At 63.4% G+C, this 225619-nt stretch carries 223 protein-coding genes, 5 tRNA genes, 1 other RNA gene and 1 pseudogene (1 of these 230 cut by a window edge); 103 read left to right on the plus strand and 127 right to left on the minus strand.

What is annotated here, in order from left to right; genetic code table 11:
- Positions 1-2217, plus strand: a 2217-nt coding sequence (locus BMX99_RS14625; protein WP_322788142.1) for a Hint domain-containing protein, incomplete at its 5' end; no start/stop codon positions are given.
- 392 nt (positions 2218-2609) lie between these two features.
- Here BMX99_RS14625 and BMX99_RS14630 read toward each other — a convergent pair.
- Positions 2610-3200, minus strand: coding sequence for a nucleotidyltransferase family protein (locus BMX99_RS14630; protein WP_170848758.1), 591 nt, complete (start codon positions 3198-3200; stop codon positions 2610-2612).
- A gap of 133 nt (positions 3201-3333) precedes the next feature.
- Here BMX99_RS14630 and BMX99_RS14635 point away from each other — a divergent pair, with 133 nt between their 5' ends.
- Together BMX99_RS14635 and BMX99_RS14640 are read left to right on the plus strand one after the other, a co-directional pair.
- Complete coding sequence (locus BMX99_RS14635; RefSeq protein ID WP_244525555.1) at positions 3334-4527, plus strand: DUF2254 domain-containing protein; 1194 nt, start codon at positions 3334-3336, stop codon at positions 4525-4527.
- Between the two features lie 27 nt (positions 4528-4554).
- On the plus strand, positions 4555-5331 hold the full coding sequence (locus BMX99_RS14640; RefSeq protein WP_244525556.1) for a heme-dependent oxidative N-demethylase family protein: 777 nt from the start codon (positions 4555-4557) through the stop codon (positions 5329-5331).
- Positions 5332-5334: 3 nt separating this feature from the next.
- Here BMX99_RS14640 and BMX99_RS14645 read toward each other — a convergent pair whose 3' ends face one another.
- The 3 genes from BMX99_RS14645 to BMX99_RS14655 form a co-directional block, all read right to left on the minus strand.
- Positions 5335-6138, minus strand: a complete 804-nt coding sequence (locus BMX99_RS14645; protein ID WP_093453394.1) for a hypothetical protein — start codon at positions 6136-6138, stop codon at positions 5335-5337.
- A 351-nt stretch (positions 6139-6489) separates the two neighbouring features.
- Positions 6490-7893, minus strand: coding sequence for a type I glutamate--ammonia ligase (gene glnA, locus BMX99_RS14650; protein WP_093453397.1), 1404 nt, complete (start codon positions 7891-7893; stop codon positions 6490-6492).
- Positions 7894-7925: 32 nt separating this feature from the next.
- Entirely contained in the window at positions 7926-8264 is a 339-nt protein-coding gene (locus tag BMX99_RS14655) for a P-II family nitrogen regulator (RefSeq protein ID WP_093453400.1), read from the minus strand.
- 187 nt (positions 8265-8451) lie between these two features.
- Here BMX99_RS14655 and BMX99_RS20055 point away from each other — a divergent pair, with 187 nt between their 5' ends.
- Both BMX99_RS20055 and BMX99_RS20060 read left to right on the plus strand, forming a co-directional pair.
- Positions 8452-9123 carry an NAD(P)H-hydrate epimerase gene (locus tag BMX99_RS20055; RefSeq protein WP_322788143.1) on the plus strand — a complete coding sequence of 224 codons (672 nt, stop codon included), beginning with the start codon at positions 8452-8454 and terminating at the stop codon, positions 9121-9123.
- 15 nt (positions 9124-9138) lie between these two features.
- Entirely contained in the window at positions 9139-9969 is an 831-nt protein-coding gene (locus BMX99_RS20060; RefSeq protein ID WP_093453405.1) for an NAD(P)H-hydrate dehydratase, read from the plus strand.
- A gap of 166 nt (positions 9970-10135) precedes the next feature.
- On the opposite strand, the gene BMX99_RS14670 is transcribed toward BMX99_RS20060, so the two are convergent.
- Complete coding sequence (locus tag BMX99_RS14670) at positions 10136-10624, minus strand: Hint domain-containing protein (protein WP_093453408.1); 489 nt, start codon at positions 10622-10624, stop codon at positions 10136-10138.
- A gap of 280 nt (positions 10625-10904) precedes the next feature.
- On the opposite strand from BMX99_RS14670, the gene BMX99_RS14675 reads away from it, so the two are divergent.
- From BMX99_RS14675 to BMX99_RS14690, 4 genes are all read left to right on the plus strand, one after another.
- Positions 10905-10988 (plus strand) — tRNA-Leu (locus BMX99_RS14675).
- A gap of 142 nt (positions 10989-11130) precedes the next feature.
- Positions 11131-12003, plus strand: a complete 873-nt coding sequence (locus tag BMX99_RS14680; protein WP_139199557.1) for a trypsin-like serine peptidase — start codon at positions 11131-11133, stop codon at positions 12001-12003.
- A 247-nt stretch (positions 12004-12250) separates the two neighbouring features.
- The gene (gene tig, locus BMX99_RS14685; RefSeq protein ID WP_093453414.1) at positions 12251-13579 is read left to right on the plus strand and encodes a trigger factor; all 1329 of its coding nucleotides are present in this window, start codon (positions 12251-12253) and stop codon (positions 13577-13579) included.
- An 81-nt stretch (positions 13580-13660) separates the two neighbouring features.
- Positions 13661-14011 carry a hypothetical protein gene (locus tag BMX99_RS14690; RefSeq protein WP_093453417.1) on the plus strand — a complete coding sequence of 117 codons (351 nt, stop codon included), beginning with the start codon at positions 13661-13663 and terminating at the stop codon, positions 14009-14011.
- A 3-nt stretch (positions 14012-14014) separates the two neighbouring features.
- Here the strand turns inward: BMX99_RS14690 and BMX99_RS14695 are convergent, their stop codons facing one another.
- Entirely contained in the window at positions 14015-14689 is a 675-nt protein-coding gene (locus BMX99_RS14695; protein ID WP_093453420.1) for a phosphatase domain-containing putative toxin, read from the minus strand.
- A gap of 160 nt (positions 14690-14849) precedes the next feature.
- Between BMX99_RS14695 and BMX99_RS14700 the strand changes: the two genes are divergently transcribed.
- Positions 14850-15662 (plus strand): glycosyltransferase, encoded by an 813-nt coding sequence (locus BMX99_RS14700; protein WP_093453423.1) that lies wholly within the window; start codon positions 14850-14852, stop codon positions 15660-15662.
- Positions 15663-15753: 91 nt separating this feature from the next.
- Here the strand turns inward: BMX99_RS14700 and rplI are convergent, their stop codons facing one another.
- The 3 genes from rplI to rpsF are packed head-to-tail and all read right to left on the minus strand — an operon-like array spanning position 15754 to position 17003.
- Complete coding sequence (gene rplI, locus BMX99_RS14705; RefSeq protein ID WP_093453426.1) at positions 15754-16377, minus strand: 50S ribosomal protein L9; 624 nt, start codon at positions 16375-16377, stop codon at positions 15754-15756.
- 12 nt (positions 16378-16389) lie between these two features.
- Positions 16390-16617: a 30S ribosomal protein S18 gene (rpsR, locus tag BMX99_RS14710; RefSeq protein WP_008328567.1), complete on the minus strand. Its 228-nt coding sequence runs from the start codon at positions 16615-16617 to the stop codon at positions 16390-16392.
- Between the two features lie 29 nt (positions 16618-16646).
- Positions 16647-17003: a 30S ribosomal protein S6 gene (gene rpsF, locus BMX99_RS14715; RefSeq protein WP_093453428.1), complete on the minus strand. Its 357-nt coding sequence runs from the start codon at positions 17001-17003 to the stop codon at positions 16647-16649.
- Between the two features lie 339 nt (positions 17004-17342).
- Between rpsF and BMX99_RS14720 the strand changes: the two genes are divergently transcribed.
- The 4 genes from BMX99_RS14720 (at position 17343) to BMX99_RS14735 (ending at position 20440) form a co-directional block, all read left to right on the plus strand.
- Entirely contained in the window at positions 17343-17609 is a 267-nt protein-coding gene (locus tag BMX99_RS14720) for a hypothetical protein (RefSeq protein WP_093453431.1), read from the plus strand.
- Between the two features lie 173 nt (positions 17610-17782).
- Entirely contained in the window at positions 17783-18724 is a 942-nt protein-coding gene (fabD, locus tag BMX99_RS14725; protein ID WP_093453434.1) for an ACP S-malonyltransferase, read from the plus strand.
- Positions 18725-18800: 76 nt separating this feature from the next.
- Positions 18801-19538 (plus strand): 3-oxoacyl-[acyl-carrier-protein] reductase, encoded by a 738-nt coding sequence (gene fabG, locus BMX99_RS14730; RefSeq protein ID WP_093453437.1) that lies wholly within the window; start codon positions 18801-18803, stop codon positions 19536-19538.
- Entirely contained in the window at positions 19538-20440 is a 903-nt protein-coding gene (locus BMX99_RS14735) for a DMT family transporter (RefSeq protein WP_093453440.1), read from the plus strand. Before fabG ends, BMX99_RS14735 begins: the two co-directional genes overlap by 1 nt.
- A gap of 25 nt (positions 20441-20465) precedes the next feature.
- On the opposite strand, the gene BMX99_RS14740 is transcribed toward BMX99_RS14735, so the two are convergent.
- Positions 20466-24023, minus strand: coding sequence for an efflux RND transporter permease subunit (locus tag BMX99_RS14740; RefSeq protein ID WP_093453442.1), 3558 nt, complete (start codon positions 24021-24023; stop codon positions 20466-20468).
- Positions 24020-25318 carry an efflux RND transporter periplasmic adaptor subunit gene (locus tag BMX99_RS14745; RefSeq protein ID WP_093453445.1) on the minus strand — a complete coding sequence of 433 codons (1299 nt, stop codon included), beginning with the start codon at positions 25316-25318 and terminating at the stop codon, positions 24020-24022. Before BMX99_RS14745 ends, BMX99_RS14740 begins: the two co-directional genes overlap by 4 nt.
- Positions 25319-25601: 283 nt before the next feature.
- On the opposite strand from BMX99_RS14745, the gene BMX99_RS14750 reads away from it, so the two are divergent.
- The 3 genes from BMX99_RS14750 (at position 25602) to der (ending at position 29310) form a co-directional block, all read left to right on the plus strand.
- Positions 25602-26261 carry a hypothetical protein gene (locus tag BMX99_RS14750; RefSeq protein WP_093453447.1) on the plus strand — a complete coding sequence of 220 codons (660 nt, stop codon included), beginning with the start codon at positions 25602-25604 and terminating at the stop codon, positions 26259-26261.
- Between the two features lie 119 nt (positions 26262-26380).
- Positions 26381-27757 (plus strand): PQQ-binding-like beta-propeller repeat protein, encoded by a 1377-nt coding sequence (locus BMX99_RS14755; RefSeq protein ID WP_093453450.1) that lies wholly within the window; start codon positions 26381-26383, stop codon positions 27755-27757.
- 65 nt (positions 27758-27822) lie between these two features.
- Complete coding sequence (gene der / locus BMX99_RS14760; RefSeq protein WP_093453453.1) at positions 27823-29310, plus strand: ribosome biogenesis GTPase Der; 1488 nt, start codon at positions 27823-27825, stop codon at positions 29308-29310.
- A gap of 35 nt (positions 29311-29345) precedes the next feature.
- On the opposite strand, the gene BMX99_RS14765 is transcribed toward der, so the two are convergent.
- On the minus strand, positions 29346-30128 hold the full coding sequence (locus tag BMX99_RS14765) for a hypothetical protein (RefSeq protein ID WP_322788144.1): 783 nt from the start codon (positions 30126-30128) through the stop codon (positions 29346-29348).
- Positions 30129-30405: 277 nt separating this feature from the next.
- Between BMX99_RS14765 and BMX99_RS14770 the strand changes: the two genes are divergently transcribed.
- A complete protein-coding gene (locus BMX99_RS14770) occupies positions 30406-30651 on the plus strand; it encodes a hypothetical protein (RefSeq protein ID WP_093453455.1) in 246 nt (81 codons plus the stop codon).
- Between the two features lie 203 nt (positions 30652-30854).
- Here the strand turns inward: BMX99_RS14770 and serS are convergent, their stop codons facing one another.
- From serS to BMX99_RS14790, 4 genes are all read right to left on the minus strand, one after another.
- Positions 30855-32144, minus strand: a complete 1290-nt coding sequence (serS, locus tag BMX99_RS14775) for a serine--tRNA ligase (protein ID WP_093453458.1) — start codon at positions 32142-32144, stop codon at positions 30855-30857.
- Between the two features lie 51 nt (positions 32145-32195).
- Positions 32196-33041 (minus strand): metallophosphoesterase family protein, encoded by an 846-nt coding sequence (locus BMX99_RS14780; protein ID WP_093453461.1) that lies wholly within the window; start codon positions 33039-33041, stop codon positions 32196-32198.
- Entirely contained in the window at positions 33038-34036 is a 999-nt protein-coding gene (locus BMX99_RS14785; protein WP_170848759.1) for a diacylglycerol/lipid kinase family protein, read from the minus strand. The genes BMX99_RS14780 and BMX99_RS14785 overlap by 4 nt, the downstream gene beginning before the upstream one ends.
- Before the next feature lie 191 nt (positions 34037-34227).
- Positions 34228-35343: a PRC-barrel domain-containing protein gene (locus BMX99_RS14790; protein ID WP_093453466.1), complete on the minus strand. Its 1116-nt coding sequence runs from the start codon at positions 35341-35343 to the stop codon at positions 34228-34230.
- Between the two features lie 155 nt (positions 35344-35498).
- Between BMX99_RS14790 and pdxA the strand changes: the two genes are divergently transcribed.
- Complete coding sequence (pdxA, locus tag BMX99_RS14795) at positions 35499-36506, plus strand: 4-hydroxythreonine-4-phosphate dehydrogenase PdxA (RefSeq protein WP_093453469.1); 1008 nt, start codon at positions 35499-35501, stop codon at positions 36504-36506.
- 51 nt (positions 36507-36557) lie between these two features.
- Here the strand turns inward: pdxA and BMX99_RS14800 are convergent, their stop codons facing one another.
- Genes BMX99_RS14800 through BMX99_RS14815 form a run of 4 tightly spaced genes read right to left on the minus strand, consistent with a single transcriptional unit; the run spans position 36558 to position 40793 of the window.
- Positions 36558-37766: a beta-ketoacyl-[acyl-carrier-protein] synthase family protein gene (locus tag BMX99_RS14800; protein WP_093453472.1), complete on the minus strand. Its 1209-nt coding sequence runs from the start codon at positions 37764-37766 to the stop codon at positions 36558-36560.
- A complete protein-coding gene (locus tag BMX99_RS14805; RefSeq protein ID WP_093453475.1) occupies positions 37763-38023 on the minus strand; it encodes an acyl carrier protein in 261 nt (86 codons plus the stop codon). The genes BMX99_RS14800 and BMX99_RS14805 overlap by 4 nt, the downstream gene beginning before the upstream one ends.
- A gap of 33 nt (positions 38024-38056) precedes the next feature.
- Positions 38057-39148: a UDP-3-O-(3-hydroxymyristoyl)glucosamine N-acyltransferase gene (gene lpxD, locus BMX99_RS14810; RefSeq protein ID WP_093453478.1), complete on the minus strand. Its 1092-nt coding sequence runs from the start codon at positions 39146-39148 to the stop codon at positions 38057-38059.
- A gap of 31 nt (positions 39149-39179) precedes the next feature.
- Positions 39180-40793, minus strand: coding sequence for a L,D-transpeptidase family protein (locus tag BMX99_RS14815; protein ID WP_093453481.1), 1614 nt, complete (start codon positions 40791-40793; stop codon positions 39180-39182).
- Between the two features lie 341 nt (positions 40794-41134).
- On the opposite strand from BMX99_RS14815, the gene BMX99_RS14820 reads away from it, so the two are divergent.
- Positions 41135-41704 (plus strand): YcbK family protein, encoded by a 570-nt coding sequence (locus BMX99_RS14820; RefSeq protein ID WP_093453484.1) that lies wholly within the window; start codon positions 41135-41137, stop codon positions 41702-41704.
- 144 nt (positions 41705-41848) lie between these two features.
- Here BMX99_RS14820 and BMX99_RS14825 read toward each other — a convergent pair whose 3' ends face one another.
- Positions 41849-42481, minus strand: coding sequence for an invasion associated locus B family protein (locus tag BMX99_RS14825; protein WP_093453486.1), 633 nt, complete (start codon positions 42479-42481; stop codon positions 41849-41851).
- A 520-nt stretch (positions 42482-43001) separates the two neighbouring features.
- Between BMX99_RS14825 and BMX99_RS14830 the strand changes: the two genes are divergently transcribed.
- Entirely contained in the window at positions 43002-44564 is a 1563-nt protein-coding gene (locus BMX99_RS14830) for a helicase HerA-like domain-containing protein (RefSeq protein ID WP_093453489.1), read from the plus strand.
- A gap of 200 nt (positions 44565-44764) precedes the next feature.
- On the opposite strand, the gene gpt is transcribed toward BMX99_RS14830, so the two are convergent.
- From gpt to fabI, 3 genes are all read right to left on the minus strand, one after another.
- Positions 44765-45268, minus strand: coding sequence for a xanthine phosphoribosyltransferase (gene gpt, locus BMX99_RS14835; RefSeq protein WP_093453491.1), 504 nt, complete (start codon positions 45266-45268; stop codon positions 44765-44767).
- Positions 45269-45349: 81 nt separating this feature from the next.
- Entirely contained in the window at positions 45350-45964 is a 615-nt protein-coding gene (locus tag BMX99_RS14840) for a LysE family translocator (RefSeq protein ID WP_093453494.1), read from the minus strand.
- A gap of 3 nt (positions 45965-45967) precedes the next feature.
- Positions 45968-46774, minus strand: a complete 807-nt coding sequence (gene fabI / locus BMX99_RS14845; RefSeq protein WP_093454358.1) for an enoyl-ACP reductase FabI — start codon at positions 46772-46774, stop codon at positions 45968-45970.
- A gap of 103 nt (positions 46775-46877) precedes the next feature.
- Between fabI and pdxH the strand changes: the two genes are divergently transcribed.
- The 5 genes from pdxH to BMX99_RS14870 all read left to right on the plus strand — a co-directional run bounded on the left by pdxH (position 46878) and on the right by BMX99_RS14870 (position 53020).
- Positions 46878-47483, plus strand: coding sequence for a pyridoxamine 5'-phosphate oxidase (gene pdxH, locus BMX99_RS14850; protein WP_093453497.1), 606 nt, complete (start codon positions 46878-46880; stop codon positions 47481-47483).
- Between the two features lie 112 nt (positions 47484-47595).
- The gene (locus tag BMX99_RS14855; protein ID WP_093453500.1) at positions 47596-48147 is read left to right on the plus strand and encodes a cold-shock protein; all 552 of its coding nucleotides are present in this window, start codon (positions 47596-47598) and stop codon (positions 48145-48147) included.
- A gap of 71 nt (positions 48148-48218) precedes the next feature.
- Positions 48219-48671, plus strand: a complete 453-nt coding sequence (locus BMX99_RS14860) for a DUF192 domain-containing protein (protein WP_093453503.1) — start codon at positions 48219-48221, stop codon at positions 48669-48671.
- 55 nt (positions 48672-48726) lie between these two features.
- Positions 48727-48803 (plus strand) — tRNA-Pro (locus BMX99_RS14865).
- A 548-nt stretch (positions 48804-49351) separates the two neighbouring features.
- Positions 49352-53020: a vitamin B12-dependent ribonucleotide reductase gene (locus tag BMX99_RS14870; protein ID WP_093453506.1), complete on the plus strand. Its 3669-nt coding sequence runs from the start codon at positions 49352-49354 to the stop codon at positions 53018-53020.
- 158 nt (positions 53021-53178) lie between these two features.
- Here the strand turns inward: BMX99_RS14870 and BMX99_RS14875 are convergent, their stop codons facing one another.
- From BMX99_RS14875 to hemB, 3 genes are all read right to left on the minus strand, one after another.
- Entirely contained in the window at positions 53179-54750 is a 1572-nt protein-coding gene (locus BMX99_RS14875; RefSeq protein ID WP_093453509.1) for an acetolactate synthase large subunit, read from the minus strand.
- A gap of 252 nt (positions 54751-55002) precedes the next feature.
- Positions 55003-55563 (minus strand): lipid-binding SYLF domain-containing protein, encoded by a 561-nt coding sequence (locus BMX99_RS14880; protein ID WP_093453512.1) that lies wholly within the window; start codon positions 55561-55563, stop codon positions 55003-55005.
- 175 nt (positions 55564-55738) lie between these two features.
- Positions 55739-56737, minus strand: a complete 999-nt coding sequence (gene hemB / locus BMX99_RS14885) for a porphobilinogen synthase (RefSeq protein WP_093453514.1) — start codon at positions 56735-56737, stop codon at positions 55739-55741.
- Between the two features lie 134 nt (positions 56738-56871).
- Between hemB and BMX99_RS14890 the strand changes: the two genes are divergently transcribed.
- Positions 56872-57399, plus strand: coding sequence for a component of SufBCD complex (locus BMX99_RS14890; RefSeq protein ID WP_093453517.1), 528 nt, complete (start codon positions 56872-56874; stop codon positions 57397-57399).
- 2 nt (positions 57400-57401) lie between these two features.
- Positions 57402-60869, plus strand: coding sequence for a transcription-repair coupling factor (gene mfd / locus BMX99_RS14895; protein WP_093453521.1), 3468 nt, complete (start codon positions 57402-57404; stop codon positions 60867-60869).
- 210 nt (positions 60870-61079) lie between these two features.
- Here the strand turns inward: mfd and BMX99_RS14900 are convergent, their stop codons facing one another.
- Genes BMX99_RS14900 through BMX99_RS14910 form a run of 3 tightly spaced genes read right to left on the minus strand, consistent with a single transcriptional unit; the run spans position 61080 to position 63081 of the window.
- The gene (locus tag BMX99_RS14900) at positions 61080-62213 is read right to left on the minus strand and encodes an HD domain-containing protein (protein ID WP_093453529.1); all 1134 of its coding nucleotides are present in this window, start codon (positions 62211-62213) and stop codon (positions 61080-61082) included.
- Positions 62210-62428: a hypothetical protein gene (locus BMX99_RS14905; RefSeq protein ID WP_093453532.1), complete on the minus strand. Its 219-nt coding sequence runs from the start codon at positions 62426-62428 to the stop codon at positions 62210-62212. Before BMX99_RS14905 ends, BMX99_RS14900 begins: the two co-directional genes overlap by 4 nt.
- Positions 62428-63081: an alpha/beta hydrolase gene (locus BMX99_RS14910; RefSeq protein WP_093453536.1), complete on the minus strand. Its 654-nt coding sequence runs from the start codon at positions 63079-63081 to the stop codon at positions 62428-62430. Before BMX99_RS14910 ends, BMX99_RS14905 begins: the two co-directional genes overlap by 1 nt.
- A gap of 166 nt (positions 63082-63247) precedes the next feature.
- On the opposite strand from BMX99_RS14910, the gene iscR reads away from it, so the two are divergent.
- The 11 genes from iscR to BMX99_RS14965 are packed head-to-tail and all read left to right on the plus strand — an operon-like array spanning position 63248 to position 71803.
- Positions 63248-63718: a Fe-S cluster assembly transcriptional regulator IscR gene (gene iscR, locus BMX99_RS14915; protein ID WP_093453539.1), complete on the plus strand. Its 471-nt coding sequence runs from the start codon at positions 63248-63250 to the stop codon at positions 63716-63718.
- Entirely contained in the window at positions 63715-64761 is a 1047-nt protein-coding gene (locus tag BMX99_RS14920) for a cysteine desulfurase family protein (RefSeq protein WP_093453542.1), read from the plus strand. The genes iscR and BMX99_RS14920 overlap by 4 nt, the downstream gene beginning before the upstream one ends.
- 31 nt (positions 64762-64792) lie before the next feature.
- A complete protein-coding gene (sufB, locus tag BMX99_RS14925; RefSeq protein ID WP_093453544.1) occupies positions 64793-66313 on the plus strand; it encodes a Fe-S cluster assembly protein SufB in 1521 nt (506 codons plus the stop codon).
- The gene (locus BMX99_RS14930; protein WP_093453547.1) at positions 66310-66510 is read left to right on the plus strand and encodes a hypothetical protein; all 201 of its coding nucleotides are present in this window, start codon (positions 66310-66312) and stop codon (positions 66508-66510) included. Before sufB ends, BMX99_RS14930 begins: the two co-directional genes overlap by 4 nt.
- Positions 66507-66821, plus strand: coding sequence for a heavy metal-binding domain-containing protein (locus tag BMX99_RS14935; protein ID WP_093453550.1), 315 nt, complete (start codon positions 66507-66509; stop codon positions 66819-66821). The genes BMX99_RS14930 and BMX99_RS14935 overlap by 4 nt, the downstream gene beginning before the upstream one ends.
- Positions 66821-67435 carry a hypothetical protein gene (locus BMX99_RS14940; protein WP_093453553.1) on the plus strand — a complete coding sequence of 205 codons (615 nt, stop codon included), beginning with the start codon at positions 66821-66823 and terminating at the stop codon, positions 67433-67435. The genes BMX99_RS14935 and BMX99_RS14940 overlap by 1 nt, the downstream gene beginning before the upstream one ends.
- 22 nt (positions 67436-67457) lie before the next feature.
- Positions 67458-68213: a Fe-S cluster assembly ATPase SufC gene (gene sufC, locus BMX99_RS14945; RefSeq protein ID WP_093453555.1), complete on the plus strand. Its 756-nt coding sequence runs from the start codon at positions 67458-67460 to the stop codon at positions 68211-68213.
- The gene (gene sufD, locus BMX99_RS14950) at positions 68213-69508 is read left to right on the plus strand and encodes a Fe-S cluster assembly protein SufD (protein ID WP_093453557.1); all 1296 of its coding nucleotides are present in this window, start codon (positions 68213-68215) and stop codon (positions 69506-69508) included. The genes sufC and sufD overlap by 1 nt, the downstream gene beginning before the upstream one ends.
- A gap of 8 nt (positions 69509-69516) precedes the next feature.
- Entirely contained in the window at positions 69517-69990 is a 474-nt protein-coding gene (locus BMX99_RS14955; RefSeq protein WP_322788145.1) for a YIP1 family protein, read from the plus strand.
- Positions 69987-70583: a Yip1 family protein gene (locus BMX99_RS14960; RefSeq protein ID WP_093453563.1), complete on the plus strand. Its 597-nt coding sequence runs from the start codon at positions 69987-69989 to the stop codon at positions 70581-70583. Before BMX99_RS14955 ends, BMX99_RS14960 begins: the two co-directional genes overlap by 4 nt.
- The gene (locus tag BMX99_RS14965; protein WP_093453566.1) at positions 70583-71803 is read left to right on the plus strand and encodes an aminotransferase class V-fold PLP-dependent enzyme; all 1221 of its coding nucleotides are present in this window, start codon (positions 70583-70585) and stop codon (positions 71801-71803) included. The genes BMX99_RS14960 and BMX99_RS14965 overlap by 1 nt, the downstream gene beginning before the upstream one ends.
- Before the next feature lie 12 nt (positions 71804-71815).
- Here the strand turns inward: BMX99_RS14965 and BMX99_RS14970 are convergent, their stop codons facing one another.
- The 3 genes from BMX99_RS14970 to BMX99_RS14980 are packed head-to-tail and all read right to left on the minus strand — an operon-like array spanning position 71816 to position 75602.
- Positions 71816-72382, minus strand: coding sequence for a TetR/AcrR family transcriptional regulator (locus tag BMX99_RS14970; RefSeq protein ID WP_093453569.1), 567 nt, complete (start codon positions 72380-72382; stop codon positions 71816-71818).
- Positions 72383-72439: 57 nt separating this feature from the next.
- Positions 72440-75070, minus strand: coding sequence for an ATP-binding protein (locus BMX99_RS14975; RefSeq protein ID WP_093453572.1), 2631 nt, complete (start codon positions 75068-75070; stop codon positions 72440-72442).
- A gap of 4 nt (positions 75071-75074) precedes the next feature.
- Positions 75075-75602, minus strand: a complete 528-nt coding sequence (locus BMX99_RS14980; protein WP_093453575.1) for a putative pterin-binding protein — start codon at positions 75600-75602, stop codon at positions 75075-75077.
- A gap of 147 nt (positions 75603-75749) precedes the next feature.
- Between BMX99_RS14980 and BMX99_RS14985 the strand changes: the two genes are divergently transcribed.
- From BMX99_RS14985 to BMX99_RS15000, 4 genes are all read left to right on the plus strand, one after another.
- Entirely contained in the window at positions 75750-76340 is a 591-nt protein-coding gene (locus BMX99_RS14985; protein ID WP_093453578.1) for a response regulator transcription factor, read from the plus strand.
- Positions 76341-76464: 124 nt separating this feature from the next.
- Positions 76465-79401 (plus strand): methyl-accepting chemotaxis protein, encoded by a 2937-nt coding sequence (locus BMX99_RS19815; RefSeq protein ID WP_093453581.1) that lies wholly within the window; start codon positions 76465-76467, stop codon positions 79399-79401.
- Entirely contained in the window at positions 79401-80489 is a 1089-nt protein-coding gene (locus BMX99_RS14995; RefSeq protein ID WP_093453584.1) for a protein-glutamate methylesterase/protein-glutamine glutaminase, read from the plus strand. The genes BMX99_RS19815 and BMX99_RS14995 overlap by 1 nt, the downstream gene beginning before the upstream one ends.
- Before the next feature lie 9 nt (positions 80490-80498).
- Positions 80499-81005 (plus strand): chemotaxis protein CheD, encoded by a 507-nt coding sequence (locus BMX99_RS15000; RefSeq protein ID WP_093453587.1) that lies wholly within the window; start codon positions 80499-80501, stop codon positions 81003-81005.
- A 15-nt stretch (positions 81006-81020) separates the two neighbouring features.
- Here BMX99_RS15000 and BMX99_RS15005 read toward each other — a convergent pair whose 3' ends face one another.
- The 10 genes from BMX99_RS15005 to BMX99_RS15050 form a co-directional block, all read right to left on the minus strand.
- Complete coding sequence (locus BMX99_RS15005) at positions 81021-81404, minus strand: hypothetical protein (protein WP_093453590.1); 384 nt, start codon at positions 81402-81404, stop codon at positions 81021-81023.
- A 1-nt stretch (position 81405) separates the two neighbouring features.
- On the minus strand, positions 81406-81792 hold the full coding sequence (locus tag BMX99_RS15010; protein WP_093453592.1) for a response regulator: 387 nt from the start codon (positions 81790-81792) through the stop codon (positions 81406-81408).
- A 12-nt stretch (positions 81793-81804) separates the two neighbouring features.
- A complete protein-coding gene (locus BMX99_RS15015) occupies positions 81805-82668 on the minus strand; it encodes a CheR family methyltransferase (protein WP_093453595.1) in 864 nt (287 codons plus the stop codon).
- Entirely contained in the window at positions 82665-83123 is a 459-nt protein-coding gene (locus BMX99_RS15020) for a chemotaxis protein CheW (RefSeq protein ID WP_093453597.1), read from the minus strand. The genes BMX99_RS15015 and BMX99_RS15020 overlap by 4 nt, the downstream gene beginning before the upstream one ends.
- Entirely contained in the window at positions 83116-85263 is a 2148-nt protein-coding gene (locus BMX99_RS15025) for a chemotaxis protein CheA (RefSeq protein WP_093453600.1), read from the minus strand. The genes BMX99_RS15020 and BMX99_RS15025 overlap by 8 nt, the downstream gene beginning before the upstream one ends.
- A gap of 12 nt (positions 85264-85275) precedes the next feature.
- The gene (locus BMX99_RS15030) at positions 85276-85641 is read right to left on the minus strand and encodes a response regulator (protein WP_093453603.1); all 366 of its coding nucleotides are present in this window, start codon (positions 85639-85641) and stop codon (positions 85276-85278) included.
- Positions 85638-85913, minus strand: coding sequence for an STAS domain-containing protein (locus BMX99_RS15035; RefSeq protein ID WP_170848761.1), 276 nt, complete (start codon positions 85911-85913; stop codon positions 85638-85640). Before BMX99_RS15035 ends, BMX99_RS15030 begins: the two co-directional genes overlap by 4 nt.
- Before the next feature lie 181 nt (positions 85914-86094).
- A complete protein-coding gene (locus BMX99_RS15040; protein ID WP_093453611.1) occupies positions 86095-87066 on the minus strand; it encodes a methyltetrahydrofolate cobalamin methyltransferase in 972 nt (323 codons plus the stop codon).
- Between the two features lie 24 nt (positions 87067-87090).
- Positions 87091-88014, minus strand: a complete 924-nt coding sequence (locus tag BMX99_RS15045) for a methylenetetrahydrofolate reductase (RefSeq protein WP_093453614.1) — start codon at positions 88012-88014, stop codon at positions 87091-87093.
- Between the two features lie 26 nt (positions 88015-88040).
- On the minus strand, positions 88041-88343 hold the full coding sequence (locus BMX99_RS15050) for a virulence factor (RefSeq protein ID WP_093453617.1): 303 nt from the start codon (positions 88341-88343) through the stop codon (positions 88041-88043).
- Between the two features lie 308 nt (positions 88344-88651).
- Here BMX99_RS15050 and BMX99_RS15055 point away from each other — a divergent pair, with 308 nt between their 5' ends.
- Together BMX99_RS15055 and BMX99_RS15060 are read left to right on the plus strand one after the other, a co-directional pair.
- Positions 88652-89764, plus strand: a complete 1113-nt coding sequence (locus BMX99_RS15055; RefSeq protein WP_093453620.1) for a Ppx/GppA phosphatase family protein — start codon at positions 88652-88654, stop codon at positions 89762-89764.
- Between the two features lie 107 nt (positions 89765-89871).
- Positions 89872-90588, plus strand: a complete 717-nt coding sequence (locus BMX99_RS15060) for an RlmE family RNA methyltransferase (protein WP_093453623.1) — start codon at positions 89872-89874, stop codon at positions 90586-90588.
- Positions 90589-90601: 13 nt separating this feature from the next.
- Here BMX99_RS15060 and BMX99_RS15065 read toward each other — a convergent pair whose 3' ends face one another.
- The gene (locus BMX99_RS15065; RefSeq protein WP_093453625.1) at positions 90602-90832 is read right to left on the minus strand and encodes a hypothetical protein; all 231 of its coding nucleotides are present in this window, start codon (positions 90830-90832) and stop codon (positions 90602-90604) included.
- 614 nt (positions 90833-91446) lie between these two features.
- Between BMX99_RS15065 and BMX99_RS15070 the strand changes: the two genes are divergently transcribed.
- Complete coding sequence (locus BMX99_RS15070) at positions 91447-92166, plus strand: Crp/Fnr family transcriptional regulator (RefSeq protein WP_170848762.1); 720 nt, start codon at positions 91447-91449, stop codon at positions 92164-92166.
- Between the two features lie 3 nt (positions 92167-92169).
- On the opposite strand, the gene BMX99_RS15075 is transcribed toward BMX99_RS15070, so the two are convergent.
- A complete protein-coding gene (locus BMX99_RS15075) occupies positions 92170-92475 on the minus strand; it encodes a hypothetical protein (RefSeq protein WP_093453631.1) in 306 nt (101 codons plus the stop codon).
- Between the two features lie 63 nt (positions 92476-92538).
- On the opposite strand from BMX99_RS15075, the gene prfA reads away from it, so the two are divergent.
- The 3 genes from prfA to BMX99_RS15090 all read left to right on the plus strand — a co-directional run bounded on the left by prfA (position 92539) and on the right by BMX99_RS15090 (position 95198).
- A complete protein-coding gene (gene prfA / locus BMX99_RS15080; protein ID WP_093453634.1) occupies positions 92539-93588 on the plus strand; it encodes a peptide chain release factor 1 in 1050 nt (349 codons plus the stop codon).
- A complete protein-coding gene (gene prmC, locus BMX99_RS15085) occupies positions 93585-94406 on the plus strand; it encodes a peptide chain release factor N(5)-glutamine methyltransferase (protein WP_244525557.1) in 822 nt (273 codons plus the stop codon). Before prfA ends, prmC begins: the two co-directional genes overlap by 4 nt.
- 201 nt (positions 94407-94607) lie before the next feature.
- Entirely contained in the window at positions 94608-95198 is a 591-nt protein-coding gene (locus BMX99_RS15090) for a DUF4167 domain-containing protein (RefSeq protein ID WP_093453637.1), read from the plus strand.
- Here BMX99_RS15090 and BMX99_RS15095 read toward each other — a convergent pair whose 3' ends face one another.
- The 3 genes from BMX99_RS15095 to fumC form a co-directional block, all read right to left on the minus strand.
- Complete coding sequence (locus tag BMX99_RS15095) at positions 95199-95414, minus strand: ribbon-helix-helix domain-containing protein (protein ID WP_093453640.1); 216 nt, start codon at positions 95412-95414, stop codon at positions 95199-95201.
- Positions 95411-95608, minus strand: a complete 198-nt coding sequence (locus BMX99_RS15100; protein WP_093453654.1) for a DUF4169 family protein — start codon at positions 95606-95608, stop codon at positions 95411-95413. The genes BMX99_RS15095 and BMX99_RS15100 overlap by 4 nt, the downstream gene beginning before the upstream one ends.
- Before the next feature lie 119 nt (positions 95609-95727).
- The gene (gene fumC, locus BMX99_RS15105; protein ID WP_093453657.1) at positions 95728-97122 is read right to left on the minus strand and encodes a class II fumarate hydratase; all 1395 of its coding nucleotides are present in this window, start codon (positions 97120-97122) and stop codon (positions 95728-95730) included.
- A gap of 144 nt (positions 97123-97266) precedes the next feature.
- Between fumC and BMX99_RS15110 the strand changes: the two genes are divergently transcribed.
- A complete protein-coding gene (locus BMX99_RS15110) occupies positions 97267-97857 on the plus strand; it encodes a TetR/AcrR family transcriptional regulator (protein WP_170848763.1) in 591 nt (196 codons plus the stop codon).
- Positions 97858-97872: 15 nt separating this feature from the next.
- Here the strand turns inward: BMX99_RS15110 and BMX99_RS15115 are convergent, their stop codons facing one another.
- The 5 genes from BMX99_RS15115 to tyrS all read right to left on the minus strand — a co-directional run bounded on the left by BMX99_RS15115 (position 97873) and on the right by tyrS (position 101240).
- On the minus strand, positions 97873-98430 hold the full coding sequence (locus BMX99_RS15115) for a class I SAM-dependent methyltransferase (RefSeq protein ID WP_093453663.1): 558 nt from the start codon (positions 98428-98430) through the stop codon (positions 97873-97875).
- A gap of 117 nt (positions 98431-98547) precedes the next feature.
- Positions 98548-99039 carry an SspB family protein gene (locus BMX99_RS15120; RefSeq protein WP_093453666.1) on the minus strand — a complete coding sequence of 164 codons (492 nt, stop codon included), beginning with the start codon at positions 99037-99039 and terminating at the stop codon, positions 98548-98550.
- A 157-nt stretch (positions 99040-99196) separates the two neighbouring features.
- Positions 99197-99571: a transfer-messenger RNA gene (ssrA, locus tag BMX99_RS15125) on the minus strand.
- Positions 99572-99641: 70 nt separating this feature from the next.
- Positions 99642-99941 carry a hypothetical protein gene (locus BMX99_RS15130; RefSeq protein WP_093453669.1) on the minus strand — a complete coding sequence of 100 codons (300 nt, stop codon included), beginning with the start codon at positions 99939-99941 and terminating at the stop codon, positions 99642-99644.
- A gap of 45 nt (positions 99942-99986) precedes the next feature.
- Entirely contained in the window at positions 99987-101240 is a 1254-nt protein-coding gene (gene tyrS, locus BMX99_RS15135; RefSeq protein WP_093453672.1) for a tyrosine--tRNA ligase, read from the minus strand.
- A gap of 78 nt (positions 101241-101318) precedes the next feature.
- Here tyrS and BMX99_RS15140 point away from each other — a divergent pair, with 78 nt between their 5' ends.
- Entirely contained in the window at positions 101319-102425 is a 1107-nt protein-coding gene (locus BMX99_RS15140) for an anhydro-N-acetylmuramic acid kinase (protein ID WP_093453675.1), read from the plus strand.
- A gap of 6 nt (positions 102426-102431) precedes the next feature.
- Here the strand turns inward: BMX99_RS15140 and BMX99_RS15145 are convergent, their stop codons facing one another.
- A complete protein-coding gene (locus BMX99_RS15145) occupies positions 102432-103058 on the minus strand; it encodes a YitT family protein (protein ID WP_093453677.1) in 627 nt (208 codons plus the stop codon).
- A gap of 158 nt (positions 103059-103216) precedes the next feature.
- Between BMX99_RS15145 and BMX99_RS15150 the strand changes: the two genes are divergently transcribed.
- On the plus strand, positions 103217-103777 hold the full coding sequence (locus BMX99_RS15150) for a type 1 glutamine amidotransferase domain-containing protein (RefSeq protein ID WP_093453680.1): 561 nt from the start codon (positions 103217-103219) through the stop codon (positions 103775-103777).
- A 93-nt stretch (positions 103778-103870) separates the two neighbouring features.
- On the opposite strand, the gene BMX99_RS15155 is transcribed toward BMX99_RS15150, so the two are convergent.
- The 7 genes from BMX99_RS15155 to BMX99_RS15185 form a co-directional block, all read right to left on the minus strand.
- A complete protein-coding gene (locus BMX99_RS15155) occupies positions 103871-105085 on the minus strand; it encodes an NADP-dependent isocitrate dehydrogenase (protein ID WP_093453683.1) in 1215 nt (404 codons plus the stop codon).
- Between the two features lie 131 nt (positions 105086-105216).
- Positions 105217-106437 carry an MFS transporter gene (locus tag BMX99_RS15160; protein WP_139199560.1) on the minus strand — a complete coding sequence of 407 codons (1221 nt, stop codon included), beginning with the start codon at positions 106435-106437 and terminating at the stop codon, positions 105217-105219.
- A gap of 99 nt (positions 106438-106536) precedes the next feature.
- Positions 106537-107199: a DsbA family oxidoreductase gene (locus tag BMX99_RS15165; RefSeq protein ID WP_093453686.1), complete on the minus strand. Its 663-nt coding sequence runs from the start codon at positions 107197-107199 to the stop codon at positions 106537-106539.
- Positions 107200-107226: 27 nt separating this feature from the next.
- Positions 107227-108747, minus strand: a complete 1521-nt coding sequence (locus BMX99_RS15170) for a class I adenylate-forming enzyme family protein (protein WP_093453688.1) — start codon at positions 108745-108747, stop codon at positions 107227-107229.
- A gap of 68 nt (positions 108748-108815) precedes the next feature.
- Complete coding sequence (locus BMX99_RS15175; RefSeq protein ID WP_093453691.1) at positions 108816-109160, minus strand: hypothetical protein; 345 nt, start codon at positions 109158-109160, stop codon at positions 108816-108818.
- Between the two features lie 96 nt (positions 109161-109256).
- The gene (locus BMX99_RS15180) at positions 109257-109718 is read right to left on the minus strand and encodes an arsenate reductase/protein-tyrosine-phosphatase family protein (RefSeq protein ID WP_093453694.1); all 462 of its coding nucleotides are present in this window, start codon (positions 109716-109718) and stop codon (positions 109257-109259) included.
- Between the two features lie 49 nt (positions 109719-109767).
- Positions 109768-111585, minus strand: a complete 1818-nt coding sequence (locus BMX99_RS15185) for an extracellular solute-binding protein (protein WP_093453697.1) — start codon at positions 111583-111585, stop codon at positions 109768-109770.
- Between the two features lie 434 nt (positions 111586-112019).
- Between BMX99_RS15185 and BMX99_RS15190 the strand changes: the two genes are divergently transcribed.
- Both BMX99_RS15190 and BMX99_RS15195 read left to right on the plus strand, forming a co-directional pair.
- Complete coding sequence (locus tag BMX99_RS15190; RefSeq protein WP_093453700.1) at positions 112020-112793, plus strand: 3-hydroxybutyrate dehydrogenase; 774 nt, start codon at positions 112020-112022, stop codon at positions 112791-112793.
- 3 nt (positions 112794-112796) lie between these two features.
- Entirely contained in the window at positions 112797-113855 is a 1059-nt protein-coding gene (locus tag BMX99_RS15195) for a patatin-like phospholipase family protein (protein ID WP_093453707.1), read from the plus strand.
- On the opposite strand, the gene BMX99_RS15200 is transcribed toward BMX99_RS15195, so the two are convergent.
- From BMX99_RS15200 to BMX99_RS15215, 4 genes are all read right to left on the minus strand, one after another.
- Positions 113848-114537 (minus strand): DUF502 domain-containing protein, encoded by a 690-nt coding sequence (locus BMX99_RS15200; protein ID WP_093453710.1) that lies wholly within the window; start codon positions 114535-114537, stop codon positions 113848-113850. The two genes, BMX99_RS15195 and BMX99_RS15200, sit on opposite strands and share 8 nt — an antisense overlap.
- Before the next feature lie 85 nt (positions 114538-114622).
- Entirely contained in the window at positions 114623-115546 is a 924-nt protein-coding gene (locus tag BMX99_RS15205; RefSeq protein WP_093453712.1) for a pseudouridine-5'-phosphate glycosidase, read from the minus strand.
- A gap of 40 nt (positions 115547-115586) precedes the next feature.
- Entirely contained in the window at positions 115587-116480 is an 894-nt protein-coding gene (locus BMX99_RS15210) for a PfkB family carbohydrate kinase (protein WP_093453714.1), read from the minus strand.
- Positions 116481-116519: 39 nt separating this feature from the next.
- Positions 116520-117323, minus strand: coding sequence for a DUF4198 domain-containing protein (locus BMX99_RS15215; protein ID WP_170848764.1), 804 nt, complete (start codon positions 117321-117323; stop codon positions 116520-116522).
- On the opposite strand from BMX99_RS15215, the gene BMX99_RS15220 reads away from it, so the two are divergent.
- The 3 genes from BMX99_RS15220 to tsf all read left to right on the plus strand — a co-directional run bounded on the left by BMX99_RS15220 (position 117304) and on the right by tsf (position 120442).
- Positions 117304-118461: a HupE/UreJ family protein gene (locus BMX99_RS15220; protein ID WP_244525559.1), complete on the plus strand. Its 1158-nt coding sequence runs from the start codon at positions 117304-117306 to the stop codon at positions 118459-118461. The two genes, BMX99_RS15215 and BMX99_RS15220, sit on opposite strands and share 20 nt — an antisense overlap.
- A gap of 240 nt (positions 118462-118701) precedes the next feature.
- Entirely contained in the window at positions 118702-119469 is a 768-nt protein-coding gene (gene rpsB / locus BMX99_RS15225) for a 30S ribosomal protein S2 (protein WP_093453719.1), read from the plus strand.
- A 91-nt stretch (positions 119470-119560) separates the two neighbouring features.
- Positions 119561-120442 (plus strand): translation elongation factor Ts, encoded by an 882-nt coding sequence (gene tsf, locus BMX99_RS15230; RefSeq protein WP_093453722.1) that lies wholly within the window; start codon positions 119561-119563, stop codon positions 120440-120442.
- Between the two features lie 63 nt (positions 120443-120505).
- Here the strand turns inward: tsf and BMX99_RS15235 are convergent, their stop codons facing one another.
- The 10 genes from BMX99_RS15235 to BMX99_RS15280 form a co-directional block, all read right to left on the minus strand.
- Positions 120506-121132 (minus strand): DNA-3-methyladenine glycosylase I, encoded by a 627-nt coding sequence (locus BMX99_RS15235; RefSeq protein ID WP_093454367.1) that lies wholly within the window; start codon positions 121130-121132, stop codon positions 120506-120508.
- Between the two features lie 413 nt (positions 121133-121545).
- On the minus strand, positions 121546-122343 hold the full coding sequence (locus BMX99_RS15240; RefSeq protein WP_093453725.1) for an autoinducer binding domain-containing protein: 798 nt from the start codon (positions 122341-122343) through the stop codon (positions 121546-121548).
- Between the two features lie 255 nt (positions 122344-122598).
- Positions 122599-123255, minus strand: a complete 657-nt coding sequence (locus tag BMX99_RS15245) for a flavin reductase family protein (protein WP_093453728.1) — start codon at positions 123253-123255, stop codon at positions 122599-122601.
- A gap of 179 nt (positions 123256-123434) precedes the next feature.
- Positions 123435-124121: a phosphate regulon transcriptional regulator PhoB gene (gene phoB, locus BMX99_RS15250; RefSeq protein WP_093453734.1), complete on the minus strand. Its 687-nt coding sequence runs from the start codon at positions 124119-124121 to the stop codon at positions 123435-123437.
- A 20-nt stretch (positions 124122-124141) separates the two neighbouring features.
- On the minus strand, positions 124142-124867 hold the full coding sequence (gene phoU / locus BMX99_RS15255; protein ID WP_093453737.1) for a phosphate signaling complex protein PhoU: 726 nt from the start codon (positions 124865-124867) through the stop codon (positions 124142-124144).
- Between the two features lie 19 nt (positions 124868-124886).
- Positions 124887-125684 carry a phosphate ABC transporter ATP-binding protein PstB gene (gene pstB, locus BMX99_RS15260; protein WP_093453740.1) on the minus strand — a complete coding sequence of 266 codons (798 nt, stop codon included), beginning with the start codon at positions 125682-125684 and terminating at the stop codon, positions 124887-124889.
- A gap of 15 nt (positions 125685-125699) precedes the next feature.
- Positions 125700-127058, minus strand: a complete 1359-nt coding sequence (gene pstA / locus BMX99_RS15265; protein WP_093453743.1) for a phosphate ABC transporter permease PstA — start codon at positions 127056-127058, stop codon at positions 125700-125702.
- The gene (gene pstC / locus BMX99_RS15270; RefSeq protein WP_093453746.1) at positions 127055-128518 is read right to left on the minus strand and encodes a phosphate ABC transporter permease subunit PstC; all 1464 of its coding nucleotides are present in this window, start codon (positions 128516-128518) and stop codon (positions 127055-127057) included. Before pstC ends, pstA begins: the two co-directional genes overlap by 4 nt.
- 141 nt (positions 128519-128659) lie before the next feature.
- Entirely contained in the window at positions 128660-129700 is a 1041-nt protein-coding gene (locus BMX99_RS15275; protein WP_093453749.1) for a substrate-binding domain-containing protein, read from the minus strand.
- A 228-nt stretch (positions 129701-129928) separates the two neighbouring features.
- Positions 129929-130972, minus strand: a complete 1044-nt coding sequence (locus tag BMX99_RS15280; RefSeq protein WP_093453752.1) for a sensor histidine kinase — start codon at positions 130970-130972, stop codon at positions 129929-129931.
- Positions 130973-131054: 82 nt separating this feature from the next.
- Between BMX99_RS15280 and BMX99_RS15285 the strand changes: the two genes are divergently transcribed.
- Positions 131055-131357, plus strand: a complete 303-nt coding sequence (locus tag BMX99_RS15285) for a DUF1330 domain-containing protein (protein ID WP_093453755.1) — start codon at positions 131055-131057, stop codon at positions 131355-131357.
- 3 nt (positions 131358-131360) lie between these two features.
- Here BMX99_RS15285 and BMX99_RS15290 read toward each other — a convergent pair whose 3' ends face one another.
- The 3 genes from BMX99_RS15290 to BMX99_RS15300 form a co-directional block, all read right to left on the minus strand.
- A complete protein-coding gene (locus tag BMX99_RS15290; RefSeq protein WP_093453758.1) occupies positions 131361-131894 on the minus strand; it encodes a gamma carbonic anhydrase family protein in 534 nt (177 codons plus the stop codon).
- Positions 131891-132556: a guanylate kinase gene (gene gmk, locus BMX99_RS15295; protein ID WP_093453761.1), complete on the minus strand. Its 666-nt coding sequence runs from the start codon at positions 132554-132556 to the stop codon at positions 131891-131893. The genes BMX99_RS15290 and gmk overlap by 4 nt, the downstream gene beginning before the upstream one ends.
- 148 nt (positions 132557-132704) lie before the next feature.
- Positions 132705-133583 (minus strand): YicC/YloC family endoribonuclease, encoded by an 879-nt coding sequence (locus BMX99_RS15300; protein ID WP_244525560.1) that lies wholly within the window; start codon positions 133581-133583, stop codon positions 132705-132707.
- A 285-nt stretch (positions 133584-133868) separates the two neighbouring features.
- Between BMX99_RS15300 and BMX99_RS15305 the strand changes: the two genes are divergently transcribed.
- Positions 133869-134549, plus strand: coding sequence for a PAS domain-containing protein (locus BMX99_RS15305; RefSeq protein ID WP_093453767.1), 681 nt, complete (start codon positions 133869-133871; stop codon positions 134547-134549).
- Positions 134550-134648: 99 nt separating this feature from the next.
- Here the strand turns inward: BMX99_RS15305 and BMX99_RS15310 are convergent, their stop codons facing one another.
- On the minus strand, positions 134649-136016 hold the full coding sequence (locus tag BMX99_RS15310) for a class II 3-deoxy-7-phosphoheptulonate synthase (protein WP_093453770.1): 1368 nt from the start codon (positions 136014-136016) through the stop codon (positions 134649-134651).
- Positions 136017-136197: 181 nt separating this feature from the next.
- On the opposite strand from BMX99_RS15310, the gene BMX99_RS15315 reads away from it, so the two are divergent.
- Positions 136198-137166: a GlxA family transcriptional regulator gene (locus BMX99_RS15315; protein WP_093453774.1), complete on the plus strand. Its 969-nt coding sequence runs from the start codon at positions 136198-136200 to the stop codon at positions 137164-137166.
- A 21-nt stretch (positions 137167-137187) separates the two neighbouring features.
- Here BMX99_RS15315 and BMX99_RS15320 read toward each other — a convergent pair whose 3' ends face one another.
- Positions 137188-138303, minus strand: a complete 1116-nt coding sequence (locus BMX99_RS15320; RefSeq protein ID WP_093453777.1) for a PA0069 family radical SAM protein — start codon at positions 138301-138303, stop codon at positions 137188-137190.
- A 226-nt stretch (positions 138304-138529) separates the two neighbouring features.
- Between BMX99_RS15320 and BMX99_RS15325 the strand changes: the two genes are divergently transcribed.
- From BMX99_RS15325 to BMX99_RS15335, 3 genes are all read left to right on the plus strand, one after another.
- Positions 138530-139231, plus strand: coding sequence for a corrinoid protein (locus BMX99_RS15325; RefSeq protein ID WP_093453780.1), 702 nt, complete (start codon positions 138530-138532; stop codon positions 139229-139231).
- A 44-nt stretch (positions 139232-139275) separates the two neighbouring features.
- Positions 139276-139908 carry a DUF1638 domain-containing protein gene (locus tag BMX99_RS15330; protein ID WP_093453783.1) on the plus strand — a complete coding sequence of 211 codons (633 nt, stop codon included), beginning with the start codon at positions 139276-139278 and terminating at the stop codon, positions 139906-139908.
- 63 nt (positions 139909-139971) lie between these two features.
- Entirely contained in the window at positions 139972-140478 is a 507-nt protein-coding gene (locus BMX99_RS15335; RefSeq protein ID WP_093453786.1) for a hypothetical protein, read from the plus strand.
- On the opposite strand, the gene BMX99_RS15340 is transcribed toward BMX99_RS15335, so the two are convergent.
- A complete protein-coding gene (locus tag BMX99_RS15340) occupies positions 140475-140876 on the minus strand; it encodes a SufE family protein (RefSeq protein ID WP_093453789.1) in 402 nt (133 codons plus the stop codon). The two genes, BMX99_RS15335 and BMX99_RS15340, sit on opposite strands and share 4 nt — an antisense overlap.
- Positions 140877-141077: 201 nt before the next feature.
- On the opposite strand from BMX99_RS15340, the gene BMX99_RS15345 reads away from it, so the two are divergent.
- Complete coding sequence (locus BMX99_RS15345) at positions 141078-141572, plus strand: hypothetical protein (RefSeq protein ID WP_093453792.1); 495 nt, start codon at positions 141078-141080, stop codon at positions 141570-141572.
- A 135-nt stretch (positions 141573-141707) separates the two neighbouring features.
- Here BMX99_RS15345 and rnd read toward each other — a convergent pair whose 3' ends face one another.
- From rnd to purM, 3 genes are all read right to left on the minus strand, one after another.
- Positions 141708-142865, minus strand: a complete 1158-nt coding sequence (gene rnd, locus BMX99_RS15350) for a ribonuclease D (RefSeq protein WP_093453795.1) — start codon at positions 142863-142865, stop codon at positions 141708-141710.
- Between the two features lie 132 nt (positions 142866-142997).
- Positions 142998-143618, minus strand: coding sequence for a phosphoribosylglycinamide formyltransferase (purN, locus tag BMX99_RS15355; protein ID WP_280140395.1), 621 nt, complete (start codon positions 143616-143618; stop codon positions 142998-143000).
- On the minus strand, positions 143615-144661 hold the full coding sequence (gene purM / locus BMX99_RS15360) for a phosphoribosylformylglycinamidine cyclo-ligase (RefSeq protein ID WP_093453798.1): 1047 nt from the start codon (positions 144659-144661) through the stop codon (positions 143615-143617). The genes purN and purM overlap by 4 nt, the downstream gene beginning before the upstream one ends.
- 275 nt (positions 144662-144936) lie before the next feature.
- Here purM and BMX99_RS15365 point away from each other — a divergent pair.
- The 3 genes from BMX99_RS15365 to BMX99_RS15375 all read left to right on the plus strand — a co-directional run bounded on the left by BMX99_RS15365 (position 144937) and on the right by BMX99_RS15375 (position 147616).
- Positions 144937-145012: transfer RNA gene (locus BMX99_RS15365), tRNA-Ile, on the plus strand.
- Between the two features lie 29 nt (positions 145013-145041).
- Positions 145042-146049, plus strand: a complete 1008-nt coding sequence (locus BMX99_RS15370) for a ligase-associated DNA damage response exonuclease (protein ID WP_139199562.1) — start codon at positions 145042-145044, stop codon at positions 146047-146049.
- A gap of 1 nt (position 146050) precedes the next feature.
- Positions 146051-147616, plus strand: a complete 1566-nt coding sequence (locus BMX99_RS15375) for a cisplatin damage response ATP-dependent DNA ligase (RefSeq protein ID WP_093453804.1) — start codon at positions 146051-146053, stop codon at positions 147614-147616.
- Here BMX99_RS15375 and BMX99_RS15380 read toward each other — a convergent pair.
- The gene (locus BMX99_RS15380; protein ID WP_093453807.1) at positions 147613-148902 is read right to left on the minus strand and encodes an ATP-binding protein; all 1290 of its coding nucleotides are present in this window, start codon (positions 148900-148902) and stop codon (positions 147613-147615) included. The genes BMX99_RS15375 and BMX99_RS15380 overlap by 4 nt on opposite strands.
- Before the next feature lie 52 nt (positions 148903-148954).
- On the opposite strand from BMX99_RS15380, the gene BMX99_RS15385 reads away from it, so the two are divergent.
- Positions 148955-149887 (plus strand): MBL fold metallo-hydrolase, encoded by a 933-nt coding sequence (locus BMX99_RS15385; RefSeq protein ID WP_093453810.1) that lies wholly within the window; start codon positions 148955-148957, stop codon positions 149885-149887.
- Between the two features lie 82 nt (positions 149888-149969).
- A tRNA-Asn gene (locus BMX99_RS15390) sits at positions 149970-150044 on the plus strand.
- 55 nt (positions 150045-150099) lie between these two features.
- Here BMX99_RS15390 and BMX99_RS15395 read toward each other — a convergent pair.
- Positions 150100-150969 carry an NAD(P)-dependent oxidoreductase gene (locus BMX99_RS15395; RefSeq protein WP_093453813.1) on the minus strand — a complete coding sequence of 290 codons (870 nt, stop codon included), beginning with the start codon at positions 150967-150969 and terminating at the stop codon, positions 150100-150102.
- A gap of 75 nt (positions 150970-151044) precedes the next feature.
- On the opposite strand from BMX99_RS15395, the gene BMX99_RS15400 reads away from it, so the two are divergent.
- A complete protein-coding gene (locus BMX99_RS15400; RefSeq protein WP_093454372.1) occupies positions 151045-153510 on the plus strand; it encodes a penicillin acylase family protein in 2466 nt (821 codons plus the stop codon).
- An 88-nt stretch (positions 153511-153598) separates the two neighbouring features.
- Here BMX99_RS15400 and hflX read toward each other — a convergent pair whose 3' ends face one another.
- The 4 genes from hflX to trkA all read right to left on the minus strand — a co-directional run bounded on the left by hflX (position 153599) and on the right by trkA (position 158157).
- Positions 153599-154873 carry a GTPase HflX gene (gene hflX, locus BMX99_RS15405; protein ID WP_170848765.1) on the minus strand — a complete coding sequence of 425 codons (1275 nt, stop codon included), beginning with the start codon at positions 154871-154873 and terminating at the stop codon, positions 153599-153601.
- Positions 154870-155109, minus strand: a complete 240-nt coding sequence (gene hfq, locus BMX99_RS15410; protein ID WP_005611588.1) for an RNA chaperone Hfq — start codon at positions 155107-155109, stop codon at positions 154870-154872. Before hfq ends, hflX begins: the two co-directional genes overlap by 4 nt.
- A 157-nt stretch (positions 155110-155266) precedes the next feature.
- Positions 155267-156781: a potassium transporter TrkG gene (locus BMX99_RS15415; protein ID WP_093453816.1), complete on the minus strand. Its 1515-nt coding sequence runs from the start codon at positions 156779-156781 to the stop codon at positions 155267-155269.
- The gene (gene trkA / locus BMX99_RS15420; RefSeq protein ID WP_093453819.1) at positions 156781-158157 is read right to left on the minus strand and encodes a Trk system potassium transporter TrkA; all 1377 of its coding nucleotides are present in this window, start codon (positions 158155-158157) and stop codon (positions 156781-156783) included. The genes BMX99_RS15415 and trkA overlap by 1 nt, the downstream gene beginning before the upstream one ends.
- 103 nt (positions 158158-158260) lie before the next feature.
- On the opposite strand from trkA, the gene BMX99_RS15425 reads away from it, so the two are divergent.
- On the plus strand, positions 158261-158728 hold the full coding sequence (locus tag BMX99_RS15425; protein ID WP_093453821.1) for a hypothetical protein: 468 nt from the start codon (positions 158261-158263) through the stop codon (positions 158726-158728).
- Between the two features lie 14 nt (positions 158729-158742).
- Here BMX99_RS15425 and ntrX read toward each other — a convergent pair whose 3' ends face one another.
- From ntrX to dusB, 5 genes are all read right to left on the minus strand, one after another.
- Positions 158743-160143, minus strand: a complete 1401-nt coding sequence (gene ntrX / locus BMX99_RS15430; protein ID WP_093453824.1) for a nitrogen assimilation response regulator NtrX — start codon at positions 160141-160143, stop codon at positions 158743-158745.
- Between the two features lie 6 nt (positions 160144-160149).
- The gene (locus tag BMX99_RS15435) at positions 160150-162399 is read right to left on the minus strand and encodes a sensor histidine kinase NtrY-like (RefSeq protein ID WP_093453827.1); all 2250 of its coding nucleotides are present in this window, start codon (positions 162397-162399) and stop codon (positions 160150-160152) included.
- 151 nt (positions 162400-162550) lie between these two features.
- Complete coding sequence (locus BMX99_RS15440; RefSeq protein WP_093453830.1) at positions 162551-163927, minus strand: response regulator; 1377 nt, start codon at positions 163925-163927, stop codon at positions 162551-162553.
- A 2-nt stretch (positions 163928-163929) separates the two neighbouring features.
- Positions 163930-165045: a two-component system sensor histidine kinase NtrB gene (locus tag BMX99_RS15445; RefSeq protein ID WP_093453833.1), complete on the minus strand. Its 1116-nt coding sequence runs from the start codon at positions 165043-165045 to the stop codon at positions 163930-163932.
- Positions 165042-166055 carry a tRNA dihydrouridine synthase DusB gene (gene dusB / locus BMX99_RS15450; RefSeq protein WP_093453836.1) on the minus strand — a complete coding sequence of 338 codons (1014 nt, stop codon included), beginning with the start codon at positions 166053-166055 and terminating at the stop codon, positions 165042-165044. The genes BMX99_RS15445 and dusB overlap by 4 nt, the downstream gene beginning before the upstream one ends.
- A 166-nt stretch (positions 166056-166221) precedes the next feature.
- Between dusB and ispF the strand changes: the two genes are divergently transcribed.
- The 4 genes from ispF to BMX99_RS15470 all read left to right on the plus strand — a co-directional run bounded on the left by ispF (position 166222) and on the right by BMX99_RS15470 (position 169716).
- Positions 166222-167370 (plus strand): 2-C-methyl-D-erythritol 2,4-cyclodiphosphate synthase, encoded by a 1149-nt coding sequence (gene ispF, locus BMX99_RS15455; RefSeq protein WP_093453839.1) that lies wholly within the window; start codon positions 166222-166224, stop codon positions 167368-167370.
- Positions 167367-167861: a phosphatidylglycerophosphatase A family protein gene (locus BMX99_RS15460; protein WP_093453842.1), complete on the plus strand. Its 495-nt coding sequence runs from the start codon at positions 167367-167369 to the stop codon at positions 167859-167861. Before ispF ends, BMX99_RS15460 begins: the two co-directional genes overlap by 4 nt.
- Before the next feature lie 8 nt (positions 167862-167869).
- The gene (locus BMX99_RS15465) at positions 167870-168364 is read left to right on the plus strand and encodes a CinA family protein (protein WP_093453845.1); all 495 of its coding nucleotides are present in this window, start codon (positions 167870-167872) and stop codon (positions 168362-168364) included.
- A gap of 173 nt (positions 168365-168537) precedes the next feature.
- Positions 168538-169716, plus strand: a complete 1179-nt coding sequence (locus BMX99_RS15470; protein ID WP_093453848.1) for an ammonium transporter — start codon at positions 168538-168540, stop codon at positions 169714-169716.
- A gap of 153 nt (positions 169717-169869) precedes the next feature.
- Here the strand turns inward: BMX99_RS15470 and BMX99_RS15475 are convergent, their stop codons facing one another.
- From BMX99_RS15475 to BMX99_RS15485, 3 genes are all read right to left on the minus strand, one after another.
- A complete protein-coding gene (locus BMX99_RS15475) occupies positions 169870-170403 on the minus strand; it encodes a hypothetical protein (protein ID WP_093453851.1) in 534 nt (177 codons plus the stop codon).
- Positions 170404-170603: 200 nt separating this feature from the next.
- Positions 170604-171299, minus strand: coding sequence for a hypothetical protein (locus tag BMX99_RS15480; RefSeq protein ID WP_139199564.1), 696 nt, complete (start codon positions 171297-171299; stop codon positions 170604-170606).
- Positions 171300-171466: 167 nt separating this feature from the next.
- Complete coding sequence (locus tag BMX99_RS15485) at positions 171467-171919, minus strand: type II toxin-antitoxin system RatA family toxin (protein WP_093453857.1); 453 nt, start codon at positions 171917-171919, stop codon at positions 171467-171469.
- Positions 171920-171989: 70 nt separating this feature from the next.
- Between BMX99_RS15485 and hpt the strand changes: the two genes are divergently transcribed.
- The 3 genes from hpt (at position 171990) to BMX99_RS15500 (ending at position 174262) form a co-directional block, all read left to right on the plus strand.
- Positions 171990-172532, plus strand: a complete 543-nt coding sequence (gene hpt, locus BMX99_RS15490; RefSeq protein WP_093453860.1) for a hypoxanthine phosphoribosyltransferase — start codon at positions 171990-171992, stop codon at positions 172530-172532.
- A 170-nt stretch (positions 172533-172702) separates the two neighbouring features.
- Positions 172703-173176: a cytochrome c gene (locus BMX99_RS15495; protein ID WP_093453863.1), complete on the plus strand. Its 474-nt coding sequence runs from the start codon at positions 172703-172705 to the stop codon at positions 173174-173176.
- A 201-nt stretch (positions 173177-173377) separates the two neighbouring features.
- A complete protein-coding gene (locus BMX99_RS15500) occupies positions 173378-174262 on the plus strand; it encodes a cytochrome c (RefSeq protein ID WP_093453866.1) in 885 nt (294 codons plus the stop codon).
- 84 nt (positions 174263-174346) lie between these two features.
- Here the strand turns inward: BMX99_RS15500 and lipA are convergent, their stop codons facing one another.
- On the minus strand, positions 174347-175300 hold the full coding sequence (gene lipA / locus BMX99_RS15505) for a lipoyl synthase (RefSeq protein ID WP_093453869.1): 954 nt from the start codon (positions 175298-175300) through the stop codon (positions 174347-174349).
- A gap of 280 nt (positions 175301-175580) precedes the next feature.
- Between lipA and BMX99_RS15510 the strand changes: the two genes are divergently transcribed.
- Entirely contained in the window at positions 175581-176129 is a 549-nt protein-coding gene (locus tag BMX99_RS15510; RefSeq protein ID WP_093453872.1) for a peroxiredoxin, read from the plus strand.
- Between the two features lie 340 nt (positions 176130-176469).
- Here BMX99_RS15510 and BMX99_RS15515 read toward each other — a convergent pair whose 3' ends face one another.
- The 4 genes from BMX99_RS15515 to BMX99_RS15530 all read right to left on the minus strand — a co-directional run bounded on the left by BMX99_RS15515 (position 176470) and on the right by BMX99_RS15530 (position 180135).
- A complete protein-coding gene (locus tag BMX99_RS15515; RefSeq protein WP_093453875.1) occupies positions 176470-176562 on the minus strand; it encodes a DUF2474 domain-containing protein in 93 nt (30 codons plus the stop codon).
- Positions 176562-177572, minus strand: a complete 1011-nt coding sequence (gene cydB, locus BMX99_RS15520; RefSeq protein ID WP_093453877.1) for a cytochrome d ubiquinol oxidase subunit II — start codon at positions 177570-177572, stop codon at positions 176562-176564. Before cydB ends, BMX99_RS15515 begins: the two co-directional genes overlap by 1 nt.
- The gene (locus BMX99_RS15525; RefSeq protein WP_093453880.1) at positions 177572-178981 is read right to left on the minus strand and encodes a cytochrome ubiquinol oxidase subunit I; all 1410 of its coding nucleotides are present in this window, start codon (positions 178979-178981) and stop codon (positions 177572-177574) included. The genes cydB and BMX99_RS15525 overlap by 1 nt, the downstream gene beginning before the upstream one ends.
- 224 nt (positions 178982-179205) lie before the next feature.
- The gene (locus BMX99_RS15530) at positions 179206-180135 is read right to left on the minus strand and encodes a hydrogen peroxide-inducible genes activator (RefSeq protein ID WP_093453882.1); all 930 of its coding nucleotides are present in this window, start codon (positions 180133-180135) and stop codon (positions 179206-179208) included.
- Positions 180136-180259: 124 nt separating this feature from the next.
- On the opposite strand from BMX99_RS15530, the gene BMX99_RS15535 reads away from it, so the two are divergent.
- The gene (locus BMX99_RS15535; protein WP_093453885.1) at positions 180260-180991 is read left to right on the plus strand and encodes a VIT1/CCC1 transporter family protein; all 732 of its coding nucleotides are present in this window, start codon (positions 180260-180262) and stop codon (positions 180989-180991) included.
- Positions 180992-181048: 57 nt separating this feature from the next.
- On the opposite strand, the gene BMX99_RS15540 is transcribed toward BMX99_RS15535, so the two are convergent.
- The gene (locus tag BMX99_RS15540) at positions 181049-182131 is read right to left on the minus strand and encodes a DUF6456 domain-containing protein (RefSeq protein ID WP_093453888.1); all 1083 of its coding nucleotides are present in this window, start codon (positions 182129-182131) and stop codon (positions 181049-181051) included.
- A gap of 238 nt (positions 182132-182369) precedes the next feature.
- Here BMX99_RS15540 and BMX99_RS15545 point away from each other — a divergent pair, with 238 nt between their 5' ends.
- The gene (locus BMX99_RS15545; protein ID WP_093453891.1) at positions 182370-182651 is read left to right on the plus strand and encodes a DUF6477 family protein; all 282 of its coding nucleotides are present in this window, start codon (positions 182370-182372) and stop codon (positions 182649-182651) included.
- Positions 182652-182741: 90 nt separating this feature from the next.
- On the opposite strand, the gene BMX99_RS15550 is transcribed toward BMX99_RS15545, so the two are convergent.
- Positions 182742-184286 carry a trimethylamine methyltransferase family protein gene (locus BMX99_RS15550; RefSeq protein WP_093453894.1) on the minus strand — a complete coding sequence of 515 codons (1545 nt, stop codon included), beginning with the start codon at positions 184284-184286 and terminating at the stop codon, positions 182742-182744.
- Between the two features lie 525 nt (positions 184287-184811).
- Here BMX99_RS15550 and guaA point away from each other — a divergent pair.
- The 6 genes and pseudogenes from guaA (at position 184812) to BMX99_RS15580 (ending at position 190619) form a co-directional block, all read left to right on the plus strand.
- A complete protein-coding gene (guaA, locus tag BMX99_RS15555; RefSeq protein ID WP_093453897.1) occupies positions 184812-186377 on the plus strand; it encodes a glutamine-hydrolyzing GMP synthase in 1566 nt (521 codons plus the stop codon).
- Positions 186378-186457: 80 nt separating this feature from the next.
- Positions 186458-186886: a Fur family transcriptional regulator gene (locus tag BMX99_RS15560; protein WP_093453900.1), complete on the plus strand. Its 429-nt coding sequence runs from the start codon at positions 186458-186460 to the stop codon at positions 186884-186886.
- A 278-nt stretch (positions 186887-187164) separates the two neighbouring features.
- Positions 187165-188439, plus strand: coding sequence for a phosphopyruvate hydratase (eno, locus tag BMX99_RS15565; protein WP_093453903.1), 1275 nt, complete (start codon positions 187165-187167; stop codon positions 188437-188439).
- A 176-nt stretch (positions 188440-188615) separates the two neighbouring features.
- The gene (locus tag BMX99_RS15570; protein WP_139199566.1) at positions 188616-189128 is read left to right on the plus strand and encodes a GNAT family N-acetyltransferase; all 513 of its coding nucleotides are present in this window, start codon (positions 188616-188618) and stop codon (positions 189126-189128) included.
- A 64-nt stretch (positions 189129-189192) separates the two neighbouring features.
- Positions 189193-190173, plus strand: coding sequence for an alpha/beta fold hydrolase (locus tag BMX99_RS15575; RefSeq protein WP_093453909.1), 981 nt, complete (start codon positions 189193-189195; stop codon positions 190171-190173).
- Positions 190174-190619: pseudogene (locus tag BMX99_RS15580) on the plus strand (cupin domain-containing protein).
- Here the strand turns inward: BMX99_RS15580 and pgi are convergent.
- From pgi to zwf, 3 genes are read right to left on the minus strand one after another with little or no spacing between them, the layout of a single operon-like run.
- A complete protein-coding gene (gene pgi, locus BMX99_RS15585; protein ID WP_093453912.1) occupies positions 190616-192220 on the minus strand; it encodes a glucose-6-phosphate isomerase in 1605 nt (534 codons plus the stop codon). The pseudogene BMX99_RS15580 and the gene pgi overlap by 4 nt on opposite strands.
- Before the next feature lie 19 nt (positions 192221-192239).
- Positions 192240-192911: a 6-phosphogluconolactonase gene (pgl, locus tag BMX99_RS15590; protein ID WP_093453915.1), complete on the minus strand. Its 672-nt coding sequence runs from the start codon at positions 192909-192911 to the stop codon at positions 192240-192242.
- Entirely contained in the window at positions 192908-194362 is a 1455-nt protein-coding gene (gene zwf / locus BMX99_RS15595; RefSeq protein ID WP_093453918.1) for a glucose-6-phosphate dehydrogenase, read from the minus strand. Before zwf ends, pgl begins: the two co-directional genes overlap by 4 nt.
- Before the next feature lie 162 nt (positions 194363-194524).
- Between zwf and BMX99_RS15600 the strand changes: the two genes are divergently transcribed.
- The gene (locus tag BMX99_RS15600) at positions 194525-195469 is read left to right on the plus strand and encodes a radical SAM protein (protein WP_093453921.1); all 945 of its coding nucleotides are present in this window, start codon (positions 194525-194527) and stop codon (positions 195467-195469) included.
- 31 nt (positions 195470-195500) lie between these two features.
- Here the strand turns inward: BMX99_RS15600 and BMX99_RS15605 are convergent, their stop codons facing one another.
- Positions 195501-195770, minus strand: coding sequence for an usg protein (locus BMX99_RS15605; RefSeq protein ID WP_093453923.1), 270 nt, complete (start codon positions 195768-195770; stop codon positions 195501-195503).
- A 190-nt stretch (positions 195771-195960) separates the two neighbouring features.
- On the opposite strand from BMX99_RS15605, the gene gyrA reads away from it, so the two are divergent.
- Both gyrA and BMX99_RS15615 read left to right on the plus strand, forming a co-directional pair.
- Positions 195961-198726, plus strand: a complete 2766-nt coding sequence (gene gyrA, locus BMX99_RS15610) for a DNA gyrase subunit A (protein WP_093453926.1) — start codon at positions 195961-195963, stop codon at positions 198724-198726.
- Positions 198726-199589: a LysR family transcriptional regulator gene (locus BMX99_RS15615; protein ID WP_093453929.1), complete on the plus strand. Its 864-nt coding sequence runs from the start codon at positions 198726-198728 to the stop codon at positions 199587-199589. Before gyrA ends, BMX99_RS15615 begins: the two co-directional genes overlap by 1 nt.
- A gap of 400 nt (positions 199590-199989) precedes the next feature.
- On the opposite strand, the gene BMX99_RS15620 is transcribed toward BMX99_RS15615, so the two are convergent.
- Genes BMX99_RS15620 through BMX99_RS15630 form a run of 3 tightly spaced genes read right to left on the minus strand, consistent with a single transcriptional unit; the run spans position 199990 to position 203391 of the window.
- Positions 199990-201465 carry a carboxypeptidase M32 gene (locus tag BMX99_RS15620; RefSeq protein WP_093453932.1) on the minus strand — a complete coding sequence of 492 codons (1476 nt, stop codon included), beginning with the start codon at positions 201463-201465 and terminating at the stop codon, positions 199990-199992.
- A gap of 3 nt (positions 201466-201468) precedes the next feature.
- Positions 201469-202602 carry a heme A synthase gene (gene ctaA / locus BMX99_RS15625; protein WP_093454378.1) on the minus strand — a complete coding sequence of 378 codons (1134 nt, stop codon included), beginning with the start codon at positions 202600-202602 and terminating at the stop codon, positions 201469-201471.
- A gap of 54 nt (positions 202603-202656) precedes the next feature.
- Complete coding sequence (locus BMX99_RS15630; RefSeq protein WP_093453935.1) at positions 202657-203391, minus strand: RNA methyltransferase; 735 nt, start codon at positions 203389-203391, stop codon at positions 202657-202659.
- 109 nt (positions 203392-203500) lie between these two features.
- Here BMX99_RS15630 and BMX99_RS15635 point away from each other — a divergent pair, with 109 nt between their 5' ends.
- Positions 203501-204121, plus strand: coding sequence for a thiamine phosphate synthase (locus tag BMX99_RS15635; RefSeq protein WP_093453938.1), 621 nt, complete (start codon positions 203501-203503; stop codon positions 204119-204121).
- 42 nt (positions 204122-204163) lie between these two features.
- Here BMX99_RS15635 and olsA read toward each other — a convergent pair whose 3' ends face one another.
- From olsA to BMX99_RS15650, 3 genes are all read right to left on the minus strand, one after another.
- Positions 204164-204997 (minus strand): lyso-ornithine lipid O-acyltransferase, encoded by an 834-nt coding sequence (olsA, locus tag BMX99_RS15640; RefSeq protein ID WP_093453941.1) that lies wholly within the window; start codon positions 204995-204997, stop codon positions 204164-204166.
- Positions 204994-205767 (minus strand): l-ornithine N(alpha)-acyltransferase, encoded by a 774-nt coding sequence (olsB, locus tag BMX99_RS15645; RefSeq protein WP_093453944.1) that lies wholly within the window; start codon positions 205765-205767, stop codon positions 204994-204996. Before olsB ends, olsA begins: the two co-directional genes overlap by 4 nt.
- A gap of 150 nt (positions 205768-205917) precedes the next feature.
- On the minus strand, positions 205918-206097 hold the full coding sequence (locus BMX99_RS15650) for a DUF3553 domain-containing protein (protein ID WP_093453947.1): 180 nt from the start codon (positions 206095-206097) through the stop codon (positions 205918-205920).
- 45 nt (positions 206098-206142) lie between these two features.
- On the opposite strand from BMX99_RS15650, the gene BMX99_RS15655 reads away from it, so the two are divergent.
- Positions 206143-206745 (plus strand): histidine phosphotransferase family protein, encoded by a 603-nt coding sequence (locus BMX99_RS15655; RefSeq protein ID WP_093453950.1) that lies wholly within the window; start codon positions 206143-206145, stop codon positions 206743-206745.
- Here the strand turns inward: BMX99_RS15655 and BMX99_RS15660 are convergent.
- From BMX99_RS15660 to BMX99_RS15695, 8 genes are all read right to left on the minus strand, one after another.
- Positions 206742-208007 (minus strand): glutamate-5-semialdehyde dehydrogenase, encoded by a 1266-nt coding sequence (locus tag BMX99_RS15660; protein ID WP_093453953.1) that lies wholly within the window; start codon positions 208005-208007, stop codon positions 206742-206744. The two genes, BMX99_RS15655 and BMX99_RS15660, sit on opposite strands and share 4 nt — an antisense overlap.
- A 258-nt stretch (positions 208008-208265) precedes the next feature.
- On the minus strand, positions 208266-209372 hold the full coding sequence (proB, locus tag BMX99_RS15665; RefSeq protein ID WP_093453956.1) for a glutamate 5-kinase: 1107 nt from the start codon (positions 209370-209372) through the stop codon (positions 208266-208268).
- Positions 209360-210397: a GTPase ObgE gene (gene obgE, locus BMX99_RS15670; protein WP_093453958.1), complete on the minus strand. Its 1038-nt coding sequence runs from the start codon at positions 210395-210397 to the stop codon at positions 209360-209362. Before obgE ends, proB begins: the two co-directional genes overlap by 13 nt.
- Before the next feature lie 47 nt (positions 210398-210444).
- Positions 210445-210996 (minus strand): GNAT family N-acetyltransferase, encoded by a 552-nt coding sequence (locus BMX99_RS15675; protein ID WP_093453962.1) that lies wholly within the window; start codon positions 210994-210996, stop codon positions 210445-210447.
- A gap of 90 nt (positions 210997-211086) precedes the next feature.
- Complete coding sequence (gene rpmA / locus BMX99_RS15680; RefSeq protein WP_093453968.1) at positions 211087-211356, minus strand: 50S ribosomal protein L27; 270 nt, start codon at positions 211354-211356, stop codon at positions 211087-211089.
- Positions 211357-211374: 18 nt separating this feature from the next.
- Positions 211375-211992, minus strand: coding sequence for a 50S ribosomal protein L21 (locus BMX99_RS15685; protein WP_093453971.1), 618 nt, complete (start codon positions 211990-211992; stop codon positions 211375-211377).
- A gap of 222 nt (positions 211993-212214) precedes the next feature.
- Complete coding sequence (locus BMX99_RS15690) at positions 212215-213036, minus strand: DUF2059 domain-containing protein (protein WP_093453973.1); 822 nt, start codon at positions 213034-213036, stop codon at positions 212215-212217.
- Positions 213033-213878, minus strand: coding sequence for a DUF2059 domain-containing protein (locus BMX99_RS15695; protein WP_244525562.1), 846 nt, complete (start codon positions 213876-213878; stop codon positions 213033-213035). Before BMX99_RS15695 ends, BMX99_RS15690 begins: the two co-directional genes overlap by 4 nt.
- A 205-nt stretch (positions 213879-214083) precedes the next feature.
- On the opposite strand from BMX99_RS15695, the gene BMX99_RS15700 reads away from it, so the two are divergent.
- Positions 214084-214173 (plus strand) — tRNA-Ser (locus BMX99_RS15700).
- 117 nt (positions 214174-214290) lie between these two features.
- The gene (locus BMX99_RS19515; RefSeq protein WP_139199568.1) at positions 214291-214803 is read left to right on the plus strand and encodes a hypothetical protein; all 513 of its coding nucleotides are present in this window, start codon (positions 214291-214293) and stop codon (positions 214801-214803) included.
- Positions 214804-214963: 160 nt separating this feature from the next.
- On the opposite strand, the gene BMX99_RS15705 is transcribed toward BMX99_RS19515, so the two are convergent.
- Positions 214964-215644 (minus strand): Hint domain-containing protein, encoded by a 681-nt coding sequence (locus BMX99_RS15705; protein ID WP_170848766.1) that lies wholly within the window; start codon positions 215642-215644, stop codon positions 214964-214966.
- A 424-nt stretch (positions 215645-216068) separates the two neighbouring features.
- On the opposite strand from BMX99_RS15705, the gene BMX99_RS15710 reads away from it, so the two are divergent.
- The 4 genes from BMX99_RS15710 to BMX99_RS15725 all read left to right on the plus strand — a co-directional run bounded on the left by BMX99_RS15710 (position 216069) and on the right by BMX99_RS15725 (position 217821).
- On the plus strand, positions 216069-216737 hold the full coding sequence (locus BMX99_RS15710; protein ID WP_093453982.1) for a TetR/AcrR family transcriptional regulator: 669 nt from the start codon (positions 216069-216071) through the stop codon (positions 216735-216737).
- A gap of 37 nt (positions 216738-216774) precedes the next feature.
- Complete coding sequence (locus tag BMX99_RS15715) at positions 216775-217125, plus strand: TfoX/Sxy family protein (RefSeq protein WP_093454381.1); 351 nt, start codon at positions 216775-216777, stop codon at positions 217123-217125.
- Positions 217126-217233: 108 nt separating this feature from the next.
- Positions 217234-217407 carry a YqaE/Pmp3 family membrane protein gene (locus BMX99_RS15720; protein ID WP_093453985.1) on the plus strand — a complete coding sequence of 58 codons (174 nt, stop codon included), beginning with the start codon at positions 217234-217236 and terminating at the stop codon, positions 217405-217407.
- A 12-nt stretch (positions 217408-217419) separates the two neighbouring features.
- Positions 217420-217821 (plus strand): DUF4112 domain-containing protein, encoded by a 402-nt coding sequence (locus tag BMX99_RS15725; protein WP_093453988.1) that lies wholly within the window; start codon positions 217420-217422, stop codon positions 217819-217821.
- Between the two features lie 39 nt (positions 217822-217860).
- Here BMX99_RS15725 and ndk read toward each other — a convergent pair whose 3' ends face one another.
- Entirely contained in the window at positions 217861-218283 is a 423-nt protein-coding gene (gene ndk, locus BMX99_RS15730; RefSeq protein WP_093453991.1) for a nucleoside-diphosphate kinase, read from the minus strand.
- Positions 218284-218503: 220 nt separating this feature from the next.
- On the opposite strand from ndk, the gene BMX99_RS15735 reads away from it, so the two are divergent.
- The 3 genes from BMX99_RS15735 (at position 218504) to BMX99_RS15745 (ending at position 221661) form a co-directional block, all read left to right on the plus strand.
- The gene (locus tag BMX99_RS15735) at positions 218504-220360 is read left to right on the plus strand and encodes an ABC-F family ATP-binding cassette domain-containing protein (RefSeq protein WP_093453994.1); all 1857 of its coding nucleotides are present in this window, start codon (positions 218504-218506) and stop codon (positions 220358-220360) included.
- 70 nt (positions 220361-220430) lie between these two features.
- Positions 220431-221051 carry a MarC family protein gene (locus tag BMX99_RS15740; RefSeq protein ID WP_093453997.1) on the plus strand — a complete coding sequence of 207 codons (621 nt, stop codon included), beginning with the start codon at positions 220431-220433 and terminating at the stop codon, positions 221049-221051.
- A 49-nt stretch (positions 221052-221100) separates the two neighbouring features.
- Positions 221101-221661, plus strand: a complete 561-nt coding sequence (locus BMX99_RS15745) for a retropepsin-like aspartic protease family protein (RefSeq protein WP_244525563.1) — start codon at positions 221101-221103, stop codon at positions 221659-221661.
- 12 nt (positions 221662-221673) lie between these two features.
- Here the strand turns inward: BMX99_RS15745 and BMX99_RS15750 are convergent, their stop codons facing one another.
- Both BMX99_RS15750 and BMX99_RS15755 read right to left on the minus strand, forming a co-directional pair.
- The gene (locus BMX99_RS15750) at positions 221674-222144 is read right to left on the minus strand and encodes a DNA polymerase III subunit chi (protein WP_093454003.1); all 471 of its coding nucleotides are present in this window, start codon (positions 222142-222144) and stop codon (positions 221674-221676) included.
- A gap of 5 nt (positions 222145-222149) precedes the next feature.
- Positions 222150-223625, minus strand: a complete 1476-nt coding sequence (locus BMX99_RS15755; RefSeq protein ID WP_093454007.1) for a leucyl aminopeptidase — start codon at positions 223623-223625, stop codon at positions 222150-222152.
- A gap of 228 nt (positions 223626-223853) precedes the next feature.
- Between BMX99_RS15755 and lptF the strand changes: the two genes are divergently transcribed.
- Positions 223854-224996 (plus strand): LPS export ABC transporter permease LptF, encoded by a 1143-nt coding sequence (lptF, locus tag BMX99_RS15760; protein WP_093454010.1) that lies wholly within the window; start codon positions 223854-223856, stop codon positions 224994-224996.
- On the plus strand, positions 224993-225619 hold the 5' portion of the coding sequence (lptG, locus tag BMX99_RS15765) for an LPS export ABC transporter permease LptG (RefSeq protein WP_093454014.1). 471 nt of this gene lie beyond the right edge of the window; 627 of the gene's 1098 nt are visible here — the first part of the coding sequence; its start codon is at positions 224993-224995; its stop codon lies off the right edge, out of view. The genes lptF and lptG overlap by 4 nt, the downstream gene beginning before the upstream one ends.

Here is a 225619-nt window from a genome sequence, read left to right on the forward strand (position 1 = left end):
CCGGATGCGGGTTTCACCGGGACCGAGACCTTCACCTATACGATCACGGATGAGGACGGTCTGACCGACACCGCTACGATCACCGTGACGGTCGAGGAAGACACTGGCCCCGACGGCATCGTCGAAGGCCATTCCGGCGACGACCTGATCGACGACGACTATGAAGGCGATCCGGAAGGCGACAAGGTCGACAACGAGGATGCGCTGGATCCGACCAGCGGCGACGACGACATCATCGAGGCCTATTCGGGCGATGATACGGTGATCGCAGGGTCTGGCGACGATACGGTCGATGGCGGTCCGGGCAATGACTCGATCTATGGCAACTCGGGCGATGACAGCATCACCAGCGGGCCGGATGGCCTGCCGGATGTGGAGATCTTCCCCGGCACGCCGGTCGACAGCGATCCCTATGACGACCGCGACACGGTCTATGGCAACCAGGGGGATGACACCATCCGCACCGGCGATGACCAGGACGTGGTCTATGGCGGCTCGGGCGATGATGACCTCAATGCCGGGATCGACGACGACAAAGTCTATGGCGGCCGTGGCGATGATCTGATCAACGACCCGCAGGGCTCGGACTATATCGAGGGCGGCTCGGGCGATGATACGATCATTGCGGGCATCGACACCTTCTCGGATTACGAGGGGGATGATCCCAACCTGCCGAACGCGCTCTACCCCGGGATCCTCAGCGATCCGAACCCCGATGACGGCAAGGACACCGTCTATGGTGGCCAGGGCAATGACGTGATCATGACCGGCGACGATGCGGACAGCATCCGTGGCGGATCCGGTGACGACACGATCAACGGCGGCATCGATGACGATTACATCGAAGGCAACCGGGGCAAGGATTCGATCATCGGGGGCCATGGGTCGGACACGATCTACGGCAACTCGGGCGACGACTGGATCAATGCGGGCGACAGCACGCTGCTTTGGGGGCAATCCCCGGACGACGATCCGGTCAACCCCGATCCGGTGCCCGAGAACGGCCGCGACCTGGTCTATGGCGGTGACGGCAACGACACCATCTTTGGCCAGGACGATGATGACACGCTTTATGGTGGCGTCGGCAATGACGTGATCGACGGCGGCATCGACGATGACGAGATCTATGGTGAAAGCGGCAATGACACGCTGATGGGCGGTCAGGGCGACGACACCGTGGGCGGCGGCACCGGCGCGGACAGCATCGACGGCAACTCGGGCGATGACAGCCTGACGGGTGGCCAGGGTGACGACACGATCACCGGTGGTGCGGGCGACGACACGCTGCGCGGCAACACCGGGGCGGACAGCCTGACCGGTGGATCCGGCGACGATGTCATCGACGGTGGCGGTCAGAACGACACGATCATCGGCGGCGAGGGTGCCGACACGATGTTCGGCGGTTCCAACGACGAAGACCTGTTCATCGGGTCGACTGTCGGCGACGTCATCGACGGCGGATCTGGCACGACGGTGGATTACGATGTGCTTGACCTGCGGGGCTCTGCTCCGACGGGCGGGCGGATCAACGTGATCTATGATGACAACCCGGAAAACGGCACGGTCGAGTTCTATGATGCCGATGACAAGCTGGTCGGGACCTCTCAGTTCGAGGAAATCGAGAAGGTCATCCCCTGCTTTACGCCGGGCACCCTGATCGCGACCCCGCGGGGCGAGGTTCCGGTGGAGACGCTGCGCGAAGGCGACCGTGTCATCACCCGCGACAACGGCATCCAGGAAATCCGCTGGTTCGGCCACAAGGACCTGATGGGCCGCGAGCTGCTGCAGAAGGAGCACCTGAAGCCGGTGCTGATCCAGAAGGGATCGCTTGGTTACGGGCTTCCGGAACGCGACATGCTGGTGTCTCCGAACCACCGGGTGCTGGTGAACAACGACAAGACGGCGCTCTATTTCGAAGAGCGTGAGGTTCTGGTCGCGGCCAAGCACCTGACCGGTCTGGCCGGGGTGAACCGCGTCGACACGATGAAGACGCAGTACATCCACTTCATGTTCGACCAGCACGAGGTGATCCTGTCGGACGGGTCCTGGACGGAAAGCTTCCAGCCGGGTCACCAGACGCTGGATGGTCTGGGCAATGCGCAGCGCCAGGAGATCCTGGAGCTGTTCCCGGAACTGGCAACGGAAGCCGGCCGCGAGGATTATCACGCGGCACGCCGGACGCTGAAGAAGCACGAGGCGAAGCTTCTGATCAAGTGATGCAGCGACGCCGGGCCCTGTGCGGGGCCCGGTGCCATCCTGGTCAGGCGGGGGCGCTGACCGGCCGTCGGGATGCGGGTTGCACGAATATCGCGGGAGGGTCTTTGATGCAGCCCGCATCCTGATGTGATGTCAGTGATTTGGTTTTGATTTGAATTTTACCTGGGGGGGTATGATGGATTATTTCATGGGTGTGTTCCGCTGGACCTTACTGGTCGGAGCGATCCTGGCCTGCGCGGCTGTGTCAAAGATCGGCGTGGTCGGGTTCTGAACGGCCTGCTCGTCGCGCCCTGACGTGCGCGCCTCGCTTATTGGGGTGCGTCTGATCGGGGTGGTGCCCGTGGCGGATGGCGGATGCCTCCGGCGGGGATATTTGGGAAAACCAAAGAGGATCAGGGGTGAGCGCGCCAGCGGGCCCAGTCCTCGGGCGTGTCCAGATCGGTGGTTGCGTGATGGTCGGGCAGGGGAACCTGCCGGACTTTTTCGTTTTTAAGGAGGGCTCGTGCGCCCTGGTCGCCGGTGAGCGTGGTGAGCGCGGGGATGAGGCGCGCGGGGAAGAGGACCGGGTGGCCGGGCGTGCCATCCTGGTCAGTGGCGCGGTGGATCTGGTCGGGATTATGGGCCCAGGCCTGGGCGAGGTCTGCGAGGTCCTGGGTCGTGATCTCGGGCATGTCGGAGGGCAGGACCATGACGCCGGGCGTGGTGGCCGGAAGGGCGGCGGCCCCGGCGCGGAGGGAGGCCCCCATCCCTTTGGCCGCGTCCGGGACCATGATTGGGGTGATGTTCACGCCCTGAAGGGCGCGGCTGCGCGGGTGGTCGGGGCCGGGCAGGGTGACATAGGTCGGGGCCAGGGCCAGTGCGCGGCGGGCCAGGGTGACGATCAGCGGGGCACCGTCCACGGGTTCCATCTGTTTGTCGCCGCCGCGCATGCGACTGGAGGCTCCGGCGGCGAGGATCAGGATGGCGGGCAAGGGGTGGTCCATGGGGCAAGCTTAGCCCTGGGCGCGGGGCGCGTCAGCAGGGAAAACCCGAAGGCGAGGCTGGAAAGCTGTTGGAAAACCCTGTCTTTTGCCGGATGCGTGCTAGATCTGGCACAGGTTGAAGGAAGGATCGCCCATGCTGCCGACGTTCATGCGCCAGTTGCACGCCTTTTCGCGCCGCCTGATCGTGCGGGTGCTGTTGATCGCGCTGTGCAGCGTGATGGCGATTGCGGTGGCCAAGATCTTTGGCGGGCTGATCCCCTTTGGCCTGAAGGACCGGATCGGGGCGGATGCAGTGGATCACATCCTGTCGATCATCGCCAATTCCATGCTGACGGTGACGACCTTTTCGCTGACGGTCATGGTGGCATCGCATCGCAATGTCTCGTCCCTGTGGACGCCGCGGGCGCATCAGATCCTGCTGCAGGACACCACGACCCATACCGTTCTGGCGACCTTTGTCGGGGCCTATCTTTACGCGGTGATCACCATCATCCTGCGCGAAACCCAGGTCTTCAAGGGCGAGGAGCTGGTGGTTCTGTTCTTCGTCACGCTGCTGGTCGTGGTGCTGATCGTCGTGGCGATCATCCGCTGGATTTCGCACCTGGAGCTTCTGGGCAGCCTGATCGAGACCTCGGGCCGGACCGAGGCCAAGGCGCAGAAGGCTTATGATCTGCGCTGTGAAAATCCGACGCTAGGGGCGCAGACCTATGATCCCGGTGCGTTGGCTGGCTGTCAGGAGATGCGGGCGGAGCGGTCGGGATATGTGCAGCAGATCTACCAGGACCGGCTGCAGGAGGCCGCTGAGGACGCGGGGGGCGAGATCCATCTGGCCGTGCCGGTCGGGGCCTTCGTGCACCAGGGCGAGGTGATCGCGCATCTGCGCGGCGAAGGCCTGGAGGAAGCGGTGGAGCGCTTTGTCTCGATCGGGACGCTGCGCAATTACGTGCAGGATCCGGGCTTTTCGCTGCTGAACCTGACCGAGATTGCGCAGCGCGCGCTGTCGCCGGGGATCAACGATCCGGGCACGGCAGTGGACATGGTGCGGCGCATCGTGCGGGTTCTGCTGTCGAACCGCGTCGGGGCCGAGCACGAGGTCCGCTATGATCGGCTGTATGTGCCGATGCTGGATCGGGAAGCGCTGGTGGTGGAAACACTTGGTGCGGTGGCGCGCAACGGAATGGGGCACCCCGAGGTGACCGAGGCGCTGAGCGGGGCGCTGAAGGCGCTGGACCGTCAGGGCGATCCAGAGGTCGAGGCGGCCGCGCGCCGTGTGCAGAAGGCCATCGAGGCGGCCGAGCCGAGGGAAGTTCTGGACTTCTCGGTCTAGTCGATCCGCGCGCAAAGAGGGCTGGTCATGGCGGGGATGCTGCGCTTAGCTGGCGGTATGACGATCATCCTGCAAGACAAGATTCCCTATGACATCGCCTCCGAGCGTCTGCCCGGTGTTGGCCCGATGCCCGAGGCCGATTGGATCCTGCGGGACGAGGCCTTTGCCGCGCAGATGGCGCTGCGCGACCAGCTGCTGAAAGAACGGCGGAATGAGGTCCTGGCGCTGCTGCCAGAGGCCGTCAGCGCGGCAGAGGAGCTTTTGACCATGGTGCTGGACCGGCTGGTCCAAGATCCGGCCTATCTGATCGATAAGGATCAGGTCACGCGGCCCGATGATGTGACGGTTGCGATCAACCGGGCGGATCCCTTGGGGGCATTGGGGCGATTGGTCCAGCAGGACTTCTGCTTGATGATGAAGCCCGAGGGGGCAGCCGAACATCTGCTGACCGGGGCCGTGCTGTGTTTTCCCGCCGGCTGGATGCTGAGCCAGAAGATCGGGCACCCCTTGATCCGAATTCATGTGCCCGTGCCGGCCTATGACGACATGCTGGCGCGGCGGGTGCAGCGGCTGTTCGACGGGGTTCAGGTCGGGCGGCCGCTGTGGCGGTTCAATGCCTTGCGCTATGTCGATCCGTCACTGTTTCAGCCGCGATCCGAAGGGGTTCCGAAGTACGGCACGCCAGAGGAACAGCGCTATATCCGATCTGAACGGCAATCGATCCTTCGACTTCCCGACACCGGGGCGGTGGTCTTTGGCATCCACACCTTCGTGGTGAAACTGCCCGAAGACGCGCGCCAATAGCCGTCACAGCACCGACAGGTAAGAGACCATCGTGGGGGCCAGCCCGGTGTAGATCGCTGTCAGCGTGAAGGCATGGGCCGAGATGCGGATGTCCTGCCCCTTCAGCGCCTGATAGGCGGCCACCGGCAGGCCGACCATGGGGTTCATCACGGTCAGGGATGCGGTTGCGGTCAGGTTGGCCGCGCGGGACAGGTCCGAGGGCGTCTTGACCTCGTCCTCGTCCATGGCGTCGCGAAAGATCTCGCGCAGGTCGGGCGTCTCGATGGCGGGCGCAGATGGCACGGCAAAGATCATTTCGTCGGCGTGGTCGTCCAGCGCGATCCGGGCCGGGCGGCGCGGGGTTATGTGGCGTTCGATACCGTTGTTGTGGCGGATCGGGGTGAAGACCTCGGCAAAGCGCAGGGTGTCGAAGCAGATGCCCTCTTTCCCCCAGGCGATCTGACCAGAGAGGCCGTCTTCGATCAGGATCGACAGGATCTCGGCCAGGATGGCGGTATCGGCGCGGGGATGCAGGGTTTCGCTGCGGCGGATGTTCTCGACATGCAGGTACAGCCGTGCGCTGCCGTCATTGTCTTCAGAGCCGTCGTCGATCCTCATGGCCAGGCCAATCGGGCCTGCGTCGATCTCGAGCCCGTCGAACCGGGTTTCTGCGGGCTGTTGCGGGGCCAGGCCATAGGCCTGAAGCGCGCGCAGCGCGGCAGAAAGCAGGGTTTCGATGTCGATCAGGGGGCCGGTGCCCATGTCCAGAGTGGCGGACTGCGGGGTGGCTGTGGGGCGGGTCGCTTCTTGCGAATGGGTGCGGGTCATGTTCTTCCCTCGGTTTCTTCCTGCCCCCAAGGTCGATCCGAATTGGGGTGGAATTGTGCCGAAGGGCTGTGGAAATCCTGCGGAATCGGGAAAAATCGCGACGTATTGCCGGGTTTCGTGATCAATTTAAGGGCGAGTGATAGGATTGGTTCCACACGTCGCTGTTGCGCGTCATGTGACGCTGAATTGATGGGTGCAAAACTTGCGCTAAGTGGCTGAAAAACAATCGCAAAGCTGGTGCTTATCCGCGTCCAGCGGTGATCCGTTTCGCGTCATGATTCGCGCAATGGTTGTGGCGCAAAAGAAAACGGGCACCGAGTGGTGCCCGTTCCCAATGCAATCCGAAGTGGATCAGCAGGAGTAGTACAGAGCGAATTCCGCGGGGTGCGGGGTCATCTCGTACATCTCGATCTCTTCCATCTTCAGGTCGATGTAGCCCTGGATCTGGTCCTTGGTGAAGACGTCACCGGCCAGCAGGAAGTCCATGTCGGCTTCCAGCTCGGTCATGGCTTCGCGCAGCGAACCACAGACGGTCGGGATGTCGGCCAGTTCTTCGGGCGGCAGATCGTAGAGGTTCTTGTCCATGGCTTCGCCCGGATCGATCTTGTTCTTGATCCCGTCGAGGCCGGCCATGAGCAGGGCGGAGAAGCACAGGTAGGGGTTCGCCGAGGGATCGGGGAAACGGGCTTCGACGCGCTTTGCCTTGGGCGATTCGGTCCACGGAATACGGACACAGCCCGAACGGTTGCGTGCGGAATAGGCGCGCAGAACGGGGGCTTCAAACCCGGGGACCAGACGCTTGTACGAGTTGGTCGAGGGGTTGGTGAAAGCGTTCAGGGCCTTGGCGTGCTTCAGGATACCACCGATGAAGTACAGGGCCTCCTGGGACAGATCGGCGTATTTGTCGCCTGCAAACAGGGGCTTGCCGTCTTTCCAGATCGACATGTTCACGTGCATGCCCGACCCGTTGTCACCTTTCAGCGGCTTCGGCATGAAGGTTGCCGAACGGCCATAGGCCTGTGCCACGTTGTGGATGACGTATTTGTACTTCTGCAGTTCGTCCGCCTGTTTGGTCAGCGATCCGAAGACCAGGCCCAGCTCGTGCTGCGAGGTCGCAACTTCGTGGTGGTGCTTGTCGACCTTCATGCCCAGACGCTTCATCGTCGAGAGCATTTCCGAACGGATGTCCTGACCGTCGTCCATCGGGTTCACCGGGAAGTAGCCGCCCTTGTAGGTCGGACGGTGGCCCAGGTTGCCCATTTCGAAATCGGCATCGGTGTTCCAGGCGGCGTGATCGGCATCAACCTCGAACGACACCTTGTTCGGCGCGACCGAGTATTTCACGTCGTCGAACAGGAAGAATTCCGCTTCGGGGCCGAAATAGGCGACGTCACCGATACCCGAGGACTTCAGGTAGGCTTCGGCTTTCTGTGCGGTGCCGCGCGGGTCGCGGTCATAGGCTTCGCCGGTGTCGGGCTCGACGATCGAGCAATGCACGACAACGGTTTTTTCCGCGTAGAAGGGGTCGATATAGGCGCTGTCCAGGTCGGGCATCAGCTTCATGTCGGATGCTTCGATGGATTTCCAGCCGGCGATCGAAGAACCGTCGAACATGAACCCTTCTTCAAGGAAGTCTTCGTCGACTTCGTCCTTGATGACGGTCACGTGCTGCAGCTTGCCGCGCGGATCGGTGAAGCGGATATCGACGTATTCCGCGTCCTCGTCCTTGATCAGGTCAAGTACCTTGTTGCTCATTCCCTTTTCCCTTCGTTTTGAAATGGGTGTGATCAAAGCGCGTCCGAACCGGATTCACCGGTACGGATGCGGATGGCTTGTTCGATAGGCGACACAAAGATCTTGCCGTCGCCGATTTTTTCCGTTTTCGCGGCGTCGATGATCGCCTCGATGGCACCGTCGACCTGATCGTCGTCAAGAACGACTTCGATCTTCACCTTGGGCAGGAAGTCCACGACGTATTCCGCGCCGCGGTACAGTTCCGTATGGCCCTTCTGCCGGCCGAAGCCCTTGACCTCGATCACGGACAGGCCCTGAATGCCGAACTCTTGCAGAGCTTCCTTGACCTCATCAAGCTTGAACGGCTTGATGATCGCCTCGAGTTTCTTCATGTCGCGGAACTCCTCACTTGTCTCTCGGTCGGTGTGAGACCACGATCTGAAGGCGGCCTCAATTCACGACGCGCAAGTTGGTCGAATTGCGGGCAAAGGGAAAGAGGGGCGGCATGAAAATTAAGCATTGCGCCCAAAGTTTGTGCGGTATGAAAAGAATATGTCAGCAATATTGACCAGTGATCAGATGCGCAACCTTGAAAAGCGCGCGATCGACAGCGGTGCGGTCACCGGGGCCGAGCTGATGGAGAGGGCCGGGCGCGGCGTGGTCGATGCGCTGCGTGACGAATATCCGGACACGGATGGCCTGTGCGCCGCGCCCTGGGCCGGCCAGCATGTGCTGATCCTTTGCGGGCCCGGCAATAATGGCGGTGACGGATATGTGGTGGCGCGGCTGCTAGGCGAAACAGGGGCGATCTGTCATGTACTGGCGCTTGGCGATACCGCTGACCTGCCGCCGGATGCGGCGCAGGCGCGGCGGCGCTGGACCGGGCCGGTCGGTCCGTTTTCGACCGAGGCCATGGGCCAGGTTGTTGATCTGTGCCGCAGGGCGGATCAACCTTGGCTAGTTGTCGTGGACGCTCTGTTCGGCATCGGCCAGCGCGCGCCGCTCGATTCGGTTTGTGATGCGGTCGGCGGTTTCGTCGACGCGCTGTTCGAACTCGGAGGCCCCACGCCCTATTTCGTCTCGGTCGATCTGCCCACGGGCTATGATGCGGACAGCGGTGCGGCGTTGGCGCGACGCCCAGTGCCGTCCGACCTGACCGTGACCTTCCATGCGCCCAAGCCGATCCACGGCATGCCGCATTTCCTGGACGTGACCCTGGTGGTTGCTGATATCGGCCTGTCGTCGGTTTAGCAGAGGATCCTGACCATGAGCTTAACGCCGATCACCTATGATCTGTCCTGGGCCGCGCTGCTGGGCAAGGACGCCGGTCAACACAAGTTCAACCATGGCTCGGCCCTGGTGCTCAGCGGGCCCATGGGACGCAGCGGGGCCGCGCGTCTTGCGGCGCGGGCGGCGCTGCGCACCGGGGCCGGGCTGGTGACGCTGGTGGCCCCGCCGTCGTCCATGGCCGAGATCGCGGCGCAGATCACGGCGGTGATGTTGCGCCCGCTGGTAGAGCTTTCGGAACTGCTGTCTGACAGCCGGGTCGCGTCGATCTGTGTAGGCCCGGGTTTTGGCGTCGGTGCCGATTGCCGCGACGTGGTGGCACAGGTTTTGGCGGCGGGGCGCGGGGTTGTTCTGGATGCGGATGCGCTGTCGTCCTTTGCCGACGCACCAGAGGATCTGTTTGCCCTGACGCGAGGGACGAAAACGATCCTGACCCCGCATGAGGGCGAATTTGCCCGGTTATTCCCGGATCTGGACCCGTCGGATCGTGCTGCGGCCTGCGCTAGGGCGGCGGATCGTGCGGGATGCGTCGTGCTTTTGAAGGGGCCTGCGACGGTGGTCTGTGGGGATCGGCAGTCGATCCACAATCCCGATGGCGATCGCGATGCGCCCTGGCTGGCCACTGCCGGATCCGGGGACGTTCTGGCCGGGATTATCACCGGGCTTCTGGCGCGCGGGGCCGATGCGCAGCTGGCAGGGGAAGCGGGCGTCTGGCTGCATGCAGAGGCCGCGCGCATCTTTGGCCCCGGACTGATCGCCGAGGATCTGCCCGAGATGCTGCCCAAGGTCTATGCCTCGCGTCATATTTGAAGGGTGTCTATGGGCGGCGGCTGAAGAAGCGGGGGCCGTCTTGCCGCACGTCTGATCACGACGTTTCCAACCGCCTTTCCAGATTCCAGCGCACCTTCAAAACGAAACAGGGCCCGCGCAAAAGCGTAGGCCCTGTTGCAGTCGACAGTCAGGGAAGCCGAAGGGCTTAGCAGGCGGTGGCGAGGTCCTGCGCAGCCTTGGCAGCCATTTCCAGGCCGCCGGCATAGATGATGTGGTCGGTGTCGAATTCCAGCTCGTAAACGGTCAGGACACCTTTGCCCATGGAGCGGACATATTCCCCGTCCACCAGCTGAGCAGCGGTGACGAGTGCGGATTTCTTGCCGAACATGGCTTCGGCGCGCCAGTCGCGGATCAGAACCTCCTGGCCGGAGGGCAGGGCGACGTCGGTTTCGGGGCGGTTGTGCCCGATGGACCCGGCAGAGACGTGGATCACGTCACAGGCGACCTTGCGGGTGCGCACGTTCTTCAGAACGGCCATGCCGGTGTCGCGGGTGATCACGCGGTCGCCCGCGGTCAGGAATTCAACGGGCATTTCGCCGTCGAGGGTCATGACCTTGGTGCCGGCTGCGATACCCGCAACGACCTGCGCCTTGGCCTTGTTTCCTTTGTTGATCGTAACTTCGATGGTTTTCATGGGATGCTTCCCTTGTCTGACTGCCTCAATGTTTTTTCATCAGATTAGGGCCAAATTGGGCCGTGTTCCAGATTTCTGTGCGGCATTGGGGCGGGTCGCGTCCGATTTGTGCCACATTTGCCGATGGGTCCCGAAGGGGCGGGCACGCCATGGACCCTTGCCGTACAGATGCAGAATGCCACCAAGGTGCGAATAAAGCGTTAACGTAGGATGAGGGCGGAAATTGGGCGCATTTTGCCTCTCGCATCGGGGGCCGGCTTTTGCTATCCAGCCGCGTACTGCGGGTGTGGCGGAATTGGTAGACGCACCAGATTTAGGTTCTGGCGCCTTTGGCGTGGGGGTTCGAGTCCCTTCACCCGCACCATATATCTGAACGTTCCATAACGATTTTTTGGCTCGGTTGCGGGCCTGTCGGATTGTCCCCGCCGGGCGGATGGGCCAGTCTTTGGCAAATTTTATTTCGGACCGTCGTGATCTTCAGACATCTTTCATACCTTCTTCTTATGGTGTTCCTGTCTGCTTCGGCCGGGCAGGCGGCCTATTTCACCGACGGACGGGACCGTGAGGCGATTCCTGAACTGCGCGAACGGGTGGCCGGGGACCCGTCCGGCGCAAGCGATCTGGATCGGGCCATCCTGCGGGCGGCGAACCGCGTGGGCTGGGTCCAGTGGAACAAATGTCGGCACGGCGGCAACGGCGTGCTGGTGCGGATCGACGGACGTGATGCAGTGCTCACCTCGGCGCACCAGGTGTTCAATGCCCGCGGGCGGGGCGATCTGATCAACTGTCAGGGGCAGGGGGCTGCGGTGGCGCGCTTCTATCCCAATGCCTCCTACATCGACCTGGGTCAGACCTTTCGGAACCGCGCGCTTGAGGCCCGGTTTTCCGTCGGCCTTCGGGCCCAGCTGGACGCAAGCGGCGCGAACAAGAGCGGCTTTTTCGGCGTGGCCGACGATTTTCTGGTGATGTACCTGGAAACGGACATCTCGGACGATACGGCACCGGATGGGCAGATCCGTGGCGCGGTGCCTTTTGCCGACCTGGTGACGGGGCACGGGTTTGACGGGCTGATCCTTGGGTTCGATCCAAGGTTCGACAAGGCGCATGGCGGGCAGGCGATGTCTTATCAGTCTTGCCTTTTCTCGGTGCTGACGCCGCTTCGGCTGGACCACACCTGCGATGTGACCAAGGGGTCAAGCTCCTCCCTGCTTGCGGTCTTCCAGGAGGGAGAGCTGCGGTTGCGCGCGCTCAACACCGCCGTGCGTCTTCCGGTCGGCACCACCGCGCGCCCGGACGCGTTGCCGACGAACTGGAATATCGGCACTCCGATCGAGGTGATGCTGCGCCATTGGCATTTCCGGGGGCTGACGGTCGACTGAATCTGCCGTCCCTGGGCTCGTCGACGAAGGCCCCAAGACACCGCCGAACGGGGCTACCGGACCCGGTTCACCCCCCGCCACCCGCGATGGTGCGCCACCCGGCGCGAAGGTTTGCGCAGAAATCATCGCCCAAGCGGCCATTTTCACCGCTATTGGCTTGCACGATGCCCCCATGGCCCATAGAAGAGCGCCTGATTTGGCCCCCGCGTGGCGGGTGGCCCGTGGACGTTATGGAAGGACGCATAGGATGCAGGTCACCGAGACCCTGAACGAAGGCCTCAAGCGCGGCTACCAGATCACGCTGCCCGCAAGCGAGCTGGACGCCAAAGTGAACGAAAAGCTGGCCGAGGCGCAGCCCGAAGTGGAAATGAAGGGCTTCCGTAAGGGGAAAGTCCCGATGGCGCTGCTGAAAAAGCAGTTCGGCCAGCGCATCCTGGGCGAAGCCATGCAGGAAGCCATCGACGGCGCGATGTCGGATCACTTCGAGAAATCCGGTGACAAGCCCGCGATGCAGCCGCAGGTCGAAATGGTCGACGGCGAGACCTGGAAAGAAGGCGACGACGTGGTTGTGACCATGTCCTACGAAGCCCTGCCGGCGATCCCCGACGTCGACCTGAAAGGCATCAAGCTGGAAAAGCTGGTCGTCAAAGCCGAAGATTCGGCCATCGACGAAGCCCTGGCGAACCTGGCCGAAAGCGCCCAGGATTTTGACGCCAAGGACGGCGCCGCAGAGAACGGCGACCAGGTCGTCATGAACTTTGTCGGCAAGGTCGACGGCGAAGCCTTCGAAGGCGGCTCGGCCGAGGATTACCCGCTGGTGCTGGGCTCCAATTCCTTCATCCCGGGCTTCGAAGACCAGCTGGTCGGCGTGAAAGCCGGTGAAGAAAAGGCTGTCGAGGTTTCCTTCCCCGAGGAATACGGCGCAGAGCACCTGGCCGGCAAAGCGGCTGTCTTCGACTGCACCATCAAGGAAGTCAAAGCCCCCGTCGCCGCCAAGATCGACGACGAGCTGGCGAAGAAGTTCGGTGCAGAAGACCTGGCTGCGCTGAAATCTCAGGTCGCAGAGCGTCTGGAAGCCGAATACGCCGGTGCAGCCCGTGCCGTCATGAAGCGGTCGCTGCTGGACGCGCTGGACAAGGAAGTTTCCTTCGATCTGCCGCCGTCGCTGCTGGACGCCGAAGCCAAGCAGATCGCGCATCAGCTGTGGCACGAAGAGAACCCCGAGGTTCACGATCACAACCACGGTGAGATCGAAACCACCGACGAGCATGTGAAACTGGCCGAGCGTCGCGTCCGTCTGGGCCTGCTGCTTGCCGAGCTGGGCCAGCGCGCCGAGGTCGAAGTGACCGACGCCGAGATGACCCAGGCGATCATGAACCAGGCCCGTCAGTACCCGGGTCAGGAACGCCAGTTCTTTGAATTCGTGCAGCAGAACCAGCAGATGCAGCAGCAGCTGCGCGCGCCGATCTTCGAAGACAAGGTTGTCGACTACGCCTTCGAACTGGCCGACGTGTCGGAAAAGGAAGTCTCGAAAGAAGACCTCCAGTCCGCTGTCGAAAAGCTGGACGACGAATAAGTTTCGCACCGTGCGAAACAAAGGGGCCGCTCCTTCGGGGGCGGCCTTTTGCGTTGTCCCATGCTCTGATAGCCTTGGCCCATGATGCGTATCGCCCTGATCCTGCTGGCTGTTCTGATCGCGCCCCCCATGGCCGAGGCCCAGGGCCGGCGCGCCGCGATGAGCGGGGACACCATCATGCTGGATGGCAAGATCATCCAGCTGAAGGGGCTGGAATGCCCGCCCATGGACACCGAAGAGGGCAAGGAGGCGCAGCGGCTCGTGCAGATCATGCTGCACGCGCGGATCCTGAATTGTGCCTGGGATACGCTGCCCGACGGCACCCGCGAAGGCGATTGCATCTATCGCGCGGCCAGCTGGTCGCCGAAATCCCGGTCGATGGTGGTCGAGCTGGAAAGCCGCAACCTGTGTCGCAAATACGGCCGGACCTGACCCCTAGCGCGCGTCAAACTCCGCCTGAAGCGCCTGCGGGTCGTATTGCGTGGTCACCCAGTCTTCAAAGCTGATGCCCGTGGCGGCCTGCGCGGTGGCAAGGCGGTCAAGGAGCAGGTCCAGAACCCCTGTGCGCGAGCGGCGGAAATGCAGGAAACGGGGCGACAGCATCTGGCGGGCTTCCTCCATTGGGCGGTTTTCGACGACCAGAAGGTACAGCGCCGCGACCAGCCCGGCGCGATCGGCCCCGGACTTGCAGTGGAACAGCACCGGCCGGTCGGCCTCGCGCAGGAAGGCCATGGCCTCAAGCAGGGGTTCGGGCTGGGGCGCGCGGCGGGCGTCCAGGCGCAGGCTGTGAAAGGCGATGCCGTGCTGGGCGCAAAGCTGGCTTTCACGCCGGTGCGGCACCCCGTCCTGCGGCCCGCGCAGCGACAGGATCGTCTTGATCCCCATCTGGTTCAGCATGGGGAAACGATCGACGGGCGGGTGGTTCGACCGCCAGACCCCCGGCGCGATCTGCGCCATATTGGTCCAGCGCGCGCGGAACAGCCCGTGGTCGCTGTAGCGCATGAAGCGGTCCATGGCGGCGGCATCCTCGCCCGCCAGAAGGGCGGCGGCCTTGCGGGTCTTGCGGCGGCTGTACCAGTCGTGCACGGGCTTGAGGGGATCTTTGCGCATGGGCTGGTGATGTCCCCGGCAGGCGGGAAGGTCAAGCCACCTTGCCGAAAGCTGCGGCATCCGGCGCGGCCAAGCCAGGTCGGGATGCTTGGCACGCCGCGCCTGCTGTGGCAGATTTCCCCGTAAAAGCAGTGAATTCCGATCCATAAGGCAGGCCCAGATGATCCCGATCGTGCAGATGCGATATTCCTACTTCGGTCAGTCCGGCTGGCGGTCCGAGGCGTCGAAGCAGAAAGAGATCCTGTTCGATCCCAAGCGGTTGGCACATCGCTTCAACCTGTTGCAGACCTACGCGGTGCGGTCGTTGCTGGATCAGGAGGATCAGGATTTCCATTTCGCCATGCTGACGTCCCAAGATCTGCCGGCCGCGCATCTGAAGCAGGTCACCGAATATATCCGCGACAGCTTTGGCGACCGGGGCGCGGTTCTGGCGCGGGGTGACGGGCCGGTGTTCCGCCACCTGATCCGCCACAACCGCGCCAGTTTCCCCGAAGGCTCGACCATGATGCAGATCGTGCTGGACGATGACGATGCGCTGTCCGTCGACTTCATGGCGCGTCTGAAGGCCGAGGCCGCGGGGTTCCGCGACCGTCTTCCCGAAGACACGCGGCGGTTCTTCCTGTCGTTCTCGAAAGGGGTCAGCGTGGTCTATGAAAAGGGGCAGGCGGTGCCGCAGCTGTACCGGCGGGACGTGCCCTATACCAACCTTGGCCTTGCGCTGGTGTCGCCGATTGATGATCGGGCGAACCCTTACGCGGTGGCGCACAAGAAGGTGGCGCGCCGTTTTGCCAGCCTCGTCTACAACGACCTGCAGCCCTATTACCTGCGCGTGGTGCACGGGGCGAATGACAGCCGCGCCCAGATCGACGAAACGCAGCCCTTCCCGGAAGACAACCTGCCCAAGCTGCTGAAACGCTTTCCGCTTTTGGAGGGGGTGTTGAACCCGCCCAAGGCGCGCGCCCGGGCGTCCTGATCCCCCGCGATCCCCGGCGGAAAATGGGCACAAAAAAACCGCGCAGGTTGCCCTGCGCGGCTTCTTTTTTGGATCGCTATAGGCGAAAAGCTTAGTTCTGCTCTTCCGCTGCGGCGTCTTCGGGGGTTGCCACGGGGCCACCCTCGTCGTCGTCGTTCGCAGCACCGCCCATGTCGTCGAACAGCTCCTGGATTTCGAATTCCGCGGCTGCTTCTTCCTCGGCGGCGAGTTCCTGGATGGACTTGCCGGAGGCCTGCAGTTCCGCTTCCTCGGGGGAGCGTGCAACGTTCAGTTCGACCTGAACGGCGACTTCGGGGTGCAGGGTCACGTCAACCTTGTGCAGACCAAGTTCTTTGATCGGCATCGGGATGATGACCTGCTTGCGCTCAACGGTGAAGCCGTTTTCGGTGGCCACGTTGGCGACGTCACGCGGGGTGACCGAGCCGTACAGGTTGCCGCCGTCAGAGGCCGAGCGAATCACGACGAACTGCTGACCGTCCAGCTTTTCGCCCAGGGCTTCGGCTTCTTTCTTGGTCTCCAGGTTGTTCGCTTCCAGCTGAGCCTTCTGGGCTTCGAACTGGGCGATGTTTTCCTTGGAGGCGGTCAGGGCCTTGCCCTGCAGCAGCAGGTAGTTGCGGGCGTAACCCGGCTTGACGGTGACGACGTCACCCATCTGGCCCAGCTTTGCGACGCGTTCGAGAAGGATAACTTCCATTGTCAGGTCTCCTTACTTCACGGCGTAGGGCAGCAGGGCGAGGAAGCGGGCGCGCTTGATGGCGCGGGCCAGTTCACGCTGCTTCTTTGCCGAGACGGCGGTGATACGGGAGGGAACGATCTTGCCGCGCTCAGAGATGTAGCGCTGCAGCAGTTTCGTGTCCTTGTAGTCGATTTTCGGCGCGTTGTCCCCGGAGAACGGGCAAACCTTGCGGCGACGGAAAAACGGTTTTGCGGCCATGGGTTAGATTCCTTTCCTCAGGCTATAGATCAGCGACGTTCCCGGCGACGGTCGTCGCGGTCGTCTTTCTTCTGCATCTGGACCGAGGGACCTTCCTCGTGCTCGTCGACCTTGATGGTCAGGACGCGCATGACGTCTTCGTGCAGGCGCATCAGGCGTTCCATTTCCTGAACGGCCGGCGCGGGTGCGTCGGATTTCAGGAAGGCATAGTGGCCCTTGCGGTTCTTGTTGATCTTGTAGGCCATCGTCTTGACGCCCCAGTACTCGTGTTCCACGAGTTTCCCGCCGTTGTCGGACAGGACGGCACCAAAGTGTTCGATAAGACCTTCGGCCTGCGCGTTGGAAAGATCCTGGCGCGCAATGAATACATGCTCATACAGCGGCATGTTTGCTCCACTTCTATCTAGGCGCGTTTCATAGGAGGGCCAGATCCTTCCGCGGCCCATCCACGAGAGTCCGCGCGGTGATCAATCATGCGGAAGGAAGCGTCCCTTTAGACTGGAATGGCCGGGATGGCAAGGCATGGCGGACCCGATCAGCAGGGGCGGCGCAAAGGCTGCGTTGCAGAGAGCGATAGCGATTGCTGCAATGCGGCACTTGCCCGTATAGCGTGTTTTCAAAAAGGAAAATGCCACAATCGCGCCACATTTCGCCTATTGATTGTAGGCAGGGACGGAAATGCCCCCGCGGCACGGAAACGCCGTGACGACCAAGAAAGCGAGCAGATGACTTTAAGACTACAGACGGTTCCGGCAGGCGCAGGGCGCATCTATGCCCCGCGGTACCAACAACCGCTGCGACAGACCGCTGATGCCGAGGCACAGCACCGCGGCTTCGCCCGCATCACCTTTTCCTACGTTCTGATGGCCCTGATGGGCATCGTGACGCTGCCCTTCTGGGGCAAGATCGCCTGTGCGGCTTTCCTGATGACCTATGTGGTCCGGATTGCGCTGCGCTGCATCACCATTCGGCCGACCAACGTCTTCGGCTGATCCTTCGGGGATGGTCCGGGCCTCTCTCGCCCGTTAAGGATCATGCCCCGGGATCTTCTTCGTCATGTCATGTGACACCCTCAGGCCGCTTCGCATTGCCATGCGTGGCGGCTTTGTCTATTCCGGGCGGGACTATTGAACAAAGGCCCAGGGCGGCCAAGAGGGGGCATATCATGGCACGCGCGTTCGTTTTTCCCGGTCAGGGGGCTCAGACCATCGGCATGGGCAAGGCCCTGGCCGAGGCCTATCCGGCCGCGAAAGCCGTCTTTGACGAGGTGGACGAGGCCCTGGGCGAAAGCCTGTCGTCGCTGATCTGGGAAGGTGAGCAGGACAGGCTGACCCTGACCCAGAACGCCCAGCCTGCGCTGATGGCGACCTCGCTTGCTGCTTTCCGCGCGCTGGAGGCCGAGGGCGTGTCGATTACGGCGGCCGATTTCGTGGCGGGCCATTCGCTCGGGGAATATTCCGCGCTGGCCGCCGCGGGCACGCTGAGCATCGCGGACGCTGCACGCCTGCTGCGCACCCGTGGCCAGGCGATGCAACAGGCGGTTCCGGTCGGTGTCGGTGCCATGGCCGCGCTGCTGGGGCTGGACTTCGAAGCCGCCACCGCCGTCGCCGAGGAAGCCGCCCAGGGCGAGGTCTGCCAGGCCGCCAACGACAATGACCCCGGGCAGGTCGTGGTTTCGGGCCACAAGGCCGCCGTGGAACGTGCTGTCGAGATCGCCAAGGAAAAAGGCGCGAAGCGTGCGGTTCTGCTGCCTGTCTCTGCTCCGTTCCATTGTGCGCTGATGGCCCCGGCGGCCGACGTGATGGCCGAGGCGCTGGAAAAGGTCGAGATGAAGGCCCCGGCCGTGCCGCTGGTCGCCAATGTGCGGGCCGAGGCGGTGACGGATGCCGCCACGATCCGTGCGCTGCTGGTTGAACAGGTCACCGGGTCGGTGCGCTGGCGCGAAAGCGTCGGCTACATGGCGGCGCAGGGCGTCACCGAGGTCTGGGAAATCGGCGCGGGCAAGGCGCTGGCCGGGATGATCCGCCGGATCGAACGGTCGATCACCTGTCGCGCCGTTGGCACGCCCGAGGATGTGACCGCCGCCGTGGAAAGCCTTCAGGGCTGAACCAGGACCCGACGGGCCGGGATACGGCACCGTCGGGCCGTTTTTGAGTATTTAGAGCAAGATGATGGGGAACGGGATGTTCGATCTGACAGGGAAAACCGCGCTGGTCACCGGCGCATCCGGGGGTATCGGCGGGGCGATTGCCAAGGCGCTCTATGACGCGGGCGCGACCGTGGGGCTTTCGGGCACGCGGGTCGAGCCGCTGGAGGCGCTGGCCGCCGAGCTGGGAGAGCGCGCCCATGTTCTGCCCTGCAACCTGAGCGATGCCGAGGCCGTCGAGGCGCTGCCCAAGCAGGCCATCGAGGCCGTGGGCGGGCTGGATATCCTGGTCAACAATGCGGGCATCACCAAGGATCAGATCTTCATGCGCATGTCGGATGAGGATTGGGCGAAGGTGATCGAGGTCAACCTGACCTCGACCATGCGGCTGTGCCGCGCGGTGATGCGGCCGATGATGAAGTCCAGATGGGGGCGGATCGTCAATATCTCGTCCATCGTGGGGGCGACGGGCAACCCCGGCCAGGTGAACTATGCCGCGTCCAAGGCCGGCATGGTCGGCATGACCAAGTCGATCGCCTATGAGGTCGCGTCGCGCGGGATCACGGCAAACTGCGTCGCGCCCGGTTTCATCGCCACGGCGATGACCGACAAGCTGACGGATGAGCAGAAGGGCAAGATCAACGCGCAGATCCCGGCATCCCGCATGGGCACGCCCGAGGAAATCGCGGCGGCCGTCCTGTACCTGGCCTCGCCCGAGGCGGGCTATGTGACCGGCGCCACGCTGCATGTGAACGGCGGCATGGCGATGCTCTGATGCGGCCGGAATGGGTCCTTGCGGGGGTTACCTTCATCTGGGGGGGAACCTTCCTGGCGGTTCAGACGGCCCTGACCTGGTCAGGGCCGTTGTTCTTCGTGGGCCTGCGCTTTGCGGTGGCCGCGGGGATCATGGCGCTGTTGGCGGGGCGGCGGCTGCGTGGGCTGACGGCGGCCGAGCTTTGGGCAGGCGGCTGGATCGGCCTGGCGATTGCCGGGGGCTATGGGCTTCAGACCATCGGACTTGAGACCATTCCGTCATCGAAATCCGCCTTTATCACCGCGCTTTACGTGCCGCTGGTGCCGGTGCTGCAATGGATCGTGCTGGGCCGTCCGCCGGGGCGTCTGACCTGGATAGGCGTGGTCTTTGCCACCATCGGGTTGATGCTGATCGCGGGGCCCGAGGCCGGGGGGATTGGCTTTTCCTTCGGAGAGCTGATCACCATCATCTCGGTCCTGGCCATCGCGGCCGAGGTGGTTCTGATTTCGCGCTTTGCGCTGACGGTGGATGCGGCGCGGGTGACGGTGGTGCAGCTGGCCGTGGCCTCGGCCCTGTGTTTCGCCGCCATGGGTGCGGCCGGGGAAGCCGTGCCCGTCTGGGACTGGCGCATCCTGTGGTTCGCGCTTGGGCTGGGTCTGGCCAGCGCGGTGATCCAGCTGGCAATGAACTGGGCGCAGAAAAGCGTCTCGGCCACGCGGTCGACGCTGATCTACGCGGGGGAACCGGTCTGGGCCGCCATCATCGGCCGCATCGCCGGAGAGATCCTGCCCCTGACCGCGCTGATCGGGGGTGTCTTCGTGGTGCTGGGCATGGTGGTGGGCGAATGGCCCGCGCGGCGTCGGCCCGGGAAGTTATCCGAAGGCCCGGCCGCGCAGGAAGTCCGCGACCGGATCCCGGAATAGACGCCACCCGGGCGGTGCTGCGCGCCTATTCGGCGGCGCGCAGGTCTGCGGGTTTTGCATCATCCTCGATCGGCCAGATCAGTTCGGGCACCTTGGTGCGCCGCGCCGCGCGGCGCAGCGCCCAGTCCTGCGCCGCGCGAGAGGCCGAGCCGAGGGACAGCCGTGCCAGAAGCCGGGCCACCCAGGTGACATAGGTCCAGAACCAGACCCGCAGCGCCAGCAGCGAGGGCGTGACCACAAGCGTCAGCACCGTCGCCACGCCCAGGCCGAAGACCACCGCCGTGGCCAGCTGTTTCCACCACAGGGCCGTCGGGCTGTCGATGGAATAGCCGCCCTGGAAGAAGTCGAGGCTAAGCCCGAACATCATCGGGGCCAGGCCCGCCATGGTGGTGATCGTGGTCAGAAGCACGGGGCGGATGCGATCCTCGGCCGTGCGGATGATCGCCTCGATCCGGGGCATGTAGCGGGAATATTCCTGGAAGGTGTCGATGAGAACGATGTTGTTGTTCACCACGATCCCGGCCAGCGCGACGATCCCCGTGCCGGTCATGATGATCGAGAACGTCTGATCCATCACCAGCATGCCGATCAGAACGCCGGTGGTGGACAGGACCACCGCCAGCAGCACCAGCACCGAATTGTAGATCGAATTGAACTGCGCCAGCAGGATGATGAACATCAGACCCAGGGCGGCGCCGAAGGCCTGGCCCAGGAAGGCCGAGGATTCCTCTTGATCGGCCATGTCGCCCGTCCATTCATAGGTGATGCCCGCGGGCAGGGCACCGTCGTCCAGCCAGGCGGTCAGCGTCTCGATCCGTTCGTTGGCGGTGATCGGCACGGTGGTTGTCGTGCCATCCTCGGCCGTTACGGTCTTGGTCAGTCCCTCGCCCACGGCGGCCTTGACGTCGAAGAATCGCTTTTGGTCGATGCGGTCGATCTTGGCCAGTTTTGCCACCGGTTTCCAGGTGATGAAGTTCGACAGCGGCACCAACCCGTCGGTGGTGCGGACCTTGAGCGTCGAGAGGGTGGACAGCACGCGGTCTTCCTCGGGCAGGCGCACGCGGATCTCGATTTCCTCGTCGGAACTGTCGACGCGCATGGTGTCCAGCAGCAGCCCGCGGGTGACCAGCTGAACCATGGCGCCCACGGTGGCCACGTCGGCACCGAAGCGGCCGGCCTTTTCCACGTCGACGTCGATCTGCATGTCAAAGCCGGGCAGGGGCAGCGTGTCCTCGACCAGGCGCAGGCCCTCGGTCATCTCGAACTTTTCGCGGACCATCGCGGTGGTGGCGCGCAGCTGGTCCAGGTCGTCGCCCATGATCCGCAGGTGCACGGGCTTGGCCGAGGCGGGGCCCATGTTGGGCGACAGGACCTCGACCTTGATGCCGGGCACGTCCTTGATGGCTTCGGTCAGTTCCGCGACCACCAGGTCGCCGTCCAGGTCGGGCCGGTCCTTGCGGTCCTCCCACGGGATGATCTCAAGCTGAACCTGGCCGATGGTGTCCAGGGGCGGCTGCGCGCCGCCGGTGTTCGAATTCAGCCCGCCGTCACCCGCGAAGGCAAAAGCGTTCATCACGCCGGGGTGCTGCAGTACGATATCCTCGACCTCGCGGACCAGGGCGTCCTTTTGGGACAGGCTGAGGTTGCCGCGGGCGCGGACGTAGACGATGACCTGTTCGGGTTCGGATTCGACGAAGAATTCGGTGCCCTTGTTGTTGGCCCCGTAGGTCTGGAACGTCCCCATGACGAAGGCAACAACCAGGGCGACGACCACCAGCGGCATGATCGGATTGGCGGTCAGCGCCTTGATGAAGATGCCAAAGGGCGTGCGGCGGGTGCCGGCGCGGATCTTCGGTTTGCGCCAGTGGATGCGCGCGGCCCCCATGGTGACGGATGTGGCAAAGGCCCCAAGGCAGAACAGCACCGCGCCGGGCAGCATGGCCCCAAAGCCCGAGGCCCCGGTATTGCCGGTCAGATAGGCCGGGTTGATCGTCTGCATCGCGCCCAGGAATACAAGGTAGAGCGAGACCAGCACCAGCACCGCCCGCAGCGCCCAGGGGGTCCGGCGTTCCAGCACTTCCGACATACGGCCAAGCGCACGGGAGAACCGGCCCGTGACGCCGCCCATGACCGGCAGATATACCAGCGCCACGACCAGAGAGGCCGAGAGCACGAAGATCAGGGTGACCGGCAGCATGCCCATGAATTCGCCCGGAACGCCCGGCCAGAAAAGCATGGGCAGGAAGGCGCAAAGCGTCGTCGCGGTCGACGACACCACAGGCCAGAACATGCGCTGCGCGGCCTCGACATAGGCGTGCATCGGGCCAGAGCCTTCGGAAATGCGTTTGTCGGCGTATTCCACCACCACGATGGCCCCGTCGACCAGCATGCCGACGGCAAGGATCAGGCCGAACATGACGATGTTGGAAATCGTCACCCCCATGATCCCCAGAAGCACGAAACACAAAAGGAACGAGGTCGGGATGGCGAAGCCGACCAGCAGCGCAGGCCGGGGGCCGAGCGCGGCCAGCACGACGATCATCACCAGCGCGATCGCGGTCAGCACGGACCCTTCCAGCTGCGATACCATTGACCCCACGACGCGGCTTTGATCGTTCGAGGTGCCGACATTGACGGCGGCCTTCAGCTCCTCGGGCCAGTTTTCCTGTTCGCGGGCCACGACACGCTTCACCTCTTCTGCGGTGTCGATGATGTTGAAGCCCTTGCGCTTGACCACCTGCAGGGCGGTGGTGTTTTCGCCGTTGAAGCGGGCAGTGCCGGCGCGATCTTCGAAGGTCAGGCGGATCTCGGCCAGTTCGCCCAGGGTGACGACGCGGTCGCCATTGCGTTTGACGGGCAGGGAATAGATGTCCTGCGGGCCGTCGAAGGACCCGGGGATCTTGATGGCGAAGGCGCCATTCTCGGTCTCGATCTCGCCGGCGGCGATCAGCTGGTTGTTGTTGACCACCACGTTGATCAGTTCGGCCGCAGTGACGTTGTAGCTTTCCAGCCGCAGGGGATCGATGACCACCTCGACCATCTCGTCGCGGTTGCCGGCGATCCCGGCTTCCAGAACGGAATCAATGCCTTCCACGGCTTCCTGAAGGTTCTTGATGACCTTTGCCATGGTGCGTTCGGGCACCTGTCCGGTGAGGTTCACGATGATGATCGGGAATTCGGAGAAGTTGATTTCCGTGATCGTGTATTTCTCGGCCCCTTCGGGGAAATTCGCCTCGGCCGTGGACATGGCTTCGCGGACGTCGGCCATGACCTGGCTCTTGTCCCAGCCGAATTCGAACTCCAGCGCGACACCGGCATAGCCCTCGGCGGCGGTGGCGGTCATCTTCTTCAGACCGTCCAGGTCCTGAAGCTCGGCCTCCATCGGTTTGACCAGCAGGGTTTCACTGTCGACGGCCGAGATGCCGGGAAATTGCAGCGACACGAAAAGCGCCGGGATCTCGATGTCCGGCTCGCCTTCCTTGGGCAGGTTCACATAGGCCAGGGTGCCCGCCGTGAGGGACAGCAGGATGAAGGCCAGAACCATGCGGGCCCGTTCAGCGGCCCAGTCGACGATACCGATCATTGCTGGGCGTCCTGCTCACGGGGTTTCACCGGCACGCCGTCGACCACGTAATCCTGTCCGATGACGATGATCTGCGCCTCATCCGGGGGGCCGCTGATCCAGACGCCGTCCTTGGTGTCGCGCAGGATCGTGATGGGCGAAAAGCGGGCCATGTTGTCGCTATCCACGATCGAGACACCCAGATCGCCATCGTCGTTCAGGGTCAGCGCGGATTGGGGCACGAAATGCGCCTGCACGCCGTCGGCGGCGATGGCGATTTCGGCGGTCTGGCCGTCGCGGATCGCAAGATCGGCGTTCGGAACCTCGATTTCCACGCGGAAGGTGCGGGTCTGGGGATCGGCGGCGCGCGACAGGAAGGTCACGCGACCCATGATGTCGTTGCCGCCGGTGGCCAGGCGCGCCCCGGCGCGGGCCCCGGTTTCGACGCGGTTGACCTCGGTCTCGGGGATGAAGCCGACCAGCTTGATCGGGTCCAGTTGGATGATCGTGGCGCAGGTGCCACCGTTTTGCAGCAGCGAGCCGATTTCGGCGGTGTCATTTTCCAGGAGGCCACCGAAGGGCGCGTGGATCTTGGTGCGTTCCAGGTCGCGCCGGGCCGAGGCCACCGCCGCCTCGGCCGAGCGGATGGCGGCCTGGGCGGTTGACAGCCCGCTTTCGGCCTGGGCCAGCGTCGCCTCGGCGGCGCGCACGGTGGCCTCGGATGAGGCGACGCGGGTGTCAGACGCGAACCCGGTGGCCGAAAGCTTTTGCGCGGCGTTCTGGTTGATCTCGGCCTCGGTCACGCGGGCCTTGGCTTCGGTCACGCGGGCTTCGGCCGTGGGGACCGATGCCATGGCTTCGGCCAGCCGAGCCTCGGCCTCGGCCAGAAGGTCCTGACGGGTGCCGGGGTCGATTTCGCACAGCACGTCACCCTGTTCCACGCGCGCGCCCTTGCGGATCGGGTCCGAGACCACGGTGCCGGCGGTTTCGGCACGCAGATCGACCTGGCGGTCGGCCTCGGTCTGGCCACGAATGATCACGGCGCTGTCGATTTCACGGGCCTGGGACAGAATGGTCACCACACCGACCGGGCGCAACGCAGGGGTCGTATCGCCGGACGGGGCAGCGTCGGTGGCGGTTTCAACCTCGGGTTCGACCGCGGCGGTGCGGGTGTCTTCGGCCCCCTCGGCGGCGCCGCCGGAAAATCCGCCCAGCCCTTCGCCACGGGCGAAGGCCAGAATGGCTTCGCGTTCAATGATGATGCCATAAAGAAAGGCGGATACCAGAATTGCACTGATAATGGGGATAATGCGCATGACCCTGTTGTCCCGATCTGAAGTCGTTCGCAGGTTAAACCTGTTTGCTCCGACGTAGCGACGCGTGGTCATATTACAAGCTGCACGGAGCCTTTGGCTGAACTGTATAGTTCAGAGATACATTTCTGCAATGCCGCAATCCGTCGCGCCAAAGTGGCATCGGCACGTGCGGGCGCGCCGATCATTGGCCGATCATTGGCGGGCAAGCGCTTGGGAAGACAGCACCCTTGGCACGCCGGAAGGGACAGGTTAAGACGGGCCGACCGGGATAAGGGAGCCTGTCTTGAGCCAGTCGGATTCATTCATCGACGAAGTGACCGAAGAGGTCCGCCGCGACAAATTGTTCGCCACCATGAAACGCTACGGCTGGATCGCGATCCTGGCGGTGATTGCCATCGTTGGCGGTGCCACCTGGTACGAATTCAATCGTTCCCAGCAAGAGGCCCAGGCCGAAGCCTATGGCGATGCTCTTCTGGCCGCGCTGGAACAGGGTGCGCCCGCCGAACGCGCCACCGCGCTTGATTCCGTCGACGCCCAGGGGCCCGAGGCCCGCGCCGTGGCGGATCTGCTGCGCGCCGCCGAACTGGCCGTGGCCTCGGACACCCAGGCCGCCGTCGATCTGTTGACCCGCGTGTCGCAGACCCCGGACCTGCCGCCGATCTACCGGGCAATGGCGCAATACCGCGCCCTGGCCCTGCAAAGTGATCTGAGCGCGCAGGAGCGCCGCGACGGTTACGAGGAACTGGCCGGGCCGGGTGGACCGCTGCGTCTGCTGGCGCTGGAACAGATCGCCGTGACCTATGCCGAGGAAGGCAACCGCCTTGAGGCGCTGGAACGGCTGAACAGCCTGCTGGACGAAGCCGGTGCGACACCGGACTTGCTTCGCCGGGTTTCTCAGTTGATTGTGTCCCTGGGTGGCATTCCGGGCGAGGCGGCCCAGTAACGGGCAGAGACGGCCGGATCAGAAATCAGGCCGGACAAATAGTCTGGCCAGACATCGGGCCAATATTCAGGCGGCCGGAAACAGGCGCGCCACAAGGGAAGAAACGTGGGGGCACGGGTATGATCATTTCGCGCATCGGGCAAAGTGCCAAGGCACGTCGGGCCAGCACGCCGGGTGGATTTGCCATGAACGCGGCGCTGATCTGTGGTCTGGGGTTCCTGGCCGCCTGCGGCGATCCCGACACGATCCTGCCCGGCAAACGGGAATCGGTCGACGCGGTGCTAAGCGGGGCAGACCAACTGGCCGAGCCCGAGCTGGTGAACCGGTCCGAACCGGTATCGCTGCCCACGGTCAGCACCAATGCCAACTGGCTGCAACGCGCTGGCACCCCCGCCACGCGGGTCGAGAATGCCGCGCTGTCGGCCAGCCCCGGCCTGATCTGGTCGGCCAATATCGGGGCCGGTGACGCGCGCAAGGCGCGGATCACCGCGGATCCGGTCGTGGCCGATGGCCGGGTCTTTGCGCTGGACAGTTCCGCCAAGGTGACGGCCGTCACCACCGGCGGCGCTGCAGTCTGGACGCGGGATCTGACCCCTCCGGGTGACAATGCGGGTGATGCAACGGGCGGTGGCCTGGCCTTCGGTGCGGGCAAGCTGTTCGTGTCCACCGGCTTTGGTCTGCTGACCACGCTGGATCCGGCGACGGGCGCGATCCTGTGGGAACAGGACCTGGACGCCACCGGGACGGGCACGCCTACCGTGGCGGGCGATCTGGTCTATATCGTGTCCGGTGACGCGACCGCCTGGGCGATCGACGTGAATTCGGGCCGGATCAAGTGGCAGATGGCTGCGACACCCAACCGGAACAACCTGATCGGCGGACCGGCCCCGGCCGTGACCGGCGACACCGTGATCTTCGCCCATTCCTCGGGCGAGGTTCAGGCCGTCAGCCGCACGGGCGGCGTTCAGACCTGGGGCGCGCTGGTTGCGGGCCGCCGTCCGAACTTTGCCAAATCGGTCGTGGGCGACATTTCGGGCGATCCGGTCGTGTCCGGCGGGCGCGTCTATGTCGGCGTGCAATCCGGGGCCACCGTGGCGCTGGACGAAGCCACCGGCCAACAGCTGTGGTCCGTGCAAGAGGGCGCGATGTCCCCGGTCTGGGTCGCGGGCAACGCGGTCTTCCTTGTGTCCGACCTGAACGAGGTCGTGCGCGTTTCGGCCGAGACCGGCGAACGGGTCTGGGCGACAACGCTGCCGCTGTTCGTCAAAGAACGACCCCGCCGGCTGCGGTCGGTCTATGCGCATTACGGTCCGATCCTTGCGGGCAACCGTCTGGTCGTGGCCTCCTCGGATGGGGCGCTGCGGATGATCGACCCGGCCTCGGGCGAGATCACGGGGCAGGTGGAAATTCCCGGCGGCGCGTCCTCGAACCCGGTGGTTGCGGGCGGTGTGCTTTACGTCGTCAACACGCGCGGACAATTGCTGGCTTTCCGTTGATCCCGAATTGGGGTATCGGGGCGGCTTCGCGTCCTCTTTGACGCCCAGAAAGACGGAAAGACGTTATGTCGTTTACTCTTGCCATTGTCGGACGGCCCAATGTGGGCAAGTCGACGCTGTTCAACCGGCTTGTCGGGAAAAAGCTGGCGCTGGTCGATGACCAGCCCGGCGTGACCCGTGACCTGCGCGAAGGCGATGCACGGCTGGGGCACCTGCGCTTTACCGTCATCGACACCGCCGGTCTGGAAGAGGCCACGGACGAAAGCCTTCAGGGCCGGATGCGCAAGCTGACCGAACGCGCCGTGGACATGGCCGATGTCTGCCTGTTCGTCATGGATGCCCGCGCCGGTGTGACGCCCGCCGATCACGTCTTTGCCGAGATCCTGCGCAAACGATCCGCCCAAGTGATCCTGGCCGCCAACAAGGCCGAAGGCCGCGCCGGTGAGGCCGGTCTGTTCGAGGCCTATGAGCTGGGCCTGGGCGAACCGCTGCGCCTGTCCGCCGAACACGGTGAGGGCATGAGCGAACTTGCCGCCGTGCTGGAGCCGATCTCCGAACAATTCGCCGAACGCGAAAAGCTGGCTGCGCGCGCGATGGAAGACGCCGGTCTGACGCCGCTGACCGATCTCGACGTGGACGAGGAACCGGAAGAGGACGAAAGCTGGCGCCCCTCGGACAAGCGCCCCTTGCAGGTCGCCGTGGTCGGCCGCCCCAATGCGGGCAAGTCGACGCTGATCAACAAGATCATCAAGGAAGACCGTCTTCTGACCGGACCCGAAGCCGGGATCACCCGTGATTCCATCTCGCTCCGCGTCGACTGGGACGGGCTGCCGATGCGGATCTTCGACACCGCCGGGATGCGCAAGAAGGCCAAGGTTCAGGACAAGCTGGAAAAGCTGTCGGTTTCGGACGGGCTGCGCGCCGTGAAATTCGCCGAGGTGGTCGTGGTGCTTCTGGATGCCGCGATTCCGTTCGAACAGCAGGATCTGCGGATCGCCGATCTGGCCGAACGCGAAGGCCGCGCCGTGGTCGTTGCGGTGAACAAATGGGACCTGGAAGACGAAAAACAGGCCAAGCTGAAGGACCTGCGCGAAAGCTTCGAACGGCTGCTGCCGCAGCTGCGTGGCGCGCCGCTGGTCACGGTCTCGGCCAAGACGGGGCGTGGTCTGGACCGTCTGCACAAGGCGATCATTTCCGCGCACGAGGTCTGGAACCGCCGGATTTCCACCGCGAAACTGAACCGCTGGCTGATTGCCATGCTGGAACAGCACCCGCCGCCGGCCCCCGGGGGCAAACGGATCCGCCTGCGTTACATGACCCAGGCCAAGACGCGCCCGCCGGCTTTCGTGGTGATGTGTTCGCACCCGGACCTGATGCCGGACAGCTATACGCGGTACCTGGTGAACGGGTTGCGGGCGGACTTTGACATGCCGGGCACGCCGATCCGGCTGTACATGCGGTCTCAGTCCGACAAGAACCCCTATAAGGGCCGAAAGAAATCCACGCCCTCGCGGTTGCGCAAGCACCTGGGGAAGGGAAAGCCGGGGCAGTAATTCTGCCTCTTTCGTTTCCCGTCTTTGATTGGCCTTCAGACCGGCGGTTCGGGCCGGAAGCGGTGGCGCAGGATCACCGGCACGGCCAGCAGAACGATGCCAAGGGCGGGCAGGGCGATCATCAGCGGGCGGCCCATGTCCATGTTGGCCGCGATCACCCCGATCAGTGCCCAGGCCACCGGGATCAGGTATTCCGGCGCGGGCAGGACGCGCAGCACATAGCTGGCCAGCGCCAGCGCCACGATCAGCAGCGCCGCGTGGATGGGCAGCACGGGTGTCGCGCCGTACCCGGTCAACAACACCGCCGTCGCGACGCAAGAGGCCGCCGTCAGCCAGCCCGCGTAAAGGGCAACCGGCACCCGCAGCCACCAGCGGTCGAAGAAGGGCGTGCGCAACAGCGCCCAGATCGCCGTGCCCCACATGATCCAGATCAGCACCGTCGCCCAGAGCGGAGAGAGGTTGGCCACCGGGATCCAGGCAGCCCCGACCACCAGCGATGCGATCAGGGGCCAACGCACAAGGTCCCAGGCCGGATCGTCATCGCGCCTTAGCAGGCCATAGACCCCCGAGGCGATGAGCCAGAGGTAGATCACCCCCCAGATCGAAAAAGCCCATCCGGCCGGCTGGATCGGCGGGTCGACCTGCGGCACCGGGAATTGGTCGGGTGAGAATCCGTTGAAGCCCGTCGTCGTGAAGGGCGACAGGGCAAAGGCGAGGGCGGCGGTGAGGGTGAGAATCGCTTTGAGCTTGGTCATGTAATCACTACGCGCGAGGGGCTGGATCGGTTTCATCGCGCCCGGCCGCTTGTGCGATTTCATGCGCGGGTTTCTGCGCCGGGCCGGGATCTGTGCAAACGGGCGGGAACCCGCAAATCCCTTCGGCGCCTTTGCGCCTGAGGGCGGGATTCCGGGCATCGGGCCACGGGTAAACTAGGCGAAAAACAGCGCGGGACATCCGAAAACAGGCGCAAGTCTGCCAGAAGTGCGATTCCGATTTTCGGCGTGGTTTCAGGGGCTTGTGGCGGCTCATTCCCGGTGCCACATCTTCACCAACGGCGCAGACAGCCGTTCATGAAACCCAACTAAAGGACCTATCATGACCAATAAACTGACCCGCTTTGGTATCGTTGCAATCGCTCTTCTGGCGACGCCCGCCCTGGCGGAAACCATGGTCGAAGATACCGATGGCAATGGCACCTTCTCGATGGAAGAAGTCGCCGTGGCCTACCCCGAGCTGACCGATGAGCTGTTTTCGCAGATCGACACCGACGCAAGCGGTGACGTGTCCCAGGACGAACTGACCGCCGCCGTCGAAGCCGGCGTGCTGGTCACCCAGGGCTGATCTGAGGATCACGGATAGACGGGCCGGGTCCACGACCTGGTATCAGACCCCGGAACGGGGCCCGCGCCTGTCTTTCGAAGGGGCCGCATCCACATCCCGGGTGTGGTCCCTTTTCTGTTATGACCCATGCCCCGACCTGGGCCGTGGGGATACGAAAAAGGGGCCGTCACCGGCCCCTTCGTTAATGTCGCTGTAACGCGGTATCAGACCAGCTGACCTTCGGCGGTCAGGGTGGTCTTGCCGCCCAGCCAGGGGTGCAGCGCCTCGGGCAGTTTGACCGACCCGTCCGCCTGCTGGCCATTTTCCAGCACGGCGATCAGCGTCCGACCGACGGCAAGGCCCGAGCCGTTGAGCGTATGCACGAACTCGGGCTTGCCGCCACCGGGGCGGTAGCGGGCGTTCATGCGCCGCGCCTGGTAGTCGTCGCAGACGGAACAGGACGAAATCTCGCGATAGGTGTTCTGACCGGGCAGCCAGACCTCGATATCATGGGTGCGGCGTGCGCCGGCACCCATGTCACCGGTGCACAGGACCACGGTGCGGAAGGCCAGGCCCAGCTTGCGCAGGATGCCCTCGGCGCAGTCGGTCATGCGGTCCAGCTCGGCGCGGCTGTCCTCGGGTTTGGTGATCGACACCATCTCGACCTTTTCGAACTGGTGCTGGCGCAGCATGCCGCTGGTGTCCCGGCCCGCGCTGCCGGCCTCGGACCGGAAACACTGGGTGTGGGCCACGAAGCGGCGGGGCAGGTAGCTTTCCTCGATGATCGTGTCGTTGACGATATTCGTCAGCGTCACCTCGGCGGTCGGCACCAGCCACCAGCCTTCACGGGTCTGATAGCTGTCTTCGCCAAACTTCGGCAGTTGGCCGGTGCCATACATCATCTCTTCCTTGACGAGGACCGGGGTCCAGGTCTCGGTCAGGCCGTTTTCGGTGGTGTGGGTGTCCAGCATGAACTGCGCGAGCGCGCGGTGGATGCGGGCAACACCAGCCGAGAGCACGACGAACCGCGAACCCGACAGTTTCGCGGCGGTTTCAAAGTCCATGCCCTGCTTGACGGCGGGAAGTTCGAAGTGTTCCAGCGGCTGGAAGTCGAACTCCGGCGGGGTGCCGTGGGTGCGAAGCTCGACATTGTCGGCTTCATCCGTGCCATCGGGCGTGTCGTCATAGGGCAGGTTGGGCAGTTCAGCCAATCGCTTTTGCAAAAGAGCATCTAGAAGTTTTGCTTCGCTTTGTAAGTCATTTACTTCTTTTTTCTTGGCACTGACGATAGTTCTAAGCCGAAGGAATTCCGCTTCGTTGCCATTCGCTTTTGCTTTCCCGATTTCACGGGAAGCAGCGTTCTGATCCGCCTGCGCGGTTTCGGCGGTGTGGATGCAGGCGCGGCGCTTTTCGTCCAGCGCGAGGATCTCGGGCGTCACCGGGGACAGGCCGCGCCGGGACAGAGCCTTGTCGAAAGCGTCAGGATTTTCACGGATGGCGCGGATGTCGTGCATGGTATGGACCCGGATTCGATTGTCTACGTGCCGCTGCTTATGGCGGATTTTTCACGCCAACAAAACCGGGTCTCTGGGGGGATGTGCCCTTGGGGCCGTCCAGCCTTCGGCCCCGCGCTGAAAGCGGTGGCAGGTCAGGGCGTGAAATGTGGCGTCATCCTCGGCGACATAGCGGGTGATGGTCACTTCGCCTTCGGTTTCGGCGCTGCCGATGTCGATCAGGGCAAAGTCGTTCGGTTCCCCCCTTTGGCGGGTCGACAGGCCGGTGCCGCAGTGGATCTGAAGGATCGGCGGGGCGTTCGGGCCGGGCGGTTCGACCACGCGCCAGCGGTGCAGGTGGCCGGACAGGATGATGTCGGCCCCGGCCTCGGCAAGGCGGGTCAGGCCCCATTCGGCATTCACCATCTCGCGCTTGCGGCTGCCCTTGGGCAGTTCAAACGGATGATGCGCGACGATCACGTTCAGACGGCTGGCGGGGCCGGTGGTGCAATGACCAACCGCTTCGCGGATCTCACGCCGGGTGGCCCAGCCGGTCTGCCAGCGCCAGGGCGACATGGTGTTGATGCCGATCAGGGCCAGGTCCGGCGACATCCAGGCCGGCGACAGATCGGGCGAGATATGTTTGCGATAGTTGGAAAACGGCCGGAAGAACCGCCGGAACGGGCGATGCACCGGCAGATCGTGGTTGCCCGGCACGCAAAGCACCGGGGCCTCGATATGATCGATAAAGGTGCGGGCGGCGCGAAACTGGCTGGCGCGGGCGCGCTGAGTCAGGTCGCCAGAGATGGCTACGACATCGGGGGCCAGGTCGTTCAGCGCCGCCAGCAGCGGGCGCATCAGTTCCGGCCGGTCGCGCCCGAAGTGCAGGTCTGAGATGTGGATCAGGCGTGTGCTCATGCGGCGTCGGTCGTGGTTTCGCTTTGCTTGCCCAAGGGCGTTATGACCTGGATGATGTCGCTGTGCAGGCAGAAACGGAAGGGGCCCTTCATGGTCTCTTTCTCGCCGTCCCGGGCGATCAGGCGGCTTTTCTGCCGGGTCGAGATGGTGACCGAGCGGCCGGTGACCAGCTCCATGTCCCGGCCAAGGCGGGCGGTCCGTCCTGCCAGGCGCAGGGCCGACAGGATCATGCGGTAACGTCCGGTATCGGGAGAGACGAAGACGGCGAACTGGTGGTCACGGATCGCGTCGGCCCCGGGCAGGTCGAATTGTTCCAGCTGGTAGGCCGAGTTCGCGATGAAGGCGAGCGGTGACTTGCGGCGGATCTGCTGGCCGTCGACGTCGATCTTCAGCGACAGCGGGCGGCCAAGGGTCATCAGCGCGCGCACCACAGACCAATAGGCCGCAACGCGCGACCGGCCAAACCGGCGGTAGATGTCTTCGCGCTGGTCAAGGATCGCGGGATAGGCCCCGAGCGACGCGTTGTTCAGAAAGACCTGACCGTTGATGTCGCCAATGGCCAGCGGGCGGGGCGCGCCGGTCAGGGCAACGCGGGTCGCCTCCGCCGGATCATCCAGCGGCAGGTCAAGGGATCGTGCGACATAGTTGAATGTTCCCAAGGGGATGATGGCCAGATGGGGGATGGCCTGACCGTCTTGGTGCGCCTGAAATAGGGCCGAGCTCACCGCCCCGATTGTGCCGTCACCTCCGGCGGCGACCAGCGTGTCGAAATCGTCCTCAATGGCCTGGCGCGCGATGGCGACCGGATCGGCACCGTCTTCGACCACGCGCAGGTCGTAGCGGCCGGGGGCGCGGGACAGTTCATCCTGGATGGTGTCGAACAGCGCCTTGTCGCGGCGGCCGGACCCGGGATTGGCAATGACACAGACCGATCGGTCCAGCGCGACCCGGTCTTCTGTGACCGGGGCCGATTGCGCGTTTTGGGCGGGGATCATGTTCATCTTGGACCTTGCGTCATGGGTGTCACCCGTCAACGCGCGGCCCTGCGGGTTGTTCCGAAACGCCCCCGCACAGGCGTCAGGGCAGGCGTCAAGGCGGTCGTGCAAAAACTCATGGTCAACAAACAGGTGCGCAAAAGAAAAGGGCCGCTTGCGCGACCCTTTCCCCTTGGAAATCGAGGGCAGGATTATTTGCCTTCGAACTCGGGCATGGCTTCCAGCTCTTCTTCAGCCATGGCGGTGTAGATGCGGACATCGTCGCCACCGTCCTGACGCAGGATCTGCAGGTCGGTCAGCTTCAGGGCAACCGGCTTTTCACCAATCCCCAGGAAACCGCCAACGTCGATGATCGCGTCGGTGATCTGGCCTTCTTCGGTGACGATCAGTTCCGAGATCTCACCAACCCACTTGTCCTGAGCGTCATAGACGCGGGCACCGTCCAGGTTCTCGGCGGTCAGGTAGTCCTGCTCAACCGGGGTCCCGGGGAAGGGGGCCATGTCAGAGTCGTTGGCCATCTCAGCGGTTTCGCGCTGCATTTCGTTGGTTTCTTCATTGATTTCCGCCGCGGCGATGTCGGCCGTGTTTTCAATGGCTTCACCGGTGTTTTCAGCTGCGTCTGCAACGTCTTCACCCGCTTCGTCGGCAGCAGCGGCCATGTCGTCGCCCGCTTCTTCCATCTCGGCGTTTGCCTTGTCGGCAGCGGCTGCGATGTCGTCACCGGCTTCGTCCAGTGCCGCTTCGGTGTTGTCGACGGCCGTTGCGGTTGCTGCGGCAACGTCGTCACCGGCTTCTTCAATCGATGCCTCGGCCGAGGCGGTCGCTTCGGCTGCGTCCTTCTCCATCTCGTTGATGTCGGCTGCGGCCTGGTCTTCCATGTCACCGGCGGTGAATTCCGGTGCGTCCTGCAGGGTCGCCGGGTCGGCGTTCAGCACAAGGAAGAAGTCCTCGGCGTCGTCGGTCGAGCTGTCCGAGACGAATTTCACCTGGTCCAGCGACACGCCAACCTGACGTTCACCCAGACCCAGGAAGCCGCCGATGTCGACCAGCACGGTTTCGATCTGGCCCGAGCGGTTCATGATCACATCGTTGATCTCGCCGATGTCTTCCCATTCGGTGCCGGCACCTTCGGATTCGGTGACGTCGCCGGTTTCAGCAGCATAAACGCGCATGCCGATGAAATCGGAGGCGTGGATCTGTTCGGCTGCAGCTTCGGTGGTAAAGCCCGCATGAGCGGCCGTTTCGGCCATGGCGGTGCCGGCGGTGCCAGCAGCGATAAGTGCGGTGGTCAGCAGAAGATTTTTCATTTTGAAGTCTCTCTCTGAATTGGTGGTGCGGTCGGTGCCGCTGTCATGGGCGGACAACACGGGCTTGTGACCGGCGGTTCCCGCCCAATGAAAAAATCTTGTAACTTGCTGAGGATTCGGGTTTTTCTGTAAATGAGCAATTTCAGGCAAAAGTTATGACAGTTGAACCGACCCGGCCGCCCCTGGCGGTCACCCTTGGGGACCCGGCAGGAATCGGCCCCGAAATCGCGCTGCGCGCGGTCACCCGTCCCGATGCACCCCATTGTCTGCTGATCGGTCCGCCGGCCGCAGCGGCCCGTGCGCGGGATCTGGTATCGCCAAAGACGCAGCTGCGCGCGGTGGATGCGCCGGAACATTGCGTGCGCACGCCGGGGACGATCGACATCATCACCTCGAGCCGGTCGAAGGTGCACCCCTATGGCCAGATCTCGGCCGAGGCCGGGCAATTGGCGCACGAGGCGGTGATGACCGCCGTCGCGCTGGCCAAGGCCGGGCGGGTGTCGGGGATCGTCACGGCCCCCATCCACAAAGAGGCGCTGTCGAAGGCCGGCGTGCCCTTTCCGGGCCATACCGAGATGCTGGAGAAATACAGCGGCGTGTTGGAAACCGGCGGTCGTGTCGCGATGATGCTGGCCAATGAAGAGCTGCGTGTGGTGCTGGTCACGATCCACGTTTCCCTTCGCGAAGCGGTCGAGCAGGCGGATTACGCTGCCCAGCTGCGGGCCATTCGTCTGGCGCACAAGGGGTGTCAGGCCTTCGGGATCGGATCGCCCCGGATCGCCGTGGCCGGTCTGAACCCGCATGCGGGCGAAGGCGGGCTGTTTGGCCGGGAAGAGATCGACATCATCCGTCCCGCGATCGAGGCGGCGCAGGCCGACGGCATGAACGTCAGCGGCCCCTGGCCGGGCGATACGGTCTTCATGCAGGCGCGCCAAGGCAAGTTCGATGTGGTCGTGGCGCAATACCACGATCAGGGTCTAATTCCGATCAAATACATGGGCTTGGACAAGGGTGTTAATGTAACACTTGGACTGCCCTTCGTGCGCACGTCGCCTGATCATGGCACGGCCTTCGACATCGCGGGCAAGGGTGTGGCCGATGCCTCGTCCATGATTGCGGCCATCACCATGGCCGACAGGATGAGCCGCGCGCGACGCGGCTGACTGGTTGTAATGGGGAAGAAATCCGGGGCGTTTCAGCGCCCCGGAGCAGTCCTAGACCTTGCGCAGGGCAAGGACGGCGTTGAGGCCACCAAAGGCAAAGGCGTTCGACAGGGCGACATCAACCTTGGCTTCGCGCGCCTCGTTCGGGACCACGTCCAGCGCGCATTCGGGATCGGGTTCTTCGTACCCGATGGTCGGGGCGATGACCCCGTCGCGCAGCGCCATGATACAGGCCAGAAGCTCAACCGCGCCGGTGCCGCCGATCAGGTGGCCGTGCATCGACTTGGTCGAGGAGATCATCACCTTGTCCGCATGCGGCCCCAGGGCATCGGCCACGGCGGCGCATTCGGTCTTGTCGTTGGCGGCGGTGCCGGTGCCATGGGCGTTGATATAGCCCACCTCGTCGGCGTTGATGCCCGCGTCCTTCATGGCACCGGAAATCGCCCGAGCCGCGCCCTGTTTGGACGGCATGACGATGTCCGAGGCGTCCGAGGTCATCGAGAAGCCGGCGATTTCTGCCAGGATCTCGGCGCCGCGTTTCTTGGCGTGTTCGTATTCCTCGAAGACGAAGATGCCGGCGCCTTCGCCCTGCACCATGCCGTTGCGGTTCATCGAAAACGGGCGGCAGGCGTCCTTGGACATGACGCGCAGACCTTCCCAGGCCTTCACGCCGCCAAAGCACAGCATGGATTCTGATCCGCCGGTGACCATCACCGGGGCCATGCCCGTGCGCACCATCTGGAAGGCTTGCGCCATGGCATGGTTCGACGAGGCACAGGCCGAGGCCACGGTGAACGTCGGCCCCTTGAGGTTGAATTCCATGCTGACGTGGGATGCCGCGGCATTGTTCATCAGCTTGGGCACCACGAAGGGGTGCACCCGGTTCTTGCCGTCTTCGTAGACGTGGCGATAGTTCTCATCCAGCGTGGTCATGCCACCGCCGGAATTGCCCAGCACAACGCCCGATTTCGCCGCCAGATCACCGATGAATTCCAGCCCCGCCTGGGCGATGGCTTCGCGCGCGGCGACCAGCGTGAACTGGGTGAACCGGTCGTACAAGGACATCTGCTGGCGGTTGAAGATGCCCTCGGCCTCGAAATTCTTGATCTGCCCGCCGATGTTGATGGCAAGCCGTTCAACATCCCGGAACTCAAGCGGGCCGATGCCGCAGCGGCCTTCGCGGAAGGCCTCGAGCGTTTCGGGAACCGTGTGGCCAAGCGCGTTGATCGTGCCCGCGCCGGTGATAACGACGCGTTTCACGAATGCTGTTCCGCCACCAGCTTCTGGATGCCGGCCACGATGGCGGCGACCGACGAGATGTCGAAATCGCTTTGATCGGGTTCGTTGGCGTTGAAGGGCACCTGGATGTCGAAGGCCTCTTCGATGGCGAAAATGGATTCCACCAGGCCCAGGCTGTCGATGCCAAGATCCTCGAGTGTCTTGTCCATGGTCACGTCAGACGGATCAAGCATGGCCTGGTCGGCGATGATCTCGATCACCTTGTTCTGGATGTCCATTGCGGGCCTCCCTCGGGGGTTGTTGTCCGGGATTTACTCATTCTCGCCGGACTTGAAAACAGCTTTCTGTAGCGCCGCGACCTGTTCGAAAAGGCGCGGCAGACGCCGGATCGCCTTGTAGCCGTCCAGGTGCGTGTCCATCTTCACGGCCGGCGATCCCATGATCACGCGGCCCGCGGGCACCTTGGAAAACACCTTCGAGGCGCCGCCGGCAACGACGTTATCGCCAATAGATGTATTGTCCGTGACACCGACCTGGCCGCCCAGGGTGACGTTGTTGCCGATCACGGTGGACCCGGCGATGCCGCATTGCGCCGCGAACAGGCAGTCATTGCCGATCCGCACGTTGTGGGCCACGTGGCAGAGGTTGTCGATCTTGCAGCCGTTGCCGATCTGGGTCGGGCGCACCGTGCCGCTGTCGATGGTGGTGTTTGCGCCCAGTTCGACGTCGTCACCGATGACGACGGCCCCCAGGGAGTGCAGGCGGATCCAGCTTTGGCCTTCGGCGGTGACCGATTCCCCAAGCGAGGCGCGGGCCTGTTCCACGGCCGATTCCTCGGCCGTGACAAAGCTGTGCCCGTCGGAACCGACAACGCAGCCGGGGTGCGCGATGAAGCGGTCGCCGATGCGGACCCGCGCCATGATGCGCACGCCGGAATGCAGCAAGGCCCCGGCACCGATCCGCGCAGCGGTGCCGATATAGGCCTGCGGCCCGATCACCGAATTGTCGCCAATTACCGCATCTGCGGCCACATAGGCCATTGGCCCGACCGAGACGTTGGTGCCCAGACGCGCGCCGGGATCGACGATGGCAGTCGGGTGGATACCGGTGCCATAGCCCTGACCGGGATCGAAGATCGCCGACAGGCCCGCCATGGCGACACGGGGCCGGGGCACAAGGATCGCGGCCTCGATCTCATAGTCGGTCCAGACGGCATCGGCCCAAAGCATCGCGGCGCGCGCCTTGCCCTGGGACAGTCCGGCGGCAAAGGCGGGCTTCATCGCCAGGGCAAGCTGATCCGGGCCGGCCTGCGCAGGTTCCGCCGCGCTGGTGATGGTCAGGTCTGTCTTGCCCTCGGCCCGGGCACCCAGGGCTTTGGCGATCTCTTCGATAGTGTAGGGCATCGGGGCCTCTCGGACTCAGGTCCGTCCCGGGTTATCCCTGAACGCCGGCCAGTTCCACCCCTTCGCGTGCGAGCGCGTCCCAGATCTGGGCATCGCGCCCATAGACGTCACGGCGATAGGTCATGTGGCCCTTGGGCTGGCTCATCGCGGTGCGATAGATCAGGTGGACGGGCAGGGGATTGACCAGGTCGACCTTGGTTTCGCGGCCGGTGTTCAGCTTGGACTGGAACAGTCCCTTGGGGTCGTCGCTTTGCCAGGCCAGCAGCGCATAGGCGAAGTCAAAGGGATCCTGCAGGCGGATGCAGCCGTGGCTGAAGGCGCGGACATCGCGGGCAAACAGGCTTTTGGCCGGGGTGTCGTGCAGGTAGATGTTGTTGGGGTTCGGGAACATGAACTTCACCAGCCCAAGCGCGTTGCGCGACGAGGGCGGCTGTTTCAGGTCAAAGGGGAAGTTTTTGGCGCTGTAGGCCGCGAAATCCACCTGCGACCGGTCGACGACACGGCCGCGCCCGTCGATCAGCTTGAGGTGGCTGTTCGATCCGGGGTTGCGTTTGAACGCGGGCAGATATTCGCGCACGGCGATGGACCGGGGCACGTTCCACGTCGGGTTGATGATCATGTGTTCCATCACGTCCGAGAATTCCGGCGTGCGGTGCGTGGGGATGTTCTTGCCGATGACCGAGCGGGTTTTGAAATAGACCTTGTCGCCATCCATGATGCGGGCGTGGAAATCGGTCAGGTTCACCAGGATGTGCCGGTCGCCCAAGTCGCGGTTGATCCAGCGCTCACGCTCCATCGCGACGATGACGGATTTCAACCGATCCTCGGCGGGGACGTTCAGCTCGGCGATGGTGGCGGTGCCGGCAACACCGTCTTCGGGCAGGCCGTGGTCCATCTGGAACTGCAGCACGGCGCCTTCCATCTCGGCGTCATAGGTGGCGTCGACGCGGCGGGGCAGGTAGCCCATGGTCATCAGCCGGTTGCGCAGCGCGACGACATCGGCACCGCTGTCACCGGGTTCAAGCTTGCCCGAGCGGATGGCGGGACCAAAGCCGCCGGCGGCCAGCAGATCCTCAAGCCGGAGCTTTTCGCGCATCAGGCGGGTGTATTCCAGGCTTTGCGGGGCCAGGCTGTTCACGAACCCCATGGGATCGGAGGAGGTGATCCCCTGAAGATAGCCTTCGCGATCGCGCAGCGGGACCTTGCGGACGATGCCGCTGTCGATCTTGGCGGGGGTCAGGCGGCCGGTCTGAAGATCGACGGCAAAGTCCAGGAACAGCTGCGACATGCGCACGTCCAGGCGGCCCAGTTCGGTGCCGGTGCGGGCGGTGCGCATCGCCTCGATCAGGCCGGGGACATCATAGGCACGGGCGGGCAGGCCATGGTCATTGGCCTTCTCGAGGATCGAGAACAGCGCGCGGCGACGTTCAAGGTGTTCCGGCCCGGTGCCCGTCCAGATCGGCGCGAAATCCGAAGCGCGGTAGAACCCGGCCAGGTCGCGGTCGATCGCGGCGGCCTCGGCGATGGTCTGTTGCTGCACGGTGACGCGGATGGCCACATCCTGCGCCTGAACGCCCCCCGCGGACAGGGTCAGGGCGATCACGGCTGAGGCAGTGAAGGTTCTGGCGCGGGCAGCAATGGTCATCGGACGATCCTTTAGAAATGCGTTGATCAAGCGTGGCGACTTGTCGCTTATTCTGTCTACTCACAAAAGGTTCAGAAATGCTTCTGTTCCAAGGGTGATGCACAGAGGTGACGCCTTTGGTTCGGCACGGTGGCGAAAAGGCGGCATCGGGTTCCCTGCGATCTGCCTGCCTGTGGATAATTGGCAAGAATCTGCCGAAAACCGCATTCGATTAAAAAGCTCGGGATTTGAGTCTTGGGCCATTTCAGGTTGTGTGCCATAAAACGCCTGCATCTGGGGATGAGGTGCAAAAACAGCCGCGTAACATCGCGGCACAGGTAGCGACGGGACAGGCGCGAAACATGGCAATCGAAAGCTCTAAGGGCATTTCGCGGCGCGCACTTTTGGGTGCGTTCGCAGCAAGTGCAGTGGTAGCAGCCCCTACTTATTCCAAGGCCGCAGGGTTCCTGCGCAACGCGGGCGACATCCGACGGATCCGGATGTACTCCGCACGAACCGGTGAAAAGATCGACATGATCTACTGGGTCGAAGGTCACTACATCAAGGACGCGGTGCAGGAAGTGAACCACTTCATGCGGGACTGGCGTAATGATGTGGCGACCTCCATGGATCTTCGCACGATCGACATCATGGCCGCATCGCACAACATGCTGGATGTTTCCGAACCCTACATGCTTTTGTCGGGGTATCGGACGCCGCAGACCAACGCGATGCTGCGGTCCAAGTCGCGCAACGTGGCGCGCAATTCGCTTCACATGAAGGGCCAGGCAGCCGATCTTCGTCTGTCCTCCCGCTCGGTCAACCAGATGGCGCGCGCGGCTTCGGCCTGCCATGCCGGGGGTGTCGGCCGCTACAGCGGGTCGAACTTCGTGCACATGGATTGCGGCCCGGTCCGCAGCTGGGGCGCCTAAGTCCCAACCTTCTCAGGGCCCTGCGGGGCCCGTTTCTTTTTCCGGGTCGCGCTGACCATCGCCGGTGCAGCCCCGACTCCTTCCTTCAGGACAAAGAAAAACGCCCGCCGGATTGGCGGGCGTTTTCTGTTCTGGCGCGGCGATTTACTGCGCGGGTGCGGCAGCCTGAAGGCCGTCGAATCCGGCGGTGAAACCGGCCAGAGACATTTCAAGCACAACGGCCTGGTCCTGGCGTTCAAACGGGAACAGCGTCAGCGTCGCCTTGCTGCCCTTCTTGAACGAGGCCACATCATCCGGCAGCAGGCCAAGGCGCGCGTAGCAGGCGTTCTTGTCACAGAAGGCATAGCGATAGACCTTGCCCTGACCACCGTCGATGGCGATGCGCAGATCCTTGGCCAGTGCGGTCCCATGCGGCACCAGGATGGTGGCACCCGCAGCGACCTGACCGCCTTCGGGCAGCTTTTCGATGATCACTTCGGCAACCGGGTTGTTTTCGGCACCGCGCAGCAGCTGATACAGCTGGCACGGCTCGGTCGCGGGATCGTCCTGCTTGACGCACTGGATCTGCCAGTCGCCCGAGGCTTCGCGGATATAGCCCTGGCCATTAACCGGACCGTCCGGCGTGCCGGTGTCCAGCACGGGGGCGGCTGCGTCGGAATTCGTTGTCTGGGTTGCCTCGTCGGCGGCGGGTGCGGCCGGCTGGGTGTCCTGTGCAAATGCCGTACCGGTCATCGCAACAAGGGCGAGCACGGATAGCATGGTTTTCGTCTTGGTCATTTCGAACCCATAATTTTGGTCAACGTCCTGTCGGGCCTAACATCTTGGGCGGGGATTGTCAGGCGGTTTGATGGAATTGTGAGCAGGGATTTATCACGGTGTCGGCAAGGCTTTGCCGAGGTGACCGAGGGCAAGGGATCTGCAGATCGTCGCCCGTGCAAAGGGTCGTGCAAATAGAAAAAGGGGACCCGAAGATCCCCTTTTCCATTCTCCCTGTCGGACTGGCCGACTTATGTTTGTGCTAACGCTAGGCGGTTTGCAGTGAACCGTCAACAGGCAAAATTCGGGATAAAAGCAGTTTGTTTTCCAGTGACTTGGCTTGGAATGGCTCTAAATCTGCCGGGTTTCGTGACGCCGGGTAAAAAAGGCCGTGCCGGTAAGGGCACGGCCAGTCTGACAGGGAGGAAGTTTGTCGCTGAAAGAGGACATGTACAGCGACGCTTTGATACTGGCAGGCAGAGGTTAAGATTGTATGGTCGGAAGCGAAATTTCCGCAGATCAGGCAAAATCGGGGGCAGGGATGGACGGACATATCTTCATCGGGGGCGGTGGCGAGGGTTATGGCACCAAGCAGGGATTGAACCTGGAATATGCCAACCGCCACGGGCTGGTGGCGGGCGCAACCGGCACCGGCAAGACCGTGACGCTGCAGATCATGGCCGAGGGGTTTTCCGCCGCCGGTGTGCCGGTCTTCCTGTCGGACGTCAAAGGCGATCTGTCGGGGCTGGCTGCTGCGGGCAGCGAAGGGTTCAAGCTGCACGAGGCCTTCACCTCGCGTGCCCAGAAAATAGGCTTTGACGACTATACCTACGAAAAGTTCCCGGTGCTCTTCTGGGATCTCTTTGGCGATCAGGGCCATCCGGTGCGCACCACCGTGTCCGAGATGGGGCCGCTGCTGCTGTCGCGGCTGATGGATCTGAGCGAGGCGCAGGAAGGCATCCTGAACATCGCCTTCCGCGTCGCCGACGAAGAGGGCATGGCGCTGCTGGATCTGAAGGATCTTCAGGCGCTTCTGGTCTGGGTGGGCGAAAACCGCGCCGATCTGGGGCTGCGTTATGGCAATATCTCGACCGCGTCGATCGGGGCGATCCAGCGGCGGCTGCTGGTGCTGGACAACCAGGGCGGGACCAAGCTGTTCGGAGAACCGGCGCTAGAGCTGTCGGACATGATGCGCACGGACGTGGACGGGCGGGGCATGATCTCGATCCTGGCGGCGGACAAGCTGATGGGCTCGCCCCGGCTCTACGCGACCTTCCTGCTGTGGCTTCTGTCCGAGCTGTTCGAGGAACTGCCCGAGGTGGGCGATCCCGAGAAGCCCAAGCTGGTCTTCTTCTTCGACGAGGCGCATCTGCTGTTCGACGGGGCACCCAAGGCGCTGGTGGACAAGGTGGAACAGGTCGCCCGGCTGATCCGGTCCAAGGGTGTGGGGGTCTATTTCGTGACCCAGAACCCGGCGGATGTGCCCGATGACATTCTGGGCCAGCTGGGCAACCGGGTGCAGCACGCCCTGCGCGCCTTCACCGCGAAGGACCGGAAAGAGCTGCGTATGGCGGCCGAGACCTACCGTGAGAACCCGTGCTTCGACACCGAAGACGCGATCCGCGAGGTCGGCGTGGGCGAGGCGGTGACCTCATTCCTTGAGAAAAAGGGCGTGCCCGGCGTGGTCGAACGGACGCTGATCCGCCCGCCCTCGTCCCAGCTGGGTCCGCTGGAGGTCTCGGAGCGGAAGGCGGTGATCAACGCCTCGCCGATTGCGGGGAAATACGAGACGATCCAGGACCGCGAAAGCGCCTATGAGATTCTGACCCGCCGCGCGGCCGAGGCCGCGAAGGCCGCCGAAGAGGCCGAGGCTGAAGAGGAAGAGCTGGAGGCGGCGCAGCGGGAATATCGCGCGGGACGTCGGTATTCCGGCACGCGGGTGGCTCGGTCGTCTTCCAAGCCGGTGTCGCGCAGCACGCGGCGGTCGTCGAAGGACGAGACGCTTGGATCGGCGCTTGGTCGCGCGGTGATCAAGGAACTTGGGGGCACCACGGGGCGCCGGATCGTGCGGGGGATCCTGGGCGGGTTGTTCAAGTCGCGGTAGGTGAATTCGCCCGCGGCGGGCGGGGACGCTGCCCTGTCACGCCAGAGGCGTGCCAAGTAGAAGGTGGGCGAGGGGGCGCTGGTCCGTCACGCCGGAGGCGTGCCACGTAGAAGGAAGCGAGGGGGCGCTGCCCCCTCGCGCTCCCCCGGGATATTTTCGGCAAGAGGATGTAAGGGGGGCGCGGTGTTTGAGGCGAGGGCTTAGTCGGAGCCGCGGTAGGGTTTGACGTATTGCATCGCCATGTCCCAGGGGAAGAAGATCCAGGTGTCCTGGGAGACCTCGGTGATGAAAGTGTCGACCTGCGGGCGGCCTTTGGGTTTTGCATAGACCGTGGCGAAATGCGCCTTGGGGTATTTCTGACGCACGAGTTCAAGCGTCTTGCCGCTGTCGACGAGGTCGTCGACCACAAGCACGCCGGTGCCGTCGCCCATCATGCCGGCGTCCGGTTCGTTCAGCACCTGGGCTTCGCCTTGATCCTGGTGGTGGTAGGATTTCACGGAAATCGTGTCGACCATGCGGATGTCGAGCTCGCGGGCCACGATCATGGCCGGGGCCATGCCGCCGCGCGTGATGGCGACCACGGCCTTCCAGGCCCCATTGTCGGGCCCGTGGCCATCCAGGCGCCAGGCAAGCGCGCGGCTGTCACGATGGATCTGGTCCCAGCTGACGTGGAAGCCTTTTTCATGGGGCAGAAGGTCCGACATGGCGTTTCCTTTTTGACTGCGGTTCGTTGGCGGTTCGATGGTGGCCGGGTCCCGGCGCGAAGTGATGTGGTCCGGGCCCGGTCAGCCCAGGGCGATCTTCAGCCCGAAAATCCCCATGAGCGTGCCGAAGCAGCGGTCGATCCAGGCCTTGGCCCGCAGGTAGAGCGAGCGCGGGCGCGACAGGGAAAACAGGCGCGCGACAAGGATATACCACAGGGTTTCATTGAGAAAGATCACCGCGATCAGCCCGGCGAGCGTGGGAATGGGCGCATCCGCCGGAACCAGCCCGACAAAGACGGCACCGAAGAAGACGGCGGGTTTCGGGTTGGCGGCAAAGGTCAGGAAGCCGTAGCGCAATGCGCGGCGTGGTGTCATCCGCGCCAGGCCGTCCTGGGCCATGTCCAGGGGTTCCTTGGCGTGACGCCACATCTGGATGCCGATCCAGACCAGAAAGGCCCCGCCGATCAGCTTGAGCGCTGTGAAAAGCGACGGCACCAATTCAAACAGCAGCGCCAGCCCGGCCAACGCCGCCGAAGCCCAGAGCACCGCGCCCAGGCCAAATCCCACGGCCAGCGCCACGGAGGTGCGGAACCCTTCGGTGATGGCGGTGCGGATGCAGACCACGAAGGAAGGTCCCGGCGACATGGCCGCCAGGAGATGGATCACCGCGATGGACAGGAAGGCGCCCGCTGTCACGGGTCAGCTTTTTTCGATATCGGGGGCGTCGACGGCCTTCATGCCGACCACGTGATAGCCCGCGTCCACATGCAGGTTCTCGCCGGTCACGCCGCTGCCCAGGTCGGACAGCAGGTAGAGCGCGGATTTGCCCACGTCGTCGATGGTCACGTTCCGGCGCAGGGGCGAATTGTATTCGTTCCACTTCAGAATGTAGCGGAAGTCGCCGATGCCCGAGGCGGCCAGGGTCTTGATCGGACCGGCGCTGATGGCGTTGACGCGGATGTTGTCCTTGCCCAGGTCCTCGGCCATGTATTTGACCGACGCCTCGAGCGCGGCCTTGGCGACACCCATGACGTTGTAATGCGGCATGACCTGTTCGGCACCGTAGTAGGTGAGTGTCAGCATCGAGCCGCCATCGGTCATCAGCTTCTCGGCGCGCTGTGCGACGGCCGTGAAGGAATAGACCGAGACATCCATCGTCATGGCGAAGTTGCCGCGCGAGGTGTCGATGTAACGTCCGCGCAGTTCGTTTTTGTCGGAAAAGCCGATGGCATGGACCAGGAAGTCGATCTTGCCCCAGGTTTTCTCGATCTCGGCAAAGGCCGCGTCGATCGAGGCTTCGTCCGAGACGTCGCAATCGATCAGCGTCTTGACGCCCAGCTGGTCGGCCAGCGGCACGACGCGTTTCTTGAACTGATCGCCCATGTAGGAGAAGGCCATTTCGGCACCCGCGTCGGCGCAGGCCTTGGCGATCCCCCATGCGATGGATTTGTCGTTTGCAAGGCCCATGATCAGCCCGCGCTTGCCTGCAAGCAGTTGATTTGACATCGTGCCAATCCCGCCCATTGATTAACCGTCAGGTTCCTTTAGGCGATCGGAACCGGCGCTTCAAGTCCGGCGGGGCCGGCATCCAGTGACGAAAGGCAAGAAGATGAGCGACAGAACAGGGATTTTTGCAGGCGACGACCCCTTTGCCATCGCGCGGTCCTGGCTGGCCGAGGCCGAGGATACCGAAACCAATGATCCCAATGCCATCGCCCTGTCCACGGTTGACACAAATGGAATGCCGAATGTTCGAATGGTGCTCTTGAAAGACATCGAAGACGATGGTTTTGTCTTTTTCACAAATTACGGAAGTGTCAAAGCTTCGGAAATCGATGCAACGGGCCGAGCAGCCTTTGTCCTACATTGGAAATCGCTCAGACGTCAGATCCGGGTTCGCGGTATTGTTCGCCGCGAAGACGGAGAGAAGGCCGATACCTATTATCGGTCCCGTTCGCTGAAATCCCGTCTGGGGGCCTGGGCGTCGCGGCAATCGCAACCCCTGTCTTCGCGGACTGCATTGATGGCCGAGGTGGCAAAGGTCACCGCCCAGCAGGGCACCGACCCGGCGCGACCGGAATTTTGGGGGGGGTATCACATCGCCCCTCTGGAAATCGAATTCTGGGCCGATGGCGCCTTTCGGTTGCACGATCGTTTCCGCTGGACGCGGGACGAGGTTGGAACCGAATGGCATGTCGTGCGCTTGAATCCGTAGGGTTGACGCCTTGGTTAACTGTCAACTCTCTGGAAACACTACCTTCTATACATAAGGGGGGGTGTGAACTGAGTTTATTGTTATGTAGAAAACACGATAAATTCACGCGGGGATGCAAGTGGACACCTTCAATAACGAAACCCGCAGGATAGACGGTATTGTTAAATGGTTTGATCCGGGCCGAGGCTTTGGATTTGTCGTTTCCGAGGAGGGCGGACCGGATATTCTGCTGCACGCAAACGTGCTGCGCAACTTTGGACAAAGCTCGGTCGCGGACGGGGCGAAAATCACCATCGACGTGCAGACCACGCAGAGGGGCGTGCAGGCCGTCGAGGTCGTTTCCGTCGAATCGCTTGCTGCAACGGACGCACCGGGGCTTGAGGATTTCCAATCGCTGACGCCCGAAGAAATTCGCAAATCTCCGCTACAGCCCGCACGGGTAAAGTGGTTTAACAAAGAAAAAGGTTTCGGCTTTGCCAATGTCTTTGGCAGCGACGAAGATATCTTTGTTCATATCGAGGTGCTGCGCGCCTCGGGCCTGGCGGACCTGCAACCGGGCGAGGCGGTGTCGCTTCGCATGATCGATGGTCGCCGCGGCAAGATGGCATCAGAGGTCACTACATGGGAAGCAGCGCTGCGCGTTCCACAGGCGGAAAACGTCTGACAGCTGACAATATGCGGGCAGGGGCCTTTGGTCCCGTCCGCGGCTATTGTTCCTTTCTTCGAAACAGTGTGATGGGTTTTGCCCTGTCGGCCGTGCTGGCCGGCGGGGTGTTCGCGCAGTGTCGCGACGACCGGGTCGAGCTGCGCGGAGACTGGGGGCAGGCCGGGTTCACGGTCGAGATCGCCGATGACTCGGGCGAGAGGGCCCAGGGCCTGATGTATCGGGACGCGATGTCCTCGGGGGCGGGGATGCTGTTCATCTATCCCCGGCCCCAGGCGGCGATCGCCTTCTGGATGCGCAACACCCGCATCCCGCTGGACATCATCTACATGGATGCGCAGGGCGTGGTGCAAAGCATCGCGCATGATGCGGTGCCTTTCGATGAAACGCCGCTGCCGGGCGGGGCGGGCATTCAATATGTGCTCGAGATCAATGGCGGGCTGGCGCGGCGTCTGGGGATTGCTCCGGGCACCCAGCTGCGCCATCCCGCGATCACCACCCCGGCTTGGTCCTGCGACGAATAGTCAGCGCTTAGTGCTTTCCTTCGCCTGCGGCATTGGGTAAGGACGCGTCACGGTCCGGGGCGTAGCGCAGTCTGGTAGCGCACCTGTTTTGGGTACAGGGGGTCGTGAGTTCGAATCTCGCCGCCCCGACCACTTCCTTCCATCACAGATCTTGTGGGCCATCTTGGGATCCGCTGCCGTATGGCCCCTACGTGTGGTATACGCAAAGCCGACGTTACAATATATGTGGTGTCTGTTTGCTGGGCGATTCTGTGTTTTGCCGGTGACACAACCCTTCGGCGAACGCGTGGTTAACGATCTTTAACCTATCCACAGCTGTGAGCAAATTGGCGGCGATCGGTGGAATGTTGCTGATATTCAAACGCTTCTTCGGACTTCCTGTACCAGCCTCTCAAAGTTGATTCTGTGCAGAACAGCGTCAAGCAATCTTTGATACGAAATCTCGTTGACGCGGTGTGCGCACATACCGCAAATTGTGGAGGCCGGAAGGATCACACACCAAATCTAGGTGTCGCTTTCAGGCAAAGGGACAGAGACGAACCAAAGCCACACAAACTGGCGAATGGCGGGCCCCGCGGGGGCGCGACTGGCAATCCCTTGCCTTGTGATCCTCCTCCGGCACGAGTTGAGCCCCATAGGGGGGCACGCGTGAAGCAAAAGCGATCAGGGGCTGTTTCATCATGAAGATCGAGCGCAAGTTTACCAAGTCCGGACAGGATGCCTATGCAGGGGTCGAATTCACGACCACGTCCTCGGAAATCCGAAACCCGGACGGGACCATTGTGTTCAAACTGGACGACTGCGAAGTCCCCGCAAGCTGGAGCCAGGTCGCCAGCGACGTGATCGCGCAGAAATACTTCCGCAAGGCGGGCGTGCCCTCCCGTCTGAAAAAGGTGAAGGAAAAGGGCGTTCCTGAATTCCTGTGGCGCTCTGTTGCCGACGGTGATGATGTCGAGATCGGTGGCGAAACCTCGGCCCGCCAGGTCTTTGACCGTCTGGCCGGCGCCTGGGCCTACTGGGGCTGGAAGGGCGGCTATTTCTCCTCGGAAGAGGACGCATCCGCTTATTATGACGAGATGCGCTACATGCTCGCGACTCAGCGCGCTGCGCCGAACTCGCCCCAGTGGTTCAACACCGGCCTGCATTGGGCCTATGGCATCGATGGTCCCAGCCAGGGCCACTATTACGTCGACCACAAGACCGGCAAGCTGACGAAATCCAAGTCCGCCTATGAACATCCGCAGCCGCATGCCTGCTTCATCCAGTCGGTCGGCGACGACCTGGTTGGCGAAGGCGGGATCATGGATCTCTGGGTCCGCGAAGCCCGTCTGTTCAAATATGGGTCGGGCACCGGCACCAACTTCTCGTCGCTGCGGGCGGCGGGCGAAAAGCTGTCCGGTGGCGGCAAATCTTCGGGCCTGATGGGTTTCCTCAAGATCGGTGACCGGGCGGCTGGCGCGATCAAGTCGGGCGGCACCACGCGCCGTGCGGCCAAGATGGTCATCGTGGATGCCGATCACCCGGACATCCAGGAATACATCAACTGGAAAGTGAAAGAAGAACAGAAGGTTGCCAGCATCGTCGCCGGGTCGAAGATGCACGAAAAGCAGCTGAACGCGATCTTCTCGGCGATCCGCACCTGGGACGGCACCGAAGAGGGCGCCTATGATCCCAATGAAAACGACGCGTTGAAAACGGCCGTGCGGGAGGCCAAGAAATGCGCCATCCCCGAGACCTACATCAAGCGCGTGCTTGATTACGCCAAGCAGGGCTATGCCAGCATCGAATTCCCGACCTACGACACCGACTGGGACAGCGAAGCCTATGCGTCGGTTTCGGGCCAGAACTCCAACAACTCGGTCCGGGTCACCGACGCCTTCCTGCAGGCCGTCAAGGATGACAAGCCGTGGGAGCTGGTGAACCGCACCGACGGCACCGTGGCCAAGACGATTTCCGCGCGCGAGCTGTGGGAAGACATCGGCCACGCGGCCTGGGCCTGTGCCGATCCCGGCATCCAGTACCACGACACGGTCAACGCCTGGCACACCTGCCCCGAAGACGGGCAGATCCGTGGCTCGAACCCGTGCTCGGAATACATGTTCCTGGACGACACTGCCTGCAACCTGGCCTCGATGAACCTGCTGACCTTCCTCAAGGACGGCGTGTTCCAGGCCGACGACTACATCCACGCCACCCGGCTGTGGACACTGACGCTGGAAATCTCGGTCACCATGGCGCAGTTCCCGTCCAAGGAAATCGCCCAGCTGTCCTATGACTTCCGGACCCTGGGTCTGGGCTATGCCAACATCGGCGGCCTGCTGATGAACATGGGCTTCGGCTATGACAGCGACGAAGGCCGCGCGCTGACCGGTGCGCTGACCGCGATCATGACCGGCGTCTCTTATGCCACCTCGGCCGAGATCGCCGGTGAGCTTGGGGCCTTCTCGGGCTACCAGCGCAACGCCGAGCACATGCTGCGCGTCATCCGCAACCACCGCAACGCCGCCTATGGCAATGCGGAAGGCTACGAGGACCTGGCGATCAAGCCGGTGCCGCTGGACCACGGCAACTGCCCCGACCGCAAACTGATCGATCTGGCAAAAACCAGCTGGGACGAGGCGCTGCGCCTGGGCGAAAAACACGGCTATCGCAACGCACAAGCGACCGTTATTGCACCGACCGGAACGATCGGTCTGGTCATGGACTGCGACACGACCGGGATCGAACCCGACTTTGCCCTGGTGAAGTTCAAGAAGCTTGCCGGCGGTGGTTACTTCAAGATCATCAACCGGTCCGTGCCCGCTGCGCTGGAGAAACTCGGCTACGGCTCGGCCCAGATCGAAGAGATCATCTCTTACGCGGTTGGCCATGGGTCGATCGGCAATGCGCCGGGGATCAACCACACCGCCCTGATTGGCCATGGCTTTGGCCAACGCGAACTGGACAAGATCGACGCGGCGCTGGCCTCGGCCTTCGACATCCGCTTTGTCTTCAACCAGTGGACCCTGGGCGAGGATTTCTGCACCAAGACCCTGGGCATCCCGGCCGAAAAGCTGAACGATCCGACCTTCGACCTGCTGCGCCACCTTGGCTACTCCAAGAAGGACATCGAGGCCGCGAACGATCACGTCTGCGGAACCATGACGCTGGAGGGTGCGCCGCACCTGAAGGAAGAGCACCTGAACATCTTCGATTGCGCCAACCCCTGCGGCAAGAAGGGCAAGCGCTTCCTGTCCACCGACAGCCACATCACCATGATGGCCGCGGCGCAGTCGTTCATCTCGGGTGCGATCTCGAAGACGATCAACATGCCGAACGATGCCACGATCGAGGACTGCCAGAAGGCGTATGAGCTGTCCTGGTCGCTCGGCATCAAGGCCAACGCGCTCTATCGTGACGGGTCCAAGCTGTCGCAGCCGCTGGCCTCGGCCCTGGTCGAAGACGACGATGACGCCGCCGAGATCCTGGAAAGCGGCTCGCAGACCGAGAAGGCCGCCGTGCTGGCCGAGAAGATCGTCGAAAAGATCGTCATCAAGGAAATCACCAAGGCGGCAGGCCGGACCAAGATGCCGGAACGCCGCAAGGGCTATACCCAGAAGGCAACCGTGGGCGGCCACAAGGTCTATCTGCGCACCGGCGAATACGAAGACGGGTCGCTTGGCGAGATCTTCATCGACATGCACAAGGAAGGCGCTGGCTTCCGGGCGATGATGAACAACTTTGCCATCGCCGTGTCGGTTGGTCTGCAGTACGGCGTGCCGCTTGAGGAATTCGTCGACGCCTTCACCTTCACCAAGTTCGAGCCTGCGGGCATGGTGCAGGGCAACGACTCGATCAAGAACGCGACCTCGATCCTCGACTACATCTTCCGCGAACTGGCCGTGTCCTACCTGGACCGCACCGACCTGGCGCATGTCAAACCCTCGGGCGAGACCTTCGACAGCATCGGGCAGGGCGCAGACAAGGAAGGCGTGTCCAACCTGGAAGAGCTGAGCGAAAGCGCCGCCTCCAAGTCGCTGGAAGTGCTGAAACAGATCTCCTCGACCGGGTATCTGCGCAAGCGTTTGCCGCAAGAACTGGTGGTGCTGCAGGGGGGCATGATGACCGGAACGGATCCGGTCCAGGCGCTGAACACGCTTGTGCCCGCCACGGCGACCTCGACCAGCACCGTGACGATGGAAAGCACCACGGCCATGGCCTCGGGCACCGTGTCGATGGATGCGCGCACCAAGGCAAAGATGCAGGGCTATGAGGGCGAGGCCTGCGGCGACTGCGGCAACTACACGCTGGTCCGCAACGGCACCTGCATGAAGTGCAACACCTGCGGCGCGACGTCCGGGTGCAGCTAAACGGCATAGCGCGGCGGGTGGTTCGTCTGTCGCGCTACTTGGATCAAGCCGCAGGCAGAAATTTCGGGCGGTAACTCACTACTGAGCTTGATCCAAAACACTTAGGGGCCTCTTCGTGAGGCCCCTTTTTTCGTGTCAGTCCTGGGCCGAAGGGGCGATCAGATCATCGCTTCGATCAGGAACGGCCCGCGGGTCTTGGCGGCGCGTTTGAACAGCTCGGTAAAGCCTTCGGCGGTCTCGGCGCGGGCGGCCTCGACCCCCATGCCACCCGCGATCTTCACCCAGTCAAGCGAGGGTTCGTCGAAGTCCAGCATGCGGCGCGCGTTTTCCCCGGCCTCGCCTGCGCCGACGCCCTTCAGCTCTCCGTGCAGGATGGCATAGCGGCGGTTGGCGAAGATCACGATGCAAACGTCCAGGTTTTCCCGCGCCATGGTCCACAGCGCCTGGTTGGTGTACATCCCGCTGCCATCTGCCTGAAGCGCCACGACTTTCCGGTCGGGGCAGGCGATGGCGGCCCCGGTGGCCAGCGGCAGGCCGACCCCGATCGCGCCGCCGGTCAGCTGCAGCCAGTCATGGCTGGCGGCACCATAGGTGAAGCGGAAGAAATCCCGCCCCGAGGTGACGCTTTCATCGCAGACGATGGCGTTGTCGGGCAGGTGATGGCCGACGGTGATGGCGATGGTTTCCGGCGTCAGCTTGCCGCTGGCCAGGTCGGGGATGGCGGCGATCTGCGGCTTTGGCACGGGCTTGGCCCCCACGGCCTGGGCCAGGGCGTCCAGCGCGCCGGGCAGATCGTCGGAAGGATCCGCCAGGGTCAGAATCTCGCAGCCCTCGGGTAGCAGCGAAGACGGCTTTCCGGGGTAGGCAAAGAAACCAACCGGTGCCTTGGCCCCGACCAGGATCACGCGCTCATAAACCTTCAGGACCTCAAGCGCCTGGTCGATCGGATAGGGCACGCGGTTCAGCGCAACGCGGGATCCGCCCCGCTCCAGCCGGGCATTGGCCTGCTGGGCCAGAAGGTCGGCCCCGGTCGCGGCGGCGATGCGATGCGCATCCTCCAGCGGGGCTTCGCGCAGGGCGGTGCCCGTCATCAGGATCAGCGTCTTCTTGCCGTCGCGCAGGGCGCTTGCCGCGGCCGCAAGCCGGTCCTCGTCTACTCGCGTCGGCGCACGCAGCTGCGCCTTGGCCGGCGCACCCTGCGGGGCTGCCCCCCAGGCAAAGTTCGCGGGCAGGATCAGGGTGGATACGGTGCCCGGCGCGCTCATGGCAGCGGCGACGGATTCAGCGGTTGCGGGGCTGACGTCCTCGACTCCGGCAATCCGGCGGACATGGCCCGACATGGGCCGCGCCAGCGTGTCGATGTCGGATGTCAGCGCCGCATCATAGGGCAGGTGATAACTGGCATGATCGCCGACCACATTGACCATCGGCGTATTGGCGCGGCGGGCGTTGTGCATGTTGGCCATGGCATTGGCCATGCCCGGCCCGGTGTGCAGCAGGGTCGCCGCCGGTTTGCCGGCCATGCGGGCATAGCCGTCGGCCGCGCCGCTGACGACGCCTTCAAACAGGCCCAGCACGCAGCGCATCGCCGGCTTGCGGTCAAGCGCGGCCACAAAGTGCATCTCGGAGGTGCCGGGGTTGGCGAAACAGACGTCGACGTCATTGGCCAGAAGCGTGTCGCACAACACGTCCGCGCCGGTCTCTCCGGGGTTGCCTGGCTGGTCTGTCATGATGTCCTCCCTGACTAATCGCGCCCAACATCACCGCGGCGGCCGGGAAGTTCCAGTGCAAACTTACCCTACGTTCAAAAAACTGTCTCTTTGGTTTTCTCAAATATCCTCGGGGGTCGTCACGGCTGCCCTGGCAGGCGTGACGGAAGGGGGCAGACAGCCCCCTTGGCCCGGCATCGCCACAGGCGCGCCGGGTTCCGATTGCGATCCACCCGTCAAATCTGGCCCCCAAAAAATCAGGGCGCTCAAAAATCAGGGAATAATGCGGGTGTACTTGATGCCCTCGATCGTCGCGCCAAGCCGTGCCCCGGCCTGGCCGAAGACATAGGCCACAACGGGCGAGAGGCCTGAATTCGTGTCGGTGCGGAAATTGTCGCCTTCGTTCGAGAAAGCATATTCGATGTCCGCACCCGCGGCCCAGCCTTCGTTGCGGCGGAAGCGTTCCAGCGATTCCTGCGACATGAAGAACAGCACATGAGCGTATTGCTGGGCGCCGATCTGAAGGCCAAAGTTGGCGGCGGCGGCCGAGTAGTAATCCACCGTGATCCCGTCCACGCGCAGCGCGCCCTGGCCATAGGATCCGCCGATGCCGATCCCGGCTTCGGTGATCACCGGCATCACCAGTGCGGCGACGGATTTCGCGGAAACTTCACGCGATTCCGGATAGTTCTGGAACAGGAACCCAAGGGTTGCATCGACCCGCGCGTCAATCTTCTGCGGGTTGGTATTCCCCACGCCATTGCCGCAGGCGGCGGTCAGCGCAAGGGTGGCAAAGGCCGCAAGGGCGGCGCGTCGGCGGGTGAGTTTCAGCATAGCTTCTGCCTGTCTGGGGGGCGCGGATTGCGCCGTTGCTCGATCTGTCCGGTTCTCCGGATCTGCGGCAAGTATAGGCGCGGGGGCGCGGCTTGTCACTATGGGTGGTGGGGTTCAGCCCCTCTTGGGCGGGAAACCGGCCGGGCTGGCCAGCCGGTCCCATTTGTCGCGCGGACTAGTGGCCCAGGGCGCGGGCCATGGCGGGGGCAAAATAGGTCAGGATGCCGTCACATCCAGCCCGTTTGAAGCACAGCAGGCTTTCCGCCATCACGCGGTCCCCGTCGATCCAGCCGTTTTGCGCGGCGGCCTGGATCATCGCGTATTCGCCCGACACCTGATAGGCGAAGGTCGGCACCTGAAGTTCGCGTTTCACCCGGGAACAGATGTCCAGATAGGGCTGGCCGGGTTTGACCATGACCCAATCGGCACCTTCCTGGATGTCGCGGGTGACAAGGCGCAGCGCCTCGTCGGAATTGCCGGCGTTCATCTGATAGGTCTTCTTGTCGCCCTTCAGGGCGCCCGTGGCACCGACCGCATCGCGGAAGGGTCCGTAATAGGCGCTGGCGTATTTGGCGGCATAGGACAGGATCAGCACGTTTGTATGGCCAGCCCCCTCCAGCGCCGACCGCATGGCGGCGATCCGTCCGTCCATCATGTCCGAGGGGCCGATGATGTCGGCGCCGGCCTCGGCCTGGCTCAGCGTCTGCTTGACCAACGCCTCGACGGTTTCGTCGTTCAGGATCTCTCCGTCCACCACGAAGCCGTCGTGCCCGTCGATGTTGTAGGGGTCCAGCGCCACATCGGTCATGATCGCCAGATCGGGGCGCACCGCCTTGATCGCGCGGATGGCGCGGTTGGTCAGGTTTTCGGGGTTCCAGGCCTCGGCACAGTCCTTGGTGCGCTTTTCCATCGGCGTATAGGGAAACAGGCAGATGGCGGGGATGCCCAGATCGGCGGCCTCTTTCGCGGCCTCGACCACGCGGTCGACCGAATAGCGCAGCACACCGGGCATCGAGGGCACCGGCTCCTCGATCCCGTCGCCTTCGGTCAGGAAGACGGGCCAGATCAGATCACTCACCGTCAGGGTGTTTTCCTGCATCAATGCGCGGATTGCGGGCGATTTGCGCGCGCGGCGGAAACGGGCGGCGGGAAACGGGGCGGTGAGAGCAGCCATCGGGGCATCCTTGTCTTGATCCGGCCCGCATTGGGTGGCATGGAATGGCCTGCATCACAAGTGGGCCGATCCCCGCTGATCCGCCGCGGGGGGCGTCAAGCCCCTGAACAGGGGCGCAGAAAAGGGGCGTTGAATTGGACCTCGCTGATACGATTTTCGAAGTCATCGACATGCGAAGCTTTTCGAACCTGTGGTTCTGGATCGCTTTGGCCGTGGTCTGGTCGACCGCCAGCCACTGGGTGCTGGGCGTGCCCTGGGACCTTGTGACGCGTGCCAAGCGTCGCGGCGGAAGCGCCGCCGAGGATGTCGAGGATCTGTGCCGGGTCTACGTGCGCCGCATCCTGCATGTGGCCGAGGTCTCGGGGCTGGTGATGACGGTGCTGGCCTGTTTCGTTCTGACCTCGCTGGCGGTGCTGGGTTTCGGCTACAGCATCGAATTCGCCCAGGCGGTGTTCCTGCTGGCCTTTCCCATGACGCTTGTCGGGCTATTATCGCTGCGATCGGCGCGGATCATCCGGGCCGAGGATCCGACGGGGCATGAACTTTATCGCCGGTTGCAGATCCACCGGATGAGCGTGCAGTTCATTGGCATGGCCTCGATCTTCGTGACGACCATGTGGGGCATGTTCAAGAACTTCTCACTCGGCGTGCTGGGGGGCTGAGCATGACCACATCCGCAGATCGGATCGTCCTTGGGGGCGCGCCCGAGGGTTTTGACGCATCGCTGATCCTGTCCGAGGTCGCAAAATCCGACGGCCCGGTGATGCATGTGGCGCTGGACGACAAGCGCATGGCGGCCATGGCCGATGCGCTGCGGTTCTTCGACCCGTCCATGCTTGTGCTCTATTTCCCGGCCTGGGATTGTCTGGCCTATGACCGGGTGTCCCCCAATGCCGACATCTCGGCCGCGCGGATGGCGACGCTGGCCGCGCTGGTGCACGGGATGCCGTCGAAGTTCGTGCTGCTGACGACGCTGAATGCCGCAACTCAGCGGATCCCCGCGCGCGAGGTGCTGAGGGAAGCCGCCTTTACCGCCCGCGTCGGACAGCGCATCGACGAGGGCGCGCTGCGCAACTTCCTGGTGCGCATGGGCTTTTCGCAAAGCCATTCGGTCACCGAACCGGGCGATTATGCCATACGCGGCGGTATCGTCGACATCTTCCCGCCCGGGGAAACCGGGCCTGTGCGGCTGGATCTGTTCGGCGATGTGCTGGACGGCGCGCGCCGGTTCGACGCCGCCACGCAGCGCACCACCGACAAGCTGGACGTGATCGAACTGGCCCCGGTGTCCGAGGTGATCCTGGACGAGGCCGCGATCACCCGGTTCCGTCAGAATTACCGCATCGAATTTGGCGCGGCCGGCACCGATGATCCGCTGTACGAAGCGGTCAGCGCGGGCCGCAAGCATCAGGGCGTCGAACATTGGCTGCCCTTCTTTCACGAAAAGCTTGAGACGCTGTTCGATTATCTGCCCGGTGCGTCGGTCATGCTGGACGATCAGATCAGCGCGGCGCGCCTGTCCAGATGGGAGGCGGTGAAGGACCAATACGACACCCGTCGTCTGGCGCTGGAAAAACGCGACCGTATGGACAGCGTTTACAAGCCCGTGCCGCCGGCGCTGATGTATATGGACGATGCCGCCTGGGACCATGCCGTCGCACAGCATCGGGTGGTGCAGATGTCGCCGCTTCCGCGTGCCTCGGGTCCGGGCGTGGTGGATGCGGGCGGGCGCGTCGGGCGCAACTTCTCGCCCGAGCGTCAGTTGGAAAACGTCAGCCTGTTCGGCACCCTGGCCGATCACGTGCGGGCGAAGATGGCGAACGGTCCGGTGGTCATTGCCTCCTATTCCGAAGGCGCGCGGGAACGTCTGGACGGGCTGATCGAGGATGAAGGCTTGCAGGGGGCGGTGCATCTGCGCGACGCGGGCGGCATCGGCAAGACGGGCCTTCACCTGGCGGTCTGGGCGCTTGAGGCCGGGTTCGAAGGGCCCTGGCGCGACCGCAAGCTGACGGTGATCTCGGAACAGGACGTGCTGGGCGACCGGCTGATCCGCGGCGCGCGCAAGAAGCGCCGGGCCGAGAACTTCCTGACCGAGGCGCAAAGCCTGTCGCCCGGCGATCTGGTGGTCCATGTCGATCACGGCATCGGCCGCTATCACGGCATGGAGGTCATCACAGCCGCCGGGGCCGCGCATGAATGTCTGGTGCTGGAATACGCCGAGGACGCGCGGCTGTACCTGCCGGTCGAGAATATCGAGCTGCTGTCGAAATACGGCCACGAAGAAGGCCTGCTGGACAAGCTGGGCGGCGGGGCCTGGCAGGCCAAAAAGGCGCGGCTGAAGGAACGCATCCGCGAGATGGCGGATCGCCTGATCCGGGTCGCCGCCGAACGCGCGCTGCGCAAGGCACCGATCCTGGATGCGCCCGACGGGGCCTGGGACGCGTTTCAGGCGCGTTTTCCCTATCAGGAGACCGACGATCAGCTGTCCGCGATCGAGGATGTGCTGACCGATCTGACCTCGGGCCATCCGATGGACCGGCTGATCTGTGGCGACGTCGGCTTCGGCAAGACCGAGGTGGCGCTGCGCGCGGCCTTCATCGCCGCCATGTCGGGCGTTCAGGTGGCGGTGATCGCACCCACGACCCTGTTGGCGCGGCAGCATTACCAGGGCTTTGCCGAGCGGTTCCGGGGCTTTCCGCTGCAGGTCTCGCCCCTGTCGCGGTTCGTGTCCGCGAAAGAGGCCGAAAAGACTCGCGACGGCATGGCCAAGGGCACGGTGGACATCGTTGTCGGCACCCATGCTTTGCTGGCCAAGGGCGTGCGGTTCCAGAACCTTGGCCTGCTGATCGTGGACGAGGAACAGCGCTTTGGCGTGAACCACAAGGAACGGCTGAAACAGCTGAAATCCGACGTGCATGTGCTGACCCTGACCGCCACGCCGATCCCCCGGACGCTGCAATTGTCGCTGTCGGGGGTGCGGGACCTGTCGATCATCGGCACGCCTCCGGTCGACCGTCTGGCGATCCGCACCTATGTTTCGGAATTCGACGCGGTCACCGTGCGCGAGGCGCTGCTGCGCGAACGTTATCGCGGCGGGCAAAGCTTCTACGTGGTGCCGCGGATTTCCGACCTGGCCGAGGTCGAGGAATTCCTGAAGGCCGAAGTGCCCGAGATTTCCTATGTCACGGCTCATGGCCAGATGGCGGCGGGTGATTTGGACAAGCGCATGAACGCCTTCTACGACGGCAAATACGATGTGCTGCTGGCCACCACGATCGTCGAATCCGGCCTGGATATTCCGCGCGCCAATACGATGGTAGTGCACCGGGCGGACATGTTCGGCCTGGCGCAGCTGTATCAGATCCGGGGCCGTGTGGGCCGCGCCAAGACTCGCGCCTATGCCTATCTGACGACCAAGCCGCGCCTGAAGCTGACGCCGGGGGCGGAAAAGCGGCTGAAGGTGCTGGGATCGCTGGATACCCTTGGGGCCGGGTTCACGCTGGCAAGCCAGGATCTGGACATTCGCGGTGCCGGCAACCTGCTGGGCGAGGAACAGTCGGGCAACATGCGCGACGTGGGCTATGAGCTCTACCAGTCGATGCTGGAAGAGGCGATTGCCAAGATCAAATCCGGTGAGGCCGAGGGCCTGTCCGAGATGGACGATCAATGGGCCCCGCAGATCAACCTGGGCGTTCCGGTGCTGATCCCCGAGGACTACGTGCCCGACTTGGACCTGCGCCTGGGCCTCTACCGTCGCCTGTCCACGCTAAGCAAGAAAGTCGAGCTGGAGGGCTTCGCCGCCGAGCTGATCGACCGCTTTGGCAAGCTGCCGCGCGAGGTGAACACCCTGCTGCTGGTCGTGCGGATCAAGGCCATGTGCAAACGCGCCGGCATCGCGAAACTGGACGGCGGCCCCAAGGGCGCGACGATCCAGTTCCACAACGACAAGTTTTCCAACCCTGCCGGGCTGGTCGAATTCGTCCGCGATCAGAAGGGCCTGGCCAAGGTCAAGGACAACAAGATCATCGTTCGGCGCGACTGGAAGAAGGACGCCGACAAGATCAAGGGTGCCTTTGCGATCGCTCAGGATCTTGCGAAAAAGGTCGAGGCGGGGCGGAAGGCCAAGGGTTAGGCATTTGCGCGCGCCGTTTGCGTTGCGTCACGCCGAGGGCGTGCCGACGTAGAGGCGGGCGAGGGGGCGCTGTCCTGTCACGCCGGAGGCGTGCCAACGTAGAAGGGCGCGAGGGGGCGCTGCCCCCTCGCGCTCCCCCGGGATATTTTTGGCAAGAGGATGTGTAGGGGGTGGTTTTGGGCTGCTTGCGGTAGTTTGGTGGCCCGTGGGTCAGGCCAGGGCGGCCTGTACCTGGGGCGCGATCCAGGACCAGAGCTGGGGGGCGGCGCGTTTGATGGCGGGGGCGACGCGGGCCTCGACGACCTCGAAGGTCGCATTATGGGCCCGCCACGACACGCCACCCGAGGCGAGGTTCTGGTTCGGCGGCTGGAACCGGTCGAGCGCCTTGGCGAATTGCGCGTCCGGTGTCTGAGCAGCCTCGAATTCCGTCCAGAGCGACAGCAGCGGTGCGCCTTCGCCATGGGGGAGCAGGCCGAAGAGGCGGCGGGCGGCGGCGGCCTCTTCCTGTTCCAGGCGGGCCTGGATTTCGGGCGTCTGGGCGTACAGCGGCACATCCCCGGCATCGATTTCCACCAGGTCATGCAGCAGCAGCATCCGGATGACACGGTCGATGTCGACGCCCGAGGGGGCGTGATCGGCCAGCGTCATGGCGTAAAGCGCCAGGTGCCAGGAATGTTCGGCGGAATTCTCGTGGCGCGAGGCATCGCAGAGCGTCGTGGCGCGGTGGATGGACTTCAGACGATCGGCCTCGGCCAGGAACGCGTTGCGGGCAGCGATCGTGTCTTGCGCGGCACCGGGCAAAGAGAGGTCGTGCGACAGCTGTCCGTGCAGCGCCGGCATATGGTTGGCGACCAGGCGCGCGCGGCCCGTGGTCAGGTTGTCGCGGGCGATGGTGACGTGATCGTCTCGCGGGGTGGCGGCGGCGCTGACCATAAGGACGGGCAGAGCGTAATCCACCACCTTGGCCAGCGGCAGGGCGTGATCTTCGAACCGGGTCCAGAGGCCGTGGAAATCCGTGGTCAGATCCGGCGGCAGCAGGCCGAACAGGCGGGCGGCGGCGCGGGCCTCGTCTGCGGCGACGGCGGCATCATCATGCGACAGGTGGATCGGGTGATCGCCGGCGTCGATTTCCACCAGGTCATGCAAGATCAGCTTGCGGATGGCGCGGGTCTGCAGGGCGGCGTCTTCGTCGACCAGCCAGATCATCGCCGCCAGCGCCGCATGCCAGGAATGTTCCGCCGAATTCTCGGGGCGCGACTGGTCCAGCAGGTTGTTCGCACGGGTGACGGATTTCAGGCGGTCCGCTTCATTCAGGAACGCCATCTGCGCATCGAGACGGGTCATTCCACGGATTTCTTGGTGGCCTGGATCAGCGCCATGGCCTTGCGGGCGGCCAGGCGGATGCGGATTTCGGTCAGGTAGGCCTCTTCCAGGGTCTGGGAGGCCGCGCCGATGGTCTGGGCGACGGTGGTGTAGAACCTGTCGTCGCCCGTCTTGTCCATCACCTGGAGCGTCTCATCGGCCAGCTTGGCCGCAATGCGATCAAGCGTGGCCGACATCAGCGGGTGTTTTCCGTCAGCCGGCGTTTCACGTAATCGCTGACGGTGCCGATCATCGGCTCCATGTGCGGGTCCTTGAAGAAGTGGTCCGCGCCTTCGATTTCCGAATGGGTGACGGTGATGCCCTTCTGTTCCTGCAGCTTGGAGACCAGCGTGCGCGTGTCGGCCGGGGGCGCGACACGGTCGGCGGTGCCATTGATGATCAGACCCGACGAAGGGCAGGGCGCCAGGAACGAGAAGTCATAGGTGTTCGCCGGCGGCGAGACCGAGATGAAGCCCGTGATCTCGGGGCGGCGCATCAGCAGCTGCATGCCGATCCAGGCCCCGAAGGAAAAGCCCGCGACCCAGCAGTGCTTGGAGTTCTGGTTCATCGACTGCAGGTAATCCAGCGCCGAGGCGGCATCGGACAATTCGCCCACGCCCTGGTCGTATTCGCCCTGGGACCGGCCGACGCCACGGAAGTTGAACCGCAGCACGGTAAAGCCCATGCGGTGGAAGGCGTAATGCAGGTTGTAGACGACCTTGTTGTTCATCGTGCCGCCGAACTGCGGATGCGGGTGCAGGATGATGGCGATCGGGGCGTCACGCTCTTTCTGGGGATGGTAGCGACCTTCGAGGCGGCCTTCGGGGCCGGGAAAGATGACCTCGGGCATATGTGTCTCCTGCGTGGTGCTGGTTTCTTGACGAAAACGATCAAGCACCTTAGAAAGATTCTAATTCTGGATTCCGCCCATGTGCGGAATACGGGCTTGAAGCGGGATAAGCTGTTGTTCCGGCGTCGTCAATGAATTCGAGAATCGCGGTGAGGAGCCGAGCGCCATGAAACTGAGCACCAAGGGACGCTATGCGATGGTGGCGCTGGCCGATATCGCGCTGCAACCGGACGGGTCGCTGGTCACCCTGGCGGATGTCTCGAAACGTCAGAACATCTCGCTTCCGTACCTTGAACAGCTGTTCGTCAAACTGCGCCGGGCGGACATCGTGTCGTCGGTGCGCGGGCCGGGCGGCGGCTATCGCCTGGCGCGTCCGACGGCGGAAATCCGGGTGATCGAGATCCTGGCAGCCGTGGATGAAACCATCGACGCGCTGCACACCGGGGCCGGGGCCTCGGGCGGGTTGTCGGGGTCCAAGGCGCAATCGGTCACGAACCGTCTGTGGCAAAGCCTGTCGGCGCATGTCTATGTCTTCCTGCACCAGACGCGGCTGTCGGATGTGGTGGCCAACGGGCTGATGCCCTGTCCCGCTGTCCCGAACCTTTTCGACGTGGTGGACGAGGGCGAGGACGCGTGAAACCCCGGGCCTACCTGGATTACAACGCGACGACCCCGTTGCGGGACGCGGCGCGTGCGGCGATGGTCGCGGCGATGGACGTGGCGGGCAATCCGTCCTCGGTCCATGCTGAAGGGCGGGCGGCCAAGGCGCTGGTGGAAAAGGCGCGGGCCCAGGTGGCCACGGCCTTTGGCGCAGATGGCGCGGACGTGATCTTTGTCTCATCGGCCACGGAAGCGGCGGCGCTGGCCATGGCGGGGCGCAGCCTTGCGGCGTCAGAGGTCGAACATGACGCGGTGTTTTCCCACGCGGGCGCGGTTCTGGCGACGGATGGGCAGGGGCGGATCACGGTGGATGACCCCGCTGCATCGGCGGTGCAACTGGCCAATTCCGAAACCGGCGTGATCCAGGATCTGCTTCAGGGGCTGGCGGTCTGCGACGCAACCCAGGGTTTTGGCAAGATTCCTGTGGCCTTCAACTGGATTGGCTGTCAGATGGCCCTTATATCAGCGCATAAGCTGGGTGGCCCCAAGGGCATCGGCGCGCTGGTCGTCAAGCGGGGCACGGATATCGCCGCGCAGCTGACCGGCGGGGGCCAGGAAATGGGCCGTCGCGCGGGCACGGAAAACGTGATCGGCATTGCCGGCTTCGGGGCCGCCGCCGAGGACGCCATGCGCGATCTGGATGCCGGCGTCTGGGACCGGGTGCGTGCTCTGCGCGACGCCTTCGAGGCGCGGGTCATGGACGAGGCTGACGACCTGGTGATCGCCGGGAAGGACGCCAAGCGGCTGCCCAATACGTCGAACCTGATCAGCGCGGGCTGGAAGGGCGAGACGCAGGTGATGCAGATGGACCTTCACGGGTTCGCGGTTTCGGCGGGATCGGCCTGTTCCAGCGGCAAGGTCCGCGAAAGCCGGGTCTTGAAGGCCATGGGATTTGACGGGCCCCAGGCGGCTGGCGCGCTTCGCGTGTCGCTTGGGCCCGAGACGAGTGAAGACGAGATCATGCGCTTTGCCGATGTCTGGCTGGCGCAGCGGAAAAAGCACCGCGCCCGGGCCGCGTGAACCCCGGGTGCGAGATGGAAGGATGAGTAAGATGAGCGCAATGGACGACGTGCAGGTCAAGGACGGTGTCGATCAGGAAACGGTCGACGCGGTCAAGGCGATCGGAACCTACAAATACGGCTGGGACACCGAGATCGAGACGGAATACGCCCCCATGGGGTTGAACGAGGACATCGTTCGCCTGATCTCGGACAAGAACGGTGAGCCGGAGTGGATGACCGAATGGCGTCTGCAGGCCTTCCAGCGGTGGAAGGAATTGGAAGAACCCGATTGGGCGATGATCGACTATCCGGAAATCGACTTCCAGAAGCAGTATTATTACGCCCGTCCGAAAAGCATGGAAGAAAAGCCCAAGTCCCTGGACGAGGTCGATCCCAAGCTGCTTGCGACCTATGAAAAGCTGGGTATCCCGCTGAAGGAACAGATGATCCTGGCCGGGATCGAAGGGGCCGAGGATGCACCCGCCGAGGGCCGCAAGGTCGCCGTGGACGCGGTGTTTGACTCCGTTTCCGTGGGCACGACCTTCCAGGCGGAACTGAAGAAGGCCGGCGTCATCTTCTGTTCGATCTCCGAAGCGATCCGCGAACACCCTGAACTGGTGAAGAAATACCTTGGTTCGGTCGTGCCGGTGTCGGACAACTTCTATGCCACGCTGAACTCGGCCGTTTTCTCGGACGGGTCGTTTGTCTACGTGCCGCCGGGCGTGCGCTGCCCGATGGAACTGTCGACCTATTTCCGCATCAACGCGGAAAACACCGGTCAGTTCGAACGCACGCTGATCATCGCGGACAAGGGGTCCTATGTCTCCTACCTCGAAGGCTGTACCGCACCGCAGCGGGACACCAGCCAGCTGCATGCCGCCGTCGTCGAGATCGTGATCGAGGAAGACGCCGAGGTTAAATACTCCACCGTTCAGAACTGGTTCCCCGGGGATGAGAACGGCAAGGGCGGCATCTACAACTTCGTGACCAAGCGCGCCGATTGCCGGGGCGACCGGGCCAAGGTGATGTGGACGCAGGTGGAAACCGGATCGGCGGTGACCTGGAAGTACCCGTCCTGCATCCTGCGCGGCGACGACAGCCAGGGCGAATTCTACTCGATCGCCATCACCAACAACTACCAGCAGGCCGATACCGGCACGAAGATGGTGCACCTGGGCAAGAACACCAAGTCGCGCATCGTGTCCAAGGGGATCAGCGCCGGCAAGGCGCAGAACACCTATCGCGGCCTGGTTTCGATGCATCCCAAGGCCAAGAACAGCCGGAACTACACCCAGTGTGATTCCCTTCTGATCGGGTCGGAATGTGGGGCCCACACGGTTCCCTATATCGAGGTTAAGAACAACTCGTCCCGGGTGGAACACGAAGCCACGACCTCGAAGGTCGATGACGATCAGCTGTTCTATTGCCGCCAGCGCGGCATGGACGAAGAAGAGGCCGTCGCCCTGGTGGTGAACGGGTTCTGCCGCGAGGTTCTTCAGGCCCTGCCGATGGAATTCGCGATGGAAGCGCAGCAGCTGGTCGCGATCTCTCTGGAAGGGTCGGTCGGGTGATCCTGCGCGCGCTTCTGGCATCCGTCATCGCAACCGTCGCCTATGCGGGGTTCATGTGGATGCTGGGGGACTTCGTGCCCAGGGCACTGGCGATCTTCTTCTGCATCGTGCTGGCCTTCAACCTGGCCTGGAACGCCTTCAAGGCGCGCCAGGCCGGCAAGCAGGCCAAGGCACCTAAACCGGGGGAACCGGAATGATCATCACCACCACGCAGGCCATCGACGGCAAGCGCATCGTCGACTATCGCGGCATTGTCGTGGGCGAGGCGATCATGGGCGCGAATGTCGTGCGCGATTTCTTCGCGGGCATCACCGATATCATCGGTGGCCGGTCGGGCGCGTATGAATCCAAGCTTCAGGATGCCCGCGACACCGCCATGGGCGAGATCGAGGCCCGCGCCCGTAGCCTTGGGGCCAATGCCGTTGTCGGCGTGGACCTGGACTATGAGGTGGTCGGGGACTCCATGCTGATGGTGTCGGTTTCCGGCACGGCGGTCGTGGTCGAGTAATGACCGCCCAGCCCGTCCATACAGGCGTTGCGCGCCCCGAACTGACCCTGCCTCCGGCAGAGGCAGAGGCGCTGCGCATGGCCTATGGGGATGCGTCTTGCATCCTTGAATATGGCTCGGGCGGGTCGACGGTTCTGGCATCCGAACTGTCGGGCAAGCGGATTTTCAGCGTCGAAAGCGACCCGGACTGGTCCGCCAAGATGTGCGGATACTTCGCGGAAAACCCCGGCCAAAGCCCGGTGGACATGGTGACGGCCGATATCGGCCCGACCAAGGAATGGGGCCACCCGGTCGATCATTCGGCCTGGCGCCGGTTTCCGGCCTATCCGCTGGCGGTCTGGGACCGCCTGGAGGCCGAAGGCCAGGCCCCCGAGGTCGTTCTGGTGGATGGCCGGTTTCGCGCCGGCTGTGCCCTGGCCACGGCCTTTCGCACGCAGCGTCCGGTGACGCTGCTGTTTGACGATTACACGCCCCGCAAGGCGTATCACGCGGTCGAGGACTTCCTGGGCCGCCCCGTAACGATCGGCCGGATGGCCGTGTTTGACATTTCCCCGATGCCGGTCCCGCAGGACCGTCTGCTTCGGGTGATTGAACTGATCTCAGCCCCGCTGTGAGGGGCCAAGGAAAGGACGCAAGATGCTGACGATCAAGAACCTTCAGGTGAAACTGGAAGACGAGGACAAGCAGATCCTCAAGGGTGTGGACCTGACCGTTGAGGCGGGCAAGGTGCACGCGATCATGGGCCCGAACGGATCGGGTAAGTCGACCCTGTCCTACGTTCTGTCCGGCAAGGACGGCTACGAGGTGACGGGCGGCGAAGCCACCCTGGACGGCGAAGACCTGCTGGACATGGAAGCCGAGGAACGCGCCGCCGCTGGCCTGTTCCTGGCGTTCCAGTACCCGGTCGAAATTCCCGGCGTCGGCAACATGACCTTCCTGCGCACCGCGCTGAACGCACAGCGCAAGGCCCGCGGCGAAGAGGAAATGTCCGCCGCCGACTTCCTGAAATTCGTGCGCGAAAAGGCCAAGACCCTGAAGATCGACGCCGAGATGCTGAAGCGTCCGGTGAACGTCGGCTTCTCGGGTGGTGAGAAAAAGCGCAACGAAATCCTGCAGATGGCCGTGCTTCAGCCGCGCATGTGCATCCTGGACGAAACTGATTCCGGCCTGGACGTGGACGCGATGAAACTGGTTTCGGAAGGGGTGAACGCCCTGCGTGACGAAGGCCGTGGCTTCCTTGTGATCACCCACTACCAGCGTCTTCTGGACCACATCAAACCCGACGTCGTGCACATCATGGCGAACGGCCGCATCGTGAAGACCGGCGGGCCTGAGCTGGCGCTGGAAGTCGAACAGAACGGCTATGCCGACATTCTGGAGGAAAACGCGTAATGGCTGTCGCTCGGAATGTATTGAAACAGCAGAAACAGGACCTGACGCAGGCGCGTCTGGATGCCCTGGGTCCGGTCACGGATCAGGGCTGGTCCGCTGCAGCCCGTGGCGCGGCGCTGGACCGTCTGGTCCAGATGGGGCTGCCCCATGCCCGTGACGAATACTGGAAGTTCACCCGCCCGGAAGGCCTGACCCAGGCCACGCCTGCAAAGGCCGCCGTGTTCGAGACCGACGAGGCGCTGATCTTTGACCAGGTCGACCGCCTGAAGGTCGTCTTTGTCGACGGTGTCTTCAGTGCCGAAGACAGCGATGACCTGACCGAGGCGGGGCTTAAGATCGATCGCCTGGCCGAGGACAGCGACATCCATTGGGCCCAGGGTCTTTACGGTACGCTGGAAGCCAATGGTCAGGATCCCGTCGCCCGTCCGCTGGCCGCGCTGAACACCGCCTTTGCCACCGACGGCGTGCTGATCCACGTGACCGAAAGCGCCAAGCGCCCGATTTCGCTGATCTATCGCCATACTGACGACAGCTCGGACGCGATCCTGCACCACGTGGTCAAACTGGATGCCGGGACCTCGTTGACCGTGCTGGAAAACGGCCCCGCCGCTGCGCGGTTCAACAAGGTCATGGAGATCGACATCGCGGATGGCGCTGCCTTCCACCATGTCCGGGCCCAGGGCCGCGATCATGAACGCCAGGCCGCGACGCATATCTTTGCCCGCCTCGGCACCGAGAGCGTGTTCAAAAGCTTTACCCTGACCGCCAATGGCCGCCTGACGCGCAACGAATGCGTGATCGAGCTGACCGGCGACGATGCGGTGGCGCATGTTGCGGGCGCCTGCATGGGCGACGGCGATTTCCACCACGACGACACCGTCTTCATCACCCATGACGCCGAGAATTGCGAAAGCCGTCAGGTGTTCAAGAAGGTGCTGCGCAACGGCGCTACCGGCGTCTTTCAGGGCAAGATCCTGGTGAAGGAAGGTGCCCAGAAGACCGACGGCTACCAGATCAGCCAGTCGCTTCTGCTGGACGGCGACAGCCAGTTCCTGGTCAAACCCGAGCTTGAGATCTACGCCGACGACGTGGCCTGTTCGCATGGTTCGACCTCGGGCGCGATCGACGAAGACGGGCTGTTCTACCTGAAATCGCGCGGCGTGCCGGCGGATCAGGCGACCGACCTTCTGACCATCGCCTTCATCGCCGAGGCGGTGCAGGAGATCGAGGACGAAGACCTGGCCCAGGAAATCCTGAACCGGGTCGAAGGCTGGCTGGAGCGTCGGCGCGGCTGATGTCGGTCATGGCAGACATCGCGGCCAGCTATCGCGGGCCGGTTCCGGTTTTGCGTCGGCGGATCGCCGGCGAACAGGAATCCCGTGCGCTGGCCATCCTGATGGCCGGCTGCGTGCTGCTGTTCATCGCCCAATGGCCGCGGCTGTCGCGACAGGCCTTTGAAACCGGGGCAGAAGTCCAGATGCTGATCGGCGGATCGCTGATGGCGCTGGTTTTCATGCTGCCGCTGATCCTTTACGTGCTGGCGGGGCTATCCCATGCCATCGCGCGGGTCTTTGGCGGCAAGGCCACGCCCTATGCGGCGCGGATGGCGCTGTTCTGGGCGCTGCTTGCCTCGGCCCCGGTTTTCCTGCTGAACGGCTTGATGGAGGGCTTTGTCGGCCCAAGTCTGCAGACAAGCCTGACAAGTGCGCTGGCACTTGCCGTGTTTCTCTGGTTCTGGTTGGCGGGATTGTTCGCCGTCGAAAGGGGCACGTCATGACGCAGGGCATGAACCTGGCACAGATGCGCGACCTGGTGGTCGAAACCGTGGTCTCTCCGGCCTCGGCCGCGAAGGTCGTCACCGGATTTGCGGCGGCACGGCCGACGCTTTGGACGGCACTGATCCTGATCGCGGTGCTGAACGGGCTGTATTACGGCGTCCTGCTGCCCTCGGCGGCGGCGGCGGGGCTGGTTCCCGTGAACATGGCCAATGCGCCCTTCATCGTGACCGGGGCGATCCTGCTGATCTTCACCGTCATGGTCTTCCTTTTGACGATCATGGGCCGGTTCCTGGGCGGGCGCGGTGATCTGGATGCGGTGATGAAGATCACCGTCTGGCTTCAGGCGCTGCGGCTTCTGGCCCAGATCATCATTTCCGTGCTGTCGCTGGCGATCCCCTTCCTGGGCAGCCTTTTCGCGCTTGCGGTCGGCGTCTGGGGTCTGTGGGTTCTGGTCGTCTTCATCGCGGCAGCACATCAATTCGAAACGGTCAAAGGGTTCGGGACCCTGCTGGGCACCTTCGTGGCCACGGTCTTTGCCCTGTCGATCCTGAGTGGAATTCTGGGGCTTGGCGTCCCGTCAGGAGGGCTGTGATGCTCGACATCGACAAGATCCGCGCGGATTTCCCGATCCTCTCGCGCGAGGTGAACGGCAAGCCGCTGGTCTATCTGGACAACGGGGCCTCGGCCCAGAAGCCGCGGGCGGTGATCGACACGATCACCCGCACCTATGAGGCCGAATATTCCAACGTTCACCGCGGGTTGCATTACCTGTCCAACCTTGCCACCGACAATTACGAAGCGGTGCGTGGCAAGGTCGCGCGCTTTCTGAACGCCGGAACCGAGGATGAGATCATCTTTACCTCGGGCACGACCGAGGCGCTGAACCTGATCTCTTATGGCTGGGGGGCTGTGCACCTTCAGGAGGGCGACGAAATCGTCCTAAGCGTGATGGAGCATCACGCGAATATCGTGCCCTGGCATTTCCTGCGCGAACGCCTGGGCGTGACCCTGAAGTGGGTCGAGATCGAGCCTGACGGGTCGCTGGACCCGCAGGCGGTGATCGACGCCATGGGGCCGAAGACGCGCATGGTTTGCATCACCCATATGTCGAACGTGCTGGGCACGGTTGTCGATGTGGCGGCGATCTCCAAGGCTGCGCGGGACCGTGGTGTGGTCTCGGTCATCGACGGATCCCAGGCGGCGGTGCATATGCCCGTGGACGTCCAGGCGATTGGGTGCGATTTCTACGCGATCACGGGCCACAAGCTTTACGGGCCTTCCGGCTCCGGTGCCTTGTTCGCCCGGATGGAACGTCAGAAAGAGATGCGCCCCTTCCTTGGCGGCGGTGACATGATCCGCGAAGTGCGGCGCGACGGCATCACCTACAATGACCCGCCGATGAAGTTCGAGGCCGGGACACCGGGCATCGTGCAGACCATCGGGCTGGGCACCGCGCTGGATTACATGATGTCCCTGGGGATGGAAAATATCGCCGCCCACGAACGCGCGCTGGCCGATTATGCGACGGAAAGGCTCAAGGGCCTCAACTGGTTGCAGGTTCAGGGCAACGCGCCGGGCAAGGGGGCGATCTTCTCGTTCACGCTGGATGGGGCGGCCCATGCGCATGACATCTCGACCATCCTCGACAAGAAAGGGGTGGCGGTGCGCGCCGGTCAACATTGTGCCGGCCCGCTGATGGAGCATCTGGGCGTCTCGGCCACCTGCCGCGCGTCGCTGGCGGTCTACAACACCAAGTCCGAGATCGACGTGCTGATCGAGGCGCTGGAACTGGCCCACGATCTGTTTGCGTGAGGGATGCCGGGGTTATTCCCCGGCAAGCCGCGCCAGAACCTCGCCCGCGCTGTGCAGACCCACGGTCGACCGCTGTGCGCGGGCGCGGGCGACGCCTCCATCCAGGGCGGCCAGAACGGTGGTCGCCAGCTCTTCGGGCATGTCGGCACCGCCCTCGGCCAGATTGTCGGCCAACTGGCGCGAGGCATCGCGATAAGCCTGGGCGATCCGGCTGCGCAGCGCGGTTTCACCCGGTTCGACCTCTTGCGCCAATAGCGACAGCAGTGCGCCCTGTGCATAGTCATGCGCTTCAAGCGAGGCCGCGGCGTCGGTGAAAAGGCGTGTGATCTGAATGCACGCCCTGGCACCGCCATCGGCCGTGCGGGCGAAACGCGCCGCCATATCCTCGGCCAGGTAATCGACGGCGGCGATGGTCAGCGCCTGCTTTCCCCCCGGAAAATGATGATACATCGACCCCTTGGGAACGCCGGCGTGGTCGAGGATCGCAGAGACCCCGGTCGCGTGGTAGCCCCGGGACTGGTACAGCGCCACGGCGGCGCGGATCAGGCGAAGGCGGGTTTCTTGCCCCTGGCGGGTCATGGCGCACCTTTGTGTTGAACGGCAGGCCGCCAGTTTACCCCGGATGGACCACTTGGTCTAGGTCGCGGCGGGCTGAGCATCCGATGACAAGGGACCGGGGCGCAGGTCGGTGATCTCGGCCCGGATCTCGGGCCATTGATCCAGGATCCCCGACACAAGGCGCGCGGTCTTTTCCGTCTGACCGGCGCGTTCCGATTGTTCGGCATTGGCCAGCGCACGGTGCAGCGGCGCGATCCCAAGGCTGGCGGCGGCACCGGCCAGGGCATGCAGGGCTTCGGCAAGGCCCAGGTCGGGCGTGCTGCGCGCGGTGGCGGCGGCGTTCAGAAGGTTCGGCAGGTCGCGATCTGTCTCGCTTAGGAAGGCGTCGATCAGCTTGGTGGCGGTTTCGGCGGGCAGGGCGCCCAGCAGGGCCGACAGGGTCAGCTGCGACGGCTGGAGCCTGTCGCCGCTGTCGGACTTGATCCCAAGCGCTAGGCTGATCTGATCGTAAAGAAGTTGCCGGTCCAGGGGCTTGTGCAGGATCGCATCCATGGCGCGCATGGCTTCGGACATGTCCAGCGCCCCGGCCATATGGGCTGTCAGCGCCACGATCCGCGTTGCCTTGTTCGGGCCGTCGCCCTGGCGGATGTGGTGCGCGGCTGTCGGGCCATCGATCACGGGCATCGAGATGTCCATCAGGATCAGATCAAAGGCGGCCGTGGCGCAATGATCCAGACAGTCGGCCCCGTTTACCGCCTCGGTCACGATATGGCCCTCAAGCTCCAGCAGGCGGCGGGCGATCAGCCGGTTCGTCGCGTTGTCCTCGACCAGAAGGATGCGGGCGCGGGGCAGGTCGGGCGCGCGTGTCTTGCGCGTCTTTGTGGCCTCGTCCTGGGCGACCGGGGGCAGAGGCAACCGCAACCAGAAGACCGATCCTTCGCCTTCTTCGCTTTCCGCGCCGATTTCGCCGTCCATGGCGTCGACCAGGCTGCGGGTGATGCCAAGACCAAGGCCGGTGCCTTTGATCTGCTGGCGGATGGCGGTGTCGGCGCGGAAGAAATCGTCGAAGATATGCGCCAGTTCGTCCGCGGTCATGCCCATGCCGGTGTCCATCACCTGGATCTCGACCACCTCCTTGGTGCCGCGCGCCACTTCGATTGCGATCTCTCCGGCGCGGGTGAACTTGATCGCATTGGCGACAAGGTTGGTGATGATCTGGCGGATGCGGTCCGGGTCGCCGCGCACCCATCCAAGCGGCGTGTCCCGCACCAGGGTCAGGCTGTTGTCCAGCTGCTGGGCCGAAGGTTCGGCGGCCAGGACGATTTCATCCAGCAAGGCATCCAGATCGAAGGGCCGCAGCGACAGCTTGGGCCCGCCTTCGATCTGGGTCAGGTCCAGCACGTCGTCGACCAGCGACACCAGCGACTTGGCCGAGCTTTTGATGACCGGGAAATAGGTGTCGAAACTTTCGGTGGCCCTGGCACCGCTTTGGGATTCGGCCTCGATCAATTCGATGGCCCCGAGGATCCCGTTCAGGGGTGTGCGCATCTCGTGACTGACGACGCCCAGGAACCGGGCCTTGGCCCGTTCGCCGGCGCGGGCGGTGTCGCGCGATTGCTTCAACTCTTGCTCGACCTCGACCTGGTGAGAGATATCGCGGATCACGGCCACACAGATGGGGCGACTGGAAAGCGTTGAAATGTCTATGGAAATCTCGACGGGGAATTCCGCCCCGGTCTGGCGGAACCCTGTCAGGCGCAGGCGGCTCTGCCGTCCGGACCGCGCGGCATCGAACAGCGATCGGCCCGTGATGGGAAGCAGTCTGCCGCTTTCTTCCTTTGCCAGCAGGCGATAGATGCGGGCGTTGCTTTCGGGCAGGGCGCGGGTGCCGAACATCTCTTCCCCGGCGCGGTTGAGGTTCAGCACATGGCCCGCCTGATCGAACACCACGATGGCATCGCGCGAGGTGGAAAAGATCGCTTCGAGCCGGGCGGACGAGGCCAGGTTTTCCTTCAGGCGGTTGTCGGACACCGCCGCCTCGCGCCGGAACAGCAGGGTGATCATCGTCAGCGTGACCAGAAGCACGCCGGTGGCCTCGGCCAGGCGGATCAGAACGGAGGAAATCTCTTTCCGCTTGGTGTCCGAATTCAGCGCAAGGCCTCGGTTGCCGATGGTCAGGATACGCCGGATCGAGGGGTGCAGCGCGTCCAGCCGGGCGCGCATTTCGGGCAGGTCGGCCAGCAGCGCGGCGTCGGTCTGATCGATCAGCTCAGCCAGGCCAAAGATCTCATCCGCGACCCTCTGGAAATCCTCTTCGATATTGCCGCCCGAAACCGCCGGGTCATACAGCGTACCGTCCCGAATGGTCTGCACGCGGGAATAAAGGATGTCGTAGCGGCGGCGCAGCTGTCCCAGGTCAGGCGGCAGCGGATCGCTGTAGTTCAGCGCGTCGGCCCGTTCGACCTGAATGGCGAAGGTCAGATATTCGACCTCAAGCTGGGTCAGGGTCCATTGCACGTTGTCGAAGGGAGAGCTTTCAAGTTCTCCCATCTTGGCGCGCACGTCGGTCAGCAGATAGACGACGACAAAGGCCGATATTACAAAGAAAAGGCCCGGCAGGCCGAAGCGATACCAGGTCCGTCCCCGGTCGCCGGGCGCATTGGGGTTTTTCTTTTTCGTCGTCCGGGTCAGAGGTTGCGGGCCCTTCACATCCCTATTCGGTGAAAACGATCTGCTCCAGCTGCCAGATGGAATTGGCGTAGATCACCTCGGAACGGTACATCGGATCGGTGTCGAAAGGATAGACGATCCACAGCGGCCCTTTGTCCCGCAGCGTCATCGGCTGGCCGTTGCGCGCATAGGCGATCAGCGCGGTACGTTCGCTGTAATGCGCAATCGGCACTTCGATCTGATAGCCATTCGCGGCGATCAGGGTGAAACTGGCCGCGTTCAGCCGGTCCATCGTCAATGTCTCATCCAGATTGGTGAGAATGGCCAGAAGGTCCGCCATGGCCAACCCGGTGAATTCCTGCGGCCCCTCGGTCCAGATGGTCGAGGTCGTAAAGCTTTGCGACGGCAGTGAAGTCAGCGCGTCACGATCCAGCACATATGTCTGATCGGGCACGATAATTGTCAGAATCGGGTCGGCGGCTTCGGTTGGCAATGCGATCTCGGCCTGGGCGGTTGCGGGAAACAATGCCAGGGCGAGATTGATGACTATCATGGCCAGGTGTTGTCGCATGCCGAATTTCCTTCCAACGTCCGCATAGATACAAATTGAGTCCTAGTTTCTTTTCATTGCCGTGTCGTAAACGTCTCGGCAAGTTTTTGGCACATACCCTGTGCTTTTGGGTAGTGTCTGAGTCGGATTCGCAAGAGGGTTGCAAGTATGGGTAGAGTACTGTTGGCCGATGATCATGAGCTGGTCCGCGAGACCATAGCCGCCTATCTCACGCAGAATGGCGCACATGAGGTGACCTCGGTCGGCAGTTTCGACGAGGCGGTCGCGGCGCTGAAGGCGGATGACTATGATCTGGTGATGCTGGACTACCGCATGCCGGGGATGGAGGCGCTGGATGGTCTGCGTGACGTGGCCGCGACCTATCCCAACACGCCTTTTGCCCTGATTTCCGGCGCTGCGGGCCCCGATATCGCCCGCCACGCCATCGATTCCGGCGCTGCCGGTTTCCTGCCGAAAACGCTGGCCCCGGCGGAACTGATGGAGGCGGTCGACACGCTGATCGCCGGCGGCTTCTTCCTGCCGGATGAGGCCGTGGCCAAAATGTCGTCGAGCCTGACCCCGCGCGAACTTGAGGTCGTGCGCGGCATTGCGGCGGGCAAGTCGAACAAGGAAATCGCCCGGGATCTGGGTGTTCAGGAAGTCACGATCAAGCTGCATGTGAAGACCCTGTCGCGCAAGCTTGATGCCCGGAACCGCACCCATGCGGCCATGCGGGCGCGGGATAACGGTCTGGTCTGAAGGGATAATTTCTGCTCGTACACGGGCGGTGAAATAGTCTTGGCTGATTAAGCCAATTTTCATTCGGTGGCGCGATAAAGCCTTGCAATGGCCCCATTGCGGGTAGGTTGCAAGGGATGGTGCTATGCCCCGATTTGGAATTTCCGGAAAAATCGTCAGCGCGTTGATCGTGCTCAGCGGGCTGTCGATCGCGGTGATCGGCACGCTGATCTATTTCGACGCGCGATCCCGCCTGATTGAAGATGGGCGGCGGGTGTTGCAACGCGACGCGGCTGTGCGGGCCGTGATGCTTACCGAATGGGGCAAATCCGTCGAAGGCGACATCGGGTTTCAGGCGACCTCGCCCTCGGTCAGTTTTGCTGTGACCTCTCTTGCCAAGGCCCTGGACCGGCAGAAGGAAAAGGAAAACGGTCAATCCACCGGGTTCGACCGATCCTATAACCGGTCGAAGGAATATTTCAGCCTAGTGGCCGATCACGGCGGCTACCGCGATGTGGTGCTGACCGATGCCTCCGGGCGCGTGGTCTTCTCGCTTCGTGACCGGTCGGCCATTGGTGCACAGGCCGGCGCGCTGGATCCAACCCTGGGCGGGTTGGTCGGGCAGATGATCGCCGGCAAGGAACCCGTCGCCCGGATCAGCGATTTTGCCCGTCAGGGGCAGGGGTTTCGCGCCTTTGCCGGGCAGGTGATCCTGTCGCAAGATCAGGTGCCGATCGGCGCCATCGTGTTGGAGCTGGACAGTACCCGCCTGGCCGAACTGTCAGCCGTCGGGGAACAGCCAGACGACGTGGCGCATTCCTATGTCGTTGACGCCTCGGGTATCATCCTGGCGGGCGCGCCCGACCTGGCCGGCGCAGACGCAATTGCCGAAGGCGACATTCGCATGACCGGCGTCTTCGGCGATCAGGACATCTCGCGTCTGGACGGGGAAGACCCCAGTTTCGTCGCCTTCGCGCCGGTCCGCATCCTGGGAAAAAGCTTCGCCCTCATCGTGGAAGAAGCGGAATACCACCTGGTCGCAGACGCCACCGATTTCGGCTATTCCACGTTGATCCGCGGCACGGTGCTGATCCTGCTTGCGGGGGCCTTGGCATATGGCCTGACGATCTTCCTCGTCCGTCCGATCAACCGCATGACCGAAGCATTGGCCCGGATGCAGGGCGGGGATTATTCCACGCGCGTTCAGGCGACCCGATCCGGGGATGAGCTTCAGGTGATGGGCGAGGCCTTGGATGGCCTCCGGCAGGAACTTGAGGTCAGCCTGTCGCATCAGGCGGAAAACATCCGGCGCAGCGCTGCGCTTCAGGCGACCTCGGCCGCGCTGATGATGACGGATTCCGATTTCAATATCACCTATATGAACCCGGCAGTGATCAGCCTGTTGAACGACCGCCTTGTCGATTTCCGCACTGTCGATGCCAACTTTGATCCCTACGCTCTGATCGGCGTGAACATGGACCGGTTCCACAAACTGCCCGAGGTCGTTCGGAAAAGGCTCAGCCGGCCGGAAAACCTGCCTTTCTCGACCGACATTCATGTCGGGCAGGCCTTCATCCAGCTGAAGGTAGACGCGATGCAGGACGACGCTGGCGATAGCCAGGGGCTTGTTCTGGAATGGCTGGACGTAACCGAATTGCGCGGCGATCAGGCGGTTCTGAAAGCTATCCATGAGCATCAGTCCAAGGCCGAATTCGATCTGTCCGGTCGCCTCGGATCATGCAACGCCCGGTTCCGCGAGGCATGCCAATTTGCCGATCCTTCCGTGGCCAGCGGCCAGATCGACCGCGATCTGGTGCATTTCGACGGGGACAAGGACCTGCCGGTTCTGGATACGGTGTCCAAGGGGGATCCGGTGACGGGGCTGTTCCGCCACCTTCCGACGGATGCAATCTTTGAAGGCGGGGCCTTCCCGATCAAGGACCGCAGCAATGCCACCTCGGCCATGTTGTTTATCGGCAAGGACATTTCCGAAAGTCACCGGCAGATGGCTCAGGCCGAAGCCTACCGCAAGCAAATGGCCGAGGTGCAGACCCGCGTCGTGGAAACGCTCAGCATCGGAATGAAGGCCATCTCGGCCGGGGACCTGACGCATCGGCTGACGCAGGATCTGGGCAGCGACTATGAACAGCTAAGGGCGGATTTCAATTCTTCGACCGAAACGCTGAGCCAAGCAATTGCCTCGGTCTTCGATGAAACCAGCGCGATGCGCCAGGAGACCGCTGAAATCGTGAAGGCTGCGGATGAGATGGCGCGCCGGACGGAAATGCAGGCCTCGACCCTACAACAGACCGCCAGCAGCTTGGATGAGTTGACGCAAAGCGTCGCCTCGACTTCCGACGGGACACAACGGGCCAATTCGCTTGTTTCCAATGCACGCAGTTCTGCGCAGGACAGCGGCGAAATTGTGCAAGCCGCCGAACAGGCTATGTCGGCCATTTCTGACTCGTCCAAAGAAGTGGTCGAGGTCATTTCCCTTATCGAGGATATCGCGTTCCAGACAAACCTTTTGGCTCTGAATGCGGGCGTCGAAGCCGCCCGCGCGGGTGAGGCTGGTCGCGGTTTCGCCGTCGTGGCCACTGAAGTTAGGGCGCTGGCGCAACGGTGTTCGGATGCAGCATCCGAGATCTCGGATCTCATCTCGCGGTCGGGACAGCATGTATCCCATGGCGTGGAATTGGTCGGCAAGACCGGTGCGGCGCTGAAAGGCATCGTGGAATCGATTGCCGAGGTTGCGTCACATATCGATGAAATTGCACGCGCAGGAGAGGAGCAAAGCAAAGGCCTTGGACAGATCAACCAGGCCGTGAACGACATCGACCACAATACACAACAAAACGCGGCCATGTTCGAAGAAACCACCGCAGCCGCCCATGCCCTAGCACACCGGGTCGAGGCGCTTGTTGGAACCGTTGGTCAGTTCAACATCGGGGTTGGCCGTGATTTTTCGAGCAAATCGGTTGTATCGGAAATTGCGTCGCCCTCTGAACAAAAAAGTAGCGCAGCGACCGGCACACATGGGGCCGATTCAACATCAAAATCTGATGAGTGGAGGGAGTTCTGATGTCAGAGCGTCCCAATCTAGAAGTCGGTGCCAAATGCAGGGTTCTATTGGTCGATGATTCACCTGCCATACGGCAAATGCTGCGACTGGGCTTGGCCAAGCATCCACATATCGAAGTGGTAGGAGAAGCTGAGGACGCCTATGTCGCACGTGAAAGGATCAAGCAACTCAACCCGGATGTCATAACCCTCGACGTCGAGATGCCTCGCATGAATGGTCTGGACTTCCTTGAACGCATCATGCGGCTCAGACCCATGCCTGTCGTCATGCTTTCCAGTGTGACCAATCAGGGCAGTGTTGCTGCCGTTCGGGCGCTGTCGCTTGGGGCCGTCGACGTTCAGGTCAAACCGTCTGACGGTTTTGACGATCGTTTCATGAAGCGTCTAGCAGAGCGTTTGTTGACAGCGGGAACATCGAAGTTGCGCGTGCCCGGGCGGTTGCGAAACACTGGAAAAACAACGGCGGATACAACAGCTCGATTGAATGCTTGGAACGGAAAAATCGTTTTGATGGGTGCTTCCACCGGTGGAGTCGCCGCTATTGAGAGCGTCTTGAGGCGGCTGCCCAGCAATACACCTCCGGTCGTTATTGCCCAACATATGCCGGCCAGTTTTCTTAGCAGTTTTGTCGAAAGGTTGTCTCAGCGCATGGCAATGAATGTACAGGTCGCATCGGATGGTGTCGCTTTGCAACAAGGCACGGTCTATTTAGCCCCAGGGGGCATGACGCACACAACAATACGCAGAGATGGGAGCCAGTTCATCTGTCAAGAACGGACGGGGCCGAAGATCAATGGCCATCATCCGTCAGTGGATGCGTTGTTCCTTTCGGCGGTTGACTTTGCAGAGCATGTGATCGGCGTCATCTTGACAGGTCTTGGTCGCGACGGCGCTGATGGTTTGACCCAACTAAAGTGTGCCGGCGCGCAGACAATTGGTCAGGATGAGGCCTCTTGTGTGGTCTATGGGATGCCCCGTGCTGCGTTTGAGGCCGGTGCAGTCGGTATACAATTGCCGCTTGAACGTATGGCCAGCAAAATCTGCAGCTTTGCTGACCGCGGCCAAGATCCAATTAAAGTTTTTGAGTAAATCAAAAAAATGCAAACCACAATCACCCAAGGCGAATATGCAGTTGGAACACGTCCGGGCGAATTGATCTCGACCATACTTGGGTCTTGTGTTGCGATTTGCTTGTGGGATGATCAGGCTAATGTTGGAGGCATGAATCATATATTGGTTGCCCAAACCAACATCGGTGGAGTCTTGAATGATTTTGCCGGTGTGAACGCCATGGAGCTGTTGATCAATGGAATGGTTCGGCGTGGTGCGGATCGGAACAATCTGAAGGCCAAGGTCTTTGGCGGGGCCAAGATGGTGACTGGGCTCTCTGACATTGGTGGCAAAAATGGAGAATTTGCGTTGGAGTATCTTCAACGCGAAGGCATTGTTTGCCTCGGTACTTCGATTGGCGGAACATCTGCGCGTCACATCAAATTTTATCCCGCGGAAGGCCGTGTGATGCAAAAGATGGTTTCGGCTCCTGTCAGGGAAGAAGTGCCTGTGCCGACCCGTAAGCCTGCCGGGAACGATGTGGAATTGTTCTGAGTTATATTATGGGGATCAAAACCAAATATCCTGATCCTTGGTGACGGTTTGACCCAGATTGTTGGTCAAGGGAGCGATCGTTCCCTTCATATCTACCGTATCAGAAAAATCTTGGATCGGAATCGCTGTCCCAGGTTCCCACATTACTTGACCACCAAAGCGCTGGAGGACAGCCAATAGGTCTCTTGCGTATTGCCGCGAGTAGTCCAAAGACTGAAGTGCCTGGATGGTAGAGGCATCCAAAGCATTGTCGTGGCATATGACTCGAGAAAGTGCCGTCTCAAGCGAAATAGCTGTGCTGTGGAGTTCTTCGAGACCGGTTCTAAGAACTTTGATAAATGCATCGATGTCGACGCAATCTTTCGATCCCGTTTCGTTGCTTTCAACCTGAGGATGCATATCAGAGTCGTCCGACTACCGCTTCGATGCAGGCTTGAAGGTCCTTGGGTTCAAACGGTTTCTTCAAAAAGTTGTTCATTCCAAATTTCCGGCCCTGATCGATGATCGCCTTGTCGGCTTTTCCTGTGATCAGAATGAATCCAACCCCTTTGGTCTTGGCTCCGCTCCGCAGTCTGTGCAGCAGTTGAAGCCCATCCATCCCGGGCATGTTGTAGTCTGAGATAACCAAGTGCACAGGGGTAGATTCAAGCGCCTTCAAAGCAGAAGGACCGTCCGCCGTACTGGCAACATTCCGGACGCCGAATGCGTCGAGGGCCTGAGTGATAAGACCCCGGCTGGTGGACATATCATCCACGACCATGATTCGAATTTGATCGCGTAGAGCCATAACAGGGTTCCTTTAGGCGTGTGTGGCGTTTGATGCGTTGATTGGCCGATAGGCTGTCATGCCGACGGATGAAAAACGAGGCAGAGCCTGTTCCGAGACACGTTCGGAATGGCCCAAGAAGAACCACCCCTGCGGATGCAACGCGGATTCAAAACGTGGCCACAGGCCGTCCTGCGTCGGCGTATCAAAATAGATCACAACGTTTCGACAGAAGATGACGTCGAATTGTGTCCGCATGGGCCAATCGTGCAGCAAATTCAGTTCCCGGAACCGCACCATGCGTTTGACATTCGGCGTGACAATATGAGCGTCTGAGCTGTTACCCGGTTTCAAGTATCGCTTGCGCATGTCTTCCGGAATACCCGTGATTTGTTGTGTGCTGTATTGACCAACTTCCGCTTTCTCGAGGATTTTTGGGTCGATATCTGTGGCTAAGATGAGTGTATCCAAGCTTGCCAGTTCCGGGGTCGCATCCAGGATTAGCATTGCGATTGAATAGGGCTCTTGGCCACTGGAACAGCCAGCAGACCAGATCCGAACCGGTTTGCCGGATTTGGCGCGACGCAAGAGTTCCGGAAGAGCATCTTTCTTCAGGATATCGAAATGGTGATTTTCCCTAAAAAAATGCGAAACGTTTGTTGTTAGAGCTGAAATCATCAATCGGCGTTCGGCCGAGCCTTCGGCCGCGGACACGAATTTGGCATATGCCTCGTAGGTGTCGATTCCAGTTGCAGCCAGACGCGTTCGCAGACGGGACTGTACCATGGTCACTTTCGAGTGCGGCAGCACCAGCCCGGCCTCTGCTTTTGCGAGAGACGAGATCGTCGCGAAGGCCGTCTCGCTGATCGTGCCGGAGCCTTGGGATATCACGCTCATGCGGCCTCATCCGCGGTGGCGGGAACGACAGCGGACAGATCCAGGACTCGGATCATTCGGTCGTCGATGACGGTCAGGGCCCGCACCACGGACATGTGAGGATCCGACGAGAGTTCGGGCGGCGGTTGCAGGTCGTCTTCTGTCATGGCGACGATGTCCGACACGGCGTCCACCAGAAGACCGGTCAGGGTTCCGTTGATCTTCACGACAATGATCACGTTGCGATCGCTGGTTTCCCGTGTGGGCAGGTTCAGACGGCGGGCCAGGTCCATGACGGGCAGGACAGTGCCGCGCAGGTTGATGACGCCGCGCATGAATTCCGGGGCATGGGGCATCGGCGTCGTCCGGGTCCAGCCGCGGATTTCGCGCACAGACATGATGTCGAGCGAATATTCCTGGTCGGCGACCCGGAACGTCAGGAGCTCAAACCCCTGGGTTTTGGGTTGGTCATTCATTGACGGCTTTCCTTTCAGGACGGGCCAGTTCAGCGTGGCGCATGGGGCCGGCGGCGGCGATGATGTCGGCGGGATCGAGGATCAAGGCGATCTGGCCGTCGCCGAGAATGGTGGCGGCGGCGATCCCGGGGGCACGGTAGAAGCTGTCGTCGAGGCCCTTGATGACGACCTGGCGCTGATCCTGGATGCCGTCGATGACAAGTGCGGCGCGCGTCCCATCCTCGAGCGAGATGAGCAGCACGATCGCCCCGGCCAGCGTATCGCGGGCACCCCGGTAGCCGAGCATGATGCCCAGATCGTAAAGAGGAACGAAGCCGCCACGCACGCGGACAACATTGTGGCCGGGGCGCAGCATCTGAACATCCTCGGGGCCGAGGGACAGAGTTTCCTCGACCACGTTCAACGGGAGAACCAGAGTTTCGCCGGCCACGTTCACGACCATACCGTCCAGTACGGCCAAGGTCAGCGGCAGGCTGATCGAGAAGGTCGTGCCCTTGCCCCGTTCCGAGGTGATCGCGATCCGTCCGCCGAGCTGCTGAATCGACGTCTTGACCACGTCCATGCCCACACCGCGGCCGGATAGGTCGGACACCTGGCTGGCGGTCGAAAACCCGGGCAGAAACAGCAGGTTGTCGATCTCACCATCGGTGAGAGAGGCATCCTGAGGCACGAGCCCCTTGGATTTGGCGATCCCCAGCACCTTGTCGCGATTGATGCCGCCCCCGTCGTCAGAGACTTCGATGATGACGCGACCAGAGCGGTGCGCGGCGGAGAGGCGGACGTGGCCGGTGGTTTCCTTGCCGGCCTCTTTCCGGTCCGCCGTGCTTTCCAATCCGTGGTCCACGGCATTGCGGATCATGTGCGTCAGGGGGTCGGCAAGTCGTTCGATCACGGTCTTGTCGACCTCGGTCGCTTCGCCTTCGGTGATCAGGCGGACGTCTTTCTTCACGGCGGCAGAGGCTTCGCGGACGATGCGAGACATGCGCTGGAACAATGACTTCACCGGCTGCGCCCGGATCATCATGACGCTATCCTGAATGTCGCGTGTCAGGCGTTGGAATTCTTCAAGCCCGTTCATCGCATCGGAATGGGGCGAGAGGCCGGCCTGATCCAGGCTTTGTGCCAGCATGGCCTGATTGATCACCAGCTCTCCGACCAGATTCACAAGCCGTTCGATCCGTTCCAGATCGACACGGACCACCGATTTCGGGCCTGCAGCCTTGGCGGGTGGTGCGGCGTCAGATGATGATTCAGGCTTTGCCACCGGTTTGGGTGGGGCCGGTTCGGGCGCCAGTTCGACCGAAGCAGCGGCTGGCGTTGGTTCGGGCTCCGGCTCCTCCGCGACTGCGGGAAGGTCGGGTAGGGCAGAGGGGCTTTCGGTGTCGTCGTCCAAGCGTGTGATTGTCAATTCACACAGGCCATCGACAAATTCGAAAACCTCGCGAATTTCATCCTCCATGACCTCGGCCTGAAGGGTGATATTCCAAGAGAAATACGGGGTTTCCGGAGCGAGAGAGGAAAGGTCGGGCAGGTCGCCGCGATCACAACGCACCTGTGCGGTCCCCAGGGCGGCAAGGTTGCGCAGAAGGGTCTGGGGTTCGTTGCCGGTGGTAAACAGCTCTTGCCCCGGTTTGAACAGGATCTCGTATTCCGGCGGGGTTGCGGGGGCATCCAGGTCCGGAAGATCCAGCGTCATGACGCCGAGCGGCTGGAAATCTTCGGCGGTCACCTCTTCTTCCTCGGTGTCGCCGAGGAAGGCGTTCAGCGCCGCGATCAGGTTATCGCCGCCATTCGGATCAATGTCTTGCCCGTCGCGGCACATGCGCACCAGGTCGGACAGGTGGTCGGCGGCCTGGAAAAAGACCTTCATCGCTTCGGCATCCGCGGTCAGCTTGCCGCTGCGGACCTCATCCAGGACGGTTTCATAGCGATGTGCAAAGCGAACCAGATCCTCAAGCCCGAAGGCCCCGGCGCCGCCTTTGATGGAATGCACAGCGCGGAAGACGATGTTGATCGTTTCAGGATCGTCACTTCCGTCATCCATCTGTTGCAGGCCGTCCTGCAGCGCCTCGAGCAGTTCTTCACATTCGATGAAGAAAGAGGCGCGGATTTCGGCCATCGGGTCATTGGTGTCGTTCATGCGGCCGCCCCCTTATCCGGTGACCATGGTCAGGGCCTTGACCAGTTTCTGCGGGTCGAAGGGTTTCACGATCCAGCCGGTGGCCCCGGCGTTGCGGGCCCTTTGCTTCAACTCTGGGGCGCTTTCGGTGGTCAGGACCAGGATCGGTGTGGCGCGGTGTTCTTCCTGGCTGCGCACGGCGTCGATAAAGCCGAAGCCATCCATGCGCGGCATGTTGATGTCGGTGATGATCGCATCCGGGTCGAGGCCATCCAAAACTTCGATCCCGTCGACGCCGTCTTCGGCCAGGTGAACATCGAAACCGGCGGGCACAAGGCACATGCGGATCATGTCGCGCATCGTGCGACTGTCATCCACGGCAAGGACTGTCAGGCTCATACCGTGGCCTCCGTCAGGGTTTCGGGGGTGAAGCCGAGGTGAGTGAGCTGTTCCAGAACCCGGTCAGAGGTCTGAACAAGGCTAAGCCTGTGACCGGCGGCCGAGAGGCTGATCGCGGCAGAGGCGACGACCTGGGCCCCCAGCGCGCCGAATTGCGTCACATCGGACGCATCCAGGGTCAGATCCCCATCCAGCCGGTCCTTCAGATCGGCGGCAAGCGCCGTGGCGGCGGAGAGATCGAGTTTCGGCGGCAGCTTGTACGGTTCGGCCATCGACACCTTCCTTGACGTGGGGTGACTGACAGGCGGCAGGCGCGTCAGGTCCATGAGATCAGGAATGTCATAGGCGGGCAGGCGTTAAGGCGGGGTTACGCTGCCATGGCAAAAATGGGCGTATTGCATAAAAAACGGCGCGCCCTGGGGGCACGCCGTTTCGATGTCTGACACTTGATCCTTAGCGACGGCGGCGACGGCCACCGCGACCTGCGGATTGGGCGGCCTGTGCGGCCTCGGGGAAGGTTGCGCCTTCTTTCACGGCATCCAGCACGCGCGAGAAGCCGATCCAGTTGCCGCCGTTCGGGTCGTGGTTCATCAGCAGGTTGGCGGCCTTGATGGCCTCCATCTCCACCTGGCGGACCGGGTTCATGATCGCCGAGGTCATACCGGCGCCGATGGCCATCGGCAGGAAGGCCGCATTGATTCCATGGCGGTTGGGCAGGCCGAAGGACACGTTCGACGCACCGCAGGTGGTGTTCACGCCCAGTTCGTCCCGCAGACGGCGCACCAGGGTAAAGACCTGCTGACCGGCGGTGGCCATGGCCCCGATCGGCATCACCAGCGGATCGACCACGATGTCATGGGCGGGAATGCCGAAATCTGCGGCGCGTTCGACGATCTTCTTGGCAACGGCAAAGCGGACCTCGGGGTCTTCGGAAATGCCGGTGTCGTCGTTCGAAATCGCCACGACGGGCACGTTGTACTTCTTGACCAGGGGCAGAACCAGTTCCAGCCGCTCTTCCTCACCGGTGACCGAGTTCAGCAGGGGACGCCCTTCGGCGGCTTCAAGACCGGCCTCGAGCGCGCCGGGGACCGAGCTGTCGATGCACAGCGGCACGTCAACCAGCGCCTGCACCCGCTTGACCAGTTCCGGCATCAGCATCGGTTCGACAAAGTTGTTGTCGGCATAGCGCGGGTCGCTGGCCATCTTGTTGGTGAAAACCGCACCCGAGTTGATGTCCAGCACCATGGCCCCGCAGGCGACCTGTTCGACAGCGTCCTTTTCGACGGTCGAGAAATCGTCCATCTCAAGCTCTGCCGCCAGCTTCTTGCGCCCCGTGGGGTTGATACGTTCGCCGATGACGCAGAAGGGTTCGTCGAAACCGATCACGACGGTCTTGGTTTTGCTTTCGATCACGGTGCGGGTCATGGTGGTCCCTTGCTTTTCAGATGGTCAGGATTGGTTGGCGGGCGTACCGGCGGAACCGGCGTTTTCGGTGACCCAGGTGGCGGCGGTCTTGATGCCGCCAAGCGGGAAGATATGCGCCTGTTCGATCAGGCTGTCGGGCGTTTCGGCCTTGTGCCGGGCCAGCGCCGACAGAACCTCGGTCGGTTCATAGGGCAGAACCAGCTTGGTCACGTCCATGGCGCGTTTCTGCAGCACCTTCAGGGACGGGCCGACGCCGCAGGCGATGGCGAATTTGATCAGGGTCTGAAGCTTGGCCGGGCCAGCGATGCCGATGTGGATCGGGATCTCGATTCCTTCGTCTTTCAGGCGGTTGGCCCAGGCGATGATCGGATCCGCGTCAAAGGCGAACTGGGTGGCCATGGACATCTTGGCATCGGTGCGCTCAGCAAAGGCCTGCTTCCAGCGCAGGGCCTCCATCACCATCTTGTCCGACCCGTCGGGGTCGATGTCGCGGTTGCCCTCGGGGTGGCCGGCGACATGAAGGCGGTCAAAGCCCGCGCGATCGAAGATGCCGGTTTCCAGCAGCTGCATCGAGGAATGGAAATCGCCCGCGGGCTCGGCCACGCCGCCGGCCAGGATCAGGCCCTGGGTCACGCCGGCCTCGGCCTGGTAGCGGTTCACCCAGTCTTCCAGCGTCGCGGCATCGCGGATGATGCGCGCGGGGAAATGCGGCATGACGTCAAAGCCTTCGTCCGACAGACGGGCGGCGGTGGCGACCATGTCCTCGATCGGGGTGCCGTCGATATGGGCGATGTAGACGCGCGTGCCGCGGGGCAGATGCGCGGTGAAATCCTCGACCTTCTCGGCGGTGCGGGGCATCACCTCGATCGAATAGCCCTGCAGGAAGGCTTCAAGATCCGCGTTCACCGGTTCCACTGACGCCTTGCGGGCGAAATTCAGAATTCCCATCAATCTGTCCCTCCAGCGGGGCGGTGTCATGCCCAGCCATCGTTGGCGATCAGGGCCTTGAGCCGCGCCTGATCGTATTCCGCCTCAAGCCGGGCGATTTCGCCGGCCGCGATGTCCGAGGGCGCGCCCTCGGCCGGGGGAAGAGAGACCTTGCGCCATTCCGCAAGATAAGCGTCGGTATCGGACGCGCCCACCTTCATGGCGGCGCGGTCGATGGCCTGCTCGAACCGCTCGGACAGCACCTGTTTGGCTGCCTTGCGACCCTTGCCGACGATCACCTGCGCGGGGATATCCCGCCAGCAAACAAGGGTGATTTCGGTCTGGGCCATGGTCGCGGTTCCTTCGTTCCCGGTATCCCTGAGATACGGCAGGCGGGGGTGATTTCGGGTGTCGTTTTCGACATCTCGCATCGCAGCCGCGACGCGGGGTCAGGTCTAACGGGGGCGGATCGGCGAATCCAGATGCGATCGGCCCTGTCGAATCGCCGTATTTCTCATGACCGTTATGAATCGTGTCGCGGGCGGGCAGGGCGCGGGCGCGCGGACCCGATGATTTCGCGTCAAGTTGCGCGGCGGCGCTTGCGCAAACATGGGCCGTCGACTACCTTTTCCCTAACACGTATCAGGAGGGCGCAACGATGGCGCCCAGGCGTCCCAAAGGTGCGGGCGCATTCCCGAAGCCGGTCGAGAGCCCCGTACCCAACCCGCCGGATCCATCCGAGCTTTATGCCGCGCTGGATCTGGGCACGAATTCGTGCCGCATGTTGATTGCCCAGCCAAAGGGCAGCCAGTTTCATGTGGTCGACAGTTTTTCGAAATCGGTGCAGCTGGGCGCCGGTCTGGAAAGATCTGGGCAATTGTCCCGGTCTTCCATGACCCGGACGATCCAAGCGCTGCGCGTCTGCCAGCAAAAGCTGAAGCGTCACCGCGTCCGCCACATGCGGCTGGTCGCGACCGAGGCCTGCCGCCGTGCCGGCAACGCCGAACGCTTCATTTCGCAGGTGCGCCGCGAAACCGGCCTGTCGCTTGAGATCATCAAACCCGAGGAAGAGGCCCGCCTGGCGGTCATTTCCTGCGCCCCTCTGGTGTCGACGCGGACCGAACAGCTTTTGGTCGTGGATATCGGCGGCGGGTCGACCGAACTGGTCTGGATCGACCTGACGGCGGTGCCGTCGCGCGAACGGCCCAAGGCGATCATGCGGCTTCATGCGGGCTTCCATGCCCCCGAAAGCCCCTTTCCGGCGGCCAAGGTCGTCGACTGGATCAGCGTGCCGCTTGGCGTGGCGACCCTGCGCGACCAGTTCCGGGACGTTCAGGACGACACCGCGCGCTTTGCCCTGATGTCCTGGTTCTTCGAAGAATCGCTGGCCGAATTCGCCCCCTACAAGGACGAACAGGCGCGTGAGGGTTTCCAGATCATCGGCACCAGCGGCACGGTGACCACCGTTGCGGCGTCGCATCTGGGGCTGAAGCGCTATGACCGGACCAAGGTGGACGGGTTGCGCATGTCCTCGGACCAGATCGACAAGGTGATCCGCGATTACCTGTCGCTTGGGCCCGAAGGGCGGCGCCGTGATCCGCGTATCGGGCAGGACCGGCAGGCATTGATCATGTCGGGCTCGGCCATCCTTCAGGCCCTTCTGCGCTGCTGGCCAACCGATCGGCTGTCCGTGGCGGACCGGGGGCTGCGCGAAGGGCTTCTGTATGCGCAGATGTCGGCGCATGGGGTGCTTGAGGACGGGCCTTATTGAACCGGGCCTTGGTGCGCCTTCAAAGGCCGGCCCCGCAGGGAAGGCTTGGCTTTTTGCAGCGGCTGGCGTAATCGGGGCCGCCTTGGAAATGGCGGAAAGGGTCTGTCGTGGTTAAGAAACCGACCGGAAAGAACACCTCGGGGCGCGGACAGCGCGACCTGACCGTCAAGGTCAAGACGGCGCGCGGGCGGAAACTGTCCTCGACCCTCTGGCTGCAGCGTCAGCTGAACGACCCTTACGTCCAGCGCGCCCAGGCCGAAGGCTATCGCGGCCGCGCGGCCTATAAGATCATGGAGATCGACGACAAGTTCCGGTTCCTCGTACCCGGTGCGCGGGTGGTGGACCTTGGCTGTGCGCCCGGTGGCTGGATGCAGGTCGCCGTGCCGCGGATCAACGCGCTTGGCGAAAAGCGCGGCAAATCCGTGGGCCGCATCATCGGTGTCGACCTGCAAGAGGTCGAGCCGCTGCCGGGGGCCGAGATCCATCAGCTGGATTTCATGGAAGACGACGCCGACGAGAAGGTGAAGGACTGGCTGGGGGGCGAGGCCGACGTGGTCATGTCCGACATGGCCGCCGCATCCTCGGGGCACAAGCAGACGGACCACCTGCGGATCATCTCTCTGTGCGAAACGGCAGCCTATTTTGCCTTTGACGTGCTGTCCCCGGGCGGCACATTCGTCGCCAAGGTTCTGGCCGGTGGCGCCGAGGGCGAGTTGCAGAAGCTGCTGAAACAGAAGTTCGACAAAGTCGTGAACTTCAAACCGCCGGCATCGCGGTCGGATTCTTCGGAAAAATTCGTGGTGGCGACCGGCTATCGCGGCTGATCCACGGGTTGGATCAGCGTGTCTGTCGCCAGCGAAGGCGCGGCAGCCCCGGTTTTTTCGGTGTAAAGGACGCGATCGCGGTATCGCGCAGTGTCTCTAGCGTGTGGTCATCCCGGGGGATCTCGGGCTGAGGACCGGGCGACAGGGGCAGCGCATTGGCCGAGATTTCGCCCGCGCGCAGCAGGTCGAACAACCTCGCATGGCGACGCGCCAGCAGCTCTTGCTGTTCCTGCGGCTTCAGCATGGCGTTTTTCCGTTCGTCAAATCAGATGCGACCCAGCTTGCCCCCAAATATGGGACAAATCTTTAGCCCGGTCGCGGTGCTTTTGCGGCAATTTCGGTGCGTTTAATCCCTTAACTCTGCGCTTTGGGCCCGATTCTGGCAAGTCCGGGCCGGTTCAGCGGCCTGTGACGGCGGGCAAGTGGTAAACTAATTCAATTTCACAGCGATTAATTCACCCCACGCTAACCTTTTGACTTCACTGACAATTGGCGGGCCGATTTTGCTGTCATATTTTCGTGTCCACAGCACTGGATGGCGGCCCTGAGCAGGGTGCCTCCGGGCCAGAAGACCTGTGCCGGTTTCCCGGCAAAACGGGTGCGCGAGCGAAAGGGAAACGCCACGTGAAAAGGGCGAAAATGGCAGTTTTACGTCCCCACACAGACGTCCGGGCACCGGGCCCGGGCGGAACTTGCCGCCTGTCTGGCGTGTTGATCCCACCAACAGGCGCTGCGGCGTCGTAACCCTGTACTGGACAGAAACACGTAATGGATCAGCCACTCCATCAGCGAGACAGATCTACACCCCCGAGCGCCCCTGGTGCGCCGGCGCGGGCGGCCAGCTGCTTTGCCAGCCGGTTGGAGCGGTATGCCAAGCTGAACGATGATGAATTCCGTTTCATCGCCCGGATGGAGGACAACGAGACCGCGATGCCCAAGGGTGCGCTGGTCGTCGCAGCCGGCACCCCGGCCGAGGAATTGTTCGTGCTGAAGGAAGGCTGGGCCGTGGCGCGGCGCACGCTGCCCGACAACCGTGGCCAGGTGCTGCGCGTCTACCTGCCGGGTGAGGTCATCGGCCTGACCGGTCTGGGGCTGTCGCGCAATGCCCATGACGTGGTGATGCTGACCAGCGGAACGGTCTGCCCGTTCCCGAACGCGCATATGACCGCGATCTATGACAAGGCCCCACGTGTCGCGGCGCTGTTCACCGCGATTTCCGGGCTGGACCAGGTGTCCTTGATGGACCGGCTTGCCGTGATGGGGGCAGGGACCGCGCGCGAACGTATGGCGCATTTCCTGCTGGACCTGCACGAACGTCTGCTGGTCACCAACCCCGATCTGGGCCGCCGTTTCCGCCTGCCTTTGCGACAGGTCGACATCGGCGAGGTCCTCGGCCTGACCAAGGTCTACGTGAACCGCATGCTCAAGGCCTTCACCGAGGAAGGCCTGATCGAGATCCATCGCCCCTATGTGCGGATCCTCAAACCCGAGGTGCTTCGCGATCTTGCGGGCTATGAGAACCGCTATGACGACGTGGATCACAGCTGGTTTCCCGCGGCCTCGCGGAACGATCTGTAATCCCTAGCCCTGCGTGACGCCGCCGGCTGTTGGGCCCGGCGTGGACTGCGGACCTTGAGGCGTGGCTTTGGTCGAAAGACAGCCTTCGCTCAGCTCTCGCCACATGGGGACGTTCAACGACATCTGACATTGCGCCATGAACATGCGTCCGTCGACCTGCATGCAGATCGTCTGGCCCAGTTCGACGCGCGCGCCGGTCTTGTCGGTGCAATAACAGTCAATTGTCTTGCCGCCTTGGGTGACATCCGCAGGGGCGATCTGGGGGGCAAGACAAAGCCCCGGGACAAGGAACAGGACCAAACGCGACATGGACGCAAGGCTAGCACAGGTCCGGCCCTTGACCAAATGTTCCGAATAGGGGACAGCACTTGCATGATATCCCTCGACCGTCTCGCCCAGATCACGCAACGCTTTGAATATCTTGAGGCCCGCATGGCCGAAGGGGGCGGCGACTTTGCCGCCCTGTCGCGCGAATATGCCGAACTGCGGCCTGTCGTCGGGGCGATCCAGGCCTGGCAAGAGGCGACCGCCGGTCTGGACGAGGCGCGGATGCTGCGCGACGATCCCGAGATGCGCGCCCTCGCGGACGAAGAAATTGATCGCATTTCCAAGGACCTGCCGGATCTGGAGCATGCGGTTCAGATCGCTCTTTTGCCCAAGGACGCGGCCGACACCCGCCCGGCGATGATCGAAATCCGTCCCGGCACCGGCGGGGACGAAGCGGCGCTGTTCGCCGGCGACCTGCTGCGCATGTATCAGCGCTATGCCGAGGCGCGCGGCTGGAAGTTCAACATCGTCGAACTCAGCGAGACCGAGCTGGGCGGCATCAAGGAGGTCGTCGGCAACATCCAGGGAGACAACGTCTTTGCGCGGCTGAAATTCGAAAGCGGCGTGCACCGGGTGCAGCGCGTGCCGGAAACCGAAAGCGGCGGGCGGATCCATACCTCGGCCGCGACGGTCGCCGTGCTGCCCGAGGCGGAAGAGGTCGACATCCACATCGACCCGCAGGACATCCGCATCGATACAATGCGCGCCAGCGGGGCAGGTGGCCAGCATGTCAACACCACCGATTCCGCGGTGCGGATCACCCATATTCCGACCGGCATCGTCGTGACCTCGTCCGAGAAGTCACAGCACCAGAACCGCGCCATCGCCATGCAGGTCTTGCGAAACAGATTGTTCGACGCACAGCGCCAGAAGGCGGCCGACGAACGCGCGGCGGACAGGAAGGCTCAGGTCGGGTCGGGGGACCGCAGCGAACGCATCCGCACCTACAACTTCCCGCAGGGCCGCGTGACCGACCACCGGATCAACCTGACGCTTTATCGTCTGGACCAGGTGATGCAGGGCGATCTGGACGAGGTGATCGACGCGCTGATCGCCGATCATCAGGCCGCCCTGATGGCGGAGATGGAGGGGTGAACCTGCGCCCCCTGATAGCCCGGCTTGAGGCCGCAGGCATCCCCGACGCGGCCCGCGACATGCGCAAACTGTTCGACTGGGCCTACGCCAAGGGGGCGGCTTCCGGCGATCCTCAGGACCGCGATCAGCCGAATGCACTGACACGGCAGCACCTTGAGGCTGCGGTGGCAGAACGGGTGCTTCGCAAACCGGTCAGCCAGATCATTGGAACACGATCGTTCTGGCGACATGACTTCCATGTCACACCGGACGTTCTGGATCCCCGACCCGATACGGAAACCCTGATTGATCAGGCGCTTGGCGAAACCTTTCAACGCGTTCTGGATCTGGGAACAGGGTCTGGCTGCATCGTGATTTCCCTGCTTGCCGAACGGATTCAGGCACAGGGTGTCGCGGTGGATCTGTCGGAAAAGGCACTGGCGGTGGCGCGCGGCAATGCCCGTGACATCGGTGTGGCCGACCGGCTGACGCTGCTGCAATCGGATTGGTTTTCCAACGTCACGGGGCGCTTTGATCTGATCGTGTCGAACCCGCCCTATATCGCGACGTCCGAAATGCCTGACCTTGCGCCCGAGGTCCGTGATCACGAACCGCATATGGCGCTGACCGATGGCGGCGACGGGCTGGGCTGTTACCGGAGCATAGCCGCGAAAGCGCCAGACCATCTGACAAGGGGCGGGCGTCTTCTGGTGGAAATCGGTTTGACCCAGGGGCAGGCCGTCACGGCGCTTTTTCAGGCGGCGGGGCTGCGGGATGTGCAGGTCATTCAGGATCTGAACGGCCATGATCGCGTTGTGGCCGCACGATCAGACCGTTAGCGCGATCTGGCCGACAAAGGCCACTTAACCCTTGTATTCACCATTGGGACATGTTTATTCGTTATATATGTCATGTCGGCGATGCTTTCGCGCATCTGCCCTGACATTGGTAAGCCCAAAACGTCACTCGCCCGCTGCGCCTTAGTTTCTGCGCTGCATGGGCTGAACGACCGCCAATTTAGCAAGGCTCAATAAAGGCCCATGAGATCTTCGAAATCACGTTCGCGCAACAAGTCGAACCGCAATCGGTCTATCGGCAATATCGTCAACCGGGTGTTTGATTCCTCCGGTCCCGAAGGCAAGGTTCGCGGCACGCCGCAACAGATCATCGACAAATACAACCAGCTGGCCCGCGACGCGCAGCTGGCGGGCGACCGTGTGGCCACGGAAAATTTCCAGCAGCACGCGGAACACTACCTGCGCATGCTGGGGGCCGCCCAGAAGGAACAGGACAAGCAGCGCGAACAGCAGGAGGCTGAGAACCGCAAGCGTCAGGCCGACCGCGATCGCGATCGCGATCGTGCCCGTCAGGAAACCGCCGACCAGTCGAACAACGACGCCAAGGATCAGGTCAAGGATCCCGGTGCCGGCGATCAGCCCGAGGTGATCGAAGGCGGCGCATCCGACAGCAACCTGGTCGAAACGCCCGAGGGCCGCGGCTCGGACGAGCCTGCCACCAAGCCCAAGCGCACCTACAACCGCAAGCCGCGCGCCAAGAAGTCGGACGATGCCCCCAAGGCCGAGGCCTCGGGCGATCATTCTGCGCCCGAAGGCAAGACGGCGGCGGAATAACTACCCGCGATAATGGTTCAGCACGTAGACCCGGATGGCCGAGGCCAATCCGGCGTCCGTGCCGCGCGTCTGGTCGATCTCGGCCGCAAGGACATTGATCGCCACGTCCTTTTCCCGCGCAATGTCGCGGAAAGCCTGCCAGAATTCCGGCTCCAGCGACACGCTGGTGCGATGTCCGTGCAGGGTCAGCGAATGTTTCTGCGGCCGGGTGGTCATCCGTCCTGATCATCCCCGGTGGTGTCGCGCAGATGACCATCCAGCTTGCGCGTTGCCAGATCCCTAGTCGCCTTGTCCTGCGACTTCTCGGCCTTTGTGCGGCCGAATTTCACCGCGTTTTCATCGGCTTTGGCCTTCTTCCCGGCCTTGTCGCGTGCCTTGCGCGCGCGGTTGAAGTTCACGACATTGGACATGCGGCCACCCTAAGCCCGCGCAGGGGGCGCGCCAATGGAAAACGCATCGGGCCCAGGGCGCGTATGCAAAAAGGGCGGCCAGATGGGCCGCCCTTTCGCATTCAAACCGTTGAGATGGCTCAGCCTTTCGGGCCGATCATCTGTTCGGGGCGCACGACCTTGTCGAAGGTTTCGGCATCCACGAAGCCAAGGGCGATTGCCTCTTCCTTCAGGGTGGTGCCGTTCTTGTGCGCGGTCTTGGCAACCGTGGTCGCGTTGTCATAGCCGATGGTCGGGGCCAGCGCCGTCACCAGCATCAGCGATTCCTTCATCAGCTTGTCGATGCGCGGCTCATTCGCCTGGATGCCGTTCAGCATACGCTCGGTGAAGCTGTCGGCGACGTCGCCCAGAAGCTGCATGGATTGCAGCAGGTTGTAGGACATCATCGGGTTATAGACGTTCAGTTCGAAGTGCCCCTGAGAGCCCGCGAACTTCATCGCGGCGTCGTTGCCCATGACATGCGCGGCGACCTGGGTCATGGCTTCGGCCTGGGTCGGGTTGACCTTGCCGGGCATGATGGACGAGCCGGGTTCGTTCTCCGGCAGGATCAACTCGCCCAGACCCGAGCGGGGACCGGAGCCGAGGAAACGGATATCGTTGGCGATCTTGTACATCGCACCGGCAACAGTGGCGAGGGCACCGGACATGAAGACCATGGCGTCATGTGCGGCCAGCGCTTCGAACTTGTTGGGGGCGGTGACAAAGGGCAGGCCGGTGATTTCGGCCATGTTGCCGGCGACCTGTTCGCCCCAGCCGTTCTTGGTGTTCAGGCCGGTGCCGACAGCGGTGCCGCCCTGGGCCAGTTCATAAATGCCGGGCAGCGCGGCTTCGATGCGCTTGATGCCCTGGCGGATCTGGTGCGCATAGCCCGAGAATTCCTGGCCAAGGGTCAGCGGGGTCGCATCCTGGGTATGCGTCCGGCCGATCTTGATGATGTCCTTGAATTCTTCCGACTTAGCTTCCAAGCCCTTGAGAAGCTTGTTCAAACCGGGAAGCAGAACGTCCCGTACAGTCATCGCCGCGGCGATGTGCATGGCGGTCGGGAAGGTATCGTTGGACGACTGACCCATGTTGCAGTGATCGTTCGGGTGAACCGGATCCTTGGAGCCGATGACGCCGCCGAGGATTTCGATCGCGCGGTTGGCGATGACCTCGTTCGAGTTCATGTTGGACTGGGTGCCGGACCCGGTCTGCCAGACGACCAGCGGGAAGTTGTCGTCGAACTTGCCTTCAACTACCTCACCAGCGGCCTGGATCACAGCGTCGGCGATCTTGGCATCCATGTCGCCGTTGGCCTTGTTGGCCATGGCGCAGGCTTTCTTGATGACCCCAAGGGCCCGGACGATGGCGACGGGCTGCTTTTCCCAGCCAATGGGGAAGTTCATGATCGAGCGCTGCGTCTGCGCGCCCCAATACTTGTCTGCGGGAACTTCCAGCGGGCCGAAACTGTCGCTTTCGGTACGGGTCTGGGTCATTGGGTGCAACTCCGATAGATGACGTTCGGCCTGCTATACGACGTCGGGTCGGCCTGCGCAATCGCGGCGCGGGAGCGGCAGATTTCTTCCTATGCGTGTCAGATAGATCTTGTGTCAGAATACGTGTTCCGACATATATTGGGTATGCCACGCAAACCGTCACATACCCCCGAAAGCCTTGCCGACAGCGCGCTTGCCCAGTTCTGGTACGGCGGGTACGAGGCGACGTCGATGGACACCCTTGTGAAGAAGACCGGGGTCAGCCGTCACGGCATCTACACCGATTACGGCAGCAAGCATGCGCTCTATCTGGCGTGTTTCCCGCGCTACCACGAACATGTGGTGGCGCCGGTGCTGAACCCTGTCTTCAGCTCTCCGGCCGGGTTGCCGGCGATCACAGCCTATTTCGGGCGTCTGATCGAGATGGCCGAGGGCATCGGGCTGCCCGGTCCGGGCTGTTTCATCGCCAATGCCGCGACCGAGACCGCGCCGCACGACCCCGAGGTCGCGCGCAAGGTTGCCGAGCATAACACGCGGCTTGAGAACGCCTTTACCATGGCGCTGCAGCGGGAAAAGACGTCGAATCTGCCGCTGGCGCATCGCAAGGCGCTGGCACGGCTGACGGCGATCTTCTCGGCCGGGGTCTGGACAGCGTCGCGTAGCACCGAAAACGTCGAAGTGCTGCGCCAGCATGTCGCCGTCTTCCTCGACATGCTGGAACATCGGGTCAAGTAATCGCCGCTGTGGCGTTTACTGAACCTTGCGGCGGAATTCGAAGACGCGGGCAGGCGGCAGGTTGGCCCAGATCGTTCCGCGTTTGCGTGCAGTGATGCCCATTTCGGCCTGGGTCTGCACCGGGATCGGCGCGTTGGCAGAATAGGTGATCTGCACGAAAACCCCGTCCGGTGCCATCACGTTGAAGGCCCGTCCAACCACGTCGCGCTGCACCTGGGGCTGCGCCAGAACCGGCACGCCCGAGATGACCATCGAGATGTCGGTCAGGCCCAGTTTCTCGATCTCCTGCGCGGGGCAATTGAAGACGGTGACACCGGGGAACTTGCGCCGAAGCTCTTCGCAGAAGCGGGGGTTGAGCTCGACCAGGGTCAGCCGGTCCGGGGCAACGCCGCGATCCAGGATGGCGCGGGTGAAGCTGCCGGTGCCGGGGCCGATTTCGACGACGGGGCCGGTGGTCCGTTCGACCCCTTCGGTCATCTTGCGTGCCACGGCGGCCGAGGAAGGCGCAATTGCCCGGACCTCGTTCGGGCGGCGCATCATCTCGCCCAGGAAAACAGTGAAATCGCTGGCCATGAACCTGGTCCTTCTGCCTTTGGTCAGTGCTGAGACCGATCAAAGCCGAAGGCGGGCGTGACGCAAGACAGGCCGTTCTTTTTTACAAAAAATTCACGCAGAACAGGGCGCTAGCGCCTATTTGCGGAATTTGTCCAGCTGAACGACTTCGCCTTCCTTGTCCGCGGCATGCGGCTCTGGCTTGGTCTCTGGCTCATCATCGCGCGGGGCGCGCAGGGGTTCGGCCTGTTCGGGGGCTGCCTCTTCCTCGTCCTCGCCCTGGGTTTCGAACCGCAGGCCGAATTCCACGGAAGGATCGACGAAGGTCAGGATCGCGTCATAGGGAATGTACATATTCTCGGGCGAGTCGCCGAAATTCAGCGTGATGCCGAATCCTTCGTCGCCAACCTCGAGGTTGTCGTACCAATGCTGCAGCACGACGGTCATTTCCTTGGGGTAGCGTTCTTTCAACCAATCCGCCAGCGCCGACCCGGGGTGGGTGGTGTCGAAGGTGATGAAAAAATGGTGGTTTCCTGGCAGCCCGTTTTCGGCGACATCGCCCAGGACTTCCTGGATCAGACCGCGCATCGCGCGATGCATCAGGTTACCGTATTCTATTGAACGTGACATAGACACTTCCGAAACATTCCACCTTGAGCATAAGGTATTTTTTCCGAAACGGAAGCGATTAACTCCGGTCAGGCGGGGAAGTGATGGAAACTTGTCCTATCGCATCCCGAATGGGGTGACACAGGGCGCTGAATGGGCGGGTCGGAGGGGGGAGTGAAGTGCAGGTTTCTGTTGCCAGGTACCTGCGAACCCCGCCTTACACTGCTAGGCGCAAGGACTTAGATTTCGATTCCTCGAACTGCTTACGCAGCCAGAGCAACCGGAGCACGATTGTCGTTTGCAATTGTACTTGTTGAACCGATAACGGTGGTATCTCACCGAGACAAAGCAAACCCCTTTAGACGTCCGTCGATCCTATTTCGGCCCCCCGGTTCCGAATGCAGCCCCAAACGAAGGTTGCCGCCGGAAAGAGTTTGGTGGAGCCGCCGGGTACCGCCCCCGGGTCCGATCCGCTTATTACGAGCGCGTTTATGTCCATAGTCGGTTGCCCGACAGGGAAGATATAGGGGGGCTGGTGCGGGATTTCAACGGCGGAATTGGGGGCGCTGCCCCCAGGCGGCGGGGCCGCCTTCCCCCGGGATATTTAAGAAAACTAAAGAGGATCAGGGCGCGCAGGAGAAGGGCACGAAGGTCGAGGCCATGCCTTCGCTCATCGTCATGACGGTCAGCATGTTGGCCAGGGCGATTTCCTGGTCCGTGCGGGCGCAGACCTTTTCCGGGCCCGTGCAGCCGTTGGCGATGAAGGCGTCGTTTTCCTTCAGGAATCCGGGGCGGAGCCCGTCCTGTCCCAGGGCCGCAACGGCGTGATCGAAGGCAGATTGGTAGAGCGCGCATTTGCGGTCGGACCAATCGTCAGCGAGGCCCGGGGTGGGAAGCAGCAGAAAAAGGAGAAGGGCGCGCATCCTTGCGTCCGGCACCGGGGCTGGCCCGATGCCGGAATTGGCCGGTCAGCCGGCCAGTTTGACCAGCGCGTGGCGCTTCTTGCCGGCAGACAGCTTGACCGGAGAGGCCAGAGCGGCGGCGTCCAGCATCAGGCCCGCGTCAGACAGGGGCGCGTCGTCGATGCGGGCACCGTTGTCGGCGATCAGGCGCTTGGCCTCTTTCCCGGTCTTGGCGAGGCCCGTGCGCACGATCAGCTGGGCGACCGAGATGCCGTCGCCGATTTCCTCGGCCGTCAGCTCAAGCGTCGGCAGGTCGTCGCCCACGCCGCCCTTTTCAAAGACTTCGCGGGCCGTGGCCTCGGCCGCGGCAGCGGCTTGGGCGCCGTGCAGCAGGGTCGTGGCCTCATTCGCAAGGATCACCTTGGCATCGTTGATCTCGGACCCGCCAAGCGCGCCAAGGCGATCGCATTCGTCAACCGACAGTTCGGTGAAGATCTTGAGGAAGCGGCCCACGTCGGCGTCGGTCGAATTGCGCCAGAACTGCCAGTATTCGTAGGGCGAGAGCATTTCGTCGTTCAGCCAGACGGCTCCATTGGCGGATTTGCCCATCTTGCGCCCGTCCGAGGTGGTCAGCAGCGGCGTGGTCAGCCCGTAGATTTCGTGATCCAGAACACGGCGCGTCAGGTCGATGCCGTTGACGATATTGCCCCATTGGTCCGAGCCGCCCATCTGCAGCAGACAGCCGTAGCGGTTGTTCAGCTCCATGAAGTCATAGGCCTGGAGGATCATGTAGTTGAATTCCAGGAAGGACAGCGATTGTTCGCGGTCCAGGCGCGATTTCACCGATTCAAACGACAGCATCCGGTTGACGCTGAAGTGGCGGCCGATATCGCGCAGGAATTCCAGGTAGTTCAGGTGATCCAGCCATTCCGCGTTGTTCAGCATCAGGGCCGGGTTGCCAATCTTTTCGTAGTCCAGGAAGGACGAGAAGACGCGCTGCATCCCGGCGATGTTGTCGTCGATCTGCGCGGGCGTCAGCAGGGGGCGTTCATCGGCGCGGAACGAGGGATCACCCACCTTGGTCGTGCCGCCGCCCATCAGGGTGATCGGCTGGTGGCCGGTTTTCTGCAGCCAGCGCAGCATCATGACGTTCATCAGGTGGCCGACGTGCAGCGATTTCGCCGTGGCGTCATAGCCGATATAGGCGGTCACCATCCCGGCGTTGAGGGCGTCGTCCAGGGCCTGGTAATCGGTGCAATCGGCGATGAAGCCGCGCTCCTGAATGGTGGCCATGAATTCGGACTTGGGATGGTATGTCATGTCTCTTGTCCCGGATTGCTGTGCAGTGCAGTCTGTAGGGGGCAGTCTGTACAGGGCTGGCAGGCAAAGGAAAAGACCGTGTCGAACGCAGTGGGAAAGAAAGGGCCGGTCCGGGCCCTGGGGGCAATGTCGGGCACGTCGCTGGATGGGGTGGATGCCGCCGTCGTGGTGACCGACGGGCACGAGATCCTGGGATTCGGCGAAAGCGAATACCGCGCCTATTCCGGCGATGAGCGTGCGGCCCTGCGTGCGGCCCTTGGGCAATGGCCCGGCGGTCCGGACGTGGATGCGGCCGAGGCCGTGGTGATGCAGGCGCACCAGGCGCTTCTGTCCGGCTTCCGCGACGTGGCGCTGGTCGGGTTTCACGGCCAGACCCTGGCGCATGAGCCGCGCGGGCGGGGCACCTTTCAGATCGGCAATGGCGATGCACTGGCCCAGGCGCTTGGCCTTCCGGTGGTCTGGGATTTCCGGTCATCCGACGTGGAAATGGGCGGAGAGGGCGCGCCGCTTGCGCCCTTTTATCACCACGCCTGTGCCCGCTGGATGGGGGCGACGGCCCCGGTGGCCTTTCTGAACATGGGCGGCGTCGGCAACCTGACCTGGGTCGATCCGCGCATCGCGCGGCCCGAGGACGAGGGCGCGCTTCTGGCCTTTGACACCGGGCCTGCCAATGCGCCGGTCAACGATCTGGTCTTTGCCCGGCGCGGGTTGGAGTATGACAAGGACGGCGCGCTGGCGATGCAGGGCACGGTGGAAACCGGCGCTTTGGAGCTGTTCCTGGACGATCCCTATTTCTCGCGGATTCCGCCGAAGTCACTGGATCGCAACGCCTTTCCCGAAATGATGTCGCTGGTTGGCGAATTGGCCGATGCGGATGCGGCGGCGACGCTGATGGGGATGGCCGCGGCCTCGGTCCTGCGGGGGATGGAGCATTGCCCGGAGCCGCCCGAAAGGGTGCTGGTCACCGGAGGCGGACGCATGAACCCCGTACTGATGGAGATGCTGTCGGTCGCGCTGGACTGTCCGGTCCAGCCGGTCGAGGCCGTCGGGCTGGATGGCGACATGCTGGAAGCGCAGGCCTTTGCCTATCTTGCCGTGCGGGTGGCGCGGGGGCTGCCGACGTCGTGCCCGTCAACCACGGGGGTGAAGATCTGTGTCGGCGGCGGGCAGGTGTCGACGCCCTGAAGGGCGCTAGTCCGCGATATAGCGGTCGCGGTCGTGGTTGAAGGCGATGACGCCATTCAGGACGGCCGCGCCAAACAGCGAATATAGCACCACCGGCAGGTCGAACAGGAAGAAAGCGGCGGCGAAGATCACCGCGTCGACGATCAGTTGCACGTATCCGGCGCGAAACCCGGTGCGGTCCTGGATCAGCAGGGCGATGACGCCCAGCCCGCCAAGCGACCCCTTGTGGCGAAACACGCCCAGCAGCCCGAAACCGGTCAGAACCCCAAAGACCAGTGTGCCCAGGATCGGGTTCAGAACGTCGAAGTGCATCATACTGGGCAGCCAGTCCACCAGCACCGACAGGGCGGTGACGCAGAGGATGGATTTCAGAGTGAACTCTGGCCCCAGGCGACGCCAGGCAAAGGCGTAGAAGGGCAGGTTCACCAGGAAGAAGACCGTGCCAAAGCTGACGCCCGTCAAATACGAAATGATCAGCGCGATGCCCGCCGTCTGCCCGGTCAGGAAGCCAAGCGACGACAGGAACACGATTCCGACGCTGGCCGTGATCAGCGAAATACCCAGGCCCTGAATATCTTCGAGCCAGGTGTGCTTGTGCCGGTATTCGGTCGGTATCGGAAAAGGTGCGGGCATATCCGGGGCATAGCGGCAGCATGGCCTTGGTGTCGAGCGTTTCGCGTCCCGGCAGGGACCCGCCGTCGCGTCACTGCTTAGGAACCGGGCAGGCGATGGCGTCGTTGGTGGGGCAAGGGCGGTCACGGACCGCGTCACACCAAAGAAGGAGAGCAAGAATGCCCAAGATCGGCAACGCCCGCATCATCATCCTGTCTACCAACGGTTTCGAACAGAGCGAGCTTGAAGTGCCGCGCGACATGCTGCGCGCCGCCGGGGCGCAGGTTGATGTCGTGTCGCCGGATGGTGAGGACATCACCGGCTGGGACGACAAGAACTGGGGCCGCAAGGCCGAGGTCGCGCACAAACTGTCGGACGTGAAGGCGGGCGATTACGACGCGCTGGTCCTGCCGGGCGGCCAGATCAACCCCGACATCCTGCGCACGGACAAGCACGCCGTGGATTTCGTCAAGGCGATGCACAATGGCGGCAAGGTCGTGGCCGCGATCTGCCATGCGCCCTGGATGCTGGTCGAGGCCGGGATCGTGAAGGGCCGCAAGGTGACATCCTACCCGTCGATCAGCACGGATGTGAAGAACGCCGGTGGTCTTTGGGAAGACAACGAAGTGGTGACCGACAAGGGCATTATCACCTCGCGCAACCCCGGGGATCTGGACGCCTTTGTCGCCAAGATCATCGAAGAAATCGAAGAAGGCACCCACGACCGCGCCGCGGCGTGATCTTGGGGGATCATCTTCGTCAAAAGGTAGCAGAACGAAAGGCAGCCGATTGATCCGGCTGCCTTTCTTTATTCAGAACACTCGGTTTCGACCTTACCCAACCAGCGCCTTGTTCAGATTTTCGTCAATCTTTTCAAGGAATCCCATGGTGGTCAGCCAGCCCTGGTCCGGTCCGACCAGCAGGGCCAGATCCTTGGTCATGAACCCATCCTCGACGGTTTCGACGATCACCTTTTCCAGCGTGGTGGCAAAGGCCATCAGTGCAGTGTTCTGATCCAGCTTGGCGCGGTGCTTCAGCCCGCCGGTCCAGGCGTAGATCGACGCGATCGAGTTGGTCGAGGTCGCTTCGCCGGCCTGATGCTGGCGATAGTGACGGGTCACGGTGCCATGGGCGGCCTCGGCCTCGACGATCTTGCCATCGGGGGTCATCAGCTGGGACGTCATCAGCCCGAGTGACCCGAAGCCCTGCGCCACGGTGTCAGACTGCACGTCACCGTCATAGTTTTTGCAGGCCCAGACGAAGCCACCGTTCCACTTCATGCAGCAGGCGACCATGTCGTCGATCAGCCGATGTTCGTACCAGATCTTCGCGGCTTTGAATTTCTCTTCGAACTCCTGCTCATAGACCTCCTGGAAAATCTGCAGGAACTGGCCGTCATATTGCTTGAGGATGGTGTTCTTGGTCGAAAGGTAGACCGGCCAGCCCAGCTGCAACCCGTAGTTCAGCGAGGCGCGGGCGAAATCGCGGATCGAGGCATCCAGGTTGTACATGCCCATGAAGACGCCCGAGGACGGGGATTGATAGACCTCGTGTTCGATCTCGGTGCCGTCGTCGCCAACGAACTTCATCGTCAACTTGCCGGGCCCGGGGAACTTCATGTCCGTGGCCTTGTACTGATCGCCAAAGGCGTGGCGACCGATGACGATCGGCTTGGTCCAGCCGGGCACCAGGCGGGGCACGTTGCGGCAGATGATCGGCTGGCGGAAGACGACGCCACCCAGGATGTTGCGGATGGTGCCGTTAGGCGATTTCCACATCTTCTTGAGGTTGAATTCCTCGACCCGCGCCTCATCCGGGGTGATGGTGGCGCATTTGACGGCCACGCCGACCTCTTTGGTCTTTTCGGCGGCGTCGATGGTGACCTGATCCTCGGTCCGGTCGCGTTCCTCGATCCCGAGGTCATAATACAGAAGATCCACGTCCAGGTAGGGCAGGATCAGCTTGTCCTTGATGAACTGCCACATGATGCGGGTCATTTCGTCCCCGTCCATCTCGACAATCGGATTATCGACCTTGATCTTGCTCATGTCTGCCCTCGAAAAAGCTTGTGTCGGTTGCGCATAGGGTAGTGCATTCTCTCCGCGCGGGAAAGAATGCATACATATGTATACCGAAAAATTGTAACCAACGGGTTACCCGTGCCGGATCGTTTGGCGGCTCAGGTGTTTTGCGGCCGGTCCAGTTTGCGCATGCGCATCAAGGGCGGCAGGCACAGCGCCAGAAGGATCAACGTGCCACCAATCTGCGGCAGCGTGGTTTCGTTGAAGAACTGCGCAATCACCGTGGCAATGATGCCTGCGGTGATCGTGGCAATGGCGCCGATCACGGATGCGGCCAGACCGGCGATATGGCCAAGCGGCTCCATCCCCAGGGCATTCAGGTTGCCGATTGTCAGCCCCATCTGGAAGAAGATCGACAGCTGCCAAAGGATGTAGGTCCAGAAATACCATTGCTGCGACAGGCCGCTCAGCTGAAGGATCAGCACCAGAATGGTCAGCCCGAAGGTGATCGACACCGACAGCGTGATGATCGCGCGCATGCCGAATTTCATCACGAAGGCCGCGTTCACCATGGAAGACGTCGCGCAGAAGATGCCGATGCCAAAGAAATACAGCGCGAATTGATCGGACTTGTCGAAGATCAGGTCGAAGGTCGGCTGGATCAGCGAGATCGAGGTGAAAAGCACCCCGAAGATCAGCGTCTGCACATAGATCGAATTGCGCACCATCGGCAGAGCCATCATTTCCGAGAATGCCGTCCGGAAGGCCGCCAGGCGGAAGGGGCGCCGGGCCTCCGGGGCCAGCGGTTCGACCAGGCGGCTGTTGAGCCATAGGATCGAGATCACGGAAAAGACCATGAAGGCCACGAAGATCGACCGCCAGCCGCCGATCGACATGATGCCGGTGCCGAGAAGCGGGGCGAGTGCGGGCACGATGGTAAAGATGATCATGACAAAGGACACGATCCGCGCCATTTCCCGGCCGGAATACAGATCGCGCACAATGGCCAGCGACACGATGCGGGGGCCGGCAGCACCGATCCCCTGCATGACGCGGGCGGCGATCATCAATTCAAGCGTCGGGGCCGACCAGGCCAGCGCAGCACCCAGGATATAAAGCGCGGCACCCAGGTTGATTACCGATTTCCGCCCGAAGGCATCCGACAGCGGGCCGGTGAACAGCGTGCCGACACCCATGCCCACCATGAAGGCCGACAGGATCAGCTGCGACCGGTTGGGCGCGTCCGGGGTCAGTTCGCTGGCGATCTCGGGCATGGCGGGCAGCATGCTGTCGATCGAGAAAGCAACGGTCGCGACCATCATCGCCATCATGGCAATGAATTCGGACTGGGAAATGCGGGCAGAGGTGGCGGCGGACATGAAGGCTCCGGTATAGGGTCGGGTATCGCTAACACGGCTCCCGACCGGGGACCATTGCTGCGGGTGCAAAGCCGTCTTGTCGCGACAGCGTGGGCCGGGTCAGCCCTGCGCGGTGTCGTCCGTCAGCTGGCCGGAAATTTCGTCAATGACCTTCAGCCACAGATCGGCGGGCTGGGCCCCGGGCACGGCATGCTGGCTGGCCACGATGAAGGTCGGCACGGCGCCGATGCCCATTTCGCGCGAATGGCTGTCGCGGTCGCGGATCATCGTTTCGTCCGCGTCCGACCCCAGCAACCGCAGCACGACCGAGGCATCCATGCCGATGTGGTCGGCGATATCGGCCAGCACCTCGTGATTGCCGATGTCACGGCCTTCAACGAAATTGGCGCGGAACAGGGCGTCGACCATGGCGGTCTGCTTGCCCTCGATCCCGGCCCAGTGGATCATCCGGTGCGCGTCCAGCGTGTTGGGCGTGCGGGTGATGGCGTCCAGGTCAGCCTCAAGGTCGATGTCTTTGAAATGCTTGGCAATCTGTCCATAGACCTCATCCGCGCGGTCACCGAATTTGCCGGTCAGATAGGCGCGGCGATCCATGCCTTCGCGGGGCATGTCGGGGTTCAGCTGAAAGGGATGCCATTCGATCACAAAGGGATGGTCCGGCCTTTGGGCCAGGGCGCGGTCCAGCTGGGTCTTGCCGATATAGCACCAGGGGCAGATCGGGTCCGAGACGATATCAAGCTTGACGGCGTTTCCTGTTTCCAAGGGGCTGGTCCTTCTTGTCTTTTGATTTCAGGCGGTTGGCGCGGGCCAATGGTCGCGCAGGGCGCGGCGCAGCAGCTTGCCATTTGGATTGCGCGGCATCTGGTCGATGTGCACGAAGGCGCGGGGCTGCTTGTAGCGGGCCAGGCGTTCGGCGGCGGCCTGTTTCAGCATCGCTTCGTCCAGGGCCTCGGGGCCGGTATAGAAGGCGATGATCAGCCGCGCGTCTTTCTTCACCTCGCAATCGGTCACGCCGATTTCGGTGATGCCGGGGATGTCCGACAGCGCCGCCTCGACCTCGAGCGGCGAGACGCGGTAGCCGCCGGCATTCATCATGTCGTCGGCGCGGGCCATGTAGGTGATCTGGTGATCTGCATCCATGCGGCCGTGGTCGCCGGTCAGGAACCAGTCGCCCTGCATGCGCGATTGGGTTTCCTCTTCCGCGCCCAGGTAGCCTAGCATCAGGCCGGGGTCGTCGCGGTGGATGGCGATCACGCCTTCTTCATCCAGGCCCACGGGGCCGTCGGGGCCAAGGATCGCCACGCGGCGCCCGGTCTGGGGACGGCCAAGCGCGCCGGGTTTGGCGGGATGCGAGGGCGAGCCCGAGATGAAGGTCGAACATTCGGACATCCCGAATGCCTCGTAAAGCTCTCCTCCGCCGGCTGCGCGCCAATCGTCCCGGATCTGGTCCGAGACCTTTTCACCAGCGGTCAGCCCGTGACGCAGCTTTGGCAGAACGATTGATTCATGATGGCTGAGGATCTTGCGGTAAACACCCGGGGCAGCGGCAAAAATCGTCGCCTCATGGCGTTTCATCAACAGGGGCAGGGCCTGGGGATCGACGCCTTCGGCGGGGATTAGCGCGGTGGCCCCGACGGACCAGGGATCCATCAGCCCGGTGCCAAGCGTGTAGGTCCAGTTGAAGGCGCCCGCGTGCATCAGGCGGTCGTCCTCGCTCAGCTCATACCAGCCGTCGTGCATCATGCGGCGCGCCCAGATGGCACGATGCGCATGCATCACCGCACGCGCATTTCCGGAGGTGCCCGAGGTATAGACCAGATAGGCCAGGCGGTCGGGATCCCCCAAGGCCCAGTCGACGGGCGGCAGATCGCGCATCGCCTTCAACGCATCGGTGGTAATCACGGGCAGATCGGTCGTCGCCGTGGCAACCGCCGGGTCATGCAGGATGCCGGCGGGGGCGAGCCCGTCGATCATCTTCCCGACCTCGCGCGCGGTCAGCTGGGACGAGGTCGGCACAGGCACCAGACCGGCGGCAATGGCACCAAGGTAGGCAATCGGGAAATCAACGGTATTTCCCAGCCGCATCAGGATCTTGTCGCCGGGTGTGAAGCCGGCCTGCAGAAGGCCCGTTCCGGTTCCACGCACCGCCTGTTGCAGGCGGGCATAGGACCAGCGTTCAGCCCCCGACAGCCCCACCACCGAAAGCGCCACCTTATCGGCCAGCCGATCGGCATGGGCCAGCACATAGGCGGCAAGGTTGAAGGGGGTCGGGCATGGGGCAAAGGCCCCGTCGTCAAAGATCGCTTGCATGGCTCATGCGTATGCCCCGGCGGGCACCTGCGCAAGTCCCTGTTTCGCAGCCGTATAGGACCGGTGACCTAGCTTCGGCCCATGGGCGTCTGGGCCGTGTCGTCATCACCGAACAGGTCGTCGCGGTCATAGGGGTCTTCGCCCGGGCCCAGATTGCGGCCGGATTCCAGGATGTTGGTGTTGTCCCGCGTCGGGTCCATGGCCACATCCGTGGGGATCTGCCCCATGCGCCAGTCTTCAACCTGGGCCAGAACATCGCGCGATTCCTCGCCCGTCACGCCGGACAGGTACATGGCCAGCGCGGTCTGTGACCCGTCCAGGTTGAGCACGTCCTCTTCCCGGGCGTCGGGCCAGCGTTCCAGGATGGCGGGGGTGAAGGCGGTCCAGTTCTCAGAAATTTGGGTCCAGCGCATGAGATCCTCCAGGTGTCTTGGGTGTGTCCGTGTTCGGGGAGACAACCGCTGCACCAGAGGATGGTTCCAAGACCGGGGCCGGGCCTAGCGATAGGATTATTTCTTGCCGATGCGGTCCAGGGTGGCCTTCAGCTCACCCGGATCGAGGGTTTCGATCGCGTATTTCAGCAGCGCCGCAGCCCGCCGGTCCAGCAGGTCATAGGTCGCGCGAAAGGCGTCTTCCCAGCCGTCTTCGGGCTGATCGGCGGGGTCGGGGATGGCCCAGGTGGCGCGCACCGGCTGACCGGGCAGCTTTGGCGCGCCAAGGGGCGCGAGGCTCAGCACCAGATCCATCTCAGGGGCGCCCGGCTCCGCAAATTCGGCCAAGGGCGTCGACTGCAGGTCCGAGGTGTCGAAATCCTGTTCTTCCAGAAGCTTGAAGACCTGCGGATGCACGGACCCGGCCGGATCGGTCCCGGCGGAATAGGCGGTGACACGGCCCTGGCCGCGGGCGTTCAGGATCGCCTCTAACAGGAGAGAAGAGGAGGCGTTTCCGGCACAGAGAACAAGGATATTCATGATGGGGGTCGAAGGCTCAGAAAAAGGGCTAGGGCAGGTGGTGCTGGCCCTATTCGGGGGTCATCCACCAGACCTCGGGCAGGAAATAGACCGAGTCCCCATACAAAGGCGGATGATCGCGTCGGTAGTCAAGCCGCGCGTCATGGGCAATGCGTCCGACGTCGTAATTGTGGATCGGAATGACATAGCGCCCGGCGGTCAACAGCCGATCCAGGGCGCGGGTTGCGGCGGTGAAATCCTCGGCGCTGGTGGCGTTCAGCATGGCGTCGATCGTGGCGTCGATGGCGGGGCTGTCGATGCCGATGATATTGCGGGTGCCGGGCTGCCGGGCCACGTCCGATCCCCAATAGGTGCGCTGATCATTGCCGGGCGACAGGGAAAACTGCCGCCGGATGTCGGTCATGTCGAAATCCAGGTTGGTCAGGCGCAGCTGGTACTGGGCGTTGTCCACGACCTCTTGCCGGACCTGCATGCCCAGACGCTCCAGCGCCTTGATGTACAGATCCGCGATGGTCTGCAGCTGCGGCTGGCTTTGCGGCAGCAGGATGGTGAAGGCAAAGGGCTGACCTTCGGCGTTGCGCAGCTGGCCGTCCTGCACGGTCCAGCCGGCATCTTCAAGCAGGGCCACGGCCTTGCGGATGTTGCGCCGGTTGCGCGGCGATCCGTCTGAGACGGGCAGGGCGTAGCCCGCCATCGCGCCGGGGGGCAGGTCGGTCAGGGTGCCAAGGATCTCGGCCACGCGGCCCTGGGCGGGGCCGTCCTGCATCCCCAACTCACTGCCCGAGAAATAGGATGTGATGCGCCCCTGACGCCCGCCGGTCAGGGTTTCGTTGATATATTCGAAGTTGAAGGCATGCAGCATGGCATCGCGCACGCGAATGTCGTCAAAAGGCGCGCGGCGGGTGTTCATGGCAAAACCGGTGATCCCCGAGGGGCGGCCTGAGGGGATCTCGCTCAGCACGATGTCGCCATCGCGCACAGCGGGGAAGCCATAGTCGCGGGCCCATTTCTCGGCGTTGAATTCACGGTAATAGCTGATTTCGCCGCCCTTGAAGGATTCGAACAGCACCGCGCCATCGCCGTAGAATTCGATCTCGATCGTGTCAAAGTTGTTGGTGCCGCGCCGGATCGGCAGATCCTTGCCCCAGTAGTCAGGGTTGCGGGTCAGCGTGACCGACCGGGCCGGTTCGAAATCGCTGACCACATAGGGGGCAGAGCCGATCGGCGCTTCTTCGAGGCTGAGCGAGGTAAAGGCGCGATCGGCAAATTGCGCCTTCTTCAGGATCGGCCGCAACCCGATGATCAGCGCCAATTCGCGGTCAAGCTTGTTGAAGGTGAACCGGACGGACCGAGGGCCGGTCTGTTCCATCTTCTCGACCAGGGTCCACATGCCGCGATAGCGCGCGTTGCCTTCGGTGCCCAGGGTCTCATAGCTCCACATCACGTCTTCGATGGTGACGGGGCTGCCGTCGGAAAACCGGGCCTCTTCTCGCAGGGTGAATTCCACCCAGGACCGGTCGGGCGCGGTTTCAATCGATTCGGCCAAAAGACCATACAGACCGAAGGGTTCGTCCTGGTTCCGGTACATCAGGCTTTCCGAGATCAGGAAGCGCAGCTGCCAGGGCGGGTTGCCGGTGATGACGTAGGGATTGAGGCTGTCAAAGGCGCCTTCGTTGCCGCTGACCAGCTTTCCGCCCTTGGGCGCGTCGGGGTCGACGTAAGGCAGGGCTGTGAAATCTGCGGGAAGCGCCGGTTCACCATACATTGCGATTCCGTGCGCGGGCTGGGCCTGTGCGGGGGCGGAAAACAGGGCCGTGGCCAGCAGGGCCAGACTTGCCAGGGGCTGCATGAAAAAATCTGACCTCATTTTGGCAACAATCCCCGTTTCGCCTGTGTTTGTTGGCCGGGACCGTAGCTAGGCTTTTGCGTCTTATCAAACTTTTAGCTTGGAACGCGGCGATGGATTGCTTATAAAGGGGTCACTGCTCGATAGGTTTCTTGCCTGTATGAAACCTGCCTCAATAACTTAACGCCGGCTTCGTGCCGGCGTTTTTTTTGGCCTTATAGTCAACAAGACAAGGCCGTAAAGGCGCCCCAATCCCGGATGGTCCATTCTTTAAACCCTGCGTTTACCCGGGGTTACGGCGGGGTTAACCACGGCGAATCGAAACCGGCAGAACGGGCGCGCTGTTACCGCTAGCGGCAAACTGACACGGGCGCGGAACAGGGCGGTGATCAAATCAGTTTATTTTGCAGTTGCAGCACCTATGCTGCGCCCACGAGATCACAAAGGAATGCAAGATGTCTGTTGAAGGTAAAACCGTCGTCGTCACCGGATCGAACTCTGGTATCGGTCTGGGTGTGGCGCGGGCATTCGCCGGGGCCGGCGCCAAGGTTGTTCTGAACTCTTTCACCGATCGCGACGAAGACCACGACCTTGCCGCCGATCTGGCCAAGGAATTCGGAACCGAGGTCCGCTATATCCAGGCGGACATGTCCAAGGGTGACGACGCCCGCGCGCTGATCGAAAAGGCCGGGGTTTGCGATATCCTGGTGAACAACGCCGGGATCCAACATGTGGCACCGATTGACGAATTCCCGGTGGACAAGTGGAACGCGATCATCGCGATCAACATGTCCTCGGCCTTCCATACGACTGCCGCGGCGCTGCCGATGATGCGCAAGGCCGGCTGGGGCCGGGTGATTAACGTGGCCTCGGCCCATGGGCTGCGGGCCTCGCCCTTCAAATCGGCCTATGTGACGGCCAAGCACGGCATCGTCGGCATGACCAAGACCGTCGCGCTGGAAACCGCAAAAGAGGCGATCACCTGCAACGCGATCTGCCCCGGCTACGTGCTGACACCGCTGGTCGAGGCGCAGATCCCCGATACCGCCAAGGAATACGACATGTCCGAGGATGAGGTGATCGAGAAGGTGATCCTGGCCAAGCAGCCGTCCAAGGAGTTTGTCACCGTCGAACAGCTGGGCGACATGGCGTTGTTCCTGGCGTCCGACGCCGCCGCACAGCTGACCGGACAGGCGATCGCCATGGACGGGGGCTGGACGGCGGCCTGAGCCATGGTCACCCGGATCAACCTGGCGCTTCAGGGTGGGGGCGCACATGGCGCCTTCACCTGGGGCGTGCTGGACCGTCTGCTGGACGAAGAGGATATCGAGGTGGCGGGGATCTCTGGCACCTCGGCGGGCGCGCTGAACGGGGCGGCCTTCAAGGCCGGCTATGCGCGCGGCGGCCGCGACGGGGCCCGCGCCACGCTGGATGCGCTTTGGGCGCGAATGGGCGCGGTTCAGGACATGCGGCTGCCCGGCTGGATGGGCGGCCCGATTTCTTGGATGGAGAAGTTTTTCACCCCGCCCACGGCCGAGATCGCGCAGATCATGGAATATGCGCCGCCCTTTGTTGCCGCCAATATGCTGGATCAGGTGACATCGCCCTATTTCTACGGGCCTTTCTACCGCAATCCGCTGCAATCCGTCGTCGAAGCCTTTGATTTCGAAGACGTCTGTGCCGGTGAGGGCCCGCGTCTGTTCGTCTGCGCCACCAATGTGCGCACCGGCAAGCCGCGCATCTTCACCCGCGATCAGGTCACCACCGACGCCATCCTGGCCTCGGCCTGTCTGCCGACGCTGTTCCAGTCGATCGAGATCTATGACCCCGTCAGCGACCGAATGGAGGCCTATTGGGACGGCGGCTATTCCGGCAACCCGGCGCTGTTTCCGCTGTTTGAACCGGATCTGCCCGAGGATGTGGTGATCGTCAGCATCAACCCCTTGGAGCGCGACGAAATTCCGATCACGCCACAGCAGATCGAAAACCGCGTGAACGAGATCAGCTTCAACACCACCTTGCTGCGCGAACTGCGCGCCATCGCCTTTGTGCAGCGCCTGCTGGCCGCGCAGAAGATCGACACCGGGTCGATGAAGAACGTGCTGGTCCACATGATCTCGGACGACAAGATGATGCGGGAACTTTCGGTTGCGACCAAGATGGTGCCGAACCCCGTGGTGCTTCTGTCACTGAAGGCGGCGGGTCAGGCTGCGGCGGATGGCTTCCTTGCGCAGCACCGCGCGGCGCTTGGCAAAACGTCGACCGTGGATCTTCCGGGGATGCTTAGCTGACCTTTTCCAGCTTGGGCGGCTGGGACGGATCCTTGGCGTTCGGATAGACCAACCCGGCCGAGATCACCAGCTTGGCCGCGTCTTCCACGGTCATGTCCAGCTCGATCACGTCTTCTTTCGGGAAGAACAGCAGAAAGCCCGAGGTCGGGTTGGGCGTGGTCGGTACAAAGACCGACATCAGCGTCGATCCGGTCTGGGCGCGGGTTGCGACTTCGCCCTTGGCTTCGGTCGAGACAAAGCCGATGGCCCAGATATCCTTGCGCGGGTATTGCACCAGGCAGGCCTTTTCAAAGCTGCGGTCCTGCTGGTTGAACACCGTCTCGGCGATCTGCTTGGCCCCGGCATAGATCGACCGCACGAAGGGTAGCTGGTCCACCCAGCTTTCCGCATAGCGCAGCAGCGACCGGCCGATCAGCCCCTTGGCGATCCAGCCGACGATGATCGTGAACACCAGGAAGAAGATGATGCCGACGCCGCGCAGGTTGATGCCGATGTATTTTTCCGGCTGGAAGGTCTGCGGGACCAGCGGCAGCACCACGCCATCGACCCAGCCCGCAAGCGTCCAGATCAGCCAGATGGTCAGGCCGATCGGCAGGATAACGACGATCCCCGTCAGAAAGCTCGACCTAAGCCGGGCCAGAAGGCCGGGCTTGGGCATGTGTTCACTCAGCGGGTCGGTCATGGGTGGTTCCGTCAAAAGGCGCCAAGTTCCCGGCGCTGGCCAGAACCTAGGCGCTGCTTTCTGCAACGGCAATGGTGGGTTGCGGTTATTTTGAAGATGTTTTGGGCAGGGCGACCAATTCTTGGGCGATTTTCGCGGCCAGCCGGGCGTTGTTGCGGACCAGCGCGATATTCGTCGCAAGCGACCGGCCATCGGTCAGTTCGAAGATCCGTTGCAGAAGGAAGGGCGTGACCGCCTTGGCCTGGATCTTCTGCGCCTCGGCCTCGTTCAGGGCCTGGGCGATGATCGGGTCGATGACATCGCGGGGGATTTCATCGGCCTCGGGCACCGGGTTGGCGATCAGCTGACCACCCGCCAGACCCAGATCGGCACGGGTGCGCAGGGCGCGGGCCATGTCGGCGGGCGCGTCCAGCCGCAGGGGAGAGGCCAGGCCGCTGTCACGGCTCCAGAAAGCGGGCAGGGCGTCCTGACCGTAAGAGATCACCGGAACCCCAAGGGTTTCAAGCACTTCCAGGGTGCGAGGGATATCAAGAATGGCCTTGGCCCCGGCGCAGATGACGGTGACGGGGGTCTGGGCCAGTTCCTGAAGATCGGCCGAAATATCCATGGAGCTTTCGGCCCCGCGATGCACGCCGCCGATGCCGCCGGTGGCAAAAACCTCGATCCCCGCAAGATGTGCGGCGATCATGGTGGCGGCGACAGTGGTGGCCCCGGTGCCGCCGGTGGCGATGCAGACGGCCATATCTGCGCGCGACAGCTTGGCCACGTTCTTGGCCTGGGCCAGGTCTTCCAGCTGCGCGTCGGTCAGGCCGATGTGCAGCGTGCCGTTCAGAACGGCGATGGTGGCAGGCACAGCCCCGGCAGCGCGCACGTCGTCTTCGACCATGCGGGCGGTTTCCAGGTTCTGCGGATAGGGCATCCCGTGGGTGATGATCGTGCTTTCCAGCGCCACGACGGGCTGGTTGTTGGCAAGGGCTTCGCGGACCTCGACTGTGGTTTCGAACTGCATCTTTCGGCCTTTGTATCGGAGGAGTCTGAACAAGACGTTATCAGAGGGCGTTATCGCCCGAGACATAGCGCGCCGCGGCGGTCAGCGCCTGGGACAGCGCCTCTTGCCGGTCGGCACCACGGGTTTCGGCGGCGATATGGGCTGCCATGAAGGTGTCGCCGGCGCCAGTCACTCGGGTGACCAGAACCTCGGGCGGGGTGCCGGTGATCACGCCGGTCTCATCCGCCTCGGCGGCCGAACGTCCACCATCGGTGACGACCACCCGGCGCGCACCGCGTTTTATCAATGTTTCCGAGGCGATGGCGGCATCTGAAAAGGTGTTCTGACACAGCAGACCGGCCTCTTCCAGGTTGACGTAAAGCATGGCGCGGTGGTGATTGAGGAAGGGCATCAATCGTTCTGCCTTGCCGGGCGACGCCGGGGCGACACGCAGATCGGCCATTCCGAATTCAGGTGATACGGAAATATTTTCAAGCAGTTGCCGGGTAAGGTTCCCATCCAGCGCGATCAGCCCCTGATATGGCGAAACGTCCGTTCCGAGAGTGCCGTTCACCAGCGGGCGCAGGATCTTGTCGCCGGCGGCTTCCAGCGAATGGGCATCGGCAATGGCCGCGATCAGGCCATTCGCGCCTTCGACCGCCATGTAGCGATCCGTGGGCAGATCCTCGGACCGGTAGACGTGGCTGACGTCCATGCCAAGGTCGGCACAGGCGCGGATCAGCTCATCCCCTTCGGCGTCGCGCCCGATGGCGGTCAGAAGCGCGGGGCGCAGTCCAAAGCGTGCGGTGGCCATGGCGATGTTCATCGCAACACCGCCGGGCAGGCGGGTGATGCGGCCGGGCACGTCCGACCCTTGACGCATGACCGAAGCAGGGCGCCCGATCACGTCCCAGAGGACCGACCCGATACAAAGGATTTCCGTGTTTCCTGTCATATCCTGTCTTTGCCCCCGAAGCCGCACCGGGGCAAGCATCTATTGCGGCAGACCAAAGGTCATATTGGCCCAAAGGCTTTCCCACATGACGCCGGCCTCGATCGCCTGATCGCTTTCGGGTTCCCGGATCACCACCGCGTCGATCTGATAGGAGGCGCCCGCGCGCACCGGCAGGGTGACAAGGCCCTGATCGTCGGTGCGATAAAAACTGTGGGTGATGGCGTCGCCGGACTTCTCCCACATCTCGACCTGGGCGTCGGGCCTGGGCTGGCCCTGATATAGCAGAATGAGTTGGACGCTATCAATTCCATCCGCGAAGGGATTGGACTGCATGACAAATTCGGTTTCCATGCCAAAGTCGCGATCCGTTCCGTTACCCGGTTCTCCTCCGATTAACGTCTTAGCAAAGCGCCAATACCCTTCTGTTACGCCCTCCTGCGGCAGACCCCGCGCCGCATGGGTGTCGTTGAACCAGGGGGCGTCCTTGTGGGTAACGAAAGACTGGACCTTATCCCAGCTGTCATAGGTCAGTTTCGACATGGTCGAGCTGTAGGCCACAGCGGTCAATTCGTCACTAACGGTCAGAGTCATCCCCGGAAGATCGCCGGGCAAGCCCCTGTATTCTCGAAACTTCCCATCCAGAACGTACGATACGGAACCAATACGACGGTCAAACCAGCTCAGCTCGATCCCCTTGAAATCCTCGCCGTTGCGAAAACGGATGCCCACGTTCTCGCCGCTTGGCGCTTGATATCTGTCGGGTTCAAGCCAAAACTCATGGCTGGATCCTGCGTTTGGCAGGATGAGGAGCAAAGGGGCGAATATGAGTGTTTTCAGGTCCATGGGACGCAGGCTGAATGTCTGGCGCTTGGTGTCAAGGGTTGGCGTGCTGGCTGGCGCGCTTGTGATGGGCCAGGCGGCTGCCGCGCATGAGGTCCTTCCGACCATTGCCCAGCTGTCGTCAACGCCCGATGCGGTGCAGCTGGAACTGCGCATGAATGCCGAGGCCTTCCTGGCCGATGTCGATCTGGACGGGCTGGAGGATACCAATTCCTCTGCACAATCAGACGATTACGATCGCTTCCGCGCCTTGCCCCCGGCGGATCTGGAACGCGAGATCCGCAGCAACTGGGACCGGATCAGCGCCGGCATCGTCCTGCGGTCGGGCGATCAGGACATCCCGCTGACGCTGGATACGGTCGAGGTTGGCGAGGTCGAGAATGTCGAACTGACCCGTCCGACCCGTGTCGTCCTATCCGGGGCGCAACCGTATGATCGCGCGCCGCTACAGCTGGTCTGGCCCGAGGGACACGGAACGCTGGCGCTGCGCCAGGTTGGCGTCGAAAACGGCTATGCCGGTTACCTGGAGGGCGGCGAGACGTCCGAGATGATCCCGCAAGAGGGCGGCGCGGCGCAGACCGGCTGGCAGGCTTTTGTCGAATATATCCCCGTGGGGTTCGATCACATCCTGCCCAAGGGGCTGGATCATATCCTGTTTGTGCTGGGGCTGTTCTTCCTGTCGCCGCGCCTTGCACCGCTGCTTTGGCAGGTGTCGGCCTTTACGCTGGCCCATACCGTGACCCTGGCGCTTGGCGCGCTCGGGCTGGTGAACGTGCCCGGCAGCATCGTGGAACCGCTGATCGCCGCCTCGATCGCCTTTGTCGCCATCGAGAACATCTTCTCAACCAACCTGCATCGCTGGAGGCCGGCGGTAATCTTTGCCTTCGGCCTGTTGCACGGGCTGGGCTTTGCCAGCGTGTTGCAGGACTTCGGTCTGCCGCAGGCACAGTTCATCCCGGCGCTGATCGGGTTCAACGTCGGTGTCGAGTTCGGTCAGCTGACCGTCATTGCGCTGGCCTTCATCGCCGTGGGCGCGTGGTTCCGCCACAAGACCTGGTATCGGTCGGCAATTGCGGTTCCGGCTTCTGCGGTGATCGCCTGTGTCGGGATCTACTGGGCGATCGAACGCACCTTCCTGTAAGACAGGACCGACCATGGGGTGCGCCCGACGGGGCGCATCCACCTTTCCAGGGGCCCATTCAACGGGCCTGACCGAGAAAGCCGGGAAGGGGACTTGCCAAAGGTCAGGGGCCGGTGTAATGCACCGCCACTCAATCCCGCAGGTGGGGTCGGGCCTTTGGGGGAGACATCCCCAAGCGTCCACCGGTTGAAGCATCCGCTTCTCACCCCCGCCGAGGCTAAACCGGAAAGGAAAACGGACATGGCTCTTCCCGAGTTCACCATGCGCCAGCTGCTTGAAGCCGGCGTTCACTTTGGTCACCAGACGCAGCGTTGGAACCCCCGCATGGGCGAGTTCATCTATGGCGCGCGCAACGGCATCCACATCATGGACCTGACGCAGACCGTCCCGATGCTGGACGCTGCTCTGAACGTCATCCGCGAAACCGTCGCCAAGGGCGGCCGCGTTCTGTTCGTCGGCACCAAGCGTCAGGCCTCGGCCCCCGTCGCAGAAGCCGCCGAGAAATGCGCGCAGTACTACATGAACCACCGCTGGCTGGGCGGCACGCTGACCAACTGGAAAACCGTTTCCCAGTCGATCAACCGCCTGAAGGAAATCGACGAAAAGCTGGGTTCCGGCGCTGAAGGCCTGACCAAGAAAGAGCGTCTGGGCATGGAACGCGACCAGGAGAAGCTGACCGCATCCCTGGGCGGCATCCGCGAAATGGGCGGCGTTCCCGACCTGCTGTTCGTCATCGACGTGAAAAAAGAACAGCTGGCCATCGCCGAAGCCAACAAGCTGGGCATCCCGGTTGTCGCCGTTGTCGACACCAACTGCTCGCCCGATGGCATCGACTACATCATCCCCGGCAACGACGACGCGGCGCGTGCGATTTCGCTGTACTGCGACCTGGCATCGCGCGCAGCCCTGGACGGCATGACCGCCCAGCTGGGTGCTGCTGGCGTTGACGTTGGCGCAATGGAAGAAGCCCCGGCCGAAGAGGCTGTCGAGGAAGCCGCAGAGGCGTAAGCCACGCGACACCTTCGGGTTTCATGAAAACGTCATGGGTCGCGGGTACGCCCGCGGCCAAGACCATTCCCAAGACATGAGGAGAGCCGAAATGGCGATCACTGCTGCACAGGTGAAAGAACTGCGCGAAATGACCGGCGCAGGCATGATGGATGCCAAGAAGGCGCTGGTGGAAACCGATGGCGACATCGAAGCCGCCGTTGACTGGCTGCGCACCAAGGGCCTGGCGAAAGCCGCCAAGAAATCCGGCCGTACCGCCGCCGAGGGCCTGGTGGCCGTCGCCGTTGAAGGTGGCAAGGGTGTTGCTGTCGAAGTGAACTCGGAAACCGACTTTGTCGGCAAGAACGCCGAATTCCAGACCATGGTGAAAGACATCGCCGGCGCCGCGCTGAACGTGTCCGACATCGAGGCGCTGAAAGCGGCCGATCTGGGTGGCAAGACGGTCGAAGAGACCATCACCAACAAGATCGCCACCATCGGGGAAAACATGACCCTGCGCCGGATGGAAACCGCAGAAGGCGATCAGGTCGTGTCCTACGTGCACAACGCTGCGGCGGACGGCATGGGCAAGATCGGTGTTCTGGTTGCGCTGAAAGGCGACAACGAAGCCTTCGGCAAGCAGGTCGCGATGCACGTCGCTGCTGCTGACCCGCGCCCGCAGGCCCTGAACGAATCCGAAGTCGATGCCGAAGTCATCGAAAAGGAACGTCAGATCCAGATCGAGATCGCACGTGAATCCGGCAAGCCGGAGCAGGTGATCGAGAAGATGATCGAAGGCCGGATGAAGAAATTCCTGTCCGAGATCACCCTGGTGAACCAGGCCTTCGTCGTGAACCCCGACCTGACCGTCGGTGCGGCCGCGAAAGAAGCCGGCGTCGAGATCCTGGGCTATGTCCGCCTGGAAGTCGGCGAAGGCATCGAGAAGGAAGAAGAAGATTTCGCAGCAGAAGTGGCCAAGGCCGCTCAGGGCTGATCGCCCGCTGTTTCAGATCTGGAAAGGGCCGGGGATTTCCCCGGCCTTTTTCTTTTGGGCGGATCAGGTGTTGTCCAAGGCCGCTTGGGGCCGTTTCAGCGCCGCACGGGTCCGGGTGACGGCGTCACGGATATGGCAGCCCTCGGCGTGGTCATTCAGCAGCCCCATGCTTTGCATGAAGGCAAAGACGGTCGTGGGGCCAACGAACTTCCATCCGCGCTTTTTCAGGTCCTTGGCCATGGCGATGGCAGAAGGGCTGGTGGTCATGCTTTGCGGCGCACCCAGTTCGTCCTCGGACGGCTCCCAGGACCAGACATAGGCGGCAAGGGTGCCTGTCTCGACGATCAGTTTCTCTGCGCGGGCGGCGTTGTTGATCACGGCGTCGATCTTGCCCTTGTGACGAATGATACCAGCATCGTTCAAAAGGCGCGTTCTGTCTGCGTCGGTGAACTTAGCAACCTTGTGCAAGTCAAAGTTTTCAAACGCGGAACGAAAGTTCTCTCTCTTTGCCAGAATGGTTCGCCAGCTTAGCCCCGACTGGAAGCTTTCCAGGCAAAGCTTCTCGAACAGGTGGCGGTCATCGGTGACGGGCCACCCCCATTCCTCGTCATGATAGGGGATGAAATCCGTCGTCTGATGCACCCAGTGGCAGCGTTGCCTGCCATCGGGGCCCGTGGTCAGCTGTGCCATCTGCATCCTCTTGCCCTGCGCCGTACAGGCACAGGAGACAGGCAAGACGCCTTGCGGTCAAGGCGGCCATGGGGCCGTGATCAGGGCAGGGGCTGGATACAAGAACGGTGCCGACCAGAGGTCGACACCGCCTTATAACGTCCGCGGGCATAAATGGGGATGGTGCCCGCCGGACTGCCGGAACGAAGGTGGATCAATACACCTCCGCCCGGCTCCGGTTTCCCGGTCGAAGACCAGAGCCTCGGTATATCGAGGGGTGGTTTCCGAATGTTCCATGGCCATAAAGCCACCACTCACGGAACCTCTGCAGATTGCAATCTGACGCGGCGTAACGAAAGTCAGGGAATCCTTACCTTTTGGTCAAACACGTCATTCAGAGAATTGAATGTTGTTTATTTCCAGTGGCTTAGAGATCACGCTTCCAGGACGAACATCTGATTTTGGAATGCCGCTTTCAGCACTGCCTGGGCCGTTGTCTCGACATTTAGCGCCTCACGCGCAAGCCGCAGATGCTTCTCAACCGTGGCGGGTGTCAGGCCCATCAAAAGGGCGATATCGGCGGTGGTTTTTCCATCGCCAACCCATTGCAGCGCTTCGCGCTGACGCCTGGTCAGGCCGCGCGACGGGCCGGCATAGGGCAGGGTAAGAATCTTCAGGTGCGCGACGTTGTTCATCACCACGATATCGCGGCCATGGTCGGCCCAGATGCGATCGCAGTCTTCCTGGGACATGCCAGGGTTCGCGGTCAGCGCGATGGCGCCCTTGGTGCGGGGCGAGATCGATTTGAAGCTGATGGAATAGCCGGCGGTCACCTCGTGACGGCGGTTGAACTCCAACACGCTTTTTTCACTTTCGGTCAGCGTCCCGCTGGCCATCATGTCGCGCACAATGGACCAGCTGCAGGCACCTTCGTGTTCCAGCGCCCAACGGACCATGGGGGCGTGGAAATACAGACCCTTGCCAAGGAAGCCGTCGGTGTAATCCTTCGCGTGGTTGGTCAGGATCACGAAATCCTCGGGATCGCCCAAAGAGGTCGCGGTGCGGTAGCGGGTAAAGCCATAGATCAGACGATCAAAGCCGTAGGCACCCATGCGGTCGCAATGCAGCTGCCACAGCTCCTCGATGGACTGCGCATTGGTCAGCTGCTCAAGATAGTCGCGGCGCGTGTGGCTGCGTTCATCCCGGGTGCGGTGCGCGGAGGCGGCTGTCATGCAAGTCCTTCAGGTTGTAGATGCTACCGAGCGTCTATTACTAAGGGCTATGGTCCAAATGTCGAGGGGATCAGCCGCAATTTCCCCTGCGTAACCATCCGTTATTTACATAATACTGATTACACGCAACATGGATATACTTGGAACGACCCCCTGTTTGTCCACAGTATCCGTGTTTTGACGCCTCGAGATCACTTTGTCATCCCTGAGCGTCGTCTGGGCCGATACAGAACCCTGCACCGACCCGGAAGCCTGTTAGGACGATCGCCCCTCCATCCCGGATGCCAGACTTGACGGCGCGCCCGGGATCCGCATCTCGAACGTGCTCTCGATCGCGGTGTAGTCGTAGTAACCCATCCGCGCCAATGGTTTGATCTTTGGCACCATCAGCTTGCCCTCGGCCGAAATCACGTCGTCCTGCACGTGGATACGCACCACTTCGCCATAGACGATGTCCACCCAGGTGTCCTGGTTCCCCCCGGAAAGCCGATGCGTGCTGAGATAGCGGCATTCGAACTGTGCCGGGCTTTCCGCAACCCGAGGAGCCTTGGCGTCGATCGACGCGGCCTTGGTCAAGCCGGCGCTGACGAATTCGTCCTCTTCCGGTGGCGTATCCATACCCGAGATGCTGACCGCCTCGCGCAGGTCGTAGGTTGCCATGTTCCAGACAAACCACCCGGTTTCCTCGGCATTCACCACGGAATCCTTGCGCCGCGCGCCCCTGCGATGGTTCGCGGCAAACATCACCATGGGCGGATCGAAGTTCAGGTTCTGCCACTGGCTGTACGGTGCCAGATTGTCGATCCCTTGCCGGCTGGTGGTGGAAATCCAGCCGATCGGGCGCGGCACCGTACAGGCCTTGAACGGGCTGAACGGCAGCGGACATGGTTCTTTTCCTGGTGCATAGTGCAAGTGGTGGATCCTCCCTCTGGTTGGGCTGCAATAGCCGTTCCGGAGAGACTAGCCCCCTATTTGTTAGCTCGCAAACAATTATCTTGCTTATCGCCTTGAGCCAGGTGCGGCGCGGAACGCCAAGGGGCGGCCCCGGTCTGCCGAAGCCGCCCCTTGAGGAAAACAAACGCCCGCAGATCTCAGCCCAGGGCGTAGCCCGCGCCGCGCACGGTGCGCAAAGGATCGCCCCCGCCGTGCTGGCACAGCGCCTTGCGCAGACGGCCGATGTGCACGTCCACGGTGCGCGTGTCGACATAGATGTCGCGCCCCCAGACACGGTCCAGAAGCTGTTCACGGCTCCAGACGCGGCCGGGTTTTTCCATGAAGGTGGTCAGCAGACGGAATTCCGTCGGCCCCAGCTTCAGCACGTTGCCGTCGCGCGTCACGCGGTGCGTTTCGCTGTCCAGCAGGATGTCCTCGAACTCCAGCCGTTCACCGACGGTGGACGGACGCGTACGGCGCAGCTGGGCGCGCACACGGGCCATCAGTTCGATCACCGAATAGGGTTTGACCACGTAGTCATCCGCCCCGGTTTCCAGGCCGCGCACGCGGTCGACCTCTTCGCTGCGGGCAGACAGCATGATGATCGGCACGCCGCGGGTTTCCGCCCGCATCTTCAGTTGGCGGCAGACCTCGATCCCCGAGACATTGGGCAGCATCCAGTCCAGCACAATGATGTCCGGCGCGGCCTCGTCCACCAGCATCAGCGCCTCTTCGCCGTTTTCCGCCCGCGAGACGCGGAAGCCTTCGGCTTCGAGGTTGTAGGACAGCACTTCGCGCTGTGCGGGTTCGTCTTCGACGACAAGGACTGTGGGCTGTTCGGGCATCTTCGGTCTTTCGGAAAGGCTCAGGCTTGCGGCGAGAAGGTCGCGTCGGTCGAGGTTTTGTCGCCCTTGGGCCGCGCCTCGTCCGGGGTTTCGCCGGTGACCAGGTAGATCACCTGCTCACAGATCGAGGTCACGTGATCGCCCATGCGTTCGGTGTTCTTGGCCATGAAATGCAGGTGCATGCAGGCGGTGATGTTGCGCGGATCTTCCATCATGAAGGTCAGGAATTCGCGGAAGAGCGCGTTGTACATCTGGTCGACGTCCTGGTCGCGCTGGATCACGTCGGCGGCCTTGACGGCGTCGCGCTGGATATAGGCGTCCAGCGCGTCCTTCAGCATCTCGTTGACCTCGCGCGCCATGCGGCGCAGCGCGGCCTGAGAGCCGTTGATCGGCGACATCTGGGCCAGGATCGAGGTCCGCTTGGCCATGTTTTTCGCATAGTCGCCAATACGTTCCAGGTTGGACGAGATCTTCATGACGGACAGAACGATGCGCAGATCGCCCGCCGTCGGTGCGCGCAGCGCGATCAGGCGCGCGGCGTCTTCGTTGATCATCTCTTCCAGGGCGTCGATGGCCTTGTCGCCCTTGCGGACCTGTTCGGCCAACTCTTCGTCGCGAGTTTCCAGCGACTGGGCTGCGTCCAGGATCGCGGCCTCGACCAGGCCGCCCATCTTCATGATCTTCGCCTGGATGGCTTCCAGATCCCGGTCGAAGGCGGATGCGATATGCTGCTCGTCTGCGGTCATTTTATCCAACTCCGATGGATCAGCCGATACGGCCGGTGATGTAACTTTCGGTGCGCGGATCCACCGGGTTGGTGAAGATCTGGCCCGTCTCGCCGTATTCCACCAGGTTGCCGAGGTGGAAGAAGGCCGTTTTCTGGCTGACGCGCGCCGCCTGCTGCATCGAGTGCGTGACGATCACGACGCTGTAGTTTTCACGCAGCTCGTCGATCAGTTCCTCGACCTGGCCGGTGGCGATCGGGTCAAGCGCGGAACAGGGTTCGTCCATCAGAAGAACCTCGGGTTCAGTGGCGACGGCGCGGGCGATGCACAGACGCTGCTGCTGACCACCAGACAGGCCGGTGCCGGGCGCGTGAAGGCGGTCCTTCACCTCGTCCCAGATGGCGCCGCGGCGCAGGGATTTTTCGACAATGTCGTCCAGGTCGGCCTTGTTCTTGGCCAGTCCGTGGATCCGCGGACCATAGGCGATATTGTCGTAGATCGATTTGGGAAACGGGTTCGGCTTCTGGAACACCATGCCGACCTTGGCGCGCAGTTGCACGGGGTCGACGCGAGCGTCATAGATGTCTTCACCGTCCAGCAGGATGTCGCCTTCGACGCGGCAGATGTCGATGGTGTCGTTCATGCGGTTCAGGCACCGCAGGAAGGTGGATTTGCCGCAGCCCGAGGGGCCGATGAAGGCCGTCACGGTCTTGTCTTCGATCTCGACGTTCACGTCCTTGATGGCGTGGGTGCTGCCGTAGAAGACCTGCACGTTGCGGGCGGCGATTTTAGTCTCGTTCTGGGTCACTTTCTGCTCCGATGCGGGGGCGTCGTACATGGGGTCTGGTCCTTCTTACCACCGGCGCTCGAAGCGTCGACGCAGAATAATTGCGATGATGTTCATGGTCATGAGGAAGAGCAGCAGGATGATGATGCCACCCCATGCCCGTTCGTAGTAAGCAGGATCCGCCCGTTTCGCCCATTCGTAGATCTGGGCCGGCATGGCCGAGTTCGGGTCAAGGAACCCGCTGGCGATCCCGTCAGGATAGTTCGAGGCGATGTAGCCCACCATGCCGATCAGCAGCAGCGGCGCGGTTTCGCCAAGCGCCTGGGCCAGACCGATGATCGTGCCGGTCAGGATGCCGGGCATGGCCAGCGGCAGCACATGGTGGAAGACCGACTGCATCTTCGAGGCCCCTACCCCAAGTGCGGCGTCGCGGATCGACGGCGGCACGGCCTTCAGCGAAGCGCGGGTCGAGATGATGATCGTCGGCAGCGTCATCAATGTCAGCACCAGGCCACCGACCAGCGGGGCGGACTGCGGCAGATGCGCGAACTGGATGAACACGGCGAGACCCAGGATACCGAAGACGATCGACGGCACGGCCGCCAGGTTCGAGATGTTCACCTCGATCAGGTCGGTCCAGCGGTTTTTCGGTGCGAATTCCTCAAGATAGATCGAGGCCGCGACACCGATCGGCAGGGCCAGGCCCAGCACCACCAGCATCATGAAGAAGGACCCCAGCATCGAGACACCGATCCCGGCCTGCTCCGGACGGCTTTCGGAAGCGTCCGCGCCCAGGATGAAGGCCCAGTTGAATTCGCGCTTCAGCACGCCGGCCTCGTTCAGGGCGTCGGTCACGTCCAGGTGTTCGGCGTCCAGGTTCTTGTCACGCGCCAGGTCTTCACGGGCCACGCGGCCCTTCATGTAGCCATCCACGCGGGACGAGGCGAGGACGCGGAAGTCTACCGTTTCGCCGATGCGGCCCGGGTTGGCGATCACGAAGTCACGGATCTGCGCCGAAGCCGAGGCCGAAACCATCTTCTCAAGATCCTTGTCCTTGGCGAAGGGGCTTTCGATCCCGTTGTCGGCCAGGGTCCTGGACATGGCGTCGATGATCAGCGGCTTGTAGCCAAAGGTCGAGACCTTCTTGATTTCCTCGATGTCGCGGTTGCCGTTCTTGTCCAGCTTGTCGGCCTTCAGTTCGACCGGGATGGTCATGAAGGTCTGGGTGAAGGCGGGCACCCCGTTGCGCACGATGGCGAACAGCAGCAGGGCCAGGAAGATCAGGCCAACCGTGACGGCAGCAATCCCATAGGCGCGAAAGCGGGCCTCGGCGGCATTGCGGCGGCGCACCCGGTTGTCCAGCGTCATCAGGCTGGACTTGGTGCGGGCACCGCCACCGGGAGGTGTCGATGTTGCGTCGGTCATTCGTATTGCTCCCGGTATTTGCGCACGATCCACAGTGCAAAGACGTTCAGGCCAAGGGTGATGACAAACAGGGTCATGCCCAGGGCAAAGGCCACCAGCGCCTCGGGCGAGGCAAAGTCCGCATCCCCCGTCAGCTGCGACACGATCTTGGCGGTCACGGTGGTCATGGCCTCGAAGGGGTTCATCGACAGGCGGGCTGCGGCCCCTGCCCCCAGCACCACGATCATCGTCTCACCGATGGCGCGGGATGCGGCCAGAAGGATGGCACCGACGATGCCCGGAAGGGCTGCGGGCATGACCACTTGCTTGATGGTTTCCGATTTGGTCGCACCCAGGCCAAGCGACCCGTCGCGCATCGCCTGGGGGACCGAATTGATGATGTCGTCGGACAGCGAACTGACGAAGGGGATCAGCATGATGCCCATCACCAGCCCCGCGGTGATCACGGCGCGCGATCCGCCCATCCAGCCGGTGGCATCGGGCCCAAAGACCGTGACCAGCGCCGGGCCGACCGTCAGCAGGGCGAACAGGCCGTAGACGATCGTGGGGATGCCGGCCAACACTTCCAGCATGGGCTTGGCAAAGGCGCGCACGGCGGGCGTGGCGTATTCCGACAGGTAGATCGCCGCGAACAGGCCGACCGGCACGGCCACCGCCAGCGCGATGATCGAGATGTAGAAAGTGCCCCAGAACAGCGGGATGATGCCCAGTTCCGAACCGCCACCGAAGGACGGCGCCCAGGTCAGGCCAAAGAAGAATTCAGTCCAGGGGTAGAGCTTGAAGAATTCGACCGTGTTGAAGACAAGGCTCAGCACGATACCGATGGTGGTCATGATCGCGATCGAGGCCGCGAAGATCAGCATGGCCAGCACGCCCTTTTCCACCACGTTGCGGGCGCGGAAATCCTTGTTCGTGCGCAGGTAGGCAAAGGCAAAGCCGCCGATGGCCAGGGCCAGCACGATCACCGTCATGGCAAGGTGGCCGATGCCGTTCAGCCGGCGGTAATCCTGCGCGGCGGACAGCACATAGGGTTCCACGTCAGACCCAAGCGCGACACCAACCTGGGCCAGGGTTTCGCGAATGTTCGTGGTTTCGGTGCTCAGCGCGGTGGCGGCGTCCGGGGTCATGGCCCCCTGCGCAATCGCAAGGTCCAGACCGTCGGCGACGCGGCGCACGTCCGACATGATCAGGTTCAGCGCGCCGGTGTCGGCATAGGCCGTGCCGGGGATCGCATCGGAAACCGCGTTCTGGATCAGCATCGGCTGCAGGATCAGCCAGGCGATCATCACGCCCAGGGCCGGCACCAGAACCGTCAGCGCGGTGTTATAGCCGTAGTACCCGGGCAGGGAATGAAGATGACGCGCATCGCCTTGGGCAGATGCCATGGCGCGGGCGCGTCCGAGGAAGAAACCAATAACGGCAATCGCGAGAACGATGCAGAGTAACCAGAGTGCCGGCATAGGAAGCTTTCCCGATCGTCTTGACCCGAAGGTCCTGGCCCCAAGGTCGTGACCCGAGGGTAATGGAAGGAAACGGGCCCGGGCGGGATGCCGGGGCCCGGATGGTTGGGGCGGCGCCTTTCGGTGCCACCCCGGTCGAACTTACATGTTCGAACCCATGGTCTGCTCTTCAGCAACACCGGACTGGGTTGCCGACAGCTCGGGGTCGGAGACCAGGCCGTATTCGGCCAGCGGGCCGTCGGGGCCTGCCATGTCGTCGGACACGAAGAACTCAGCGTATTCTTTCAGGCCGGGGATGACGCCGATGTGGGCTTTCTTCACGTAGAAGTACAGCGGACGCGAAACCGGGTAGTCGCCGGAAGCGATGGTTTCGGTCTTCGGCTCGACGCCGGACATGGTTGCGACTTTCAGCTTGTCGGTGTTGTTCTCGTAGAACGCCAGGCCGAAGACGCCGATGCCGTTTGCGTTGGCGTCGATCGATGCCAGGGTCTCGGTGTAGTCACCGTCGATGTCGACCGAACGGCCGTCGGTGCGCAGGTCCATGCAGGCCTTCTCGGCTGCTTTTTCGTCCAGGCCCGAAGCGACATAGGCTTCGAATGCGCCGGTTTCTTCACAGCCCGCCAGGATGACTTTTTCGTCAAAGACTTCGCGGGTGCCGTGCTTGGTGCCGGGAACGAAGGCCAGGATCTCTTCCGCCGGCAGATCGGCGTTGAAGTCGGACCATTTGGTGTTGGTGTTGTCGACCAGTGCGCCGTCTTTGAGGACTTTTGCGCCCAGGGCGTTGAACAGGTCGGCCGGCTCGAACGCGTTGTAGGCGGGGCCGTTCAGCTGGCTGGCGAAGACGATGCCGTCATAACCGATGCGCACTTCGATGATGTCGGTGACACCAGCTTCGGCACAGGCTTTGACTTCTTTGTCTTTGATTTTGCGCGATGCGTTTGCAACGTCGATGGTGTTTCCGCCAACGCCTTCACAGAAGCGCTTCAGACCAGCCGAGGAGCCGCCGGATTCAACAACCGGGGTCGGGAAGTCAAAGTTTTCACCGAACGCTTCTGCAACGATCGAGGCATAGGGCAGAACGGTCGACGAACCGGCAACCTGCACCTGGTCACGGGCGGCAGCGGCGGTTGCGGAAACGGCAGCGATCGCCACGGCAGAGGCGGTCAGTTTGAAGTAGGACATGGTAGCTCCTGATTTAATCTCATGGTCCCCATTGCAGGTGACCTCAGGACGCCCATCTAGAGACGCTCCCTAATGCTTTTGTGAAAGTAATGTAACGGTTTCATGACAACCGCCGGGATGGCGAAAAAATATAGACAACCCCTGCGATTTGTCGCTGTTTGGCGTCCATGGAAAAGGGGGCGGAAATGCCCCCTAACCCACTGTTTTCACGCGCGGTATGGCCCCGACCTACTGCCCAAGCGGCAGAATGACGATAAAGGCGGTGCCTTCACCCAGTCTGCTTTCGATCCGCATGCGTCCGCGGTGGCGTGTGATGATGTGTTTTACAATCGCCAGACCAAGCCCCGTGCCGCCCATTTCCCGCGATCTGTGCGAATCGACACGGTAGAAGCGTTCGGTCAGGCGGGGGATGTGCTGTTCAGCGATTCCCGGCCCCGAATCGCGCACCGTGATCGTCACCCCTGCCCCCCGCAGCGACGGCACATTGTCCGAGACCGTCACATCCACCTGCACCCGTCCGCCCGAGCCGCCGTATTTCACGCCGTTCTCGATCAGGTTGGTGAAGACCTGCCGCAGCTGGTCCTCGTCCCCGGGGATCAGCACGCCCTCGGTCTCGCCGGTCGGGTCGATCTGCACGCCCGCCTCTTCGGCCAGCGGGGCAAGCGTCCGGGCCACCGAGCCCACGACCGAGGCCACGTCGACCCGCGTCGTCGGACGCACCCGCTCTTCGCTTTCGACCCGGCTTAGCGACAGAAGATCCCGGACCAGACGTTCCATCCGGTGCGCTTCGCGGTCCATGATGGTCAGGAACCGTTCCTGCGCCTGCGGATCGTTCTTGGCCGGGCCGCGCAGGGTTTCGATGAACCCCAGCAGCGCGGTCAGCGGCGTGCGCAATTCATGGCTGACGTTGGCGACAAAATCACGGCGGATCTGGCCGGCCTGTTCGACGTGGGTGGTGTCCTCAAAGCTGACCAGCACGCCTTCACCCGCGCCCAGATCGATATAAGAGGCCGTCACCCGATAGGTCAGATCCCGCCCGGCTTCGGACGTCAGGTGCCGCGCCTTCCGGGTCTTACGGTCCTGCAGACAGCCGTCCACCGCATCCAGAACCGACGGATGGCGAATGGCGGTGATGTAATGGCGCCCGACGATGGCGGTCCCCAGAAGGGCCTTGGCATCGTCATTGGCGGCCAAAATCCGTTCTCCCCGCCCGATCAAAAGAGAGGCGAGAGGAATGGCCTGCAAAAGCTGGGTGAGAAAGGCTTCGGACATAGATGCTTAACCATTTTGCGGGATAGTCCGCGCCAAGTGCTACACTGATATGTCCCCACGGGAAAAGAGGAGGAAACAGACCATGGGCGTTTTTGTCCTCGCCTCGGTCCGGTTTCGCGATCGCGCCCGCTATGACGCCTACCAGGCCCGCTTTGCCGGGGTTTTCGCCGGATGCGGCGGCACGGTGCTGGCGGCGGATGAGGCCCCGCTTCGGCTTGAAGGGGACGACAGCCCCGACAAGATCGTGCTGATGCACTTCGACAGCCTGGACCAGGCCAGCGCTTTCCTGCTGTCGGAGGCGTATCAGGCGGTTTCCCGTGATCGCGAAGCCGGGGCCGTCACCACCACCCATTTGATCCGGGCGCTGGATCCGCCGATCCGCTAGGGATCAGTCCTCGATCCGGATCATGCCGTCGCGAAAACGGCGCATGTTGCGCTGATAGCTCAGGGCCGAGGCTTCGTTGCGCTGTTCCCATTCCGGGCCCAGTTCTTTGACCACCTTGCCGGGGCTGCCCAGCACCATGGAATTGTCGGGGATCACCTTGCCCTCGGTCACCAGCGCCCCTGCCCCGATCAGGCAGTTCTTGCCGATCACCGCGTTGTTCAGGATGGTCGCGCCCATGCCGATCAATGTGTTGTCGCCGATGGTGCAGCCGTGCAGCATGGCCTTGTGACCGATGGTGCAATTCTCACCGATGGTCAGCGGACAGCCCATGTCGGTGTGCATGACGGTGTTTTCCTGCACGTTCGATCCGCGTCCGATACGGATCTCCTCGTTGTCGCCGCGCAGGGTGCAGCCGAACCAGACCGAGGTCGCGCTTTCCATCACCACCCGGCCGATCACGTTGGCATCGGGGGCGATCCAGAAATCACCGTCTTCGGGGGTTACCGGCGCGATGCCGTCAAGCGCATACAGGGTCATTGGGTATCCTCGAATTCGGTTTGCAGGGTGCGCACGTGGTCGGTCAGCTTGGGCTGTTGCGTGCGGCGCAGGCGGGCGGCGGTCAGGATCGCCTTCAGCTTTTCCTCGGTCTCGTCGAGGTCGTCGTTGATCAGGACAAAGTCATAGGCGTCCCAATGGCTGATCTCGTCCCAGCTTTTCTGCATCCGGCCGGCGATGACCTCTTCGCTGTCCTGGGCGCGGTCCTGAAGCCGGCGGTGCAATTCGGTGATCGAGGGCGGAAGAAGGAAGATCGACAGCGTGTGCTGGTTCAGAGCCGAATTCGAGATCTGTTGCGCGCCCTGCCAGTCGATGTCGAACAGCACGTCCTGCCCGGCATCGATCGCCTCCTGCACGGCGGCGCGGGGCGAGCCGTAGTAATTGCCAAAGACCCGGGCGTGTTCCAGCATGCCGCCGTCCTGCACCTTGGCCTTGAAGTCCTCTTCCGACAGGAAATGGTAATCCTTGCCGTCGACCTCACCGGGGCGCGGCGCGCGGGTCGTGGCCGAGACGGAAAAGCGGATCGAATCGTCCCATGCGCGCAGGCGCTTGGCCAGCGTCGATTTCCCGGCCCCCGAGGGCGAGGACAGGATGATCAGCAGACCGCGGCGGTCACCTTGTGGCGTTTTCGAAGGGGTCGACATCGGGGTCCTCTGGCGCAAGTTCCTGTGGCAGGCCGCGTGGCGGGCCGCCTGTTGCCCCCGTGATTGGCAAATAATGCCGCCCGGGGCAAGCGCGGGCCCGTCTGTTCCTTGCCCGGGGCAAGCGCGGGGCCCGACCATACGCCCGCGTCTACTCCAGGTTCTGCACCTGTTCGCGCATCTGTTCAATGACCGCCTTCAGCTCTAGCCCCAGGGCGGTCAGATCGGCGTGCTGCGACTTGGAACACAGGGTGTTGGCTTCCCGGTTGAACTCTTGCGCAAGGAAATCCAGCTTGCGGCCCGTGGGGGCGTTGCTGGCGATCAGCGCGCGGGCGGCGGCCACATGGGCCTTCAGTCGGTCCAGTTCTTCGGTGACGTCGGCCTTGACCGCGATCAGGGCCAGTTCCTGCGCGACGCGCTGCGGATCGACGTTCAGATCGGCATCGACCACCCGGGCCAGTTGCTGGTGCAGCGCCTCGCGCGTCGCCTCGGCCCGGTTGGCCAAAACGGCGGCGGATTGCGCCACCAGGTCTTCGATCCGGTCCAGCTGTTCGGTGAGGATGCGGGCCAGTTCGGCCCCCTCGCCTTCGCGCATGGCCACGAAATTCTCGACCAGCGTGTCGAAATCCCGGATTAGCTGCGCCGCGAGCGCGGTGTTGTCATCCTCGGTCGTTTCGGTTTCCAGCACACCGCGCACCATCAGGATGTCGGCCGCACGTGACGGTGCCAGGGTCAGACCATGGTGCATCGCCAGATCCTCGACCTGGGCCATGGCCAGCAGCGCCTGTTCCATCGCTGCGGCATTGACGGCCAGACCGCCGGCCTCTTCGCTGCGGGTGATGCGCAGGGTCGCGCTGACATTGCCGCGGGTGACCGACGCAGCGATGCGTTTCTTTGCGGCTTGTTCCAGCCCCGGCACCCAATCCGGCACACGCAGCTTGATATCCAGCCCCTTGGCATTCACCGACCGGATATCCCAGGTCCAGCTGTGCGGCCCAAGCGCGCCCTGAGCCGAGGCGAAACCTGTCATGGATTGATGCATCTGGGGACCTTTCTTCAAATTTCGCCCAGAAATATAGCGGCGGCCCCGCGAAGGCCAGCGATCATGGCGGCGGACAGACGTCGCGTCACGCAAAGGTGTCCTTTGGAGCGTTTCACCGGGGCGTTAACCTTTCGTTCAGAATTTGCGCCCAAATAAGGCAGGATCGTGGCATCTTCATACATGAGTAAGCTTGATGCCGTCTTCCATTCACGTCTGCGGGGGCAGGACCGGGAAGGCAAAACAAGGCCGTAAGACAAATGACAGGACTGCCCTATGCCGACTGACCGCACCCAGGACCGCAAGGTCGTAAACATGACGCAATTCGCTTCTTCCGCCCGTTTCCAGCCGATCAAGGAGGTCGAGGCCTATTGGCAGGCGATCCGCGCCGGGCGTCTTGTGCCCCGCCGGTCCGACATAGATCCGCGCGGGATCGAACGCGCGCTGGAATTCGCCTTTGTCGCGGAACGCATTGCCACCGGGCTGGGACGGCTGCGCATCGCCGGGTCGCATCTGACCGATCTGCTGGGAATGGAGGTCCGGGGCATGCCGCTGACCGCCTTTTTCGCCACCAATTCCCGTCCCGTGATCACCGACACGCTGGAACAGGTCTTTGCCGACCCCGCCCTGGCCGAGATCACGCTGACCGGCGAACGCGGCATCGGAAAGCCGGCGCTGGACGGACGGATGATCCTGCTGCCATTGAAAAGCGACCTTGGCGACATTTCCCGCGTTTTGGGCTGCCTTGTCACCTCTGGATCGGTTGGCCGCGCGCCGCGCCGGTTCGAGATCACAGACACCCGCGTGACGCCCCTGCTTGGGGATGCGCGGCTGCCCGATCCGGTGACCCAGGACCCTGCGCCCAGGGTGCCAAGCGGGCTGGCCGAGGCACCGGCCACCTTTGATCCCGGCCCGCGCCCGTACCTGCGTGTCGTTCGGCGCGAAGACGCCGAATAAGCGTTTCGGAACAAATAGTCTGAAAATCGGTTCTGAATGAAAAAGGGCGCAGTAACCACCTGCGCCCCTTCACAAAATCAATCGTTCCGCTTCGGGTGATCAGCTGGCCTCGGCCAGTTGCTCCTGCCGCATCGCGGTCAGCTCTTCCGCCACAAGGAAGGCCAGTTCCAGCGACTGGGACGCGTTCAGGCGCGGGTCGCAGGCGGTGTGGTAGCGGTCTTTCAGATCCTCGTCCGAGACGTCCTGAAGCCCGCCGACACATTCGGTCACGTCCAGGCCGGTCATCTCGAAATGCACGCCGCCGGGGATGGTGCCCGCAGCCTTGTGGGCGGCAAAGAACTCCTGCACCTCGCGCAGGACCAGATCGAAGGGCCGGGTCTTGTAGCCGGTCGCCGATTTGATCGTGTTGCCGTGCATCGGATCGCAGACCCAGACGACATTCGCGCCCTCGGCCTTCACGGTTTCGATCAGACGCGGCAGATGGTCGGCCACCTTGCCAGCGCCGAACCGCGCGATCAGGGTCAGGCGACCCATCTCGTTCGCCGGGTTCAGCGTTTTCAGCAGGACCTTCAGATCGTCCTCGGTCATCGAGGGGCCGCACTTCAACCCGATCGGATTCTGCACGCCCTTGCAGAATTCCACATGCGCGCCGTCAGGCTGACGGGTGCGGTCACCGATCCAGATCATGTGGCCCGAGCCCGCCAGATGCTGACCGGTGGTCGAATCCACGCGGCACAGCGCCTCTTCATACTCAAGCAGCAGGGCTTCGTGGCTGGTGTAGAAATCCACCTGGCGCAGCGCGTGCTGGCGTTCGGAATTCACACCGGCGGCGCGGATGAAATCCAGCGTGTCGGTGATCCGGTTGGCCATGTCGCGGAAGCGCTCGGCCTCGTCCGATTCGGTGAAGCCAAGGGTCCAACGGTGCACTTCGTTGACGTCGGCATAACCGCCGGTCGAGAAGGCGCGCAGCAGGTTCAGCGTTGCGGCGGCCTGGGTGTAGGCCTGCAACATCTTGTCGGGATTGGGGATTCGCGCCTCGGGCGTGAAGTCCAGATCGTTGATGATGTCGCCGCGGAAGCTGGGAAGTTCCACACCATCAATCGTTTCGGTCGGGGCAGACCGGGGCTTGGCGAACTGGCCGGCCATGCGGCCGATCTTCACCACGGGCACCTTGGCGCCGAAGGTCAGGACCATGGCCATCTGCAGCATCACCTTGAAGGTGTCGCGGATGCTGTCGGCGCTGAACTGTTCGAAAGCCTCGGCACAATCGCCGCCCTGAAGCACGAAGGCCTCACCGCGTCCGGCCTGACCAAGCGCCTGTTTCAGGCGGCGGGCCTCGCCTGCAAAGACCAGCGGCGGATATTTGGACAGCTTTGCCTCGACCGCGTTCAGGGCGGCCTCATCGGGATAGTCGGGCATCTGCACCCGCGGCTTGTTGCGCCAATCGCTTTTGGTCCAGCCGGTCACGTTCTTTCCTCCACCGGGATTTCAAGTTCGACGGGTTATAGACAGGATAAAATCACGACACCACCGGCAATCCGTCCCGTGGTCCCTTTTGGCCGCCCTTCCCGTCCTTTTGCGCCCCTTGTGCGACACATTCGACCATGACAAAGTTACCGCTATCCTGTTGAGGGGAAACGGATTGGGCATGACGGACAAACCTTCGCACTTCGTATTCGTGCTGCTGGACAACTTTTCGTTGCTGGCCTTCGCATCGGCGTTGGAATGTCTGAGGATCGCCAACCGTATGGCGTCATCGCCGCTGTATTCCTGGGAGGTCCAGTCAGAAACCGGCGACAACGTCACCTGTTCGGCCGGCACGACCTTTGCGTCCGACACCAAGCTGGGTGAGTTGTCGCGCGACGACACGGTGCTGGTCTGCGCGGGGCTTGAGGTGCAGAAGGCCACGACAAAGCCGCTGATGAACTGGCTGCGGCGTGAGGCCCGCAAGGGTCTGCGCATCGGCGGGCTGTGCACCGGGGCGCATGTCCTGGCCGAGGCCGGGCTGCTGGACGGCAAGCGCGCCACGATCCACTGGGAAAACCACGACAGCTTTGCCGAGCAATACGAGGACATCACCCTGACCAAGTCGGTCTTTGTCCTGGACGGCAATCGCATGACCACGGCGGGCGGCACGTCCTCGATCGACCTGATGCTGAAACTGATTGCCGACCGGAACGGCGAAGAACTTGCCAATTCGGTGGCGGATCAGCTGATCTATTCCTCGATCCGGACGGACCAGGACACGCAGCGCCTGTCGGTTCCGACGCGGATCGGCGTGCGCCACCCCAAACTGAGCCAGGTCATCCAGATGATGGAGCGCAATATCGAGGAACCGATTTCGCCCGCGATCCTGGCCAAGGACGTCGGCATGTCGACCCGCCAGCTGGAGCGTCTGTTCCGCCGCTACCTGAACCGGTCGCCCAAACGGTACTACATGGAGCTGCGGCTGCAGAAGGCGCGCAACCTGCTGATGCAGACGGATATGAGCGTGATCAACGTGGCGCTGGCCTGCGGTTTCTCCTCGCCCTCGCATTTTTCCAAATGCTATCGCGCACAGTATCAGACCACCCCCTATCGGGAACGCGGCACCCAGGCGACACGCGGAGAGGCCTGAGGTCCGCGCGGCCCAGCCCGACTAGCCGAACAGATCCAGCTGATCGCCGGGGCGCGGCGGCGGGCGGAACAGATCCGTGCGCAGGGGCACCGTCGCCTCGTCCAGGCCCAGACGCCTGCGGGCGGCGTCGAACCGGGCGGCGATCATCTGGGCATAGACGCCCTGACCGCGCATCCGCTTGCCCCATTGCGCCTCGTACAGCTTGCCGCCGTGCATGTCGCGCAACCGGTTCAGCACCTTGTCGGCCCGGTCGGGATGGCTGTCGCGCAGCCAGGTTTCGACCAGTGGCGCGACCTCGGCCGGCAGGCGCAGCATGATCCAGCTGGCGGATCGCGCGCCGGCCTCATGGCCTGCGGTCAGGATCGCCTCGACCTCGGTGTCGGTCAGGCCGGGCACCACCGGGGACACCATCAGCCGCACGGGGATCCCCGCCTGCGCCAGCGCCCGGATCACCGCAAGGCGTTTCGCCGGGGGCGGCACGCGGGGCTCCATCTTCCGGGACAGCGCGGGATCCAGCGTGGTGACGGAAATGCCGACCGCCACCAGCCCGCGCGCGGCCATGTCCGACAGGATATCCAGATCGTTCAGGATGCCCGCCCCCTTGGTCACGATCGCCGTGGGGTGGTTGTAATCGCTTAGCACCGACAGGCAGGCGCGGGTCAGCTTCAGCTGGTGTTCGACCGGCTGATAGGGGTCGGTATTCGTGCCCATGGCAATCGGGGCCACCTTGTAGGACCGGGCGCGCAATTCCTTTTCCAGCACCTCGGCTCCGTTCATCCGGGCGGTCAGGCGGGTTTCGAAATCCAGCCCCGGCGACAGCCCCAGATAGGCGTGGCTGGGCCGGGCAAAGCAATAGACGCAGCCATGTTCGCAGCCGCGATAGACGTTGATCGACCGGTCAAAGGGCAGATCGGGCGACCGGTTGTAGGTGATCAGGCTGCGGGCGATCTCGGGCCGCACCTCGGTCCGGATCTGGGGGATGTCTTCCTCGATCTCCCATCCGTCGTCGATGGCGATGCGGTCATGGGATTCAAAGCGGCCCGGCTGATTGGTGCTGACACCCCTTCCCCGACGGCTTTGCGGCGGCAGGACGTGGTCGGGCGTCAGGTCCCGGCTGGTCTGGGGCGGGCGAGTCATGCGCCCAATATGAACAAAAGAAGAACATACGCAAGATGCGGCGCAAATGGGCCAGCCTAAACATCTGTGTAACCAATGATCTCTATGAAGATTTTTCGCATTCGGTTTGCCGCGAAACAGCGGTAAGGTCGGTCCATCGCGTTCCAATGTCGCAATCTGACCCGCCGGAATGCGAGAAACACGCCATGTCTGGCGTAACGCTAGCCCAGGGATCAAGGTAAGCCCCATGTCTGACGAAGAAGATATCATCCTCTCCGACCTCAACGACGACGAGCTTGTCGATCAGATGTTCGACGACCTCTACGACGGTTTGAAGGAAGAGATCGAAGAAGGCGTGCGCATCCTGCTGGATCGCGACTGGACCCCCTATGACATCCTGACCAAGGCGCTTGTCGGCGGGATGACCATCGTCGGCCACGACTTCCGCGACGGGATCCTTTTCGTCCCCGAGGTGCTTCTGGCCGCCAACGCGATGAAGGGCGGCATGGCCATCCTGAAACCGCTGCTGGCCGAAACCGGCGCGCCGCGCATGGGCAAGATGGTGATCGGCACCGTGAAGGGCGACATCCATGACATCGGCAAGAACCTTGTCGCGATGATGATGGAAGGCGCCGGCTTTGAGGTCGTGGACCTTGGCATCAACAACGCCGTCGAAGCCTACATCGAAGCCGCCGCCGCGGAAGAGGCCGACATCGTCGGCATGTCCGCGCTGCTGACCACGACGATGCCCTACATGAAGGTCGTCATCGACACGATGAAGGAACAGGGCGTCCGCGACGATTACATCGTTCTGGTCGGCGGTGCGCCCCTGAACGAAGAATTCGGCCGCGCCATCGGTGCCGACGCCTATTGCCGCGATGCGGCCGTGGCCGTCGAAACCGCCAAGCAGATGATCGCGCGCAAGCACAACCAGGGCGTAGCCAGCTAAGCCACCCCCCTGGCCCCTTTCGGGTCGGCGCGCAGGAGCCAGTCATGAAGATCCCCACGGATCGCGAATTGACGGAACAGGGATTAGAGGCGGCCTCTGGGGGCCGCCTTCTTGTTCTGGCCTGCGGGGCGCTGGCGCGGGAAATCCTGGCCCTGATGGACGCCAATGGCTGGGGTCATGTCGATCTGCACTGTCTGCCCGCCATCCTGCACAATTACCCCGAGAAGATCGCGGACGCCGTGCGCAAGGCGGTCGAAGACCGGCGTAGCGATTACGACCAGGTCTTCGTGGCCTATGCCGATTGCGGCACCGGCGGCGACCTGTCCCGCGTCTGCGACGACCTGGGCGTGCAGATGATCCGCGGCCCGCATTGCTATGCCTTCTTCGAAGGTGTCGACGCCTTCGTCGCCCGAGATGAGATCTTTGCCTTTTACCTGACGGATTTCCTGACCCGCCAGTTCGACACCTTCGTCTGGAAGGGGCTGAAGATCGACAAGCATCCGCAGCTGCGCGACATGTACTTTGGCCATTATCAAAAGCTGATCTACCTGGCCCAGACCGACGACCCCGACCTGACCGCCCGCGCGCAAGAGGCCGCCGACCGGCTTGGACTGGCCTTCGAACGGCGTTACACGGGGTACGGAGAGCTGGCGACAGCGCTTGGGGCTGCTGTCTGATCGCGTGATCTGACCGGCGGTTCCCGAAACCCCACACACCCCGCCCGACATCGAGTGTCCCGCATGATCCCGTCTCTGAAAGAAGATTGCAGCCAATGCGCGGCGCTGTGCTGTCTGGCGCTGTCGATCGACCGCAGCGAACATTTCGCCATCGACAAGCCGGCGGGCGTGCCCTGCCCCAATCTTGACGGCCACCATTGCAAGATCCACCGCTGGCTGCGTGTCGAAGGCTTTTCCGGCTGCACGGTATATTCCTGTGGCGGGGCCGGTCAGCGCGTCACGCAAGAGCTGTTCGCGGGCCAAAGCTGGCGCGACGATCCCGCCCTGACCGTCCCGATGATGGAGGCCTTTCGCGGCATGCGCGCAATCCAGGACCGGCTGGCGATCCTGATCGCCGCGCAGGAAAACCTGCCACTGGATGCGCAGGATCAGGCGACGGTGTCGGAAATGATCGGCTGGCTGCTGCCCGACGCGGTGGATTTCGACGTGGTGCGGTTCTTCCCCGGATCCGTGCGCGAGGGCGAAATCGACCTTTTCCTGCCGGGCTTGCGCCGCTACGTGCAGCGTTAGGCGGCGACCTCGCGGATGCGCTGGATCATGGCGCGCACGCCGTTGGACCGCTGCGCCGACAGGTGATCCTGCAGCCCAAGGCGCGACAACTCGGCCTGGGCATCGACGCCGCCGACCTGCGCGACGGGCAGATCGTTGTACAGCGCACGCAGCACGGCGATCAGCCCCCGCACGATCATCGCATCGCTTTCGCCGTCGAACCGGAAGGTGCCGCCGTCGATCTTCGGGAACAGCCAGACTTGGCTGGCGCAGCCGTCGACCTTGTTGGCGGGCACTTTCAGCGCCTCGTCCAGCGGGTCCATCGCCTTGCCCAGTTCGATCACGTGACGATAGCGGTCTTCCCAGTCCTCGAGGAACTCGAAATCTTCGACAATCTCTTCGAATGCGGGCTGGGCCATGGTCTCTCCTACGTCTTGGGGCAGAGGTAAGCCTGGCCGCGGGGCTTGTCCAGCCCGAGACCCGTCCTGACAAGTCGCCGCCATGTCTGCGTCGTGTCCCCGGCGCGACGCCCGGCACCTCAGCCCAAGCCTTGGGGCGGGAACGGCTTTTCAAGCGGGCCGCGATGCGCTACCCAATCCCAAAGGTAAAGAGGGCGGATCATGCGCAAGACACTTCCCCTGTTGCTGGTTGCAGCACTGGTACTGACCAGCTGCGGTCGCATTCGTGACAGCCGGATCAACCCGTTCAACTGGTTCGGCCGCGCCGAGGCCCGGCAGCTGGACGGCAGCGAAAGCAATCCGCTGATCCCGCGCCGCTCGGCCCTGGCCGCGCGCGAGGTGCCCGACACCCGCACCCGTGTGGGATCCGTGACCAATCTGGTGGTCGAACGCCTGCCCGGCGGTGCCATCATCCGCGCCACGGCCGTCTCGGACCGTCAGGGGGCCTATGAGGTCGCCCTGCGCCCCGTCGAAAGCGAAGACCTGCCCGAGGGCCTGGTGCAATATGAATTCGTTGCCTATCAGCCCATGGCCCCGCAGGGAACCGAGGCCTCGCGCAGCCTGACCGCCGCCGCACGGCTGACCGATCAGGAGCTGGCCAAGATTTCGCGGATCGAGGTTCTGGGCGCCCGCAACGCCCTGACCACCCGGCGCTGATCCCAAGGGACACGCCGGACGTTCCGGTAAAAATTCAACGGGCTGGCCTTGGGGCCGGCCCGTTTTTCTTTGCGGGGCTGATTTGACGATGCCCAGGCCGCAAACGAAAACCGGGGCCTGGGCCCCGGTCTGATCTTACAGCTCGATGATGTCGACCTTGCCCTTCCGGGCAGCCAGTCCGACCTTGCCATCGCATAGCTTCAGCGCATCGGTGCCAAAGACCTCTTTCCGCCAGCCCTGAAGCGCGGGCACATCGCGTTTCCCGGCCGAAAGCGCATCCAGTTCCGAGGTCGCGGCGATCAGGCGCGGCGCCACGCCGGCCCCGTCGGCCTTGGCCTTGAGCAGCACGCGCAGCAGATCGGCCAGCGCCGGATCCACCTGCAGCTTGTCGTTGGTGCGGTCGGGCTGCGGCATGTCGTCGGGGTCCATGTCCAGACCGGCCTGAACGGCGGCCAGGATGCCCTCGGCGATATCACCCTTGCGGGCTTCGCGCAGAAGAAGACGGGACCGCGACAGATCCTTCATGTCCTTCGGCTTGGTCGAGGCCAGTTCGGTCAGCGCATCGTCCTTGAACACCCGGTTGCGCGGGATGTTGTTGGACTGGGCATAGAATTCGCGGAACTCGGCCAGGGTCTTCACGATGGCCAGGAACTTGGGCGAAGCCGTACGCGTCCGGATGCGTTTCCAGGCATCCTCGGGGCGCGCGATATAGGTGTCGGGCGAGGTCAGGATGCCCAGCTCTTCTTCCACCCAGGGCTCGCGCTTCTGCTTTTTCAGCTTGTCGGCCAGGTATTCGTAGATCCGCCGCAGATGGGTCACATCGGCCAGCGCGTATTTCTTCTGCGCCTCGGTCAGCGGGCGGCGCGACCAGTCGGTAAACCGGCTGGATTTGTCCAGCTGCTGCTTGGCGATGCGTTTCACCAAGGTCTCGTATCCGACCTGTTCGCCAAAGCCGCAGACCATGGCGGCGATCTGGGTGTCGAACAGCGGTTGCGGAATGACGCCCGCGTCCACAAAGAAGATCTCAAGATCCTGGCGCGCGGCATGGAAGACCTTCACGACGGACGTGTCGCGGAACAGGTCATACAGCGGCGCAAGATCCAGACCGTCCGACAGCGGATCCACCAGGACCGCGTTGTCGTCCGTTTCGCCGGGCATCGCCAGCTGGATCAGGCAGAGTTGGGAATAATAGGTACGTTCGCGCAGGAATTCGGTGTCTACGGTGACATAGTCGAATTGTGCGGCTTCCTTGCAAAAGGCGGCAAGGTCTTCAGTCGTCGTGATGGTTTTCATATGGTCAGGTTCGTCCTGAAAAATGCGCAAAATCGCGCCGATCTGACCCCTATAGGGGATATCGCAGGGGTTGAAAAGCCGAGTTATGCACAGGTCCGAAAAGCCGCCCCCAGACAGGGCGCGGCTGCGGGATCAGGTGGCCAGATCAGGCTGCAGATCCTGACGGCTGCGATCCCCGCTGGCAAAGCGGCGCAGCGCCTGAGGATACAGCAGATGTTCCTGTTTCAGCACCCGGGCCGCAAGGCTGTCGGGGGTGTCCCCGGCCAGGATCGGCACCCGGGCCTGGCCCAGGATCGGGCCATCGTCCAGCTCGGCGGTGACTTCGTGCACGGTACAGCCCGCCTGCGTCTCGCCGGCCTCGATGGCGCGGGCATGGGTGTGCAACCCACGGTATTTCGGAAGCAGCGAGGGGTGGATGTTCAGCATCCGCCCCGCATAGTGGTTGGTAAAGCCATCCGTCAGGATCCGCATGAAACCGGCCAGGCACAGGATGTCCGGTTCGGCCGCGTCGATGACCTGCATCAGCTCGGCCTCGAACGCGGGGCGGTCGCCCTTGTAGGGGCGGTGATCGACAACGGCCGTGGCCACGCCCATCTTGTGCGCCTTGTCCAGGCCGCCCGCGTCGGCGCTATTGGCCAGCACCAGCACGGGCCGCGCCGGATGATCCCCCTTCATGCTTTCGACGAGGCGGACCATGTTGGACCCGCCCCCGGAGATCAGGATGGCAACGCGTTTGTGTGCGTCGGCTGTCACAGAAGGCTGCCCCGATACCGGACGCCCTGCCCCGTGGTGATCTTGCCGATCGGCGTGACGTCATGCCCGGCTGCGGCGAAATGGTGCGTGGCGGCCTCGACCTTGTCCGACGGCACGACGGCGATCATGCCGATGCCGCAGTTAAAGGTCTTGAGCATCTCGGCCTGGCTCATCCCGCCCTGTTCGGCCAGCCATTTGAAAATCGGCAACAGGTCCCAGGCGTCCAGATCGATGTCAGCCCCAAGATCGTCGGGCAGGACACGCGGCAGGTTTTCCGTCAGGCCGCCGCCGGTGATATGCGCCAGCGCGTTGACCGTGTCGTCCTTGACCGCGGCGATGGCGCCCTTGACGTAAAGCGTCGTCGGGGCCAGCAGCGCCTCGCCCAGGGTGCCGTCACCCCAGGGGCAATCGGCGTCCCAGGTCAGGCCGGAGGCCTCGACCAGCTTGCGCACAAGGCTGTAGCCGTTGGAATGCACCCCGTTCGAGGCCACGCCCAGCAACACGTCGCCTTCCTTGACCTCATTCGGCAGGTCGGCGCCACGTTCCATCGCGCCCACGGCAAAGCCCGCCAGGTCAAAGTCGCCCTCGGGGTACATGCCGGGCATTTCCGCCGTCTCACCGCCGATCAGCGCACAGCCCGATCGCACGCAGCCCTCGGCGATGCCTTCGATGACGCGGGCGGCATGGTCGACCGACAGTTTGCCGGTGGCGAAGTAATCCAGGAAGAACAGCGGCTCTGCGCCCTGGCAGACAAGGTCGTTGACGCACATGGCCACCAGGTCGATGCCCACGCCGTCCACCAGGCCGGTGTCGATGGCGATGCGCAGCTTGGTGCCGACCCCGTCGGTGGCCGCGACCAGGATCGGATCCTGATAGCCCGCGCCCTTCAGATCGAACAGCGCGCCGAATCCGCCCAGACCGGCCATCGTGCCGGCGCGGTTGGTGCGCTTGGCAGCGGGTTTGATCCGTTCGACCAGGTCGTTGCCTGCATCGATATCCACGCCTGCATCGGCATAGGTGATCCCGTTGGGTTTATCGCTCATCCTGGGTCTCCGGCTGGTTTGGCCCCCGATAGACCGAACACGGCGCCTTTGTCCACGGGGGCTGTCGCCAAAGGCACCAAAGAAGCGACGTAACGTCACCAGTGCGACCAAAGGCACTGCGCGGCACGCCGCCATATTTTCGACCCGACTTAGCGTCATCTTAACCACCTAAGCGGTTGTATGGTCGCAATTTCGCAGCGCTGGATTGCATATTCCATTTTGGCGATTGGTCAGGCTTGACCCCTTTTCGGGCATTCCCTAACAACCGCCCAGGCGGGCCTGTAGCTCAACGGTTAGAGCAGAGCGCTCATAACGCTTTGGTTGCGGGTTCAAATCCTGCCGGGCCTACCAATTTCCCGCTTTCCGCCTATCTCCGCAAGATGCGGTTTTCGGATCTCCTCCACCCCACGGAACGGGGGCTGTATTGCCCTGTGGCCGACGTCTATATCGACCCGGTCGCGCCGGTGCCGCGCGCGCTGGTCACCCACGGGCACGCCGATCATGCGCGCGCCGGGCATGGGGCGGTGCTGGCGACCGGCCAAACGCTGGACATCATGGCGCTGCGCTATGGCGCGGATTTCACCGGGGCACGGCAGGTGGCCGGGCCCGATCCGGTTCAGATCAATGGCGTGCAGTTTGAATTCGCGCCCGCCGGGCATGTGCTGGGGTCTGCCCAAATCCGGCTGAGCCACCGGGGCATGACAATTACCGTATCGGGCGATTACTGCCGCCTGCCCAATCCAACCTGCGCCGAATGGCAGCCCCTGCCCGCCCATGTCTTCGTGACGGAAGCCACCTTTGCCCTGCCCGTCTTCACCCATCCCGATCCCATGGGCGAGATCGGCAAGCTGATGACATCGCTGCGCGCCTTCCCGGACCGGGCGCATATGGTCGGTGCCTATGCCCTGGGCAAGGCGCAGCGGGTCATCGCACTGATCCGCGCCGCCGGCTGGGATGCGCCGATCTATATCCACGGCTCGCTTCAGGCGCTGTGCGCCTATCATCAAGAGCAGGGCATCGACCTGGGAGAGTTGCGCCCCGCCACGGCCGAGACGGTGACCAAAGCCGAGACCGCCGGCCAGATCGTCATCGCCCCGCCTTCGGCGTTCAATTCGCCCTGGATGCGGCGATTTGCCGATCCGGTGGTCGGCTTTGCCTCGGGGTGGATGCAGATCCGCAACCGGGCCAAGGCGCGGGGCGTCGAACTGCCCATGGTGATTTCCGACCACGTCGACTGGCCCGATCTGACCCGCACCATTCAGGAGCTTGCGCCTGAAGAAACCTGGATCACCCATGGGCGCGAAGACGCGCTGATGCGCTGGTGCGAGATGACGCAAAGGGTTGGGCGGCCCCTGCGGCTGGTCGGGTATGAGGACGAGGCCGAGTGACATGAAAGCCTTTGCCGATCTTCTGGAACGCCTGGCCTTTACCCCCGCCCGCAACGGCAAGATCGCCCTGCTGCGCGATTTCATCGCCACGCGCCCCGATCCTGAACGCGGCTATGCCCTGGCCGCCCTGACCGGAGAGCTGGAGCTGCGCCATGTCACGCCCTCGCTTCTGCGCAGCCTTGCGGCGGACCGGGTGGACGAGACGCTGTTTGCGCTGTCTTATGATTTCGTCGGCGACCTGGCCGAGACGATGGCGCTGATCTGGCCCGAAGGCCCGGGCGGAAACACGCCCGACCTGCCCGATCTTGTCGAGGAGTTGATGTCGACCGGTCGCGCCGCCCTGCCCGGCGTGATCGCCGCGCGGCTGGACCAGATGCCGGCCTCCGAACGCTATGCCTATCTGAAACTGGCGACGGGCGGCATGCGGGTTGGCGTCTCGGCCCGGCTGGCGCGCATTGCGGTGGCGCAATACGGCGATATCCCGGTGGAAGAGATTGAAGAGCTTTGGCACGGGCTGACCCCGCCCTATGCCGAGCTTTTCGCCTGGACCGAGGGCGGGGAAAAGCCCGTGTCCGCCGCGCTCGCCCCGTTCCGGCCCGTGATGCTGGCAACGCCAATCGACCTGGACGAGTTGCGCGATCTGCGGCCCGGGGATTTCAGCGTCGAATGGAAATGGGACGGGATTCGGGTGCAGGCGGTGGTGGACCAGGGGGTCCGGCGTCTCTATACCCGGACCGGAGAGGATATTTCCGCCGCCTTCCCCGATGTGATCGACGCGATGCAGTTTGACGCCACCCTGGACGGCGAACTGCTGGTGCGCCGCGGCGATCAGGTCGCCCCCTTCAGCGATCTTCAGAAGCGGCTGACCCGCAAGACCACGCCCAAGGCCCTGCTGGCCAGCCATCCCGCCGGATTGCGCATATACGACATTCTGATCGAGAATGGGCAAGATTTGCGCGAAATGGATTTCAAAAACCGCAGAAACCGCTTGGAAGATGCAGCCCAGCATTGGCCCGACCGGATCGACCTGTCGCCCATTCTGCAGGTAAAGGATTGGGACCATCTGGCCGATCTGCGCGCCGATCCGCCCGATGCGGTGATCGAAGGCGTGATGATCAAGCGCCGCGACAGCCCCTATCTGGCGGGTCGCATCCGGGGCCATTGGTACAAGTGGAAACGCGATCCGATGCTGGTGGACGCGGTGCTGATGACGGCGCAGCGCGGGCATGGCAAACGATCAGGCTTTTATTCCGATTTCGGCTTTGGTGTCTGGGATGGCGATAGGCTTGTCCCCGTGGGCAAGGCCTATTTCGGCTTCACTGATGAAGAACTGGTCGAGCTGGACCGCTTTGTGCGCCAGAACACCACCGACCGCTTTGGCCCGGTGCGCGCCGTGGCCCCGAAACTGGTGCTAGAGGTGGCGTTTGAAGGGCTTAACCGCTCCAACCGGCATAAATCCGGCGTCGCCATGCGATTCCCCCGAATCTCTCGTATCCGGCGGGACAAACCGGTGGAAGAAGCCGACCGGATCGAGACCCTGCGCGCGCTTCTGCCACCCGAGGTCTAGCGCGCCAGCACGATATCCGCCTGAAGCCCGCCCAGACGGTCAGACTGCCCCAGCCGCAGCACACCGCCATGGGTGCGCGCGATATCCGTCGCGATGGCCAGCCCCAGCCCGACGCCCGAGACGCGGTTCTGATTGCGCCCCGGCTCCAGCCGGGCAAAGGGGCGCATCGCCTCGTCCCGCCTGTCGGCGGGAATGCCAGGCCCGTCGTCTTCCACCCGAATGCGCAGGGATTTATCGGTCATCTGCACCGAGACCTCGGCACGGGTGCCATAGCGCACAGCGTTCGAGATCAGGTTTTCCAGCGCGCGACGCATGGCAACGGGGCGCAGAAGCACGCGGCCCTCGCCCTCCATCCGGCCCAGGGTCACGTCCGACCCGCCGCGCGCCGCGTCTTCGACGATGCCGGTGACAAATTCGATCGGGTCCAGCTTGATCGGCTGTTCCGAGGATGTGCCGCGCGCAAAGGCCAGGAATTCGTCGATCATGCGCTGCATCTCGTCGACGTCGCGCTCCATGTGCACGCGGTCTTCGTCCTCCAGCATCGACAGCCCCAGCTTCAGCCGCGTCAGCGGCGTGCGCAGGTCATGGGACACGCCCGACAGCATCAGGGTGCGCTGTTCGATCTGCCGTTCGATCCGGTTGCGCATGGCCAGAAAGGCTGCGCCGGCCGCCCGCACCTCGGTCGCGCCGCCGGGGCGATAGGGCACGGTCTGGCCCTTGCCAAAGGCCTCGGCCGCGGTGGCCAGCCGGGTGATCGGCCGCAGCTGATTGCGCAGGTAGATATAGGCCACAAGGGTCATCAGCGCGCCGAAAAACGCCATGTTCACAAGTAGCTGATGGGGATTCGAAGCCGACACCCGCGACCGGGAGAAACGGATCATCAACGGCCCCTCGGCCCCGTCCAGCACCACGCGCACGATATGATCATCGGGCAGTTCGACGCGGGCAACATTGGGCATCAGATCGCGCAGCGTTTCGATCACGGTGACGCCGGACAGATCGTACCAGCGACGGATGTCCTGCAGGGCCTCTGTCCCGGGCAGAGGTTCGACGGTGAAATTCAACGCGCGGGCCAGGCGCTCCTGCTCCTCACCGCTGGCCGAGGCGATCAGCGTCAGCTCATCCGTCAGGCTTTCGGTCATCTGGGTCGTCACGCCTTCGAAATGGCGCTGGATGAAGACGACCGAGACGACAAGCTGCACGAAAACCACCGGCAGAATCAGGATCAGCGCCGCCCGGCCATAGATGCCCCGCGGCACATATCGTTTGAGCCAGTCGAAATTCATGGTTTAGGTTGCCCCCGGATCCGTCCGAAAGACCAAACCACAGGAAGCCCCCATGCACCAGACCGACGACTTCAGCCCCATTCCCGGGCGACCCGAGACGCTTTCGCCGGGGGTGCGCCGTATCCTGTGCGACAACCCCTCGGCCTTCACCTATCGCGGGACGAACACCTATCTCGTGGGACGCGGGAAGGGCATCGCGGTGATCGATCCCGGCCCCATGGACGTGGCGCATCAGGATGCGATTCTGGCCGCGCTCGCCCCGGGCGAAGAGATCACGCATATCTTCGTCACCCACGCCCATGCGGATCATTCGCCGCTGGCGCGCCTGCTGTCCAAGGTCACCGGTGCGCCGGTGCTGGCCTTTGGCGATGTCACGGCCGGCCAGTCCGAGGTAATGCGCGATCTTGCGGCCCAGGGCGGTCTGGGCGGCGGCGAAGGGGCGGATCCCGATTTCCGCCCCGGTCAGATCCTGGCAGACGGGGACGTCGTCACCGGCGACGGCTGGCGTATGCAGGCTATCTGGACGCCGGGCCACCTGTGCAACCACCTGAGTTTCGATCTGGCCTTTGGCGATGATCCCTACGGCACCGTATTCTGCGGCGATCACGTCATGGGCTGGTCGACCTCGATCGTTTCCCCGCCCGAGGGCGACCTGACCCAGTTCATGCGCAGCTGCGAGGTTCTTCTGGATCGCCCCGCCCAGGTCTACCACCCCGGCCATGGCGCCCCGATTCAGGACCCGCACGCCCGGCTTCGCTGGCTGGTCGCGCACCGCAAATCGCGCGAGGCAGGGATTCTCTCTGCGCTAGAGGACGGCCCCGGCGACGCCACCGGCCTTGCGCTGCGGGTCTATACCGACACACCGGCACAACTTCTGCCCGCCGCCGCCCGGAATGTTTTTGCCCATCTTATTGATCTGACGTCGAAAAACATGGTCTCCCACGACGGCCGTCTGACCTTTGACAGTGTTTTTTCCCGTGTCTGAGAAGGGAATGAAGAAAATCTCGGATTTATGACGAAAAGGCTCTGGACGCCCGGAATCTCGGTTGCTATATGCCCCCACATGTTCCGGCGTAGCTCAGCGGTAGAGCAGTTGACTGTTAATCAATTGGTCGTAGGTTCGATCCCTACCGCCGGAGCCATAAAAAGCCCTAAGTCTTTCGACTTAGGGCTTTTTTGCTTTCTGACGCAGGCCTATCAGACGTCCTTCAAGCGCTTCAGCAGCGACGAGGTGTCCCAACGGCCGCCGCCCATCTTCTGCACGTCCTTGTAGAACTGATCGACCAGCGCGGTGACCGGCAGGGAGGCGCCGATTTCGTCGGCCGTGGTCAGGCAGATGTTCAGGTCCTTGCGCATCCAGTCGACAGCGAATCCGTGTTCGTATTCGTCGGCCAGCATGGTCTTGTGGCGGTTCACCATCTGCCAGGACCCGGCGGCCCCCTGAGAGATCACCTCGACCACCTTTTCGCCGTCCAGACCCGAGGCCTGGGCGAAATGCAGCGATTCCGACAGGCCCTGGACCAGGCCCGCGATGGCGATCTGGTTGCACATCTTGGTGATCTGGCCTGCACCCACGTCGCCCATGCGGCGGCAGATCTTGGCGTAGGCGTCGATCACCGGCGCGGCCTTGTCATATGTGGCCTGGTCACCGCCGCACATTACGGACAGCTGGCCGTTCTCGGCCCCCGCCTGCCCGCCCGAGATCGGCGCGTCCACGTAGCCGATGCCGCCACCGGCGGCAATGGCGGCCAGATCGCGGGTGACCTTGGCGGATACGGTGGTGTGATCGACCAGGATCGCGCCTTCCTCCATCCCGGCAAAGGCGCCGTCCTTTCCGGTGCAGACCGACCGCAGGTCGTCGTCATTGCCGACACAGGTCATCACGAAATCGGCACCCTGCGCGGCTTCGCGCGGGGTGGCGGCGTGGGATCCGCCGTGTTCCTTCGCCCAGGCCTCGGCCTTGGCGGCGGTGCGGTTGTAGACGGTTACGTCATGTCCGGCGGCTTGCAGATGTCCGGCCATGGGATAGCCCATCACCCCGAGACCCAGAAACGCGACTTTTGCCATGGTCTTTTCCCCTTTTGCGGCTTGCCCTATAGGGGTTTAAGGCAAGAGATCTTAATGACAAGAGGGCGCGCAATGCTGGGCAAGGTATTCGTATGGCTGTTCCGGATCGCCACTGGGCTGGTCGTGCTGACGGTGATCGCGGTGGCGCTGATCTACTGGTTCGCGTCCCGGTCGCTGCCCGAATACGACAAGGTCATCGAAGTGCCGGGGCTAAGCGCACCGGTCGAGATCGTGCGCGACAACGCCAATGTGCCGCATATCTTCGGCGAAACCGACGAAGACGTGCTGTTCGGCCTGGGCTATGCCCATGCGCAGGACCGGCTGTGGCAGATGCTGACCATGCGCTGGACCGTGCAGGGCCGCCTGTCCGAGGTCTTCGGCCTGCGCACCCTGCGCATCGACCGCCAGATGCGGCGGCTGGACCTGTACACGGTCGCGCGGCAGGCCATCGATTACCAGGACGCGGAAAGCATGGCGAAATTCCGCGCCTATGCCGCCGGGGTGAACGCCCGCCTGGAAGAGGTCAACACAGACGCCCTGGGACGTGGCGCGCCGGAACTGTTCCTGTTCAACGCCCCCGTCGCCCCCTGGACCCCGACCGATACGCTGGCCATGGGCAAGCTGATGGCGCTGCAGCTGTCGGGGCATCTGTCGAACGAGGTGCTGCGCGCCCGCGCCTCGCTTGCGCTGGAGGATCCCGCGCGGCTGCCCGACATCATGCCCGATGCCCCGGGGGCCGGGATCGCGGCGCTTCCGGAATATGCCGCGCTGTTCCCCGGTCTGCCGCGCTATGCGCAGGGGCTGGGCTTGCCGGACGATCCGCTGTCGCCCTTCAACCCGACGCCGCTGGCGGGGGCTTCGAATGCCTTTGCGGCGGCGCCCTCGCGCTCGGCCTCGGGGGGGACGTTGCTGGCCAATGATCCGCACCTCGGATTCTCGGCCCCGGCGATCTGGTATCTGGCGCGGCTTGAACTGCAATCCGGCGGGGTGATCGGCGGCACGATCCCCGGCATCCCCTCTGTGCTGACAGGGCGGTCGGAACGGCTGGGCTGGGGGCTGACGTCGTCCTACCTGGACGACCAGGACGTGCATATCGAGGCGCTGAACCCGTCGAACCCGAACGAATACCAGACGCCCGAGGGCTTCAAGGAATTCGAAAGTCGCGGCACCATCGTGCGGATCAAGGATGGCGACCCGGTCACCATGACCCTGCGCCGGACGGAAAACGGCCCCGTGCTGTCGGGCAACGATTACAACCTGGCGACCATTACGCCGCCGGGCCATGTGGCGACGGTGTCCTGGACCGCGCTCGACCCCGAGGACCGCAGCTTGGCTGCCGGCATCCGGCTGATGTCCGCCCCCAATATCACCGAGGCGCTTTCGGTGATGGAGGATTACACCGCCCCCAGCCAGAACCTGACCCTGGTGGACCGCGACACCATCGCCATGAAGATGATCGGCCGGATGCCTGCGCGCGATCCGGCGCATGCCTCTCAGGGGCGGATGCCGACGCAGGGCTGGCTGGCCGAGAACCGCTGGCAGGGTTACCTGCCTTACGCCGAGAACCCGGAATTCCGGTCGCCCGTGGGCGGGATCCTGGGCAATACCAACAACAAGCTGGTCGACCGCCCCTTCCCCAACCACGTCAGTTTCCTTTGGGGGGACACGCAGCGGGTGCACCGCTGGCAGCGCCTGATGCAATCGCGCGAGGTCCACACCCGCGACAGTTTCATCGAGGCGCAGCTGGACACGGTCAGCTTCACCGCGCGGTCGCTGCTGCCGCTGGTCGGCAAGGACCTTTGGTTCACCGGCGAAGCCGCCCCCGAGGGCACGCCCGAACGCCTGCGCCAGCGCGCGCTGGAGCTTCTGGCCGGCTGGAACGGCGAGATGAACGAACATCTGCCGGAACCGCTGATCTATTCCGCCTGGCTGCGCGCCTTGCAGCACCGGCTGATCCAGGACGAACTGGGCCCCCTGGCGAATGAGTTCACCCATGTGGAGCCGGTCTTCCTGGAACGGGTCTACCGAAATATCGACGGTGCGGGCGACTGGTGTGACATCCAGCAGTCCAGCCCGGTCGAGACCTGCACCGACATCGCCCGCATGGCGCTGGACGATGCGCTGATCTGGATCGACGAAACATATGGCGACGCGCTGGAAAGCCTGAGGTGGGGCGACGCCCATCAGGCCACCCATGACCACCCGATCCTGGGCGAGATCGCGGTGCTGAAGCACTTCGTCAACATCCGCCAGTCCACCAGCGGCGGCGACAACACCCTGCTGCGTGGCAAGACCAAGGGCACCCTGCCCGACCCCTTCCTCAACGTGCATGGGGCAGGCTATCGCGGGGTCTATGACTTTGCCGATCCCAATTCATCGGTCTTCGTGACCTCGACCGGGCAGTCCGGGCATTTCCTGTCGCGCCATTACGACGACCTGTCCCAGCTGTGGCGCAGGGGCGAATATGTGCCCATGTCGCTGGACGAGGAACTGGCCCGCGCAGCGAACGAGGGCATCACGATCCTGCGGCCAGCGCCCTGATAGGGGTACCCCGGTCAACGGGGTCCACATTGCAAACGAAAAAGGCGCGGTCCCCGGGGGCCGCGCCTTTTTCGGAGCGGTCAGGTGATCAGAGGCTGAAGAACTTCGCCGCCTGGCGCGGGGACCAGCGCACGGTGATCACGTGGCCGTCTTCGCCGCCGGTTTCGCTGACCACGACGCCCTGATCGAACAGCCAGGCGCGGCGGCGGCCGTCGTCATAGGCCACCGTTATCACATCGGTGCTGCGGCCTTCGCCCAGTCCGGTCTCCACGGCCTGAAGCAGCACGTCCAGACCTTCGCCGGTGACGGCGGAAATCGGGTGGCAGCCATCGATCGCGGCCTGGCGGACGACCACGTCGCGCATTTCAGGTTCCAGCCGGTCGATCTTGTTCCAGACCTCGATCACGGGGATGCCTTCGGGCACGCCCAGATCGCCCAGGATGTCCTCCACGTCGGCCTTCTGTTCCCGGCTTTCGGGGTGGCTGATGTCGCGCACATGCAGGATCAGATCGGCCTCGAGCACCTCTTCCAGGGTCGCACGGAAGGCGGCGACCAGCTGTGTCGGCAGGTCCGAGATGAAGCCCACGGTGTCCGACAGGATCACCTCGGGGCCATTGTCGGGCAGGCGCAGCCGCCGCATCGTCGGGTCGAGCGTGGCGAACAGCATGTCCTTGGCCAGGACCTCGGCCCCGGTGACATAGTTGAACAGGGTCGATTTGCCGGCGTTGGTATAGCCAACCAGCGCAACGATCGGGAACGGCACACGGGCCCGTGCGGCACGGTGCAATTCGCGGGTCTTCACGACCTTTTCCAGCTGACGGCGCAGGCGGGTCAGCTGTTCGTCGATGGCGCGGCGGTCGGCCTCGATCTGGGTTTCGCCGGGGCCGCCGACAAAACCAAGCCCGCCCCGCTGACGTTCAAGGTGGGTCCAGGCCCGCACAAGCCGGGTCCGCTGATAGGCCAGCGCGGCCATTTCGACCTGAAGCACCCCTTCGCGCGTGCGGGCGCGGTCCGAGAAGATTTCAAGGATCAACCCGGTCCGGTCGAGGATCTTCACCCCCCACTTCTTTTCCAGGTTGCGCTGCTGCTTCGGGGTCAAGGGACCGTCGATCAGGACCAGTTCGACCTCGTTGGCCTCGAAATGGTCGGCCAGTTCCTGGACCTTGCCGGATCCGAACAGCGTTGCGGGCACCGGTTTGGCCAGCTTGACGATCGACGATCCGATGACGGTAAGACCGGGCAGCGCATGGGCCAGCGAAACAGCCTCGTCCAAAGCGTAGTCCGCCGCATGGCGACGGTCTTCGCTGACAAGGTCTGGATGCAGTACCCAGGCCCGGGTGTCGGGCCTGTCACGTTCGATCAATTGCTGTCTTCGCCTTCATACAGGCTGATCGGCTGTGCCGGCATGATCGTCGAGATCGCATGCTTGTAGACAAGCTGCGACTGACCATCGCGGCGCAGAAGAACGCAGAAATTGTCAAACCAGGTGATGACACCCTGAAGTTTCACACCGTTGATGAGAAAGATGGTAACCGGAACCTTTGTCTTGCGCACATGGTTCAGAAATGCGTCCTGCAGGTTCTGTCTGTCGGAAGCCATTATAGTAGCCTTTTGTTCTTGTTATATCACCTCGCCGCGGCGCGACGATCCCTCTAGCGGGTTAATTATGTCCAAAGAGGGGGGCATTTCCACCCCAATTTTTCCAATCCGTTGCGTCCGGTGCAAGAATCCCTCAGTGCAGGTATCCAGGTTTGCCCTAATCGCGCCAGAGATCGGCGTTCAGAAGCGCGATGAAGGCCAGCAATTCCACGCGGCCAAGGATCATGCCGCCGGCAAAGGTCAGCTTGGCCGCGGCACCCAGATCCAGCAGGTTGATCGGAGTTTCCGACGCCAGAGCCAGCAGCGGGCCGGTCGTCGTCAGCGCCGAGACCGCCAGCACCGTCGCCTGTTCGAAGCCCTGCCCGAAAAGCGCCAGAAGCAGCATCATGGCCGCCAGGCTCATCGCGAAGAGCATGAAGAAGATCCAGGCGTGATAGGCCCCCTGCCGCCCGATCCGCCGCGCCACCGTGCCCATGCCGGACACGGAACTGGGGTGCACCAGCTTTTGCATTTCCTGCAAGCCATTGAGGTACAGCGCAAAAACGCGCATCAGCTTGACCCCGCCGGCGGTCGTCGCCACGCCGCCGCCCATGATGGCCAGCCCCATCAGGATCATCCCCGGCGTGCCAAGCCCGGACCAGGCCTGGGCGGTGTCCCAGTCGGCGCTGGCGAACCCGTTGGTGGTCAGGAAGCTGAGGACGGTGAAGATCGCGCCCCAGAAGGCACGCAGGCCCAGCAGCAGATCCTCGCCTGCGTTGACCTCGAAGGCGCCGATCCAGTGACGCAGGAACAGAAGCACCGGAACACCCAGCACGATCAGCGCGCCCAGGCGCAGCTCTGGGTCCATGTGCAGGCCAAAGCGCGACACCGAGGTGTCCGAGGTAAAGGACACCCGGCTGAGCGCGAAGATCAGGAACAGGAAGATGACCATTTCGCCTGCGATGCCGCTTTCGCCATTCTGCAGGCCGCCGACCGGGGAAATCCCGCTGGTGGCCATGGTCGACATGGCGTGACACAGCGCGACCAGCGCGTTGTCCCCGTTCACCAGCAACAGCACCCACAGGATCAGCGTCAGCACCGCATAGATCGGGGCCAGTTGCGAAAAGCTGCGGATCACCCGGCGCAGGATGCCCGCGCGCTGGAACCGTTCCAGGCCGGTGCCGTCCAGACCGGGGGCGGCAACCAGCGTCACCTCGAACCCGCCCAGGTTCAGCGGGGCCAGGACCGCCGCCGCCGCGACCCAGATCATCAGCCCGCCCATCCAGCCGACCTGCGCGCGCCAAAGCTCTAGCGCCGGTGGCAGGCGGCCGCTTTCGAACAGGGGCGCACCGGTGGTCGTCAGTGCCGAGACCATTTCGACATAGGCATTCAGGTAGGAGGTCGAGCGGAGCGCCTCCTGAAAGGGAATCGCCAGGTAGGCAGGCACGATCACGTAGGCCGCCAGAAGCGACAGCAGCCCGACCAGATCGGTGTTGCGCCCGGTCCAGGACCGCCGACCGCGCGCCAGCGCGATCATCAGCGTGACAAACAGCCCGATCAGCCCGGCGTAGAAGAAACTGCGCGCGGTCAGGAAGTCTTCCATCGTCAGCGCGACCAGGGCCGGCACCAGCATGGAAAGCGCCGCGCTGGCAAAAAGCACCAGGATCAGCGGCTGTTCAGACAGGCGGAACATCAGAAGTAGTCGATCGAGACCTGCAACAGGCGCTCGACCTCGGGGACGTCATCGGCCAGCGCGAAGATCAGCACGACATCGCCGGCCTCGATCTTCAGGTCGCCCACGGGTTTGACCACCTTGTCGCCCTGCAGGATCGCGCCGATCAGCACGCCTTCGGGGAATTCGATGTCCCGCAGCGACCGCCCCGCCATGGGAGAGGTCGACAGAACCTCGGCCTCGATCACCTCGGCCTCGGCGTCGCCTACGGAATAGACGCCGCGCACCCGGCCATGGCGGATGTGGCGCAGGATCGAGGATACGGTGGTCTGACGCGGGTTGATATGCGCGTCGATGCCAAGCGGGGTCATCAGGGGCACAAGGCTGGGGTCGTTGATCAGGGCGATCGCCATTTCACAGCCCGCAGCCTTGGCGCGCACGGCGGCCAGCATGTTGGTCTTGTCGTCGTCGGTCACGCACAGGATCGCATCGGCGCGGTTCACCCCGGCTTCGGACAAAAGCGCCTTGTCCAGGCCGTCGCCGTGCAGAACGATGGTCCGCTCCAGCGCATCGGCGGCCACTTCGGCGATCTTGCGGCTTTTCTCGATCACCTTGGACCGGATGCCGCGGCCCTTGGCCTCGAGCTTCTTGGCGACGGCGAGGCCGACGTTGCCGCCGCCGACGATGATCACGCGTTCCTGGGTGCGGGTGGTCTTGCCGAAGACCTCCATCGTGCGGGGCACGTCTTCGTTCACCACGCAGATGTAACAGGCATCGCCCGGGAACAGCATGTCATTGGGTTCCGGCGCGAACAGACGGCCTTCGCGGCGGATGCCCACGACGATGGTGCGCAGGGTGGAAAACAGGTCGGTCAGCTGGCGCAGCGGCGTGTTCACCACCGGGCAATCGTCGTCGATGGTGATGCCCAGGAACTGTGCGCGGCCGTCCAGGAAGGTTTCGGTGTCAAAGGCCGCCGGGGCCGACAGCCGCTGCAGCGCGGCGGCGGCCACCTCGCGCTCGGGCGAGATCATGACGTCGATCGGCATGTGGTCGCGCCGGTACAGGTCGGAATAGATCGCGTCCAGGTAGCTTTGCGACCGCAGGCGCGCGATCTTGCGCGGGATGGCAAAGATCGAATGGGCCACCTGGCAGGTGACCATGTTGACCTCGTCCGAATAGGTGGCGGCGATGATCATGTCGGCATCGCGCGCGCCCGCGCGGTCCAGGATATCGGGGTAAGAGGCAAAGCCCGCGATCCCCTGCACATCCAGCGTGTCCGTCGCGCGCCGCACCAGATCTGGGTTGTTGTCCACAACCGTCACATCGTTGTTTTCGCCGGAAAGATGGCGTGCGATTTGCCAGCCGACCTGCCCTGCACCGCAGATGATGACTTTCATCCCATGTCTCCCGGGATCTGTCGTTCGAACCTGACGCATGACAGATGCGGCAAGGGGGGTCAAACGAATTGTCGCCAGCCTTCAAAGGGTGCACAGTGGGGTCATGAAAACGCATCAAACTGCCGCAATTTTCCTGGGCCTTGCCGTTCTGGCGGGCTGCAGCCAGTCGATCTGGTACCGCGAAGGGGCCGATCCGGCCAAGATCGCCCAGGCGCAGGATCAATGCGCGCTGCAGGCCGACACCCAGGCCCCCTATCGGCCGGAAACGCGGATCGTGCCCGGCCCGATCATTCCTGCGCAGCTGATCTGCGATCCCTCTGGTGCCTGTACGGTCATCCCCGCGCACCAGGGTTTTCCGGATTTTGAAACGGTGGATGCCAATGCCGACCGCCGCGCGCTTCTGGCGCGGGACTGCATGGCGAAATCCGGCTTCACCCGGGTCAGCCTGCCCAATTGCAGCGCTGAACGGAAATCATCCGTGACGCCTGGGATCACGCGCAGTCAGCCGAAGCTGACCGAGCAAAGCTGCGTCATCCCGCGCGGGCCCGCCGGGTATCAGATCGTCCCCTGAGGGGGGCGCCCGGGTTACTCTTCCGCCTCAAGCCGCGCGACACGGCCGCCGGACTTGGTGCTGGTGACCACGCCAAGCGATTTCAGCTTGCGGTGCAGGGCCGAGCGCTCCATCCCGACGAATTGCGCCGTTTTCGAGATATTGCCACCAAAACGGTTGATCTGCGTCAGCAGGTATTCGCGTTCAAAGGCCTCACGCGCTTCGCGCAAAGGCAGGGTGGCCAGGGCGCCGGACAGGACGACACGCCCGTCTTCCGAAGGCTTCTCTTCTTCGGTCGGGACCTCCTTGGCGGTGATCTCTCCGGTGCCGTCGCCCAGGATCAGGATGCGTTCGATGACGTTGCGCAGCTGGCGCACGTTGCCGGGCCAGACCATTGTCTGCATCAGCGCCGCCGCCTCGTCCGAGAGTTTGCGCTGCGGCAAGCCCTGGGACTTGTGCAGCCCTTCGATGAAGTAATCCGCCAGCACGGGAATATCCTCGCGTCGTTCGGACAGGCTGGGCACGTCGATCGGCACGACGTTCAGGCGGTGGAACAGCTCCTGCCGGAAGGTTCCGGCGGCAATCTCGGCCTCAAGATCGCGCGAGGTTGAAGAGACGACGCGCAGATCCACCCGCACCTTGTCGGCCCCGCCGACGCGGGCAAACTGCTGGTCCACCAGCACGCGCAGGATCTTGGACTGGGTGCCGATCGGCATATCCGCGACCTCGTCGAAATAGATCACGCCGCCATGGGCCTGTTCCAGCAGCCCGGGTTCAACCCCACGCTCGGCACTTTCGCGGCCAAACAGGACCTCTTCCATGCGGTCCGCTTCGATCGTGGCGCAGGAGACGCAGACAAAGGGGCCAGAGGCCCGGTTGGACTGGGCGTGGATGTAGCGCGCGGCGACTTCCTTGCCCGCGCCCGAGGGGCCGTTCAGCATCACCCGGCCGTTGGATTTCGTCACCTTGTCCAGCTGGCCCAGCATGGTGCGGAAGGCGGCGGAATTGCCCACCATTTCCGCGCTTTGGGGATCCTTGCGGCGCAGCTGGCTGTTTTCGTGACGCAGGCGCGAGGTTTCCATCGCGCGGCGCACCACGACCATCAGCTGGTCGATATTGAAGGGCTTTTCGATGAAGTCGTAGGCCCCCTGCTTGATCGCCGCGACCGCGATTTCGATATTGCCGTGGCCCGAAATGATGACCACCGGCACGTCCGGGTTGTCGCGCTTGACGTGCTTGAGGATGTCGATCCCGTCCATCCGGCTGTCCTTCAGCCAGATGTCCAGCACCATCAGCGCAGGCGGTTCCGTGTTCAGATGCGCCAGGCATTCGTCAGAATTGCCAGCGAGCCGCGTGGCATAGCCTTCGTCTTCCAGAATGTCCGAGATCAATTCCCGGATGTCGCGTTCATCGTCTACAATCAGGATGTCACTCATGGTGCCTCACTCACTATTCTTACTGGGCGCATCCGGCATCGCGGCCGCCAGAAGGGGCAGACGGATGACGGCACAGGCGCCGAAATGGTCTTGGTCGTCAAACGGATCGGCATCGTCCAGCCGCAGCGTGCCGCCGTGCTCTTCGATGATCTTCTTCACGATCGGCAGGCCCAGCCCGGTGCCCTTGTCCCGGGTGGTGACATAGGGTTCGAACAGGCGCGCGCGATCCTCGGGCAGGCCGATGCCGTTGTCGGCGATGCGCACCTCGGCCCAAGGGGTGCTGCCCTGATCGGTGTCTTCCAGCACGATCACGGCCGAGACACGGACCTGCGGCGCGTAGCCTTCGGGCGCGCCCTTGTCGCGGTAGCTTTCCGTGGCCTCGCCAGCGTTCTTGATCAGGTTGGTCAGCGCCTGACCTATCATCGTCGCATCCAGATCCGCGGGCATGGCCCCCTTGGGCAGATCGGCGGTGATGCGCACGTCGGGCTGGCCTGCGTCCTGAAGCAACACCGCCCCCTGCAACAGGTCGCGCAGGTCTTCCTTGTGTTTCTCAGGCTCAGGCATCCGCGCGAATTTTGAAAATTCGTCGACGATGCGCCGCAGGTCGTTGGTCTGGCGCACGATGACTTCGGTCAGGCCTTCCAGATCCTCGGCCAGCTGGTCGTCCAGGTGGCGCGAGAACTTGCGCTTGATCCGTTCGGCCGACAGCTGAATGGGCGTCAGCGGGTTCTTGATCTCATGCGCGATGCGCCGGGCGACGTCCCCCCAGGCCGCCATCCGCTGAGCGGTGACAAGATCGGTCACATCGTCAAAGGCCACCACGTAACCTTCGCGCCGCCCTTCGGTGTTGCGCCGCGTGGCCATACGCACCAGCAGGGTTTCCTGACGGCCCGCGCGCACCACCTTGACCTCGGATTGCAGGGTCTGGCCGCCGCTGTCGCGCAGCTGGTCGAACAGCGGCCCGAACTCGGGCACCGAGACCGCGATGGCGACATTTTCCTGATCGTCGTGCCAGTCCAGCAGCCTCTCGGCCGAGCGGTTGACGAAGGTCACCCGCCCTTCCCGGTCCAGCCCGACGACCCCCGAGGTCACAGACGACAGCACGCTATCGAACAGGCGGCGGCGTTGTTCGATCTGATGGGTGTTTTCCAGCAGCGCCTCGCGCTGGCCCTTCAGCTGCTTTGTCATCTGGTTGAAGTACCGCGACAGCACGGCGATTTCGTCATCGCCGCTTTCCTCCAGCACCCGCACGTCCAGATCGCCAGACCCCACGCGCTGCGCCGCCCCGGTCAGACGCCCGACGGGGCCGGACAGGCGTTCGGCGAACCACAGGCCCAGCCAGACAGCGGCCAGGATCAGGATCACGGCAAAGCCGATGTAAAGAAGGCCGAATTCAAACAGCACCCTGCCCCGTTCGCTTTCCAACTGCTGGTACAGGCGCACGGTCTGCTGGGTGTCGTCCAGAAGGTTCAGGATTTCCCCGTCGACGTCGCGGCTGACGTACAGATACCGGTCCAGATAGGCGGTCAGCGGGATCAGGGCGCGGAATTCGTTGTTGTCCCAGTCGTCGATCAACAGGAATCCGGCAGCCGCGGCCTGATTGATCTGATCCGCCGAGGGTTGTTCGAAATCAAACAGATAGCTGCGTTCGCCCCGGGATTTGATCTCTCCTGTGCCGTCGATGACATAGGCTTCTTTCAGCCCGCGCTGGATCTGACTTTGCCCCGAGGCCAGAAGCTGACGGATCACCGCGTCGGTGATCAGGAAATCACGCTGCTTGGCGGCGTTCAGGAACCGGGCCAGGGCACGGGCGTCTTCTTCCAGGTCCTCGCGGTGTTCCTGTTCATAGGCCCGCGCGGCGGCCAGCGACGATCCGACAACCTGCCGGACGCGGTCGGAAAACCAGCCCTCAAGCCCGATGTTGATGGTCAGAACCGCGAAGATGGCGACGGATACCGTGGGGATCAGCGCCATGATGGCGAAAACACCTGTCAGCCGCAGGTGCAGCCGCGATCCCGCCGATTTCGCCCGACGCGCCGCGACCATGCGCGCCACCCGTTGCAACACCAGCGCCGCCACGACCAGCACGTAGACAAGGTCGGCCAGCAGAACCAGACGGAGAGAGCCCGAAGCCGCGCCCTGCTGCAAGGGACCAAGAACCAGGAAGGTGGCCAGCACAAGAACAGGCCCAAGGAGAACAAGCCCCAGGGTCGCTGCATTCTGCAATCGCCTCTGCCGCCTGAGCCGCATCACCATGGCCCAGGTTGCGCTATGTGCCCGAGTTGCCACGGGACCGCCTCGCAAATTGGCCGCTTCTGCGGCCGCCGATATGTTATGTGGCCCCTGCCCGCCCCGCCGGGTGGTTCCCCGCGGGCTGAAACATCTTGGCCACTGCTCTGTTGCGGTTTTACATCAACTTGCGACGGCGAGTCACGCTAATATCCAGATCGGTGATCTTCTTGCGCAAAGTATTGCGGTTGATCCCCAGAAGATCGGCACATTTGGCCTGATTGCCGCCGGTGGCTTCCAGGGCGATTTCGATCAATGGGGCCTCCATTTCCTTCAAAATGCGGCCGTAAAGCCCCGGAGGCGGCAACATATCGCCGTGCAGATCGAAGTACCGGCGCAGGTGACGCCCGATCGACGCGGACAACATTTCGCCCTCTTCCACGCCGCCACCGGGGACCGGTTCGCTTTCCGGCTGGCCGCCCAGAACGGCGGCGACCTCGGGTTTGGTGATCTCGTCGACGCGGGCGGTCAGCACCAGGCGGCGAATCGCGTTTTCCAGCTGACGCACGTTGCCGGGCCAGGGATGGGCGCGCACCATTTCAAGCGCCTCGTTGGACAGCTTGCGCAGCGGCAGGCCTTCGCGTTCGGCCCGTTGCAGGAAATGCTCGACCAGAAGCGGGATGTCATCAACGCGGTCGCGCAGCGCGGGCACCTCGATCGAGGCACCGGAGAGGCGATAGAACAGGTCCTGACGCAGGCGTCCGTCCTCCATCGCGCGGTTCAGATCGCTTTGCGAGGTGGCCATGAAGCGCGGCAGGTTGTCGGTGGTGTTGTCCATCATCCGCACGATGCGCGCCTGCACCTCGGCGGGGATGTCGGTGACCTCGTCGAACAGGATCGTGCCGCCCTTGGATTTCGCCAGCACCTGCGCGGGGCCTTCGATATTCTGAAGATCGGCGGCCGAGGCGACGACAAACGGCAGCGTACGGCGGTCGGAAAAATCGTGGATCGCCCGGGCGATCAGCGATTTGCCCGTGCCGCTTTCGCCGGTGATCAGCACCGACAGATCGGTGTTCAGCACCCGCGCAATCAGCCGGTACAGCGCCTGCATCGAGGGCGTGCGCCCAACCAGGGGCAGTTCGTCGGGGCGGTCGTTGTCGGGGGCCACCAGCGCGGGCGTCGCACTTTTGCGGCCCGCTTCCAGCGCCCGGGCGGTGCGCTTCATCAGGTCGGGCAGATCGAAGGGCTTGGGCAGGTAATCATAGGCCTCGGCCTCGGCGGCCTTGATCGCGGTCATGATGGTGTTCTGCGCCGAAATCACGATCACCGGAAGGCCGGGACGGTCGGCGGCGATCTTGGGCAGCATTTCCAGCCCATTGCCGTCGGGCATCATGACGTCTGAGATCACGACATCGCCCTTGCCTTCGCCCACCCATCTCATCAGCGTGGTCAGAGAGGAGGTCGCATGGACCTTGCAGCCTGCGCGCGTCAGGGCCTGGGTCAGGACCGTGCGGATTGTGCGGTCATCGTCAGCGACAAGGATGGTACCATCCATGATCAGCTCTCCTTACTCGAATTGGCCTTGGAAGATTTCGCCGTGGCGGATTTGGCCTTCTTGGGTTTCACCATGGGCAGGGACAGGCGGAAGACGGTCTTGCCGGGCACCGAGGTGACCGAGATCCAGCCGTCGTGGTCCGACATGATCTTGCTGACCAGCGCCAGCCCCAGCCCGGTGCCGTTCTCGCGCCCCGAAACGAAGGGATCGAAGATGTCGCCGGCGATGTCGGGCGGCAGGCCCGGGCCGTCGTCGATGATCTCGATCTGCAGGGGCAGCGCGCGGCCTTCACCGTCGGACCGGCGCAGGCGGAAGCTGTGTTCGAAGAAGGTGTGCAGACGGATCGTGCCGCCCGCCGACCCCGCCGCCTCGGACGCGTTCTTCAACAGGTTCAGAACCACCTGAAGCAGCTGATCGGGATCGCCAAGCGCCATGGGCAGCGAGGGGTCGTAATCTTCGATGATCTTCATCTGCGCGCCAAAGCCCAGCAGGGCCGACCGGCGCGCGCGGTCCAGCACGTCGTGGATGTTCACGGGCCGCATGTCGGGCAGCGTCAGGTTGCCGAATTGTTCAACCTGTTCCAGCAGCTTCACGATGCGGCGGCTTTCGGCGACGATCAGATCCGTCAGCTCCTGATCCTGGGCAGAGAGGTTCATCGACAGAAGCTGCGCCGCGCCGGTGATCCCCGCCAGCGGGTTCTTGATCTCATGCGCAAGCATCTCGGCCATGCCGATGGCGGATTTGGCGGCGGATTTCACCGTGTGGTCCTGGGTCAGCCGCCCGGCCAGTTCGCGGGGCGAGATCAGGAACATCATGTGGCCGGGCTGTCCGGCCATGGGGGCGATCTGCAGGTTGCAATGCAGCGGCGCGCGTTCGCCGGTGCCCACGTCGACGTCATTCACAAACAGCGGCGAAGAGGTCTTGCGCGCCCGTTCAAAGGCGTCCTCCAGCGGGCTGTCGATCATCACCTTTTCCCAGACCTTCTGGCCGTTGATCGACTTGGACGAGGTGTTTAGGAAGCCTTCGGCCGCCGGGTTGATCGCGACGATATTGTCGTCTTCATCCAGCAAAAGCGCGGGCACGGGCAAAGAGGCCCAGACGGCGTCGTCTTCCATCATGCGGCCAGATCTCCATCTTGGTCTTTGGTGTTCGCGGTGCGTGACGCATCCAGGGCCTCGGGCAGCAGGTCCAGCACCTCTATGGCCGTGCGGGCCCGCAGGATGCGGCCCCGCAGATCCGGCGCGGTGCCGGCGCGGTCCATGTACCAGCCCAGCTGCTTGCGGGCGACGCGCAGGCCCAGGTCTGGGCCGTAGAAATCCAGCATCGCCTCGTAATGGGCGGCGGCAAGGGCGGGCACATCCGCAGGCGTATCGACGCCCTGGCCTTCCCGGTTTTCGTCTAGGCCCGCGATCAGCTGCGCCAGCAGCCAAGGCTGGCCCTGGATCCCACGCCCGACCATGATGCCCGCAGCCCCCGACAGCGCCAGCGCATCCCGGGCCGAGGCAAGATCAATGATGTCGCCATTGGCCAGCACGGGAATATCCAACGCATCGACAACGCGGGCGATGGCGGCCCAATCGGCGGACCCCTTGTAGAACTGACAGCGCGTGCGGCCATGCACGACGACCATGCGCACTCCGGCGTTCTGCGCGCCCCGGGCCAGATCCGCGGCGTTCAGGCTGTCGTCGTCCCAGCCCAGGCGCATCTTGACCGTCACCGGCAGGTCCACCGCATTGGCCACCGCGTCGATCATGCGCAGCGCCAGGTCCGGCACGCGCATCAGCGCCGAGCCGGACAGACCGCCGGTCACCTTCTTGGCGGGGCAGCCCATGTTGATGTCGATGACCCTGGCACCCTGATCGGCAATCTGGCGCGCGGCCTCGGCCATCACCTGCGGATCGCGGCCGGCTAGCTGAACGGATGTCGCCGCACGCTCCAGCCCCAGTTCGGCCTTTTCGCGGGTGCCGGGGCGGTTGCACAGCAATTCCCCGCTGGCCACCATTTCGGAGACCACCAGATCGGCCCCGAAGCCTGCCACAAGATCGCGCATCGGCAGGTCGGTGATCCCGGCCATGGGGGCAAGGGCGACAACCGGGCGTTTCAGATCATCCGAGAAAGGGAGCGACATGCCTAATCCTTGTGCAGTGGTTTCTGGTTAGCCCTTCGCGGGGGCAAGCTCAACGAAGCGAAAGGCGTTTTTCGCACGTCAATGATGCGTTTGCACATTTTTTAATCACACGGATGGATGGTCGCACCCCATGGACCTGTGCAGGAAATGCTCATAATCAGGCGATATGACGGATGAAAGACATAAGGTCATCACCATTCTCGTGGCCGCCGGGCGCGGGTTGCGGGCCGGTGGCGGCATGCCAAAGCAATGGCGCCCCCTGGCCGGGCGGCGCGTGGCCGACTGGACGCTGGACGCCTTTGCGCCCTTTGGCACGATCGTGGTGGTGCTGCACCCCGACGACATGGCGGTGGACCTGCCGGGCGGCGTGCACCGCGTGACGGGCGGCGCCACGCGCGGAGAGTCGGTGAAATCCGGCCTGACCCGCGCCTGGGCGCTTGGGGCGACCCACGTTCTGATCCACGACATCGCGCGGCCCTGTGTGTCGCCTTTGGTCATTCAATCGGTGATCGACGCCCTGCGCACCGGGGCCGAGGCTGCGGCCCCGGGCCTGCCTGTCACCGATGCGCTGTGGACCGTGGACGGCGACCGCGTGACCGGCACCCGCGACCGCACCGGCCTGGCCCGGGCACAGACTCCCCAGGGCTTTGCCATCGGCCCCATTGCCGCCAGCCACGACGGTTACCCCGGCGAGGCCGCCGATGATGTCGAGGTCGTGCGCGCCGGCGGGTTCGAGGTCGTGCTGACCCCCGGTGACGACGACAACCTGAAGATCACGCATCCGGGCGATTTCGCCCGGGCCGAAGCAATCCTGGCCAGACGAAAGGGACCGCAGATGGATATCCGCATGGGCAATGGCTATGACGTACATGCCTTTGAAGACGGGGATCACGTTGTCCTGTGTGGCGTGAAAATCCCGCATGACCGCAAGCTAAAGGGCCATTCCGACGCCGACGTCGGCATGCATGCGATCACCGACGCGATCTATGGCGCGCTGGCCGAGGGTGACATCGGCCGCCACTTCCCGCCCTCGGACCCGCAATGGAAAGGCGCGGAAAGCCGGATTTTCCTGGCCCATGCGGTCGATCTGGCGGCAAAGCGCGGCTTTGCGATTTCCAACGTCGACTGCACGCTGATCTGCGAGGAACCCAAGATCGGCCCCCATGCGCAGGCCATGCAGGACGCGCTGGCGCAGATCATGGGCCTTCCCGCCGACCGGATTTCGGTCAAGGCAACAACCTCGGAAAAACTGGGCTTCACGGGTCGATCCGAAGGGATCGCCTCGGTCGCCACATGCGTGGTGGTATCGCAATGAAACTGGCTGAGATGATCGGAACCGTCTTTGGCGTGGGGCTTTTGCGTCCCGCATCGGGCACCTGGGGCAGCCTGGCCGCCCTGCCCCTTGGCTGGGTGCTGTATCAGATCGGGGGCTTTCCCCTGACCGTGATCGCCACCGTCGCGGTGTTCTTCGCCGGGTGGTGGGCCACCGTCCGCATCACCGCCGATGGCAAGGATCCGGACCCTTCGCGCGTGGTTGTGGACGAGGTCGCGGGCCAGTGGGTCGCGCTGATGCCGGTCTTTTATGGCGCGATGTTTGCAGGGGTCGAGGTCACGCGCCTTTGGCCGGGCTGGATTGCAGCCTTCCTGTTCTTCCGGTTGTTCGACATCTGGAAACCGGGCTGGGTCGGCCGCGCGGATCGCCGTCACGATCCCCTGGGCGTGATGCTGGACGATGTGATCGCGGGCGTTTTTGCCGGGCTGGTCGTGATCGCCCTGGCGGTGTTTTATCACATCGTGATCCTCTGAGGCCCGCCATGACTGATCCCGCCCCCGATCACGCCCCCGACCCTGCCGAAGTCCTCGATGCCTGCCGCGCCAAGGGGCTGCTTCTGGTCACCGCCGAAAGCTGCACCGGGGGCATGGTCGCCTCCTCTTTGGTCGATATCGCCGGTTCGTCAGACGTGGTTCAGGGCGGGGTCGTCGCATATTCCAACGCGGTCAAGCAATCCATGCTGAACGTGCGAGAGGCGACATTGATCGCCCATGGCGCCGTCAGCGAAGAAACCGCCCGCGAAATGGCCCAGGGCGCCCTGGCGCGTCTGGGGGGCGACATCGCGGTGTCGACGACCGGCGTGGCGGGCCCCGGTGCCTCGGGTCCGAAACCCGAGGGCATGGTCTGTTTTGCGGTTGCGCGCCGCGGCGGGCCGACCGTCAGCCAGACGGTGAACTTCGGTGCAATCGGGCGGATGCAGGTGCGCGAAGCCAGCCGCGATCACGCGTTGAAGATGGTCCTGGACGCCCTGCGCTGATCGATTCACTTCCGCTGCATCTTTGGGCGCACCCCCAATTTCAGCGATGAATTTTTGATCAGTTCCAAAAACGGCGTAATTTTTGGCGCATATCCGGACATTCGCCACTTCCTTAATCGCTATCGCCACGTCTAGGACCCCCGGAACCACAATCGGGGAAGAGGGGAATTCCTATGGTAGGAGCGGATACCGCATGGATCATCGTCGCAACGGCGCTGGTCCTGTTCATGACCTTGCCGGGGCTGGCGCTGTTCTATGGCGGCCTTGTGCGCGCACGAAATGTGCTTAGCGTCTTCATGCAGTGCTATGCCATCGCCTGCGCCATGAGCGTGGCCTGGCTGGCCGTCGGCTATTCCATCGCCTTTGGCGAGGGCAACGCCTTCTGGGGCGGGCTGGGCAAGGCGTTTCTGAATGGCGTCGATGCAGACAGCCTGGCGGGCACCCTGCCCGAGGTGTTGTTCTTCGCCTTCCAGATGACCTTTGCCATCATCACGCCCGCGCTGATCGTCGGGGCCTTTGTGGAACGCGCCAACTTTGGCTGGGTGCTGACCTTCTCGACCCTGTGGATGGTGCTTTGCTATGCGCCGGTGGTGCATTGGATCTGGGGCGGCGGCATGCTGGCCGATGGCGGCATCTTCGGCGAGACCGGGGCGCGCGACTTTGCAGGTGGCATCGTGGTGCATGAAACCGCCGGTCTGGCCGCGCTGATCATCGCCGTCATGCTGGGCGCGCGGAAGGACAAGTCCAAGCCGCCGCACAATCCGGGCTACGTGATGATCGGGGCCGCGATGCTTTGGGTCGGCTGGTTCGGCTTCAACGGCGGCTCGCAGCTGGCGGCGGACGGTGGCGCGGCCATGGCGCTGACGGTCACCCATATCTCGGCCGCGACCGCATCGCTGACCTGGGCCCTGTGGGAGAAGATCAAATACGGCAAGGCCTCGCTTGTGGGGATCGTCACCGGGACCATCGCCGGGCTTGCCTCGATCACGCCGGCCAGCGGTTTTGTCGGCCCCATTGAGGCGCTGATCATTGGTGCAATCGCCGGGATCCTCTGCCAGGAGGCCGTGAACCTTGTCCGCAACAAGCTGCAGATCGATGACACGCTGGATGTCTTTGCCGTGCATGGCGTCGGCGGCATCTTCGGCACGATCATGATTGCGGTCTTCGGGGCCGGCACATGGGCCGCGCAGCTGGGATCGCTGGCAATTGTCGGAGTTTTCACCGCCGTGGTGACGATCGTGCTGATCAAGCTGGTGTCCGCGATCATCCCGATGCGCGTCGATGCGGAAACCGAGACCACCGGTCTGGATCTGGCACAACACGGCGAACGGGCCTACGACCACGTGTCGTGATCCCTGCCCCCTTAGAACTGAAAAGGCGCGTCCCCCGGGGGCGCGCCTTTTGCTTTGGGTTGGGCCCTTTGACCGGACATGGAAAAGGCCCGCCTGTCTGGCGGACCCTCTGTCGGCTTCGGGATCTGTGCGGGTCCGTTGCCTGACCGTGGCTCAGGCGAATTTGCTGACCCGATCTTCCGGTTGCACCGCATAGGATTTACGCTCCGCATAGGCCTGGGTGCCGTCGGTCTTGTTGACGTCAACGCGAGCAAAGGCGCCCTTTTCCTCGGTCACGGAGTCCAGCAGGCTTGCCGCCTGTTCACGCGCCTGGGATGCAATGGCCGCCCGTCGGGCAAAGTCCACGGCATCGGCCGCGGCTTCGCGCACTTCGGCCTCGCCAGCCGCAGCCGCGTTGACATCGCCCTGACCGACGGTGTCCTTTGCAGCATAGGAGGCACGCGCTGTGCCTGTGCCCGAATTCCCGGTCGCCGAGACATTGACCTGAACCGCATCGGGTTCGGCCACGGGCGCGGGGGCCGCCACAACCTGGACTTCGGACTGAGTTTCGACAGGTGCAGGATCTTCGACCTGATTGACTGTCGTTTCTTCTTTCTCGGCAGCTTTTTCAGCTGCCTTCTGCTGTTGTTTCGACCAAGCTGCCTCGGCCCATGCGCCAAAAGACGCAACATTTCCGAATAGGGACATTCGTCCACTCCTTGCTTTCTACCGGCCTTTTGCATGGGGGTAGATTGCGTTCGGATTGTGGTCGGGGTCTGTTGCTTCTGCCCATATCGTCAACATTCGCGCAGGGCCGTCATTGCAAAATAGTTAACGCCTCCGTCTGGACGTTCAGGGGTCGGCACCATTGGTGTAGACCCCTGATAATACGTGAATTTATTGACGCGTCAGAGCGTCATGTTGGTTTCACGCTTGTCGTCCTGACCGCTGGTATCGTTGCGGTACAGCGATGTGCTGTTCACCGACTTCATGGCGATGGCGTCAAAGGTATTGTCGCCCATGCCTTCGAACAGGTTGGCCGCGGCCACGCGTGCCTGGGCGGCGATGGCGGACCGGCGGGCATATGAAATCGCGTCAACACCGGGTTCGACCGGCTCGGCGGTTTCTTCACCATTGGCGGCCTTGCCCGAGGACAATTCGCCCTGTGCCTCGACAAGGGTCTGGACCAGGCGGCCCACGTCTTCCTTGACGCGCTGTTCGATGGACTTGCCCTTGGCGCTGACGGAGCCTCCGGATTTCTCGGCGGCCTCGCTTAGCGCGCCACCAAGGGCTGCCGCTACGCCAGCCAGGATCGAGTCGTCGTCCTGCGGATCCGCCTGCGTGGCGGTCTGCGTCGTGCTCTGGGCTGTTGCGGTGGCCTGCGGTTCCGCAGCCACCGGCGCTTCGCCAACCGCGGGTTGCGTCACCTGGGTGGCGGAAGCGGTTTCGGTCGTGGCGAGCTCAGGCTCCCACGGGGTGGGCGCAGAGGGGACCGTCACCTCGGGTTCCTGTGCGATATCTGCCATGCGGTCTTTCCAGGATCGGGCGGACCCGCCCGAAGACTGCGCCTCTTTCGCGGCTTGCATGGCAGCTTTCCAATCCATGTTTCCGAAAGCGGAAAAGAGAGAGTGGATCGAATTCATTTGCTGCTCCTAGTCGTGCTTTTGCACCTACAGGTTGTCTGCGAAATGAGTTCGGAGTGTGATGGTTGTGGCAATTGGCTGCCTTATTCCGCGTCATCACCGCAGAGACAGCCTTGCAAAAAGGTAGATTAACCTTGTTTACCGTACAATTCGGCGGCGCGATTTTCAAAAGCGCGGACAATTCTTTGCATCGCCTCGTTGAAAACAACGCCGATAATGCCCTGAAGCACCGCGTTCTTGAATTCGAAGTCCACGTGAAAGGACACGTCACAGCCATCTTCGGCGTCTGAAAACTGCCAATCCGACTTCATGTAGCGGAACGGACCATCCAGATATTCGGTGTCGATTTTCATGATTTGTGGCCACAATACGACGCGCGAGCCGAAGCGTTCGCGAAACACCTTAAAGGAGATCACGAGATCCGCCTCCATGACTTCATGGTCGCCGCGGTCCTCGTTCGACCGGATTCGCGCCGCTGCGCACCAGGGCAGAAACTTGGGGTACGACCCCACGTCCGCAACCAGATCATACATCTGCTGGGCGGTGTACGGCAGGCGGCGGGTTTCCGAGTGGCGTGGCATTTGACCCCAATGCATCGTTTACTTAAGGGGGGCATGTCGTATTTTGACGCCGCAAGTTCAAGGAAGAAACATGTCATCGCGTCCTTATGTCATCGATCAGATGATCTCGGCCAAGGCCATCGCTGCCCGTATCGAAGAACTGACGGATCAGATCAAATCCGCCTTTCCGAAAGAGGAACGCCTTGTGGTGGTGGGCCTACTGCGCGGATCCTTCGTCTTTATCGCCGATCTGGTGCGCGAATTGCGCGATCGCGACGTCGAGGTCGATTTCCTCGAAGCCTCGTCCTATGGCAATTCCACCGAATCCTCGCGCGAGGTCCGGATCCTCAAGGACCTTCGCGGCGAGATCGAGGGCCGGAATGTCCTGGTGGTCGAGGATATCGTCGACACCGGCCACACGCTCAACCATGTGATCCACCTGCTGGAATCGCGCCACCCCAAGCAGCTGAAGACCATCGCCCTGCTGGACAAGCCGTCCCGGCGCGAGGTCGATTTCCGCGCCGATTACATCGGCTTCGAGATCCCGGACGAATTCGTGGTGGGCTATGGCATCGACTATGCCCAGTGCAATCGCAACCTGCCTTTCATCGGCAAGGTTCGCTTTACCGACTGATCCCGGTCTGATGCGGGTCTGATCCGGCGAAGGGCCTTGCGGATTTCGCAGCGCCCTGCCCATTGGCGTCCCCGATCACATCTGTCGTCGAAAGATCACGAATTCGTCACCCCCTGACATGCGACGACGCGGTAACGTAGCGGCACATTGTTCTACAGGGAGTCCCTTCAATGAAATCTTTGGTTACCGCAGCCAGCCTGGCGATCGCCGCCCTGGCCAGCCCCGTCCTAGCCGAAAGCCACATGTCCCAGGATGCGCTGGAAAAGGCCGTGAAGGCCCGCCAGGCAACCATGCAGCTTTATGCCTTCAACCTCGGGATCCTCGGGTCCATGGCCAAGGGCGCGACCGAGTATAACGCCGATGCGGCCTCGGCTGCAGCGGGCAACCTGGTCAAGCTGTCGGGCCAGAACCAGATGGCCTATTGGCCCAAGGGATCTGCCGCGGGTGAGATCGAGGGCTCCAAGGCGCTGCCGGCGATCTGGGAAGACATGGACGGCATCGTGAAGGCGTCGATGGCGATGTCCGAAGCAGCCGTGGCCATGGAAGCGGCCGCCGGCACAGACCTGGCATCTCTTCAGGCGGCCATGGGCGGTCTTGGCGGGGCCTGCGGCGGCTGCCACAAGTCGTTCCGCCAGTCCGATTGATAAAGGGCTGACTGATCCAGTCCAATTGATCCTGGCTAATCGTGGCGCGTTGATGCCCTGCATCTGACACGCCCGACGAATCCCTTAGGTCCGGCCTGGGCCCCGCGCCCTGGCCGGACCGCTGAAGACCGTACCACGGGCACCCGTCGGCCCGGGCGCACAACGTGGCCCGAACGACGCGACCACAGAAAGGAAGGGCGCATGTCCCGTTTGATCAGGGCGCTCGCCCTTCTTGTCATTCTTGGCCTGGTCGGCTTCTGGGTGCTGACCCGCCCCGCCACCCTGCCCGAAGATACTTTCGCAACCCTCACCGGGGACGCCACAAAGGGCGAGACGGTGTTCTGGGCCGCCGGCTGTGCCTCGTGTCACGCGGCCCCGCAGGCCGAGGGAGAAGAGCGTCTGGTGCTGGCGGGCGGAAAGGCCTTTGCCTCGGACTTCGGGACATTTCACGCGCCCAATATTTCGCCCTCGGACGAAGGCATCGGCGGGTGGAGCGTTGCGGACCTGGGCAATGCGATGATGCGCGGCACCTCTCCTTCGGGGTCGCACTATTATCCCGCCTTTCCCTATGCGTCCTACGTTCATGCGGACCCGCAGGACATTGCCGACCTGCATGCCTTCCTGCAGACGCTGCCGCCCTCGGACACGCCGAATGTCGCCCATGACGTCGGCTTTCCCTTTTCCGTGCGGCGCATCCTGGGGGGCTGGAAGCTGCTGTTCTTCAAGGACGACTGGGTGATGACCGAAGCCCCCGGCCAGCTGGAGCGCGGGCGCTACCTGGTCGAAGGGCTGGGCCATTGCGCCGAATGCCACACGCCGCGCAATGCGCTTGGCGGGCTGGACCGGACCCGGTGGCTGGCTGGCGCGCCCTCGCCCGACGGGCGCGGCACGATCCCCAACATCACCCCCGGCGGCCTGGATTGGAGCGCGCTGGACATCGCATCCTACCTCAAGACCGGGTTCACCCCCGATTTCGACAGCGCCGGCGGCGAGATGGCAGAGGTGGTGCAGAACATGGCCAACCTGAGCGATGCGGACGTCGAGGCGATCGTCGCCTATCTCAAGGCCGTGCCGGCGGTCGAGTGATCCAAACAGAAAACGCGGCCCCCGATCCGGCGGCCGCGCTTCTTTCCGTCACGCCGGGCCATCAGGTCCGGCGTTTTCTATTGTTCAGCCCAGCCCCAGCTTGGCCAGCCGGTTTTCCCGCAGACGGGCAAAGTCATCGCCCGCATGGTAGGACGACCGCGTCAGCGGCGTGGCCGAGACCATCAGGAAGCCCTTGTTCCAGGCGGTCTTTTCATAGCTGGCGAATTCCTCGGGCGTGACAAAGCGGTCGACGGCGTGGTGCTTGGGCGTCGGCTGCAGGTATTGCCCGATGGTCAGGAAATCGATGTCCGCGGCGCGCATGTCTTCCATCACCTGTGTGACCTGCTGACGGTTCTCGCCCAGGCCGACCATGATGCCCGACTTGGTGAACATCGTCGGGTCCAGTTCCTTCACCCGCTGCAGCAGGCGCAGCGAATGGAAGTAGCGCGCGCCGGGCCGCACCTCGGGGTAAAGGCCGGGCACGGTTTCCAGGTTGTGGTTGAAGACGTCCGGCTTGGCCTCGACCACGACTTCCAGCGCCTCGGGGGCGCAGCGGATGAAGTCGGGGGTCAGGATCTCGATCGTGGTGTCGGGGGCGCGCTTGCGGATGGCGCGGATGGTCATGGCGAAATGCTCGGCCCCGCCGTCCTCGATGTCATCGCGGTCCACGGATGTGATCACGACGTGGTTCAGGCCCAGCTTGGCCACCGCATCGGCAACACGACCGGGTTCAAAGACGTCCAGCGCCTCGGGCGGCTTGCCGGTGGCGATGTTGCAGAAGGTGCAGGCGCGGGTGCAGACCTCGCCCATGATCATCATGGTGGCGTGACCCTGGGACCAGCATTCGCCCACGTTCGGACAGCCGGCTTCTTCGCAGACGGTCGTCAGCTTGTGTTCCCGCATGGTGTTGCGGGTCTCGAAATAGCCTTTCGAGGTCGGGGCCTTGACCCGGATCCAGTCCGGTTTCTTCGGCTGGGGATTGTCCGGTTTGCGGACCTTTTCAGGGTGACGCTGTTCAGGGATCTTGAGATCGCGCATGGTCTTGCCTTTTGGCTTGCACCCCACGGGGGCGCGGGCGGTGCTGTCGCATGGGTTTCGCCCAGCATAATAGCTGTGCGCGCCCATGGCCAGACATCGGCGCGGGCTGCAATTCAGCCATGTATCCCATGCAACACTTGTGCTGCAAGCGCATGATACTTGGGCCAAAAGCATGAAGCTTCGGTGAATTTTCCTATTGCAGCGCAGAAGATCCCTTGAGGTCCGTTTTGGAATCGCTCTAAGTCCGCCGCGAACCATTCCAGAACCTATGAGGGCATCCATGCAGACCGGCCAGAAACTTCCCGACGTGACCTTCCGCACCCGTATCCGTGACGAAGCCGTCGGCGGCACCAACCCGTTCCGCTGGCAGGACATGACCACGGCGGATTACTTTGCCGGCAAGCGCGTCGTGCTGTTTTCGCTGCCCGGTGCCTTCACCCCGACCTGCTCGACCTACCAGCTGCCGGGCTTCGAGAAGAACATCGAAGACTTCCGCGCCCATGGCATCGACGAGATCTACTGCATGTCGGTCAACGACAGCTTTGTCATGAACCAGTGGGCCAAGGCCCAGGGCATCGAAAACGTGAAGGTCATCCCCGATGGTTCGGGCGAATTCACCCGCCGCGTCGGTATGCTGGTGCGCAAGGACAACCTGGGCTTTGGCCTGCGGTCCTGGCGCTATGCTGCGATCATCAACAACGGCGTGGTCGAGGCCTGGTTCGAAGAGCCCGGCATCTGCGACAATCACGGCGAAGACCCTTATGGCGAAAGCTCGCCCGAGAACCTGCTCAAGTACCTGGCGGAAGCGTCGAAAGAAGTCGCCGCCTGATCTGATCGGGGTTTGGATCATGGGGCCGTCCGAGGTGTTCGGGCGGCCCTTTTTGTTTGGGGTGGTGGGGTGGTTTTGCCGGGAGAAAGAGCAGGCTTTTTGAATCTGAACGCGGAAGCGATGTCTGCTTTAGGCCAATTCCACGAACCCAAAGTGAGACCGGCGTCTAACCGGCTCTTTACGCCCGAGGTCATCACAAAGGGCAGCGGCCGTCCGCGGGTGGCTGCGAAGCGGCCGCCTAGGGGGGCGGACGGCCGCTGCCCGGCGTTAACGCCGGGCGGGTGCGTTTCATACGTGTCCTAGCTTAAGACCCAGGAATGGTGGAGCGGATCAAAACCCCTCAAAACAGCACCAACCGGATCGCATAGGCAATCGCCCCCAGCACCGAAATGCCGACCAGGTAGAACAGCACGAACCACAGGCCCCGGCGCATCAGTGATAGCCCTCGCCTTCCTCGGTCTTGCCCCGGAACACCCAATAGGCATAGGCCGTGTAGCCCAGGATCATCGGCAGAAGCACCAGCGCGCCGGCCAGCAGGAACCACAGGCTTTCGTCCGGGGCGGCGGCCTCGGCGATCGTCAGGGCGTGGGGCACCATGTAGGGATACAGGCTGATCCCCAGCCCGATAAAGGACAACACAAAGACCCCAAGCGCCGACAGGAACGGCCAGGCGTCACGCCCCCGCACCAGCCCCTGCACGAACAGGACCGAGGCCGCGCCAATCGCCAGCGGCACCCAGATGGTGAAGAAGACATTCGGGCGGGCGAACCAGCGGTCCAGATAGGCCGGGTCCAGGAACGGCGTGGCCAGCGACACTGCGCCGACCAGAACAAGCGTCGATCCCCCCGCGATCCAGGACAGGCGGCGCGCCCTTTCGCGCAGATCGCCGGTGGTCTTCATCACCAGCCACGTCGCGCCAAGCAGCGCATAGCCCGAGGTCAGCGCCACGGCGGTCAGGATCGAAAACGGCGTCAGCCAGTCGAAATAGCCGCCCGCATAGGCGCGGTTCTCGACCTCGATCCCCTGCACCAACGCGCCCAGGATCAGCCCCTGCGACAGGGTCGCCACCAGCGACCCGAAGAAGAACGAGATGTCCCAGAATTTTTCGTGATCGGGATTGCGGTGGCGGAATTCAAAGGCCACGCCACGGAAGATCAACGCCAGCAGCATGGCGATCACCGGCGGATATAGCGCCGGCATGATCACCGCATAGGCCAGGGGGAAGACCGCGAACAAGCCGCCTCCGCCCAGGACGAGCCAGGTTTCGTTGCCGTCCCAGACCGGGGCGATGGTGTTCATCGCCTGCACCCGGTGCTTTTCCCGCCCCAGGAAGGGAAAGAGGATCCCGGTGCCCAGGTCAAAGCCGTCAAGGATCACATAGGCCAGCACCGCAAAGGCGATCAGCCCGGCCCAGATGGTCGAGAGTTCCAGATCGAAGGGCATCAGACCTCTCCTTTCGCGTCGTCACCCTGGGCGGGTCCGGGGGCGGTGCCGGCGGCGCGGGTCGGGCCGTCGACCGGCTCGGGATCGCCCTGGTCGGGACGTTGCGCCATCAGGTGCAGAAGGTAATAGGTGCCGATCCCAAAGATCACGAAATAGACCACGATAAAGGCCAGAAGCGAGGTCGAGACCGCCGGCAAATCGACCGGAGAGGCCGAATCCGCCGTGCGCAGCAGCCCGTAGACCGTCCAGGGCTGACGCCCGACCTCGGTCGTGATCCAACCACACAGAACCGCGACAAAACCCATGGGCCCCATGGCGATGGCCGCACGGTGCAGCCAGTGCCGGTCATACAGCCGCCCGCGCCACCAGCTGAACGCCCCCCAGGCCCCCAGCCCCAGCATGGCAAAGCCAAGGCCCACCATGATGCGGAAGGTCCAGAAGATGATCTCGGCCCCCGGGCGGTCCTCTTTCGGGAAATCCTTCAGGCCGGGCAGCGGGCTGGTCAGATCGTGGGTCAGGATCAGGTTCGACAGATAGGGGATTTCAATGGCATAGCGCACCTCTTCGGCCTCGTCGTCAGGAATGCCGAACAGGATCAGCGGCGCGCCGCCCTCGGGGTGGCCATCGTAATGCCCCTCCATCGCGGCGATCTTGGCCGGCTGATGCTTGAGCGTATTCAGCCCATGCGCGTCACCGGCCAGGATCTGCAGCGGTGCCGTCACCAGAAGCATGCCCATGGCCATGGCGAACATGGTGCGCGCGGCCTCGTCCCGGTGGTTCTTCAACAGGTGCCAGCCACCGACCCCGCTGACCACAAGCGCCGTGGTCAGATAGGCCGCCAGCACCATGTGCACGAAGCGGTAGGGGAAGGACGGATTGAAGACGATGGCCCACCAATCCACCGGGATGAACTGGCCCACGTCGTTGATGTCGTATCCCACGGGCGTCTGCATCCAGGAATTCACCGACAGGATCCAGAAGGCCGACCCAAGGGTGCCGATCGCTACCATCAGCGTGGCCACCAGGTGCAGCCCCGGCCCGACGCGCGACCGTCCGAACAGCATTACGCCCAGGAACCCGGCTTCAAGGAAGAAGGCGGAAAGCACCTCATACCCCATCATTGGTCCAAGGATTGGCCCGGTTTTGTCCGAAAAAACCGACCAGTTTGTTCCAAATTGGTAAGACATGACGATGCCCGACACGACGCCCATGCCGAAGGCCACCGCGAAGATGGTTTTCCAGTAGTCGAACAGCCGCATAAACACCGCCCGGCCCGTGATGTAATGCGCCGCGTTCAGCACCGCGAGGTAAGAGGCCAGGCCAATCGAGAAGGCCGGAAAAATGATATGGAAGGACACCGTGAAGGCGAATTGGAACCGGGCAAGATCCAGTGCGGTGACGTCGAACATGGCTATTCCCTATGCGGGCCCGTCAGAGCCCCTGGTCTGGCCCCGCGCCTGACGCGCCGGGGCAAGGAGATGTGTCATCGGTCGTGATCGGCAGCTCTCTGCCGTGCCATTAAGGTTAATACGCCATGTTTGTTTTCAATGCCCTGCGCCAATCTGTCCGTTGGTTGGAACGCCGGGTTTGTGGCTTTGACACCCCCTGCGCCGATGGGTCACGCCAGCAGGCGTCAGGCCACACCGGCGGTGTCGCCCTCGGCCAGTTTCAGCGTGTCCGACAGGTCGATGATCAAGGCGGCCAGGGCTTCGAACCATTCCGCGCGGGGCGAGGTCGCGCGCCGCACAAGGCCGATGGTGCGATAGGGTTCCGGCGCGGCAAAGCGCATGACGGTCAGGTCCTGCGCTTCGGTCTTCAGGGCCATTTCCGGCAGCAGCGTCAGGCCGAACCCGGCCGAAACCAGCCTCGACAGGGTGGCCAGGGACGACGCCCCGGTGTTGATCTGCGCGTGGCCCCTGCCCCGTCCGCAGACCTCAAGCGCCTGATCGGTCAGGCAATGACCTTCATCCAGAAGCATCAGCTGGGCGCCGCCGATCTCCGTGGGCCGCAGGGTTTCCGCATCGACGCCAAGCGCCGCGATCCGCGCGGGGCTGCCCGCCAGCAGGAAGGCATCGTCGAACAGGCGCCGCTCGATCATCCCCTCGGCCCCGGAGGGCAGCGCCATGATCGCCGCGTCGATGCGCCCGGCGGCCAGATCGGCCAGAAGCCGCGCGGTCTGGGCCTCGTGCACCTGCACGTCCAGCGCGATGTCGGCGGCGCGCAGCCGCGCCAGCAGACCGGGCAGAAGATAGGGCGCGACCGTCGGGATCACGCCAAGCGCCAGCCGCCCGGCCAGCCCGTCTTTCCAGCGCGCGGCTTCTTCCAGTTCGCGCATCTGGTCCAGTACCGCCTCGGCGTGTTTCAGGATCCGCCGTCCGAAGGGGGTCAGCACCACCGACCGGGCATGACGTTCCACCAGCGGCGCACCCAGCATGTCCTCAAGCCCCTTGATCTGCATCGACAGGGCGGGCTGCGACACACGTTCGGCCAACGCGGCGCGGCCGAAATTGCCGTGCTCGGCCAAGGCTTTGAAATAGGTCAGCTGGCGCAGGGTGATGTTCATTCCCCTAGCATAGGTCCGGATGACGCAGGCACAAGCGGGCGGAACGGGGTTGCACCCCGCCCGCGCGATGCGGCATGAGCGAAGAAGGGAGCAAGGGGCGCAACCGCCCGGCCTGGGGGCAGAGATGAGATTCGACTGGACGCAGCACCGGCGCAACGCCCACGGGCTTGGCCGCATTCAGGAATTCCTGAAACAACTGGTCTATGGCGGCAATGACGGGATCGTCACCACCTTTGCCATCGTCGCGGGCTTTGCCGGGGCACAGGCGGAAGGCGTCGCGCAGATCGGCGGGCTGGCGGTCCTGGTCTTTGGCCTTGCGAACCTGTTTGCCGATGGCGTGTCCATGGGGCTTGGCGAATTCCTGTCGGGCCGGGCCGAACACGATCTGTATCACAAGCGCCGCAAGCTTGAGATCCAGGCGATCGCCGAAGACCCCGAGCAGGAGCGCGACGAGATGTTCACAATCCTGTGCCAGCGCGGCCTGCCCCCGGGCGAAGCCGATGCCGTCACCGATATCTTCATGCGCCATCCCGACATGATGGCCGACCTGATGATGACCTATGAATTCGGCATGCACGACCCGGCCGAGGATGATCCGGCGGTCAACGGGTTGTTCACCTTCGGCAGCTTCATCGTTTTCGGCTCGATCCCCCTGGTGCCCTATTTCGTGGCCGCGCCCTCGCCCCTGACGTTCTATGCCTCGGTCGGGGCCACGTTCACGGCGCTGGCGGGTCTGGGACTGTTGCGTTGGTATGCGACTCGTGAACGTCTGGCCCGGGCCGTTGGTGAAACGGTGGTTCTGGGCGCGACCTGTGCGGCTGTGGCCTTTGCCGTCGGCTGGGTCGTCGGCGGCTAGGTCGGTCTTGGGGCGCGTGGGACGGCAGCCATCCATCCCGGCCCTGTTGGTGGCGGGCTAACCGATCAGCCCGCCCTTGTCGCCAAGGCTGTCGTAATGCTGGCGCAGTCTTTGCAGGGCAATGCGCAGCACGATCTTGCCCGAGCGCGCGGACCAGCCGAGTTTCTTCTCGGCCGTTTCAAGCCCCTGAAGCCTGCAGCAGCATTCCAGCACCACATCGCCCAGGCCGGGACCAAGATCCCGCAGGGCAGCGGTGACCCGGGCACGGGCGGCAGCTGCCCCGCGCAGGGGGGTATCGCCCGCAGGCCCGCCACGCACGCCCCCGGTCAGGAAGTCATCCCAGTTGGTGGTCACCCGAGGCTCCATCTGGGCGAGTTCGAAATCCACCTGGATGCGTTCGGCGGCGCGGATCAACGGCTGGGTCAGAAAGGGCTGGCCCTTGGCATCGCGGCGCCGTGCAAGGCACAGCACCGGGGTTTCCGCATGATTGAACCGTGCGCGGGGTGCGTCGTCACGCTCGCGCGGATCGGCCCCCGAGAACCCCGCAGGCCGTTCGGCAAAGCCGCTGGCGCGGTTTTCGGCCCGGGCGGTCAGATCGCCCAGCATGGTGCGCCCGAGTGTGGTGATGCGATAGCGGCTAAGCCGTCCGGGCTGGATGCAGGAAATCCAGCGGTTCAGCGCCAGCGCCTGGGCTACGCGCCTGTCGACGATGCCCAGCCTGTGGGTTTCGCCATCCGCACCATTGCGGACGATGACGGCTTTGTCCATTTCCGTGGCCACCGCCAGCACCGCACCGACCTGGGCCAGACGGCGCAGGGCGGGCACGGCCTCTTTCTCCAGGGTCGGCACGGGGCCATCGCTGTCATCGGCGCGGAACCCCGGCAGATCGGCCGGGGGGCTGTCGGGTTGGGGCCTGACAGTATGGGCCCCCAGCCAGCGCAGCGCTTCGTCATACAGCACGTCTTCGCGCGCCTCTTCGACCTGCCGGATCTGCCGCAGCACTGTCGAGGCATGACAGCCGACGGCGCGCGCAAGACTTCGGATCGTCGTGCCGCCTTCGGTATGCGCAATATAGCGCCTGACCTGATCCGGAACCCAATCCGGCCAGGTATCACTCCAGTTCTGAACATGATGGGACATGGTAACACTTCCTTCCAATTCACCCGTTCTTCCTGAAAAACAGGAAGAAATTTCTCCCAGACCACGCCGGAGTCTGACGCGTTAATGGTTGCTGATTGATTAACAGTTAACCTTGACGCGGAAGCTTGTTTCGAAATCGTAAATGGAAACTGGAGGCAGAGTTCTCTGCATAGGCGTGCTCCGCAACACAACCAAGGGCTGTGCGACACTGGTCGGATCTTGAAAAAAGGAGATCCCGATGCAGGACCTGACGACCCGGCTTGCCCGCCTGACCCGCCCCCGGATCCTGACCTGCGCCGCGCAGGTCGGGGCCGACAGCTATGACCGCCGCCGCGACCTGATCCGGCTGATCGGCCACCTGCCCCGTAGCGGTCCGGCCATGATCCAACTGTTCGAACTTGAAGACATGTTGAACGCGGCGCGCACGGATGGCACCGGAACCTATCGCCCACCCGATCATCTAAGCGTGCTGATCGCCCTGATCGCAGAAGCCCGCCTGTTGGGTGAGCAGACGGGCTGAGGTTTTTTGATCGTCATGCAGTGTGGTCCAGGCGGTTCCGGGGCAGCGCCCCGAGCCTGTCCCCGACCTGATCCCCGACTACATGCCGGGTCACATAAAGGCGTCTTCCATCGAGGCCTTGCGCTGCGCCACGTAGGCCGCCAGCGCCTCGGCCTTGGCCGGGTCCATCGCGGGGGCCTGGTACCGCTCCAACAGCTTGGCAACGCGGTCGCTGGCCAGGGCCTGGGTGTCGCGGGCACCTTCCTCGTCCCAGGTCTCGAAGGGTTTGTAGTCCAGCAGCTCGGACCGCCAGAAGGCGCTTTTATAATTGGCCTGAGTATGCGAGCAGCCCAGGAAGTGACCGCCCGGCCCGACCTCGCGCAGGGCGTCCATGGCCTGGGCGTTTTCGTCGTTGGCCACGCCCGCCGCCATCTTGTGCAGCGCGCCCAGCTGATCGGCGTCCATGACGAATTTCTCGAACGAGGACACCAGCCCGCCTTCGAGCCAGCCACAGGCGTGCAGCATGAAGTTCACACCGCCCATCAGTGCCGCGTTCAGCGTGTTCGCGGTTTCATAGGCGGCCTGGGCGTCGGGCAGTTTCGATCCGCAGAGCGACCCGCCGGACCGGAACGGCAGGTTCATCCGCCGCGCCAGCTGACCGGCCCCATAGAGGATCTGCGAGGCCTCGGGCGTGCCGAAGGTCGGCGCGCCGGAATTCATGTCGATCGAGGTCACGAAGGCCCCGAAGATCACCGGGGCACCGGGGCGCACCAGCTGAGAATAGGCGATGCCGGCCAGGACCTCGGCCAGGACCTGGGTCAGCGTGCCCACGACCGACACCGGAGCCATGGCACCGCCGACGATGAAGGGGCTGATGATGCAGGCCTGGTTGTTGGCGGCATAAACCTCGAGCGCGCCCATCATCACGTCGTCGAAGGTCAGCGGCGAGTTGATGTTGATGAGCGAGGTCATAACCGTGTTCTGCTGGACAAAGTCCTCACCAAAGAGGATGCCGCACATGTCGACGCAATCCTGCGCCCGGCTGGGTTCGGTGACCGAGCCCATGAAGGGTTTGTCGGTCAGCGTCATATGGGCCAGCAGCATGTCGAAGTGGCGCTTGTTCACGGGGATGTCCGTGGGTTCGCAGACCGTGCCGCCGGAATGCTGCAGCCATTTCGACATATGGCCCAGTTTCACGAACTTGCGGAAATCCTCCATCGTGGCATAGCGGCGACCACCGTCGACGTCGCGCACGAAGGGGGGGCCGTAGACCGGCGCAAGGACCAGGCCCTTGCCGCCGATTTCGACGTTCTTTTCCGGATTGCGGGCGTGCTGGATGAAGCTGGAGGGCGCGGTCGCACAGAGTTTCCGTGCCAGGCCACGCGGAATATGCACGCGTTCGCCCTGCACATCGGCCCCGGCCTCTTTCCACCGGGCCAGCGCGCCGGGGTTGTTGACAAAGTTCACGCCAATCTCTTCCAGCACCGTTTCGGCGTTGGCCTCGATGATCGACAGGGTTTCATCGTCCAGAAGGTCGAGATTGGGGATCTTGCGCTGGATCGTCGGCGCGGTGCCGAAATCGCCTGCCGTGCGTTCGGCCCGTCTGGCCGCGCCCCCGCCCGAACGTCCCCGTCTGCCGCGTGCGCTGTCACTCATGTCTGATCCCCGTTAGTCCTGCGGAAATGGCGTTGTGAGATCTGTCATACAGAGCGACCGGGGCGAAACAGTCGCGGATTACGTCATTCGCGTTGTAAAAACGACATTGGGTGACATGGGGGATCCGCTGCGGGCGTCGAGTCCCGTGGTAGCCGGGCAAAGGGGGCTGTCTGCCCCCTTCCGCGTCAAAGCCCAAATGGGCTTTGCCACGACCCCCGAGGATATTTGAGAAAACCAAAGAGATGTTAGGGGCGCGTTAACCTTAATGCGGGATGAAGGGGGCGCGGTACAGGCGGGGACGCCGATGACCGCAAAGCCGAAGAGGTCCCCCGCGGTTTGCGGATATGCGCCGCAGGGCGCGGGGGGCACATCTTTCCCCGAGACGGCTTTGGGCAAGCATCCCGGCGGCGCGACCTGGAGTGGACAGGGTTCGATCCGGACAGCGCCGCCATCTTTGCGCGGCCGAGGCGTGGTGTCGCGCGAATTGATCTTGCGCCAGAGGGGCCCGCCGACTAGAGCAACGGCATGACCGAGACCTCTCATGACCGCCTTCTGATCATCGACTTCGGCAGCCAAGTGACGCAGCTGATTGCGCGCCGCCTGCGAGAGCTGAATGTCTATTGTGAAATCCACCCCTACCAGAACGTGACCGGAGCCTTCCTGAAGGATTTCGCGCCCAAGGCCGTGATCTTTTCCGGCGGGCCGGATTCGGTGATGCGCGAGGGTTCGCCCCGCCCGCCGAGCGAGGTTTACGATCTGGGCGTGCCGATCCTGGGCATCTGCTATGGCCAGCAGGTCATGATGCACGACCTGGGCGGCCGCGTCGAAGCGGGTGAACACGCCACGGCCGAATTCGGCCGCGCCTATGTCACCCCGACCGACGGCAGCGATCCACTGCTGGCTGGCTGGTTCCTTGAGGCCCGCGAACAGGTCTGGATGAGCCACGGTGACCACGTGGCCGAGATCGCGCCCGGCTTCGAAGTCCTGGGCACCTCGCCCGGCGCACCATTTGCGATGACCGCCGATCCCGCGCGCCGTTTCTATGCCGTGCAGTTCCACCCGGAGGTGCATCACACGCCGAATGGCAAGACGCTGTACGAGAACTTCGTGCGCATGGCCGGGTTCGAGGGCGACTGGACCATGGCCGCCTACCGCGAGGAAATGGTTCAGAAGATCCGCGACCAGGTCGGCGACGCCAAGGTGATCTGCGCGCTGTCCGGCGGCGTTGACAGTTCTGTTGCCGCGGCTCTGATCCACGAGGCGATCGGCGAGAATCTGACCTGTGTCTTTGTCGATCACGGGCTTCTGCGTCTGGACGAAGGCAAGGAAGTCGTGGGCATGTTCCGCGACCACATGAACCTGTCGGTGATCCACGCCGAGGAACAAGAGCTGTTCCTGGGCGAACTCGACGGCGTCTCGGACCCCGAGACCAAGCGCAAGATCATCGGCCGGCTCTTCATCGACGTCTTCCAGAAATATGCCGACCAGATCGAAGGGGCCTCTTTCCTGGCGCAGGGCACGCTGTATCCGGATGTGATCGAATCCGTCAGCTTCTCGGGCGGGCCCTCGGTCACCATCAAGTCGCACCACAACGTCGGCGGCTTGCCGGAAAAAATGGGCCTGAAACTGGTGGAACCGCTGCGCGAGCTCTTCAAGGACGAGGTCCGCGCCCTGGGTCGGGAACTTGGCCTGCCCGACAGCTTCATCGGCCGCCACCCCTTCCCCGGACCGGGCCTGGCGATCCGCTGCCCCGGAGAGATCACCCGCGAAAAGCTGGAGATCCTTCGCAAGGCGGATGCGGTCTATATCGACCAGATCCGCAAGCACGGGCTCTATGACGAGATCTGGCAGGCCTTTGTCGCCATCCTTCCCGTCCGCACCGTGGGCGTGATGGGCGATGGCCGCACCTATGATTACGCCTGTGCCCTGCGCGCGGTGACCTCGGTCGACGGGATGACCGCGGATTACTATCCCTTCACCCACGAATTCCTTGGCGAGACCGCGACGCGGATCATCAACGAGGTCAAGGGCATCAACCGCGTCACCTATGACATCACCTCGAAGCCTCCCGGAACCATCGAGTGGGAGTGATCAGCCCCTTGCGATAGGCTGTTGGCTCTGCCATTCAGGCAGGCCAACATGACCTGACCCCGATCAAAGGCCCGCGTCTCATGGCAAAACGCGACAGCATCCTCTCCCGGTGTGAAACCAAGGGCCTGCGCATGACGGCGCAGCGCAAGGTGATTGCCTCGGTGCTCGACATGTCCGGCGACCACCCGGATGTCGAGGAGTTGCACCACCGCGCCGCCGCCCGCGACGCCGGCATCTCTCTCGCCACGGTCTATCGTACCGTGAAAACGCTGGAAGAGGCCGGGATCCTGGAAAAGGTCGATTTCGGCGATGGCCGCGCTCGCTACGAAGACGCCGAACGTGACCACCACGACCACCTGATCGACATGGAAAGCGGCCGCGTCATCGAATTTGTCGACGAGGAAATCGAGGCGCTTCAGGAAAAGATCGCGGCCAAGCTGGGCTACCGCTTGCTCGGCCACCGCCTGGAACTCTATGGCACACCCTTGAAGAAGGACGCGCAGGACTGACCGCCCTCGCGCATCCGCTCCCCCGATCATCTTGCCGGAAATACTCTGGGGGGTGAATTGAGCGGCACGCTCAAGAGGGGGGCAAGGCCCCCCTTCCCCCGCCCGCCGCAGGCGCATAGGCCCGATATCCCGCCCCTGCATTCCGGGCGCGTCGCAAACCCCGAAACCCCTTGTTTCCCCTTGTTTGCGCAAACTTCCCCGCAAGGCTCTTTCCTTATGAAGACCCGGCGCTTACAAGCCCGGTGAACCTCATTCTCTCTCATAAGGGACCATCCTCGATGAGCACGATTATCGACATCCACGCACGCGAAATCCTCGACAGTCGGGGCAACCCCACGGTCGAGGTCGACGTGACCCTCGAAGACGGCTCCATGGGCCGGGCGGCCGTGCCCTCGGGGGCCTCCACCGGGGCCTACGAGGCGGTCGAGAAGCGCGACGGCGACAAGGCGCGCTATTCCGGCAAGGGCGTGCTCGAGGCCGTTGCGGCCGTGAATGGCGAAATCGCCGAGGAACTGGCGGGCATGGATGCCACCGACCAGATCGGGCTCGACATGGCCATGATCGAGTTGGACGGCACCGAGAACAAGGGCCGTCTGGGCGCCAATGCGATCCTGGGCGTCTCTCTCGCGGCGGCCAAGGCGGCGGCGGAATTCACCATGCAGCCGCTTTATCGCTATGTCGGCGGCACCTCGGCCCGTGTTCTGCCGGTTCCGATGATGAACATCATCAACGGTGGCGAACATGCCGACAACCCGATCGACATCCAGGAATTCATGATCATGCCGGTGGCTGCGGACAACATCCGTGACGCCGTGCGCATGGGCTCCGAAGTCTTCCACGTGCTGAAAAAAGAGCTGTCGGCCGCTGGCATGTCAACCGGTCTGGGCGATGAGGGCGGCTTTGCGCCCGAACTGGCCTCGACCCGCGATGCGCTGGATTTCGTGCTGAAGTCGATCGAGAAGGCCGGCTACAAACCCGGTGAGGACATCTATCTGGCGCTGGATTGTGCCGCGACCGAGTACTTCAAGGACGGCAACTACGTTCTCTCCGGCGAAGGCAAGACCCTGTCGGCGGCGGAAAATGTCGACTACCTGGCCGCGCTCTGCGCTGATTACCCGATCATCTCGATCGAGGACGGCTGTTCCGAAGATGACTGGGACGGCTGGAAGCTGCTGACCGAGAAGCTGGGCGACAAGGTCCAACTGGTTGGCGACGATCTGTTCGTGACCAACCCCGCGCGCCTGGCCGAGGGCATCGAAAAGGGTGTCGCGAACTCGATGCTGGTGAAGGTGAACCAGATCGGGTCGCTGACCGAAACCCTGCGGGCCGTCGATATGGCACACCGCGCGCGCTATACCAACGTGATGTCGCACCGCTCGGGCGAGACCGAGGATGCGACGATCGCCGACCTGGCGGTGGCCACGAACTGCGGTCAGATCAAGACCGGGTCGCTGGCGCGGTCCGACCGGCTTGCCAAGTACAACCAGCTGATCCGTATCGAGGAACTGCTGGGCGAGGCGGCGGAATACGCCGGCCGGTCGATCCTGAAGTAAACCCGCGCAGGCGGAGAGGTCGGAGCCGTGGGGGGCCAGCCCCCCACGTGCCAAAGCCTGAAGGCTTTGACCCTCCCCCCGGGATATTTGAAAAAACCAAAGAGGGGCGCCGCGAGGTGCCCTTTTTCCATGGCGGGACGATTGTTCCCGCCGCCGATTTCGCGGATAGCTTTGGCATGACCCAACTGACTGTCCGACTCACCACCGACGAAGCCGATCTTGAGGCCGTGCGCGAACTGTGCCGCGCCTATCGCCTGCTGCTGGCCGAGCGTATTCCCGACCGGCCCGAGATCCTTGCGAACTACTATGCCGAGGCCGACTATGAGGCGCTTCTGGCCGCCCTGGCCGAGAAACACGCCCGCCCTGACGGCGCGATCTTCGTGGCTGAACTGGACGGAGAGATCGTCGGCTGCGGCATGACGCATCGGGTCGGCCCCGAGACCTGCGAGATCAAGCGCGTGTTCACCGCCGAGGCCGCCCGCGGCCACGGGGCGGCGCGGGCGATCTTTGCTACGGCGATGGAGCAGGCCAAGGCCGATGGCTATCGCATCATGGTTCTGGACACGATGATCCGACTGCACGAGGCCATCGCGCTGTATGAGAAGCTGGGCTTCACCCCGTGGGAGCCGTTTTACGCCCTTCCCGAGGGGTTCGAGGACCTGGTGCGCTTCTACGGCAAGGCGCTTTGAGCCGGGGGCTTTACCGAAAAGGCCCGTGCGCATAGCGTTTCCCCATTGATTAGGGAGATGTCCGATGCGCCTGCTCCTGCGGACCCTTCTGTTTCTGATCCTGGCCTTCGGTCTGCTGTTCGCGGGCCTTTACCTGACCAGCGATGCCGAGCCCCTGCCCGCCACGGTGACGGGCGATCCTGAACTGCCCGCGATCGAGGTCGCGGGCGTCCGGCTGCATGCGCGTCAGTTCGGGCGCAGCGACGCGCCGGCGATCATCGTGCTGCACGGCGGACCGGGGGGAGATTTCCGGTCACTTCTGCCCCTGCGCGCGCTGGAGGACCGCTGGCACCTGGTGTTCTACGATCAACGCGGGGCCGGCCTGTCGGAGCGGGTCGAGGCCGAGCAGCTGACGCTGGACCACTATGTTGCGGAACTGGACGCCATTGTGCGGGCCCAGGACGGGCCCGTGGTGCTGATCGGGCACAGCTGGGGTGCGATGCTGGCCCATGCCTATGCCGGGCAGCATGGCGAGGCACTTTCCCATCTGGTGCTGATCGAGCCGGGGTTCCTGTCGGCGCAGGAGCAGGCGGACTGGGCCGAGCGGGCCGGGGATTTCATGGGCGGACCCGGCATGATCTGGCACGGGCTGCGCGCCGGAATCGCGGCGCTGCATCTGGACGGGCCGGATGATGATGCCGCGATGGACCATACCTGGGGGCAGATGGTGGGACGGTTCGCCAATGCCGAAGGCAATCCCTATCATTGCCCGGGAGAGGCCTTTGACAGCCCCACGTGGCGGTTCGGGGCGGTGGCAAGCCAGGCGGCCGGACGAACGCAGCCAGAGGATCTGGACCGGCTTTCCGGGGGGCGCGATTTTGCCGGGCCAGTACTGTTTCTGACCGGGGGCTGCGACAGCTGGCTGGGCCGTCCGCTACAGGAGCCTCGGTTAGGCGACTATGCCAACGCGAGACTGGTGGACATCCCCCGCGCCGGGCATGATGTCATCGACGACCAACCCCAGGCCGCCCTTGCCGCGATCCGGGATTTCCTACGAGAGAACTGAATGCAAGCCAATGAGATCATTGCCCTTCTGGGGCTGGAGCCACACCCCGAGGGCGGGCATTATCGCCAGACCTGGGTCGAGGAAACGACCCAAGAGCGCCCCGCGGGAACCTGCATCTATTTCCTGCTGAAGGCCGGTGAGCGCAGCCATTGGCACCGGGTCGATGCGGTCGAGATCTGGCACCATTACGCCGGTGCCCCGCTGCTTTTGCACATGGCCGAGACAGAGGCGGGACCGGCGCAGACCGTGACGCTTGGCCCCGATCTGGCGGCGGGGCAAAGGCCGCAAGGGATCGTGCCCGAGGACCACTGGCAGGCGGCGGACAGCACTGGCGGTTGGAGCCTGGTCGGCGCACCGTGTCGCCGGGTTTCAGGTTCGAAGGGTTCGAACTGGCCGCCCCCGGGTTCGACATCCCGCGCGAAGGCCAGCGCGCGGGATGTCGTTAAGCTCGGTGTGCCTGGACATAGGCCACCAGCGCACGGGTCGAAGGATCCTTGTCCGCGCCGGCGTCGTCCCCGGCAAGCACGGGGGCCAGCGAATTGGCGAGTTCCTTCCCAAGCTCGACGCCCCATTGGTCGAAGGAGTTGATGCCCAGGATCACGCCTTCGACAAAGACCCGGTGTTCATAGAGCGCCACGATCTGGCCCAGCACATGCGGGGTCAGCTGCGGATAGATCAGCGTGGTCGAGGGGCGATTGCCGGGGAAGACGCGGTGGCGCGCCTGGCGGTCAAGTTCGTCGCCCGTCAGCCCCTTGGCGGCCATGAGGGCGCGGGCTTCGTCCAGGGAGCGGCCGCGCATCAAAGCCTCGGACTGGGCCAGGCAATTGGCCACCAGAAGCTGGTGATGATGCGCCAGATCGGGTTCATGCCCCCGGGCGGCGACCATGAATTCGCAAGGCACGACGCGGCTGCCCTGATGGATCAGCTGGTAAAAGGCGTGCTGGCCGTTTGTGCCGGGCTCACCCCAGACCACTGGGCCGGAGTCGACCTTAAGGTCCGCGCCATCCATCGAAACGCGCTTGCCGTTGCTCTCCATTTCCAGCTGCTGGAGATAGGCGGGCAGGCGCAGCAGCCGCTGGTCGTAGGGCAGTACGGCGCGGGTGGCATGGCCCTGCCCCTGGTTGTGCCAGATGCCGGTCAGGGCCAGCATCACGGGCATGTTCTGGGCCAAGGGAGCGCCGCAGAAATGCATATCCATCTCGTGCCCGCCGGACAGGAAGTCCCTGAAATCATTGGGGCCTATGGCGATCATCAGCGACAGGCCGATGGGACCCCAGACGGAATAGCGCCCGCCCACCCAATCTTCGAAACCGAAGACGCGGGACGGGTCGATGCCGAAATCCGCTGTGCGGTCGGCGGCGGTGGAGAGCGCGGCGAATTGCGCGGCGGGGTCCGTGACCTGTTCCGCCATCCAACGTTTCGCGGTTTCCGCGTTGGTCATCGTTTCAATGGTGGTGAAGGTCTTCGACGCGACGATCACAAGCGTTGTCGTCGGATCCAGGCCCTTCAGCGTGTCATGGATATGCGCGCCATCCACGTTTGACACATAGTGCACACGCGGGCCATCCGCGTAAGGGGCCAGCGCCGCATAAGCCATCACCGGCCCAAGGTCGGATCCGCCGATGCCGATGTTCACCACATCGGTGATCGCGCCGCCCTGCCCCGTGAAACTGCCGTCACGGATGGCTTCGGCAAAATGCTCCATCCGGGTCAGCGTATCCAGCACGCCGGGCATCACATCCGCGCCGTCCACGTGGATCGACCGCCCCGAGAGGTTGCGCAACGCGGTGTGCAGCACCGCGCGACCTTCGGTTTCGTTGATCCTGTGGCCATTGAACATGGCGTCGCGCTTTTCCGCCAGCTTCGCCTGACGGGCGAGGGTCAGCAAAGCCTCGCGATCGTCGGTGGACATCTGGGTTTTGGAGTAATCGAACAGAAGATCCCCAAAAGTGACATTGAAACTGCCGACCCGATCACCGGATTCTAACATTTCGGTCATGTCTCGGGTCAGGGCGTCGCGGCCCCGCTTTTCAATATCGCTCCACATGTGATGTCCTTCGGGCGGTTCAATCGGCGTAATGGACCTGCGCCCCGTCCAGAATACAGGCGACGGGGGCTTCGGTCGGGGTCAGATCGGCGGCGCGACGGATCGCGGCCTTCTTTTCGTCGCCCATGATCAGGATATGCGTCGACAGCGCGCCGGACAACACCGGTGCGGTCAGGGTCATGCGCGGTTCGGGCGCGCCGGGGGCCCGCATCGGCAGCAGGATCGGCGCATCCGGCGACAGGCCTTCGGCCAGCCGGTCGGCCCCCGGGAACAGCGACGCGGTGTGCATGTCCGCCCCCATGCCGATCAGCAGAACGTCGATCGGAAGATGCGGTTTGATCGCGGTGGTCAGCGCTTCCAGGTCATCTTCGGGCGCGAGGGCATCCGAGATCAGCGGGATCAGGGTCGCGGCCGCGGCGGTGCCTTTCAGCAGGGTCCGGCGCAGCAGCGCGGTGTTGGACCGGTCCGAGGTTTCCGGCACCCATCTTTCGTCGGTCAGCATCACGTCGACGCGGTCCCAGGGCAGATGCACCTGCGACAGCGCGTCGAAGACCGGCCCCGGAGAGGTTCCGCCAGGCACCGCAAACGTCACCCGATCCTTGGCATGCAGGGCCGAGGTTAGCGCCGCCGCCAGGGTGTCGGCAAGCGACATGAACAACATGTCGCGGTCGGGATATTCGTTCCAGTTCATGATCTTATCTCTCTCCACCGGCGGCCGTCGCGATGGATCAGGACCAGCGCGTCCTCGGGGCCGGACGACCCCGGTTCATAGCTGACGGGCCGGTCGCCGCGGGTTTCCCAGCCTTCGATGATCGGATCGGTCCAGGCCCAGGCGGCCTCGACCTCGTCTCCGCGCATGAACAGCGTCTGGTTGCCCCGGATCACGTCCATGATCAGCCGTTCGTAGGCGTCGGGCACGTCTTCGCCTTCGGGGCCAAGCGCCTCGGCAAAGGTCATGTCCAGCGGCACGTCGATCAGGCGCATGCCGCCCGGCCCGGGTTCCTTGATCGTCACATCCAGGTCCATGCCTTCGTTTGGCTGCAGACGGATGGTCAGGATGTTGCGGTGGCGCCCGGCCTCGGCCCCGAAGATGGAATGCGGGGTTTCCTTGAAGATCACCGCGATCTCGGACGAGCGCGCCTTAAGCTTCTTGCCGGTGCGCAGGTAGAAGGGCGTGCCCGCCCATCTCCAGTTCGAGATATTGACCCGCATCGCAATGAAGCTTTCCGAGGTCGCGCGCGGATTTTCAACGTCATGGGCATAATCCTGCGCGCCCTTGGTGGCACCATATTGGCCGCGCACGATATTGGCTGGCTCCACATCGTCCAGCGCGCGGATCACCTTGAGCTTTTCGTCACGCACGGCGTCGGGATCGAACTTGGCCGGAGGCTCCATCGCGATCAGGCAGAGCAACTGCATCAGGTGGTTCTGCACCATGTCCCGCATCGCGCCCGAGCGGTCATAGTATTCGCCCCTGCCCCCGACACCCACGGTTTCCGCCACGGTGATCTGGATGTGGTCGACGTATTGCGAATTCCACAGTGGTTCGAACAGCATGTTGCCAAAGCGTACGGCCATCAGGTTCTGGACGGTTTCCTTGCCCAGGTAATGGTCGATCCGGTAGATCTGGCTTTCATCGAAGTGCTGCGCCAGCGTGGCATTCAGCGCGCGGGCGGTTTCCAGATCCCGGCCAAAGGGCTTTTCCACCACGATCCGGCTGTCGGCGTCGGCCATGCCATGGGCGTGCAGGCGTTCCGCCAGCGGGCCGAACAGGCTGGGCGCGACCGAGAAATAAAAGGCCCGGACGCGGCCGGGGATCATCAGGTCCGACAATTCTTTCCAGCCGTCTTCGCCCTTCGCATCGACGTTGACGTAATCGATCCGTTCCAGGAACGCCTCGACCGTGCCGGTTTCGCAGTCCTTCGAGGTGTTGAATTCGGCAATCGCCTCGGCCACGATCTGACGGAATTCATCGCGGGTGAGGTCCGACCGTGCGGCCCCGATGATGCGGCTTTCGTCCTCCATCTGACCCGAGCAGAACCGCCGGAACAGCGCCGGCAGGATCTTGCGACGGGCAAGATCGCCGGTCCCGCCGAAGATGACGAGATCAAAGGGATCGACGGGAATTACGCGCGAAACCATGCAAAATCCTTCCGTTCGGCGCTTAGTTTGGGCGCTAACATAGCGTCAGCCGCCCAGATCACAATGATGTTCTGAGGCCATATTCCCATTCGAGAGGTTTGCCCCGGCGCTGTCCAGCCGCTAGGTTCGGTTCAGCCACGGATTTTGCCGGACGGAGCCAGGATGAAAGACCAGATTGACGCCAATATCGGCAAGTTTCTTGACCCGAAGGTGACAGCCAAGGGCGAAACCCGCGCAACTGTCACCCTGACCGGCATCCGCACGCTTTGGATCAACACCGGGACGCTGTGCAACATTGCCTGTTCACATTGTTATATCGAAAGCTCTCCGACCAATGACGCGCTAGCCTATCTAAGCGCCGATGAGGCGCGCGCCGCGCTGGACGACGTGGCCCGGGCCGGCCACCCGGTGACCGAGATCGGGTTCACAGGTGGCGAGCCCTTCCTGAACCCTCAGTTTCCCCAGATGATCGAGGATGCGCTGGCCCGGGGCCATGACGTGCTGATCCTGACCAATGCGATGAAACCGATGATGCGCCTCGCCCCGCAAGAGGCGCTTTTGCGGCTGAACGCGGCCTATCCCGGCAAGCTGACATTGCGGATCTCGCTGGATCACTATGCCGCCCCCGCCCATGACGCCGAACGCGGCGCGGGCAGTTTCGAGGTCAGCCTGCAGGGCATGCGCTGGCTGCGCGACAACGGATTTGCCATGGCCGTGGCGGGACGCGGGTTCACCGACGAACCCGAAGACGCGGTGCGCGCGGGCTATGCCGCGCTGTTCCAGACCGAGGGCTTTGACATCGACGCCGCCAATCCCGGCCAATGCGTCATCTTCCCCGAAATGGACCTGAGCGCCGAGGTCCCCGAGATCACCACCGCCTGCTGGGGGATCCTGGACAAGGACCCCGGGGACGTCATGTGCGCGTCCTCGCGGATGCTGGTCAAACGCAAGGGCGAGGCGCCGAGCTTTGCCGCCTGCACCCTGCTGCCCTACGATCCGCAGTTCGACATGGGGACACAGACCCCGCAGATCGGGGAACGGGTGGCGCTGAACCACCCGCATTGCGCCAAGTTCTGCGTGCTGGGCGGGGCCTCCTGCGCGGCCTGACGCGCGGCCCCTGCCCCTGAGTTCTACTGCCCTAATGCAGGGTCAATTCACCCGCGCAGTTGCGCCATTCTCCGGGCGCGATTTCGCGTCTGTGCGTGAAACGGACCGAATGCAGCGGCCCCTCGATCTTGTCCTGCCAGAATTCGATGAAGCGGAACAATCGGGGGTGGTCGGGGGCCAGGTCGTATTCCTGCCAGATGAAGGTGTTCAGCACGTGCTGATAGTCGGGCATGCGATAAAAGATTTCCGCCGTCGTCAGCCCGTAGCCGCGCAGCATCATTTCCGTCTCGCTCATCTGCATTTTGCACCTCTGTGGTTGTGGATAGAAAAATCATGCCGCAGAGAGAATAAAAAGCAACAAAAACAGGTTGTTATCAACGCACCGCACTGAGTGACAAAACAGGCTTTGCGCAGCCATTGCACCCAAGAGAGAGTGGGTGCTATAGTCCGTCCCAACAACATATAGAAGCTGCCAAAGAACAGGGCCGACAGTGACGGACACCCCAGAAACCCCTGAAAACACTGAAGAAACGCCGAAGAAGGTGTATGACGGGCCGGTGGTATCGATCACCGACGAGATGCGTAATTCCTATCTGGACTACGCCATGTCGGTCATCGTTTCGCGGGCGATTCCTGATCTGCGGGACGGCCTGAAACCTGTGCACCGGCGGATCCTTTTCGCCATGCACGAGGTCGGCAACACCCACGACAAGCCCTATCGCAAATCGGCGCGTCCGGTTGGCGACGTCATGGGTAAGTACCACCCCCATGGCGACAGCGCGATCTATGACGCGCTGGCGCGGATGGCGCAGGACTTCTCGATGTCGCTGCCGCTTCTGGACGGCCAGGGCAACTTTGGCTCCATGGACGGGGACAAGCCCGCGGCCATGCGTTACACCGAAGTGCGGATGGACAAGCCGGCGCAGTACATGCTGGCCGATATCGACCGCGACACGGTCGACTTCCAGGACAACTATGACGGCAAGGACCGCGAACCCTCGGTTCTGCCGGTGCGCTTCCCCAACATGCTGGTCAATGGCGCGGGCGGCATCGCCGTCGGCATGGCGACCAACATCCCGCCGCACAACCTGGGCGAAGTGGTCGATGCCACGCTGGCGCTGATCGAGAACCCCGACATGTCGGTCGAGGACCTGATCGAATACGTGCCTGGCCCCGATTTCCCGACCGGCGGCGTGCTGCTGGGCCGGTCCGGCGCGCGCAAGGCCTATATCGAAGGCCGCGGCAGCTGTATCGTCCGGGCGAAGACCCACGTCGAAGAGCTGCGCAAGGAACGCTACGGCATCGTCGTCGACGAGATCCCCTATCAGGTGAACAAATCCGCGATGATCGAGAAGATCGCGGAACAGGTGCGCGACAAGAAGATCGAAGGCATCGCCCATGTTCAGGACGAATCCGATCGCCACGGTGTGCGCGTCGTGATCGAGCTGAAGCGCGACGCCACCCCGGATGTGGTGCTGAACCAGCTGTGGCGTTTCACGCCGATGCAGACCTATTTCGGCTGCAACATGCTGGCGCTGAACGGCGGCCGCCCCGAGGTACTTACGCTGTACGGCTTCCTGTCGAACTTCATCACCTTCCGCGAGGAAGTGGTGGCGCGCCGGACCGCCTTCCTGCTGCGCAAGGCCCGCGAGCGCAGCCACATCCTGTGTGGTCTGGCCGTTGCGGTGTCGAATGTGGACGAGGTCGTGGCGACGATCCGGTCCTCGGCCGATGCGGCGGAAGCGCGCGAAAAGCTGATGACCCGTCGCTGGCCCGCCGCCGACATCGCGGATTACATCCGCCTGATCGACGATCCGGCGCATACGATGAACGACGATGGCACCTACAACCTGTCGGAAACGCAGGCCCGCGCCATCCTGGAACTGCGTCTGCAGCGCCTGACCCAACTGGGCGTCAAGGAAGTCACCGACGAGCTGGAAGAGCTGGCCGCCAAGATCAAGGAATACCTGGCGATCCTCGGGTCGCGCGACCGGATCATGGGTATCATCTCGGACGAGCTGCGCGAAGTGAAAGAGCTGTTCGCCGTGCCGCGCCGCACCGAGATCGTCGACTGGTCCGGCGACATGGATGACGAGGACCTGATCGAGCGCGAAGACATGGTCGTGACGATCACCCAGTCGGGCTGGATCAAGCGTACGCCGCTGGCCGACTACCGCAGCCAGAAACGCGGCGGCAAAGGTCTGTCGGGCATGTCGACCAAGGATGACGACGTGATCACGTCGCTGTTCGTGGCCAACACCCATACGCAGCTGTTGTTCTTCACCACCGACGGCATGGTCTACAAGCTGAAGACCTGGCGTCTGCCGCTTGGCGGGCGGACCGCGAAGGGCAAGGCGATCGTCAATATCCTGCCCATTCCCACGGGTGTCTCGATCGCGGCAATCATGCCGGTGGACCGGGACGACAGCGAATGGGGCGATCTGCAGATCGTCTTTGCGACCAGCGCCGGTACGGTGCGCCGCAACGCACTGTCCGACTTCACCAACGTCATGCGCAACGGCAAGATCGCGATGAAGTTCGAGGGCGAGAACGAAGGCATGCGCCTGATCAACGCCGCGATCTGCGAACCCGAAGACGACGTGATGCTGTTCACGCAGTCGGGGCGCGCGATCCGCTTCCGCGCCGGCGACGTGCGCGTGTTCAATTCGCGTAACTCGGTCGGGGTGCGCGGCGTGAAGCTGAACGAAGAGGACGAAGTCGCCTCGATGTTCGTGCTGCCGCACTTCCTGGCGGAATCCGACGAACGGGCCTCCTATCTGAAGATGCGCCGCGCAATGGCCGGCGATGTCGAACAGACCGCCGACGAAGAAGAAGGCAATGCGGACATGCCGCTGAGCCAGGAGCGCTATGCCGAGATGTCGGCCGCCGAGACGCTGATCCTGACCATCACCGAAGGTGGGGCCGGGCATATCTCCTCGTCGCATGATTACCCGGTTCGGGGTCGTGGCGGCATGGGCGTCACTGCCTGGGAGAAGAGCATGCGCACCGGTGAGATCATCGCGGCCTTCCCGGTCGAGATGGACGATCAGGTCATGCTTGCGACCTCCAAGGGGCAGTCGATCCGGGTTCCGGTCGATGGCATTTCCTTCCGGTCGCGCAGCGCGGGCGGCGTGCGGGTGTTCAACACCGGCAAGGGCGAAACCGTCGTTTCGGTCGCCCGGATCGCCGAACAGAACGAAGACGAAGACGGCACCGAGGGGAGCGGCGCCGCCGAGAATGGAACGGAAGACAGCTGATGCTACGCGGAACGGACACGCGGATCGATAACTGGGACGACCTTCGCTATCTGCTGGCGGTACACAAGACCGGCAGCATGAGCGCGGCGGCACGCCTGCTGACCACCAACCCGGCGACGGTGTCCCGTCGCCTGGCCCGCCTGTCCGAGACGCTTGGGTACGAGCTGTTTCACAAGACGCCGGAAGGCTGGGTCGCCTCGGAAGCCATCGGACCGTTGCTGCAAAGCGTCGGCAGCTTCGAAGGCGAGATCGACAGCTATCTGAACGCGGCCGAATCCAGGGATGGCGCGCTAAGCGGGTCGGTGTCGATCGGCATGCCCGGGTCGCTGGCCAATGGGGTTCTGTCGCCGTTCATTCCCGACCTGGTTCAGGCGCATCCCGGCATCCGGCTTAGCCTGCATGCCCAGACCTACCGCGAAACCCTGGGCGAGAATGACCTGATCATCTCTCCCCTGCGGCCGCAGCAGGGCCGGCTGGTGGTGCGTCCGATCGGCAAGGTGCACGCCAATGTCTATTGCTTCCCCGACAGCCCGCGCAACGGGCCCTGGGTGGGTCTTCTGCGCCATCACGACGGGCACGAGCCGATGATCACCGCGCTCAACGCCTTTGACGGCAAACCGCCGTCGGTCCGGCTTGAGACGCTGCACGACACGGCAAACGCCATCCGCGTGACCCGCCTGCCCGGCGTCACCCTGCGGATCGAGGCCGCGCTGACCCCGGACATGGAGATCTACGATGCCTCGGTGCCCGATACCGAAACATCGCTGTATCTTTGCTATCACGAAACACGGCGGAAAGACCCGCTTCTGCAAGCTGTGATTGAGTGGATCACCGACGCCTTCGACAAATCTGACACTCTTTAGCGTCAGGGGTGTCGCGGCTGCGCGGCACCTATTTGCAAAGCTGATCGTGTTTCGGACAAAGCCGGTTTTGCTGATGCCCAAGCCTTGCTGGCGCAACCTACACGTGCAATACCTTGATCGTACCTTTCAGGGGCGCGGATAAGGCTCCAGCCAGGCTACGGGATCAGGGCTTTCTACCTATCTTTCTGATCCCCCGGCCAAGCCCGCCGCTTCCGCCCTCTCGGGTCGAGATGATCGATCCGGCGGTCGTGCCGCAACCGTCCTCTAGCACTACGGGGCCGCGGCAGAGAAGTCATAGGTGGGGACCAACAGACCCCGTCGATCCTTCAGCTTACTTGGGTCGGAGTTTTCTCCGACCCTTATTTTTTGGTGCTTGTGCCGCAGTCGCCGAGACGCCGGTTCACAGCCCGTAAAGGGCCGTGAACTTGTCCTCGATATAGCGGATCAGAGGTTCGGCCGTGGGGGCTGTGCCGCAGGCGCGGGCCACGACCTCTTCGGGGCGATAGAGGCCGCCGTGGGTCTGCAGGTTGCTGCGCAGCCAGGTCGTGGCTGCCGTGGTGTCGCCCTTGGCCAGCTGCGCGTCCAGGTCGGGGACATCGCGGCGCAGCGCCTCGTTCAGGCAGCCGGCATAGACATTGCCCAGGGAATAGGTCGGGAAGTACCCGAACAGACCGACGGACCAATGCACGTCCTGCAGACAGCCAAGTGAGGCGCGCGGCACCTCATAGCCGAAGTCGGCCTTGAAGCGGTCGTTCCAGGCGGTTTCCAGGTCCGCCGGGGCCAGATCGCCCGACACCAGCGCCCGCTCCAGATCAAAACGCAGCATGATGTGCAGGTTGTACTGAAGCTCATCACTTTCGGTGCGGATGAAGTCCTTCCGCACCCGGTTTACCGCCCGATAGAAGGCATCCGCATCCGCCACGCCGATGTCGCCGAACAGCGCCTTCATCTGGTCGAACATCCAGCCAGCAAAGGCGCGCGAGCGGCCCAGCTGATTTTCATAGATCCGGCTTTGGCTTTCATGCACGCCCATGGACACGCCATGGCCAAGCGGCGTCAGCGCATAGGCCGGGTCGATCCCCTGTTCGTAACAGGCATGGCCGACCTCGTGGATTGTCGAATAGAAGCAGTTGAAGGGATCGTCTTCGCTGACCCGCGTGGTGATCCGCACGTCCGACCCCGAGCCCGAGGAAAACGGGTGGACCGACAGGTCCAGCCGCCCGCGCGTCAGGTCATAGCCAAAGGCCACGGCCAGGGCGCGGGTGAACTCCATCTGCTTGTCGGTGGCGAAACTGCCGCTTAGCCCCGCCGGTTCGGGGCGGTCCAGCACCTGTTCGCGCAGGGCGGTCAGACGCGGGCGCATGGTGCCGAACATCTGCCCCAGCTGTGCGGCAGTCATGTCGGGTTCGTAATTGTCGATCAGCGCGTCATAGCGGTCGCCGCCATCGGCCAGCGCCTCGCCTTCCTCTTGCCGCAGGCTCACGACCTGTTCCAGCCAGGGCAGGAAGGCCTTGAAGTCATCGGCGGCCCGGGCGGCGGCCCATTTGCCCTGCGCGACCGAGGTCACGCGCGCGATCTCGGCCGCCAGACGTGCGGGCACCTTCTGGGTCTTGTCGTAATCCCGGCGGATATGGCGCAGCATGGCGGTCTGCGCTTCGCTCTGCGCCTCTCCCCTGGCCTGTTCCAGCCAGTCGCCGATGCGCGGATCGATGCGCCGGGCGTGCAGGACCGAGGACAGCGCCGCGTGTTCCTCGGACCGCTGTTCTGCCGCGCCCTCGGGCATCATGGTTTCCTGGTCCCATTCCAACCGGCCAGCGATGGCGGACAGGGCTTCGGTTTCTTTCTGGAACGCCAGAAGATCGGAAAGCGCGCTCATCTGTCAGCCTCTTACAGATTGGGGAACGGGATAGGCGGCATGGAACCGCGCCCGCAGGATCAGAACAAAGGTCGCCACGGCCAGGATCTGGTGTGTCAGCGCCACATGCATCTGCGCCGCCGAAATCACCGTGTAGATGCCCAGCACGACCTGACCGCAAAGCGCGATGAAGGCCACCATGAAGGCACCCGAGGTCACGCGGTTCGCCGCCTTGCGGGATTTCACGAAGATCATGATCGAGAAACCCAGCAGCAGATAGCCGGTCATCCGGTGGATGAACTGCACAAGCCCCGGATTTTCCAGAAAGTTCCGCCAGGCGGGCTCCAACATCATCGGATCGGGCGGCAGGAACTGCCCGCCCATGGTCGGCCAGTCGGTATAGGACCGCCCGGCGTCGATCCCGGCCACCAGCGCGCCGATCAGGATCTGCAGGAAGGCGAAATGCATCCAGCCGGTGCCAAGCGAAAACAGCTTGGCATCCTTGGACCGCCGCGCCTGCATCAGGTCGCGTTCCTCGCGCCCCAGCATCAGGATGTACCAGGCGATGAAGCCCAGGATCACAAAGGCCAGGCCCAGATGGGTCGCCAGCCGGTAAGAAGCCACATCCAGCATGGTTCCCGTCAGCCCCGAGGACACCATCCACCAGCCGATCGCCCCCTGAAGGCCGCCCAGACCACCGATCAGCAGCAGACGCCCGGTCCATCCGGTCGGGATTTTCCGCAAGGCGAGGAAGCCAAAGAAGCCAAGCGCCCAGACAAGGCCGATCACGCGGCCCAGCTGACGGTGGCCCCATTCCCACCAATAGATCGACTTGAAATCCTCAAGCGTCATCCAGGCGTTCTGGACCTTGAATTCGGGGATCTGCTGGTACTTGTCGAATTCCGCCTGCCAGTCGGCGGCGTTCATCGGCGGCATGGCCCCGGTCAGCGGTTTCCATTCGGTGATGGACAACCCGCTGTCGGTCAGCCGGGTCAGCCCGCCCACGGCGATCATCACGACCACCAGGGCAAACAGAAGCATCAGCCAGACGCGGATGGCCCCACGTGCGCCGCGCTTGGCGCGGTCGATGGCTCCGGTGGCGATTTGGGGGCGCTGGTCCGTCTGGACCTCTACGAACAATTTGCGTTTCTCGGACATATCCTGCCTCTTGATTTCAAGCGGAAGGTAGTCGCCCAACCCACTGGCGTCCAGTCAGCCGCTGCGGTCCTTCCATCGGACCATCTGACGCAGGATGCCATGCAGCGTCTGCACGTCCGCCCGGGTCAGCGGCATCCGCGACCACAGGTTGCGCAGGTTCATCTTCATGCCCTCGGCCTTGTGGTCGGGGAAGAAAAACCCCGCGTCGTCAAGGCGTTGTTCGTAGTGCTCCGACAGCTTTTCGATCTCGACGTTGGTGGCCCATTCGGTGCCGGCCATGTCCATGCGCTCGGCTTCGATCTGTTCGGCCTGGCGACGCCATTCATAGGCACACAGCAGCACGCATTGCCCAAGGTTGAGCGAGGGGAATTCCGGGTTCACAGGCACGTTGATGATCGTATTGGCGCGGGTGATATCGTCATTCTCAAGACCCGCGCGTTCGGGGCCAAACATCACGGCAACCTTTTCGCCCCGTCCGATCATCTCGGCCGCCATTTCCATCGCGCGTTCGGGGGTGACGACGGGTTTCGTCAGGCCGCGCGCCCGGGCGGTGGTGGCAAAGACATGAGTGCGGTCGTGCAGCGCCTCGGCCGTGGTGTCGAACAACCCGGCCTCGTCCAGCAGACGGCCCGCACCGCTGGCCATGGCAACGGCGCGCTGGTTCGGCCAGCCGTCGCGCGGCGCGGTCACCCGCATCCGGTCCAGCCCAAAGTTCCACATGGCGCGCGCGGCGGCACCGATGTTTTCCCCCATCTGGGGGCGGACAAGGACGAAAACGGGCTGGGTCATGGGGGTTTCCTTACGTTTCACGCCTGTTACCGGGGTCAGGCACCGGGAACAAGCCTTTGCGCCGCGCCGCGATCACGGGTATACCGCCGCAACTTCACGGAGATTCCCCATGGCCGAGACCGAGCAGCCGCAGATCTATCTGATTTCGCCCCCGGATTTTGAGCTGAGCAGCTTTTCCGAGGCGCTTGGTGCCGTCCTTGACGTGGCCGAGATCGCCTGTGTCCGCCTGGCCCTGGCCAGCCACGACGAGGGAGAGATCGCCCGCGCCGCCGACACCCTGCGCGAGGTCAGCCACCAGCGCGACGTGGCGATCGTGATCGACAACCACATCCTGCTGGCGGAACGCCACGGGCTGGACGGCGTGCATCTGACCGATGGCTCGCGCTCTGTGCGCAAGGCGCGCAAACAGCTGGGCCCGGATGCGATCGTCGGGGCCTACTGCGGCACCTCGCGTCATGACGGCATGTCGGCAGGTGAGGCCGGGTCGGATTACGTCAGCTTTGGCCCCGTCGGCCAATCCGCGCTGGCCGGCGGTGAGATGGCCGATTTCGAGACCTTCGAATGGTGGTCGCAGATGATCGAACTGCCCGTGGTGGCCGAGGGCGGGCTAGACGTCGATCTGATCACCCGGCTGGCCCCGGTGACGGATTTCTTCGGCATCGGCACCGAGATCTGGAAATCCGAGGATCCGGCGCAGGCACTGAAGGCGCTGCTGGCCCCCTTGGGCTGAGTTCTTCGGACCTTTTTCTTTTAAGGATCAGTTCCGGCGACTTTATTCTATGATCTGCCGTTCCGGCGGCATGGCCGACCGCACGATCCGTTCGCATTCCCGCGCCAGCACCTTGCGGTCGGCGTAGTCGGCGACGCGGATCGGCGGGTGATAGACAAGCTCGACCCGGCCCTGTCGCGGCGCGCCCAGGACCCGCACCAGATGCCAGCCAAAGTCCATTTCTCCCCACCATCCGTAGAATGTCGGCTCCCGTCCCTCGGGCGCGTGGTAGATCATGGTGACCGGCTGGATCTTCAACATGCTGCGTAAGTCCGGGTCGTAAAAAGCCGAGAACAACGTCGTCTTGAACGGCAGAACCCGCATGGCATCGGTCGAGGTTCCCTCTGGAAAAAACAACAACTTGTGCCCAATACTTAATCTATCGCGCAAGATCTCCTGCTGCTGTTTCGCCTCGCCCCGGACCCGGTTGATAAAGATCGTCCCCGTCGCCCGCGCCAGCCAGCCGATGCCGAACCAGCCGCGCACCTCGGCCTTGGACACGTAGTACACCCGCTTGGCCGCATGCAGCGTGAAGATATCCGTCCAGGAGGCATGGTTGGCGACGATCGCCCCGTGCTCCTCCATCGGGGTGCCGCGCACGATCAGGCGCATCCCCGTGATGCGGAAGAACATGCGACAGACGAACTGGGTGATATAGGGCGTATAGGGCCGGTGCAGGCCATAGATCCAACGCTCGGGCTGGCGCAGGATCAGCAGCAGGCCCAGAGACCCAAAACAGATGATGCCAAAAGGAATGGCGCGCAGCCAGAAACGCAGCTTGGTGCCGCGATCAAGGGGCGGCTGCGGGGCCTCGGCCTTGTCGGGATCCCAGGTCATCGTTTCTGTCCGTATATGCGGGCCTGCGCATCGCTAAGGCGGTTGGTGTCGAGGATCAGGAAGACATCCGTCGTGTTGAACGCATGATCCACATAGGCCCCGTCCCCGACCATGCCGCCCAGACGCAGGTAGCCCTTGATCAGCGCGGGGATCGCCCGCATGGCCGCGGGGCGGTCAATCTGATCTTCAGGCACCAGATCCATCGACTGATAAGCCGCGGGCTGCGTGCGGACGCGAAGATCCGCGGGCGCAAGGTGCCGGTGATGCAGCAGCGACAGCGGGTGCGACAGGTCGGTCAGATCGGTGCCGTGGAACGACGCCGTGCCGAACAGCAATTCGATGCCGCGGGCCTCGACGTAGTCGGACAAAGCCTGCCACATCAGGTACATACCCATGCCGCCGCGATAATCGGGATGCAGACAGGACCGCCCGAGCTCCAGCAGCTTGCGGCCAGACTTACGCAGTAAGCCCAGGTCATATTCATCTTCGGAATAGAACTGTCCGGCGGCCTCGGCCCCCGCTTCGGTCAGCAGGCGATAGACGCCGACGACCTGATCGCGGATAGCCTGCCCGCGCGTGGGATCCAGCAGCAGTAGGTGGTCGAAGAAGGGGTCAAAGCGGTCCTGCTCCAACTGCCTATCATGGTCGACCATCTCGCCGTCGCCGCCGAGTTCCTGCACGAAGACCTGATAGCGCAGGTGCTGCGCGGCCTCGACCTCGGCCGGGTCGCGCGCAAGGCGAACCACATAGTCAGAGGAGGCGTCGGGCATGGGTCTTGGGTCCTGTCAGGCTTTGGGAGGGTTTACGGAGGCCGGGCACCAAGCGCAATCCCCGGCGGGGCTGGCGCGTAGTGCGGTGATGCCCCTTAACGTCGTTAACCTTAACGTAACGTTTTGCGTCGCATAGTGTGGAGGGCAGGATCAGTCGAAATGCGGAATCAGCGCGATGCGTGAGCCATCAATCACAACCTTCCCGGCCTCGGGGAAGTTCACCGTGACGCGGCCGGCGATATTGGACTGCACCTGTCCGATGCCCCAATCGGGTTCCTGCGGGTGGCTGACCCGCATTCCGGGTTCCAACAGCGCGTTAAGATCGCTCATGCCTCGTCCTTCTTCTTGTCTGGGCTCTGGCCCCTGGGGTCTGTGATGGCCGATCATATCCGAAAGCTGGCCGCGCTTGTAGGGTCGCGCATCTGTCATGACCTGATTTCGCCAATCGGGGCGATCCAGAACGGCGTCGAGCTTCTGGCGATGGAGGGGCGCAGCGGCCCGGAAATGGCGCTGATCGAAGACAGCGTCATGAATGCTTCGGCCCGGGTGCGGTACATGCGGATCGCCTTTGGCATCGCCAGCGAAGGTCAGCCCGTGTCCCGCCCGGAAATCCAGTCGATCCTCGCGGATATGAGCCGCGCGGGACGGGTGCGATACGACTGGACGCTGACGCAGGATTGCGCCCGTAGCGATGCCCAGCACGTCTTTCTGGCCATGATGTGCCTGGAGGCCGCGATGCCACGCGGTGGCACAATCCTGGCGCGCGGCGATGACGCCCACTGGCTGATCACCGGCCCGGCGGAAGACGACCGCCCCAGCCCCGCGCTCTGGTCGATGCTGACGGGGGCAGAGGGTGTGGATCCCCTGCCCGCCCAGGTGCAATTCGCCCTGCTGCCCGAGATCCTGAAGGACACCGGCGCACAGGTCGAAATCCTGCGCGCCAGTTCCGGTCTGACCCTGCGTCTGCCGCGCGCTTAGCGGCGGACCGCGCCCTTGCCTTCGACAAGGTATTTGAAGCTGGTCAGCTGTTCCGCCCCGACAGGGCCGCGCGCGTGCATCTTGCCGGTGGCGATGCCGATCTCCGCGCCCATGCCGAATTCGCCGCCATCGGCAAACTGGGTCGAGGCATTGTGCATCAGGATCGCGCTATCGAGCCGCTCAAAGAAGTAATCGGCGGCCTTCTGATCCTCGGTCACGATCGCATCCGTATGGTTCGATCCATAGGTGCGGATATGCTCGATCGCCTCGTCCACGCCGTCGACCAGCTTGGCCGCGCAGATCATGTCCAGGAACTCCTTGCCATAATCGTCCGCCTGCGCGGGGATGACACCGTTCAGTTTCGCCAGCTCCTTGTCGCCGCGCACCTCAACCCCGGCCTTGACCAGCGCATCGGTCAGAAGCGCGCCGTGCTGGGTGTAGAAGCGCCAGTCGATCAGCAGACATTCCATCGCGCCGCAGATGCCGGTGCGGCGGGTCTTGGCGTTCAGAATGATCTCGACCGCCATGGCGGGATCGGCGGTGGCACCGACGTAGATGTGGCAGATGCCTTCAAGGTGGGCGAAGACGGGCACGCGGGCCTCGCGCTGGACCAGGCCGACCAGCCCCTTTCCGCCACGGGGCACGATCACGTCGATATGGTCGGTCATGGTCAGCATTTCCTGCACCGCCGCGCGGTCGCGCGTGGGCACCAGCTGAATCGCGGCCTCGGGCAGACCGGCCTGTTTCAGCCCCGTCGCCAGGCACTGATGGATGGCGGTCGAGCTGTGGAAGCTTTCGGATCCGCCGCGCAGGATCACCGCATTGCCGGACTTCAGGCACAGCGCACCGGCGTCAGCGGTCACATTGGGCCGGCTTTCATAAATCACGCCGACGACGCCCAGGGGCGTGCGCACCCGGCGGATGTTCAACCCCGAGGGCATATCCCACTGGGCGATCACGTCGCCCACGGGATCGCGCTGATCGGCCACGGTGCGCAGCCCGTCGACGATGCCGCGAATGCGGGTCTCGTCCAGCATCAGCCGGTCCATCATGGCCTTGGACAGGCCCTTGTTTTCGCCAAACACCAGGTCTTCGGCATTGGCGGCAATGATGTCGTCGCGGTTCTTCCAGACGGCATCGGCGGCCCCGATCAGGGCGGCGTGCTTGCGGTCGGGGCTGGCAAAGGCCAGTTCGGCGGCCGCCTTGCGGGCGTTTTCGCCAAGTTGCTTCATGACGGCGGGAATATCGTCGAGGTCTTTCATCGGGACGCTCCTGTAACGTTGGTCGGTTCTTAGGATGCGCGGGCCGGGGGTGCAACAAAAAGGCCCGCACGTGGGTGCAGGCCTTGGGTCGGATATGAGGTTTGCGTCAGATCAGCCCGGCGCACACCAGATCCACCCCGCCTGCGGCGGAGGTCACTGGGAGGGCTGGGATTTGAGCGGCAAAAACGCATGTCGGATCCTGTCTGTGCCGGTAACATCGGCGCGGGGGACGGGTTTGGCAAGGGGTAAATCGCGTGATCAGACCGCCATGTCGTCCCGGTGCACCAGGGCGGCGCGGCCGGAATAGCCCAGGATCGCCTCGATCTCGTCGCTGCGGTGGCCGGCGATCTGCCGCGCCTCGTCCGAAGTATAGCGGGTCAGCCCCTGCCCCAGCACGGCGCCATCCGGATCCGACAGTTCCACCGGGTCGCCGCGCCCGAAGCGGCCGGTGACATGGGTCACCCCGGCGGGCAGCAGCGATTTGCCCGCCCGCATGGCGCGCACGGCCCCGGCGTCCAGAACAAGGCGGCCCTGGGGCTTCATCGACCCGATCCAGCCCTTGCGGGCGGTTTGCGGATCACCCTTGGCCAGGAACCAGGTGGCAGGCGCGCCCTCTTCCAGCCCCTGGATCGGGTTCATGCGGAAACCATGGGTGATCGCCATGGCGCAGCCGGCGGCGGTGGCGGTCTTCGCAGCCATGACCTTGGTCTTCATGCCGCCCTTGGACAGGCCCGATCCGGCGTCGCCCGCCATGGATTCGATCTCGGGCGTGATCTGGGCGACCTGGTCCAGCCGGGTGGCGGTCGGATCCTCGGAGGGGTTGGCGGTATAAAGGCCATCCACGTCCGACAGCAGGATCAGACGGTCGGCCCCGACGGTCACGGCGACCTGCGCCGCCAGACGATCATTGTCGCCATAGCGGATTTCATCGGTGGCCACGGTGTCGTTTTCGTTCACGATCGGCACCACGCCAAAGCCCAGCATGGTTTCCAGCGTCGCGCGCGAGTTCAGGTAGCGGCGGCGGTCGGCGCTGTCCTCCAGCGTCACCAGAACCTGGCCGACCTTGATGTCGTGCCGCCCAAGCGCCTGGCTATAGGCGGCGGCCAGGCCGATCTGGCCGGTCGCGGCAGCGGCCTGGGCGTGTTCCAGCGACAGGACCCCAAGGCCCAGCCCCAGCACGCCGCGGCCAAGCGCGATTGAACCGGAGGATACCAGAACCACGTCGATGTCCCGCGCCCGCAGCGCGGCGACATCATCGGCCAGGCTTTGAAGCCAGTCGGCCCGCAGCGATCCCGTGGCCCGGTCCACCAGAAGGGCCGAGCCGATCTTGATCACGACGCGCCGGGCGTCGGTCAGGGTTGCCAAGTTTCCGGCTCCTCATCGGTGGTTTTCTGACGCAGCCGGTCCTCACTGATCTCGGCGCGCAGGGCGCGCAGCACCTCGGTCACGCCTTCGCCCGAGGCACCGGACATCAGCATGACGGGGCCGCCCACGGCCTCTTCCAGGAATTCGCGCTGCATGTCGCGCAGTTCGTCGTCCAGGCTGTCGATCTTGTTCAGAACGGTGATGCGCGGCTTTTCCGCCAGCTCACCGCCATAGGCTTCAAGCTCTTGAATGATGGTGCGGTAGTCTTCGGCCACGTCATCGGCGGTGCCGTCGATCAGGTGCAGCAGCACGGAACAGCGTTCGACATGGCCCAGGAACAGATCGCCCAGGCCCCGCCCTTCGGAGGCACCTTCGATCAGGCCGGGAATGTCGGCCACAACAAATTCCGCGCCATCCACGCCGACAACGCCGAGGTTGGGGTGCAGCGTGGTGAACGGGTAGTCCGCGATCTTCGGCCGCGCATTCGAGGTCGCCGCAAGGAAGGTCGATTTGCCCGCGTTCGGCAGACCCAGAAGGCCCGCATCCGCGATCAGCTTCAGCCGCAGCCAGATGGTGCGTTCCACGCCCTCCTGGCCGGGGTTGGCCCGGCGCGGGGCCTGGTTGGTCGAGGTCTTGAAATGCGCGTTGCCGAAGCCGCCGTTGCCGCCCTTGCCCAGCATGACGCGCTGGCCCAGTTCGGTCAGGTCGGCGATGACGGTTTCGCCGTCTTCTTCCAGGATCTCGGTGCCGACGGGCACGCGCAGGATGATGTCATTCCCGTCCGCGCCGGTCTTCAGCTTGCCCTGGCCTCCGCGACCGTTTTCCGCAAAGAAATGCTGCTGGTAACGGAAATCGATCAGCGTGTTCAGGCCATCCACGGCCTCGGCGATGACATCGCCGCCGCGTCCGCCGTTGCCCCCGTCGGGACCGCCGAATTCAATAAACTTCTCGCGCCGGAACGAAACGGCACCGTTGCCGCCTGCGCCCGAGCGGATGTAGACCTTTGCGAGATCGAGGAACTTCATCTTTGTCTCCTGCCGCAAAGGTCGCTTAACGTAAGCTTACCGGCGGCTCAATTCAGTTTTCGGATATAGGTCCAGGTGGCCACCTTGGCATTCCGCGCGACCGAGAAGCTTTCGGCGTCGCCCACATAGGCGAAACCGGCATTGGTCAGAACGCGGGCCGAGGCCGGGTTGTCCTGAAAGACCGATCCGAAAATCGTGTCGTTGTTCAGCGGGTTGGCATCGACAAGCGCCTGAACGGCGGTTGATGCGACACCGGTGTTCCACCAGGCAGGCGCGACCCAGTAGCCGATTTCGGCCTGGCTTCCGCCCCGGTCGCCCGGTTCCATCGTCTTCAGGCTGATGAGGCCCTTGAGTTCGGCACCGCCCGTGGCCGAGGCATCCATGGCCCAGACCAGTTCATCGGGCGTATTGCCGGTGATGCGCGTCACGAAGGCCTCGGTCGTGCCCGGTGGCAGCGGATGCGGGATCGAGGTGGTCATGCGGGCGACCCGTTCGTCGGCGCCATACATCTCGATCAGACCGGCGTCCGAGCGCCGCACGGGCCGCAGGGTCAACCCCTCGGCCTCGATATCCGGTACAAAGTTCAAGAGGTCGTCCATTGGGTCTCCTCTCCCAGAATGCCCCTCAACGTCGAAGGGGACCGGCGGTTTCGCCGATCCCCCTGATGTCGCATCAGCCTTAAGATCGGCTTACTCTGCGGCCTCCGCCACTGGCAGGACGGAAATGAAGGTACGACCCTTCAGGCCCTTGTGAAACTTCACGTTGCCTTCGACGGTTGCGAAAATGGTGTGGTCCTTGCCCAGGCCCACGCCTTCACCCGGCCACCACTTGGTGCCGCGCTGACGGCAGATGATGTTGCCCGGGATGACGGCTTCGCCACCGAATTTCTTGACGCCAAGACGACGACCCGCTGAGTCGCGTCCGTTACGGGAGGAACCGCCAGCTTTTTTATGTGCCATATCGTTTTCTCCTTAAGCTCAGGCGAGCGTTTTCGCCTGCTCGACCCACTCGGGCTTGACCTTGACGGCGTCGAAGGTTTCGACGTCCACGGCCGCCAGCTGGGCGAAGGTGGTGATGCCGGCGTCTGCCAGCTTCTTGGCGGCGGCGGGGCCGACACCGGTGATTGCGGTCAGATCGTCACCTGCAGCTGCGGGTGCTTCTGCCTTGGCGGCTGCTTTCGGGGCAGCTGCTTTCTTTTCCGCTTTGGGTGCAGCGGCAGCAACAGCGGCACCGGAAACGGAGCCCGCGCCGATGGCGGCCTTGACGCCCGACTTGCCTGCGCCCTTGGCGAGGATGTCGGTGACACGCAGCAGGGTCAGCTGCTGGCGGTGGCCTTTTTTGCGCTGCGACGAATGCTTACGACGACGCTTGACGTAGTGGATCAGCTTGTCGCCCTTGATCTGGTCAACGACTTCAGCCTGAACGCCAGCATCTTCGACCAGAGGCGCGCCAACGACCAGATCGTCGCCACCCACCATCAGAATCTCGTTGAACTGGACTTTTTCGCCGGCATCGGCAGCCAGCTTTTCGACGCGCAGCAAATCGCCGGATTTCACGCGATACTGCTTACCGCCGGTCTTGAGGACCGCAAACATGTGCATCTTCCTTGTCTACCGCGTCCTCTGGTCCCTGTTTCCAGGCGTTTCCGGGTTGCCCCACCTTCGAACGGCGCGCCCCTGTCGGGGCAAATTATCAATACCCGCGCAGACCGAATGCCTGCCGGGATGCGGGCAGTTACGCAGGATCGGGGCACAAGTCAAGGCATTGCAGGCCCAATTGCGCCCCCGGGGCCGGATTTGACCGGCCGCTGTTGCGCATTACAGGTCCTGGCCTGCCAGCTGACGGGCAACGGCCAGGCCAAGGGCGTGATATTGCTGATTATACATCTCGCCGAAGCCGGCGAAAAGGGCGCGGTTCAGCCGCTGGCCGGGCCGGGATTCCGAAAAGGCGATATAGGCGCGCAGATCCTCGGGATCCAGCGGGCTGTAGGCGGTGTAAAGGAAGGCACGCAGCCAGTCCTCTGTCTCGGCCCGGTTGCCTTCGGCGTCGTTCCAGACCTGGTCTAGGATCTCCTGTTCGGTCATCAGGAAGACCTCGCTTTGCGACAGGCCCTTGAGGAAGGCCACATTGGTGTTCATCGCCCCCGAGGTGTTGTAGTCCACCAGGTCGTTCACGGTGATGAATCGGTCCACCAGGTCCAGAAGCTCGGGATCGGCGTCGCCTGCCGCGATCAAGTCCCGTGCGGCGGCTTCGGTATCGGGGTCCAGGAAGGCGCGCCGCGCCGTCATCTCAAGCGTGATGATCTGCGTGCCGCGCTCGGATGTGAAGAAATCCAGCAGGGGCTCCATCTCGGTGCCGTCCAGATCGGCCGAAAAGCCGTCGCGCATGACCTGCGCCATGGTTTCGGGTTCATAGATCGCCGTGATGTCGCGCACCCAAAGATCCGAGGCCGTGTTGCCCAGGTACTGCACCGCGACCTCTTCGGCCATGTCCAGGCCTTCGTCGCGCATGATGTCCAGCGCCTTGGGGATTTCCAGCGCGGCCCAAAGCCGGTCCAGCGCCGCACCGGGCTGCGCCCAGGCGACGGGCGCACACAGCACGAACCCAAACGTGGCGGCGATCAGGTGACGGGCGGTCATAGCTCCTGCCCCGGCGACATGCGGCCCAGGCGATCGGCGACCTCTTCAAAGCGGTTCGCCATGATCTCGTATTGAACGGCGTTCATCAGCTCATAGACCTCCTGCATCAGGGGGTGTTCCAGCGCCTCGGTATAGGCCTCAAGGTCTTCGTTCGAAAAATCGCGGTAGGTCGCGGCGGACCCGGCCATGCCCGACAGGCGCATCGACTCGATCACCTCGTCGGCGCGTTCGGCCTGGGCGGCGCGCAGGCCCTCTTCATCGACGCGCAGCATGATGACCCCGGCCTGTTGCGCGGCCATAAGGAACCGGATTTCCAGTTCATTGGCGGCGCGCAGGCTTTGTTCGTCGGATCCGATGGCATCCATCATCCGTTGCAGGATCACGATCCTCTCGGGGTCGGTGTCCTGAAGCTCGGCCAGAAGCTCTCCTCCTTCGCCGCGCTTTTCGTCGCCGTCGCGCATGTGGCTGGCATTCTCGGCTTCGACCAGGCGCTGCCCCAGGTCAGAGGCGTAGAAATCCGCCGCATGGGACAGGGCTTCGTCCGAAAGCGTCTGGCCCAGAATCGTCATGGCATCGGCCTGCATGTCTTTCACGTCAAAGACATCGCCCGCCATCAGGGTCCAGGCCGCCCCGAAATCCTGCGCCTCGAGCCCCAGCATCCGCGGCGCATCCTCGGCCGAGAGCTTGATGCTTTCCAGGGCCACGTCGAATCCGGTGACGGTCAGAAAGGCGCGCAGCCTGTCGCGGTCGGCCGCCGAGGCCGAAGTTGCGATCACCAGCGTGACGCAAACCGCCAAAAGGACGCCTGCGACGGCACGGAGAGGACGGAAGAAGGGTATCAAGACTGCACCTTTGCTAGGACCTGCTGACATTTTCGCCCCTGCCCGACGCCACGTCAAACCGGACCTTCGGCCCTGTTTTGACCCTGTATGGCTTGGCGCTTCGGGGGCGTTGATCGAAAGTTAGGACATTTCCTTGCACGCGCAATGCAAAAGGCCTCTTGCACGGGCGGAAAGATGCCGTTAGACGGACCTCCCAGACCCCCGCGGAGAGGTGCCGGAGTGGTCGAACGGGGCGGTCTCGAAAACCGTTGTGGGTGCAAGCCCACCCAGGGTTCGAATCCCTGTCTCTCCGCCACTTTCCCCCTACGGGAAGTGCCCTTTTATTAGCCACATTTTCATCATGAAAATGAACCTTGCCTTGGTTCAATTCGTAACGATACATTGAGTTTCGTTAAATCAATCAAGGTACGTCATGAATATCACCAAGGCCGCATTGGCAATTGGAATTTTTTCAATGGTTGGAGCCTGTGTTCCCACGGCTCACAGCATCTATTGGAAAAGTGGAAAAACATATCAACAACGGCAGAACGATTTTACCAACTGTGAGGTCGAGGCAGTCCGGAAGGTGCCCGTTGCTCAGGCCGTTGGCGTGACGCCCGTCTACCACACCCCGGCGTACACCACGCCTATCCAGACAAGCTGCTATGGAACCGGCTACTATGCTTCGTGCACCTCGACTGGTGGACAGGTTTATGGTGGTCAGACCTATGGCGGAGACGTCTATACCTACGACGCCAACTCTGATCTGCGTGATCGCGTTGCAATGCAATGCATGTCCAATCGCGGGTACCAGAAGATCACGGTGCCGGTCTGTGACGCCGAGCAAAAGAAGCTAGCTGTTTCGGCGAAAAGCGGGAGATCCCCTGCGGCCTCGCAAGTCGTCTGCATTACTGCAGACAAAAGCGGATACGTTCTGACAAACTGATCGGAAATTCGAATTCCGGATGATGAAAAACCCGGTGCGGTCGGGGACCGGCACCGGGTGCTGAAATCAATGTCGTCTCTTCAGTAACGAATGAACTGTCAGAATAGGCAGGTCTTCAAATCGTCGTCAGGTGTCGCGGCCCCCAAAAAGCGGGACCGCGTCAGGAACCGTGCACGGGCGACAGGGACATGTTCACGTTGTGCAGCAGCTTGGCGACCTCGGGGTTGAGCGAGGGGCGCGCGGGTTTGTAGGCCGTGGGCACGTGCTTCAGCTCGGGGAACATCGCGAAAAGCTCGTCGATGGCTTCGACATCCATGCCGTTGTAGGCGCCGACGCCGGGCAGGAAGCTTTCGGTCCAGGTGCCTTCGGACAGGACCAGTTCGTGATCATCGAACATCAGGTGATAGTAGACGACCTCGTCCACCTCTTCGACGGTGATGCCGGGACGGCCGACCAGGTCCTGTGCCGCGACCAGGCCTTCTTCGTCACCGCAGACCTCGGCAACGTTTTCGCCCGAGACCATGACGCGGTGCTGCGGAGACACCAGCAGATCGCGGTCGGGCATCTTCGGGCCCAGGGCACCGGCGGCGATGCGCACGGGGCGGGTGTTGGCGAATTCGGAAACCTCGGAGGCAGAGACGTGGCGGCAGCCGATCCAGCGCAGGGTCTGCAGGCCGTGGTCGCGGGTCATGACCTTGTCACCGGGGGTCAGCTGTTCGACAGCGCGCTGGCCCTGAAGCGTCAGGATCCGGGTCCCTGCGGTAAAGCAAGCAACGGCACCCTGTTTGCCCACGCGGCGTGCCTGAACCATCTCGGCGGAGATATCGGTTTGCTTCGTCATGTCTTTGCCTCTCGTCGCTTCATGCATCTCAAGGCCCCCGCCGATGGTTATACATAGATTGAGACGGCCGTGGTGATTTAAGGCGAAATCGGGGCGAATTTTCGCGATTTCGCGGCCCGGCCGAACCGTTTCATGGACAGTCACGATGGTGGTCGGAAATTGTTTCACCCACGTGAACCAAAACGCCATATTTCGATTCGGAATTTGGGCGAATTGGGGCGCGCCCTGCCCCAATCCGGACCGAATTGGGCGCGGATTGGGGGCGGCGGCGGGCAGGAGCCGCCCCCGGATTCGCCCCTGGCCATGGACCATCCGGCGGCGCGGGGCGTGCAAGGCCCCGCCCGCCCCGGCGGATCGGCTTGACATCCCCGGCGGTCATTTACACTGTAAGCGCCCGATACAAGCCGCCCCAGGGACCCGATCCATGCCCGATCCCAGCCAGACACAAACCAGCCAGACACAGACCCGCCTTCCCCTGTCGCGTGACCGTATCCTGGTGGCCGCGCTGGCCTATGCCGACACCCACGGGCTGCAGGCGCTGTCGATGCGCAAGGTCGCGGGTGATCTGGGGGTCGAGGCGATGTCGCTATACAATCATATCAGCAACAAGGCGGATATCATCGCTGGCATCACCGATCTGGTCGCCGGAGAGATCACCCTGCCCACGCCCGACTTCGACTGGAAGGGCGAGATGCGGGCGCGGTCCCAGTCGGCGCACCGGGTGCTGGTGAAACACCCTTGGGCGGCAGCTCAGTTCCAGGCCGGGCATCCGCCGGGGCCGATGATGATGACCTATCTCGATGCGACACTTGGCTGCCTGATGGCCGTGGGCTTTACCCCGGCGCAGGCCGATCACGCGCGCAACACGATCGACAACCATATCTACGGCTACACTCTGCAAAAGCTGACCCGCCCGACCCGCGCCAGGGAAATCGCCCGTGCCGCCAAGAAAGAGCTGAAGTCGATCCCCGCCGCCAGCTATCCGCATCTGCACCGCCGGACCGAGGAACTGGCCAATGCCACCTCCGCCGAGGTGGACGATTTCGACTTTGGCCTGACCCTAATCCTGGACGGGCTGGACGCCCTGCGCTGACAGGGCCCCAGACATGAAAGGTGACATGAGCGAAGACATGTCCGACCCGGTGTCCGCCATCCGCAACCTTGGCCCGGCCTCGGTCACGCAATTCGCCCGCGCCGGGATCCACACGGCAGATGAGTTGCGCGAGATCGGGGCAGACGGGGCCTATGCAAGGCTTCTGGCCCATGGGCAGCGGCCGCATTTCATCGGCTTTTATGCCCTGGTCATGGGGTTGCAGGGCCGCCCCTGGAACGACTGCAAGGGGGCCGAGAAAGACGCGCTGCGCGCCCGTTTCGACGCGATCTGCGCCAAGGCCCGCGACGGGAACGATGATGGCGCGAGTGACGGTCTACCCGCCGATCTGGCCCGGTTCCTGCGTGACACGGGGATCGGGGTGCCCTGACCCCTGCCCCTTTCCTTGGCGGAACTTTTGCCCAGCCTTGCCTGTTTGTCCCTCAAGCGCACAGCCGAGCGATCGGCCCCGCATTGACCAGCATTGAAAGGACACGACATGGACATTCTTCGCATTCTGATCGCCATCTTCATTCCGCCCCTGGGTGTTTTCCTGCAGGTCGGATTGGGGGGTGCCTTCTGGCTGAACCTGCTGCTGACGATCCTGGGCTATATCCCCGGTATCCTGCACGCAGTCTATATCATCCTGACCCGCGGCCCGGCCCGCGCCTAAGGGACCGGCGCGATGGATCAGGTGACACATCCCGACATCGCCCGCGCGGAACGGATCGCCCACGTCATGGACCGGGCGGTCCGTCTGCCCGGCACCGGCATCCGGCTAGGGCTTGATTCCATCCTGGGTCTCGTGCCCGGAGTCGGCGATACACTTACCCTTGCGCCGTCGCTTTTTATTCTTGCGGTGGCGCATCGGCATGGGGTGCCCAAGCATCGGATCGCGGCGATGGCCGGGAACCTTGGCATCGACTGGCTGATCGGGCTGGTGCCGCTTCTGGGTGACATCTTCGACATCGGCTGGAAGGCCAACAGCCGCAACGCCCGGATCCTGCGCGAGCACTCCCAGCTGGCCAAGACCACCGAAGCGCCAATGATGCACGAAAAAAGCCGCGCCCAGAGGGACGCGGCCTGATCTTGTCCTGATCCTGCGATCAGGCGGTCTGACGGTGGCTTAGCCGACCAGTTCCAGACCCGAGAAGAAGTAAGCAATTTCGACCGCTGCGGTTTCAGCAGCGTCGGAGCCGTGCACGGAGTTTTCGCCAACCGATTCAGCGAACTCGGCGCGGATGGTTCCGGCGGCTGCGTCGGCGGGGTTGGTTGCGCCCATGACTTCGCGGTTCTTGGCGATTGCGCCTTCACCTTCCAGGACTTGTACGACGACCGGCTCGGACGCCATGAATTCGCACAGTTCGTCGTAGAACGGACGCTCAGCATGCACGGCATAGAAGACGCCGGCCTGAGCTTTGGTCAGGTGGATGCGCTTCTGGGCGACGATGCGCAGACCGGCATCTTCGAACTTGGCGTTGATCTTGCCGGTCAGGTTGCGGCGGGTTGCGTCGGGCTTGATGATGGACAGGGTACGTTCGGTAGCCATGAGCGTCTCTCTCTATATAGTGCCGGGGGCGCGCCCCTGCGGGATGGAATCCGCGCCCGCCTAGCATGGGGATGGGGGTTTGAAAAGCCACTCTGCCCCGGTGCGCGGCGGTGACGCGCGTTTTCGCGGGCTCCCTTGGGCATCGCGCCCTGCGATCCGCAAGATGACGGGCCTTCCGCGGCCACTGGCCCCCGGTCAAAAGCTCTGCTAAGCGCGGCCCATGCTGCGCCTTACCGACATATCCTATTCCATCGCCGGCCGATCCCTGATCGAAGGCGCCTCTGCCACCATTCCCCAGGGCCACAAGGTTGGCATCGTGGGGCGTAACGGCGCGGGGAAAACCACGCTGTTCCGCCTGATCCGGGGCGAACTGACGCTGGACGGCGGGGCGATCACCCTGCCCGAACGGGCCCGCATCGGCGGTGTCGCCCAGGAGGTCCCGGGCAACGAGGTCTCGCTTCTGGATACCGTTCTGGCCGCCGACACGGAACGCGCAGATCTTCTGGCGGAATCCGAGACCGCCACGGATCCGACGCGGATCGCCGATATCCAGACCCGCCTGGCCGATATCGACGCCTGGTCCGCCGAAGGTCGCGCCTCGACCATCCTCAAGGGGTTGGGGTTCACCGAAGAAGAACAGCGCATGCCCTGTTCCGCCTTCTCGGGCGGTTGGCGGATGCGCGTGGCGCTGGCGGGGGTGCTGTTTGCCCAACCCGATCTGCTGCTGCTGGACGAACCGACCAACTATCTGGACCTTGAAGGCGCGCTGTGGCTGGAAAGCTATCTGCAGAAATACCCCCATTCGGTGCTAATCATCAGCCACGACCGGGGCCTTCTAAACCGCGCCGTGAACCATATCCTGCACCTCGAGGGCAAACAGCTGACGCTTTATGCGGGCGGCTACGACAGTTTCGCCCGCCAGCGCGCCGAACAGCGTGCGCTTCAGGCTGCGGCGGCCAAGAAACAGGACGCCAAGCGCGCGCATCTGCAAAGCTTTGTGGACCGCTTCAAGGCCAAGGCCAGCAAGGCGAAACAGGCGCAGTCCCGCGTCAAACAGCTGGAAAAGATGGAGCGGATCACCGCCCCCGAGGATGCCGCCCGCGTCGTCTTTACTTTCCCCTCGCCCGAAGAACTGTCGCCGCCGATCATCCGCGTCGAAGGCGGCACCGTCGGCTATGACGGTAAGGCGATCCTGTCGCGGCTGGATCTGCGCATTGACCAGGACGACCGCATCGCCCTGCTGGGCCGCAACGGCGAGGGCAAATCGACCCTGGCAAAGCTGCTGTCGGACCGCCTTGCGCTGATGGAGGGCGGGATCACCCGGTCCTCGAAGCTGCGGATCGGGTTCTTTGCCCAGCACCAGGTGGACGAGCTGTACCTGGACGAGACGCCGATCGAACACCTGCGTCGCGAACTGCCCGATGAGGCCGCGTCGAAACTGCGCGCCCGTCTTGCAGGTTTTGGTCTTGGTGCCGATCAGGCGGAAACCGAGGTCGGGCGGCTGTCCGGCGGCCAGAAGGCACGACTTACACTGTTGCTTTCCACCCTGGACGCGCCGCATCTGCTGATCCTTGACGAACCGACCAACCACCTGGACATCGAAAGCCGCGAAGCGCTGGTCGAGGCGCTGACCGCCTATTCCGGGGCCGTGGTGCTGGTCAGCCACGACATGCATCTGCTTAGCCTGGTCGCCGACCGGTTGTGGCTGGTCAAGGACGGGCGCGTGACGCCCTATGACGACGATCTGGAAGCCTACAGAAAACTTCTTCTTGACGTGAACAGCGGCCCGCAGAAGACTGAAAAACCTGTGAAAAAGAAGCGCGCATCACGGGATGAAATCCTGGCCCTGCGCGCCGAGGTCCGCAAATGCGAAGACCGCGTCGAAAAGCTGCAGGAGATGGCGGAAAAGCTGTCGAAAAAGCTGTCAGATCCGGCGCTGTATGGCGACGACAAGATCGGAGAGCTTGAGGTCTGGAACCGCAAGTACGCCGAGGTCCGCGAGGCCATGGAACGCGCCGAAACGCTGTGGATGCGGGCGCAGGAGAAGCTGGACACAGCCGAGACCCAGGGCGCGTAAGGGACGCTGGACCGTTCGGTCCAGCCTCCCGCCCCTTGCAATGCGCCGCCTGCGCAGGGAAAGTCATCGCATGGATTACACCGTCTACATAACCGCCTTCGTCACTCTGTTCGTGATCATCGACCCGATCGGCCTGACGCCCCTGTTCGCAGCCCTGACCCAGGGCCATACGGAACAAAGCCGCCGGGCGCTGGCGCTGCGGTCCTGCGTCATCGCCCTGTCGCTGCTGGCGCTGTTCGCTGTGTTCGGTGAGGCGGTAATGGGGTTTGTCGGCATCACCATGCCGGCCTTCCGTATCGCGGGCGGCGTCCTTCTGTTTCTGACCGCGCTTGAAATGCTGTTCGAACGGCGCACCAAGCGGCGCGAGGATCAGACCGAACACCCCGAGGATCTGCCCGACCCCTCGGTCTTTCCGCTGGCCACGCCGCTGATCGCGGGTCCCGGGGCCATTGCGACGGTCATTCTGCTGGCCGGCAAGGGCGATGGCTGGATCGACACGGCGCTGGTTGTCGGCGTTGCGGCCCTGGTCCTGCTGGTGGTCTTCGTCTTCTTCCTGACCGCCGGACTGCTCGAGCGTCTTCTGGGCCGCACCGGCATCAACGTGGTCACCCGGGTGCTCGGCATGTTGCTGGCCGCGCTTTCGGTGCAATTCGTGCTCGACGGGTTGCGCGATTTCGGTCTGGCCGGGTGACGCCGGGCCTGCGGGCCCCTATATCCCTGTCATGGATACGGATTCCGTCATGAAATTCGCCTATCTGGCGTTGCTTCTGGCCGCTGTCGGCGGCTGGGTCGTCGTGCAGAACCGCAAGCGGCTGGGCCAGATGGCGCAGCAGGCGGCCGTCTGGGTGCTGATCTTCGTCGGCGTTCTGGCGGGGATCGGGCTTTGGGATGACGTGCGGCGCACGGTGGTGCCGTCGCAGGCGGTGCTTCAGGGCGGCACGATCACCGTTCCACGTGCGCCCGACGGGCATTATTACCTGACGGTGCAGGTAAACGACGCCCCGCTGCGCTTCATGGTGGACACCGGGGCCAGTGATATCGTTCTGACCCAGGCGGATGCGAAGAAGGTCGGGATCCAGCTGGACCAGCTGGTCTATTCCTCACGAGCGCTCAGCGCGAATGGTGAGGTCGGGATCGCCCCCGTGGTGCTGGAAACCGTGACCCTTGGTCCCGTGCGCCGCGAAGGCATCCGCGCGGTCGTCAACGCCGGTGAGATGCATCAATCGCTTCTGGGCATGCGCTATCTGCAGCAATTCTCGAAGATCGAAATCGGGGATGGGGCCCTGCTGCTTACGCCGTAAGCAACCACTGCATCACGCTGATTTGGCTGGGGATTCCGATTTCATCTGCCAGCGGCCGGTTTCCTCGGACCAGTATTTCGCACCGCAGCCCGCCCCGGTCAGGTCCCGCCATTGCTGGCGCGCGCGGTCCACGGCCTCGTAGTCGTTGCCGTCAAACAAGATGCAGACGCGTTCCAGTGACGCGACCTCCTCGGGTGTGACCTGCGCGCCGTCGACGGCCATCAGGCATTGCGGATCGTTCGCAGCCTCGCCTTGGGTCAATAGGATCGGCTGTAGCGCGTCATGATCGCCCCCAGCCTGGCCGTGGGGCAGAAACGACTCCTCTGCCCCCAGCCAAAGCTTCTGGTCCAGCCAATCCAGCCGCCCTGGATCAGATCCCCGCACCGCCACCCGCCAGCCCGCGTCCAGCGACCGGGACAGCAGGATCGGCAGGGTCTGTTCCAGCGGGCCCTGTGTCAGGTGGTAAAAATAGGCCTCACCCATTTTGCTCAGGCCTTCTTACCTTCGAAGGACGACTGGACCAGTTGGTCCAGCGTCCGGACGCCCCAGCCCGTCGCCCCGGCTGGGGCAAAGGTGGTTTCGGCCTTCACGCTGGCCACGCCCGCAATGTCGATGTGGCACCAGGGCGTGCCGTCCTTGACAAAGCGGTGCAGGAATTCCGCCGCGGTGATCGACCCCGCTGGACGGCCGCCGACGTTGTTCACATCGGCGATGCGCGATTTCAGCTGTTTGGCATAGGCGTCGCCCAGGGGCATACGCCAGGTCCCTTCGCCGACGGCACCGGCGGCCTTGGTCAGCGCGTTGCAAAGCCCGTCGTCGTTCGAGAAAACGCCCGCATTATGGTGCCCCAGACCGATGATTATCGCGCCGGTCAGCGTCGCCAGATCGATCATGCCGGCCGGTTCGAACCGGTCCTGCGCGTACCACATGACATCACACAGCACGAGCCGCCCTTCGGCGTCGGTGTTGGTGACCTCGATCGTGTCGCCCTTCATCGAGGTGATGACATCGCCCGGCCGCATCGCATTGCCCGAGGGCATGTTTTCCACCAGACCGACCAGTCCAACCACATTGGCCTTGGCCTTGCGCAGGGCCAGCGCCTTCATCGCGCCGGCCACCGTGCCCGCGCCGCCCATGTCCATGGTCATGTCTTCCATGCCCGCCGCCGGCTTCAGCGAGATCCCGCCGGTGTCAAAGACGACGCCCTTTCCGATCAGCGCCAGGGGGGCCTCATCCCCGCCGCCCTGCCATTCCATCACGACAACCTTCGACGGGCTGTCCGACCCCTGCCCCACGGCCAGCAACGCGCCCATGCCGAGCGAGGCAAGCGCGTCTTCTTCCAGCACCTCGACCTTCAGGCCCAGGGCCTCCATGTCCTTCAGTTGCCTGGCGAATTCCGTGGTGGTCAGCACATTGGCCGGGGCGCTGACCAGGTCGCGGGTGAAGAAAACCCCTTCGGCCACGGCAAGGCGCGGCGCAACGGCGGCGCGCAGCGCGTCCGGGTCCGAGGCCTGGACGGTGATCGTGCCGGGCTGCTTTGCCTCGGCCGTCTTCTGCGCGGTGTAGTCGTAGGCGCGCAGCACCATCGCCTCGACCAGGTCGGCCGTGTCGCGCAGGGTGCCGGGCAGCAGCAGAAGATCCTTTCCGATCAGCCCCTTGCCAACACTCGCCCCGGCCTTGCGCAGGGCGTCGTCGCTGGCGCGGCGGTCCAGCACCAGGATGTCCAGCGCCTCGGCCTGCATCCCCTGGGGCCAGCCGATGGTCAGCACGTCGCCGGCTGCGGCCCCGGTGAACGTATCGCTTTCCACCAGCCGCTTCACGGCCCCGCGGGTCAGCCGGTTCAGGCGACGGGCCGCCGGGCTTAGCCGCCCTTCTGCGCCGATAACAACGGCGACGCGCCCCTTGGCCTGGGCGATGGCATCCAGATCGGCGGCGACGACGTCTACGGTGGCGATATTGGTCAAGGGCTCTCTCCTGTATCATGGCCTTGAATGGGGCGGGTCTGCGGCCCGGTCTGTCCGGGTTTGAAACCGGATGGGGACCGGTGCGACCGCCCTCGGCGGGCTTTGGCCAAAGCTAGCGCCGGACCCGGGGATTGGCCAGCCGGATCGGCCAGATAGCAGTTTTCCCCCCGGATCAAATCCGCTAGGGTCGGCCGGGCCTGCTGCTGGCAACTGGACTTGGGGGAAGACTTGGCGCGATTCGACAGATATCTGCTGTCGCAATTCCTGGTGCTGTTCGGATTCTTCGCGCTCGTCCTGGTGTCGATCTACTGGATCAACCAGGCGGTGCGATTGTTCGACGCGCTGATCGGCGATGGCCAGACGGCCTGGGTCTTTCTGGAACTGACCGCGCTGTCGCTGCCCAATGTCATCCGCATCACCCTGCCCATGGCCTGCTTTGCGGCGGCCGTCTATGTGACCAACCGGCTGTCGTCGGAAAGCGAGCTGGTGGTGATGCAGGCCACCGGGTTTTCCCCCTGGCGGCTGGCGCGTCCGGTGATGTGGTTCGGGCTGATCGTGGCGCTGATGATGTCGCTGATGACCCATTTCCTGGTGCCCATGTCGATGACGCGGCTGCAACAGCGGCAAGAGGACGTGCAGGACAATATCACTGCCCGCCTGCTGACCGAGGGGACCTTCCTGCATCCGGTCAGCGGCATCACCTTCTATATCCGTGAAATCGACGCCGACGGCACGTTGCGCGATGTCTTCCTGTCGGATCGCCGCGACCCCGCGACACCGCAGACCTTCACCGCCGCCCGCGCCTACCTGGTGCCCGACCGCAGCGGAGAGGACGCCCGCGCCAAGCTGGTCATGGTCGAGGGGCTGAGCCAGACGCTGCGCGCCGACACCAAGCGGCTGTTCACCACGCATTTCCGCGATTTCACCTATGATATCGGGCGGCTCTTCGGCGATCGGCCGGTGCGTTTCGTGCATATCCGGCATCTGCCGACCTGGGATCTTCTGTCTGATCCCCAGGGCGCGGCCGAACGGACGGGGTTCACCTTGGGCCAGATCGCGAATGAGGCGCACGGGCGCTTTGCCCAGGCGCTGCTGTGCCTGTCCGCCGCGCTGATCGGCTTTGCCACGCTGCTGACGGGGGGCTATTCGCGCTTTGGGGTCTGGCAGCAGATCGTGCTGGCCATCGTGCTGATCATGGTGGTGAAATCCATCGAAGGCGCGGTCAGCGATCCGGTGTCGAAGGATGCCGCGCTGTGGCCGCTGGCCTATGTGCCAGGGGCCGTGGGCCTGGGCATCGGGGCGCTTCTGCTGTGGATCGCGTCGCGGGGCAGCCGATCCTGGCTGTCGCTGTTCCGGAGGCGCGCCGCATGATCCTGCATTTCTATTTCGCGCGACGGTTCCTGAAGATCTTTGGCGGGCTGCTGCTGGTCTTTCTGCTGATGTCGATGCTGATCGACGTGGTGGAACATCTGCGCCGCCTCTCGGCCACGCCCGTGACCCTGCCGCAGGTGCTGCAGCTGGTTGCCCTGAACGCGCCGCAGGGGATCTACCAGATCCTGCCGCTGGTGCTGATCCTGGCGACGGTGGCGCTGTTCCTTGGGCTGGCGCGGTCTTCGGAACTGGTGGTGGTGCGAGCGGCGGGGCGGTCGGCGCTGCGCAGCCTGGCGTCTCCGGTGCTGGTGGCCTTCCTGATCGGGCTGGTGACCGTAGGCATGGTCAATCCGATCGTGGCCTCGACCTCGAAACGCTATGCCGACCTGCTTGAGACCTACCGGTCCGGCGGGATCGACGTGGTGTCGGTGTCGGAAGAAGGGCTGTGGCTGCGGCAGGGCGACGGCGAAGGCCAGACGGTCATCCGCGCCGCGCGGTCCAACCCGCAGGCCACGGAATTGTTCGACGTCACCATGATCGAATATGCCGCGCAGGGCGGACCGGAACGCCGGATCGAAGCCGCCAATGCACGTCTGGTCGATGGCGCATGGGAATTGCGCAAG

Source organism: Pseudooceanicola nitratireducens (genome assembly GCF_900109195.1).
GTDB classification, from domain to species: Bacteria; Pseudomonadota; Alphaproteobacteria; order Rhodobacterales; family Rhodobacteraceae; genus Pseudooceanicola; species Pseudooceanicola nitratireducens.

Coding starts and splice junctions, on each gene's coding strand:
- BMX99_RS15095 (WP_093453640.1), bottom strand. CDS start 95,414: ATGACCACCCGGCCGCAGAAACATTCGCTGACCCTGCACGGACATCGC.
- BMX99_RS15025 (WP_093453600.1), bottom strand. CDS start 85,263: ATGAACGACACCAATGACCCGATGGCCGAAATCCGCGCCTCTTTCTTC.
- fabG (WP_093453437.1), top strand. CDS start 18,801: ATGTTCGATCTGACAGGGAAAACCGCGCTGGTCACCGGCGCATCCGGG.
- BMX99_RS15200 (WP_093453710.1), bottom strand. CDS start 114,537: ATGACCGACCCGCTGAGTGAACACATGCCCAAGCCCGGCCTTCTGGCC.
- BMX99_RS14790 (WP_093453466.1), bottom strand. CDS start 35,343: ATGAAAAATCTTCTGCTGACCACCGCACTTATCGCTGCTGGCACCGCC.
- BMX99_RS14960 (WP_093453563.1), top strand. CDS start 69,987: ATGACGCAGGGCATGAACCTGGCACAGATGCGCGACCTGGTGGTCGAA.
- gmk (WP_093453761.1), bottom strand. CDS start 132,556: ATGTCGACCCCTTCGAAAACGCCACAAGGTGACCGCCGCGGTCTGCTG.
- BMX99_RS15235 (WP_093454367.1), bottom strand. CDS start 121,132: ATGGCACAGCTGACCACGGGCCCCGATGGCAGGCAACGCTGCCACTGG.
- olsA (WP_093453941.1), bottom strand. CDS start 204,997: ATGACCTGGGATCCCGACAAGGCCGAGGCCCCGCAGCCGCCCCTTGAT.
- BMX99_RS15550 (WP_093453894.1), bottom strand. CDS start 184,286: ATGAGTGACAGCGCACGCGGCAGACGGGGACGTTCGGGCGGGGGCGCG.
- BMX99_RS15305 (WP_093453767.1), top strand. CDS start 133,869: ATGCCGACTGACCGCACCCAGGACCGCAAGGTCGTAAACATGACGCAA.
- BMX99_RS15395 (WP_093453813.1), bottom strand. CDS start 150,969: ATGGCAAAAGTCGCGTTTCTGGGTCTCGGGGTGATGGGCTATCCCATG.
- BMX99_RS14860 (WP_093453503.1), top strand. CDS start 48,219: ATGGGTTTTGCCCTGTCGGCCGTGCTGGCCGGCGGGGTGTTCGCGCAG.
- BMX99_RS14690 (WP_093453417.1), top strand. CDS start 13,661: ATGATGCGTATCGCCCTGATCCTGCTGGCTGTTCTGATCGCGCCCCCC.
- BMX99_RS15560 (WP_093453900.1), top strand. CDS start 186,458: ATGGCAAAACGCGACAGCATCCTCTCCCGGTGTGAAACCAAGGGCCTG.
- ntrX (WP_093453824.1), bottom strand. CDS start 160,143: ATGAGTGACATCCTGATTGTAGACGATGAACGCGACATCCGGGAATTG.
- BMX99_RS14785 (WP_170848759.1), bottom strand. CDS start 34,036: ATGATCCCCGCCCAAAACGCGCAATCGGCCCCGGTCACAGAAGACCGG.
- BMX99_RS14635 (WP_244525555.1), top strand. CDS start 3,334: ATGCTGCCGACGTTCATGCGCCAGTTGCACGCCTTTTCGCGCCGCCTG.
- BMX99_RS15100 (WP_093453654.1), bottom strand. CDS start 95,608: ATGTCCAATGTCGTGAACTTCAACCGCGCGCGCAAGGCACGCGACAAG.
- BMX99_RS15750 (WP_093454003.1), bottom strand. CDS start 222,144: ATGGGTGAGGCCTATTTTTACCACCTGACACAGGGCCCGCTGGAACAG.
- BMX99_RS15035 (WP_170848761.1), bottom strand. CDS start 85,913: ATGGCCGAACCGTACAAGCTGCCGCCGAAACTCGATCTCTCCGCCGCC.
- olsB (WP_093453944.1), bottom strand. CDS start 205,767: ATGCCCGACGCCTCCTCTGACTATGTGGTTCGCCTTGCGCGCGACCCG.
- BMX99_RS14985 (WP_093453578.1), top strand. CDS start 75,750: ATGGGTAGAGTACTGTTGGCCGATGATCATGAGCTGGTCCGCGAGACC.
- BMX99_RS15510 (WP_093453872.1), top strand. CDS start 175,581: ATGCAGACCGGCCAGAAACTTCCCGACGTGACCTTCCGCACCCGTATC.
- BMX99_RS15485 (WP_093453857.1), bottom strand. CDS start 171,919: ATGCCACGCCACTCGGAAACCCGCCGCCTGCCGTACACCGCCCAGCAG.
- BMX99_RS15465 (WP_093453845.1), top strand. CDS start 167,870: ATGACTGATCCCGCCCCCGATCACGCCCCCGACCCTGCCGAAGTCCTC.
- trkA (WP_093453819.1), bottom strand. CDS start 158,157: ATGAAAGTCATCATCTGCGGTGCAGGGCAGGTCGGCTGGCAAATCGCA.
- rpsR (WP_008328567.1), bottom strand. CDS start 16,617: ATGGCCGCAAAACCGTTTTTCCGTCGCCGCAAGGTTTGCCCGTTCTCC.
- BMX99_RS15030 (WP_093453603.1), bottom strand. CDS start 85,641: ATGAGCCTGACAGTCCTTGCCGTGGATGACAGTCGCACGATGCGCGAC.
- BMX99_RS15000 (WP_093453587.1), top strand. CDS start 80,499: ATGCAAACCACAATCACCCAAGGCGAATATGCAGTTGGAACACGTCCG.
- BMX99_RS14770 (WP_093453455.1), top strand. CDS start 30,406: ATGACCAATAAACTGACCCGCTTTGGTATCGTTGCAATCGCTCTTCTG.
- hpt (WP_093453860.1), top strand. CDS start 171,990: ATGTCATCGCGTCCTTATGTCATCGATCAGATGATCTCGGCCAAGGCC.
- pstA (WP_093453743.1), bottom strand. CDS start 127,058: ATGACCGACGCAACATCGACACCTCCCGGTGGCGGTGCCCGCACCAAG.
- BMX99_RS15185 (WP_093453697.1), bottom strand. CDS start 111,585: ATGAGGTCAGATTTTTTCATGCAGCCCCTGGCAAGTCTGGCCCTGCTG.
- BMX99_RS14755 (WP_093453450.1), top strand. CDS start 26,381: ATGATCATTTCGCGCATCGGGCAAAGTGCCAAGGCACGTCGGGCCAGC.
- BMX99_RS14745 (WP_093453445.1), bottom strand. CDS start 25,318: ATGCGCATTATCCCCATTATCAGTGCAATTCTGGTATCCGCCTTTCTT.
- pdxA (WP_093453469.1), top strand. CDS start 35,499: ATGACAGTTGAACCGACCCGGCCGCCCCTGGCGGTCACCCTTGGGGAC.
- BMX99_RS15065 (WP_093453625.1), bottom strand. CDS start 90,832: ATGCTGAAGCCGCAGGAACAGCAAGAGCTGCTGGCGCGTCGCCATGCG.
- hfq (WP_005611588.1), bottom strand. CDS start 155,109: ATGGCTTCCGACAGACAGAACCTGCAGGACGCATTTCTGAACCATGTG.
- BMX99_RS14825 (WP_093453486.1), bottom strand. CDS start 42,481: ATGACCAAGACGAAAACCATGCTATCCGTGCTCGCCCTTGTTGCGATG.
- BMX99_RS15180 (WP_093453694.1), bottom strand. CDS start 109,718: ATGAATATCCTTGTTCTCTGTGCCGGAAACGCCTCCTCTTCTCTCCTG.
- BMX99_RS14645 (WP_093453394.1), bottom strand. CDS start 6,138: ATGACCCGCACCCATTCGCAAGAAGCGACCCGCCCCACAGCCACCCCG.
- BMX99_RS15145 (WP_093453677.1), bottom strand. CDS start 103,058: ATGCCCGCACCTTTTCCGATACCGACCGAATACCGGCACAAGCACACC.
- BMX99_RS14830 (WP_093453489.1), top strand. CDS start 43,002: ATGGACGGACATATCTTCATCGGGGGCGGTGGCGAGGGTTATGGCACC.
- BMX99_RS15275 (WP_093453749.1), bottom strand. CDS start 129,700: ATGTCCTACTTCAAACTGACCGCCTCTGCCGTGGCGATCGCTGCCGTT.
- BMX99_RS15090 (WP_093453637.1), top strand. CDS start 94,608: ATGAGATCTTCGAAATCACGTTCGCGCAACAAGTCGAACCGCAATCGG.
- BMX99_RS15710 (WP_093453982.1), top strand. CDS start 216,069: ATGCCCGATCCCAGCCAGACACAAACCAGCCAGACACAGACCCGCCTT.
- BMX99_RS15075 (WP_093453631.1), bottom strand. CDS start 92,475: ATGTCGCGTTTGGTCCTGTTCCTTGTCCCGGGGCTTTGTCTTGCCCCC.
- BMX99_RS14870 (WP_093453506.1), top strand. CDS start 49,352: ATGAAGATCGAGCGCAAGTTTACCAAGTCCGGACAGGATGCCTATGCA.
- BMX99_RS14700 (WP_093453423.1), top strand. CDS start 14,850: ATGATCCCGATCGTGCAGATGCGATATTCCTACTTCGGTCAGTCCGGC.
- BMX99_RS15540 (WP_093453888.1), bottom strand. CDS start 182,131: ATGTCCCATCATGTTCAGAACTGGAGTGATACCTGGCCGGATTGGGTT.
- BMX99_RS15415 (WP_093453816.1), bottom strand. CDS start 156,781: ATGTTCCGCCTGTCTGAACAGCCGCTGATCCTGGTGCTTTTTGCCAGC.
- dusB (WP_093453836.1), bottom strand. CDS start 166,055: ATGTCGCTCCCTTTCTCGGATGATCTGAAACGCCCGGTTGTCGCCCTT.
- obgE (WP_093453958.1), bottom strand. CDS start 210,397: ATGAAGTTCCTCGATCTCGCAAAGGTCTACATCCGCTCGGGCGCAGGC.
- BMX99_RS14720 (WP_093453431.1), top strand. CDS start 17,343: ATGACTTTAAGACTACAGACGGTTCCGGCAGGCGCAGGGCGCATCTAT.
- rpsF (WP_093453428.1), bottom strand. CDS start 17,003: ATGCCGCTGTATGAGCATGTATTCATTGCGCGCCAGGATCTTTCCAAC.
- BMX99_RS14880 (WP_093453512.1), bottom strand. CDS start 55,563: ATGCTGAAACTCACCCGCCGACGCGCCGCCCTTGCGGCCTTTGCCACC.
- sufC (WP_093453555.1), top strand. CDS start 67,458: ATGCTGACGATCAAGAACCTTCAGGTGAAACTGGAAGACGAGGACAAG.
- BMX99_RS15615 (WP_093453929.1), top strand. CDS start 198,726: ATGCTACGCGGAACGGACACGCGGATCGATAACTGGGACGACCTTCGC.
- BMX99_RS14940 (WP_093453553.1), top strand. CDS start 66,821: ATGACCGCCCAGCCCGTCCATACAGGCGTTGCGCGCCCCGAACTGACC.
- BMX99_RS15605 (WP_093453923.1), bottom strand. CDS start 195,770: ATGCAGATGAGCGAGACGGAAATGATGCTGCGCGGCTACGGGCTGACG.
- BMX99_RS14670 (WP_093453408.1), bottom strand. CDS start 10,624: ATGAAAACCATCGAAGTTACGATCAACAAAGGAAACAAGGCCAAGGCG.
- BMX99_RS14905 (WP_093453532.1), bottom strand. CDS start 62,428: ATGTCGGCCACGCTTGATCGCATTGCGGCCAAGCTGGCCGATGAGACG.
- BMX99_RS14655 (WP_093453400.1), bottom strand. CDS start 8,264: ATGAAGAAACTCGAGGCGATCATCAAGCCGTTCAAGCTTGATGAGGTC.
- BMX99_RS15115 (WP_093453663.1), bottom strand. CDS start 98,430: ATGGCCAGCGATTTCACTGTTTTCCTGGGCGAGATGATGCGCCGCCCG.
- tig (WP_093453414.1), top strand. CDS start 12,251: ATGCAGGTCACCGAGACCCTGAACGAAGGCCTCAAGCGCGGCTACCAG.
- BMX99_RS14910 (WP_093453536.1), bottom strand. CDS start 63,081: ATGCCCGAGGTCATCTTTCCCGGCCCCGAAGGCCGCCTCGAAGGTCGC.
- BMX99_RS14900 (WP_093453529.1), bottom strand. CDS start 62,213: ATGACCCGTCTCGATGCGCAGATGGCGTTCCTGAATGAAGCGGACCGC.
- fabI (WP_093454358.1), bottom strand. CDS start 46,774: ATGTCAAATCAACTGCTTGCAGGCAAGCGCGGGCTGATCATGGGCCTT.
- BMX99_RS15440 (WP_093453830.1), bottom strand. CDS start 163,927: ATGGATGGTACCATCCTTGTCGCTGACGATGACCGCACAATCCGCACG.
- BMX99_RS15205 (WP_093453712.1), bottom strand. CDS start 115,546: ATGCAGTTCGAAACCACAGTCGAGGTCCGCGAAGCCCTTGCCAACAAC.
- BMX99_RS15575 (WP_093453909.1), top strand. CDS start 189,193: ATGCGCCTGCTCCTGCGGACCCTTCTGTTTCTGATCCTGGCCTTCGGT.
- BMX99_RS20060 (WP_093453405.1), top strand. CDS start 9,139: ATGAGCTTAACGCCGATCACCTATGATCTGTCCTGGGCCGCGCTGCTG.
- BMX99_RS15050 (WP_093453617.1), bottom strand. CDS start 88,343: ATGGCCCAGACCGAAATCACCCTTGTTTGCTGGCGGGATATCCCCGCG.
- BMX99_RS15725 (WP_093453988.1), top strand. CDS start 217,420: ATGGATCAGGTGACACATCCCGACATCGCCCGCGCGGAACGGATCGCC.
- fumC (WP_093453657.1), bottom strand. CDS start 97,122: ATGACCCAGACCCGTACCGAAAGCGACAGTTTCGGCCCGCTGGAAGTT.
- BMX99_RS15370 (WP_139199562.1), top strand. CDS start 145,042: ATGCGGTTTTCGGATCTCCTCCACCCCACGGAACGGGGGCTGTATTGC.
- BMX99_RS15470 (WP_093453848.1), top strand. CDS start 168,538: ATGGTAGGAGCGGATACCGCATGGATCATCGTCGCAACGGCGCTGGTC.
- ispF (WP_093453839.1), top strand. CDS start 166,222: ATGACGGATGAAAGACATAAGGTCATCACCATTCTCGTGGCCGCCGGG.
- BMX99_RS15005 (WP_093453590.1), bottom strand. CDS start 81,404: ATGCATCCTCAGGTTGAAAGCAACGAAACGGGATCGAAAGATTGCGTC.
- BMX99_RS15655 (WP_093453950.1), top strand. CDS start 206,143: ATGGCCGATCATATCCGAAAGCTGGCCGCGCTTGTAGGGTCGCGCATC.
- BMX99_RS14815 (WP_093453481.1), bottom strand. CDS start 40,793: ATGACCATTGCTGCCCGCGCCAGAACCTTCACTGCCTCAGCCGTGATC.
- glnA (WP_093453397.1), bottom strand. CDS start 7,893: ATGAGCAACAAGGTACTTGACCTGATCAAGGACGAGGACGCGGAATAC.
- BMX99_RS15015 (WP_093453595.1), bottom strand. CDS start 82,668: ATGAGCGTGATATCCCAAGGCTCCGGCACGATCAGCGAGACGGCCTTC.
- purM (WP_093453798.1), bottom strand. CDS start 144,661: ATGAGCGATAAACCCAACGGGATCACCTATGCCGATGCAGGCGTGGAT.
- BMX99_RS14805 (WP_093453475.1), bottom strand. CDS start 38,023: ATGGACATCCAGAACAAGGTGATCGAGATCATCGCCGACCAGGCCATG.
- BMX99_RS15345 (WP_093453792.1), top strand. CDS start 141,078: ATGCGCAAGACACTTCCCCTGTTGCTGGTTGCAGCACTGGTACTGACC.
- BMX99_RS15530 (WP_093453882.1), bottom strand. CDS start 180,135: ATGAACATCACCCTGCGCCAGCTGACCTATTTCAAAGCCTTGGCCGAG.
- BMX99_RS15475 (WP_093453851.1), bottom strand. CDS start 170,403: ATGTCCCTATTCGGAAATGTTGCGTCTTTTGGCGCATGGGCCGAGGCA.
- cydB (WP_093453877.1), bottom strand. CDS start 177,572: ATGCCCTTCGATCTGGAACTCTCGACCATCTGGGCCGGGCTGATCGCC.
- BMX99_RS15705 (WP_170848766.1), bottom strand. CDS start 215,644: ATGACGAAGCAAACCGATATCTCCGCCGAGATGGTTCAGGCACGCCGC.
- BMX99_RS14735 (WP_093453440.1), top strand. CDS start 19,538: ATGCGGCCGGAATGGGTCCTTGCGGGGGTTACCTTCATCTGGGGGGGA.
- BMX99_RS15525 (WP_093453880.1), bottom strand. CDS start 178,981: ATGTTCGACGTCACCGCACTGGATCTTGCCCGGTTCCAATTCGCCTTC.
- pstB (WP_093453740.1), bottom strand. CDS start 125,684: ATGTACGACGCCCCCGCATCGGAGCAGAAAGTGACCCAGAACGAGACT.
- BMX99_RS15130 (WP_093453669.1), bottom strand. CDS start 99,941: ATGCGCGCCCTTCTCCTTTTTCTGCTGCTTCCCACCCCGGGCCTCGCT.
- BMX99_RS15340 (WP_093453789.1), bottom strand. CDS start 140,876: ATGGCCCAGCCCGCATTCGAAGAGATTGTCGAAGATTTCGAGTTCCTC.
- rpsB (WP_093453719.1), top strand. CDS start 118,702: ATGGCTCTTCCCGAGTTCACCATGCGCCAGCTGCTTGAAGCCGGCGTT.
- BMX99_RS14935 (WP_093453550.1), top strand. CDS start 66,507: ATGATCATCACCACCACGCAGGCCATCGACGGCAAGCGCATCGTCGAC.
- BMX99_RS19515 (WP_139199568.1), top strand. CDS start 214,291: ATGAATATCACCAAGGCCGCATTGGCAATTGGAATTTTTTCAATGGTT.
- sufB (WP_093453544.1), top strand. CDS start 64,793: ATGAGCGCAATGGACGACGTGCAGGTCAAGGACGGTGTCGATCAGGAA.
- BMX99_RS14820 (WP_093453484.1), top strand. CDS start 41,135: ATGGCAATCGAAAGCTCTAAGGGCATTTCGCGGCGCGCACTTTTGGGT.
- BMX99_RS15155 (WP_093453683.1), bottom strand. CDS start 105,085: ATGAGCAAGATCAAGGTCGATAATCCGATTGTCGAGATGGACGGGGAC.
- BMX99_RS15515 (WP_093453875.1), bottom strand. CDS start 176,562: ATGCGCCGGGGCCTGTGGTTCGTGCTGTTCTACCTGGTCGGCATTTCG.
- BMX99_RS19815 (WP_093453581.1), top strand. CDS start 76,465: ATGCCCCGATTTGGAATTTCCGGAAAAATCGTCAGCGCGTTGATCGTG.
- BMX99_RS15170 (WP_093453688.1), bottom strand. CDS start 108,747: ATGCAAGCGATCTTTGACGACGGGGCCTTTGCCCCATGCCCGACCCCC.
- BMX99_RS15175 (WP_093453691.1), bottom strand. CDS start 109,160: ATGCGCTGGACCCAAATTTCTGAGAACTGGACCGCCTTCACCCCCGCC.
- ctaA (WP_093454378.1), bottom strand. CDS start 202,602: ATGTCCGAGAAACGCAAATTGTTCGTAGAGGTCCAGACGGACCAGCGC.
- BMX99_RS15335 (WP_093453786.1), top strand. CDS start 139,972: ATGATCCCGTCTCTGAAAGAAGATTGCAGCCAATGCGCGGCGCTGTGC.
- phoU (WP_093453737.1), bottom strand. CDS start 124,867: ATGACCGCAGACGAGCAGCATATCGCATCCGCCTTCGACCGGGATCTG.
- ndk (WP_093453991.1), bottom strand. CDS start 218,283: ATGGCTACCGAACGTACCCTGTCCATCATCAAGCCCGACGCAACCCGC.
- BMX99_RS15500 (WP_093453866.1), top strand. CDS start 173,378: ATGTCCCGTTTGATCAGGGCGCTCGCCCTTCTTGTCATTCTTGGCCTG.
- BMX99_RS15055 (WP_093453620.1), top strand. CDS start 88,652: ATGGCGCCCAGGCGTCCCAAAGGTGCGGGCGCATTCCCGAAGCCGGTC.
- BMX99_RS15315 (WP_093453774.1), top strand. CDS start 136,198: ATGACGGACAAACCTTCGCACTTCGTATTCGTGCTGCTGGACAACTTT.
- BMX99_RS15460 (WP_093453842.1), top strand. CDS start 167,367: ATGAAACTGGCTGAGATGATCGGAACCGTCTTTGGCGTGGGGCTTTTG.
- serS (WP_093453458.1), bottom strand. CDS start 32,144: ATGCACGACATCCGCGCCATCCGTGAAAATCCTGACGCTTTCGACAAG.
- BMX99_RS15570 (WP_139199566.1), top strand. CDS start 188,616: ATGACCCAACTGACTGTCCGACTCACCACCGACGAAGCCGATCTTGAG.
- tsf (WP_093453722.1), top strand. CDS start 119,561: ATGGCGATCACTGCTGCACAGGTGAAAGAACTGCGCGAAATGACCGGC.
- BMX99_RS15040 (WP_093453611.1), bottom strand. CDS start 87,066: ATGACCCGCACCGTGATCGAAAGCAAAACCAAGACCGTCGTGATCGGT.
- BMX99_RS15635 (WP_093453938.1), top strand. CDS start 203,501: ATGGCCGAGACCGAGCAGCCGCAGATCTATCTGATTTCGCCCCCGGAT.
- BMX99_RS15010 (WP_093453592.1), bottom strand. CDS start 81,792: ATGGCTCTACGCGATCAAATTCGAATCATGGTCGTGGATGATATGTCC.
- BMX99_RS14970 (WP_093453569.1), bottom strand. CDS start 72,382: ATGACCCGCCAGGGGCAAGAAACCCGCCTTCGCCTGATCCGCGCCGCC.
- BMX99_RS14980 (WP_093453575.1), bottom strand. CDS start 75,602: ATGCGACAACACCTGGCCATGATAGTCATCAATCTCGCCCTGGCATTG.
- BMX99_RS15735 (WP_093453994.1), top strand. CDS start 218,504: ATGCTGCGCCTTACCGACATATCCTATTCCATCGCCGGCCGATCCCTG.
- BMX99_RS15535 (WP_093453885.1), top strand. CDS start 180,260: ATGAGATTCGACTGGACGCAGCACCGGCGCAACGCCCACGGGCTTGGC.
- BMX99_RS15240 (WP_093453725.1), bottom strand. CDS start 122,343: ATGACAGCCGCCTCCGCGCACCGCACCCGGGATGAACGCAGCCACACG.
- pstC (WP_093453746.1), bottom strand. CDS start 128,518: ATGCCGGCACTCTGGTTACTCTGCATCGTTCTCGCGATTGCCGTTATT.
- sufD (WP_093453557.1), top strand. CDS start 68,213: ATGGCTGTCGCTCGGAATGTATTGAAACAGCAGAAACAGGACCTGACG.
- BMX99_RS15020 (WP_093453597.1), bottom strand. CDS start 83,123: ATGAATGACCAACCCAAAACCCAGGGGTTTGAGCTCCTGACGTTCCGG.
- BMX99_RS14780 (WP_093453461.1), bottom strand. CDS start 33,041: ATGAGCACACGCCTGATCCACATCTCAGACCTGCACTTCGGGCGCGAC.
- fabD (WP_093453434.1), top strand. CDS start 17,783: ATGGCACGCGCGTTCGTTTTTCCCGGTCAGGGGGCTCAGACCATCGGC.
- BMX99_RS14955 (WP_322788145.1), top strand. CDS start 69,517: ATGGCAGACATCGCGGCCAGCTATCGCGGGCCGGTTCCGGTTTTGCGT.
- prfA (WP_093453634.1), top strand. CDS start 92,539: ATGATATCCCTCGACCGTCTCGCCCAGATCACGCAACGCTTTGAATAT.
- phoB (WP_093453734.1), bottom strand. CDS start 124,121: ATGCCCGAACAGCCCACAGTCCTTGTCGTCGAAGACGAACCCGCACAG.
- BMX99_RS14875 (WP_093453509.1), bottom strand. CDS start 54,750: ATGACAGACCAGCCAGGCAACCCCGGAGAGACCGGCGCGGACGTGTTG.
- rnd (WP_093453795.1), bottom strand. CDS start 142,865: ATGAAAACCATCACGACGACTGAAGACCTTGCCGCCTTTTGCAAGGAA.
- pdxH (WP_093453497.1), top strand. CDS start 46,878: ATGAGCGACAGAACAGGGATTTTTGCAGGCGACGACCCCTTTGCCATC.
- BMX99_RS15685 (WP_093453971.1), bottom strand. CDS start 211,992: ATGTTTGCGGTCCTCAAGACCGGCGGTAAGCAGTATCGCGTGAAATCC.
- BMX99_RS15380 (WP_093453807.1), bottom strand. CDS start 148,902: ATGAATTTCGACTGGCTCAAACGATATGTGCCGCGGGGCATCTATGGC.
- BMX99_RS15745 (WP_244525563.1), top strand. CDS start 221,101: ATGAAATTCGCCTATCTGGCGTTGCTTCTGGCCGCTGTCGGCGGCTGG.
- BMX99_RS15160 (WP_139199560.1), bottom strand. CDS start 106,437: ATGTCCGCCGCCACCTCTGCCCGCATTTCCCAGTCCGAATTCATTGCC.
- BMX99_RS15435 (WP_093453827.1), bottom strand. CDS start 162,399: ATGGTGATGCGGCTCAGGCGGCAGAGGCGATTGCAGAATGCAGCGACC.
- lpxD (WP_093453478.1), bottom strand. CDS start 39,148: ATGCCCTACACTATCGAAGAGATCGCCAAAGCCCTGGGTGCCCGGGCC.
- BMX99_RS15495 (WP_093453863.1), top strand. CDS start 172,703: ATGAAATCTTTGGTTACCGCAGCCAGCCTGGCGATCGCCGCCCTGGCC.
- BMX99_RS15325 (WP_093453780.1), top strand. CDS start 138,530: ATGTCTGACGAAGAAGATATCATCCTCTCCGACCTCAACGACGACGAG.
- BMX99_RS15620 (WP_093453932.1), bottom strand. CDS start 201,465: ATGAGCGCGCTTTCCGATCTTCTGGCGTTCCAGAAAGAAACCGAAGCC.
- BMX99_RS15280 (WP_093453752.1), bottom strand. CDS start 130,972: ATGTCCGAAGCCTTTCTCACCCAGCTTTTGCAGGCCATTCCTCTCGCC.
- hemB (WP_093453514.1), bottom strand. CDS start 56,737: ATGGCTGCTCTCACCGCCCCGTTTCCCGCCGCCCGTTTCCGCCGCGCG.
- BMX99_RS15675 (WP_093453962.1), bottom strand. CDS start 210,996: ATGGACGACCTCTTGAACTTTGTACCGGATATCGAGGCCGAGGGGTTG.
- BMX99_RS15045 (WP_093453614.1), bottom strand. CDS start 88,014: ATGGGAATTCTGAATTTCGCCCGCAAGGCGTCAGTGGAACCGGTGAAC.
- BMX99_RS15425 (WP_093453821.1), top strand. CDS start 158,261: ATGAAAACGCATCAAACTGCCGCAATTTTCCTGGGCCTTGCCGTTCTG.
- BMX99_RS15690 (WP_093453973.1), bottom strand. CDS start 213,036: ATGACCGCCCGTCACCTGATCGCCGCCACGTTTGGGTTCGTGCTGTGT.
- zwf (WP_093453918.1), bottom strand. CDS start 194,362: ATGGTTTCGCGCGTAATTCCCGTCGATCCCTTTGATCTCGTCATCTTC.
- BMX99_RS15215 (WP_170848764.1), bottom strand. CDS start 117,323: ATGGACCTGAAAACACTCATATTCGCCCCTTTGCTCCTCATCCTGCCA.
- BMX99_RS15290 (WP_093453758.1), bottom strand. CDS start 131,894: ATGACCCTGTATGCGCTTGACGGCATCGCGCCGGTAACCCCCGAAGAC.
- BMX99_RS15375 (WP_093453804.1), top strand. CDS start 146,051: ATGAAAGCCTTTGCCGATCTTCTGGAACGCCTGGCCTTTACCCCCGCC.
- BMX99_RS15545 (WP_093453891.1), top strand. CDS start 182,370: ATGCAGGACCTGACGACCCGGCTTGCCCGCCTGACCCGCCCCCGGATC.
- BMX99_RS14765 (WP_322788144.1), bottom strand. CDS start 30,128: ATGAAATCGCACAAGCGGCCGGGCGCGATGAAACCGATCCAGCCCCTC.
- BMX99_RS15220 (WP_244525559.1), top strand. CDS start 117,304: ATGAGTGTTTTCAGGTCCATGGGACGCAGGCTGAATGTCTGGCGCTTG.
- BMX99_RS15480 (WP_139199564.1), bottom strand. CDS start 171,299: ATGGATTGGAAAGCTGCCATGCAAGCCGCGAAAGAGGCGCAGTCTTCG.
- BMX99_RS15650 (WP_093453947.1), bottom strand. CDS start 206,097: ATGAGCGATCTTAACGCGCTGTTGGAACCCGGAATGCGGGTCAGCCAC.
- BMX99_RS15195 (WP_093453707.1), top strand. CDS start 112,797: ATGGTCACCCGGATCAACCTGGCGCTTCAGGGTGGGGGCGCACATGGC.
- tyrS (WP_093453672.1), bottom strand. CDS start 101,240: ATGACATACCATCCCAAGTCCGAATTCATGGCCACCATTCAGGAGCGC.
- mfd (WP_093453521.1), top strand. CDS start 57,402: ATGACCACATCCGCAGATCGGATCGTCCTTGGGGGCGCGCCCGAGGGT.
- BMX99_RS14695 (WP_093453420.1), bottom strand. CDS start 14,689: ATGCGCAAAGATCCCCTCAAGCCCGTGCACGACTGGTACAGCCGCCGC.
- BMX99_RS20055 (WP_322788143.1), top strand. CDS start 8,452: ATGCGCAACCTTGAAAAGCGCGCGATCGACAGCGGTGCGGTCACCGGG.
- guaA (WP_093453897.1), top strand. CDS start 184,812: ATGACCGAGACCTCTCATGACCGCCTTCTGATCATCGACTTCGGCAGC.
- BMX99_RS15300 (WP_244525560.1), bottom strand. CDS start 133,583: ATGACAGGTTTCGCCTCGGCTCAGGGCGCGCTTGGGCCGCACAGCTGG.
- pgl (WP_093453915.1), bottom strand. CDS start 192,911: ATGAACTGGAACGAATATCCCGACCGCGACATGTTGTTCATGTCGCTT.
- BMX99_RS15120 (WP_093453666.1), bottom strand. CDS start 99,039: ATGTCACGTTCAATAGAATACGGTAACCTGATGCATCGCGCGATGCGC.
- iscR (WP_093453539.1), top strand. CDS start 63,248: ATGAAACTGAGCACCAAGGGACGCTATGCGATGGTGGCGCTGGCCGAT.
- BMX99_RS14995 (WP_093453584.1), top strand. CDS start 79,401: ATGTCAGAGCGTCCCAATCTAGAAGTCGGTGCCAAATGCAGGGTTCTA.
- BMX99_RS15190 (WP_093453700.1), top strand. CDS start 112,020: ATGTCTGTTGAAGGTAAAACCGTCGTCGTCACCGGATCGAACTCTGGT.
- BMX99_RS14630 (WP_170848758.1), bottom strand. CDS start 3,200: ATGGACCACCCCTTGCCCGCCATCCTGATCCTCGCCGCCGGAGCCTCC.
- gpt (WP_093453491.1), bottom strand. CDS start 45,268: ATGTCGGACCTTCTGCCCCATGAAAAAGGCTTCCACGTCAGCTGGGAC.
- BMX99_RS15660 (WP_093453953.1), bottom strand. CDS start 208,007: ATGAAAGACCTCGACGATATTCCCGCCGTCATGAAGCAACTTGGCGAA.
- BMX99_RS15715 (WP_093454381.1), top strand. CDS start 216,775: ATGTCCGACCCGGTGTCCGCCATCCGCAACCTTGGCCCGGCCTCGGTC.
- BMX99_RS15385 (WP_093453810.1), top strand. CDS start 148,955: ATGCACCAGACCGACGACTTCAGCCCCATTCCCGGGCGACCCGAGACG.
- BMX99_RS15110 (WP_170848763.1), top strand. CDS start 97,267: ATGCCACGCAAACCGTCACATACCCCCGAAAGCCTTGCCGACAGCGCG.
- eno (WP_093453903.1), top strand. CDS start 187,165: ATGAGCACGATTATCGACATCCACGCACGCGAAATCCTCGACAGTCGG.
- BMX99_RS15600 (WP_093453921.1), top strand. CDS start 194,525: ATGAAAGACCAGATTGACGCCAATATCGGCAAGTTTCTTGACCCGAAG.
- BMX99_RS15210 (WP_093453714.1), bottom strand. CDS start 116,480: ATGACAGGAAACACGGAAATCCTTTGTATCGGGTCGGTCCTCTGGGAC.
- der (WP_093453453.1), top strand. CDS start 27,823: ATGTCGTTTACTCTTGCCATTGTCGGACGGCCCAATGTGGGCAAGTCG.
- BMX99_RS15720 (WP_093453985.1), top strand. CDS start 217,234: ATGGACATTCTTCGCATTCTGATCGCCATCTTCATTCCGCCCCTGGGT.
- BMX99_RS15285 (WP_093453755.1), top strand. CDS start 131,055: ATGGGCGTTTTTGTCCTCGCCTCGGTCCGGTTTCGCGATCGCGCCCGC.
- BMX99_RS15330 (WP_093453783.1), top strand. CDS start 139,276: ATGAAGATCCCCACGGATCGCGAATTGACGGAACAGGGATTAGAGGCG.
- BMX99_RS14640 (WP_244525556.1), top strand. CDS start 4,555: ATGGCGGGGATGCTGCGCTTAGCTGGCGGTATGACGATCATCCTGCAA.
- BMX99_RS15630 (WP_093453935.1), bottom strand. CDS start 203,391: ATGACCCAGCCCGTTTTCGTCCTTGTCCGCCCCCAGATGGGGGAAAAC.
- BMX99_RS14855 (WP_093453500.1), top strand. CDS start 47,596: ATGCAAGTGGACACCTTCAATAACGAAACCCGCAGGATAGACGGTATT.
- lipA (WP_093453869.1), bottom strand. CDS start 175,300: ATGCGCGATCTCAAGATCCCTGAACAGCGTCACCCTGAAAAGGTCCGC.
- BMX99_RS15150 (WP_093453680.1), top strand. CDS start 103,217: ATGCCCAAGATCGGCAACGCCCGCATCATCATCCTGTCTACCAACGGT.
- rpmA (WP_093453968.1), bottom strand. CDS start 211,356: ATGGCACATAAAAAAGCTGGCGGTTCCTCCCGTAACGGACGCGACTCA.
- pgi (WP_093453912.1), bottom strand. CDS start 192,220: ATGTGGAGCGATATTGAAAAGCGGGGCCGCGACGCCCTGACCCGAGAC.
- BMX99_RS15320 (WP_093453777.1), bottom strand. CDS start 138,303: ATGACTCGCCCGCCCCAGACCAGCCGGGACCTGACGCCCGACCACGTC.
- BMX99_RS15445 (WP_093453833.1), bottom strand. CDS start 165,045: ATGATGGAAGACGACGCCGTCTGGGCCTCTTTGCCCGTGCCCGCGCTT.
- BMX99_RS15740 (WP_093453997.1), top strand. CDS start 220,431: ATGGATTACACCGTCTACATAACCGCCTTCGTCACTCTGTTCGTGATC.
- BMX99_RS14740 (WP_093453442.1), bottom strand. CDS start 24,023: ATGATCGGTATCGTCGACTGGGCCGCTGAACGGGCCCGCATGGTTCTG.
- rplI (WP_093453426.1), bottom strand. CDS start 16,377: ATGGAAGTTATCCTTCTCGAACGCGTCGCAAAGCTGGGCCAGATGGGT.
- BMX99_RS14965 (WP_093453566.1), top strand. CDS start 70,583: ATGCTCGACATCGACAAGATCCGCGCGGATTTCCCGATCCTCTCGCGC.